The organism is Microbacterium sp. NPDC055665 (assembly GCF_053618035.1).
Genome location: NZ_JBSHGY010000002.1, coordinates 1 through 223,476, shown reverse-complemented (window position 1 = coordinate 223,476; position 223,476 = coordinate 1). Strand labels below are relative to the sequence as shown.

Sequence of the window (223,476 nt, the reverse complement as noted above, 5' to 3'; positions counted from 1 at the left end):
GGGTGCGCTGCGCGCTGAGCCGGAAGGCGGCCTTCAGGATGCGCTCCTCGGTGAGCACCTGCGTCGACGGTCGGCCGACGCTGCGCGGAGATTTCGTCATCGTGCTCGATTCTGCTCAGGCGTCTGGTATTTTATTGAAACTCTTTCAATACCGAACGATTCACTACCGACGAAGGTACAGTCATGACCGGTTTCGACGCCGACGCCATTGTCACCGGCGCGCACGTGGTGACGATGGACCCGCGCCGCCCGCACGCCACGGCCTTCGCGGTGCGCGACGGGCGGTTCCTCGCGGTCGGCGATGACGCGCTGATCCGTGAGCTGCGCGGCCCGCGCACCGTCGTTCACGACCTCGGCGGTGCGGCCGTGACGCCGGGGCTCATCGACGCACACCTGCATCCGATCCAGGGGATCGAGCTGACCGCCGGCATCGACCTCGGGGGACTGACCACCGCTGTCGACCTCCTCGCGGCGCTGCGGACCGAAGCGGATCGAGCGCTCGCCGAAGACGCCGACCCGTGGGTGAGGGGGTGGAACGTCGACTACGACGTGTTCCACGACCTGCCGATGACGGCGGCGGCGATCGAGGACGCGGTGCGCGGGCTGCCTGCGCTGCTCATCCTGTTCGACGGACACACCGCGCTCGCGAGCCACGCGGGACTTTCCCGGGCGGGGATCACCGGCGCGCGAGAGTTCGAGGACTCGTCGTGCGTCGTCATCGACGTGAACGGGGTGCCGACCGGCGAGCTGCGCGAACTCGGTGCCTACGAGCCCGTGCGGCTGAGCGCGCCCGCGCTGACCCGCGACCAGACCCTGGCGGTCGGTCACGAGCTCCTGCGGGGACTGCGCGACTCCGGTCTCACCGGTGGCACGATCATGGACGGCGGCTTCGCCTCCCTCGAGCTGTTGGACGCTCTGGAGCAGGGGCCCGGGCTGCCGATCCGCATCGTCTCGGCCATCGACCATGAGCCCGGCTTCGACGAGGAGCGGACGGCGGCGAACCTGGCGATGCGCGACCGCCGCGGCGACCGCTGGCGCGGAGGCGTCGTGAAGCTGTATGCCGACGGCGTGGTCGAGACCGGCACGGCCTGGCTGTACGAGCCCGACACCGCCGGCACGGGGCTGGAGCCGTTCTGGAAGGATGCCGCCGCGTATGCGCGCACCGTGCGACGCTACGCCGAGGCCGGATTCCAGGTGGCGACGCACGCCATCGGCGACCGTGCCGTCGGGGAGGTCGTCGACGCGTACCTGGCTGCCGGCATCCGCAGTGCAGGGGGAGCCCCGCATCGCATCGAGCACCTCGAGACCACGACCGACCGCGACGTCGCCCGCATCGCCGCCGCGGGCATCACCGCCTCGATGCAGCCCCTCCACATGCAGTGGCGCAAGGCAGACGGCTCGGACGACTGGTCCCGCAAGCTGGGACCCGCCCGCGCCGCCCGCGCCTGGCGCGCCCGCGACTACTGGGACGCAGGGGCGCCGCTCGCGCTCGGCTCCGACTGGCCCATCGCGCAGAACGACGCGCGTATCGGCCTCGCCTGGGCGATGCTGCGCCGCCGCCCCGGAGACCGCGACGCCCCGGTCTTCGAGCCCGAGCAGGCGCTCACCCCCTACCAGGCGCTGCACGGCTACACCGTGGGCGCCGCCCTGGCCCAGGGAGACGCCGACCTCGGTCGCATCGCCCCCGGGTTCCGGGCCGACTACGCCGTGTGGGCGGAGAACCCGCTGCACGTCTCCCCGGACGACCTCCCCGACCTGCCCGTGCAGGGGACGGCCGTCGGCGGCACCGAGCCCTGACCCCCGGCTCGACCGCACCCGCCCTCACCCCTTCTCCTCCGCCCCCTTCGCACTCGCCCCCTTCACACTGAGGTGACCTCCATGCCCGAATTCGGCGCTCTCGCGCTCCTCCCCATCGTGGTGATCCTGATCGTCGCGGTCGCCACCAGACGCACCCTCTTCGCCCTGTTCTGCGGCACCATCGCCGGAGCGCTGATCCTCGGCGGCTGGGGCGGCTTCGACGTCTGGGTCGAGTACACCGGGAAGGCGCTGTCCAACGCCACGGCGCAGTGGCTGCTGCTGATCGTCGCGCTGTTCGGCATCCTCATGATGCTGTTCGAGAAGTCGGGCATCGTCACCGACTTCGCGCGGTGGGCCGAGCGGTTCGTGACCTCGCGCCGCAAGTCGACCGTGCTGACCTTCTTGCTGTCGGTCGTGCTGTTCGTCGACGACTACCTCAACGTGCTCACCACCGGCACCTCGATGAAGCAGGTCACCGACCGCTACCGGGTGCCGCGCACGCAGCTCGGCGCCATCATGAAGATGACGGCCGCGCCGATCGCCGTCCTCGTCCCCGTGTCGACGTGGGCGCTGTTCTTCTCCGGGCTCTTCGAGGCGCAGGGCGTCACGGTCGGCGGCACCGGATTCGGCGCCTACCTGCAGGCGATCCCCTTCATCTTCTTCGGGTGGGCGGCCCTCGCGGTCGCGTTGCTGATGAGCATCGGATGGCTGCCGAAGCTCGGCGTGATCAAGCGCGATGCGATCCGCGCGGAGCGCGACGGTGATGTCTTCCCGCTCGGTACCACCGATGACGAGCGGCGAGCCGAGGGCGTGGCGCTCCTGGCTGAGCTCGAGGCCGACGACCCCGACGGGTCGACCGCGCAGCGGGTCGCCACCGCGCTCGCGACGTCGGCCGAGGCGGATGCGGGGCCCAAGCCGCAGCCGTGGGGCTTCCTGATCGCGATGGCCGTGCTCGTCGGCGTCACGATCGCGACCAACGCCAACGTCGTCGCCGGCACCGCCGCGGCGCTCGCCGTGACCCTCGTGATCGTGCTCGTGCAGCACCGCCTCAGCATCCGCGGGGTGCTGGATGCCGCGCTGGAGGGCATCGAGAGCATGTTGTTCGTGATGATCCTCACCGTGCTGGCGTTCATGGTGCAGGAGATGAACATCGCCCTGCAGCTCGCCGAGTTCGTGATCCAGGTCACCGAGCCCGTGCTGACCCCGGCGCTGCTGCCCGCGATCGTCTTCGCGGTGTGCGGGATCTACGCGTACGCCACCGGATCGTTCTGGGATCTCGCTGCGGTGATCACCCCGGTCGTCCTCCCGCTGGCGCTGGCCCTCGGTGCCGACCCGATCCTCGCGGGCGCCGCCGTGTTCTCCGGCGCGGCGCTCGGCAGCACGACCTGCCTGTACGGCGACGGCATCATCCTCGCGTCGCGGTCGATCGGCATCAAGCCGATCAACCTCATGCTCGCGATCCTGCCCTACGCCGGGATCGCCGCCGGACTGTCGTTCGTGATGTACCTGGTGACGGGCTTCATCACGGCGTAGGGCGACCGACCGGTTCGGGCGGCGGGGGTCAGCTCGTCGCGGCGGCCAGGAGGCTGTACGCGGCCTGACCGGCGAAGAACAGGACCAGGAAGCCGAGCAGGGCGGCGGCCAGCGAGAGCCGGCCATCGAATCCCTCGATCTCGGCGATGCCGATCTTGCGCGCGCGGAACGCCAGGACGAGTGTGGCGACGCCGAGGGCGAGCTGCACCCACGGGCTGCCGAGGCCGATGACCTTCGGGAACGCGATCAGCAGGCCGCCGATCACGCCCGTCGCGAGTCCGATCCAGGTGAGGATGCGGACGTTGCGGCGGGCGTTCTCGGCAGACATGCTGTCGAGCCTATCCGGGGTCAGGCCCCCGTCAGCACGAGCCAGAGCAGGGCTCCGTTGAGGGCGATCAGCAGCACCGAGGCGAGGATGCCGGCGGCCGTGGTCCAGCGGCGGTTGACCCAGGCGCCGAGGGTTCGCCGCTGCGCGGTGAGCACGACCAGTGGGATCAGCGCGAACGGGATGCCGAACGAGAGCACCACCTGGCTGAGTACCAGGGCGAGTGTCGGATCGAATCCGATGCCGAGGATGACGAGCGCGGGGATCAGGGTGACCAGGCGGCGGGCGAGCAGCGGGATGCGCACATGCAGCAGGCCGTGCATGATCTCGGCACCCGCGTAGGCACCCACCGAGGTCGAGGCCAGACCGGAGGCGAGGAGCCCGACGGCGAAGAAGGTCGCCACGACCGGACCGAGTCCCGCGGCGAGAGCGGCGTGTGCGCCCTCGAGCGAGTCGGTGCCCTCGACGCCGGCGAGGTTCGCGGCCGCGAGCAGCAGGATGCAGAGGTTCACGGACCCGGCGATCACCATCGCGATCGAGACGTCCCAGCGGGTGGCGGTGAGCAGGCGGCGGATGCGCGAGGTCTCGGTGCGCACGGCCTCGTCGCCCGCGTGGGTGGTCGTGGCGCCGAAACGGTCGCGGGCCAGGGAGGAGTGCGCGTAGATCGCGTGCGGCATGATCGTCGCGCCGAGGATGGATGCGGCCAGCAGCACCGAGCCGGTGTCTTCGAAGCGCGGAACCATCCCGCCGAGCACCCCTGCCGGATCCGGCGGCGCGACGAACACGCCGGCCACGAAGCCGATCGTGATGATGGCCATGAGCCCGATGATCACGAACTCGAACGGGCGGGCGCCGCGCCGGCTCTGCACCGCGAGCAGGATCATCGAGACCGCGCCGGTGATGAGTCCGCCCAGAAGCAGCGGCACGTCGAACAGCAGGTTCAGTGCCACCGCGCCGCCGATGACCTCGGCGAGGTCGGTGGCCATCGCGACGAGCTCGGCCTGCAGCCAGTACGCGCGGCGGGCCCACGGCCGCTTCAGCCGCGCGCCCAGCACCTCGGGGAGGCTCTGTCCGGTGACGACGCCCAGCTTCGCGGAGAGGTACTGGATCAGCCAGGCCATGATGTTGCCCGCGAGCACGACCCACACCAGGAGGTAGCCGTACTGCGCCCCGGCGGTCATGTTGCTGGCGACGTTCCCGGGGTCCAGGTACGCGACACCGGCGACGAGGGCGGGTCCGAGGAGCCAGAGGCTGCGTGGTGCGCCCGCCCGAGGTGCGGCGGGGGCGGTCATCGCGGCAGAAGAACTTTTAGGCACACCGAAACCGTATCGCATTTTTCGGCGCACCTAAATATGTTTCGAATCGCGTGGCTGGTTGCATCCGCTGCCTGGATGGGACCGATTGCGCGATTCGAAGGTGCCTCCCGCGGCGATAGCCTGGCGGGATGGATGACGCCGCGCCGAACAGCACGAACCCCGACGTTCCGGCGGACGCGGTGAGCGCGGGGTCGATCGCTCAGCCCGGGTACGGTGTCGGCCCCTGGCCCGGCGGGGAGGCGGCGTGGCCCGAGGGTGAGCAGTACGACCCCGAGCTCCTCGCTGAAGGCGACACCCGCAACGTGATCGACCGCTACCGCTACTGGCGGATGGAGGCGATCGTCGCTGACCTCGACACGCAGCGGCATCCGTTCCACGTCGCCATCGAGAACTGGCAGCACGACATGAACATCGGGTCGATCGTGCGAAGTGCCAACGCGTTCCTCGCCGACACCGTGCACATCATCGGTCGCCGGCGATGGAACAAGCGCGGCGCCATGGTCACCGACCGCTATCAGCACGTCGTGCACCACGAAGACGTCGAGACCTTCGCAGCCTGGGCCGCGGCCGAGGGCATCCCGATCATCGCGGTCGACAACGTCGAGGGTGCCGTGCCCGTGGATCGCGCCGAACTCCCACAGCGCTGCGCGCTCCTGTTCGGCCAGGAAGGACCGGGGCTCTCCGCCGAGGCGCTCGCCGCCGCAACCGCCCACATCGAGATCACCCAGTACGGCTCGACGCGCTCGATCAACGCCAGCGCCGCAGCCGCCGTGATCATGTACGAGTGGTGCCGGAGATACGCCGGCTGATCACCGCCGGAACCCCTCGACAGGCCGTGGCTGCGGGCGTAGCGTGAGTGCCGATCAAGGAGGTCGACATGGCAGTCGTCACACCAATCCGCCCGTTCCTCTGGTTCGCCGACAGGGCGCAGGAGGCGATGGAGTACTACGTCTCGGTGTTCCCGAACTCATCGATCGACAGCGTGACCTTCTATCCGGACGAGAACCTCAGCGAGCACTTCGAGGGCATGACGGGGAAGGTCATCAACGGGGAGTTCACTCTGAACGGCACGCGATTCGGCTGCCTCGACGGGGGTCCGGAGTTCACCTTCAACGAGGCCGTCTCCTTTGTGATCGAGTGCGCCGACCAGGGCGAGATCGACCGCTACTGGCAGGCGCTCTCCGCGGTGCCGGAGGCGGAGGCGTGCGGCTGGTGCAAGGACCGGTTCGGCGTCAGCTGGCAGGTGGTTCCCGCCGGGCTCGACCTGCTGCAGCAGCGGCCGGAGCAGATCCAGGCGCTCATGCACATGAAGAAGATCGTGATCGCGGAGCTCGAGATCGCCTGAGCCCGCGCTGGGCGGCGGGGCTGAACAGCGCGGTCAGCCCCGGTCGATGCCGAAGAGGTGGCGGTAGATCGCGTTGACGTCGCGATCGAGGTGATCGATGCGCCCGTGCAGGGCGTGGATCTCCGTCCGCACGCTGGCGAATTCGCTTCCGATCTCTTTCCGCACGCCTTCGAACTCTTTCCGCACGCCATCGAACCCGTTCTGCATCATGCGCAGGAACATCGTCGAGATCAGCGTGATGGTTCCGAACATCCCCGCGGCGAAGACGCCGATCAGAGTCCATACCTGTGGTTCCGTCATCCCCAGCATCCCTTCAGTGTCCCCCGATCATCGTCGAGGGCGCCAGGGTTTCGGGGCGTAGTATTCCGCCGATCCCCGCGGGTGTGGGGAAGTCGCGATGGAGCGGATCGGTGCAGTTCCAGACGCCCCGGCGTCACGCGGTGGCGGAGAGCCAGCGCCCCGAGCGCACGCGCCACCCCAGGGTCCCGAGCCGCGCGAGCAGATAGACGCCGAAGAACGCGACCGCGAGCCAGACGAGCCCGGCGGTGCCGTCGACTCCGGTCGCGGCGATGATCCACAGCGCCGGCAGGAACGGCACCAGGTTCAGGCCACCGGCGATCGCCAGATAGCGAGCGTCGTTCGCGCCCATGAGCACCCCGTCGAGCACGAAGACCACCCCGGCGATCGGCTGGGCGACGGCGAGCACGAGCAGAGCCGGCTGCACGAGTGCGGCGATCTCCGCCGAGCCCGTGAACACGATGCCGAGCACTCCGGAGAGGGCGGCGATCAGGCCCCCCACGACCACGCCGAACCAGGCGCCCCAGGCCACGGTGCGGGCCAGCACGCGGTGCACCTGCTTCTCGTCACCCGCGCCGAGTTCCTTGCCGATCAGCGCCTGCGCGGCGATCGCGAGGGCATCGAGCGCGAACGCCGCGGCCGAGAAGATCGTGAACACGATCTGCCACCCGGCCAGCTCGTCGGTGCCGATGCCGGTCGCGATGCCCACGGTCGCGAGCAGGGCGACGCGCAGGCTCACGGTGCGCAGGAACAGCCACCCGCCCGACGTCGCCGTGCTGCGCATGCCGGCGCGCTGCGCACGGAGCGAGGCGCTGTGGCGGGTGGCCAGGCGGCGGACGACGAGAGCGTACGCGGCGACCATGCCCCACTGCGCCGTCACGGTGCCGGCGGCGGAGCCCGCGATACCCCACCCGAGTCCGTAGATGAAGAGCCAGTTGAGGAGCGCATTCGCGCCGAAACCGAGCCCGGCGATCCACAGCGGCGTCATGGTGTCCTGCATGCCGCGCAGCAGCCCGGTCGCGGCGAAGACGATGAGCATGGCCGGCAGGCCCCACATCGAGATCACGAGGTACTCGTTGGCCTGGGCGGCGACGGCATCGCTCGCGCCGAACAGGGAGACCAGCCACGGCGAGGAGACCGCGCCGACGACGGCGAGCACCGCGCCGAGTCCGAGCGCGAGCCACATCCCGTTGATGCCGACGGAGACGGCCTCGCCCGGTTGCCCCGCCCCGAAACGACGCGCGACCGCAGGGGTGGTCGAGTAGGCGAGGAACACCATGAGCCCGACGATCGTCTGCAGCACGGCTCCCGCGATGCCGAGGCCGGCGAGCGGCGTCGTGCCGAGGTGGCCGACGAGCGCGGCATCCACGATCAGGAACGCGGGCTCCGCGATCAGCGCGCCGAGCGCCGGGACCGCCAGGCGCAGGATCTCTCGGTTGAGGGAGGCGCGCGCGGTCATCCTCCGAGCCTATGACCTGGGGCCGACCTCGGCCGTCCGCGCCCCCGAGGGCCGTCGTAGGGTGGAACGGAATCGGATGCCACGGAGGTGCATCATGACGGATCCCAGGGAAGCTGCCGCGCGCTACCGCGCGAAGCAGCAGCACGCCGAGGATGCGGACGAGGATTCGGGCGTCCCGCCGGGGGCCGGCGCCGCCGTCGACAGGGCCGCCTTCATCGAGACGGCGATCCAGGTGGCGATCCGTCGTGGCGAGTTCGACGACCTCCCCGGCGCGGGCAAGCCGCTGGAGGGGCTCGGCACGCACCACGATCCCGATTGGTGGATCCGCCGCAAGATCGAGACCGAGAACCTCACCGGGCTCGGCCCGCCCGCCATCCTGCTGCGCACCGAGGACCGGGAGCTGAACGACCAGGTCGACCTGCTCGGCCGCAGTCGGATGTGCGCGATGTGCTCGACGACTTCAACAAGCGCGTGCGCGAAGCGCGCCGTCAGCTCCAGGGCGGGCCACCTGTCGTGACCGAACCGCGGGACGTCGATGCCGAGGTGGTGGCCTGGCGCGAACGTCGGGCTGCGCGACCGGCGGCTGCCCCCGTGCCGGAGCAGCGGCGCCGACGCTTCGGCTGGCGACGCCGCTGACGTCGGCTGCGCTTCCCGCGGTGAAAAGCACTTCGGTCGGCCGGATGCCGCGAATCCGGCCGAACGAAGTGTGATCGGCCGAGGGAAGCGCAGGGAATCGGGCCGAAGTCCGAGGGGCGTCCTAGGCTGGTGCGCATGACTGACGTTCTTCCCGTGGGCCTCGCCCTTGATGAGTTCAGCTCCGACATCCGCCCGCAGGACGACCTCTATCGCCACGTGAACGGCGCCTGGCTCTCGCGCACCGAGATCCCGGGCGACAAGGCGCGCTGGGGTTCGTTCCACCTTCTCGCGGAGCAGGCCGAGAAAGACGTCAGGGCGATCATCGAGGAGTCGCAGGATGCCGAAGAGGGCACACTCGCCCGCAAGATCGGCGACCTGTTCGCGAGCTTCATGGACACCGAGCGCATCGATGCCGCCGGTCTCGCGCCACTGGCCGACACCCTCGCCGAGGTCGACGCGATCGACGGCATCCCCGCGTTCCTGCGCACGGTCGGCGCCTACGACCGCGACGGCCGCGCGGCCGTGATCGGCATGTACGTCGACGGCGACCCGGGCAACCCGGAGCGCTACGTGCCCGTGCTCATGCAGGCGGGTCTTTCCTTGCCGGACGAGAGCTACTTCCGCCTCGACACGTTCGCCGACACCAGGGCCGCCTACCGAGCGCACCTCGAGCGGCTGCTCGACCTCGCCGCGGTTCCGGATGCCGCAGCGAACGCCGACCGTGCCATCGCGCTCGAGACCGAGCTCGCGGGGCACCACTGGGACAACGTGCGCAGCCGCGACGCCGTGGCGACCTACAACCTCAAGACCTGGGACGAGCTGCAGGAGCTCGCCGGTGTCGACCTGACCCCGTGGCGCGAGGCGGTCTCGCCGTCGAACCCCGCGGCCTTCGACGAGGTCGTGGTGTCGCAGCCCAGCTTCTTCGAGGGGCTCGGATCGCTGCTCACGCCCGAGCGTCTCGACGACTGGAAGGCGTGGCTGCGGGCCAAGGTCGTGCACGCCGCCGCTCCCTACCTCACCGACGATCTGGTGCAGGAGAACTTCTCGTTCTACGGCACCGAGCTCACCGGAGTCCCGACGATCCGCGAGCGCTGGAAGCGCGGTGTCTCGCTCACCGAGGGCGCGCTCGGCGAGGCGATCGGCAAGGTCTACGTCGAGCGGCACTACCCGCCGACGGCGAAGGCCGCGATGGACGAGCTGGTCGCGAACCTGATCGAGGCCTACCGGCAGAGCATCACCGAGCTCGAGTGGATGACGGCCGAGACCCGCGAGCGCGCGCTGGCCAAGCTCGACTCCTTCACCCCCAAGATCGGCCACCCCGAGGTGTGGCGCGACTACTCGAGTCTCGAGATCGACCGCACCGACCTGTTCGGCAATGTGCGCCGGGCGTCGACCTTCGAGCACGACCGGCACGTCGACAAGGTCGGCAAGCCCATCGACCGCCTCGAGTGGCACATGCCGCCGCAGATGGTCAACGCGTACTACAACCCCTCGATGAACGAGATCGTGTTCCCGGCGGCCATCCTGCAGTATCCGTTCTTCGACGCGAGCCGTGATGCCGCCGCGAACTACGGAGGAATCGGAGCGGTCATCGGGCACGAGATCGGTCACGGCTTCGACGACCAGGGCAGCCGCTACGACGGCGACGGCCGACTGCAGGACTGGTGGACCGACGCCGACCGCTCGGCGTTCGAGGAGCGCACCAAGGCCCTCATCGCGCAGTACGACGCGCTGGTGCCCGAGGGGCTGGATGCCGAGCACCACGTCAACGGCGCGCTCACGATCGGCGAGAACATCGGTGACCTCGGGGGTCTCGGCATCGCGCTCAAGGCCTATGAGCTGTCGCTGCGCTCCGACCCCTCGGTCGCTGAGCCTGTCGAAGGGCCGGTCATCGACGGGTACACGGGTGTGCAGCGGCTGCTGCTCTCGTGGGCGCAGGTGTGGCAGCAGAAGAGCCGCGACGCCGAGACGCTGCGGCTGCTGACCATCGACCCGCACTCGCCGAACGAGTTCCGCTGCAACCAGATCGTGCGCAACATCGACGCGTTCTACGATGCATTCGGCGTGAGCGAGAACGATGCCCTGTGGCTTCCCGAGGCATCGCGTGTGACCATCTGGTGACCAATCGTCGCACTCGGTGAGGCATCCCCCGGCGGTGGGGTTACGATATCCCTGCCGCTGGGGAGCGCCTCCCCTCGGTATCCTGCAAATCCCCCCTCCTAAGGATCACGCGTGGGCGCTCTCGAGCCTGGTGAAGGGTTCCGCAACTCCTCGGCCCCGGAGTCTCTCGGCGGTGCGCCGGAGTCCGCCACGGCGGGCCGCCGCTCGCAGCGGACCAGTCGTCGCCTCCCGCGTCGAGCCGCCCTCGGCCGCCGCTCCTTCACCGCCACCCTGCGTGCGCTGGAGGGGCTGGTCGATTCCGGCGCCCAGGTCTCGGTGCACGTCGTCGACCTCGACAATCATGTGCACGTGCTGGCCGGCGACGATCACGTGACCATGCCCGTCGCGGGGCTCGGCGTGGTGCCACTGCTGATCGAGGTGGCCGCCGGTTTCCAGAGCGGTGCGCTCGATCCGTTCGAGATCGTCGAGCGCGAGAGCGTCGACGCCGTCGAGAGCTCCGGTCTGTGGCGGCATCTGCACGCCCCGGCTCTGCCGCTCGAGGATCTCGCCGTGCTGGCCGCGACCGCCGGCGATCCGATCGCCGTGAACGCCCTGCTGCAGAAGGTCGGCCACGACCGGGTGCGCGAGCGCATCGAGTCGCTGGGCCTGCGCCGCACGGCCCTGCTCGACCGCTTCCGCGACCGCCGCGGGCCCGACGACGCCCCTCAGGTCGCCGTAGGCTCCGCCCGTGAACTCGCCGGTCTCTTCTCGGCCCTCGTGAACTCGCAGGTGGTCGATGCCGCGGTCAGCGCCCAGGTGTCGGAGTGGCTGAGCCTGAACCAGGACCTGAGCCTGGTCGCGGCATCCACGGGCCTCGACCCGTTCGCGCACGACCACGACGCACACGGGCTGCTGTTCGTGAACAAGACCGGCCGCGACCGCGGGGTGCGTGCCGAGGCGGGTGTGCTGGCGGGGCCGCGCGCCGGCGTCGCCTACTCGCTCATCGTCTGCTTCGACGACCTCTCGATCACGCACCGACTGCGCGCGCACGACGCCTTCCGGGTGCTCGGTGTCGAGCTCATGGAGTACACGCACTGAGATCGTGCGCACGCCGCAACAGGCGATCACGCCAGAACAGGCGATCACGCCAGAACAGGCGAGAACCTGAAGAATCGGCCTGATCCCGCCGGGTTGCCTGTGCTCGCTAGCATCGAGGGATGCCGAAACCCGACTGGACCCCGCACCGCCGCGACGACGGAGAGCTGCTCGGCTGGATCCATCCGGCGGGCGATGACTGGGTCGCCGTCGATGTGCTCGGTCGACCGGCATCCGACCCGACCGAATGGCTCGACGCCGAGGTGGCACTCGAGGAGCACGGCATCGCCTGGCTCGCCGACCCGTGGATGCTGGAGGGCGAGGGGGACCGCCCGCTGCGGGTGCGCATCCTCGAGGTCACGCCCGACGAGGAGGGTGCGCCGGGTCGCATCGTGGTGAAGGTCGACGACTTCGGAGACATGACCCGTCCGGCGACCGCGCAGTTCGTCCTCGCGTGGCCGATCCCGGACCGGCTGCGTCCGCCGCGGCACGATGACCCGGACCCGCGCGCGATCACCCGCTGACTCGGGGGAGAGGCCGCGCTCAGCCGGGGAGGGACGGATGCTGCTCGGAGCTGCGCTGCTTCGGGATGAAGAGCGACAGCACGACCGCGATGATTCCGGCGGCGATCGCGAGCCAGAAACACACCTCGAACGCGGCGCGGGTCGGAACCGCGACCCCGTCGACGTCGATGCTCATCGCGGCGAGCACGCCGCCCATCACGGCCGAGGCGCTCGAGGTGCCGACCGAGCGGAACAGGGCGTTCAGGCCGTTCGAGGCGCCGGTCTCGTTCGCGGGCACCGACCGCATGATGATCATCGGCATGGCGGCGAACGTGAAGCCGATGCCGACGCCGATGAAGATGTTGGCGACGAAGATGTGCCACACCTCGGAAGACCACAGCAGCACGAACACGTAGGCGAGAACGATCGCACCGGCGCCGACCGTGAACAGCGGCCGCGGTCCGACCGTGCGCTCCAACCAGCCGGACAGCGGTGAGATCACCATCATCACGAGGCCGGCGGGCATGATCACGAGAGACGCCGCGAGCATGTCGAGCCCGAATCCGGCGCCGCCGACCGCGGGCATCTCGAGCAGCTGCGGGAACGTCACGTTCGAGGCGAAGAGCGCGAACCCCATGCCGATCGCGGCGATGTTCGTGAACAGCACGGCGGGGCGCGCCGCCACCCGCAGATCGAGCAGCGGGTCCTTGGTGCGCAGCTGATACCAGCCCCACACCAGCAGCACCGCGAGTCCGCCGAGGATGCAGGTGAGCGTCAGCGGCGAGGTCCAGCCCCACTGCGCGCCGCGGGAGACGAAGAGCAGGATGCCGGTGAGGCCGATCGCCAGACCGACGGCACCGATCACGTCGAGGCGGCCGGGGGAGCGGAGCACATCTTCGGGGATCACGGCCAGCACGAGCACGAGGCCGACCACGCCGAGGGCTGCGGCGAGCCAGAACAGCATGTGCCAGTCGGCGTTCTGGGCGAGGAGCGCGGCGACGGGCATGCCGATCGCACCGCCGACGCCCATGGTGGCGCTCATGAGGGCCACCGCGGTGCCGAGCCGCTCGGGCGGCAGCACGTCGCGCATGATCGCGATGCCGAGGGGGACGACGCCCGTCACGGCGCCCTGGAGAGCGCGTCCGATGATGACGCCGATGATCGAGCCGGAGACCGCGGCGATGACCGAGCCGAGGATCAGGATCGCGAGCAGCGCGATCACCACCCGGCGCTTGCCGTACATGTCACCGAGACGGCCCGAGATCGGGGTGGCGACGGCGGCGACGAGCAGCGTGATCGTGACGACCCAGGTCGTGTCCTCGCGGGAGGCGTTCAGCAGCTGCGGCAGCTCGGCCTGCAGCGGAACGACGAGCGTGAACATGAACGAGGAGCAGAGCCCCGCGAAGGCGAGCACCGCGACGATCGCCCACTTCGGCGGGGTGCGGGAGAGGCGCTTCCTGGCTCTGTCGTCGTTCGCACCCACCGGCCCAGGCTATCGGCGATCGACTGCTGCGGGGCCGTCGGGCCCTGGCTAGCATGTGGTCATGGTCACGAGCAGCGTCGCTCCGGACGATCCCGCCGCCCACCGCGGCATCTCCCGGCTTACCCAGTCCGACATCTACCGCGCCGGCATCAGCGGCACGAGACCCGCGGTGCCGATCGACGCCGTTGCTCTGAAGGCGGCCGCCCGCAAGGCGCTGAGCGCCGAGGCTTTCGCGTACATCGCCGGTGGTGCGGGCGCCGAGCGCACCATGACCGCCAACCGCCGGGCGTTCGACCGTTGGCAGGTGTGGCCGCGCCCGCTGCGCGACGTCTCGACGCGCGACCTCGGCGTGGAGTTTCTCGGGAGGAGGCGGCCGACGCCGCTGCTTCTCGCACCGCTCGGGGTGCTGGAGATGGCGCACGCCGATGCGGACCTCGCGGTCGCCCGTGCCGCGGCATCCCTCGGCGTCCCGTACACGCTGTCGAACCAGGCGTCGTTCCCGATGGAGCAGGTGGCGGATGCCGCGCCCGACGGCTCCCGCCTGTTCCAGCTCTACTGGTCGGCGTCGGACGACCTCAACCGCTCGCTGCTCGCCCGCGCCGAGGCCGCCGGATGCGAGGCGATCGTCGTCACGCTCGACACGCATCTGCTCGGGTGGCGCACCCGCGATCTCGATCTCGCGTACCTGCCGTTCACGCGCGGGATGGGGATCGCGCAGTACACGACGGATCCGGTGTTCCAGCAGCTGGTGCGCGAGCGCGCTGCCGCTTTGAAGGGCGATGCGCCGGGCGTCAAGGTCACCGCCCAGGCGGTGGCCGCCGCCCTCACCATCGCCCGCAAAGGCGCACCGCTCACGGGCGGCGGCTCCCTGCGCGACAACCTGCGATCACCGCTGCCGCGTGCGGCCGTCGAGACGTTCCTCGACGTGTTCTCCACCCCGGCGCTCACCTGGGGCGACCTGGCGAAGGCGCGGGAGTGGACGAGTCTGCCGATCATCCTGAAGGGCATCGTGCATCCCGACGATGCCCAGGCCGCGCTGGACGCCGGCGTCGACGGCATCTGGATCTCGAACCATGGCGGCCGTCAGATCGATCAGTCGGTGCCGACGCTCGACGTGCTGCCCGAGATCGCGGAACGGGTCGCAGGGCGGGTGCCGATCGTCTTCGATTCCGGCGTGCGCGGTGGGGCGGATGCCGTGATCGCCCTCGCACTGGGCGCGACCGTCGTGGCTCTCGGCAGGCCCTACGCCTACGGGCTCGGCATCGCCGGAGAGACGGGCGTGCGCGAGGTCGTGCGCAACGTGCTCGCCGAGCTCGACATCACGCTCGGCCTCGCCGGGCTGACGTCCGCGACGCAGCTCGATCGCGACGCGCTGCGGATGGTCTGATCGCGGTCCCGTTTCCCCGAACCGGCCGAGGAGGGGCAGACTGGGTGCGTGCGAACCATCCGTGACCTCGACACCGTTGAACTCATCCTCGACGCCCAGGGCCTGCTCGACTCCATCCGGGGTCCGCAGCGCGTGGTGGATGCCGGCACCCTGCGCGCCCTGCAGCAATCGGGCAACTACGTCGTCGGCTTCTTCGACGGCGAGGGCGACGAGGAGCGCATGGTCGGCGCGTCCATCGCCTTCTTCGGCGAGCCCGCCCGGCGTGCGATGCACTCGCACATCACGGCGCTGCTGCCGGAGTACCGTGGCCGCGGCTGGGGTCGCGAGCTCAAGGAGCACCAGCGGCAGTGGGCGTTCTCGCGCGATGTCGGTCGCATCACCTGGGTGTTCGACCCGCTCGTGGCGCGCAACGCGCACTTCTTCTTCTCGGTGCTGGGCGCGCGTGCGACCGGCTACTCCGTCAACCGCTACGGCATCTTCGGCGGCGGTGACGCGGGCGACGAGAGCGATCGCCTCGACGTCGAGTGGGCGCTCGCCGACATCGCGAAGCCCCCGGCCGACGATGCGGTCGTCGAGACCCTCGAGATCCCGGCAGACATCGAGGCGCTGCGAGTCTCCGATCCGGAGGCCGCCCACGAGTGGCGCCTGCGTCTGCGCGCACAGATGGAAGGCCTGCTCGGCAGCGGGCTGAAGGTCGCCGGGTACGACAACGCGCGCGGCTACCTGTTCACCGCCTGAGCGTCATCGCACGATCAGAGCGGGAGGCGCTCAGCGCACCCCGCGCATGAGCTTCAGCACGGGCTTCACGCTCAGCAGCAGACCGATGCCGACGACGATGGCGATGCCGCCGAGGATCGAGAAGAACGGCACCTCGTCGTCGGGGTTGTAGAACTGCACGAGCCATCCCGAGATCGCCGTGCCGAGCGCGATCGACAGGAAGAACAGCGCGACCATCTGGGTGCGGAACACGGTCGGTGCGAGCTTGGTGGCGGCCGACAGCCCGACCGGCGAGATGAGCAGCTCCGCCACCGTGAACACGAACAGGATCCCGACGATCGCCAGCAGCGGCGTGGAGTTCGCCCCTCCGCCGGCGAACGGAAGGAACAGCAGGAACGCCGATCCCATGATGATCGCCGCGAGCGCGAACTTCACCGGGGTCGAGGGCTGACGTTTTCCGAGCTTGGTCCAGATCGCGGCGAAGACGCCGGACAGGATGATGATGAAGATCGGGTTGATCGACTGCACCCATGACACCGGCATCGTGAACCCGAACAGGTTCCGGTCCAGGCGCTGGTCGGAGTAGATCGTCAGCACCGTGAACTGCTGCTGGTACAGCGACCAGAATGCGACGCTGGTGATGAAGAGCGGCAGGAAGGCCCACACCCGGGAACGTTCGGTGGCGTCGATGCGGCGGCTGCCGAGGATCACCGAGAAGTATGCGACCGCCGCCACGACCGTGACTCCGATCACCAGGGTGGCCAGGTTGTCGGGCCGGATCACACCGGTGAGCACCAGGACGGTGATGAGCACGATCGCGGCACCGGCGATGAGTCCGACCAGGAGATAGCGGGACTTCGGAAGCGGGTTCGGCACCTCCCGCGCCGAGGCGGGCAGCGCCTTGCGGCCGAACGAGTACTGGATGAGTCCCAGCGTCATCCCGATGGCCGCGAGCCCGAATCCGTAGTGGAAGCCGAGCGAGGACTGCAGGATGCCGGTGAGGATCGGCCCCAGGAACGCACCGAGGTTGATGCCGAGGTAGAAGAGTGAGAAGCCGGCATCCCGACGCGGGTCTTCGGCGCTGTAGAGGCTGCCGACGACCGAGGTCGCATTCGCCTTGAGCCCTCCCGATCCGAGTGCCACGAGCACCAGACCGACCCCGACGCCGACTGCGCCGGGGAGCAGGGCGAGGGCGAGGTGGCCCGCCACGATCACCATCGCGCTGACGAACAGCACGCGCTCCGCGCCGAACAGGCGGTCGGCGAGCCAGGCGCCGAGGATCGTCGAGAGGTAGACCGAGCCTCCGTACGCGCCCACGATGCCGCCCGCGATCGCCTCGGGGATGCCGAGCCCGCCCTGGGAGACCGAGAAGTAGAGGTAGATGAGCAGGATCCCCTGCATGCCGTAGAAGCTGAAGCGCTCCCACATCTCCACGCCGAAGATGTGCACCAGGGCCCACGGTTGCCCGAAGAAACGGGTGTCGTCGTTGCGGGTATGCGGGGTCGGTGCTGCAGTGCTCATGCCCAGGACGCTACTCCGGCGCAGCCGCCGAGGCCAGCCGAGGCCAGGGAGCGCGCGGCAACCACGGATAGAATGAGGTGCCCGTGTTCACGGGTTTCCTCCCGCATCCGACCATTGGAGCCACCATGGCCGAACAGTCCCGCCTCGACAAGGTCATCGCCCTCGCCCGCCACCGCGGGTTCGTGTTCCAAGCGGGTGAGATCTACGGCGGTTCTCGATCGGCCTGGGATTACGGGCCCCTCGGGACGGAGCTCAAGGAGAACATCCGCCGACAGTGGTGGCAGACGTTCGTGCGCGGCCGCGGCGACATGGTCGGCCTGGACTCCAGCATCATCCTGCCCAAGCGCGTGTGGGAGGCGTCGGGTCACGTCGCCACCTTCACCGACCCGCTGGTGGAGTGCCTGCAGTGCCACAAGCGCTTCCGTGCCGACAACCTCATCGAGGACTTCGAGGCGCGCAAGGGTCGCAAGGCCGAGAACGGCCTGGCCGACATCCCCTGCCCGAACTGCGGCACCAAGGGGCAGTACACCGAGCCCAAGGCGTTCTCCGGTCTGGTGAAGACGTACCTCGGCGTCGTCGACGACGAGTCGGGCCTGTACTTCCTCCGCCCCGAGACCGCGCAGGGCATCTTCGTGAACTTCTCGAACGTGCTCACCGCGAGCCGCAAGAAGCCGCCGTTCGGCATCGGCCAGGTCGGCAAGGCGTTCCGCAACGAGATCACCCCCGGCAACTTCATCTTCCGCACCCGCGAGTTCGAGCAGATGGAGATCGAGTTCTTCACGCCGCCGGCCGAGGCGCAGGAGTGGTTCGAGCACTGGGTCGAGGCCTGCTGGAACTGGTTCATCGATCTCGGCATCGACCCCGAGAACATGCGTCAGTTCGACGTGCCGGAAGACGACCGCGCGCACTACTCGGCCGGCACGATCGACGTCGAGTACAAGTTCGGGTTCGCGGGCAAGGAGTGGGGCGAGCTCATGGGTGTCGCCAACCGCACCGACTACGACCTCTCCAGCCACAGTGAGGCGTCCGGCCAGAGCCTGACGTACTTCGACCAGGCCACGGGCGAGCGCTACACCCCGTACGTGATCGAGCCGTCGTTCGGCCTCACCCGCGCGATGATGGCCTTCCTCGTCGACGCCTATGTCGAGGAGCAGGTGCCCAACGCCAAGGGCGGCACCGACGTGCGGACCGTGCTGCGGCTCGACCCGCGCCTCGCCCCGGTCAAGGCCGCAGTGCTGCCGCTGTCGCGCAACGAGAAGCTGTCGCCCCTTGCCCGTGAGGTCGCCGACACGCTCCGCGGCTCCTGGGCCGTCGACTTCGACGACGCGGGTGCGATCGGCCGCCGCTACCGTCGCCAGGACGAGATCGGCACCCCGTTCTGCGTCACGGTCGACTTCGACTCGCTCGACGACCGTGCCGTCACGGTGCGCGACCGCGACACCATGGCGCAGGAGCGCGTCTCGATCGACGGCTTGCACGCGTATCTCGCGGAGCGCCTGCGCGGCGCCTGAGCACGTAGCATCCGGACCCCGTCGGCCTCTTACTGGCCGGCGGGGTCTCTTGCATCCAGGAACGGGTGGCTGGTAATGTCTCCGCCCGTGGGTACTCTGATCCGATAGATCGGGACGCCGCGTCGAGTCCTCTCCGCGGTGGGTCCTGAGCGAGCGCGTCGTCTGCATGGCGTGCTCGAGGTCCGTGTTCAGACGCGCATCCGATTGATGTGCCGTCCCGCGATGCTCCTCGGCGTCGCGGAGAGGAGACCTCATGTTCCCTGTACTCCCCATAGCAACTGTCCGCCCCCTGCCTTCCCGCTCGTCCGCCCACAGGGTCTGCGAGCTCCGAAGCGCGACCGTGCGCTTCGCCGATCGGATCGTGCTCGATCGCGTCGATCTCGTCGTGGGTCCGCGCGACCGGCTCGCGATCGTCGGAGACAACGGTGCGGGCAAGTCGACCCTGCTCGAGCTGCTGGCGGGCGTGCGCACACCGACCGGCGGCGAAGCACAGCTCTCGATCCCCGGCGGTGTCGCGCATGCTGCGCAGGATCCGCGCGCTCCGGAAGGTGCGACCGTCACGGAGGCCCTCGACGCCTTCCTCGACGAGCTGAGAGCGATCGAGCGCGAGATTCAAACCGGGTACGAGCGGCTCGCCGACGCGGAGGATGCCGAACGCGCGTCCGTCCTCGTCCGCCTCGAACGGCTGCTCGAGCACTTCGAGGCTCGAGGCGGCTACGACGTCGATCGACGCGTGGATGCGGCTCTCGATCAACTCGGCCTCGCTGCGCTCCGACGTGACCGCCCGTTCGCCTCGCTGTCCGGCGGTGAACGGGCCCGCGTCGCGCTCGCCGCAGCGCTCTCGTCGGAGGCGGAACTGCTTCTTCTCGACGAGCCGACGAACGACCTCGACGAGGATGCCCTCGTCTGGCTGGAGGATCGTATCCGGACCCATCGCGGTGCTCTCGTCGTCGTCACGCACGATCGCGCCTTCCTCGACCGATTCGCGAGCGACATCGTGCTCGTGGAGGGCGGTGGGCTGCGGCGCTACGGCGACGGCTATCGCGGCTACCTCACGGCGAGAGCCGTGGAGCGGCAGCGGATGGCCGAGCGTCACGAGGCGTGGAAGGCGGAACTCGCACGCCAGGAGGCCCTCGTCGCGACCAACGCGTTCCGGCTGGACGCGATTCCGCGCAAGCTCGAACTCGACGGGTTCGGTCACGGTGCCTTCCGCGCCCGCAGCCGCGACCACGGGGCGATGGGACGCATCCGGATGGCGAAGGAACGGATCGCACGGCTCCGCGCCGACCCTTGTCCGCCGGCACCCGAACCGCTGCGTCTGGCCGTGGACCTCCATGCGGAAACGGTGGAGGCCACCGGGTCCACGCAGCCGTTGATCGCCGTGGATGGCGTCGAGGTGCTCCAGCCGGCGTTGCGCATCGAGCGGCTGAGTCTGTCGGCGGGCGCGCGCTGGCTCGTGACGGGGCCCAACGGCGCGGGCAAGACGACCCTGCTGCGGCTTCTCGCGGGGGAGCGGATGGCGGATCGCGGATCGGTCGCGCTGCGCGACGGCATTCGCGTCTCGTGGCTGCGTCAGGAGGTCTCCCCGCCTCGGCCCGGCACTCTCTCGGAGGTCTTCGCCCGGTTGTCGGGAGTGCATCCGCACGACGCCGCGGAGGCGCTGCTGCGCTTCGGGCTCTTCGTGGAGGACGACCTCGACCGCGAGATGCGGGCGCTCTCGGTCGGGCAGCGCCGCCGTCTCGATCTCGCCGCGGTGCTCGCCGACCCGGGAGACGTGCTGATGCTCGACGAGCCGTCGAACCACCTGTCGCCCGAGCTCGTCGAGCAGCTCGAGGCGGCGGTCGACGAGCACCCCGGCGCGGTCGTGACGGTCACCCACGACCGGCGGTGGATCAGCGGCGCCCGGAGTCGCGGTGCGAAGGAGATCCGTGTCGACGGCGGTCGCGTCGATGGAGAAGCGTGAGGCTACGCGTGCGCCGTCGACCCGGCGACCGCCCGCGCATACCGCTCGGAGAGCAGCTGCAGGCGCGGGAGCAGCTCGGGTGGGCTCTCGACGGTGAAGTCCATCATCAGCATCCCGATGTAGGCGGCCACGGTGTCGAGACTGTCGGCGCCCGTGACGAGGATGCAGTGGTCGTCGTCGACCGGTTCGACGACGCCGACCGCGGCGTGGATCCGGTCGAGAACGGCCGAGGCCGGCGCCTCGATCCGGAGTCGGGCATGCACCTTCCAGCCGCTCACCGCGATGGTCCGCATCGCGAAAGCCGTGTAGTCGCCACCGGGAAGGGGCTGCGGATCGAAGCGCCGATGCGTCGGCATCCGCAGCTCCATCCAGTCGACGCGGTACGTGCCCCACTCGCCGGTCTGCGGGTCGCGGGCCACGAGGTACCAGCGGCGCACCCAGGTGAGCAGCCGGTAGGGCTCGACCAGCACGGGGGCGCCGTCGTAATCGAAGCGCAGCCACTCCGCGTTGCGGATCGCGCTCGCGATGGCCTGAAGCGCCGCGGCGTCGACCTCGGGATCGGGGGCGTCGGTGTCGTTGTTCTCCGGGGCTCGGTCGACGCTCGAGCGGAGGGCGTCGACGGTGGGGCGCAGGTGCGAAGGCAGCACCTGCTCGAGCTTGGCGAGGGCCCTGGCCCCTGACTCGGCGATGCCGGATATGCCGGCCGCTGCGCGCAGGCCGACGGTCACGGCCACCGCTTCTTCATCGTCGAGGAGCAGCGGGGGCAGCTTGCCTCCCGCACCGAGCCGGTAGCCGCCGATGGATCCTCGGGTGGCGTCGACCGGGTAGCCGAGGTCGCGGAGCCGCTCGATGTCGTGCCGCACGGTCCGCGAGGAGACGCCGAGGCGGGCGGCGAGGTCGCTTCCGGAGCGCTCGGGACCGGTCTGCAGCAGGGCCAGCAATGCGAGCAGGCGAGCGGTCGGATCGGCCATCGAAACTCCTCGAAAGTCATCCATCCATTAGGAACATATCCAACCTAATGGCCGCATACCTTCGAGATATGGAAAACACGACGCTCGCCTTCCGCCCCTTCACCGTCTCGGTCTCCGCCGCCGAGGTCGCCGATCTCCAGGATCGCTTCGCCCGTACCCGCCTTCCGCAGCCGTCGCCGACGGATGACTGGGATGCCGGCACCCCCAACTCCTACCTCCGCGAAGCTGTCGCCGCCTGGCGGGACTTCGACTGGACCGCCGCTGAGGAGCGCATCAACGCGGTCCCGCACTTCGCCACCGAGTTCGACGGCCAGACGATCCACTTCATCCACGTGCGCTCGACCCACGAGGGCGCGACGCCGCTGCTGCTCGCGCACACCTATCCCGGCTCCTCGGTCGACTACCTCGACCTGATCGACCGGCTCGTCGACCCGGTGGCGCACGGCGGTCGTGCCGAAGACGCCTTCGACGTCGTGATCCCGGATGCTCCGGGCTACGGCTTCTCGCAGCCCCTGGCCTCGGCGGGCTGGACGGTCGCTCGGGTCGCCGCCGCCTATGACCGCCTCATGCGCGGTCTCGGCTACGACAGCTACGGCATCCACGGCTCCGACAACGGCGCGATGGTGGCCCGCGAGCTGGGACTGCTCGAGCCTGCGGGCTTCCGCGGACTCCACGTGCTGCAGCTGTTCTCCTTCCCCTCGGGGGACCCGGCGGAGTTCGAGAAGCTCGAGCCCGCCGACTACGCCGGCCTCGAGCACATGCAGTGGTTCCAGTCGGTCGGCGGCTACAACACGATGAACGCCTCGCGCCCGCAGACGGTGTCGGTGGGGCTCAGCGACTCCCCGGTCGGGCTGCTGGCGTACAGCGAGCTGTTCAACTCGTTCGGCAACGGCACCTCGCTCGTACCGCTCGAGTCGATCCTGCTCGAGGTCAGCGTGAACTGGTTCGCGAACGCGGCCTCCGGAATGAGCCGCAGCTACCTGGAGAACGCCAGGGCGGATGCCGCGGCAGAAGGTGCCGAGCCGCGGATCAACGCCGCACGGACGGGGGTTGCCGTGTTCGCCGACGACTTCCAGACGATCCGGGTCTTCGCCGAGCGCGACAACTCGAACATCGTGCACTGGAGCCGCTTCGACGAGGGTGGGCATTTCGCCGCCCTGGAGCGTCCGGATGTGCTGGCCGCCGACATCCGCGCGTTCTTCTCGCGGGGCTGATCTCCGGCCACGAGCCGACCCGCCTCTTGCGGCCGACCCGCCCCCATACGTGCGCACGTATGGGGGCGGCTCGATGCGAAGGGGGTGGCTCGGCAGTCTGCTGGGTGTCAGCCCGTGACGGTGAGCTGCACCTCGGGGGTGCCGCCCGCTTCGACCCAGGCCAGCGAGCGTTCGAGGATGCCGCGCAGCACGTCGAGGTCGATCTGCTCCAGGTCCTTGATGTACAGGCATCCGACGCCCGTGGTGTGCGGGCCGAGTTCCGCCAGAGCCTCGCTGTGGGCATCGACGCCGTCGAACAGGTAGATCGTGGTCGCGGCCTTGCGGGGTGCGAAGCCGAGCAGCCCGCTGTCGCCCTCGGTGCCGGTCGGGTAGCGGTAGTGGCACGAGCCGAAGCCGATGATCGTGCCCCAGGTCTGCGGCTCGCGACCGGTGATCTCCTGCATGAGCGCGGTCAGCGTCTCGGCATCCCGGCGGCGGACGGCAGGGGAGGAGCGGGCGATGAGGCCCGCGACGTCATCTCCGGTCGGCTTCATTTCGGAGCCTTCGCCGCGGCCTTCATGGCCTTCTTGTGCTCGCGCACCTTCGTGAGCGAATCGGGCGAGACGATGTCGGCGACGCTGCGGTACGAGCCGTCCTCGCCGTATGCACCTGCGGCCTCACGCCAGCCTTCGCCCGTGAAGCCGTACTGCTTGCCGAGGAGGGCGAGGAAGATCTTCGCCTTCTGCTCGCCGAATCCGGGGAGGGCCTTCAGCCGCTTCAGCACCTCGGGGCCGTCCGGGTCTCCTTCGGTCCAGAGGGCGGCGGCGTCACCGCCCCAGTCGTCGACCAGGGTCTGGCACAGCGTCTGCACGCGCGTCGCCATCGACCCGGGGAAGCGATGCACGGCGGGGGTCTGCTTGAACGCCTCGAGGAACTCGTCGGGGGCCATGCCGGCGATCGCCGCCGCATCCGCCGCTCCGGTGCGCTGTTCGATCTTGAGCGGACCGGCGAACGCGGTCTCCATCGGAACCTGCTGGTCGAGCAGCATCCCCACTAGCAACGCGAGCGGGTTGTCGGTCAGCAGCTCGTCGGCGGCGGTGTCTCCGGTGATGTGAAGGGCCATGCCTCCAGTTTCGCACCCCGTGGTCGAGGGCCGCACGTGGCACGGGGCCGGCGGCCATTCGCGCGGTCATTCGCGCGGCCATTCGCACCTGCTTCGGCCGTATGGGCGTGAAACGGCCGAGGGAAGTGCGGAAGGCCGCGGCGAGCGCTTCGTGCCAGGGGCCACGCTTCGCACGGCCATTCGCACGTGCTTCGGCCGTATGGGCGCGAAAAGGCCGAGGGAAGTGCGGAAGGCCGAAGGAAGTGCGAGAGGGTCAGGCGGTGGCGGCGTCGTCCGCGGCGGCCTCGGGAGCGATGCCGTACAGGGCGGCCAGAGCGGCGGTGAACTCGTCGGCGCGGCCGGCGGCGGCCAGCTCGTGAGCGCGCACGGTCGGGGTGTGCAGGAGCACGCCCGAGAGGTGACGCAGAGCCTGCTCCACCTTGCCGTCCTCGTCGCCACGCGCACGCGCACGATCGATCTCGCGCTCGAGCAGCTCGAAGATGTGGGAGCGCAGGGCCACGACCGACGGGGTCACGCTCTGACGCGAACCCACCACGTGGAAGGTCTCCGCGGCCTCGCGCACGACGCTGCGCGCTGCATCCGTCGCCTGCAGTTCCTCCAGCGGTGCGTGCAGGCGGATGGTCTCGAGGTCGAGCAGGGCGACGCCCTCGAGGGAGGCGACGGCGGGGTCGACGTTGCGGGGCATGCCGAGGTCGACCACGAGCCGATTCGAGTGGGTCGCTGAGCCTGTCGAAGCGCCGACCGGGCAGCCGGCTGCGGCGATGCCGACCGGAAGCTGCAGGTGCTCCGGGCCGAGCACGGGCTCGGTCGCGGTGGTGCAGGTGATCAGCAGGCTCGAGTGCGCGGCGGTCCGTGCGTACTCGTCGGCGGCGACCGGACGGATGCCGTGCTTCGCAGCGAACACGGCCGCGCGGCCGGAGGGCGAGTACACGGAGATGTCGACGGCACCGCGCTCACGCAGCGTGGCGAGGGTGACAGCGGCGTAGGCGCCGGTGCCGACCAGCAGCACGCGCTCGGCGGACCAGTCGGCGATGCGGCTGTCGGCGAGTTCCAGCGCGAGGCGCACGAGGGAGCGCCCGGCGCGCCCGAGGGCGGTGACGTTCTTGACCTTGCGCTGCGCCTGGCTGGCGCGCTGGAAGAGGCGCTCGAGCTCGGGCGAAGTGGTGCCGTCCTTGCGGGCGGACTTGAGAGCGCGGCGCACCTGGCCGGCGATCTCGCCCTCGCCGGAGACGACGGATTCGAGGCCGGAGGCGACCGAGAAGAGGTGCTCGGCGACGCGGCGCCCCGAGTGCACCGTGTAGGCGCCGTCGAGTTCGGTGGCGGGGATGCCGGTGGCGGATTCAACCGCCTCGATGACCGCTTCGACGCCGATGGCGCCGGCCGCGGTGAGCGGTTCTTCCATTTCCACGTACGCCTCGAACCGGTTGCACGTCGCGAGGACCACGGCACCCTGCACGCACGGCGTCATGCCCACGATGGTGGGAGCGACGTCGTCGGGGGTGCGGCTCAGGCGTTCGAGCAGTTCGAAGGAGGCGGTCTTGTGACTCGCCGTGACACACAGCAGCACAGATCGATTGTACCGGAGTGCGTGGCGCCCGGATTCGACCGGGCGAACTCGGCGGCCCCACAAGGGCGGAATGGGAGGATGGAGGCATGGCCCTCTCCGACGCTCCGCTCCTGCGCGCCCTCGCAGGCTCCCGCCCCGCCCACGCTCCGGTGTGGTTCATGCGGCAGGCCGGAAGGTCGCTCCCCGAGTACCGCGACCTGCGAGTCGGCACGCGGATGCTCGACGCCTGCCTCACTCCCGACCTCGCCGCCGAGATCACGCTGCAGCCCGTCCGCCGCCACGGTGTCGACGCGGCCGTGTTCTTCAGCGACATCGTCATCCCGTTGCGCCTGGCCGGCGTCGACGTCGAGATCGAGCCGGGACGCGGACCGGTGTTCGCGAACCCGGTGCGCACCGCATCCGACGTCGACCGCATCACGGCCATCGATCCCGACGGCCTCGACGGCACGGCGATCGCCGAGGCTGTGCGCCTCGTCACGGCGGAGCTCGGCGACACCCCGCTGATCGGCTTCGCGGGCGCTCCCTTCACTCTCGCTGCGTACCTCGTCGAGGGCGGCCCTTCCAAGGAGCACCTGCGTGCACGGGCGATGATGCACTCCGACCCCGACTCGTGGAACCGTCTCGCCGGATGGCTCGCGCAGGTCTCGCGCCGCTTCCTCGAGACGCAGCGCGATGCCGGAGCATCCGTCGTGCAGCTCTTCGACAGCTGGGCCGGCTCGCTGAGCACCGCCGACTACCGCGCCTTCGTCGCCCCACACTCCCGCGCGGCGCTCGAGGGCATCGGGCTGCCGAGCATCCACTTCGGCGTCGGCACGGGGCCGTTCCTCGCCGACATGCGCCTCGACGGCATCGCCGACGGCGTCGGGGTCGACTGGCGTCTGCCGCTCGACGAGGCCGCCGCGATCCTCGGACCGGACGTCACGGTGCAGGGCAACATCGACCCCGCGCTGCTCTCCGCTCCGTGGCCCGTGCTGGAGGCGCACGTGCGCGACGTGATCGAGCGTGGACGCGCGGCCCGTGCGCACATCCTCAACCTCGGGCACGGCGTCCCTCCCGAGACCGACCCCGATCAGCTCACCCGCATCGTCGAGCTGGCGCACACCGTCTGACCGGAGAATTGACCGCATGACCTCTGAGCCGTCTTCTTCTGAGCCGTCTTCCGCCGAGCCGTCCGACCTCGCTGCACGCGCGGCCGAGAAGCACGTCGTCGTCATCGGCGGCGGCATCGGCGGGCTCGTCGCCGCACGGGAGTGCGCCAAGGTCGGCATGCAGGTGACGCTGCTCGAGGTCGCAGACGAACTGGGCGGTGCGATCCGCCGGATCGAGCTCGACGGAGTCGTCGTGGATGCCGGTGCCGAGAGCTACGCGACCAGGGGCGGCCTGGTGCGCGCACTGGTCGAAGAACTGGGACTCGCCGACCGTATCGTCGCGCCTCGGCCGGGCGGCGCATGGCTGGCCGGCATCCCGGGCGTGGGCGCGGCTCCCCTCCCCGTCGGAGGCATCCTCGGCATCCCCGCCAACCCGTTCCAGGACGACGTCCGCCGCATCCTCGGCTGGTCCGGCGTCTGGCGCGCCTACCTCGACCGGGTGCGTCCGCCGCTCACGATCGGCCATCAGCTGAGCCTGGGGAAGCTGGTCTCCTCGCGGATGGGATCGAAGGTGCGGGACCGCCTCGTCGCTCCCGTGACCACCGGCGTCTACTCCGCATCTCCCGACGACGTCGACATCGACATCGCGGCGCCCGGTCTCAATGCCGCGCTCACCCGCGTCGGATCGCTGTCGGGTGCCGTGCAATCTCTCCGGGATGATGCAGCGGCGAAGGCCGCAGACACGCAGGCCGCCGCGAAGACTCCCGGCGCTGCGGTCGAGGGGCTGACCGGCGGCATGAGCGGGCTCGTCGATGCGCTGGCCGACGACCTGACCCGCCTGGGCGCCGAGGTGCGCACCGGTGTGCGGGTACGGAGCATCCGGAAGACGGCGAAGGGCTGGGGCATCGAGACCGAGGTCGCGCCCGCGATCGCCCCGGACCCGGTGGGCGAGACGGATGAGGTGGTCGCCGAGCTGCACGCGGCCGAGGCGGTCGAGCCCGTGATCGAGGAGATCGCCGCCGACGCCGTCATCGTCGCCACTCCCGAGGCCGCCGCTCGCTCGCTCCTCACCGCCGCTGTCCCGGCGCTGAAGAACGCGGAGGCCGCATCCTCTCCCGAGATCGAGATCGTCACCCTCCTGCTCGACGCTCCTGGACTGGATGCCGCACCGCGCGGCACCGGTGTGCTCACGGTTCCGGGCAGCCACACGGCCAAGGCGCTCACGCACTCGACCGCGAAGTGGGCCTGGGTGCGGGAAGCGGCAGGTCGGCGACACCTCGTCCGGGTGTCGTTCGGGGCGCAGGGGGAGCCCGCTGCGACGGCAGCGCTGAGCGACGAGGCGGCGGCCGATCTGGCCCGGACCGAAGCCGCCACGATGCTCGGGGTCGCACTCGCCCCCGACAGCGTGATCGCCTCGCACCGCGGTCGTTTCGTGCAGTCGCAGCCGGCATCGATCATCGGTTCCGGTGAGCGCCGCACGGCCGCGCGCGCGGCGGTGCGGGCTGTTCCGGGCATCGCGGCGGTCGGCGCCTGGCTCGCCGGCACGGGCCTGGCGCAGGTCATCCCGGATGCGCGCGACGAAGCCGACCGTCTGCGACGCGCCCTGTTATGGGAGTGAGTCCGCGCTCCGTGTCAACCCTCTGACCCATAGATGCCGAAATCGGCATACGGGGCTACGCTGGGAGCCTGGTCGCGGGGAGCGGAAGCCTGCGGGCCATCCAAGCCGGGCGAAGCAGGCCGGACAACCGGAACTAGGTGAGGAGACCCCATGAAGGGGAAGATCGGACTCGTCGTCGGACTCGGCGTGGGCTACGTCCTCGGCACCCGTGCCGGACGTGAGCGCTATGAGCAGATCAAGACGCAGTGGCTGAAGGTGTGGGAACTCGATCCCGTGCAGGAGCAGGTGTCCAAGGTCAAGGGCTTCGTCGGCGATAAGGCCGCGGCCGTGCCGGGCGCCCTATGGACCGGCGTCGTGAAGGTGGCCAAGTCGGTCTCCGGCAACGGCACCCCTGGGCAGCGTCTCGACTCCGCCATCGCCACCGGCCGCGAGGCTGCGGAAGACCTGGCCGAGGCTACCGAGGAGGCTGTCGAGGCCGCGAAGGAGTCCGCCAAGACGAGCAAGCCCGCCTCCAAGTCGGGCACCTCCACGTCCGCTGCCTCGAAGTCCACACCCAAGAAGACCGGCTCCTGACATGCCCCGCGGATACCGAGATCGTGCCGACGACAGCCTGCTGACCCTCCTCGGGGATCTGCCGGAACTCGTCACGAATCTGGTCAAGGCCGAGATCGACGCCGCCAAGGCGTGGGTCTCCCGCACCTCGAAGGATGCCGGCATCGGATCCGTGTGGTTCGTCGTCGCGCTGTTCTTCCTGTTCTGGGCTGTGCCGGTGATCCTGGTCTTCGCGATCGCGGGGTTGTCGTCCTGGTGGCCGGTATGGCTGTCGGCGATCGTCGTGTTCGGCATCCTGATCCTCGCAGTGGCGCTGTTCGCGCTGCTCGGCATCCTGAAGTTCCGCAAGGTCCTCCGCCGTCAGAATCCGGCGCAGGCCGTGGCCGAAGACATCCGACTCGTGAAGGAGGCCGGCGATGACGAATTCTGACTCCCTGCCGCGCACCGTCGTCCCCGCAGGCATCGTCGACCCGGTGACCTCCGCTCGAGCCGAGCTGAAGGCCGCACTCGCCGCCATCGAGGTCAAGGGCAACATCCCGCGCCGAGTCGAGAAGGCGTCGACGCGCGCTGCGGCGAAGGCCCGGGTCTTCGCCGACCGCAATCCGCTCGGCGCGATCGCCGCGACCGTGGGCATCGCGGCCGTCGTGGGGGGCGCGGTCTGGGCGATCGCGCGCGCCATCGCGCGCTGACGACGGCATTCCAGGATGCCGCTGATTCCCCGGTCGGGGTGATTAGCGGCTCCTGCGCAAACGAGGCAGACTGGGGAGCATGATGTCCGAAGAGCGCGATGAGAACCCGTCCGGCTTCACCCTCTGGGCCGTCTGGCGACGAAACCCCGACGTTCCCGTGACGGAGACCGAGTCGACCGAGCTCGAGACGATCGTCGCGTACATCGAGGACTCCGGCGTGATCGTCCGCGGCTTCTACGACGTCTCGGGCCTCAAGGCCGATGCCGACCTCATGGTGTGGCTGCACGGCGAGACCGCCGAGGAGCTGCAGAAGGCGCTGCGTCGTCTGCGCCGCACCGAGCTGCTCCGCCCGCTCCTCCCGGTGTGGAACGTCATGGGTGTGCACCGCGACGCCGAGTTCAACCGCGCGCACGTGCCCGGCTTCCTCCGCGGGGTCGAGCCCAAGGACTGGCTGTGCCTGTACCCGTTCGTGCGCACGCCCGAGTGGTACCTCGCCCCCGAGGAGGAGCGTCGCAAGATGCTCGCCGACCACGGTCGCAAGGGTGCCGCGTTCACGGGCGTGCTCGCCAACACTGTCGCCTCGTTCGCGCTCGGCGACTACGAGTGGCTGCTGCCGCTCGAAGCCGATGAGCTCACCGACCTCGTCGACCTGATGCGCGACCTCCGGTACACCGACGCGCGCCTGTACGTGAAGGAGGAGGTGCCCTTCTACACGGGGCGCAGACTCCGGTTCGACGAGATCGCGGACGTGCTGCAGTAAACGACATGACTACCCCCATCCGTCTGGGCACCCGCCGCAGCGCGCTCGCGCAGGCGCAGTCCGGTCACGTCGCCACGGCCCTCGAGCAGCTCTCGGGCCGCCGGGTCGAGCTCGTCCCGATCACCAGTGAGGGCGACACCAACCGCGCCTCCCTCTCCGAGATCGGCGGCCAGGGCATCTTCGCCACGCGCCTTCGCGAGGCGCTCCTCGCTGGGGAGTGCGACTTCCTCGTGCACTCCCTGAAGGATCTGCCGACGGCGATCCCCGACGGGCTCGTGATCGCCGCGACCCCGAAGCGGGAGGATCCACGTGATGTCGTGCTCACTCGCGACGGCATCCCGCTGCATGAGCTGCGCTCCGGCAGCACGGTCGGCACGGGCTCGCCGCGCCGCATCGCCCAGGTTCATCGCCGGGCGCCGGGTGCCGAAGTCGTCGACATCCGTGGGAACGTCGACTCCCGGCTGGCGCGGGTCGCATCCGGGGAACTGGATGCCGTGATCCTCGCTGCTGCAGGGCTCTCGAGGCTCGGGGCGGAGTCCCCGCTGCGTCGCGAGGAGCTCGGTCTCGCCGAGTGGCCGACTGCGCCGGGGCAGGGCTCCCTCGCGGTCGAGACGCGGGAGGATGCGCCGGAAGAACTCCTCACGGCACTCGCCGGTCTCGACGATCAGGACACCCGACTGGCCATCACGGTGGAGCGCGCGATCCTCGAAGGACTCGACGCGGGATGCCAGGCGCCGATGGCCGCGCACGCCGTGGTCGACGGCTCTTCGATCCGCGTCAGGACCGTCGTCTACGCCGCCGATGGTGGGCGTCGGATCGGCCTCGACGTCACCGAAGACCTGAACGGGGAGTATATTCGTCGGAACGGCAGTGGCAATGGAGCGGATGCTGCCGATGGTGCAGACCCGATGCACGCAGCGCGCGAGTTCGGGTTCACTGTTGCCCGTCGGCTGCTCGATCAAGGGGCGGCCGGCCTCGTACCCCGAGAGCAATAAACCCTCATGACCACTTCCGAAATCAAGCAGGACCGACCGCTGGACGGCTGGCGCATTCTCGTGCCGCGTGGCGGGCCGTGGGGCGACGGCGTCGCCGCGAGCCTGCGTGCACAGGGAGCCGTGCCCGTCGTCGCGCCGCTCATCAACTTCGCCCCGACGACCGACCAGGCGGCGCTCGATGCCGCTCTGGCCGAGCTGGCGGCCGGTTCCTTCGACTGGCTCACGATCACCAGCGCCACGACGGTCGACGTGCTCTTCGCGCACCGCGCTGTCGTCCCCCGCACGACGAAGATCGCCGCCGTCGGAGAGACGACCGCCGCCGCGCTGCAGGCCGTCGGCTACGAGGTCGCACTGGTGCCGGAGCAGGACAACTCGGCCGAGGGCATGGCGCAGCAGTTGATCGCGCTCGAGACCGAACCGCGTCGCATCCTGGCTCTGCGCAGCGAGATCGCGAAGCCGGTGCTGAGCAAGCAGCTCGCGAAGGCCGGGCACGAGGTCGCGAGCGTCGTCGCCTATCGCACGGTCGGCGTCCCGGTCACCGAGCGCATCCGCCGAGACGTCGAGAACGGCCGGATCAACGCGATCCTCATCACGAGTGGGTCCGTCGCCGAACAGGTGCGCGAGCAGTTCCCGGAGATCCCCGATGAGACGCTGCTCGCCGCGATCGGACCGCGGACCGCGAAGGATGCGCAGCGCGCGGGTCTTCCGGTGTCGGTGGTCGCCGACCGGCAGACCGTCGATGCGCTGATCGACGCGGTCTCGCACTTCACGCTTCCGCACGCGGCCGACGAGTTCGCGCCGTGAGCTACCCCGACGTCCGACTGAGGCGACTGCGTCAGTCGAGGGCCGTGCGCGATCTCGTGCGCGAGACCTCGCTGCAGCCACGGCAGCTCGTCCTGCCCATGTTCGTCCGCGAGGGCATCGAGGAGCCGGTGCAGATCGGCTCGATGCCCGGGATCGCCCAGCACTCCATCGACTCCCTCCGCTCGGCTGCGGTCGAGGCGGCCGAGGCGGGCGTCGGCGGCGTGATGCTGTTCGGCGTCCCCGCGGTGCGCGACGCGCGCGGGTCCGGGGCCGACGATCCGCGCGGCATCCTCAACCTCGCGACCGAGGCGCTGGCCGCCGAGGTCGGAGATGCGCTCGTCGTGCAGACCGACCTGTGCCTCGACGAATTCACCGACCACGGCCACTGCGGCGTGCTCGCGGCCGACGGCTCGGTCGACAACGACGCGACGCTCGAGCGCTATGCCTCGATGGCTCTGGCCCAGGCGCGCGCCGGATCGCAGCTGCTCGGGCTGTCGGGGATGATGGACGGGCAGGTCGCGGTGATCCGCGCTGCTCTCGATGCCGAGGGCTTCACCGACACGCTCCTCCTCGCCTACGCCGCCAAATACGCGAGCGCGTTCTACGGCCCCTTCCGCGAGGCCGTGGATTCTCAGCTGCAGGGCGACCGTCGCACGTATCAACTCGATCCGGGCAACCGGCGCGAGGGCGTCCGCGAGGCCGTCGTCGACGAGGCCGAGGGCGCCGACATCGTCATGGTGAAGCCGGCGATGGCCTTCCTCGACGTGCTGCGCGAGGTGCGCGACACCGTGAGCATCCCGGTGTGGGCGTACCAGGTGTCCGGCGAGTACGCCATGATCGAGGCCGCCGGCGCGAACGGCTGGATCGACCGCCGCGCGGCCGTGCTCGAGTCCCTGCTCTCCATCCGCCGTGCGGGTGCCGATGCCGTGCTGACGTACTGGGCGACCGAGGCCGCCGGCTGGCTGCGCGACTGATATCTCCGAGGAGTTCTCATGACCGACCGCAATGACGACCTGTTCTCCGCTGCCCGCGCGGTGATCCCCGGCGGGGTCAACTCGCCGGTGCGCGCCTACGGCTCGGTGGGTGGGACGCCGCGGTTCCTGGCTTCGGCGAAGGGCGCCACCGTCACGGATGCCGCGGGGCGCGAGTACGTCGACCTCGTGGCCTCCTGGGGGCCCGCTCTCCTCGGGCACGCGCACCCGGAGATCGTCGCGGCGGTGCAGGAGGCCGCGGCCCGAGGGCTGTCCTTCGGCGCCCCGACCGAGGGCGAGGTCGAGCTCGCGGCGCTCATCGCCGACCGGGTCCGCTTCGGTGAGATCCGTCCCATCGAACGCGTGCGCCTGGTGTCCACCGGCACCGAGGCGACCATGACGGCGATCCGTCTCGCACGCGGCGCGACCGGTCGCGACCTGCTCGTGAAGTTCGCCGGGCACTACCACGGTCACTCCGACGGGCTTCTCGCGGAGGCCGGTTCCGGTGTCGCGACGTTGGCGCTTCCCGGCTCGGCCGGCGTCCCGGCGCCCATCGCGGCGCAGACCCTGGTGATCGGCTACAACGACCCCGAGGCGCTGGCCGCGGTGTTCGCCGAGCACGGCCCGCGCATCGCCGCTGTGATCGTCGAGGCGTCGGCGGCGAACATGGGAGTCGTCCCCCCGCTGCCGGGCTTCAACCGCCTGATCGCCGACACCGCTCACGCGCACGGCGCCCTGATGATCCTCGACGAGGTGCTCACCGGCTTCCGGGTGCACCCGGCGGGCTTCTGGGGTCTGCAGGCCGCAGCGGGCGAGGACTACCTGCCCGACATCTTCACGTTCGGCAAGGTCGTCGGCGGAGGCATGCCGCTGGCCGCGCTCGGCGGCCGCGCCGAGGTCATGGACCTGCTCGCACCTCTCGGCCCGGTCTACCAGGCGGGAACCCTCTCCGGGAACCCGCTGTCCGTCGCGGCGGGCCTCGCGACGCTGCGACTCGCGACCCCCGAGGTGTACGCCACGGTGGATGCCGCATCCGTCCGGGTGTCGACGGCCCTCGATGCCGCGCTGACGTCGGCCGGAGTCACGCACGCCGTGGCCCGCGCCGGGAACCTGTTCAGTGCGTCGTTCCGGGCGTCCGAGCCGAGGAACTATGCCGAGGCTCAGGCGCAGGAGTCGTTCCGCTACGCTCCCTTCTTCCACTCCCTGCGGGAGCAGGGCGTCGCTCTCCCGCCGAGTGTCTTCGAGGCCTGGTTCCTCACGGCCGCCCACGGCGAACAGGAGCTCCAGCTCATCGAGGCGGCACTCCCGGCCGCGGCCGCCGCCGCGGCAGCTGCGCGCCCCTGACCCGATCGCGGCGATCGGGCGGGCGAACCCCGACGAGTGGTGGCAATCGACAAGGGATCGTTGCGTTCCTGTGAGCAACTTCCAGACAACTGGCAGGGCCGCGCTGGCAGACTGAGTGCATGGTGACGTTGCTGCTGGACCAGACGCAACTCGAAGTCGTGCTCTCTCCGCTCGAACGTGCCGCCACCTTCCACCGCGACAACGTCCGGATCGCGCGCGAGACCATCACCAAGGTCCAGCTCACGGACGATGCATGGACCTGGCTGCGGGGCGTCCCGAACCCCGGCACGCACATCCCCGGCATCCTCGCCGCGGGCAGCTGGAAGGCGGCGGGCAGCCTGGACTTCGTGCTGATCCGCAAACGTCGTCCGAGCGTCGTGATCGACCTGGAGGGTGACGAGCAGTACGGTCGCCTGATTCTGACCACGCGCCACGGACTCGCTCTGACTCAGGCGCTTCGCCTCGACGTGTCGACGGAGCCGGCTGACGTCGAAGAGATCGTGGCGACCTCGCCCACCGCCGTCCCCAAGGGCAGCCGTCGGCCGGTCATCCGCCCCCGACCCGCCTGACGCCGGCGACGCCGGCCGCGGCCGCGGCCACCGCCGATCGGACAGAGGAACGCCCTCCGCGACCATGGGTCGGGAGGGCGTTCTCGGTTCTCATCGGAGCCGAGGCTCAACCGTGATGGTTCTCGCCATCGTGGTGGTGCTCGTGGTTTTCGTGATTCTCGCCATCGTGGTGGTGCTCGTGGTTCTCGTCACCGTCGTGGTGGTGCTCGTCACCCTCGTGGTGTTCGCCGTTCGTGTCGTCGCTGCCCGACTGGTCGTCGGAGTCGGACGCCTCGGCACCGTCGGATGCCGCTTCCTCAGCGGGAGGCTCCTCCGCGCCGGACTCGTCGGCGTTCGCCTCATCCGACGCGCGCAGCGGCACGGTCTCGATGACGCCGGTGGAGGCGATGCTCCAGTGGGCGCTCTCGGACGAGGCGTCGTCTGACGACTCGCCGGATTCCGGGCTGAGGGGGTAATCCTTCGGTTCGTCCTCGTAGTACGCGCGAGCGGCCGCGGCCAGCATCGAGCTGACGGCAGCGGATCGCGGGTCCTCGTCGGCAGCCTCCGGCCGGTCCGACGAGTCGAGGTCGGCGGCGTCGATGTCCGACCCGTCGTCATCCGCATCGGACGCGGACGTGTCCTCGAGGTCGGCGAAGATCTCGACTCCCGCGTGCTCGGCCTCGGTGTGCTCGTCGTCCGACGCATCCCCGTCGCGCGGCGACGCGTCTTCGTCTTCGGACGGGCTGTCGACGGCGCTCACGTCGTCGGAGCCTTCGGGCGCGCCCGACGCAGGCTCGGCGGCGTCATCGACGTCGGCCGGCTGGTCCGCGGACGCGTCGTCCGTGGCCGTGTCGTTCGTAGCGTGCTCGTCGTCCGTGGCGTGCTCGTCGTCCGATGTCTCGAAGATCTCGGCGACGCTGTGGCGCGGCTCCTCGGCGGCCGTCGGTGCGTCGGCCGCCACCGGCGCCGCCGACCCGAACAGGATCTCGTCGAAGGACCGTGCCGGGGGCTCTTCGCCCGGAACGACGGCATCCTGCGCATCGTCGTGCGTCTCCGAGGATTCGGTCTCCTCGGCGGGAGCTTCTTCGACGGGAGTTTCCTCGGCGGGGGCTTCCTCGGTCGGGGCTTCCTCGGCGGCAACTTCCTCGGTCGGTGCGGTCTCGTCGGCGACGAGACCATCGCCGGCCTCGTCCTCAGAGCCGCTGTCGGCGCGGGCGGTGCCCACGGCGGCGAGATCGTCTGCCACCGCCTCATCGGCAGGAGCGGAGGCGGCCTCGGCCGCCCAGGCAGCCGCTGCGGCGACGGGGATCGCGACCACGGATTCGTTCGGCGCGATGGTGGCGTCTGCGGCCAGGGCCTCGGCGGCCACGGGCGGAGCGATCGGCGCCTGTGACTGTGCCGGGGCCGGATAGGCGGGCGGCGCGTGCCTGCCGCCGCGCATCAGGTCGATGAAGACGTCTTCCAGCGTCGGTCCGCGCTGCACGAGCGTGCTCAGAGCGATGCCCGCGTCGGCGGCCACTGCGCCCACGGTGCCGGCGTCGCCTCCGCGGACGGTCAGGCCGGAGCGCAGCACCTCGATGTCGAATCCGGCTGCGGCGAGCGCGGCGCTGAGCGCATCGCGATCCGCGGCGTCGACGATGACCGAGCCGCCCTTCGGATCGGCCAGGGTCTCGATGCCGCTGGCCAGCACGAGCTGACCCTTCGACAGCACGAGCACGTTGTCGGCGACCTGCTCCACCTCGCTGAGGACGTGCGACGACACGAGCACCGTGCGCCCTTCGTCCGCAAGGCGGCGCATCAGCAGCCGCATCCAGCGGATCCCCTCCGGATCCAGCCCGTTGGCCGGCTCGTCGAAGACCAGTGCGCCCGGATCGCCGAGAAGCGCGTGCGCGACGCTGAGCCGCTGGCGCATGCCGAGCGAGAATCCGCCGATCCGCGAGTCGCCCTCGCCGTCGAGACCGACCAGGGAGAGGACCTCGCCCACGCGCGCCAGCGGGACGCCGTTGGCCTTGGCGGCGATCGTCAGCTGTCGTTCGGCGGTGCGCCGCGGGCGGTAGACCGTCTCTTCGAGGACGGCGCCGATCGTGCGCAGCGGCTGACGGAGCTCGCTGTATGCCGTGCCGCCGATCGTCGCGGTTCCGGACGTGGCGCGCACCTGGCCCAGCAGGATGCGCAGCGTGGTGGTCTTGCCGGCACCGTTGGGGCCGAGGAAGGCGGTGACAGCACCGGGCTCGACGCGCGCGGAGAAGTCCGAGACGGCGGTCACCTCATTGAAGCGCTTCGTCACGTGCGTGAACTCCAGCACCTGTCCTTCAGGCATCGTGACCTCTCGTCGCGTTGAACAGTTCCTCCCTATCCTGCCGGAAAAGCCTGTCGGATCCCGCATTTCGCGCGGAATACCGCCCTTCGGGAAGACGGTAGCCTGGCACGCGTGACCGATTCTCAGGCTGCCTCCCGTGTCCTCGTCCGCACCGAAGGGGCGCTCGGGCGGCTCACGCTCAACCGTCCGGAGGCGATCAACGCTCTCGACGCGGAGATGATCGGCATCCTCACCGAGACCCTGAACGCCTGGCGCGACGACACCGATGTGCAGATCGTGCTGATCGACGGCGCGGGGGAGCGCGGCATGTGCGCCGGTGGCGACGTGCGCGCGCTGCACGCGCAGATCGTGGCGGGTCAGGCCGAGCGGACCGCCGAGTTCTTCCGCGCCGAGTACGCCCTGAACGCGATGATCGCCGAGTACCCGAAGCCCGTCGTCGCCTTCGCGGACGGCATCACCATGGGCGGCGGCATCGGGCTCGCCGGTCACGCCGCCATCCGCATCGTCACCGAGCGATCGAAGCTGGCGATGCCCGAGACCCGCATCGGCTTCACGCCCGATGTGGGTGGCACCTGGCTCCTCGGACGGGCGCCCGGACGTTTCGGCGAGTACTTCGGACTCACCGGATCGACGATGAACGGCGCGGATGCCGTGTACCTCGGATTCGCCGACCACTTCGTGCCGTCGGACAGGCTGGAGGCGCTGAGCGAGGCGCTCGCCTTCCGCGCCGACCCCACCGGACCCAGCGAGATCGTGCTGCTCTTCGACGAGACGCCCGAGCCCACCGAGCTCCCGGCATCGCGGGAGTGGATCGACGAGGCGTTCTCCGCGCCGACCGTGACCGAGATCGTCGAGCGCCTGCGAGCCCAGGAGACCACGGATGCCGGCGCCACCGCCGATCTCCTGGAGGGGCTCGCGCCGACCGGGCTCACCGTGACCCTCGACGCCGTGCGCGAGGCGAGGGACGTGCCGGGCCTGCGCGCGGCACTCGAGGGCGAGTACCGACGGGTGCTGTGGTTCGTGAACGAGCATCCCGACCTCGTCGAGGGCATCAGGGCGCAGCTGGTGGACAAGGACCGCAACCCGAAATGGGACCCGCCGACCCTGGCGGAGCTCGCCCCGGATGCCGGTGCCCCCGCGCGGGACTACGTGCCGCAGTCGCCCCTGTTCTGAGTCGCCTGCGGTTCGCCCGCACACCTGTCGGGAGAATGCACGCCTATCGGGCGGATCGGCCCGTCTCCGGGGGGTCTCGGCCGAAACTCCCGACAGGTGGACCGTGGAGCGCGCCGGATCCGGCCGCAGGGTCTACGTTCCGCCGTCCGCGGCGGGCTCGGGGTGCGAACGTGTCTGCCAGATCGTCCGGAGCACGTCGATCACGTCATCCGGATCAGCCTCGACGGAAGCGGCCTCCTCGATCAGTTCGCGGAGGAGCCGGATGACGGATGCCGGAAGGACGCCCGCCGTCTCGGCGACCCGCGTGCCCGCCGCGGTGCGCGAGACCACGAGTCCCTCGGCCTCGAGCATCTTGTAGGCGCGTGCGGCCGTGCCGGGAGCCACGCCCAGGTCGCTCGCGGTCTGGCGCACGGTCGGCAGCCGTTCGCCGGCGCCGAGCTGTCCCGAGACGATCAGGCCGCGCAGCTGTCGGTAGATGTCGAGAGCGGGATTCGCCTCATCGGCCGGTGACAGCTTCGGACTGAGGCTCACCGTGCGGCCTTCGCTTCGGTGGTGCCCAGGGCAGGAGCGGCGGACTCGGCGCCGTGCGCGAGGTGCGCGGTCACGAGGAACAGGAGCACGAACGCGGTGATCTCGAGCGCCGGTGCCGCCCATCCGCCGATGGCGGCGAGCTCTCCGTATCGCCAGAAGGCGTCATAGGTGTCGCTGCGTCCGTCGCCATCGACCGTGAGCCCGGCGATCGATCCCGCTTCGGCGATGAACCGCAGCGCTCCGGCCAGGGCGAGCAGGGCTGCGGAGGCCGCGAGCCGGGTGATCCCGCGCGCGATGTCGCGACGCTCGCGCTGCTCGGCGACGACCGTCTCCGGGCGGAGGAACGAGCGGGCAGCGTTCGCGTGCAGTGCCGCCGCGACGACGGCGATGAGGGCGGCGGTGCAGATCAGGACGGGGATGCCGTACGCCCATCCGTAGAACCAGGGACGGATCGGGTCGATGGTCTCGTTGGGGACGTCGATCTCGAGGTAGACGTACGGACCGCCGTTGAGGTTCGACGATGCGAGTCCGGCGAGCAACGTGGTCGTCGTGAGCGTGAGAAGGGCGAGGGTGGTGCCCACCCATGCCACACGGGAGCTGAAGGTCAGCCAGGTCCGGCGCGCGGCGACGACCGGTCGCTCGGGAGGGGTGCTGCCTCGTGTCGCGATCATCGCCAGCAGCACGGCGACCCCGACGGATGCGGTGAACACCGGTGTCGCGTACCGCCACCAGGAGACGACGCCGTTGAGGCTCACGCCGAACATGCCCAGGACGTATCCGCTGATCAGGTTCTCGGCGACGAAGATCACGATCACGGCGATCGCCGCGATGCCGAGGGCGACGTGCTCGGGCACGTAGCGGACGGACACGGCAGTGGCCGCCGAGGGGGTGAGCCGGACGCGGCTCCGCCTCCGCGCCGCCCAGCGGGGCGAGACGGCGATCCCGACCGCGATGATCGCCGCGACGACCAGCGAGACGAAGGGCAGCGACAGCAGGGCGCCCGCCCACTGGGCCGGGTCGAGCAGAGATGCGATGTGAGCAGGCATGCGGGATCCGTTCTTGATTGTGTCATATGTCTATCACAAGTTGTATCAACACGAGAGCACAAAAGAACGGCTGACCAGGTTGCCCACTTGTTCGCCCGTGTGCAGAAACCACTGATCCCCGCGCGAAGTGGTTCGCTGTCAGCGAAGGTCAGCCTCGAGGGGGATACGAATGTCCGCGGTTCGTGGCACTCTGTCTTGTGGCCGGTTGTCGGTCGGCATCCGTCTGCCGAGAAACCCGCCGTTTCGTCCTTCCTAGAAAGTCCGCCTGTGCTGGGAAAAATTCTCTTCCGCTATCTCTCCCGATATCGGTGGCTGCTGCTCGGCGTGCTGGTGTTCCAGCTCGCCAGTGCTGCGGCGACCCTCTACCTCCCGCGCCTGAACGCCGACATCATCGACAAGGGCGTCGCCCAGGGTGACACCGGCTACATCTGGGGCACGGGACTGTTCATGCTCGCGGTGTCGCTCGGGCAGATCATCGCCTCGATCACGGCGACCTACTTCGCCGCACGAGCCGCGATGGGCGCCGGGCGCGACATCCGCGCCGACGTCTTCGGCAAGGTCAGCGGGTTCTCCGAGCGCGAGGTGTCGCAGTTCGGCGCCGGCTCGCTCATCACCCGCAACACCAACGACGTGCAGCAGGTGCAGATGCTCGCGATGATGGGCGCCACCATGCTCGTCACCGCCCCGCTTCTCGCGATCGGCGGCATCATCTTCGCCGTCCAGACCAACGTCGGCCTCAGCTGGCTGATCGCCGTCTCGGTGCCCGCGCTGCTCATCCTGGCCGCGCTCGTGATCGGCCGCATGGTCCCGCTGTTCCGCAGCTACCAGGGCAAGCTCGACAACGTCAACCGCATCATGCGCGAGCAGCTGACCGGCGTCCGCGTCGTGCGCGCTTTCGTGCGCGAGCGCATCGAAGAAGACCGCTTCCGCGGTGCCAACACCGACATCATGGTCGTCGGCCGCAAGGTCGGCTCGCTGTTCGTGCTGCTGTTCCCGCTGTTCATGCTCATCCTCAACGTGACCGTCGTCTCGGTCATCTGGTTCGGCGGCATCGAGGTCAACAACGGCACGGTGCAGGTCGGCACGCTGTTCGCCTTCATGCAGTACATCGGCCAGATCATGGGCGGCGTCATCATGGCGAGCTTCATGGCGATGATGATCCCGCGCGCCGCCGTCTCGGCCGAGCGCATCGGCGAGGTGCTCAACTCCGAGTCGACGCTCGTCCGTCCCGAGAACGGCGTCACCGAATTCCCGGTGCCCGGAGCAGTCGCGCTCGACGACGTCGAGTTCACCTACCCCGGCGCCGATTCCCCGGTGCTGCGCGGCATCAGCTTCGCCGCCGAGCCGGGTGAGACGGTCGCGATCGTCGGATCCACCGGTTCCGGCAAGACGACGCTCATCTCGCTCATCCCGCGGCTGTTCGACGTCTCGGGCGGTTCCGTGCACGTCGGCGGCACCGACGTGCGCGATGCCGACGTCGAGTCGCTGTGGGACAGCATCGGCCTCGTGCCGCAGCGCCCCTTCCTCTTCACCGGCACCGTCGCGTCGAACCTGCGATACGGACGCGAAGAGGCGACCGACGAGGAGCTCTGGCACGCGCTCGACATCGCGCAGGGTCGCGACTTCGTCGAGGAGATGCCCGACGGTCTCGAGTCGCGCATCGCTCAGGGCGGCACGAACGTCTCGGGCGGTCAGCGTCAGCGTCTCGCGATCGCGCGTGCGATCGTGCACCAGCCGAAGATCCTCGTCTTCGACGACTCGTTCTCGGCGCTCGACCTCACGACCGACGCCCGGCTGCGCCAAGCGCTGTGGCGGGAGCTCCCGCACGTGACGAAGATCGTGGTCGCGCAGCGCGTCTCCACGATCACGGACGCCGACCGCATCGTCGTCCTCGACGGCGGCACAATGGTCGGCGTCGGCACGCATGAGGAACTCCTCGAGACGAATGACACCTACCGAGAGATCGTCGAGTCGCAGCTGGGGGTGGACGCATGAGCGAGCAGAACGACCCTTCGACAAACTCAGGGACCCAACCCCGCCGAGGCCGCGGCCGCGGCAAGACGACGACGGCTGTGGCCGAGGTCGAGCTGTCGGCCGAGGAGCAGTACGAGGCCGAGCTCGCCGAGCAGGCTCGCCAGAACTCCGGTGACTGGGACAGCGTGGCACCGGGCAAGGCCGACAACTTCGGTCCGAGCTTCGCGCGCATGATCGGGCTGCTGAAGCCCTCCGCGATCTGGTTCGTCTTCGTGTCGATCCTCGGCGCCATCGGCGTCGTGCTCACGGTCGCGGCCCCCAAGGTGCTCGCCGAGGCGACCAACCTCGTCTACAAGGGCTTCATCTCGATCCAGCTCGGACAGCCGAACGGCGACTTCCCCGGGTTCCCGGCGGGTACACCGCAGGACGTCGTGATCGATGCGCTGCGCGGGGCGGGTCAGGACGACTTCGCCAACCAGGTCGGAGCGCTGGGCGACTTCACGGTCGGACAGGGCGTCGACTTCGAGGCGCTGCGTCTCGTGATCGCCGCGGTGCTCGCGATCTATGTGGCTGCGGCATTCCTCACCTGGATCCAGGGTTACGTCATCAACGTGATCATGGTGCGCACCATGTGGCGACTGAGGGAGTCGGTCGAGGCGAAGATCAACCGCCTGCCGCTGGCGTACTTCGACAAGGTGCAACGCGGTGAGCTGATCTCGCGCGTCACGAACGACATCGACAACATCACGCAGACGATGCAGCAGTCGCTGTCCGGTGCCCTCACCTCGGTGCTCACCGTGATCGGCGTGCTCGTCATGATGTTCTCGATCTCGTGGCAGCTGGCACTCGTCGCGCTCATCACGCTGCCGCTCATGGGCGTGATCTTCGGCATCATCGGACCGCGCTCGCAGAAGGCCTTCGGCACGCAGTGGCGCAAGGTCGGTCGACTGAACGCCCGCGTCGAGGAGGCGTTCTCCGGCCACGCGCTGGTGAAGGTCTTCGGACGCGAGAAGGATGCTCTGGACAAGTTCCAGGTCGAGAACGAAGAGCTGTTCCAGGCGAGCTTCAAGGCGCAGTTCCTCTCCGGCATCATCATGCCGGCGATGATGTTCGTCGGGAACCTCAGCTACGTGGGCATCGCGGTGCTCGGCGGCCTGATGGTCGCGAACGGCCAGCTGCGTCTCGGCGACGTGCAGGCGTTCATCCAGTACTCGCAGCAGTTCACGCAGCCGCTGTCCGAGCTGGGCGGCATGGCCGCGGTGGTCCAGTCGGGCACGGCATCCGCCGAGCGGGTGTTCGAGCTGCTCGACGCCGACGAGCAGGAGGCGGACGACGCCGATGCTCCCGAGCTCGTCGAGGGCAAGGGCGTCATCGAGTTCGAGAACGTCGCGTTTTCGTACACGCCCGAGCGTCCGCTCATCCGGGACCTGTCGTTCCGGGTGGAACCGGGCCAGACGGTCGCGATCGTCGGTCCGACGGGTGCGGGCAAGACGACGCTGGTCAACCTGATCATGCGCTTCTACGAGCTCAGCGGCGGACGCATCACCCTCGACGGCCAGGACATCGCCGAGGTGACCCGCGACGAGCTGCGCTCGCGCACCGGCATGGTGCTGCAGGACCCGTGGTTGTTCGCCGGCAGCATCCGCGAGAACATCCGATACGGTCGCTCCACGGCGACCGACGAAGAGGTTCTCGCCGCCGCCAAGGCGACGTACGTCGACCGCTTCGTGCACGCCCTCCCCGAGGGTTACGACACGGTGCTCGACGAGGATGCCGCGAACGTCTCGGCGGGTGAGCGTCAGCTCATCACGATCGCCCGGGCGTTCGTCGCGCAGCCGTCGATCCTCATCCTCGATGAGGCCACATCGGCCGTCGACACGCGCACCGAGCTGCTGCTGCAGCACGCGATGGCCGCGCTCCGGGAGGGGCGCACGTCGTTCGTGATCGCGCACCGTCTGTCGACGATCCGCGACGCCGACCTCATCCTCGTGATGGAGCACGGCGACATCGTGGAGAAGGGCACGCACGACGAGCTCATCGCCGCGCAGGGCGCCTACTGGCGCCTGTACCAGTCGCAGTTCGAGCAGGCGGCGACCGACATCGACGCCGAAGACGCGCTCACCGGATCGACGCCCGTCGTCGTCACCGGAGAGGCCGACGCCGACGAGAGTGCCAAGGAAGAGGCTGCCGCCGTCGCCGGAGCGTCGGTCGGCGCCCAGGTGCCGGCGGCCGAGACCGCTGCCGCGCAGGCTCTGCTCGAAGACGGGGCCGACGGCTCCGCTCCTCGCGGCTGATCCGCATCACGCAGCACAGCGCCCCATCCCGCACCCGCGGGGTGGGGCGCTGTTCTGTGCACGCCCTTTCCTCGCTTTCCTCGCATCCTGCCGTGCAGAGCGGATGCGCAGCAGGTGAGGAGTCAAACAACGCCGCCTCCCAAGGCCTGGAGGCGGCGTTGTTTGACTCTTCAGGGCGAGCGAGTCAGCGGGCGTCGGTGGTGATGCCGAGGAGCTCGAGCGGGTGGGTCAGGCGCCACCACGGGCTCGGACCCTCGACGTCTTCGGCCAGGACCAGGGGAACCGTCGCGCTGTCGAGCGGGCCGACCGTGGTCATCGTCCCCACCGTGCCGTCTTCGTCGCGCTCGTCCGCGAGATCGAAGGTCGGGGTGGCCGTCGCGAGGGCGCCGTTCCACAGCACCACATCGGCGTCGGACTCGGTGATGACCTCGACGTCCTCGCCCCACAGGGTCGTGACGCGTCCCACGACCGTGCCCGCGGCGACCGCCGGTCCCTGTGCCTGCAGCGCGGCCTCCGTCTCGGCGAACAGGGAGCGGGTCAGGGCGAGGCGCTCGTCGTCGCCCGCCTGGTTCAGCGCGGCCGCGTACAGCTGCACGGTCGTGTCGCCGACGGTCACATCCTTCGCCGTGAGCAGGTTCCAGCCGACCAGCGTGCCGGTCTTGATGCCGACGACACCCGGGTCGGCGAGCATCCCGTTCGTGTTGACGACCGTGCCCGCGCCGGGCAGATCCACCGATTTCGTGCCCACGATCTCCGCGAACACCGGGTTCTGCATCGCCAGCTCACCCAGCGCGATCAGCGAGTCGGGCGTCGAGACGTTGCGCTCATCGAAGCCGGACGGGGTGACGACCGTGATGCCGGTGAGGTTGCGCTCGCGCAGCCAGATCTCCGCGGCGGACGCGAACTCGCGATCGGAGCCCCAGATCTCGGACGCGAGCCGATCGATGTAGTTGTTCGCCGACCCGAGGAGGGTGCCCTGCAGCAGCTGGTACTCGGTCAGCACGCCGTCGACGGGCACATCCAGCGCCGACTGATCGCTGCGCCGGTAGTCCCAGTACTCCACGCTGTCGCCGTAGTCGAAGCGGAACTCGGGTCCCTGTTCGCCGAGGGCCAGCGGCATCCGGTCGAGCACCATCAGGCTGCTCACGACCTTGGTGATGCTCGCGATGCTCACCGCGGCGGGACTCGAGGCCGCCGTGCTCAGCCCGCCGATGCCGACCGCCGCACTGCCCTCGCCGGGCCAGGTGAGCGCAGCCGCGGCGGCGGGGACGGTGGCGAATTCGACGGACTGCACCGTGGGCGGCACTTCGTGCAGGGGCCACAGCATCGTCGTGCCGGCGTAGGCGGCGACGATCGCGACGAGGGTCGCCAACGGCACGAGGATCCCCGGGCGGGCGATCGCCGGGCGCAGGTGGGCACCGCGCATCAGGCCGCCCGTCTGCTCGGCCTCGGCCGGCTCGTCGAGAGTCGCGAGAGGCGGATGTGCGGCGACTGTCGCGGCATCCACCCAGGTCAGGGCCGTCGCTCCGGTCGTCTCGTCCGCCCACTGCGGTGCATTCGCATCGAGGAGCGCATTCGCGTCATCAGCGGGCTCCTCGGTGACCGTTCGCTCCGTGGGGACGAACGGCGGCTTGGTCAGCGGGGGCGTCGCCGGTGTTGAGGCCTCCGCAGGCGCTGCGGGCTCCACGGGCTCCAAGGGCGCAGCGGGCGCCGCGACGGGTCCGGAGGAGGACTCGGGTTCCGGCTCGACGTCGCCTCCCGTGGAACTCTGCGTCGTGAACAGCGCTCCGATCGCCGCGGAGTCGACGGGGATCGCCGGGGGCGCGGCGGCATCCGGGGGGCGCACGTCGCCCGCGAACAGGCGGTCGGCGGCGAAGGCGGAGGTGTCGCCGGAGTCCGCAGATGGAGCATCCCCGGCGACCGGCAGGTCGTCGACACGTCCGGAGGGGACGGCGTCCGGCGAGCTGTCGGCATCGACGACGCCCGTCGCCTCGTCGGCGGGATCTGAAGCGGTCACTCGTTTACGGTACCCAATCCCGGGCGCGTTGCGCGGCGCACGGCTCGTCTCCCGCGGGGTGTCGTGAGCCGGTAGGATCTTCAGCACAACCACGGGAGTCCGGCGAGCCGGGCTGAGAGGGAGCGAATCGCGCTTCGACCGTCGAACCTGATCTGGGTCATGCCAGCGCAGGGAGGAGTTCAGAATGAGCACGTCCACGTCCACATCGGCGTCCGCGAAGGCCCAGGCCGCGCCCCCGGCCCGGAGCTTCCTGCGCTGGCGCATCGTCGACATCGTCGTCGCCAGCGTCATCGGCGTCGCCGCCGGCCTGATCTTCCTCGCATGGAACGTCGGCTACCTCGGGCCGAAGGCGCTGCTCGAGCCGCTCCTCCCCGGAGTCCAAGGGCTCCTCGACGGCCCGTGGCTCTTCGCCGGTGTCCTCGGCGGGCTGATCATCCGCAAGGCGGGCGCGGCGATCTATGTCGAGTTGCTCGCGGCGGTCGTCTCGGCCCTCATCGGCAACCAGTGGGGCGGATTCCTCACGCTCGAGGCCGGTCTCGTGCAGGGCCTCGGCGCCGAGCTGGTCTTCCTGCTCTTCTTCTACCGTCGCTGGTCGCTGCCGGTCGCGATCCTCGCGGGCGCGGGTGCTGCCCTCGCCGGCGGGATCAACAACCTCGTGCTCTGGTACGCCGGATCCGGGCCGGCCTTCACGACGATCTACCTGATCAGCACGGTCATCTCCGGGGCCGTCATCGCGGGGGCGCTGTCGTGGGTCCTGGCGCGAGGCATCGCCGCGACCGGAGCGCTCGACCGATTCGGCTCCGGGCGCGAGGCGCGCGTCCGCGTCTGATGGCGGCGGATCACACCGTCCCCGCCGCCGTCGAGGCCCGCGGGTGGGGGTGGCGTCACGCGAGTCGCCTCGCCTGGGCGCTGAGCGACGTCTCGTTCCGCATCGACCCCGGTGAACGTGTGCTCGTGCTCGGAGCATCCGGCGCGGGCAAGTCCACCCTGCTGCACGGTCTCGCGGGCGTGCTCGGCGGCGAGGAGGAGGGCGAGAGCACGGGCGAACTCCTCGTCGACGGTGCTCCCGCCGTCGCCACCCGGGGGCGCGCCGGCCTCGTGTTGCAGGACCCGGACTCGCAGGTGATCCTGGCGCGAGCGGGCGACGACGTCGCCTTCGGCTGCGAGAACCTCGGTGTGCCGCGGGAGCAGATCTGGCCGCGGGTGCGGTCGGCGTTGGATGCCGTCGGCCTCGACGTGCCGCTCGACCATCCGACCAAAGCACTCTCGGGTGGGCAGAAGCAGCGGCTCGCGCTCGCCGGCATGCTCGCGATGCGTCCGGGGCTCGTGCTGCTCGACGAGCCGACCGCGAACCTCGACCCGGCCGGGGTCGTCGAGGTGCGCGAAGCGGTGGAGCGGATGCTGCAGGCGCAGCCGGCGACGCTCATCGTCGTCGAGCACCGTCTCGAGGTCTGGCTGCCGCTCATCACGCGCGTGATCGTGATCGGCGCCGGGGGAGTGGTGGCCGACGGAGTGCCCGGCGAGGTGCTCGGCGACCAGGGTGCGCGCCTCGCGGCCGATGGCGTGTGGGTGCCGGGGCATGCTCCCGCTGCACCTCCGCCCCCACGCGATGTGCCGGGGGAGACGCTGCTCTCCGCCCGCGGGTTGGCCGTCGCCCGTGTCAAGGGGCGCCCGGTCGCCACCGGCATCGACCTCGACGTGCGCGCCGGCCACGCGCTGGCGATCACCGGGCCGAACGGGGCGGGCAAGTCCACGCTCGGGCTGACCCTCGCGGGACTCCTTCCACCCGCGGCAGGCGAGCTGACGGCATCCGGCCCCCTCGCCGCCGGGGCTGACCCCTCGCCGATCCGCTGGGCCTCGCGGGATCTGCTGACGCGCATCGGCATGGTGTTCCAGGAGCCCGAGCACCAACTGCTGGCGAAGACCGTGCGCGACGAGCTGGCCGTCGGGCCCCGGGCGCTCGGCATGGACGAAGGCGAGATCGCCGTGCGCAGCGACGAACTGCTGGCGCGACTGCGCCTGACGCATCTCGCCGCCGCCAACCCCTACACGCTCTCGGGCGGCGAGAAGCGCCGCCTCACGGTCGCCGCGGCCATCGCGACCCGGCCGAGGGTGCTCGTGCTCGACGAACCCACCTTCGGGCAGGACGCTCGCACCTGGGCGGAACTCGTCGCCATGCTCGCAGCGCTCCGCGACGAGGGGTCGGCGATCGTCACGATCACCCACGACCTCGATGTCGCGCGGGCGCTGCACGCCGAGCGGTTCGAACTCGGGGGCACATCATGACGCTGCTCGACACGCAGGCCCGCACCGGAGCTCTCGCCGCCGTCAATCCGGTGGCCAAGCTCGGGGTCAGCGCGCTGATCGCCGTGCCCCTGATCCTGACGCTGGATCCGGTGTCGGCATCCGTCGCGCTCGTGCTGGAGTTCGTGCTGTTCCTGTTCGCCGGGATCGGCTGGCGCGAGTTCTGGGTGCGCACCTGGCCGGTCTGGCTCGCCGCGCCCCTGACGGGCCTGACCATCGCGCTCTACGGCGAGACGAGCGGCACCGTCTATGTCGACTGGTTCGTGCTGCGGATCAGCGAGGGATCCCTGGCGCTCGCGCTCGCCACGATGCTGCGGGTGCTCGCGATCGCGCTGCCCTCGGTCGTCCTCTTCATCACGGTCGACCCGACCGACCTCGCCGACGGTCTCGGCCAGATCCTGCGGCTTCCCGCCCGGTTCGTGCTCGGCGCGCTCGCGGGGCTCCGGATGGTGGGGCTCTTCCTCGACGACTGGCGAGCGCTCGAGCTCGCCCGCCGAGCGAGGGGCGTGGCCGATCGCGGCCGCATCCGCCGGTTCCTCGGCATGGCGTTCGCCCTGCTCGTGCTGTCGATCCGGCGCGGAGCGAAGCTCGCCACCGCCATGGAGGCGCGCGGCTTCGGAGCGCCGGGACGTCGCACCTGGGCGCGGGAGTCGCGGTTCGGCGCGGCCGAGTGGATGCTGCTCGCCGTGGGGGCGGCGATCTCGGGCATCGCGATCGCCGCCGCCGTGGCCACCGGGGCATGGAACTTCATCCTCGGGCCAGGGACCTGAGTCGGGGCCGGGCTGTCAGCTCCGGATCAGGCCGCCGGCGAAGACCCTCTCGATACGTCGATGCGAGGCCGCTACGGTGGGCGGCAGGCAGCCAGTCGTCCCGTCGAGAGGTCCGCGCATGAGTACTCCTTCTTCCGACTACGAGCCGATGTTCACCCGGCCCGGTGAGGCGACGGTGGCTCCCCGCCACACCATCCCGCCGCAGGGAACCCTCCCTGCGACGGCGAAGCAGATCGTCGAGGACGAGACGATCCTCGACGGCAACGCCCGGCTGAACCTCGCGACGTTCGTCAGCACCTGGATGGATGACGAGGCGAAGCAGGTGTATACCGCGTCGTTCGACAAGAACATGATCGACAAGGACGAGTACCCGCAGACCGCAGCGATCGAGGACAACTGCTGGCGCATGCTGGCGAACCTCTGGAATGCGCCGGATGCCGCGAACAGCATCGGCACCTCGACGATCGGCTCCTCGGAGGCCTGCATGCTGGGCGGCCTCGCGTTCAAGCGGCGGTGGCAGCAGGCGCGACGTGCGGCGGGGAAGGACGCCTCCAGGCCGAACCTCGTGATGTCCGCCGCCGTCCAGGTCTGCTGGGAGAAGTTCTGCAACTACTTCGATGTGGAGCCCCGCTTCGTCCCCATCAGCGCTGAGCACAAGACGCTCGACGGGCACGACCTGGCGAAGTACGTCGATGAGAACACGATCGGGGTGGTCGCGATCATGGGGGTGACGTACACGGGCATGTACGAGCCGGTCGAGGCGATCGCCGCCGCCCTCGACGAGATCCAGAAGACCACCGGTCTCGACATCCCGATCCATATCGACGGAGCGTCGGGCGCGATGATCGCACCGTTCCTGCAGCCCGATCTGGTCTGGGACTTCCGCCTCGAACGGGTGCACTCGATCAGCACCTCCGGGCACAAGTACGGGCTCGTGTACCCGGGCCTCGGATGGGTCGTCTGGCGGGACGCGCAATGGCTGCCGGAAGATCTGGTGTTCAAAGTCAGCTACCTCGGCGGCGAGATGCCCACGTTCGCGCTGAACTTCTCGCGTCCCGGAGCCCAGGTGCTGCTCCAGTACTACTTGTTCCTGCGGCTGGGATTCGAAGGGTATCGGGCGGTGCAGCAGGCCTCACAGGACGTGGCGAAGTTCCTCGCCGCCGGCATCGCGAAGCTCGACGCGTTCGAGCTCTGGAACGACGGCAGCGACATCCCCGTCTTCGCCTGGAGGCTCAAGGGTGGTCATACCGAGAACTGGACGCTCTACGACCTGCAGGATCGTCTGCGGATGCGCGGATGGCTTGTTCCGGCGTATCCGATGCCGGCCGACCTCGAGCAGATCACCGTGCAGCGGATCGTCGTGCGCAACGGACTGAGCATGGATCTGGCGTCGGACCTGCTGGACGCGATCACGGCCGAGGTCGCCCACCTCGATGCGCTCACCGCCCCGATGCCGGGAGACCGCCCCGACTCCGCGTTCCACCACTAGGGCGCAGGATCAGGCCGCGTTCCAGAGGTCGCGGTAGTAGGCGAGGCGTTCGCGGTCGGGCTCGACGCCGTAGGCCTCGATGAGCGCATCCTCCCAGCCGGGGCCGAAGTTCCACTCGGTGCTCATGGAGGCGACGGCGATGTCGGCCCAGCGGTCGGCCACGCCGAGCAGTGCCAGGTCGACGTGCGCGAGCCAGCGTCCGTCGTCGCCCAGCAGCGTGTTCGGGCAGCACGCGTCGCCGTGGCTGACGACGAGGAGGTCGATCTCGGGCGCGGTCCGCAGCGAGTCCGGCACGACGATGCCGCGGCTCTCGGCGTTCTCGATGCGCGACGACACGCTCCACTCCCAGGGGCAGTCCGCCACCGGAAGGGCGTCGTGCATGGCGCGGAGTGCCTCGCCGACGGCACGGACGGCGACCGCGGGTTCGGCGACCCACCGCGGGTCCACGGCGCTCAGCCCGTCGAGCGCGGCCGTGACCATCCACTCGTGCGTCTCGTCGCCGCCGCTGTCGAGCACGGTCGGAACGGTGATCCACTGCGACGCCCACTGCATCCGCTCGGCCTCATCGCTCAGCGTGAATTCGAGGTTCCGGGGACCCCATTTGATGAAGAACGGATCGCCCTGGCCGGTGGCGCGGAAGGTCAGCCCGCCGTAGTCGTTCCGCCACACGCATTCGAGCTCGGCGCCCCGGGCGAGGAGTCGGACCCGGTCGGGGACGGCGATGTCTTCGGTGGGGATGGTCATGTCTCCATCCTGCCGGAGGCTTCGGACGCGGCGACCGATATCTGCCGGAGGCTTCGGGCTACGGGACCGTTCTCCGTCGAGGCCGTGTCGTAGGCTCGCTCTGAACGCGGTTCCTGTGGGCGGACGTCACCCGTTTCGTGGTGGAACCAAGAACCACGTAGGCTGAAACCGCGTTCCAGCGAAGCATGTCGCAACGACGTTCGAAGGAGAACTTCAGATGCAGATCAGCGGTCAGGGTGCACTCATCACCGGAGGGGCCTCCGGTCTCGGACTCGCCACCGCGCGCCGGCTCGTCGCGGCCGGAGGACACGTCACGATCATCGATCTCCCCTCGTCGAAGGGGACGGAGATCGCCGACGAACTCGGCGGACTCTTCGTCGCGGCCGACGTCACGAGCGCCGACGACGTGCAGGCGGCCGTGGCGGCAGCGCAGTCCGCGGCGCCCCTGCGTGTCGTCGTGAACTGCGCCGGCATCGCGCCGCCCGCCAAGGTGCTCGACCGCGAGGGCAACCCCGCCGTGCTCGCCGACTTCGAGCGCGTGATCCGCATCAACCTCGTCGGCACGTTCAACGTCATCTCGCAGGCATCCGCCGTGATCGCGAAAAACGAACTCCACGACGAGGAGCGCGGCGTCATCGTGAACACCGCGAGCGTCGCCGCATTCGACGGCCAGATCGGTCAGCCCGCCTACTCCGCGTCCAAGGGCGGCGTGCACGCGATGACCCTTCCGGTGGCGCGGGAGCTCGCGCGCCACGGCATCCGGGTGTGCACGATCGCGCCCGGGATCATGGAGACCCCGATGCTGATGGGTCTCCCGCAGGAGGCGCAGGACTCCCTCGGGCAGCAGGTGCCCTTCCCCGCCCGCCTCGGCCGCCCCGACGAGTACGCCGCCCTCGTGCAGCAGATCGTCGAGAACGGCTACCTCAACGGCGAGACCATCCGTCTCGACGGCGCCATCCGCATGGCGCCGCGCTGACCCCCACCCCCACATCCCCCCACCCCCACATCCCCGCATCCCCGCACCCCCTCGCTCCGGTCGCAGTTTCTGCCGCTCTCGCAGCTCACAAGCGGCAGAAAGTGCGACCGGAACACGTCAGAACTCGCGACGAGAACCCAGGAGAAACCATGTCCCTTGCCGGAAAGACCATCCTGATATCGGGCGGCAGCCGCGGAATCGGACTCGCGATCGCGCTGAGGGCAGCCGCCGACGGTGCGAACATCGCGATGCTCGCGAAGACCGACACCCCGCATCCGAAGCTCGAGGGCACCATCCACACCGCCGCCGAGCAGATCCGGGCCGCGGGCGGTCAAGCGCTGCCGATCGTCGGCGACGTGCGCGACGACGACGACATCACCGAAGCGGTCATGAAGACGCAGGGTGAGTTCGGCGGCATCGACATCGTCATCAACAACGCCAGCGTCATCGACCTCTCGCGCTCGCTCGACCTGGGCGCCAAGAAGTACGACCTGATGCAGGACGTGAACGTGCGCGGCACCTTCATGCTCTCCCGTGCGGCCGTGCCGATCCTGAAGGATGCCGAGAACCCGCACATCCTCTCCCTCTCGCCGCCCCTGAACCCGACGCCGAAGTGGCTCGGCGCGCACACCGGGTACACGCTCGCGAAGTTCGGGATGACGCTGGCGACGCTCGGCCTCGCGGCGGAGTTCGCGCGCGACGGGATCGCCGCCAACACCCTGTGGCCCCGCACCACGATCGCGACGGCGGCGGTGCAGAACCTGCTCGGCGGCGACAAGGTCATGGCCGCGAGCCGCACACCCGAGATCTACGCTGATGCCGCGTATGCCGTGCTCCTCAAGCCCGCGGCGTCGTACACGGGGCAGTCGCTCATCGTGGAAGACGTGCTCGAGGCCGATGGAGTGACCGACTTCTCGGGCTACGCCGCGATCCCCGGCACACCCGACAGCGCGCTGTTCCCGGACATCTTCCTCGACTGAGCATCCGGGTGCGGCGCAGGCGCTCAGATCAGCAGATACACCGCGCCGAGGATCGTCAGCACGATCACGATGCGGTCGAACACGCGCTGGTTCATCCGCCGCGCGACCCGCAGGCCGAGCAGCGCGCCGATCACCACGAGCGGGGCGACCACGGCATCCATCAGCAGCACCGGTGCATGGAACAGCCCAAGGCCGGCGAGGAACGGCACCTTGATCACGTTGATGATGGCGAAGAACCATGCCGACGTGCCGAGGAACACCTGCACGGGCGTGCGGGTGGCCAAGAAGTACATCGACATGACCGGCCCGCCTGCGTTGGCGACCATGGTCGTGAAGCCGCCGAGCGTGCCGTAGGCGCCCGCGAGCACGATGCCTCCCGACGGCGGGGTCACTGTGTCGGCCTTGCTCTGCCGCCACCGGCGCCAAAGCGTCACGGCGATCATCAGCAGCAGGATCACGCCGATCGCGCGGCGGACCACCCCGTCGCCGGCGAGTGCGAGGAACGCGAATCCGACGAGGAGTCCCGCGATGACCGCGGGCGCCAGGCGCAGCAGCGTCGGCCAGTGGGCATGCCGGCGGTAGGCGAAGAGCGCGAACAGGTCGCCGACCATGAGCAGCAGCAGGGTCGCGGCCGTCGAGGTGCGGGCGGGCAGGACCGCGGCGAACAGGGCGATCGCCAGGATGCTGCCGCCGGGCAGGGCCGTCTTCGAGATGCCGATCGTCACCGCGGCCACCGCGAGCGCGGCCCATGCCCACGGGTCGAGGGCGATCACCGTTCGAGCTCGGCGACGATCGCGTCGTAGCCGCGGGCCTTCGCGAGGTCGACCGGCAGCACGCCGTCGCCGTCCGGGATGCCGATGTCCGCACCGCCGTCGAGGAGCGCGCGCACGACCTCGACGTAGCGGGAGGAGCCGTCACCGAGCACGATCGCTTCGTGCAGCGCGGTCCAGTTCAGGTTGTTCACGTGGTTCGGGTCGACGCCCGCCTCGAGCAGGATCTCGACCGTCGGCAAGAGTCCGCGTTCGGACGCCGGGATGAGCGCGGTGCCGCCGAAGCGGTTCGTGCTCGTCAGGTCTGCGCCGTTGTCGAGCGTCAGGCGCAGGATCTCGTCGTGCCCGCGAGCGCCGGCGTACAGGTAGGCGGAGTCCTGGATGTCGTCCTTGGCGTTCACGTCGGCACCTGCCTCGATGAGGGCCCGCGCGGCGTCGACGTGGTTCGCCTTGGTCGCGGCGACGAGGGCCGTCATTCCGCCGTCGCCCCGCGCCTCGAGGTCTGCGCCGTCACCGAGTGCCGCGCGCACGGCATCCGCGTCTCCGGTGGTGGCGGCGTCGAGCAGGTCGCGAGTGGCGTCGGTCATGGAGGCCTCCGGTGTCGGTGTCGGTGCGGACGCGTCGGGGTTCGCGGTGCACGCCGTCGTGGTCAGCAGGGCGGCCACGAGTGCGCTCACGAGAAGGTTCCGTCGCATGCGTCTGGTATACCAAACGATGCTGAACGCGATCGGGCGATCAGCCGCGTGCGGCGGTGAGCGCTGCCGCGAATCGTGCAGCGCGCTGTTCGATGTCCGCCCAGTCGGACGCCGCGATCGATGCGCCGTTGGCGAGGTCGCCACCGGCGCCGACCGCGACCGCACCCGCCGCGAACCACGCCGCCAGGTTGTCGGGGCTCACGCCGCCGGTCGGCATGAGCGGGGCGTCGGGGAACGGGCCGCGCAGCGCGCCGAGGTACGACGGGCCGCCGAGCGACGCCGGGAAGATCTTCACGACGTCGACGCCGAGCTCGAGCGCGCTCATGACCTCGGTGGGGGTCATGGCTCCGGTCATCACGACGCGTCCGGTGTCGAGCATCGTGCGGGTCAGGTAGGGGAGCGTGCCGGGGCTGACGAGGAACTCCGCTCCGGCATCCGCCGCCGCTGCGGCCTGCGCGGCGGTCGTCACGGTTCCGGCGCCGATGTACGCGGCGTCGCCGTGGCGGGCGATGAGCTCACGGATGACGGCGGGCGCGTCGGGCGTCGAGAAGGTCACCTCGATGCCGGTCACCCCGCCGCGGATGATCGCCTCCGAAGCCTCCAGAGCCAGCTCGGGGGATGAGGCGCGGAGCACGGCGAGGATGCCGGTGCTGCGGGCGCGGTCGAGACGGTCGGTCATGAGGCTCCTTGCGGTCGGGGACGCATCCATTCTCCCCCGCAGGGAAGACCGCATCCGCCGGATGTCCACGGCGGTCGCGCCCACCCCAGGCGCTTCCCACCCGGCACCGCGTACCCTGGAGGGTATGACTGAGACTCCCCGCACGCGCGAGACGCGCCCACAGGCAGCGCCCGCGTCGTCCCGTTCGGGGGCTGTCCGCGAGACCAAGAAGCCACAGGTGCGCCCGGCGACCGAGGGGTGGACCCAGCAGAAGGATGCCGAGGGGCGTCCGCTCCTGCAGTTCGCGAGCCCCAAGCGTGGCAAGCCGCCCGTGCACCTGGCCGACCTCACGCCCGCCGAGCGCATCGAGAAGGTCAAGGAGCTCGGGCTCCCCGGATTCCGCGCGAAGCAGCTGTCGACGCACTACTTCCGTCACTACACGTCCGACCCCGAGCAGATGACCGACCTCCCGGCCGACACCCGGGAGCAGCTCGTCGCCGGGATGCTGCCGCCGTTGCTCACCGAGGTCCGCCGCCTCGAGACCGACCGCGGCGACACGATCAAGTTCCTGTGGCGCCTGCACGACGGCGCCCTGGTCGAGTCGGTGCTCATGCGCTACCCCGGCCGCATCACGCTGTGCGTGTCGAGCCAGGCCGGCTGCGGCATGAACTGCCCGTTCTGCGCGACCGGACAGGCGGGGCTGACCCGAAACATGTCCACCGCCGAGATCATCGAGCAGATCGTGCGCGCCAACCGGCTCATCGCCGAGGGCGGCCTCGGTGGCAAGAAGTCCGACGACCACAGCATGGAGCGCGTCTCCAACATCGTCTTCATGGGGATGGGCGAGCCGCTCGCCAACTACAAGCGCGTGATGGATGCGGTGCGGTCGATGGTCGCCCCGCAGCCCGACGGCCTCGGCATGAGCGCCCGTGGCATCACGGTGTCGACCGTCGGCCTGGTGCCGGCGATCAAGAAGCTCGCCGACGAGGGCATCCCCGTCACCTTCGCGCTGTCGCTGCACGCGCCGGACGACCACCTGCGCGACGAGCTCATCCCGGTGAACTCCCGCTGGAAGGTCGATGAGGCACTGGATGCCGCCTACGACTACTACGCCAAGACCGGCCGTCGAGTCTCGATCGAGTACGCGCTCATCAAGGACATGAACGACCACGCCTGGCGCGCCGACCTGCTGGCCGAGAAGCTCAACCAGCGCGGACGCGGCTGGGTGCACGTGAACCCGATCCCGCTGAACCCGACGCCCGGCTCGATCTGGACGGCATCCGAGAAGGACGTCACGAACGAGTTCGTGCGTCGCCTGAACGATGCCGGCATCCCGACCACCCTCCGCGACACCCGCGGCAAGGAGATCGATGGCGCCTGCGGTCAGCTCGTCGCCACCACCGAAGACGAGGCAGCCTCCGCCGCGATGGCCTGAGGCGCACCGGCACGGCGCGCGTCGATGGTGCCGAGCTGCTCGGCGCGGTCGAGCCAGCGGGTGATGGTCGCCGCCGAGGCATCCCTCACCCCGAGCATGCGGTGCGTGCGCACCGAGCGGATGCCGCAGAAGCGCATCGTCCCTCGGGCGACGTGGGTCTGCGCGGGGAGTCCGGTGAACGGCGCGAAGTACCAGGGCGTGTCCGCGAGGAGGAGCAGTCGGCCGTTGCGCGCCGGCAGCAGCCCTTCGGGGAGACCGAGCTTCGTGTACCGGTACTCCTGCTGAGGCAGCAGCGCCCGGTCGAAGAAGCCCTTGAGCACAGCGGGCACCGACCCCCACCATAACGGCGTCGCGATGACGATCGTGTCGGCGCTCTGCAGCGCGCGCTTGGCCTCGACGAGGTCGGGCTCGAGGGTCATGCGCTCCCGGTAGCCGAAGCGCAGGTTCGGGTCGAAGTCGAGGTCGCGCAGGGCGAGCACGCGGGCATCGCCGTGACCTGCGGCGTACCGCTCGGCGAGTGAGGCGGTCAGGGAGCGGGCGTCGGGGTGGCCGTCGATCACGAGAGCGGACATGGCTTTGTTCCTATCTGGACAGTGTCAAGCTGGTGGACAGTGTCAAGATAGGAGACAATGTTGCTCATGTCAAGTTCGAAGGACGGCTACCACCACGGCGATCTCGCCCGGGCCCTGGAAGACGCCGCCATGCAACTGCTGGAGCGGATGCCGGCGGCGGAGATCAGCCTGCGCGAGGTCGCACGGGCGGCGAACGTGAGCCACAACGCGCCGTACCACCACTTCTCCGATCGGCTCGGACTGCTCAAGGCGATCGCCGAGCGCAGCATGGCCGACCTCCTCGACCAGGTCCGCGCGGCCGCCGACAAGGCCGCGACGCCGCGGGCAGCCCTCACCGACGGTGGCTCGGCGTACATCCGCTTCGCGGTCGAGCATCCGCACGCTTTCGACGCCGTCTACGACCCGACCGTCTGCATCCCCGGATCCCCGACCGCGACGATGGCGCCCCTGATCGACGGGCTCGAGGCCGTGCTCGCCGACGCTGCGGCTGCGGCGGGGCTCGACCGGCCGACCGATGTCGTCGTGCTGTGGGGCCTGATCCACGGGCTCGGCACCCTCGCCGCCGCCGGGCACTTCACCCTCGACGAGGGGCTCTCGGCCTACGCCGCCGCCCTCGACCGCCTGCTCCCGGCATCCTGAATCCACCGGGCGGCACGAAAGCTGTGAGGCGTTCCAAGGACTCTTCCACGCGATCCACAGGCGATGTTTCGTAGATTGTTCGGATGCCCTATTCCGCCCATCGACCGGGTCGTTACGACTCGCAGGGTCGGATCATCATCGACGGCGAATCCGACGCCGTCACCGATGACCTCGACTTCCTGCGCGAGTTCGAGCCGACCGGCGCCGACGACACCACCCGCGAGGTGCCCGTCGCAGAGCCTGCGGAGGCGACCCCGATCGCCGATGCGGTCGCCGCCGACGAGTCCTCCCCGGTGAAGCCCCCGCGCGAACCCCGCGTCCGCAAACCCCGCCGGAAGCGCGCGCCGCGCACACCCGGCTCCCGTGCCCGGACCCTCGCGATCCTCGGCGGAGCGGAAGGCGAGATCCTCGACCGCGTCCCCGGCGAGACGCCCCGCTTCGTGCAGATGTTCTTCGTGCTCGCCGGCACCGCCTTGGTCTCCGCCATCTCGATGCTCTTCGCCCTCACCACCGGCGTGCAGGCCGCGATCTGGCTGGCCGTGCCGTTGGCGCTCGTGTGGGCGCTCATCATCTTCAACCTCGATCGCTTCCTCACCTCGACCATGAGCTCGACGCGGAACGTCTGGCGCCTCATCGGCCTCGCGATCCCGCGCGTGATCATGGCGGCGATCATCGGCTTCGTCGTCGCCGAGCCGCTGGTGTTGCAGATCTTCCACAACGACATCGCGCGCGAGGTCGCATCGACCAACATCACTCAGTCGCAGTCCGACCAGGAGGCGCTGGAGTCCGGTCCGGAGAAGATCGCGCTGGATGCCGCCACCGCCAAGGTGGCCGAACTCGAGAACCAGGCCGCGACCGGTATCGTCGCGGGGACCGAATCCTCCTCGGCGACCGAGTCGGCCGCCCAGGCCACGGTCGACGACGTGACCGCGAAGATGACCGAGCAGCAGAAGGTCATCGATCAGGCGCGCGTGCTCTACCAGTGCGAGCTGACCGGTGAGGGCGCGGGCACGGTCCCTGGCTGCACCGGCGTCAACGGCGAGGGTGCGAGCTCGGATGCCGCGAAGGCGCAGCTCGCCGAGGCCCAGCAGACGTACGACGCGCTCGCCGCACAGCTGCGCACCGCGAATGAGGAGCTCGCCGCCGCCGGCACCGCCGCCAAGGAGAACACCTCGACCTCGGAGTCGACGAACCGTGAGCAGGCGAAGTCCCAGCTGCCGGCCGCCCGCGACACGTATGACCAGGCGCTCGCCGCATACAACGCGCGCGCGGATGCCGTGGCCCAGGGCAACGCCGGAGCGGTCGGGCTGCTCAGCCAGATCAGCGGGCTGAACCGCCTGAGCGAGAAGGAGCCCACGATCCTGTGGGCGCACATCCTCATCGCGGCGCTGTTCTTCATGATCGAGCTGCTGCCCGTGCTGGTGAAGGTGCTCACGAGCTATGGCGACCCGAGCCTCTACGAGAAGGCCGCGGCCATCCGCAAGCAGGTCGCCCTGGACCGGGTGACCGCCGAGGGCTTCCGCGACCGCGCCGACATCGTCACGACCCCCGCGCCCGCTCCTACCCCTGCCCCATCCCCTGCGTCAGCCTCCCAGGCTCAGGCGACCTGAGGCTGCGGCTTTCCTTCCGGTCGCAGTTTCTGCCGTCCGCCCACGCGATGAGCGGCAGGAACTGCGACCGGAAGCAGGACATCGGCGATCACGGACCCGGGGCGATGCGGGGCGGCCAGAGTCAGCGAGCGGATCAGGGCGACCGTCGACGGTGTTCGCGACCACTCGGATCCGGTGAGGGCCGCTTCGATCAGGGCCAGCGGCTGCTGCAGCGCCGGATCATGCTGACGCGCATCGTCACTGAGCCATTCGACGAGCTGAGCCATGGTCCAATTCGGATCGATTGGCTCAAGATCGTAGGCGAGAGTGGTCAATGGCGTGTTCATTGGTCCAGAATCAGGTCTCATGAGCACGGATGACAGGGCCAATCCCCGGCCGATGGACCACGGATCGGCCATCCCTGCACGATCCGCGGATGCGGCACCGGCTCTCGTACGCGCGGGCGAGGTCGCTTCGGAGGCACTCTCGGCGCGACTCGGTCGCTGGACGCATGGCGACGGCACGCTCGCCACTCGGCTCGCCCGCGGCATCGAGTCTCTGATCGCGGGGGGCGAACTCCGCCCCGGCGATCGGCTGCCGGCCGAGCGCGCTCTCGCCGCGGCGAGCTCCGTGTCGCGCGGCACCGTCGTCGCCGCATACGCCGACCTCGCCGAGCGTGGTCTGGTCGACCGGCGGCAGGGGAGTGGCACGCGCATCGCCGGTGCGGCGGCATCCGTGGCTCCCGTGCAACGGCAGGGGCGGGGAGAGGCGCTGTTCTCGGCGCTGCCCAATGCGATCGACCTGCTGCGCACCGTGCCGCAGATCTCCGAGCTGGGCGTGCAGCTCATCAGCGAGCACACGCCGCGGCTCGAGCTGGCGCTGCTGCCCGAGACCGACCCCGCAGGCCTCCCCGCGCTGCGCACCCTCATCGCCGACATGTACATCGCCGAGGGCACCCCGACGACGCCGGAGCAGATCCTCGTCACGCATGGCGCGCAGCAGGCCATCAGCCTCGTCGTCAACGCTCTCGTCAGCCCGGGCGACGTCGTCCTCGCCGAGGAGATCACCTGGCCGGGCGTCACCGACTCGGTCGGGTTGCGCGGTGGCACGGTGCACGGCGTCCCGATGGGACCGGACGGGCTCGACGTCGACGCGCTCGAACAGGCGCTCGCTCGCCTGCGACCCGTGCTCGTCGCCCTCAACCCCCACCACCAGAACCCCACGGGGTCGCGCCTTCCTGCTGCCGCGCGGCATCGCGTCGCCGAACTCGCCGCCCAGTACGGCGTGCCTGTGATCGAGGACCGCGTCGTGGCCGGCATCTCCTTCGACGGGGTGGTGCCGCCGACCCTCGCCGCCGAACGGGCGGACGCCCCGATCATCGTCGTGGAGTCGGTGTCGAAGTGGGTGTGGGCGGGGTTGCGCATCGGCTGGCTGCGCGCTGACCCCGTGCTCGTGCGCCGGCTGCGCGGGGCCCGCCAGCTCGCCGACCAGTCCACGAGCGTGCCGGGGCAGCTGCTCGCCCTCGACCTGATCGCCCGCGCCGACGACCTCCGCCGGGCGAACAGTCGCATCCACCAGGAGCGCCTCCGGCTGCTGCAGGAGTTGATGGCCGAGCATCTGCCCGACTGGAACGTCGAGCCGCCCCGCGGCGGGCTGTCGTTGTGGGTCCGGGTTCCGGTGGGTTCCGCCGCCGCGCTCGCGAGGGTCGCCGCGACGCACGGGGTCTCGATCGCCGGGAGCGCGGCGTTCGCGGTGTCGGCGTCTCCGGACGACCACATCCGCATCCCGTTCACGGCACCCGACGACGTGCTCGCCGAGGGCATCCGTCGGCTCGGAGCGGCCTGGCGCGAGTATCGGGAGACCCTCGGGATGCCTTCCTAGGATGACGCGCATGACGGCGGATGCCGGCATCCAGCCCGACCATCGCACGCAGCCAGTAGCGTTGTTCCATGGTCAACTATCGCTATCTCGGCAACAGCGGTCTCAAGGTCTCGGAGATCACCTACGGCAACTGGGTCACCCACGCCTCGCAGGTCGGTGACGACGCCGCGGTCAAGACCGTGCACGCCGCACTGGATGCCGGAATCACCACCTTCGACACCGCCGATACCTACGCCAACACGGCTGCGGAGGTCGTGCTCGGCAAGGCTCTGGAGGGGCAGCGCCGTGAGGGGCTGGAGATCTTCACGAAGGTCTACTTCCCGACCGGACCCAAGGGTCCGAACGACACCGGCCTGAGCCGCAAGCACATCTTCGAGTCGATCAACGGCTCGCTCACGCGTCTCGGCACCGACTACGTCGACCTGTACCAGGCGCACCGCTTCGACTACGAGACCCCGCTGGAAGAGACGTTCCAGGCATTCGCCGACGTCGTCCGTCAGGGCAAGGCGCTCTACATCGGCGTCTCGGAGTGGACGGCGGAGCAGCTGCGCGAGGGGCACGCCCTCGCCAAGCAGCTCGGCATCCAGCTCATCTCGAACCAGCCGCAGTACTCGATGCTGTGGCGCGTGATCGAGGGCAAGGTCGTTCCGGCGTCCGAAGAGCTGGGGATCTCGCAGATCGTCTGGTCGCCGATGGCGCAGGGCGTGCTCAGCGGCAAGTACCTGCCCGGTCAGCCGGTGCCCGAGGGCTCGCGCGCGACCGACCCGCACAGCGGCGCCGACTTCATCAAGAGCTTCCTGCAGGACGACATCCTCTCCGCCGTGCAGAAGCTGAAGCCGATCGCCGAGCAGGCGGGGCTGTCGATGCCGCAGCTCGCGATCGCATGGGTGCTCCAGAACCCGAACGTCGCGGCCGCGCTGGTCGGTGCCTCGCGTCCGGAGCAGCTCGCCGAGACGGTCAAGGCCTCGGGCGTGAAGCTCGACGCCGACACCCTGGCCGCGATCGACACGGCCCTGGGCGACACGGTCAACCGCGACGCCGAGCACACCTACTCGGTCTCGCCGAAGGCGCGCCTGACCTGATTCTCGGGCACTCTCACTGAAGCCCCGTCTTCGCGCCGAGACCCCCGCCTGCATACGTTCGCAGGCGGGGGTCTCGGCGATAACGGGGGGTCTCGGCGGAGATGCGGAGGCTACTCCTTCACGGCACCCGCGGTCAGGCCCTGCACGATCCAGCGGCTCGCGAGCGCGAACATCGCCATGGTCGGCAGGATCGTCAGCACGGCGGCGGCGCTCATCGAGCCCCAATCGATGTTGAACGTCGAGATGAAGCCGTTCAGCGCCGAGGGCACGGTGCGGTTCGCGTCGGTGTTCATCAGCACGACCGACAGGAACAGCTCGTTCCAGCAGTTCACGAAGTTGAAGATGAACGCCGCGATGATGCCGGGTGTCATCACCGGGACGAGCACCCGGAACAGGGCACCGAGGCGCGAGCATCCGTCGATCATCGCGGCCTCTTCGAGCGCATCCGGCACGTTCTCGAAGAAACCGCGCAGCATGACGGTCGAGAACGGGATGCAGATCGCGATGTACACGAGGATGAGGCCCTGCTTGGTGTCGACCAGCCCCAGGTCGGTCATCATCGAGTACAGCGGTCCCAGCGCGATGAACGCGGGGATCATCTGCGTCAACAGGAACGCGATCAGGATCGCGCCCTTGCTGCGGAACTCGAACCGGGCGAGCACGTAGGCGCTCAGCAGCGCGATGAGCGTCGCCACCGCACCGCCGACGACCGCGACCAGGGCCGAGTTGCCGAGGAAGACACCGAACGAGCTCTTCTCGAACAGGCTGACGTAGTTCTCGAGCGAGGGCTCGCTCGGCCAGTACTCGATCGGGAAGCGGTTGATCGTGCCCGGCGACTTGAACGATGTCAGCGCGATCCAGTACAGCGGGAACAGGGTGATCACAAGCCAGAGGCCGAGCCCGACCACACGGATGACGCCGCCGATCGTGACGCGGGGCCTCGGACGCGCTGCGGATGCCGGGTCCGGCACGGTGATTCGCCGTGTCTCGGTGATCGAGGTTCCCTTCCGGGAGGCGTCTGTCATGGTCATCGCTGCACTCTCCGCATCGCCATCAGGTAGAACGCGCAGAACACGAACAGCACGGCCATCACGATGAGGCCGATCGCGCTCGCGAAGCCGTAGTTGCCCTGCTGGGTGTAGTTGATCATCCAGGTCGTGATGATGTGCGTCTGGTTGGCGGGACCGCCGTTGGTCATCGCGTAGATGATGTCGGGGAAGTTGAAGATCCAGATCACGCGCAGCAGGATCGTCAGCAGCAGCGTCATCGAGATGTACGGGATGATGATCGAGAACAGCTGCCGGAACTTGCCCGCGCCGTCGAGGCTCGCCGCCTCCAGCATCTCGTCGGGCACCGACTGCAGGGCCGCGAGGATCATGATCGCGAAGAACGTGACCCCGTACCAGACGTTGGCGACGATCACGGCGAACATCGCGAGCTTCGGATCGGCCAGCCAGGGGAGCGGGGCGTCGATCAGCCCCGCCTTCATGAGCAGGTCGTTGACCACGCCGAACTCGGCGTTGAACATCCAGCGGAACAGCATGCCGATCAGGAAGCCCGACACCGCCCACGGGAAGAACACCAGCGCCTGGTAGAGCCCGCGGAAGCGGAACTTCTTGCGCAGGGCCAGCGCGATCAGGAACCCGATCACGAGCTGCGGTACGAGCGAGCCGACGACCCAGAGCACCGAGTTCCACGCCACCGTCGGGAAGGCCGGATCGCGGAACACCGCGAGGAAGTTGTCGAAGCCCACGAACGGCGTCGACGTGAGGTCCCACAGGTTCCAGTCGTGGAAGGCCATGCGTGCGCCCTGCAGCATCGGCCAGTAGGTGAACCAGCAGACGAAGACGATCGCCGGCGCGAGGAAGGCCAGCAGCGTCCACGCCTGGCGTCCGCGGAACGGGCGTCGGCGGGATGTCGGGGAGGCCCCGGCGGCGGTCTGCTGCGAAGCAGTGCCGACGGAGCCTCCCTTCTGAGCGGTGCGGGCCACAGGTCAGTCCTTTTCCGCGGCGTACTTCTCGGTCCAGAACGCATCCCACGATGCCAGCAGGTCGCTGGTCGACATGTTGCCCAGCAGCACGTTCTGCACGTCCTGGTCGGACTTCTGGATCCACTCGGTCCACCAGCTGACACCGCGCGGCTGGCGTACGTTGACGTAAATCTCCGGGTCTTCGGTCATGGTGACGTAGCTGGTCCACGGGCCCGACGAGTAGAACTCGTCATCGGCCGCGGCCGAGATGATCGGCACCAGGCTGTTGGCCTGTGCGAACTCGGTGGCGGGCTCGGCGGACGAGAGGAACTCGACCAGCTTGACGGATGCCTCCTTGTTCTCGCTGTTCTCGGCGACGCCCCAGCCCGCGACGGCGAGCGGCTGAGCAGCCTTGCCCGACGGGCCGACCAGCAGCGGCGCGGTGTCCCACTGGTCTTCGGTCAGCGAAGAGTCCTGCACGGTCGCGATGACCTCGGGGTCCTGCAGCAGGAACGCGGTCGTGCCGTTCGTGAAGCCGGCGACCATCTCGGGGTAGCCCCACGAGACGGCCGAGGGCGGGGAAGCCTCCTTGAACAGGTCGAAGTAGTCGTCGACGGCTTCCTGCGCCTCGGGGGCGGCGAAGATCGTCGAGCCGTCTTCCATCAGGAACGCGTCGTCGACGTCGAGTCCGTCGATCGTGTACGCCTCGATGGCCGCGACGACGTTGCTGTTGGCGTTCTGGCCGCCGCGGAAGGCGTAGCCGTAGATGTTGTTCGACGGGTCCTGGATAGCGGATGCCTGCTCCAGCAGGTCCTTCCAGCTGTGGGGAGGGCCGTCGAAGCCCGCTTCCTCCACGAGGTCGGTGCGGTAGAACAGCGACAGGCCGTAGAAGCCGTAGGGCACGAAGTAGCTCTTGCCGTCTTCGGCCACCGAGGCGGACTGGGCGTTGTCGGTCAGCGCATCCCATCCGTCCCACTTCTCGAGATCGGGGCCGAGGTCGTACAGCCAGCCGTTGTTCGCGAACGGCCCGACCGTGATGTCGCGTACCTCCAGCACGTCGACGCCCTTGCCGGACTGCAGCATCTGCTGGATCTTCGCGTCAGCCTGCTCGGTGGGGGGCGAGACGAGGTTGACCGTGATCTTCGGGTTCGCCTTCTCGAAGTCGTCGAGCAGTCCGCGCAGGAGCTCGGTGCGGGCGGGGTTGGTCAGGCTCTCGACCATCTGCAGGGTGACGCTGCCGTCGGCGGACGGGCCGGAGCTCGCGGAACAGCCGGTGAGAGCGAGGACGGCGACGGTGCCGAATCCCGCTGCGGTCGTCAAGATCTTGTTCTTCACGATGTGCCTCTCGGTGGGGGTTGGGGGTGGGTGTTGCGGGCGGGTGGGAAGGGTGCGGTCAGGGGAGGATGAGGGAGTCGGCGGGGCGGATGCCGGCACGGCTCAGGATCTGCGGGATGCAGCGCTCGACGAAGGCCTCGTAATCGGCGGCTTCGTTGTAGAGGTGTGCCGAGAGTCGGAAGTACCCGACGCCGCGGAAGCTCGTGAACGCCGTCTCGACCCCGACCGCGTCGAGCAGGTCCATGCGCAGGGCGTCGGCCTCCTCGCGGGTCGCGCCGAGTCCGAGCGGCAGACGCAAGAGCCGCATCGACGGCACGGGCGAGGGGAGCGGGGTGAGCGGGTCCTCATCGCCGTACGGGCGCAGGGCCTCGGCGATCAGCTCGGCGCCGGCATCCGCGATCTCCGCCATCGCGGCGCGTGCGGCCGCCCAGCCGAACTCGCTCTCGATGAAGTCGATCGCGGTGGGTGTGGCCAGGTAGGTCGTGGCGTCGATCGTGCCCTGGGTGTCGAAGCGCTCCGGGTACGGCTCGCGCGCGGCCCAGGAGTCGATGAGCGGCCAGAGTTCGTCGCGGTCGGCGGCGGACGTGACCAGCAGGGCGGAGCCGCGCGGTGCGCACGGCCACTTGTGCAGGTTGCCGAACCACCAGTCGCCGCCCGCCACGGCAGCGGCATCCGGAATCAGACCGGGAGCGTGGGCGCCGTCGACGAGCGTGCGCACGCCGCGCTCGGCCGCCGCGTCGGCGATGCGCCGAGTCGGCAGCACCCGGGCGGTCGGCGACGTGATCTGGTCGACCACGATGAGGCGGGTGCGGGGCGTGAGCTGGTCGACGAAGAGCTGCACGATCTCGTCGTCGGAGGACAGCAACGGGAGGGCGACGGTGCGGACGCCGGCGCCGAACCGGCGGGCGAGACGCTCGGCTCCCATCGTGATGGCGCCGTATCCCTGATCGGTCACGAGGATCTCGTCGCCGGCTTCGAGCTGCAGTGCGTTGTAGACCACGGTCGCCGCGGCCGAGGCGTTGGGCACGAAGACGCTGTCTTCCGCCCGGGCTCCCACGAACGGGGCGGTGCGCTCGCGGGCCTCCTGCACGCGCTCGGCGATGCGCGGGAACCACTCGACCGGGCTGAGGTCTGCGCGACGGCGCAAGGCATCCTGATGCGCGACGACGACCGACGGGACCGCGCCGAAGGATCCGTGGTTGAGGTGGGTCACTGCCGGGTCGAGGGGCCAGGCGTCGCGCGCTCGCAGGCCGGAGTTCAGCGTGAGCGGTGCGGGGAACAGCGGTGCGGGCATCAGTCCTCATCGATGAGTCGGGCGAGTTGTTGCACAACTTTGCCACAGACTGTCGATATACGCCACGAAAACCCAAAACGGAAACATACTTGTCATACGAGTTTGTCGGCCGTGACGGTTCCGACAGACTCGCAGAAGAGTCGGCGGTGTCAGATCGACGGCGTCGGGGAGGATGACGATGGGTGCGTTGGACACGGCGCTGCACGGGTTGCGGGCGTTGATCGCCGATGGCGCGCTACGGCCCGGGGATCGGCTGCCGAGCGAGGGCGAACTCTGTGAACGACTCGGCGTCTCCCGCGGATCCCTCCGTGAGGCGATCCGGATGCTCGCCGCCCTCGGCGTGCTCGAGACGCGGCACGGATCCGGCAGCTACGTGAGCGAACTGCGCGCGGCCGACCTGATCGGCAGCCTGTCGCTCACGGTCGGGCTGCTGCCGATGGCGGGCGTGCTCGAACTCACCGAGCTGCGCCGCGTGCTCGAACCCCATGCCGCCGCCCTCGCCGCAGCGCGCATCGATCAGGAGACCGTCGAGTCGCTGGACCGCGTGCTCGCCGAGATCGAGGCGACGACTGACTTCGAGGAGCAGTCGCGGCTGGACCACGAGTTCCACATGGCGATCTCCGGCGTCGCCGGCAACGAGGCGCTGACCAGTCTGATCGACGTGCTGCGGTCGCGCTCGCGGGCCTACCGGATCTCCGAACCCGGGGACGCCGCCGAGCTCAAGGTGCACTCGGATGCCGGGCACCGTGCGATCCTGCGGGGGCTCGCCGCGGCGGACCCCGTCGCCGCGAGCGCTGCGGCCTCGGCGCACGTGGCATACACGGAGTACTGGGTGCGGAAGTACTCCGGGGTAGAGGACTGAGGGCGGTCTTCCGTCCGGTCAGTCGAGGGTGATGTCGACCTGGATCTCGGCGGCGAGGCGCTCGAGGTCGTCGCGCAGGGCATCGAGGTCGACCGAGGCGGGGACCTTCGCCACCACGGACGCCTCGAACAGGCGGCCGCCGGCCATCGCGGCATCCCGGGTCTCGGTGGCGAGTTCCTCGATGCTCAGGGCATGGGCGCTCAGTACCCCGGAGACCTCGCGCACGATGCCGGGCCGGTCGTTGCCGAGCACCTGGATCTGGAGCAGTCGGTCGTCGGCGGCATCCGCAGCCGGTGTCCCGGTGAGCACGGCGAGAGTCAGCAGCCCCTGCCCCTGGAGTCCGCGCAGTGCGGAACTCAGCTCCGGCGCCCGGTCGTCCGCGACCGAGACCTCGATCACGCCCGCGAATGTTCCGGCGAGCTCCGCCAGCGAGCTGTTCTCCCAGTTGCCGCCGTGTGCATCCACGACATCGGCGACGGCGGCCACGAGTCCGGGACGGTCTGCACCCGCGACGGTGAGGATCAGAGTTGTCATGCGGCCAGCGTAGCCCGCAGCACTCACTCCACCCAGACGCCCGTCTCGAGGAACCGATCCAGCCGCGCGCGGTGCGGGGCGAGGTCCCAGCCCTGCGCCGCCACCCATTCGTCGGAGTAGTACGTGCCGGCGTAGCGGACCCCGCTGTCGCAGATCAGGGTCACGACGCTGCCGGTCTCGCCCGCGGCTCGCATCCGGGCGATGAGCTGGAACGCGCCGTACAGGTTCGTGCCGGTCGAGCCGCCGGCCCAGTGCAGGGTGCGCTCGCGCAGCATCCGGATCGCGGCGATCGAACCGGCATCGGGGACGCGGATCATCTCGTCGATCACGGTGGGTACGAACGAGGCCTCGACCCGCGGCCGGCCGATGCCCTCGATGCGGCTGGGGCGCCCGGCCGGCGGGTCGACAGTGCCTGCCCACCCGTCGTAGAACGCTGAGCCCTCGGGGTCGACCACGGCGATGCGGGTCTCGTGCCGGCGGTACTTCACGTACCGCCCGAAGGTCGCGCTCGTGCCACCCGTGCCGGCGCCGGTGACGATCCAGGCGGGGATCGGATGCCGCTCCTGCGCGAGCTGGCTGAACACGCTCTCGGCGATGTTGTTGTTGCCGCGCCAGTCGGTCGCGCGCTCGGCGAACGTGAACTGGTCGAGGTAGTGGCCCGTGCAATCGGAGGCGAGGCGCTGCGCCTCGGGCGACATGTCCTCGGCGCGGTCGACGAAGTGGCAGGTGCCACCGTAGAACTCGATGAGGTCGATCTTCTCCTGCACGGTCGAGCGCGGCACGACCGTGATGAAACGCAGACCCAGCATCCGGGCGAAGTACGCCTCCGAGACCGCGGTCGACCCGCTCGACGACTCCACGAGGGTGGTGTCCTCGCGGATACGGCCGTTGACCAGTCCGTAGAGGAGGAGCGAGCGTGCCAGGCGGTGCTTGAGCGACCCGGTCGGGTGCACGGACTCGTCCTTGAGGTACAGGTCGATGCCCCACTCGGGCGGCAGCGGGAACAGGTGCAGGTGCGTGTCGGCGCTGCGGTTGGCGTCGGCTTCCAGCAGGGCGATCGCGGTGCTGGTCCAGTCGCTCATGCCCTCGAGACTACCGGCCGGTCAGCCGACCGTCCCGGCGGGCGAGGCGCCGCCGTCACCGTCGACATGCAAGAGCGAGGCCTGTCCCTGCTCCTGCCGCAGCTGGAACTCGAAGCGCGAGCGGTCGCCGCGGTGGTACGCGATGAAGTACTCGATGGGCGTGCCGTCGGAGCTGCGGCTGATGCTGCGCAGTCGCAGCAGGGCCGACCCGGCGCTGACCCCCAGGTGCTGCGCCTGCTCATGTGTGGCCACGGTCGCCTCCGCCGAGCGCACGCCGTGCGTCGCGACGATGTCATTGTCGGCGAGCAGCCGGTAGAGCGATCCCTCGGTCAGATCGGCGCCGAGAGTCACGGAGCCCACGGCCTCCGGCATCCACGTCGTCGAGAGCGACCAGGGTTCGCCGTCGACGTGGCGCAGACGTTCCAGTACGACGACCGGGGAGCCGACCGGCACCTCCAGCGCGAGCGCGACCTCCTCGTCGGCCGTGGCCTGCTCGTGCCGCAGCACGTCGCTGTGCACATGTCCGCCGCGGCGCTCGACGTCGTCGTACAGCCCGACCAGCGTGTGCACGAGGCTCTCGCTCGTGCGGGGGCGCGAGACGAACGTGCCCTTGCCCTTCACCCGCTCGACCAGACCCTCGTGCTCCAGCTGGGCGAGCGCCTGGCGCACGACGGTGCGCGAGATGCCGTACCGCTCGCACAGCCGGTGCTCGCCGGGCAGCGGGTCGCCGGGCTGCAGGCCGTCGCGGGCGATGCCGTCGATGATCAGCTGGCGCAGCTGGTCGTACATGGGTGCGGCGGAATGCCGATCGATCGCGTCGTCGACGATGGCCATCAGTACGCCACCCCCGCGTGCAGGATCACGTTCGCGTAGGGGGTGAACTCGCCGGAGCGCACGAACGCGCGGGCGCCCTGGCTGAGTTTCTTGAACTCCACATGCGGAATGAGGTCGATCTCGAACCCCGAGCCGGCGAACCTCTCCCGCAGCGCCTCCAGCACTTCCGGGCTCTTCTCGGCGACCTCGGCCGAGACGGTCGCTCCTTCGACCACCAGCTCGGCGAGCACGGTGTCGAGCACGTCGAGGAATGCCGGAGCGCCGGGGCGATAGGCCAGGTCGATGCGCTCGGCGCCCGGGGGAATGGGCAGGCCCGCGTCGGTGACGACGATCAGGTCGGTGTGCCCGGTCTCGCTGATCACGCGGGAGAGCGCGGGATTGATCGTGGTGGCCGTCTTACGCATGTGTCTCCTCGGTTCTCCGGATGCTCGGGTCGTGAGCTCGTTCGCTGGTTCAGCTCGCGACGGGGGCGGGCGTGCGCGCCGTCAGGAACGCGTCGACGTCGGCGCGGTGCGGAAGGCTCGGCGAGGCCCCCTGCTTCGTGACGGTCAGCGCGCCGGCCGCGGTGGCCAGGCGCACGGCATCCGCCAGGGTGCTGCCGTTCGCGAGAGCGGCGCCGAGGTAGCCGGCGTAGGCGTCGCCCGCCGCTGTCGTGTCGACCGCCTCCACGGGGAAGGGCGGGATCACGGAAGCGCCCTCGGCCGTCACGACGCACGAGCCCTGGCCCGCGAGGGTGATCACGGCGGCGCCGACCCCCTGGGCGAGGAACCAGCGTCCGGCGCGCTCGGCCGACGCGGCATCCGTCACCTCGATGCCGCTGATCAGCGTCGCCTCGGTCTCGTTGGGCGTGACGATGTCGATGCTCCGCCAGATCTCGGCGTCGAGCTCGGCGGCCGGAGCCGGGTCGAGGATCACGGTCATGCCGTGCTCGCGCCCGCGCGCGGTGATGTGGGCGGTGAGCGCGGACGGCGTCTCGAGCTGGGTGAGCAGCACCGAGGTCGAGGGGGCGAGGGCCGCCAGCGCCTCGTCGATCTGCGCGGCGCTCAGCGCGGCGTTCGCGAGCGGCACCATCACGATGTCGTTCTGCGCCGACGAGTCGACGCGGATATGCGCGACGCCGGTGGGGCCCGGAACCGTGCGCAGGTGTGCGAGGTCGACTCCCGCCGCCGTCAGTCCGTCCACGACGAGGTCGTGGAACAGGTCGTCTCCCACGCAGCCGACGAAGCTCGTGCGCGCACCGGAGCGTCCGGCCGCGACGGCCTGGTTCGCGCCCTTGCCGCCGAGCATGAGGGTGAACTCGTCGCCCAGGATCGTCTCGCCCCTGGCGGGCAGGCGCCCGGAGAAGGTGGTCACATCGGCGGTGACGCTGCCGACGATGACGACGCCGGTGCGGTCCTCGGGGTGTGCGGGGGTCATCTCGCTCCTGATCTTCCTCGACGGCAGGCGTAGCCGACGCTTTGACAGACCGCGGTGGCTGTCATTACATTAGCCGAATCCGCGCCTGTAACGACAGGTTGCCCGCGAGGAGACCCCGATGAACCCGATCGCGCCACGCCTGTACGTCGACAGCGCCGATGTCGACCGCGTCTCCCCGCTGCTCGCTGCGGGTGTGGTGCACGGCGTCACCACGAACCCGACCATCCTCGAACGGGGAGGCCGCACCGCCGCCGAGATCCCCGAGCTCTACGCCCGGTGGGAGTCGGAGGGAGCGCGTGAGATCTTCTTCCAGACCTGGGGCGGCGACACCGCTTCGTTCCTCCGCAACGCCGAGGGCATCCGTGCGCTGGGCGACCGGGTGGCCGTGAAGGTTCCGGCCACGGCCGCGGGCTTCGCCGCGGCATCCGCTCTGGTGCGCGACGGCGCCACGGTGCTCGTCACGGCCGTGTACTCGGTCGCGCAGGCGCTGGCGTGCGCCTCGATCGGTGCGCAATACATCGCCCCGTATCTCGGACGGATGCGGGACGCAGGACTCGACGGCGACGCGACGATCGCCCGGATGCAGGCGGTGTGCGCGGGGAGCGACTCGAACGTGCTCGCGGCATCCCTGCGCTCGCCGGATGACATCACCGGCCTGCGACTGGCGGGAGTGCCCTACTTCACCGCCGCGCCCGACGTGCTCGACCGGGTGCTCTTCCACGAGGTGAGCGACAGTTCAGCGGCGGAGTTCGACGCCGCGATGGTGCGCCTGGGCGCGTGAACCCGGTCTGCTGAACCCGGTCTGCTGAACCCGGGTCTGCTGAACCGCGGTGGGCGGGATCAGCTCGCCGCCGCCTGGCGCAACCAGCGCTCCACGCCCGCGATGTGAGCGGTGGCGAGGGAGATCGCGAGGGCGGAGTCGTGCTGGGCGATCGCGTCGGCGATGGCCCGGTGCTCCGACAGGGTGCGCTCGACCGCGCCACCCTCGGTGAGGCCGCGCCACACGCGAGCGCGCACGGTCTGACTGCTGAGGTGCTCGATCAGGCTCGCGAGGTATGCATTGCCGGACATCGCGACGATCTCGCGGTGGAAGCGGATGTCGTGGTCGACCAGAGACTCGATCGTGACCGCCGCATCGACGGAATCGACCTCGTCCTGCAATTCGGCGATCTGTTCGTCGGTGCCGAGGGTGGCCGCGAGCCCTGTCGCCTGCGACTCCAGCATCCGACGCACCGCGAAGATCTCGAGCATGGAGTCGTCGTCGTGCATGTCGACGACGAACGAGATCGCCTCCAGCAGCAGATGCGGTTCGAGGCTCGTCACGTAGGTGCCGTCGCCGCGGCGCACGTCGAGGACCCGGATGACCTCCAGTGCCTTGACCGCCTCGCGCATCGAGCTGCGGGAGAGGCCGAGTCGCTCGGACAGCTCCTTCTCGGGGGGAAGTCGATCACCGGGGGCCAGCTCGCCCGCGACGATCATCGCCTTGATCTTCTCGATCGCCTCGTCGGTGACTGCCATGGCGTCATCCTAGCGATTGATCGGATGTCTCCGGCAGGATGGAGCCATGCGCGTTCTCGATTCACATCTGCACCTCTGGGATCCGGAGGCTCTGACCTACACCTGGCTCGAGGGGCCGATGGCGTACCGGTTCGCCGAACTCGAGCTCGAGCACGCCCGTCTACCCGGGGCGCAGTCGGAGAAGTCGGTGTTCGTGCAGGCCGAGACCGTGGCAGAGGACTTCCTCGACGAAGTGCAGTGGGTCGCCGGCCGGGCCGCCGCACTCGGCATCGTCGGCATCGTCGCCGGCATCCGTCTCGACCGCGGCACCGACACGGTCGCACACCTGGAGGGGCTCATGGCCGAGCCTCTCGTCGTGGGTGTCCGGCACAACCTGCAGGGAGAGCCGGACGGACTGGCGGTATCGGCGGCGTTCGTGACCGGTGCGCGCGAGGTCGCCGCGCGCGACCTGACCTTCGACGCGTGCGTGCGCGCCGACCAGCTCCCGGACATCACCCGCTTCGCCGGTGCGATCCCGGAGCTGCGGATCGTGCTCGACCATCTCGGCAAGCCCAGGGTGGGCACGGCTGCTGCCCCGCTCGCTCCGACCCCGGAATGGGTGCGCGACCTGACCGAGCTGTCGCGCCACCCGAACGCGTTCTGCAAGCTCTCGGGGCTGCCCGGTGAGGCCGGCGGCGACTGGAGCGCGGCGCAGCTCATCCCGTTCCTCGATGTGGCGGCCGATGCGTTCGGGATCGAGCGGCTGATGTGGGGGAGCGATTGGCCGGTCTCGGTCATCGGACCGGCCGAGGTCGGCGACCCGCACGCTCCGGCCGACGGCTCGCCGACCTATCAGCCGACGGCTCGCACGCGCTGGGCCGACACCGTGATCGCCTGGGCGGATGCGCGAGGGCATGACCTCGATGCGCTCCTGTGGGGGAATGCCGAGCAGTTCTATCGCACCGCTCAGCCGCGCCATATCCCGTCGGACGAGGCTCCGCGCTCCGGCATCCGGGGCTGGCTCCGCGGCCACCGCGGCTGAGGGTCGTCTGCTCGTCGTTCCGGTCGCAGTTGCTGCCGCGCGGAGTCGGCCTCGGCGTTCCGGGCGCTGTTGCTGCCGCGCTCGCGCGATCGAAGCGGCGTCAACTGCGACCGGAACTGGTGCCGGGGTGCCCGACGAGAGCACGTCGGATTCGCAGGATCAGCTCCTCAGGGCGCGCGAAGAGGGCGCTGGTGACCTCGATCACCGTCCAGCCCGCGGCCCGAAGGGCGGCTATCCGCTCGACATCTGCGGCGTAGCGCTGGGCGTGCCGGAGCCCCTGATACTCGATCGCGACCTTCCGGGTCGGATACGCGAGATCCACGCAGGCGAGGAACCGGCCGTGGTCGTCATAGACATCGACGTTGAGCTCCGGTTCGGGCAGGCCTGCCCAGACGATGTGACACCGCACCGCGGACTCGCGTGCAGACCAGGAGTCCTCGCGGATGAGTTCGATCGCCTGTCGAAGGCGGGTAGCGCCGACACGGCGTCCGAGTTCGACTGCGGTGCGCAGTCCATCGACGGTCGAGTAGGAGGCCTTGCCTGCATGCGGTCGGCCGTGTCCGACTCGCCAGACACGACAGAAGTAGTCACCGAGGGCGACGAGGTCGAGCAGACTCCACGTTCCGAGACCGGCGAACGTCAGCTCCGGGCTGGCGACCGTCAGTCCGGATGGGCGGAGGATGCGGGCGACAGGCGCGCGAAGTCGATGAGCTCGTACTCCTTCCGCGCGGACGAGAGGACCCGAACCGTGGGTGGTGACGTGTACAGGGAGTGTGCGCCCGTCGGCGGGCCGTCCGTCAGCGAGCACCAGAGGGAGGGGACCGCCCCAGATCGCGACGGCGCTCTCGTGACTGAGGAACTGACCCGAGCGCAGCCGAGGGCCATACTCGTGCGCGCGAATGCGTCTCTCGACCTGTTGTCGCTCGTACGGATCGAGATCGTCGCGATCGGCGGAGGTGCTCACCTGTCGCCGAACTCCACGGAACGGGATCTCGAGGTCGCGTCTGCGCAGGCGGCCCTTGTTGATCCCGGCATCCAGAGCCTGTTGCACGGAGAACGACGCGCCGAGATGCGCAGGAAGGGGGCGAGACGAAGTCATCGCGCCACGATCGCAGGGTTGCTCGGACGCTGCTGCGGCTTTCCACAGGTGGCGCGGCGCCGTGCTTCCGGTCGCAGTTGCTGCCGTCCGGCGTCGGTCTCTGCGCTTCCGGTCGCAGTTGCTGCCGTCCTCGCGCGATGGACGCGGCGTCAACTGCGACCGGAACGTGCGTGAGTCGGGCTGACCGGCGTCAACTGCGACCGGAACGTGCGCGGCGGATGGCGGAAGGCGGAAGGCGGATGGCGGAAGGCGGAAGGAGGAGCTACTCCGCGCGCAGGCGCAGCTGAGCCATGCCGCCGTCGACCTCGATGAAGGTGCCGGTGGTCGAGCCCGCAGCGGGGCTGACCAGATAGGCGACCGCGGCGGCGACCTCGTCGGGGCTGACCAGGCGACCGTGCGGCTGGCGGGCTTCGAGGGCCGCACGCTCGGCGGCGGGGTCGGCTGCCGAGTCGAGCAGGCGTCCCACCCACGGGGTGTCAGCCGTGCCGGGGTTGACCGCGTTCACGCGGATGCCCTCGCGGAGGTGGTCGGCGGCCATCGCACGGGTGAGGGCTGCGACGGCTCCCTTCGACGCGCTGTACAGCGCCCGCTGCGGTAGTCCGGTGGTCGAGGCGATGGATGCCGTGTTGCACACCGCCGCCGACGGAGAATTCCGCAGCCAGGGCAGCGCCGCAGCGGTCACGCGGGCGATGCCGGTGACGTTGACCGAGAGCACGCGGGCCCATTCGTCGTCGTCGTTCGCGGCGATGTCGCCCTGCGCGCCGATGCCGGCGTTGTTGACGACGATGTCGATGCGCCCGAACCTCTCGGCCACGGCGGTCACCGCCGCGTCGACGCTCGCGCGGTCGGAGACGTCGGCCGTGAAGGCGGCGAACGCGGGGTCGGCCGCGGCGATGTCACGGTCGAGGACCGCGACGGTGGCCCCGTCGGCGTGCAGACGCTGGGCGATGGCCGCGCCGATTCCGGATGCTCCGCCGGTGACGATCGCCACCAGCCCGTTCAGTCCATCCGCGCTCACTTCCGGGCCTCCCATGCCACGAACTCCTGTCGCTGACGGCCGAGGCCGTCGATCTCGATCTCGACCACGTCGCCGGGCGCGAGGTAGGGGTACTTGCCCGAGAGGGCGACGCCCTGCGGAGTGCCGGTCAGGATCAGGTCGCCCGGCTCGAGGGTCACGTACTGCGACAGGTGGTGCACGATGTGCTCGACCGTGAAGATCATGTCGCTCGTGTTCGAGTCCTGGCGCGGCTCGCCGTTCACGAAACTGCGAAGGCCGAGCGCGTGGTGGTCGACTTCGTCGGGGGTGACCAGCCAGGGGCCGGTCGGGTTGAACCCGGGCGCGATCTTGCCCTTGGACCACTGCCCGCCCGACACCTCGATCTGGAACGCCCGCTCGGAGATGTCGTTCGCGGCGACGAACCCCGCCACGTGGGCGAGCGACTCCTCGGGGGAGTCGAGGTAGGCGGCGCGGGCACCGATCACGATGCCGAGCTCGACCTCCCAGTCGGTCTTCTCGCTGCCGCGCGGGATGGTCACCGCGTCGTCCGGCCCCACGACCGTGTTGGGCGTCTTGAGGAACAGGATCGGGATGGTGGGCGGCTCCGAACCCGACTCGGCCGCGTGCGCCGCGTAATTCATGCCGATGCAGATCACCGCACTCGGGCGGGCGATCGGGGCGCCGATGCGCATCGACGCGGCATCAGCGAGTTCGGGCAGCTCGCCGGCATCCCGGGCGGCCGTCACGCGGGAGGCGAAGTCGCCCGCGAGGAAGTCGCCGTTCACATCGGATGTCACGGAGCGGAGGTCGAGGTATCGGTCGCCCTCCACGAGGACGGGGATCTCATTCCCGGGGGTGCCGAGCCGCGCGAACTTCATGTTTCTCCTGATCGATCGGGAGGCCGCGGTGAGGCGGCCGGTCTCGTTGACAGTATAGACATCCGATGTTTACACTCCAAGGGATCCGCGCGGAAGAAATCAGCCGTGCATGGAGAGGAATCCCGTGAGCCGTATCGTCGCCCTCGACACCACCGACATCCGCTTCCCCACGTCCCTGAGCCTGGACGGGTCGGATGCGATGAACCCCGACCCCGACTACTCGGCCGCGTACGTCATCGTGCGCACCGACGCCGACGACGACAACGAGGGGCACGCGTTCGTCTTCACGATCGGTCGCGGCAACGACGTGCAGGTCGCAGCCATCGATGCGCTCGCGGGGCACCTCGTGGGGCGGGAGATCGAGCCCCTGCTCGATGACATGGGCGGCACGTTCCGCGACATCATCGGCGACTCGCAGCTGCGCTGGCTGGGACCCGAGAAGGGAGTCATGCACATGGCCATCGGCGCGGTCATCAACGCGCTGTGGGACCTCAAGGCCAAGCGCGCCGGGCTCCCGCTCTGGCAGCTGCTCGCGCGCATGACGCCGGAGGAGCTCGTCGACCTCGTCGACTTCCGCTACCTGACGAATGCCCTCACACGGGAGGATGCCCTCGCGATCCTGCGTGCCGCCGAGCCCGGCCGCGCCGAGCGCGAGCGGCAGCTGCTCGACACCGGATACCCGGGCTACACGACCAGCCCGGGGTGGCTCGGATACTCCGACGAGAAGCTCGAGCGCCTCGCCCGTGAGGCCATGGCCGACGGCTTCACGCAGATCAAGCTCAAGGTCGGCGCCGACCTCGATGACGACATCCGACGCTTCCGCAAGGCGCGGGAGGTGTGCGGGCCGGACTTCCCGATCGCGATCGACGCCAACCAGCGGTGGGAGGTGTCGGAGGCGATCGAGTGGGTGAACGCGCTCGCCGAGTTCCACCCCGCCTGGATCGAGGAGCCCACCAGCCCCGACGACGTGCTCGGTCACGCCGAGATCGCCCGCGGTGTGGCGCCGATCCGCGTCGCCACCGGCGAGCACGCGCAGAACCGAGTGATCTTCAAGCAGCTGCTGCAGGCCGAGGCGATCTCCGTCATGCAGATCGACGCCGTGCGCGTGGCCGGCGTCAACGAGAACATCGCGAACCTGCTCCTCGCCGCGAAGTTCGGCGTGCCGGTCTGCCCGCACGCAGGTGGGGTGGGTCTGTGCGAGGCGGTGCAGCACCTGTCGATGTTCGACTTCGTCGCGGTGACCGGCACCCGCGAGGGCCGCATGATCGAGTTCGTCGACCACCTGCACGAGCACTTCGTCGTGCCCACCGACATCCGGGGAGGTTCCTACATGGCGCCGACCGCGCCGGGAAGCGGCATGGAGATGAAGGCGGACAGCATCGCGACCTATACCTGGAAGGGTGCCCATGTCGGCGCCTGATCTGAACGGGGTGCCCGAGCGTCTGTCGGTGCCCCCGCTGGGCTACGGCGCCGCGAACGTGGGCAACCTGTTCCGCCCGCTGACCGACGACGAGGCGTGGGCCGTGCTGGATGCAGCGTGGGAGAGCGGCATCCGCTTCTACGACACGGCGCCGCACTACGGACTCGGGCTCTCGGAGCGTCGGCTCGGGGCGTTCCTGCAGACCAAGCCGCGGGAGGACTACGTCCTCTCGACCAAGGCCGGGCGCCTGCTGCGGCCGAACCCCGACCGCACCGGCGGCCTCGACACCGCGAACGACTTCCATGTGCCGGACGACCTGCAGCGCGTGTGGGACTTCTCGGACGCGGGCATCCGCGCCAGCATCGAGGAGTCCCGCGAACGCCTGGGCATCGAGCGCATCGACCTGCTCTACCTGCACGACCCCGAGCGGCACGACCTCGACCTCGCGCTCGCCGAAGCACTTCCGGCGATGGAACGGCTGCGCGCCGACGGTGAGGTGAGCGCTATCGGCATCGGTTCGATGGTGTCGGGCGCGCTCTCGGCCGCCGTGCGTTCGGCGGACCTCGACCTGATCATGGTGGCCGGCCGCTACACGCTGCTCGAGCAGCCGGCCGCGGTCGACGTGCTGCCCGCCTGCCGGGCGACCGGGGCCGGGATCGTCGCGGCATCCGTCTTCAACTCCGGGCTGCTCGCATCGAGCGAGCCGCGTCGTGACGGGCGCTACGAGTACGGGCAGCTTCCCGACGAGCTCTGGGACCGGCTCGTGCGCATCGCCGCCGTGTGCGCCGACCACGACGTGCCGCTGCCCGCGGCGGCGATCCAGTTCCCGCTGCAGTCCGACGTCGTGCGCTCGGTCGTGGTGGGTGGCAGTCGCCCCGCGCAGCTGCGGCAGAATGCGGAGTACGCCGCGCTCGAGATCCCGCCGGCGCTGTGGGAGAACCTGGCAGCGGAGGGGCTCATCCCCGCTGACCCGCCCGCCGCCTGAATCGCCCGCGGCTCGACGAAAAGGAGCACTCATGCTCGAAGGAATCCATCCCCTGCTGACCGGGGAGCTGCTGCTGCACCTCGACCGCATGGGGCACTCCGACGCCGTGGTCGTCGCCGATGCGCACTTCCCCGCATGGGGCCTGGGCGCACGGGTGATCGACCTCCCCGGCACGACGACGCCCGAGGTCGTCGCGGCCATCCGCACCGTGCTGCCCCTCGACGACGCGCCGGGCATCGATCTCATGACCTCAGCGGACGGCGAGGTGCTCGATGTGCAGCACGAACTCATGGCGGCGGCGGGCACAGCCGTGGACACGACGGCCTTCGTCGATCGGTTCGCGTACTACGAGGTCGCGAAGGCCGCTTACCTGCTGGTGCGCACGGGCGAGACCCGCAAGTACGGCAACGCGCTGCTGCGCAAGGGGGTCGTCGGGCACACCTCCGCGTGAGGCGTGAGGGAGGACGGCCCGCCTCAGCGACCTACGGTCGACTCCCGCACGATGAGCTCGGCGGGGAACGGCGTCGTCGCAGGTGGGGGAGCCGAGGGATCGGCGAGCTGCTGCAGGAGGGCGGCCCCGGCGGCGCGGCCGATCTCGTAGCCGGGCTGCCGCACGCTCGTGAGAGGCACAACGCCCTGGTGCGCCTGGGCGACATCGTCGAACCCCACGAGTGCGATCTCTTCCGGCACCCGGATGCCGTGGCGCAGGAGCTGGGTCAGCACGCCGAGCGCGACCATGTCGTTCGCGGCGAACACGGCGTCGGGCCGCTCGGCGGCGGGCATCGCGATGATCTGCGCCCCGGCCTGCAGACCGTCCTCGGTCGCCAGGTGCGGCACGTCGAGGGTCGACACGTTCGCGTCGGTCCCCGCCACCGCCTCGCGAAGCCCGGCGAGGCGGTCGTTCGACTGGCTCACCGCCGGGCTGCCGAGGAACAGGATGCGCCTCCGGCCGAGCTCCACGAGATGCTCTCCTGCGAGTCGCCCGCCCGCGCGATCGTCGAACAGCACCGACGCGACCTTCGACGAATCGGGGATCGGGCCGACCACGACGGAGCGGATGCCGCGATCGGCGAGCGCTTCCAGACGCGGCACCACGTCGCCGAGCGGGTAGATGACGATGCCTTGCACCCGGTGCGCCTCGAACATGTCGAGGTTGCGCCGCTCCTGCGCGTCGTCGCGGTTGCTGTTGCTGAAGAACAGCGACCAGCCGCCCTCGCGCGCCACGTCTTCGACCCCGCGGGAGAGGTCGTGGAAATACGGCAGCCAGGCGTCGAGCAGGATGAGCGCGAGAGCCTTGCTCGCACCCGCACGCAGCTGCCGAGCGGACTCGTTCGGCACGAAGCCGAGCTGCTTGATCGCCGCCCGCACCCGCTCCCGGCTCGCCGCTCCGAGCACGTGCGGGTGGTTGAGGTAGTTCGAGACGGTGGAGGAGGAGACCCCGGCGAGGGCGGCGACGTCCTTGACGCTCGCGGGCATGGGTCTCCTTCGTCTGGCCGCGTCGGTCGGGCTTCCCGCCCGGCCGGCGGCCTCAGGATATCGGAGGAGTTGCAACGTGCCAAGAAAGTTCTTGACAGGGTTCTCCCGCCCGACGTAGCGTGACTCGCACACCGGAGTTGGCACGTGCCAACTCTGGACGGCGACGGTGCCGCACACCCGCTGGGAGAGGCCTCATGAACATCGGCTGCCACGGGCTCGTCTGGACAGGGAACTTCGATGCCGAGGGCATCCGGCTGGCGGTGCGGAAGACGAAGGAGGCGGGCTTCGATCTCATCGAGTTCCCGCTGATGGACCCGTTCTCGTTCGACGTCTCCGTCGCGAAGGATGCGCTGGAGGAGCATGACCTCGCCGTCAGCGCATCACTCGGGCTCTCCGAGGCGACCGATGTCACAAGCGTCGACCCCGCGATCATCGCGGCCGGCGAAGCACTGCTCATCAAGGCCGTCGACGTGCTCGCGGATCTCGGCGGTCAGCACTTCTGCGGCGTGATCTACAGCGCCATGAAGAAGTACATGGAGCCGGTGACTGCCGAGGGGCTCGCGAGCAGCCGGGCCGCGATCGCGCGGGTCGCCGACCACGCCGCCGGGCGCGGCGTCTCGGTCTCGCTCGAGGTCGTGAATCGCTATGAGACGAACGTGCTGAACACGGCGCGTCAGGCCCTGGCTTACGTCGCCGAGGTCGATCGCCCGAACCTCGGAATCCATCTCGACACGTACCACATGAACATCGAGGAGTCGGATATGTTCGCGCCGGTGCTCGACGCCGCCCCCGCCCTGCGCTACGTGCACATCGGCGAGAGCCACCGGGGCTATCTCGGTACCGGGACCGTCGACTTCGACACTTTCTTCAAGGCGCTCGGTCGTATCGGGTACGACGGTCCGATCGTCTTCGAATCGTTCTCGTCGGCGGTCGTCGCCCCCGACCTCAGCCGCATGCTCGGCATCTGGCGGAACCTCTGGACTGACAATGCCGAACTCGGCGCCCATGCCAACGCGTACATCCGCGACAAGCTCGTGGCCGTCGATTCGATCCGGCTCCACTGAGCGGGACTCCCGGGCCGGAACAGCGAAGCGACAGACGGAAGATCAAGATGTCATTACAGGTCTTCCGCATCCGGCCGTCTTTAGATACATTCAGATACAACTTGCGCTGCCCGTAGCGTAGGAAGCAGAATTGATCCGATGTTTGCGACGGAATGATCCGTCGACGTCGAAGCATGACCTTCAAGGAAGCAGGTGAGCGCATGAGTGGACCCATCCTCCGGGTCGAGGGGATCAGCAAAGGATTCCCCGGCGTGCAGGCGCTGAAGGACGTGCACCTCGAGGTGCACGCCGGCGAGGTGCTGGTGCTCGTGGGCGAGAACGGCGCGGGAAAGTCGACCCTGATGAAGATCCTCTCGGGGATCTACACCAAGGACGAGGGCACGATCACGTTCGAGGGCCGGGAAGTCGAGCTCACGAGCCCCCTCCAGGCGCAGGAGCTCGGCATCACGATCATCCATCAGGAGCTCAACCTGATGCCTGATCTGACCGTGGCGCAGAACATCTACGTGGGCCGAGAGCCCACCACGGGGCCGTTCCTGTCGGAGCGCAAGCTGAACGCGCAGACGGCCGAGCTGCTGCAGCGCCTCGACATCCACCTGAACCCCCGGCAGCTCGTCGGCGAGCTCACGGTGGCCGAGCAGCAGATGGTCGAGATCGCCAAGGCGCTGTCCTTCAACGCCAAGGTCCTGATCATGGACGAGCCCACCTCGGCCCTCACCGACACCGAGGTCGAGACGCTCTTCGTGCTGATCGAGCAGCTCAAGGCGCGGGGCACCGGGATCGTCTACATCTCGCATCGCATGGACGAGCTGCGCCGTCTGGCCGACCGCGTGACCGTCCTGCGCGACGGCACATACATCGGATCACTCGACAGGGCCGAGATCACCATCCCGACGATCATCGAGATGATGGTCGGACGGGTGATCGACGAGGGAACCCGCCCCCAGGCCCGCGAGCACGCGAACGATCCGGTGGTCCTCGAGGTGCAGGGGCTGTCGACCAAGACCCTCCTCAAGGACGTCTCGTTCCAGCTCCACAAAGGCGAGATCCTCGGCTTCGCCGGGCTGATGGGCGCGGGGCGCACGGAGACCGCCAGGGCCGTGATCGGGGCCGACCACCGCGACAGCGGCACGATCTCCATCGACGGTCGCATGGTGCGGATCGCCCAGCCGGCGGATGCGGTGCATCACGGCGTCGGCTACCTCTCGGAGGACCGCAAACTGCTCGGTCTCATGCTCGAGCAGGACGTGACGTTCAACACCGTGCTCGCCTCGCTCGGCTCCTATGCCAACGGCATCGGATGGATGGGCGACAGCAAGGCCAAGAACCGCACCAAGGACTACGTGCAGCAGCTGCGCATCAAGACGCCGTCGGTGAACCAGGTCGTCAAGCTCCTCTCCGGAGGCAACCAGCAGAAGGTCGTCATCGCCCGGTGGCTGATGCGCGACTGCGACATCCTCATCTTCGACGAGCCGACCCGAGGGATCGACGTCGGCGCGAAGGAGGAGATCTACCGCCTCATGCAGCAGCTCGCCGACGCGGGCAAGTCCATCATCGTCATCTCGTCCGAGCTCCCCGAGATCCTCCGGGTCGCGAACCGCATCGCCGTGTTCGCGAACGGTCGCATCACCGGGACGCTCCGCAACGAGGAAGCCAGCCAGGAGAAGATCATGCAACTCGCAGCCCATGGGGAGGAAGACTGATGAGCACCCCGCAGCAGCCCGGATCGTCGACGACGACGATCATCCAGACCGCCGTGAACGAGAACACGGACAAGAGGGATGTCGGCGCATTCCTGAAGCGGCAGTTCCAGCAGTCGCTCGCGTTCGGCACACTCATCGTGCTGGTCATCTTCTTCTCGATCGCCAGCCCGAACTTCTTCACCTTCAGCAACATCGCCACCGTGCTGCTGTCGACCGCCGTCATCGGCATCCTCGCCCTCGGCACCACGTTCGTCATCATCACCGGCGGGATCGACCTGTCGATCGGGACGGGCATGGCGCTGTGCGCCGTGATGACCGGCGTCATCGTCACCAACCTCGGCCTCCCGGTCTGGCTCGGGGTGATCGGCGGTATCGCGACCGGCGTGTTGATGGGGCTGATCAACGGCGTCAACATCACGTTCCTGCGGCTGCCTCCGTTCATCGCGACGCTGGCCATGATGATGATCGCCGGCGGCCTCGCCCTCGTGATCTCGAACGTCGCGCCGATCTACTTCTCAACTTCGGCTCCCGACTTCAAGAAGATCGCCCTCGGCGTGATCATCCCCGGCATCCCGAACGCCGTGCTCATCACCGCCGCCCTCGCGATCGTCGCCTGGCTCGTGCTGTCGAAGACCCTCCTCGGCCGCTACACCTTCGCGATCGGCTCGAACGAGGAGGCCACCCGCCTCTCCGGTGTGAACACCCGCCGCTGGACGATCCTCATCTACATGTTCGCCGGAGCCTTCACCGGCATCGCGGGCATCGTCATCGCGGCCCGCCTCGACTCCGCCCAGCCGCAGATCGGCACCGGGTACGAGCTGCAGGCCATCGCGGCCGTGATCATCGGCGGCACATCGCTGCTCGGTGGGCGCGGTTCGATCCTCGGCACCGTGATCGGCGCGCTGATCATGAGCGTCCTCGTCAACGGCCTGCGGATCATGTCGATCCAACCCGAGTGGCAGAACATCGTCGTCGGCGTCGTCGTCCTGCTCGCCGTCTTCCTCGATTCGCTGCGCAACCGGCAGCGCACCTGAGACCAGGGCGGCGGCGAAACCCGTGCCCGCTGCCGTCCCACCCGGACCCGTCCGGAACCGCGGAGCGATCCGCACAGGCACCAGGAATGTCCCATCACGTCGGCCTGGCCGGCACCACACAGAACCATCCGACTCGTATTCAAACAATGGAGTTCTCATGAAATTCGGGAAGAAGACCGCATTCGCGGCCCTCGTGGCCGCATCCGCGCTGGTGTTCGCCGGCTGTGCCGGCGGCGGTGACGTGATCGAGGAGGGCTCCGGCGGCGACACCGGCAGCGGCGACGGCGAGATGTACATCGCCCTCGTCTCGAAGGGCTTCCAGCACCAGTTCTGGCAGGCCGTCAAGAAGGGCGCCGAGCAGAAGGCCGAGGAGCTCGGGGTGACGATCACCTTCGACGGCCCCGCCGCCGAGACCGAGATCGCACAGCAGCTCGAGATGCTGACCGCCGCGATCGACAAGAACCCGGATGCCATCGCCTACGCCGCACTCGACCCCGAGGCGTGCGTCGCTCCGCTCGAGCAGGCGAAGTCGAAGGACATCCCCGTCGTGTACTTCGACGCACCCTGCAACGGCGACGTGGGCCTGAGCCTCGCAGCCACCGACAGCAAGGTCGCCGGTGCGCTGGCCGCCGAGCACATGGCCGACCTGATCGGCGGCGAGGGCGAGGTCGCCATCGTGGGCCACTCGCAGATCAACTCGACCGGAGTCGAGCGTCGTGACGGCTTCGTCGAGAAGATCGAGGCGGACTACCCCGACATCGAGATCGTCGACATCCAGTACGGCGACGGCGACCACCTGAAGTCGGCCGACATCGCCAAGACGATCATCGCCGCCCACCCCGACCTCAAGGGCATCTACGGCACCAACGAGGGCTCCGCGATCGGCGTCGTGAACGCCGTCAACGAGTTGGGCCTGGAGAAGGGCAAGATCACCATCGTCGGCTTCGACTCCGGTGCCGCGCAGATCAACGCCATCAAGGACGGCACCATGGCCGGCGCGATCACGCAGGACCCGATCGGCATCGGCGAGCAGGTCGTCCAGGCCGCGTACGACGCGGCCAACGGCGACGACGTCGAGGAGTTCTACGACACCGGTTCGTACTGGTACGACAAGAGCAACATCGAGGACGAGAAGATCGCCGCGGTGCTCTACGAGTGACACCCCGCTGAACGAAAAAGCCCCTCACCGTCGGGTGGGGGGCTTCTTCGCGTCCGGGAGCGCCGTGAGGGGAGGCGTTCGGGGACGGATGTCGGGAGGACTCCCGGATGCAGGAAGGAGCCCCGGCGATTCGCCCGACATGTGTGCTTTCTCCCGACGGGTGCACGGGCCGGTGGTCGGAGTTCGACGATCGAGTCCGGGAATCGAGGTCAGGATCTGTCCGGGGCGGCTGTCAGAGTGATCTCGACGAAAGGACACCCACCATGAGCAGCACACCCGCCCTCCCTGCCGGATCGAACACCGTCAACCCCTTCCTCATGACCGATGACGCCGCCCGCATCATCGACTTCGTGATCGAGGTCTTCGAGGCGACCGACGTCCCCGAGGCCCGCACCGTCGACACCGACGGCCTGATCCTGCACTCCGAGCTGCGCATCGGCGATTCCGTCATCACCGTCGCCGACCGAAAGCCCGACTGGCCCTTCACCCCGGGATTCATCCAGGTGTACGTCGACGACGTCGAGGGAACGCTCGCACGAGCCGTCGGACTCGGCGCCCGTATCGTGACGAGGCCGACGGACTTCTTCGGAGACACGTTCTCGCGCTTCGCCGATCCTTCGGGAAACCTCTGGTGGGTCTACGCCCATGTTCCGCAGGAGCAGGTGTGGGATGCCGACGGAGCGGACGCCGCCTCGTGGAGTGGCTCTGGGGACGGTGAAGAGGCGGACGATCACGGTGCCGCCGAAGAGGACTGGTCGAGCTTCACCTCGCCCGAGCTCGAGTACATCCACGAAAGCCTCGTCGAGGCGATGGCATCTTTGCGGGATCCCCGGCTCGATCGCTGAATGGCGTGGTCGTCGGAGGCGGCAGAGGAGGAAGGTGAGCTGCGACGAACCTGATCAGGGCGCGAGGGCCAGCAGCTGGGCCGGTGTGGTCACGAGCATCCGGTGCACGGCCTCGTCGCCCACGGCCGCGCGGAGGCGGGGGAGGTAGCGGTCGCCGAGGTAGGCGAGTCCGGGCATGCCGCCGTAGGCGATGTACCGCGAGCGCCGGGCGACGTCGCCGCCGAGCACGACCCGATGACCGGCGCCGCGCTCGACCACCGCGACCGTCAGGGCGAGCAGCTCCGCATCGGAGCGGGTGCGCGGACGAGCGAAGCCGTCGTAGCCGAGGTGAGCCCCGCGTTCGGCCAGGGACGCGTGCAGGCCGGGGTCGGGGTCGCGATCGGCATGCGCGAGCACGACACGGTCGGCTGCCACGCCCTCGGACGCGAGCAGGTCGAGCACCTCGTGGGCCGCGGTGCCGAACTCCAGATGCACCATGACCGGAGCGCCCGTCACGCGGTGCGCCTCGGCGACGGCGAGCAGGGTGGTGCGCTCGAACGGGCTGATGCGCCAGTAGTCGGCGCCGCCCTTGAGTATCCCTGCGCGCACCGGGCCGCCATCGGGCGCTGCGGCCAGGGGCACCTCCGGTGCTTCGAAGATCTCCGCGTCGTCGGCGGGCATCCCGCGCGTGATGTCGGCGATGAACAGCGCGGCCAGCCGATCGGCGGTCCACGCCTGCATCGGATGGTCGGCGCCGTAATGGGCCTCACGGTGCCGTCCGGTCGTCGCGACGATGCGGAGCCCGGTCGAGGCGCTGATCCGGGCGAGCGCTCCCGGGGCGCGCGCGAGGCCGAACGGCGTGGCATCCACCATCGTCTCGAATCCGCTCGCCTGCAGCAGAGCCGCTTCCTCCCCTGAGGCCTTCTCGTCGTCGAGCTCATCGCCCGGCAGCAGCGGCGACACCTGGAACAGGTGCTCGTGGTAGTTCACCCGCCCGAGGAGCGCAGGGTCGATGTCGCCGAGCACGGTGCGGACGACGGCGGGCATCAGCGCACCGACTCCGCGGCCTCGGCGAGTCGCTCGACCACCTCGGGGGTCAGGTCGAGCTCGAACACGTCGGCCACCACCTGCGACCAGCCGTGGATGAAGTAGCGCCAGCCGTCGACAACGTGCAGCCCACGTGCGGATGCCTGCGCCTCGGCCTGGTGGAGGAACTCGAGCGAGCCGCGGTAGTTGAACTCCCACGCGTACCCGCCCTGTGGGAAGACCACCGCATCGCTCAGGGGTGAGCCGGGCCGGTCCTTGCCGAGCCCGGTCGCGTTGGCGATCACGGAACCGGCGGGGGCTGCGGACACCAGCGCATCGGCGTCTGCGGGAGATGCGGTCACGACGTACTCGATCAGCCCCTCGCGGGTGCCGTGCTGGCGGTGCACCTCGCGCAGGTGGTCGAGCTTGTCCTGCGTGCGGGCGGTGACCGTGATCTTCGCCGGGGCGTCGTCGCGTTCGGCCAGGGCCCAGCTCAGCGCGGTGCCCGAGCCGCCGGCCCCGAGGATCACGACCTCGGCTCCGGTACGGGTGAAGTGGTCGGCGGGAAGGAACTCGTTCAGCGCGAGGTCGACCGTGATCGGGTCTTTGGCACGGCCCGACAGGATCGGTCCGCGCTTCGAGATGCTGGAGATCTCGGAGCACGACACCGCGAACGGGTCGAGCTCGTCGAAGAGGTCGGCGGCCGCGGCGTACACGTTCATCTTGTGCGTGGTCACGAGGGCCCCGCGGTGATGCGGGTCGTCGCGGATCTGCTCCACCATGGCGCGGTACTGCGCGGAATCGGCATCCATCGGCAGGTCGTGGCCGACCAGGGTGCGGGTCGGCAGGTGCAGGATGTCGGCCCAGAGCGGGAAGACCTTCACGATCGACGACGACGCCGTGGTCACCCCGACGAAGCCCATGTAGTCGGCGGATGCCGTGGCGGGCGCGATGCTGACGGCGTCGGTGGTGGTCATCGGGTCTCCTCGGGGACGGGGACGGGGTGGGTGGGCTCGGCACCTGCGAGGATCGCGATGACATCGGCGAGCGAGAGGGAACCCATGTTGTCGACCGCCTGGGTGGTCTGGGCGCCGAGGTGCGGTGTCACGATCACGCGGTCGGCGAGTTCCGGGGCGAGCAACGGACTGTCGTGGGCAGCCGTATCGCCGTCGAGGGTGTCGGCGGCGTAACCGGCGAGAGTGCCGTCGTGCAGCGCCTGTGCCACGGCGGCCTCGTCGATCAGGTCGCCGCGGGCGGTGTTGACCAGTACGGTTCCCGGTCGCATGCCGGCGAGACGGTCGGCGTCGACGAGCCGTTGCCCACCCGGAGCGTGCAGCGTGATGACGTCGGCGGCGCGGAACAGGTCGTCGATCGAGACGGGTTCCGCACCTCGAGCCCGCACGACCTCGTCGGGAAGGAACGGATCGGCCGCCAGCACGCGCGACCCGAAGCCGCTCAACCGTGCAGCGACCCCCTGTCCGATCCGACCGAAGCCGACGATCCCGACGGTCGCGGCACCGAGCTCCCGCCCGCGACGCACGCTCCAATCGCCGAGGCGCACGCGGCGGTCTCCGTCCGGCACGAAGCGGAGCGCGGCGAGCATGAGGCCGACGGCGTGATCGGCGACCGCGTCGGCGTTGGCGCCGGGGGTGTTGGTCACCGGGATGCCGCGCTCTCTCGCAGCCGCGAGGTCGACCGACTCGGTGCCGACGCCGTAGCGGGCGAGCACCTTGAGCTTCGGAGCCGCGGCGAAGTGCGCATCCGTGACGGCTCCGGTGCCCGCGATCCAGGCATCGGCACCGTGCAGCAGCGACCGCAGCTCGTCGAGGTCGTGGTGCGCGGGTCCCCGGAGGATGCGGTGCCCGGCCTGAGCCGCGCGTTCGACGAGGTCGAGGTCGCCGTCCGAGAACGAGCGGCTGGTGACGAGGATGACGCTCATCAGCGCGGCCGTCCGGCGAACCACGGAGCGAGCGCCGTGTACGCGTCGACGAAGCGGGTGTGCCGGTCGGCATAGACGGCGTGACGGGCGGCATCCGGGGTGAACTCGGCCGTGACCTCGCTCAGAGCACGCGCGGCCGAGAAGTCGGTGAGACCGAGCCCGACCGCGGCGGTGACGGCGGCGCCGAGACTGTTCGCCTCTTCGACGATCGTCCGGCGGCGCACGGGCACGCCCCACACGTCCGCGAGCACCGAGAGGTACACATCGCTCTGCGCTCCGCCGCCGACCGCGTCGATGCGGTCGATCGTGGCACCGGCTTCGCGGAACGCCTGGATGCAGCTGAGCAGGTTGAACGCGGTGCCCTCGAGCACGGCCCGCACGAGGTGCGACCTGCCGTGGTGGCGGGCGAGGCCGACGAACGCGCCCCGGGCATCCGGATCCCACATCGGAGAGCGCTCGCCGAGGAGGTAGGGGAGGAAGTAGAGGTCGTCGGTGTCGACGGCGGCGGAGGCCTCGGCCGTCAGACGTGGGGTCTCGGGGTGTGCGGGGTCGGGGGAGAGCGCCTCGGCGATCCACTGCACCGAGGCTCCGCCCGCCTGCATGGTGGCAGTGGGCACGAACGATCCGGGCACGACGTTGTCGAACGTGAAGGTGCGCATCGCGGAGTCGTGCAGCGGGGCGTCGGCGGCGAACGAGATCCACGACGATGTGCCCAGGCACACGTAGGCGCCATCCTCCGGTGCGACGATGCCGGAGCCGACGGCGGCCATCGGACCGTCGCCTCCTCCCATCACCACGCGGACGCGCGCCGGCAGGCCGAGTGCCTCGGCGGCGGCATCCGTCAGCGTGCCGGCGATCTGTGTGGATTCCAGGATCTCGGGGAACAGTGCGGGGTCGAGGCGCGCGGCCTGCAGGACCTCCGCCGACCACGTGCCGGTCGCCTGGTCATAGGCGTTCGTGCCGGATGCGTCGGAGCGATCGGTCGCGAGGCGCCCGGTGAGGCGCAGCACGATGAAGTCCTTCGCGACGCACACGCGTCGCACGCGCGCCCAGGTGTCCGGCTCGTTGTCGCGCACCCACATGATCTTCTCGACGGAGTACGTGGGGTTGAGCCGGTGCCCCAGGATGCCGTAGGCGCGCTCGGCGCCGATCGCGGTCTCGAGCTCGCGCTGCTGCGCACCGGACCGGGTGTCGGCCCAGATGATCGCGGGGCGTGCCGGTTCGCCGTCGCCATCGAGCAGGACGGCGCCCATCATCTGACCGCTCACCACGAGTCCGGCGACGTCGGTCGGAGCCGTGCCGGTGCGGGCGATCAGATCGCGTGTGGCCGCGACGACGGCGTCCCACCAGTCGACGGGATTCTGCTCGGCGACGCCACCCGCGGCGAAGTGCGCGGGGTAGGGGACCGTGACCGAGGCGATCAGACGGCCGTCGTCGTGGTGCAGCGACGCCTTGTTCCCGGTGGTGCCCAGGTCGTGCGCGATGATCATGGCCGGAGCCTATTCCGCGTAGGGACGCAGGTCGACGCCGGAGGTCGCGCGGTAGGCGCGCGAACCCATACCGTGCTCCAGTACCCATCCGTAGTCGTGCCCGGCCCCTCCCGGGTAGACCGCGAGGAAGGCGTAGGGCTCGTCGCCGACGTTGACCGAGCGGTGCGCCCAACCGGGCGGGATGTAGCCGATTGTGCCGGGCAGCATGTCGAGCCACTCGGTGCGTTCGCCGTCGAACATGAGCAGTCCGCCCCGGCCCTTGAGCGCCAGGTAGATCTCGCCCTGATGGTCCGGATGCTGGTGGCCCTTCGTCATCCAGAGCTCGCCGGCGGTGTCGCCGGGCATGATCGTGGTGATCGACTGCGGCAGTTCGCGGTCGGCCTCGGGCACGGGGGAGCTGACGACCGTGTAGACCACCGGGTTCTCGCCGACGGATGCTGCGGCCCAGGCATCCGCGTCGAGGAAAAGTCCTTCGAGGTCGGACATCCGCCGGGTGAGGGTCGGTCCTTCGGGCGAGAGCGTCAGCTTCTCGGCGTCGAACGCGATCGCCATCGGAGAGATCGGCGGGGTGTGGAACTCGGGCATCGGTGCTCCTCGTAACGGATGCTGCGGCGCTGCGCAACCTGTAATGACAGGTTCACTGTACCTGTTATGACAGGTTGCGTCCAGAGGGGCTTGCGCTCGCGCGCGATCTACTGCGCGCATCTGCGCGCGGCGCGCCGCGGTGTCGGAGTTGGCCCTCCGGTCGCAGTTGGTGCCGCCTGCTGCTGCTCCGGTCGCAGTTGGTGCCGCCTGACCGGGAAGAATCCGGCACGAACTGCGACCGGAGCGCGGAGGAGGGTGGGAGGGGAGCGTGGGGGGCGACCGGAGCGCGGAGGAGCGTGGGCGGCCGGAGGGTGGGGGCGACCGGAGCGCCGGAGCGGCCGGAGCGTGGGAGCGGCCGTGGAGGTCGGCTGGAGCCGCGCCGGCTCAGGCTCCGGCGCGGCGCGCGCGATACGCGGCGACGGCGTTGCGGTTCGCGCAGGTGGTGGAGCAGTACCGTTTCGAGCGGTTGCGGGAGAGGTCGAGCGCGACCGCTTGACACGTGTCGTCGTCGCACACGGTGAGGCGCGATCCTTCGTCGGAGCGGATGACGTCGATCAGGGCCATCGCGGTCTCGATCAGCACGCGCTCGGCCAGCGGATGGTCATCGGCCACGGCGTGCAGATGCCAGTCGGCACCGTCGTGACGCAGCAGTCGAGGGGTGAGCCGGGACTCGGCGAGGGCGTCGTTGACGAGTGCGGCCATTTCGTCGCGCGGTGCGAGCAGCATGGCGCGCAGCCGCGGGCGAAGGCGGCGGAGGGAGGCGAGTTCTTCTGCGTCGTGGTCGAGCCGACCGGTGTACGGGAACTCGCGGAGGAACGCGATCTCGTCCTCGATGTCGACCAGTGTGTCCGGGTCTTCGGCCGAGTTGACGAGCCAGACGGCCGCGCGGAGGCCCTCCTCCGTGTCATCGGTGAAGATCATGTTGACATCTTACAGTCCCCGCGCGTAGCGTCATCGATCATGAGCAAGGTGAGCAATGACACTCCCGGAATGCCGCATGGCGCGCGCTGGGGGCTGCCGCTCGCCATCGCAGCGGCGCTGTCCTTCGGGATGTCGGGTGGGTGGGCACGCGGGCTCATCGACGCGGGGTGGACGCCCGGGGCCGCGGTCCTCGCGCGCATCGGGGTCGCCGCCCTCGTGCTGCTCGTTCCGACGCTCGTGTCTCTCCGAGGAAGATGGGGGCTGCTGCGTCGCAACGCCGGCATGGTCCTGGCGTACGGGCTGCTCGCGGTCGCCGCCACCCAGCTCTTCTACTTCCAGGCCGTGGCCGTGATGGATGTGGGGCTGGCGCTGCTCATCGAGTACACGGCGCCGGTCGCGGTGCTGCTGTGGCTGTGGATCCGGCGGGGCGAGCGCCCGAGCCGCAAGAGCGTCATCGGCGCGGCCATCGCCTTCGTCGGGCTGGTGCTCATGCTCGACATCCTCACCGGAGCCGACGTGAACGTGGCCGGGATCCTGTGGGCTCTGGGCGCGATGGTCGGGGCCGCCGCCTACTTCGTGCTGTCGGCCAAGGCTGATACGGGGCTGCCTCCGATCGCCCTCGCGGGAAGCGGGTTGCTGCTCGGGGCGCTCGGGCTCGCCGCCGCCGGGGCGATCGGCGTCCTGCCGATCACGTGGACGACCGATGACATCGCCTACCGGTTCGGCAGCGTGCCCTGGTTCGTGCCCGTGCTGGCGATGGGCGTCGTCGCGACAGCGCTCGCGTATCTGCTCGGCATCGCCTCGACGCGGATGCTGGGTTCGCGGCTCGCATCCTTCGTCGCGCTCGCCGAGGTCGTGGCCGCGCTCCTGTTCGGGTGGTTGCTGCTCGGACAGCTTCCCGACCTGCTGCAGGCGCTCGGCGGAGTGCTCGTGCTCGTGGGGGTCGTGGTGGTCAAGCTCGGTGAACCCGTCGCTCCGGAGTTGGTGGAGCCCGTGCCTTCCTCGCGCAATGTATACCGGGCGTCCGCTCCCAAAGACTGAAGCGCCAGACGGAGCCCCTTTATGTATACACTGAGGGCATGACTCTTGCCGTCGAGCGCCTCTCCGCGAGTGATCGCGCCTACACGGCCCTGCTCGACGACATCCAGTCCGGCGCTCTTCCGGCCGGGTTCGTGCTCGGCGAGGTCGAGCAGGCGGAGCGCCTCGGCGTCAGCCGCACCCCGATGCGCGAGGCCCTCCGCAGGCTCGCCGCCGACGGGCTCGTCGTGCAGCAGTCGCCTCGGGTCACCGTCGTCGCCGACCTGGATGCCGACGACATCCGCTCCCTCTTCGAGATCCGCCGCGCGCTCGAGGAGAGCTCGGCCCGTATCGCGGCCGCCCGCGGGGATGACCGCTTGTTCGCCGCGCTGGCCGAGGAGTTCGCGCACGTGGACCTCGCGGCAGCCGAGGGCCGCGATGCCTACTACGCCCTGATCGCCCGGTTCGACGCCGCCCTCGACGCGGCGGTCGCGAACGACTACATCGCCTCGGCCCTGCGCACCGTGCGCACGCACCTCGTGCGTGTGCGCCGGATGGCCCGCGACAAGCCCGCTCGGCTCGCAGCCTCCGCCGCCGAGCACCGCACGATCGCCGAGGCGCTCGCTGCCCGCGACGGCGACCTCGCCGCCCATGCCACCCACGTGCACCTGCACAACGCCCTCGCCGGCATCCTCGACTCCCTCGACTCCAGCAACCGTGAAGGATAAGAAATGACCGTCTCCCACCACGTCCGTGTATACGCGAGCTCCGAGAACCTCGCACGCGAAGACCAGCTCGCCTGGAAGATCGCCGAGGTCGCCGCCGACCAGGTCGAGGTCGAGCAGGACGTCGTCGACATGATCATCAACCGCATCATCGACAACGCCTCGGTGGCCGCGGCATCCCTGACCCGCGCGCCGATCAACGCCGCGCGCGCGCAGGCTTTCAGCCACCCCGTCTCGACCGGCGGCGTCGGCGCGAACCTGTTCGGCGCCGCTCTCGACCACCGCACCAGCCCCGAGTGGGCGGCCTGGGCGAACGGCGTGGCCGTGCGCGAACTCGACTATCACGACACGTTCCTGGCCGCCGAGTACTCGCACCCGGGCGACAACATCCCGCCGATCCTCGCGGTCGCCCAGCACACCGGCAAGGACGGGCGGGCGCTCGTGCGCGGCATCGCCACGGGCTACGAGATCCAGATGGACCTGGTGCGGGCGATCTGCCTGCACAAGCACAAGATCGACCACGTCGCCCACCTCGGTCCGTCGGCCGCGGCCGGGATCGGCACCCTGCTCGGCCTCGACGTCGAGACGATCTACCAGGCCGTCGGCCAGGGCCTGCACACCACCACCGCCACGCGCCAGAGCCGCAAGGGCGAGATCTCGACCTGGAAGGCGCACGCCCCGGCCTTCGCCGGAAAGATGGCCGTCGAAGCGGTCGACCGGGCCATGCGCGGACAGACCAGCCCCGCCCCGATCTACGAAGGCGAAGACGGCGTCATCGCCTGGATGCTCGACGGCAAGGACGCGTCCTACGACGTGCCGCTGCCCGCTGCGGGCGAGCCCAAGCGCGCGATCCTCGACTCGTACACGAAGGAGCACTCGGCCGAGTACCAGGCCCAGGCGCTCATCGACCTCGCTCGTAAGCTGGGGACCTCGAACCCGGCGCTGCGCGACCCCGCGAACATCGACTCGATCGTCATCCACACCAGCCACCACACGCACAACGTGATCGGCTCGGGGGCGAATGACCCGCAGAAGTACGACCCGACCGCCTCGCGCGAGACGCTCGACCACTCGGTGCCGTACATCTTCGCGGTGGCGCTGCAGGACGGCGGCTGGCACCACGTCGACTCCTACACGCCGGAGCGTGCGGGCCGCGCCGACACCGTCGCGCTGTGGCACAAGATCACCACGGCGGAGGATGCCGAGTGGACGCGCCGCTACCACTCCGAAGACCCCGACGAGAAGGCATTCGGCGGTCGCGTCGAGATCCGGCTCACCGACGGTTCGACCGTGGTCGACGAGATCGCCGTGGCCGACGCGCATCCGCTCGGAGCACGTCCCTTCGCGCGCGAGAACTACATCGCGAAGTTCCGTCTGCTCGCCGAGCCCGTGCTCGAGCCCGCCGAGATCGAGCGCTTCCTCGAGCTCGTGCAGCGCCTGCCCGAGCTGACGGCCGCCGAGGTCGGCGAGCTGTCGATCGTCGCGAAGCCCGGCCTGCTCGAGGCCGCCCCTGCCCCTGCGGGACTGTTCTGATGCCCTTCGACAAGCTCAGGGACCCAGGCCCCTGGGTTGCTGAGCCTGTCGAAGCACGATGACGAAGGAGATCTGATGCTGTACTCCACGATCACGCCCGCCGAGAAGCGGCGGCTGTTCCGGGAGCGGCTCGCGAGCGGCGAACTGCTGCGCTTTCCCGGAGCCTTCAACCCGCTGAGCGCCCGCTTGATCGAGCAGAAGGGCTTCGACGGCGTCTACATCTCCGGCGCCGTGCTCTCCGCCGACCTGGGCCTGCCCGACATCGGCCTCACGACGCTGACCGAGGTCGCCGGCCGCGCGAAGCAGATCGCCCGCATGACCGACCTCCCCGCGATCGTCGACGCCGACACCGGCTTCGGCGAGCCGATGAACGTCGCCCGCACGATCCAGGAGCTCGAAGATGCGGGCCTCGCCGGCACGCACATCGAGGACCAGATCAACCCGAAGCGCTGCGGCCACCTCGACGGCAAGGCCGTGGTCGACGAGAACACCGCGATCAAGCGGATCCGGGCCGCCGCCGACTCCCGCCGTGACGAGAACTTCCTCATCATGGCGCGCACCGACATCCGCGCGATCGAGGGTCTGGACGCGGCGATCGACCGTGCCAAGGCGCTGGTGGATGCCGGTGCCGACGCGATCTTCCCCGAGGCGATGCGCACGCTCGCCGAGTTCGAGGCGATGGCCGAGGCGCTGGACGTGCCGATCCTGGCGAACATGACCGAGTTCGGCAAGAGCGAGCTGTTCTCCACGGACCAGCTGCGTGACGCCGGCGTGAACCTGGTCATCTGGCCCGTGTCGCTGCTGCGCATCTCGATGGGGGCCGCGGGCCGTGCTCTCGATACGCTGAACGACGAGGGGCACCTGACCTCGAAGCTCGGCGAGATGCAGCACCGCGCCGATCTCTATGACCTGATCGACTACGAGTCGTACAACCACTTCGACTCCGGCGTCTTCAACTTCACAGTCGACAACACCGGTCGCTGAGCGCAGCGAAGCGGACATCCGACCCGGTCGCTGAGCGAGGAGCGAAGCGACGAGTCGAAGTACACGAAGGAGTGACCATGACCGAGCCGGACATCAAGAAGGGCCTCGCGGGGGTCGTCGTCGACACGACCGCGATCTCGAAGGTCAACCCCGAGACGAACAGCCTGCTGTACCGCGGCTACCCCGTGCAGGAGCTGGCGGACACGCAGCCGTTCGAGGCGGTCGCCTACCTCCTCTGGAACGGCGAGCTGCCGACGCCGGAAGAGCTCGCGGCGTTCCGTCTCGATGAGCGCACGCACCGCGCGCTCTCCGACAACGTCAAGGCCGCGATCGACCTGGTGCCGCTCGACGCCCACCCGATGGACGAGGTGCGCACCGCGGTCAGCCTGATCGGCGCCTCCGACCCCGGTGCGGGCGGATCGGTGCTCGACGCCGGTGGCAGCCCGGAGCAGAACCTCGAGCGCAGCATCCGCCTGTTCGCCGCTCTGCCGGCGATCGTCGCCTACGGTCAGCGTCGCCGCCGCGGGCAGGAGATCATCGCCCCGCGCGACGATCTCGACTACTCGGCGAACTTCCTCTGGATGACGTTCGGCGAAGAGGCGGACGACGTCGTGGTCGACGCATTCAACCGCTCGATGATCCTCTACGCCGAGCACTCCTTCAACGCCTCGACGTTCACGGCGCGCGTGATCACCTCGACCCTGAGCGACATCTACTCGGCAGTGGTCGGTGCGATCGGCGCCCTCAAGGGTCCGCTGCACGGTGGCGCCAACGAGGCTGTGCTGCACATCTTCGACGACATCGGCACGGCCGACAACGTCGTGCCCTGGCTCGATGCGGCTCTCGCCGAGAAGCGCAAGATCATGGGCTTCGGGCACCGCGTCTACAAGAAGGGCGACTCCCGGGTGCCGACCATGAAGGCGGCGCTCGACACCCTCGTGGAGCACTACGACCGGCCCGAGGTCGCCGCCCTCTACGACGCCCTCGAGTCCGAGTTCGTCGCGCGCAAGGGCATCTACCCGAACCTCGACTACCCGTCGGGTCCGGCGTACAACCTGATCGGATTCGACACACTGACCTTCACGCCGCTCTTCGTGGCCGCGCGGGTCACCGGGTGGACCGCGCATGTGATCGAGCAGGCCGGGTCGAACGCGCTGATCCGTCCGCTGTCGCACTACGACGGCCCGGACGAGCGGCACGTCGAGAGCTGAGCTGCAGTGACCGAAGGCCCCGATGTGTCGAGCACATCGGGGCCTTCTGCCGTGCTTAGCGCGGTGCGATCCCCGCGGTCAAGGCGGTGCGACGAATTCTCCCGCGGAGTAAGACAGATGCCGGGGCGATTTCGCCCGCGTACGAAGGAGGGCTCATGTCCGCATCCGACGCCACCGTCAAGGAGGTCAGGTCGCTTGTCCCGGCACGCATGGACCGGCTGCCGTGGTCGCGATTCCACTGGATGATCGTCGTCGGACTCGGGTTCTCCTGGATCCTCGACGGGCTCGAGGTGCAGATCGTCGCCGCGAACGGTTATGCCGCGACCCTGGGCATGGGCCCGGCCGAGGTCGGCCTCGCCGGCACGTGCTACCTGCTGGGTCAGGTGTTCGGTGCGCTCGTGTTCGGACGCCTCGCCGATCGCCTCGGCCGCAAGAACCTCTTCCTCGTCTCGCTCGCGGTGTATCTGGTCGGATCCGCGATCGCCGGTCTCTCCTTCGCTCCCTGGTTCTTCTACATCTGGCGGTTCGTGGCGGGCGCGGGCATCGGCGGTGAGTATGCGGCCATCAACTCGGCCATCGACGAGATCATCCCGGCGAAGTACCGCGGTCGCGTCGACATCGCGATCAACGGCACCTACTGGGGTGGAGCGGCCCTCGGCGCCGTGGCGAACATGTTCTTCCTCAACACCGACATCCTCCCCGCCGACCTCGGCTGGCGGCTCAGCTTCTTCGTCGGACCAGTGCTCGGCATCCTCATCATCTGGCTGCGCCGTCACATCCCGGAGAGCCCGCGCTGGCAGATGACGCACGGGCGCGAGGACGAGGCCGAGCGCAACGTCGACCAGATCGAGGAGCGCATCCGCAAGGAGGGCAAGACGATCGACCCGGTCGACGAGAGCAAGGCGATCACCGTCAAGGAGTACGGCAGCGTCCCGTTCCTCGTCATCGCGAAGGTGCTGTTCAAGAAGTACCCTCGGCGCACGCTGGTCGGCATCACGATGATGGTCACCCAGTCGTTCCTCTACAACGCGATCTTCTTCACCTACGCCCTCGTGCTGGAGAACTTCTACGACACTCCGCCGGCCTCGGCGTCGCAGTACTTCATCGTGTTCGCGGTCGGGAACCTCGCCGGCGCGCTCATCCTCGGGCACTTCTTCGACACCTGGGGCCGGCGGCGGATGCTGTTCTCGACCTATGTGCTCGCGGGCCTGATCCTCCTCGTCAGCGCGTTCCTGTTCAACGCCGGCGTGCTGAATGCGGCCACCCACACGGCGTTCTGGTGCGCGTCGTTCTTCTTCGCCTCGGCCGGTGCGTCGGCGGCGTACCTGACGGTGAGCGAGATCTTCCCGCTGGAGCTGCGCAGCCAGGTGATCTCGTACGTCTTCTCGATCGGGCAGCTCGTCGGCGCCATCGCTCCGGTGCTCTACGGGTCGCTGATCGGCGCGAGTGCCGAGTCGGGCGACCGCGGTCCGCTGTTCTGGGGGTACGTGCTCGGCGCGGCGATCATGATGTTCGGTGGCGTCGTCTGCGGCATCTTCGGGGTGAGCGCGGCGGGCAAGTCGCTCGAGGACATCGCGGATCCGCTGTCGCTCGTGGACTCGCCGGATGAGGGGGTCTCGCCGGGGAAGGGGACCTGAGTCAGCGGGCGAGCCAGCTCCGCAGCGAACGGGTGACGAACGGCAGCACCCAGTACGCCATGATCGGCGTGAGCACGAGGGTCGTGACGAGCACGCGGAGCCAGATCGGCAGCTCGTTCCATCCGGGCACCGGGCTCATCGCGTAGGTGAACGCGAGGTTGACCGGGAAGAACCCCAGCCAGATCGAGGTCGCCTGCTTCCAACGCGGGGGAGCGGGGGCGACGGTGACCGTCTCGGTCGTGCCGTCGGCTGCCGGGAGTGTGATCGTGCCGGTGGTCGGCTCATCGAACCAGCCCTCGATCCCGGTGCGCCGCTTGGAGCGCTCGCTGCGCACGAAGCCCTCGCCCATCGAGAGCCACCAGGCCCGCTCGGCCGACTGCTCCCACGCGGTGAGCGAGTCCTCGCTCGCGAACCGGTACAGCATGTGCCAGACCTGCGAGTCCTCGCCGGCGCGCACCCAGCCCGAGCCGAGGAAGCCCGGATACTTCGTCGCGAGGTTCACCCCGGTCTGCACCCAGGCTGTCGCCTCGACGATGCGCTCGGGGTCGACTTCGCGGCGGATGGACACGGTGAGGGGTTCGGACATGGTGCGGTCCTCGGGGGAACGGGCGGCCGGGGTCGGGACGCCGAAGCGGATGCGCCAGGGGTGGCGGCGCATCGTCGATTCTAATTCGGATGCGGGGCTTCGCAGGCCGCTTCCGGCCCGGACGGAGAGGACCCCCGCCGACCCGATTCGGCGGGGGTCTCGCGGCGTGGGCGCCGCGACGGGAGCGAGAGCGCTCACCGTGCGCGCGGTAGACGTGACACCCGATCCGGTCTGAGTCTCTGTCCGCGCACTTGCAGTTGTACCCGGGCGAGATGACGCGGTGGTGAACGGGGCGCGAACAACCGCGATTCATGGCACTCGGGTCGCGAAGCCCAAATACAAGGATGTCCTAGTAAATATCCGGTACTCCGAGTAAACTCCTCATTGTGCCAACGACGGCACGGAGGGATGTCACACAATGACTCGTACTATCCCGCACTTCGTGGGCGGATCGCTTCTCACCCCCGACGCCGGTCGCTTCGCCGACGTGTTCGATCCGAGCACCGGCGCCGTGCAGGCGCGTGTGCCGCTCGCCTCGACCGACGAGGTGCGCCGCGTGATCGCGAACGCCGAAGAGGCCCAGGTCGCGTGGGCCGCGACCAACCCCCAGAAGCGCGCTCGTGTGCTGCTGCGGTTCCTCGACCTGGTGCAGCGCGAGATGACGTCACTCGCCGAGCTCCTCGCGAGCGAGCACGGCAAGACGGTCGACGATGCGAAGGGCGACATCCAGCGCGGACTCGAGGTCATCGAGTTCTCGGCCGGAGCGCCCCACCTGCTGAAGGGCGAGTACTCGACGGGTGCGGGAACCGGCATCGACGTGTACTCGATGCGGCAGCCGCTCGGGGTCGTCGCCGCGATCACGCCGTTCAACTTCCCCGCGATGATCCCGCTCTGGAAGGCCGGCCCTGCGCTCGCCGCCGGAAACGCCGTCGTCCTCAAGCCCAGCGAGCGCGACCCCTCGGTGCCGGTCCGGCTGGCGGAACTGTTCCTCGAAGCGGGCCTCCCCGCCGGGGTCCTCAACGTCGTGCACGGCGACAAGGAGGCCGTCGACGCGCTGCTCACCGACGACCGCATCCGTGCCGTCGGATTCGTCGGCTCCACGCCCATCGCCGAGTACATCTACGCGACCGCGACGGCCCACGGCAAGCGCGCCCAGTGCTTCGGCGGCGCCAAGAACCACATGATCGTGATGCCGGATGCCGACCTCGACCAGGCCGTCGACGCGCTGATCGGCTCGGGCTACGGCTCGGCAGGCGAGCGCTGCATGGCCATCTCGGTCGCGGTCCCGGTGGGGCAGGAGACGGCGGATGCTCTCGCCGCCAAGCTCGCCGAACGCGTCGCGCAGTTGCGGGTCGGCCCCTCGCTCTCGGCCGACGTCGACTACGGACCCCTGGTCACGAGCGCGGCCGTCGAACGGGTCGAGGGCTACATCCAGCAGGGCATCGACGAGGGGGCGACGCTCCTCGCCGATGGCCGGGGCTTCACCGTGGAAGGTCACGAAGAGGGCTTCTACCTCGGACCGACCCTGTTCGACCACGTCACCACCGACATGGCGATCTACCGCGAGGAGATCTTCGGTCCGGTGCTGGTGATCGCCCGCGCCGCCGACTATGAGGAGGCGCTGCGGATGGCGTCCGAGCACGAGTACGGCAACGGTGTCGCGATCTTCACCCGCGACGGCGATGCCGCCCGCGACTTCGCCGCACGCGTCGAGGTGGGGATGGTCGGCGTGAACGTCCCGATCCCGGTGCCGATCGCGTATTACACGTTCGGCGGTTGGAAGCGCAGCGGCTTCGGCGACCTCAACCAGCACGGCACCGACGCGTTCCGCTTCTACACGAAGACCAAGACGGTGACGAGCCGTTGGCCCGCGGCGGGCATCCGCGACGGAGCCAGCTTCGTCATCCCCACCATGCACTGATCCCACGTCCGTCACGAGATCCCACAAGGACACATGATGACCATGACCACCGTCACCACCACCGCCGAGGAGCGCGAGGCCATCCTCGCCGCCGTCCGCGAGTTCGCCGAAGCCGAGCTCGCCCCCTTCGCCGCCGAGCGCGACGAGAAGCACCTCTTCCCGCGTGAATCGCTGAACCGCGGCGGTGAGCTCGGACTCGGCGGCATCTACGTGCGCGAGGACTTCGGCGGAACCGGCCTGAGCCGCACCGACACCGTGGCGATCTTCGAGGAGCTCGCCAAGGGCGACCCGGCGGTCGCCGCGTACATCTCGATCCACAACATGGTCGTGTGGATGATCGACACCTACGGCGACGAGACCCAGCGTGCGGCGTGGCTGCCGAAGCTCACCGCGATGGCGGAGTTCGGCGGCTACTGCCTCACCGAGCCGGGAGTCGGGTCGGATGCCGCGAACGTCGCGACCAGTGCCGTCCGCGAGGGTGACGACTACGTGCTCACCGGGATGAAGCAGTTCATCTCCGGTGCCGGCGAAGCCGCCGTGTACGTCGTCATGGCGCGCACGGGGGAGCCCGGCGCCCGCGGCATCAGCGCGTTCCTGGTTCCCGGCGACGCCGAGGGGCTGAGCTTCGGCCCGCTCGAGAAGAAGATGGGATGGCACGCGCAGCCGACCCGTCAGGTGATCTTCGACGGCCTCCGCGTTCCGGCATCCGCCATGCTCGGCGACGAGGGGCGCGGCTTCGCGATCGCGATGTCGGCGCTCAACGGCGGTCGCCTCAACATCGCCGCCTGCTCGCTCGGAGGAGCGGAGTGGGCGCTCGACAGGGCGGTGCGGTACGTGCATGAGCGGGTCGCGTTCGGGGAGCCGCTCGCCGAGAAGCAGTCGATCCTGTTCGCGATCGCCGACATGCGCACCGAACTGCACGCGGCCCGGCTCATGGTGCGCGACGGAGCGCAGGCGGTCGACGAGCACGCACCCGACGCGACCATGCGCTGCGCGATGGCCAAGCGGTTCGCCACCGATGCCGGCTTCGAGGTCGCCAACCGGGCGCTGCAGCTGCACGGCGGCTACGGGTACCTGCAGGACTACGGGATCGAGCGGGTGGTCCGCGACCTTCGGGTGCACCAGATCCTGGAAGGGACGAACGAGATCATGCGACTGATCGTCGGACGCGAGATGCTGCGACCCGCGGGCTCGACGTCGATGCGGAGTGCGTCATGACGCGTGTGGCGTTCCTCGGCCTCGGGCACATGGGGCTGCCGATGGCGAAGAACCTCGTCGCCGCCGGCCACGAGGTGCACGGCTTCGACCTCGTCCCCGCGGCCATCGAGGCGGCCCAGGCAGCCGGCATCCCGGTGGCGGCGAGTGGGGCGGATGCCGTGGCCCATGTGGATGTCGTCATCACGATGTTCCCCGCGGGGAAGCACGTGATCGAGGCGTATCGCACGGAGCTGCTCGCGGCGGCCCGGCCGAACACCCTCTTCATCGAGTCGTCGACCATCGCCGTCGACGAGGCTCGTGCCGCCCACGCGCTCGCGATCGCCGCGGGGCACCGCAACGTCGACGCCCCTGTCTCGGGCGGCGTCGTCGGCGCCGAGAACGGAACGCTCGCGTTCATGGTCGGCGGCTCGGATGACGACTTTGCGGCAGCGCTCCCGTTGCTCGAGGTCATGGGGAAGCGCATCGTGCACTGCGGTGGACCCGGACTCGGCCAGGCGGCGAAGGTCTGCAACAACATGGTGCTCGCTGTCTCGCAGATCGCCGTCGCCGAGGCTTTCGTGCTGGGGGAGCGGCTCGGCCTCGAGCACCAGGCGCTGTTCGACGTCGTCTCGCAGGCATCCGGTCAGTGCTGGTCGATCACGACCAACTGCCCTGTTCCGGGTCCCGTGCCCACGAGCCCGGCCAACCGCGACTACCAGCCCGGTTTCGCGGGGGCGCTGATGGCGAAGGACCTCGGCCTCGCGCTGCAGGCGATCGAGCAGACCTCGACGGATGCGCGTATGGGCCGACTCGCCCAGGAGCTGTATGCCGCTTTCGCCGCGGGCGACGGTGCGACGCGGGACTTCTCCGGCATCATCACCGACATCCGCGACGGCGTCGTCTGACGCGGCCGTGAGGGGTCACAACACGCCGCGCCCCCCGCGCGGAATGCGGCGTGTTGTGACCCCTCACGCGACGGGTGCGGGTGCGGGTGCGGGTGCGGGGCGGGGGTGCTCGAGAGGCGAAGGACGATACTGGACACGACAGCGACACGACACGGCACGGCACGACACGACACGACAGCGACACGAAGGCAGGCGAGATGACCGAGTACGAGACGATCCTGGTCGAGCAGCGCGGACGGGTCGGGTGGATCACCCTGAACCGTCCCGAGGCGCTGAACGCGTTGAACAGTCGGCTTGCGGAAGAGGTCACCGCCGCGGCGGTCGCGTTCGATGCGGACGAGGGCATCGGCGCGATCGTCGTCACCGGATCCGAGAAGGCGTTCGCCGCGGGTGCCGACATCAAGGAGATGGAGGGCATGTCCGCTGCGGAGATGCTCGAGACGGACCACTTCGGTGTCTGGCACGAGTTTGCCGCGGTGCGCACTCCGGTCATCGCGGCCGTCTCCGGGTTCGCGCTCGGTGGTGGGTGCGAGCTCGCGATGATGTGCGACATCATCCTGGCCGCCGACAACGCCAAGTTCGGCCAGCCGGAGATCAACCTCGGCGTCATCCCCGGCATGGGCGGCACGCAGCGCCTGATCCGCGCGGTCGGCTACTACAAGGCGGCCGAGCTGGTGCTCTCGGGGCGGTTCATGGGTGCGGAGGAGGCGGAGCGCGCAGGGCTCGTCTCCCGGGTCGTGCCGGCATCCGATCTTCCGGCCGAAGCCGAGAAACTCGCCGAGACCATCGCCTCGAAGTCCCTGCCGTCGGTGTACGCCGCGAAGGCCGCACTCGACGCCGCGATGGAGACGACTCTGGCCGACGGGCTCGCGCACGAGAAGCAGGCGTTCGCCGCGCTGTTCGACACCGCAGATCAAAAGGAGGGCATGTCGGCCTTCCGGGAGAAGCGGTCGCCCGACTTCCAGAACTGCTGACCGCCCGTGCACAACTCCTCAGAAAAGTCGTCGGGCCGGCCTCCGCGCTGCCTCGGCGCTCACGTCGGGAGGGTTTCTGCGGAGTCGTGCACGGCCTCAGTCGCGGAGGGCGTCGACGATCTTCGCGATGCGTCGCTCACGGGTCGCATCCTGCTTCGCCTCGGCGACGGAGCGGGCGTGCTCCTTGCGGACAGAGTAGGACAGGGCGTCGAAGGCGGCGCGCACAGCGGGGTCAGCATCCAACGCGGCGGCGAGCTCGGCCGGAACGTCGACCGTGCGCTCGGCGGAATCCACGCGGATCACGGCATCGATCTCCTGGCCGATCTCGAGCCCGAGGTCCGTGCGCGCGGCCTTGCTGAAGCCGATCATGTTCTCGCTGCCCATGCGGGCCACACGCAGTCGGGCCGTGCGGCCGCCGATCGTCACGGCGACGGGGAACGCCTTTCCCGCCCCGAAGGACGCGACCTCCTCATCGCTGAGCAGGATCGCCGCGGCGGGGCCACGGCCGGTGAGGACGGTGTGCAGGCGCAGTTCGCTCATGCCGAAAGAGTACGCCCGGCGCTCCCGAATTCCGCGAGCACGAACCGCGCCATGTCAGAGGGCGTCGGGCTGCGGGCGCGGATCCGCGAAGTCGCCGGCGTCCTTGCGGAGGCGGGCGACGATCGCGACGAGCTCGGCGGCATCGTCGTGGCTCATGCCGGGGTCGGCGAAGACCTCGGAATTCAGCGCCTGGGTGGCGCGCTCGACCAGCTCTCGACCGGCATCCGTGAGTGCGAGGAGCGCCGCGCGTCCGTCGTGCGGGTGCGGCTCCCGCGCGATGAGCCCATCGCGGACCAGGCGTTCCGCCGTGCTGGTCACCGTGGTCGGATGCACCTGGAGGCGGGCGACGACGCTCGACAGGGGGAGTCGCCCCGAGCGGCTGAAAGCCAGCAGGCGCAGCACCTCGAACCGGGCGAAGCTGAGGGCGAACGGCTTGAGAGCGGCATCGACCCGGGCGAGCAGCAGCTGCTGGGCCCGCATGACCGAGGTGACCAGGGCCATGCCGTCGGCGGCATCCGTCCATCCGTGCGCGAGCCACTGCCGCTTGGCTTCGGCAAGCGGATCGATGGGGAGCGGACGAGGTCGAGCCATTTCTCTACGGTACTGGCGCGAGGGCGAGGCGCGGCGACGGCGCGCGACGCACCCGTCGCGGGCTTCGTTGAGTCTCGGTCGCAGGTGAGCTGGAACTCAGTATCGCCGTCTAGAATTGCAGCAGTCGTGAGGAGCATTCGATGAAGATCTTCGTCCTGGTCAAAGAGGTGCCGGACACCTATGGCGATCGCAAGCTGAATCTCGAGACAGGGCTCGCCGATCGTGCGGCGGGTGATGTCGTCCTCGATGAGATCACGGAGCGGGCACTCGAAGTCGCGCTCAGCTACGCCGACAAGAACGACGGGACCGAGGTGGTGGCCATCTCTATGGCGCCGGAGGGCTCGACCGCCTCGGTGCGCCGGGCGCTCGCGATCGGTGCCGCATCGGCCGTGCACATCGCCGACGAGCAGCTGGCCGGCGCCGACCTCGGTCTCACCGCCGAAGTGCTCGCCGCTGCAATCCGCCGCGGCGCGCCCGACCTCGTGATCACCGGCAACCTCTCGACCGACGGCTCCGGTGGTGTCATCCCGGCGATGCTCGCGGAGCACCTCGGGTTCGCCCAGGCCACCGCGCTCAGCTCCGTCGAGATCACGGCCTCCGAGGTCTCCGGTACCCGCGCCGCCGACGCCGGTGGACAGCCGGTCTCGGCCCCGCTGCCCGCGGTGATCTCGATCACGGAGGCGCTCCCCGATGCGCGCTTCCCCAACTTCAAGGGCATCATGGCGGCGAAGAAGAAGCCTCTCGAGGTGCTCTCGCTCGCCGACCTCGACGTCTCGGCCGATCCGTCGGCGGCACCTCGGACGATCATGACCGCCGTGTCCGAGAAGCCCCCGCGGGCCGCCGGCGTGAGGATCACCGATGAAGGCGACGCAGCCGACAAGCTCGTCGAGTACCTCGTGCAGAACAGGCTGGTGTGAGATGACGTACCCCGAGAACCCGATCCTCGTCCTCGTCGACGTCGACCCGTCCGGCAACGCCGCGAGCAGCACGGCCGGACTCCTCGGCGCGGCCTCGCAGGTCGGCGCACCGATCGCGCTGATCGTCGGCGGAAGCCAGGCTGCGGTCGACCAGGCCGCAGCGGCCGGCGCGAGCGTCGTGCTGACCGCCGACGGCGACCCGTCGTCGCTCACGGTTCCGATCGTCGACGCCCTCGAGGCCGCAGCCGCACAGGTGCGCCCCGACGCCGTGCTCATCTCGAACTCGATCACCGGGCGCGACGTAGCCGGTCGCTTCGCCGTGCGCACGAAGAGCGCCCTGTCGGTGGATGCCGTCGGCCTCTCCCGTGACGATGAAGGCATCGTCGCCCATCACTCGGTCTACGGCGGGGCCTACCTCGTCGACTCCGCGCCCACGTTCGGCACGCCCGTGATCACGGTGCGACAGGGGGCCGTGGATGCCCGTGCCGAGGCGGTGGCCTCGCCCCAGGTCGAAGCGCTCGCCGTCACGGCATCGGGTGCGGTCGCGGCGACCGCCGGTCCGGTGGAGGCGGTCGAGGTCGCCTCTTCCCGCCCCGAGCTCCGCGGGGCCACGCGAGTCGTCTCCGGTGGACGCGGTCTCGCGTCGAAGGAGAAGTTCGTGCTCGTCGAAGAGCTCGCCGATGCGCTCGGTGCCGCCGTCGGAGCGTCACGGGCCGCCGTTGATGCCGGATACATCCCGCAGTCGCATCAGGTCGGTCAGACCGGCGTCTCGGTGTCGCCGCAGCTGTATGTCGCCCTCGGCATATCGGGAGCGATCCAGCACCGCGCGGGCATGCAGACCTCCAAGAACATCGTCGCGATCAACAAGGACCCGGAAGCACCGATCTTCGACGTCGCCGATTTCGGCATCGTCGGCGACGTGTTCGCGGTGGTCCCGAAGGTGATCGCCGCGCTCGAGGCGCGGAAGAAGTAGCCATGGCGACGCGGATGCTGCGACGCGGTCTGCCGCGTGTGCCGGGCGGGGAGCCGTGGCCGCCGGCCGATGCTGTGGTGTCGGAAGACACGGTGTCGGATGCGGTGGTGTCGGAAGACACGTTGTCGGATGCGGTGGTGTCGGATGCTGCGAAAGCGTCTGTGGCTCCGGTCGCGCCCGCCGTCACCGATCCGGTCGCCGCGACGGTGACCGCGGATGCTGTCGCCGAGGCGAAGGGAGTCGCGGCGCCTGTCGCCTTGGCTCCTGCGGCCGCGGTCGGCGCGGTGGCGAGCGGTGAGTCGCACATCCGTCGTGGGTTGCCGCGTGTGCCCGGTGGAGAGCCGTGGCCCCCGGCTGCTGGTGCTCCCGTGCCGGCGACGGCCACTGCGGCCCCGCAGGTGACGCCTGTCGTCCCCGCGTCGGCCGCGGCGACGACCCCAGCGGCGACGATCGCCGAGGGTGCTGCTGCCGCGACTGCTGCCGCCGGCGCCGACCCCGCTGCCGGTGCGGCCGGCCCGCACGGGGCTCCTGCCGCGGAAGCGCAAGCCGCGTCTGCCGGCGGTGTCCGTCGCGGCCTGCCGCGCGTCGTCGGCGGCGATCCGTGGCCGCCCGCAGACACCGTGCCGACCGCGGCAGCGACGAGTCCTGCCGCCTCCGTCGCGGTCGAGAGCGCGGCCGCAGCCACGCCCGTCCAGCCCGCTGTCGCCCAGTCCGCTGTCGGCGAGTCGCCCACAGCTTCGGCCGCCCCGGAGCCCGCCGCCGCGCCTGGCGCCGGCTCCGCCCCGGCCGCCGGCTCCGCCGTGGTCGTCCCGGTGCTCGCCGACCTCGACACCCCGCTGCCCTGGACGCGCACCGTCTGGAACGGTCGCGCCCCGCGACGCGTCACCGAGGCTCCGGCATCCGTCCCGGCACCCGGTCGCCCGCGTCCGACCTGGCCGCAGGCCATCGCCGTGCTGTTCGGCGCCGCGGCGCTCGGGGTGCTGGCGGGCGCCGCCATCGCCTTCGTGCGAGCGCTACTCAGCTTCCCGTTCATGCAGGACTTCCTCGCGGCGTTCCCCGGTGAGTACGAACCGGCCATCGCGGTGGAGCCAGGCTTCGCGCCGTGGGCCAACTGGGCGCACTTCTTCAACATGTTCCTGATCGTGCTGATCATCCGCTCGGGCCTGCAGGTGCGCACCGAGAAGCGGCCGACCGTGTTCTGGACGCCTCGGGGGAACGCGAAGGGCAAGATCAGCCTGAACCTCTGGTTCCACCAGGCGCTCGACATCCTGTGGCTGGTGAACGGCGTGGCCTTCGTCGTGCTGCTGTTCGTCACGGGGCACTGGGTGCGCATCGTGCCGACGAGCTGGGAGGTGTTCCCGAACGCGCTGTCGGCGGCGCTGCAGTACGTCTCGTTCGACTGGCCGCACGAGAACGGCTGGAACAACTACAACAGCCTGCAGCAGCTCGCCTACTTCGCGACGGTGTTCCTCGCCGCGCCGCTCGCCGCGGTGACCGGGTTCCGCATGTCGGGCCTGTGGCCGAAGAAGGCCGAGAAGCTCTCGAAGGCGTACCCGGTGGAGTGGGCGCGTGCGCTGCACTTCCCGGTCATGCTCTACTTCGTGGCGTTCATTATCGCCCATGTCGCGCTCGTGATGCTGACCGGGTTCCTGCGCAACCTGAACCACATGTTCGCGTCGCAGGACGCGGTCACCTGGACCGGGTTCTGGGTGTTCATCCTCTCGCTCGTGGTGATCGCCCTCGCCTGGGTGGCCGCCCGACCGCTCGTGCTGGCGCCGATCGCGAAGGTGTTCGGCAAGGTCTCGGGGCGCTGACATGGTGGATGAGACCGCACGGATCCAGGACTACTGGCGCGACGCGAGGATCGCGATGCCGGAGCTGCCGGAGAGGCTGCCCGAGGCCTGGGCGTTCGGTGCCACGCCGGAGCACGCCGACGAGCTTCTGGAGGTGGTGCTCGCCGGGACCAAGGTGGGCACTGCCTCGTCGCTGTGGGACTACGAGCAGAGCGGAGACCCGCTGCCGGTCGTCGGAGAGCTGAGCATCATCCTCGACGGAGCCGGCGCGCCGCGGGCGGTGATCGAGACCACCGCCATCGACATCGTGCCCTTCGACGAGGTCGACGAGGCGCACGCATTCGCCGAGGGCGAGGGTGATCGCACCCTCGCGCAGTGGCGTGAGGTGCACGAGCGGTACTGGCGTCGGCACTCCGAGAACCCGCGCGGTTACGCTCCGGACATGCCGGTGATCTGCGAGCGCTTCCGGCTGCTGCTCCCGGCCGCCCCCGCTACTGCTCCTCGGCCTGGAAGTTGATCTTGTCAGTCTGCGAGCCGCCGTCATGGATCAGTGTCAGGAGCAGCTGCGTCTCCCACGCGGCCGCCACGTAGTAGCCGCTCACGCCGGCCGCCACGGTTGCGGAGCTCTGGGGCGGGATGGTGATGGCGCCGGTGAGCGGACCGCTGAGCGAATCGAGCGTCGGTGTCACCTCGATCGACCAGGTCAGCGTCAGCGGCGTCGTCCCGGTGTTCTCGATCACCGCCCCCGGCCAGGTGAACGTCGCGCCGACGACGCTCGCCGGTGCCATGTCCACGGTGAACTCCGCCCGGCGCGATGCGGCGGCGAGCGGTGTGGCGACCGCCGCTGCGATCACCGGCACGGACCATGCCGCGGCGCGCACCAGCGTGCGTCGCGTGACTTCGGTCGATGTCCCCTGCTGTTCCAAGCGATTCCCCCAACGTCTATGACCTTTGGCCATAGTTCCCATGACTTAAGGCTAGTCGAAGACTTGTGCGTGCGATGATCGGCGCACGCATCGAGATGGCGGCGGCGCACCCCACGAAAGGAAGAACATGGCAGAGGCATACATCGTCGACGCGGTCCGCTCGCCCGTCGGCAGGCGCGGCGGCGCCCTCTCGGGTATCCATCCGGCCGACCTCGGCGCGCACAGTCTGACCGCACTCGTCGCGCGCACGGGCATCGATCCCGGCGCCGTCGACGACGTGATCCTCGGGGCGATCGACGCGATCGGGGGACAGGCGGGGAACGTGGCCCGCACCGCTCTGCTCGTGGCCGGATTCGCCGAGCACGTGCCAGGGGTGACGATCGATCGACAGTGCGGGTCGAGTCAGCAGGCTGTGCACTTCGCGGCGCAGGCGGTGATGAGCGGCACGAGCGACCTGGTCGTCGCCGGCGGGCTGCAGAACATGTCGCAGGTGCCGCTCACCGCGGCGGCGACCGTGGGGGAGGCGTACGGCTTCACGACTCCGTACGCGGAATCACCCGGCTGGCGCGCGCGCTACGGAGACCAGGAGATCTCGCAGTTCCGCGGCGCCGAGCTGATCGCCGAGAGGTGGGACATCACCCGCGAGGAGATGGAGCAGTTCGCGCTGGAGAGCCATCGCCGCGCGGCACGCGCGCAGGACGAGGGCCGCTTCACGAACGAGATCGCACCGCTGAACGGCCTCGACCACGACGAGGGCGTGCGCCGTGACACATCGCTCGAACGGATGGCGGGCCTTGCGGCCCTCGCCCCGAACGGTCGGATCACCGCGGCGGTCGCTTCGCAGATCAGCGACGCGTCCAGTGCCGTGCTCATCGCGAGCGAGCGCGCGGTGAAGGAACACGGACTCACTCCGCGCGCCCGCATCCATCACCTGTCCGTGCGCGGCGACGACCCGGTGCTCATGCTCACCGCGCCGATCCCCGCGACGCGGCATGCGCTGGAGCGCACGGGCCTGCGCCCGGAGGACATCGACCTCTTCGAGGTGAACGAGGCCTTCGCCTCGGTGGTGCTGGCCTGGATGCAGGAGACCGGGGTGCCGCACGAGAAGGTCAACGTCAACGGCGGCGGCATCGCTCTGGGGCATCCGATCGGCGCGACCGGCACGCGCATCCTGTCGACCCTGCTCAACGAGCTGGAACGCACGGGCGGGCGCTACGGCCTGCAGACCATGTGCGAGGGCGGCGGCGTCGCGAACGTCACCATCATCGAGCGTCTCTGACCGTTCCCCGAAACGAGAGCGGGCCGCCTCCCCGAAGGGAAGCGGCCCGACTCAGTCGAAGAGTGGATCAGGGGCGGACGAAGCGGACCTCGGTCAGCGTCTCGCCGAGGAACGGCTCGGTGTGCGTCGCGCCGTCGAGCCGGAAACCGTTGCGCGTGTAGAAGCGGTGCGCGCGGGGGTTGTCCTCGGCGACCCACAGGTACAGCGGCTCGTCGGTCTCGACGGCGGCATCGAACAGCTTCTGGCCGATGCCGGTGGAGTGGTACGCGTCGAGCAGGTAGATGAAGTACAGCTCGCGGAACGCCGGAGCATCCTTGTCGCGGGCGGGACCGGAGCCGACGAATCCGACGATCTCGCCGTCGACGAGCGCGGCGTTCATCTTGAACTCGGGGCCCTGCGAGGCCCAGTGCGTCCACAGCTCGGCCATGCGGCGGGGCGAGACCTTCTCGAGCGCAGCCTTGCTGATCAGGTGGTCGTAGGTCTCGTGCCAGCACTGCGCGTGCACGCGACCGAGGGCTTCCGCATCCACATCACGGACCGGACGGACGATGACTTCAGGCTGGGCTTCGGCGCTCATGATCGTGACTCTACGCGCGGCATCCGCGAAGCGGAAATCGGGTGGATGTTCGATGACACTCGACGGGCCGGCCTGGAGGGTTCGTACAACGATGTTCGCGGATCGTGCACGCCTGGCTACGATCGTTCCTCGTGAACGTGATCTGGCGGACCCTCCTGGTGATCCTCGGCGCCCGGCGCCGCGTGCGGCGGGGGAAGACCCTCGACCCGACGGCGGTGGGCAGCATCACCATCACCACTCTGCCGACCGACCTCGACATCCTGCGCCACATGAACAACGGCCGCTACCTGTCGCTGTTCGACCTCGGACGCTGGGACCAGCTCATCCGCACCGGGCTGTTCGACGCCATGAAGGATCGCGGCTGGTACGCGGTCGTCTCCAGCGAGACGATCACGTTCCGCAAGTCGCTGCAGCTGTGGCAGCGGTTCGAGGTGCAGTCGCGGTTCATCGGCCACGACGAGAAGGCGCTGTTCCTCGAGCACCGCGCCGTCGTCGACGGCGAGGTCTACGCGCGGGCGATCGTGCGGGCGCGGATGCTGCGCCGCACCGGCGGCACGGTCAGCAACGAAGAGCTGTTCGCCGCGGTGGGCAAGCCCGAGGGTGTGCCGGAGATCGATGCGTGGGTGCACGACTGGGCCGCGGCATCCGCGCTCCCGCCCGTGCGGGTGAAGGCGCCGAGCGTCTGGGGCTGACCTCGTCCTCAGCGCCGCGCACGAGCAGCGATATATTGACCGTGTGCTGGCGATCCTGAAGACCACCGGGCGCGTGCTGTGGAGACACTGGCCCGCGCTCATGGCGTGGTATCTCGCCGGCGTGCTGGTGCACTACGTGATCACCGAGATCGCCGGGTTCATCGGCGCCTACTCCGCCACCCTCGGGTTCCTCGTCCTGCCGATCGGGATCCTCGCGCGGTTGATCAGCCTGGTCGCGATGTTCCTGGTCCTGCGCGACGGGTTGCGCAACCTGCAGGACGTCGCGCCGCTGCCCGAGGCGGCCGCGGACCGCCGCGGCACCTTCCTCTCGGCGCTGCTCGCCGGCATCCTCCCCTTCTTCGCGGTCTACTGGGCGCAGGGGCTGCTCGGCGAAGACGTGCGGGCGTACTCGATGCGCGCTCTCGAGGTGCGGCAGGGCATCATCGCGTGGGCGGCCGTCAACGGCGACGATCCGGTGAGCTCGGTCGACACCGTGCTCAACCTGCCGATCAACGTGTGGACCATCTCGATCATCGTGCTCGCGTTCGCCGGCCGCTGGGCGTGGTCGAAGTGGTCGGCGACGCTCGCGAAGTGGCTGTCGCCGGTCGCGGTCTACTTCGAGGTCGTCTGGGTCTTCTTCTCGGTGATGGTGCTCGGCGACATCTTCGACACGATCAAGGCGTGGGTCGACAGCCGTGCGGCCATGGCCTTCCTCGAGACGGTCAGAGAGCAGATCCTGGATGCCGTCGCCCCGCTGCGCTGGCTCTGGGAAGGGATCGGCTGGCTGCTCTCCGAGGCGGGGCCGGTGCTCCTCGCTCCGCTGGCGTGGCTCACCATCGCGGGTGTGGTGTTCGGCCAGGCGATCGTGGCCGAGAAGCTGCGGGTGGAGAGCGAGCTGATCGCCCGGGTGCGTGCCCATGCGGCCGTCATCCCCAACCCGCTCGTGCGCCGGCTCAAGGACCTCGGCGAAGAGCTCGGTGCCCGCTTCCGCCCGATCGGACGCACGCTGCTGCTCATGTGGCGCGCGGGACCCCTGCTCGTCGGCTCCTACGCGCTGCTTTACGTGATCGTGAAAGCGCTCGAGTCCTATCTCGGCTTCGGCATCACTCGCCTGGTCGGCCCGCAGGACTACGTGTTCTGGTTGATCGCCGCGCCGCTCGTCTCGCTCGTGCCGCTGCTGCTCATGGAGCCGGTGCGCATCGCGGTGATCAGCGGTGCGTACGACGCCACCCTCGCGCGGCTGCGCAAGCGCCAGCAGGACCGCACGGACACGGCGGGCGTCTCGGCGGAGGAGGGCGAGATGCGCGCCGTCGCCGATGCCGCGGGCCTCCTGCCCTCGTCGGTGGATGCCGTCGCCGCCGCGATGGTCACCGCCCCCGCCAGGGACAGCGTCGAGGGTCAGGGCTCGAACTCGAACCTCACGAAGGAGCCGCCGGCGTCGTAGGGGTGCACGTCGACCCAGAACGGGCCCTCGACATCCTCGGGCACCACGAACGGCACGATCAGCTCGTACGCTCCGGCCTGATCGCTGACGCAGGTCTCCGGTTCATCCGCGCTCCATTCCAGCCCGATCTCCGCGCGGACGGGACTCCACTCGCGTCCCGTCGACTGCTCCACGAGGGTCGGCGTCTCGCACGCGACCCCTTCGGCACCCGCGTTCACGGGCACTCCGACCGCGATCAGGCGCGTGCCGTCGGGGACGTCGAGACCCGAGAGATCCTCGATCTCGCCGCCGCGCACCGGACCCCAGTCTGCTCCGGCGAGATCCGTCGTCTCGTCTTCGGCGACCACCACGGGCGTGACCGCGCGGGAGCCGAATCCGAAGTACTGGTACCACTCCTGCCACCCGACCGCGATGGCGGTCGCCGGCAGGAGGAGGACGAGCGCGACCAGCGCCAGCGCGTTGCGACGCCACCAGGACGGCGGCTTCGCCGGAGCATCCGTCGTCGCCGGGTCTTCGCGAGGCGCGGGCGGGACGGGTGGGAGCGGGATCGTCATCGGGCCCATCCGTTCTCATCGAGGAGCACCTCGGCTTCGACGGGCAGCGCGGCGAGGTCGATCGGCAGGTCGATCACGGCATCGCGCACCACCTCGCCGATCCCGGCCCCCGGCATGCCCAGACGGAGCGTCGCCCGATCGCCGGTCACGTCGTCGGGCAGCTCGAACGCGAGGCTCCCGGAGCGGGGGACGCCGGTGACCAGCCGCTCGGCGGCGAACGTCGTGCCGCGATCGGTCGCGCTGAACGTGCGGTCGCCGATCGTGAGCTCCGCGAGTCTGGACGAGCTCAGATCCTGAGTGACGCCGGTGGCGGCCTCGAGGTCGACGACGAGCCAGGTGCCGTCGGCCGACCAGCCTTTCGCATCCGTGACCCGGTCGGCGAGGCGCACGTCGGTCACGGTCGCGACGAGGTTGCGCGTGGAGGCCTCCTCGCCGATCTTCGCGACCGTGGGGAACGGGGCGTTCGGGGCGTCGTCCGGAAGCGTCGCCTTCGAGACGCCCCACGAGCAGACGAGCAGCGCGACGGTGGCGAGCCAGATGAGGACGTGCTTCTTCACGGGAGCGTCACCTCGTCGATGGTCGCCGGCAGGGTCGCTCCGACGCGGACGTCCTGCCAGTAGTCGCCGCGCATCACGCTCTGCCCGACGTAGTGGTCGGAGTCGGGGAGGGTGAGGGTGATCTCGTCGCCGTCGTGGAAGTCGTCGGGCCCGACGATCCAGGTGAGCAGCATGCGGGCGGGGACGTCGGGCTGCAACCGGGGTGCGCGCTTGCCGTCGTCGGCACGGAGGACGTCGCCCTTTGCGTCGAGCCCCTCGATGCGGATGCCGTCGAGGACCGGGGATTGCGGGCCGTTCGCCGTCGACGGTCGCGGCTTGTCGAACGTGTTGACAACGTCGACCGTGACGACCAGGATCCGCTCGCCTTTCTCCTCGTCCGGGAAGACCAGGGTTTGGCCGCTCTCAGCGCTCAGCTCGTCGCGCAGCTCCACACCGACGACGGTCATCTCCAGTTCCGAGCCCGTGAAGGTCTCGCCGACCTCGACGACCGGGGTGGGATCGACGGCCGCGGCCTCCAGCCCGCCGAACACCGCGGTGGTCGCCAGCAGCACGGCTCCGGCGCCGGTGATGAGCCACGAGGTCGGGATGAGGTCGATGCTGCGTCGAGCCCAACCGAGGATCTTCGCCCGCGCGCTCGCGTTCGCCGCGGTGACGGCCGGATCCTGCCCCTGGGCGGGGCTCTCCGGCGGCGTCGTGGTCACGGCAACAGCTTAGGACCGTGCGCGCGCCGGATCGCTCCTCCGCTTTCCACAAGAACGACACATCTTTCTGCGTCATGCAGGCGCAGGAGAGAGGTTTCCGGCGCGCGCCTCAGTACTCTGAGCGGGAAGTCAGGGGCAGAGACGCCCCGGTGATCCCGTCGACGCAGACGGGCGGAGGAGGATGCAGTGGCAGTCATCGGCATCGTGCGGGAGCCTGCGGGCGAAGCACGGGTTTCGGCCACCCCGGCGACGATCGCGTCGCTCGGGAAGCTGGGTCACACGGTCAGGGTCGAGCGGGGAGCGGGCGCGGCCGCCTCTTACCCCGACACGGAGTACGCCGCGGCGGGGGCGACACTCGTCGACCGTGCGGGGGCCTGGGGGAGCGAAGTCGTCCTCGCCATCACGGCACCCGGCCCCGACGAGATCGCGCTCCTGTCCGACGGCGCGACCCTCATTGCGCTGCTCTCGCCCGCGCTCCGCCCCGACCTGGTGGAGTCGCTCGCCCAGCGCGGCATCACGGCGCTCGCGCTCGACGCCGTGCCCCGCATCTCGCGCGCGCAGTCGATGGACGTGCTCAGCTCGATGGCGAACATCGCCGGGTACCGCGCCGTCGTCGAGGCCGCGCACGAGTTCGGTCGCTTCTTCACGGGGCAGGTGACCGCCGCGGGCAAGGTGCCGCCGGCGAAGGTGCTGGTCGCGGGTGCCGGCGTCGCCGGGCTCGCAGCCATCGGCGCCGCCTCGAGTCTGGGCGCGATCGTCCGGGCCACCGATCCGCGCCCCGAGGTCGCCGACCAGGTCACCTCGATCGGCGGCACGTATCTTCCCGTCGACGTCGAGGTCGCCGCCTCCACCGACGGCTACGCCAAGGCGACCAGCGCGGACTACGACCGCCGGGCCGCCGAGATCTACACCGAGCAGGCCGCCGACGTCGACATCATCATCACGACCGCGCTCATCCCCGGGCGCGCGGCGCCTCGACTGATCACGGCATCCGATGTCGCGCAGATGAAGCCGGGCAGCGTGATCGTCGACATGGCTGCGGGTCAGGGCGGCAACGTCGAGGGCTCGGTCGCGGGCGAGCGGATCGTCACCGACAACGGCGTGATCATCCTCGGCTACACCGACCTCGCGTCGCGTCTGGCGGCCCAGGCCTCGCAGCTCTACGGCACGAACCTCGCCAACCTCATCGCCCTGCTGACCCCCGCGAAGGATGGACAGCTGGTGATCGACTTCGACGACGTCGTGCAGCGCTCGGTCACCGTCGTGCGCGACGGGGAGGTCACCTGGCCCCCGCCCGCCGTGCAGGTCGCGGCCGCCCCCGCGGCGAAGGCGGCGGAGGCACCGGTCGAGGTCGCGCCGCCGAAGAAGATGTCCACCGCGCGCCGCGTCGCCCTCATCGTGGTCGGCATCGCCGCACTGTTCGCCGTGAACGCGTTCGCGCCGGCTCCACTGCCGCAGCACTTCACGGTGCTCGTGCTCTCGGTCGTGATCGGCTTCTACGTGATCGGCAAGGTGCACCACGCGCTGCACACCCCGCTCATGTCGGTGACGAATGCGATCTCGGGGGTGATCGTCGTCGGGGCGATGCTGCAGATCACCTCGCCGCTGCCGGTCGTGCAGGTGCTCGCCGCGATCGCGGTGCTGCTGGCCTCCATCAACATCTTCGGAGGGTTCGCGGTCACCCGCCGGATGCTCGCGATGTTCACACTCGGGACATCAGCGAAGGGCGGCCGGAAGTGACCGTCGACGCGCTCGCCGGGGCGGCCTACATCGTCGCCGCCTTGTTGTTCATCCTCAGCCTCGCCGGCCTCAGCCGCCACGAGTCCGCCCGTGCCGGCGTGGTCTACGGCATCGCCGGCATGACCATCGCGCTGGTCGCGACGGTCGCCCTCACCGTGGCGGATGCGTGGAGCACCGGCGCGTTCCTCGGACTCGGGCTGCTCGTCGCCGCGGTGCTCATCGGCGCGGCCGTCGGCCTGTGGCGGGCGCGGCGGGTGGAGATGACGGGGATGCCGGAGCTCATCGCGCTCCTGCACAGCTTCGTCGGACTCGCGGCCGTGCTCGTGGGCTGGAACGGCTACCTCGCGCATCCGGAGATCGCCCCTCAGCTCGTCGGCATCCACGACGCCGAGGTCTTCATCGGCGTCTTCATCGGCGGGGTCACGTTCACCGGCTCGATCGTCGCCTACCTCAAGCTCTCGGCGAAGATGTCGTCGAAGCCGCTCATGCTCCCGGGCAAGAACGGGCTCAACATCGGGGCGCTCGTCGCCTTCGTGGCGTTGACCGTCTGGTTCGTGAACGACCAGCAGCTGTGGCTCCTGATCGCGGTCACCGTGCTCGCGTTCGCCCTGGGCTGGCACCTGGTCGCGTCGATCGGCGGCGGTGACATGCCGGTCGTCGTCTCGATGCTCAACAGCTATTCGGGGTGGGCGGCGGCTGCGGCCGGATTCCTCCTGAACAACGACCTGCTCATCGTCACGGGCGCGCTGGTCGGATCCTCGGGTGCGTACCTCTCCTACGTCATGTGCAAGGCCATGAACCGCTCGTTCCTCTCGGTGATCGCCGGCGGCTTCGGGATCGCGGCACCGACTGCCGACGACGCCGAGTACGGCGAGCACCGCGAGATCACCGCCGAGGGCGCGGCCGAGATGCTCGCCGCGGCGAGCAGCGTCGTGATCACCCCCGGCTACGGCATGGCGGTCGCTCAGGCCCAGTACCCCGTCGCCGACCTGGTCCACCGGCTGCGCGAGCGCGGCGTCGACGTGCGGTTCGGCATCCATCCGGTGGCGGGCCGTCTCCCCGGGCATATGAACGTGCTGTTGGCCGAGGCCAAAGTGCCGTATGACATCGTCCTGAGCATGGACGAGATCAACGACGACCTCGCGTCGACCTCGGTCGTGCTCGTGATCGGCGCGAACGACACCGTGAACCCGGCCGCCGCGGAAGACCCGGGCAGCCCGATCGCGGGGATGCCGGTGCTCAAGGTGTGGGAGGCCGAGAACGTCATCGTGTTCAAGCGCTCCATGGCCGCTGGGTACGCGGGCGTGCAGAATCCGCTGTTCTTCCGCGACAACGCGCAGATGCTGTTCGGCGACGCGAAGCAGCGGGTGGAGGACATCATCGCCGCGCTGTAGTTGTCCCCCCGTGCTCACCCTGTTCCGGTCGCAGTTGCTGTCGCTCCGCACGCCAGAAAGCGACAGGAAATGCGACCGGAACGGAACGAGCACGGGCGGCGCGGCGCGGAATCCGGCGCATCCAGACCTAGGGTGAAAGTCATGGCTGACATCCCGGCGGATGCCGTGGCATCCGCACCCCTCGCAGACCGTGCTGTCGAGCTTGCTCGGCGGTGGGCGATCGAGGCCGCCGCGATCGAACCCGACCCCGCTGCCGCCCGTCTCGCCGGAGTGCTGCAGGATGCGAACGGGCTGCCGTTCACGCTCGGCTTCGTCGACGGCGTCATGCGCCCGGAGAGCCTGGCGGCCGCCGCCTCGCAGCTGCATCGGATCGCGCCGATCGTGCCGGAGTTCCTGCCCTGGTACCTGCGCTCGGTGGTGCGTCTCGGGGGAGGGGTCGCCCCGATACTGCCGTCGCCGGTCGTGCCGATCGCGCGGAAGATGCTCCGCGACATGGTCGGGCACCTCGTGGTCGACGCACGCCCCGCCAAACTCGAAGCCGCCATCGCACGCATCAAGGCCACGGGCTCGCGCCTGAACCTCAACCTGCTGGGTGAGGCCGTGCTGGGGGAGGCCGAGGCGAAGCGCCGCCTCGACGGCATCCACGACCTGATCCGACGACCGGATGTCGACTACGTCTCGGTCGAGGTGTCGGCCATCGTCAGCCACCTGTCGATGTGGGCGTTCGACGAGATCGTCGACGAGGTGGTGGAGCGGCTGCTCCCGCTGTATCTGACGGCCGCGGCGGACGGCACCTTCATCAACCTCGACATGGAGGAGTATCGCGACCTCGACCTGACGATCGCGGTGTTCACGCGCATCCTCGAAGACCCTCGGCTCGCCGGGCTCGAGGCCGGGATCGTGCTGCAGGCGTACCTGCCCGACGCCCTGCCCGCCCTGCAGGAGCTGACCGCCTGGTCGCAGGACCGGGTCGCGCACGGCGGCGCCCGCATCAAGGTGCGCCTTGTCAAGGGCGCCAACCTCGCGATGGAGCAGGTCGAGGCGCGGATGCACGGCTGGACGCCCGCGACCTATGACACCAAGCTCGACACCGACGCGAACTATCTGCGCTGCCTGGACTGGGCTCTGCGCCCCGAGCATGCCGCCGCCGTGAAGCTCGGCGTCGCCGGACACAACCTGTTCGGCATCGCCTACGCCTGGCTGCTCGCCGGGGAGCGCGGCGTGCGCGAGGCCGTCGAGTTCGAGATGCTCCTGGGCATGGCGCAGGGGCAGGTGCAGGCCGTCTCGCGCGAGGTCGGCCCCGTGCTGCTCTACGTGCCCGTGGTGGCGCCAGCCGAGTTCGACGTCGCGATCAGCTATCTGGTGCGGCGGCTCGAGGAGAACGCCTCTCCGGACAACTTCCTCTCCGCCGCGTTCCGGCTCGGCGATGACGAGGCCCTGTTCGTGCGGGAACAGGATCGGTTCCTCGACGCACTCGACCGCTCGGACGATCCCACGCTGCGGACCGGACCGCGCCGCACGCAGGATCGGAGCGCGCCGGTGCACGAAGCGCTGCGTCCTTCGCCCGTGGCCCCGCTGCCGGAGACCGACCTCACCCAGGCCGTGCTCGGCATCTCGCGCGGCTCCGACGACGGCGGCGGTCGCGAGGCCTTCCTCGAGACGGCGGTGTACTCCGCCCGCGAGCTGGAGCAGGATGCCGGTGGTGCTCCGGGCTTTTCGAACACGGTCGACAGCGACCCGGCGCTGCCGGTGAACCGCGACTGGGCGCGCGGGGTGCGGGAGCGCATCGCCTCGTCCGACCTCGGTGCCGTCACGGTCGCGGCCGCGCGCGTCGAGGATGCGGAATCCCTCGAGCGGATCGTGCAGGGGGTCCGCGGTGCGGCTCCGGCCTGGGGCGCCCGCCCCGCCGCCGAACGGGCCGAGGTGCTGTTGCGCGCGGCGGCCGCGCTGGAGGCCCGACGGGGCGACCTGATCGAGGTCGCCGCCTCCGAGACCGGCAAGATCTTCGCCGAGGCCGACATCGAGGTGAGCGAGGCCGTCGACTTCGCCCGGTACTACGCGGCCACCGCGCGCGAGCTCGACGCGATCGCGGGTGCGGTGTTCGTGCCGGCATCCGTCACGGTCGTCGCGCCGCCGTGGAACTTCCCGCTCGCGATCCCGGCCGGCGGAGTGCTCGCCGCGCTCGCCGCAGGTTCGGGCGTCGTCTTCAAGCCCGCCCCGCAGGCGCGCCGCTGCGCCGCGGTGATCGCGGAGACGTTGTGGGAGGCGGGCATCCCCCGCGATCTGCTCGCGCTGGTCGACATCGAAGAGGGCGAGCTCGGCCGCGAGCTCATCACCCACGACGCGGTCGACCGCGTGATCCTCACCGGCGCATGGGACACCGCCGCGCTGTTCCGCTCCTGGCGACCCGACCTGCCGCTGCTCGCCGAGACCAGCGGCAAGAACGCGATGATCATCACCCCGTCGGCCGACCTCGACCTGGCCGTCGCCGACCTGGTGAAGAGCGCCTTCGGGCACGCCGGTCAGAAGTGCTCGGCCGCGTCTCTCGCGATCCTCGTCGGTCCGGTCGGTCGGTCGCCACGGTTCAAGCGTCAGCTCGCGGATGCCGTGCGCTCGCTGCACATCGGCCCGCCCACGGATCCGCTCGCCGAGGTCGGCCCGGTGATCGAGCCGCCGCAGGGCAAGCTCGCCTGGGCGCTGAGTGAGCTCGAGGGCGAGGAGCAGTGGCTGATCGAGCCCGCCCTCGACGCCGGAGACGACGGCAGCGGGCGGCTGTGGCGGCCCGGCATCCGTGTCGGCGTGCAGCCGGGGTCGCGCTTCCACACCGAGGAGTTCTTCGGGCCGGTGCTCGGGGTGATGCACGCGCCGACCCTCGAGAAGGCCGTCGAGTTGCAGAACGCCGTCGCCTACGGGCTCACCGCCGGGCTGCACACGCAGGATCCGGACGACCTCGCCTTCTGGCTCGACCGCGTGCAGGCGGGCAACCTCTACGTGAACCGCGGCATCACCGGGGCGATCGTGCAGCGGCAGCCGTTCGGCGGCTGGAAGCGCTCGGCCGTCGGTCCCGGCGCCAAAGCGGGTGGCCCGAACTACCTGATCGGGCTCGGTTCCTGGCGCTCGCAGCCGGGCGGACCGGCATCCAGCACGCTGCATCTGCGCGGGCTCGACTCCCGCATCACCGCGCTCATCGAGTCGGCGCAGTCGTCGCTGGAGTACGAGGCGTTCGAATGGCTGCGGCGCTCGGCGCTCTCGGATGCCCTGGCCTGGGACCGCGAGTTCGGGCAGGTGCGCGACGTCTCGCACCTCGGAGTGGAGCGGAACCTCTTCCGGTACCGCCCGGTGCCGGTCGAGATCCGGGCCACGGAAGATGCGGCGCTGCAGGATCTGCTGCGCGTGGTGATCGCGGGCGTGCGCTCGGGAGCGGACTTCGTGCTCTCGACGCCGGTCGGCCTGCCCGGCGACGTGCGCCGCGCGCTCGGCGACCTCGACGCCGCGGTCTTCCTCGAGACCGACGAGGAGTGGATGCAGCGGATGCTCCGCGCGGAGGATGCCGTGGAGGGCGTCGTCGCGTTGCCCGTGAGCGACCGGGTGCGACTGGTCGGCGGTCGCGCCGCGGTCGCCGCGCTGCACACGGCCCTGGCGACGGCATCCGGGGGCGATCCCGACCTCGCGGTGTACGACGGCGAGGTCACGGCGGCCGCCCGAATCGAGCTGCTGCCGTTCGTGCACGAGCAGTCGATCTCGATCACCGCGCACCGCTACGGCAACCTCGACCCCTGGAGCAGCGACGTGATCTGATGCCGGTCTGCCGCCCGCTGCCGCTTGCTGATGCTCCGGTCGCAGTTCCTGCCGCTTGCTGATGCTCCGGTCGCACTTCCTGCCGCCCGATTCACGTGGGTGCGGCAGGAACTGCGACCGGAGCGCGTCGGCGTGTAAAGAATTCTTGACACGGCCGCCACGCGGGCGTAGCGTGAGTGTCAAGAATCTTTTACATCGGAGGCATCATGGTCTACGAAGAACGCAACGCCTGGGCGGGACTCATCGTCAGCCCGATCGCGCTGATCGTCTACGTCGTGCTGGTGCTCCAGCAGGCCGGGGGAGCGCCGCTCACCACCGTCGACTGGTTCCCGCTCATGCTGTGGACCATCGTCGGAGGCATCGTCGCGACGATCGTCATCAGCATCGTCTGGGGCATCCTCGCCGGGATGAAGGACCCGGACGGCGCCGGCCGCTCCGACATCCGCGACCGTGACATCAGCCGCATGGGCGGGCGGGTCGAGCAGGCCTTCGTCGTGATCGCCGGGCTCGGGGTCATCGCGCTGTGCGCGGTCGGCGCCGACGTCTTCTGGATCGCGAACACCATGTACCTGGGCTTCGCGATCTCCGCGCTCGTCGGCGGCATCGCCCGCGTGATCGCCTACCGGCGGGGGCTCGTCTGATGGTGAAGCCGACCCTCGTCTCCAACAGCATCCGTGCACATCGCGAGCAGGCGGGCCTCACCCAGGCCGAGCTCGCCCGCACCGTCGGTGTGACCCGGCAGACGCTCATCGCCATCGAGCAGCAGAAGTACTCGCCCACGCTGGAGCTGGCGTTCCAGATCGCGCGGGCGTTCGGGGTCGGGCTCGACGACCTCTTCACCTACCCCGCCCCCGCATCCGGAGGAGCATCATGACAGAGACGATGAACGCCTGGCGACGCGAGACCTACGGCCCGTCGTCCGGGGTGAGTCTCGAGCAGGTCCCGGTGCCGGTGCCGCATCGCGGAGAAGTGCTCCTGAAGGTGCGGGCCACCTCCCTGAACGCGGGCGATGTGCGGCTGCTGCTCGGCGATCCGCTCCTCGTGCGCCCGGTCTTCGGTCTCACCCGACCGAAGCACCCGGTGCGCGGCATGGAGGTCGCCGGCACCGTCGTCGCGGTCGGGCCCGACGTCGTGAGCGCCGAGATCGGCGAAGACGTCGTGGGCGAGCTGGTCGGAGGCGGAGGACTCGCCGAGTACGTGCGGGTGCCCGCCTCCCGGCTCGTGCCGACCCCGCCCGACATCACGGCCGAGGCCGCGGCTTCCCTCCCGATCGCCGGCGGCACCGCGTGGCAGGCCCTCGACCTCGCCGGCGTCGGCCTGCGTGGAGGAGAGGCCCCGCGGGTGCTGATCATCGGCGCATCCGGCGGCGTCGGCACGTTCGCGGTGCAGCTCGCTGCGCTCCGTGGGGCCGAGGTGTGGGCCGCGTGCAGCGCCCGCAACGCGCCGCTGGTGGAGCGCCTGGGTGCCGTGCGCACGTTCGACCACCGCGAGTCGCCGCTGAGCGAGATCCCGGACGGCCGCTTCGACGCGATCGTGGACATCGCCGGGGGGATGCCGCTGCGCGAGCTGCAGCGCCTCGTCGGGCACGGCGGTCGGATCGTGCTGGTCACCGGCGACGGCGGGCACGTGCTGGGACCCGTCCCACGGATGCTGCGGGCTGCGGTGCTGTCGATCGGCTCGCGGCGCATCCGTCCCCTCGCCGCGACGCCGCGACCCGAGGTGCTGGCCAAGCTCCTCGAGCTCGTCGCCGACGGCCGCATCGTGCCCGTGATCGAGCGCGAGTACCCGTTCGCGGAAGCATCCGCCGCCCTCGCCCACCTCGAGGCCGGGCACACCGTCGGGAAGGTCGTCGTCCGCAGCTCGGGAGTGTGACGGCCTCGGATGGGGCGCGGCTCTGGCGGCGCACAGGGGGCGGGTGACACAATGGACTCCGGCGTGCCCGAGTCGCATCTTCCCCGTCGCCGGCTCTGAACGAGCAGCGGGTCGAAGGACCGCCGGGCCCCAGGACAGCGTCCGCCGCGCCCGTCCATTCGAGGAGCATCCATGTCGACGCCTGAAGCCGCCGTCTCCACCGCACCCGCCCGCACCGCGCACCGCCGTCACTACCTGATGTGCAAGCCGGAGCACTTCACCGTGAACTACTCCATCAACCCGTGGATGGAGCCGTCGCGGCCCACCGACACCGCCAACGCCGTGGCGCAGTGGCAGAAGCTGCACGACCTCTACCTCGAGCTCGGCCACTCGGTCGAACTCATCGAGCCGCTCGCCGGCTACCCCGACATGGTCTACACGGCCAACGGCGGATTCCTCATCGACGGCCGCGCATACGTGCCCGAGTTCCGCTTCGTCGAGCGGCAGGGTGAGGCCCCGGCGTTCGCCGACTGGTTCCGCGCGGCGGGCTACGACACCGTGATGCCGAAGGAGGTCAACGAGGGCGAGGGCGACTTCCTGCTCGTCGGCGACGTGATCCTGGCCGGCACCGGCTTCCGCTCCACCGGCGACAGCCACAGCGAGGTCGGCGAGGTGTTCGGCCGCGAGGTCGTCTCGCTCAACCTCGTCGACCCGCGCTTCTACCACCTCGACACCGCCATCGCCGTGCTCGACCCGGTGCAGGGCACGGAGAACGGCGGCCCCGAGCGCGCGAACATCGCCTACCTCCCGGGCGCCTTCGACGACGCCAGCCGCGCCGAACTCGAGAAGCGCTTCCCCGACGCGATCCTCGTGTCGGACGAAGACGGCGCGGTGTTCGGCCTCAACTCGTCGAGCGACGGCTACAACGTGATCATCTCGCCGCGCGCCAAGGGCTTCGAGAAGCAGCTGCGCGAGCGCGGATACAACCCCATCACCGTCGACCTCTCCGAGCTGCTGCTCGGCGGCGGCGGCATCAAGTGCTGCACGCTCGAGCTGCGGGGTGCCAAGTGACCGCGGTCGACGCTTCGACGGGCTCAGCGACCCAGCCGGGAGAGGCCAGCGCCGAGCCGCACGTCGCGCACAACTACCACCCGCTGCCGGTCAACATCGCCCGCGGTGAGGGCGCCTGGGTGACGGATGTCGAGGGCAAGCGCTACCTCGACCTGCTCGCCGCATACTCGGCCGTGAACTTCGGGCACCGGCATCCGGCGCTCGTGGCCGCGCTCACCGAGCAGCTCGGCCGGGTCACGCTCGTCAGCCGCGCGTTCCAGAGCGACCGGCTCGAGCCGTTCGCCGCGGCGCTCGCGGAGCTGTCGGGCAAGGACCTCGTGTTGCCGATGAACACCGGCGCCGAGGCCGTCGAGACCGGCATCAAAGTCGCTCGCGCCTGGGGCTACCGGGTCAAGGGCATCGCTGCAGGCAAGGCGCGCATCATCGTCGCCGCCGGCAACTTCCACGGCCGCACGACCACGATCGTGAGTTTCAGCGACGACGAGCAGGCACGCGACGACTTCGGTCCGTACACGCCGGGATTCGACGTCGTGCCCTACGGCGACGCGGATGCCATCGCCGCGGCGATCACCGACGACACGGCCGCCGTGCTCGTGGAGCCGATCCAGGGCGAGGCCGGCGTCGTGATCCCGCCGGAGGGCTACCTGCGCCGCATCCGCGAGATCTGCGACGAGAAGAACGTGCTGTTCATCGCCGACGAGATCCAGGCGGGACTCGGACGCGTGGGCGAGACGTTCGCCTGCGACCGCGAGGGCGTCGTGCCGGACCTGTATCTGCTCGGCAAAGCCCTCGGCGGCGGCATCCTCCCCGTCTCGGCCGTGGTCGGAAACAGCGACGTGCTCGGTGTGATCCGTCCGGGCGAGCACGGCTCGACCTTCGGTGGCAACCCGCTGGCTGCGGCCGTGGGTCTGCGCGTCGTCGAGATGCTGCAGACGGGCGAGTTCCAGGAGCGCGCCCGGGCACTCGGCGCGCATCTCGAGCAGGCGCTGCAGCCGCTGATCGGCCACGGTGTGACAGGCGTCCGCATCGCCGGTCTCTGGGCGGGCGTCGACATCGACCCCGCCAAGGGGACGGGCCGCGAGATCGCCGAGAAGCTGCTCGATCGGGGCGTGCTCGTGAAGGACACGCACGGTCAGACCATCCGCATCGCGCCGCCGCTCGTGATCCGCGCGACCGAACTGGACTGGGCGGTGGAGCAGCTCAAGCTCGTGCTCGGCTGATCGAGGTCCCGGCTCGGATGTCGGGAGAACGGACGGATGTCGGGGCGGAACACGGCGTGTCGCCCTGCATCCGTGCATCCGTCCGACATGTGGCACGGATGCCGGATGCCGGATGCCGGATGCCGGACGCGGACGCGCCCGGGAAGCGGACAGCGCCACCGCCGGGGGAGGGCCGACGCTGGGGACGACGGCTGACGGTGACGCTGCCCTTCCGGAGTGCTCAGGCCGGTGGGGAATCCGGATCGAGCGTCTTCAACGTGTCTTCCTCGGCCGCGTTGTCGGCCTGGAGCTGGTCCTCGGTCTCCTCATCGCCGCCGAGGGCTGAGCGGTGACCCTGTCCGGCGTCGCCCTGGATGGCACCGCCGGTCGATTCGCCGCGCGAGCTGTCGCCCTGGATCGCGCCGCCGCTGCCGTCGCCCTGACCGGCATCCTCATCCGGCACGCCGACATGGCGAGCGCCCTCGGCAGGATCCTGCGGGTGGGGTGTCCGTTCCGTGTTGTCGTCCATGCACCGACGGTACGTACGCCGGATGCACTCCGTAGAGGGCGTTGACAAACGGCGGAAAGTTGTTCAGCCCTCGACGTCGTCCCGCTTCGCACTCCGGATCGGAGTCGTGACGGCGGCCTCGTCGCTGAACTCGATCGGGTCGGGTCGCTCGATGACGCTCAGCGGCCGGGTCTCGTCGAGCGTGAGCAGGAAGCGGCGGTTCTCGGCGCGGCGCAGGCGTCCCGAGGTCGCCACCCAGATGACCCCGATCGCGCAGGCGACGAATCCGGCCGTGCCGCCGAGCATGATGGCGGCACGTGGCCCGAACGAGTCGGCGACCCACCCGGCGATGGGGGCACCCACGGGCGTCGAGCCCATAATCACGGCCATGTACAGGGCGAGCACGCGCCCGCGCAGCGCCGGCTCCGTCGTGATCTGCACGTACCCGTTGGCGGTGGTGAGCAGCGTCACGATCATGAAGCCGGTGAACGTCAGGGTGACGGCGTAGGAGGCGTAGGTCGGCATGGCGGACGACACGAACGCGGCGATGCCGAATCCGCCCGCGGCGAGGATCACGACACGGACGCGTGCGCGGTCGCGACGGGCCGCGAGCAGGGCGCCGATCAGCGAGCCGATCGCGAGCACCGAGCTGAGCACGCCGTAGCCGTCGGCGCCCGCGCCGAACTCCAGGGCCATGGTCGAGGCGAAGATCGGGAAGTTCATGCCGAACGCGCCGATCAGGAACACCGTGACGAACACGACCCGCAGATCGCTGCGCCCCCACACATAGCGGAACCCGGCGGCGAGGCCACCACGGCTGCGGCTCTTCAGCCGCGGCGCGAGCAGGCCGCGCCGCAGCATCGACAGCGCGAGGATCATCGCGAGGAAGGTGGCGGCGTTCACGATGAACACCCAGCCCGAACCGATCGCCACGATCAGCAGGCCACCGACCGCCGGGCCGATCATGCGGGCGAGGTTGAAGGATGCCGAGTTGAGTGCGACCGCGTTCGAGGTGTCGCCGGTCGACACCATGTCGGAGACGAACGCCTGCCGGGCCGGGGCGTCGAACGCGTTCACGACGCCGAAACCGAGTGCGAAGGCGAACATCATCGGCAGGGTCATCACGTCGTTCAGCAGCAGCACACCCACCGCGATCGCGAGGGCCAGCAGCGCCGACTGGGTGGCGAACAGGATATGGCGTCGGTCGAAGCGGTCGGCCACCCATCCGGTGAGGCTCACCAGCACGAGCGGCGGACCGAACTGCAGCGCCATGGTGACGCCCATCGCGGTGGCGTCGTTGTCGGTGAGCTCGGTGAGCACGACCCAGTCCTGGGCGGTGGCCTGCATCCAGCCGCCGACGTTCGAGACCAGGGCCCCCGCGAACCAGATGCGGTAGTTGATGTTCGCGAAGGAACGGAACATGGCGCTCATCGCTCCACCACCCGCCGCATCAGTGCGCTGGCTTCTCGGAGCGTGGTGAGCTCGGCCTCGGTGTACTCGACCTCGCGCAGCATGTCGGCCAGCAGCTCGTCGCGGCGGCGGATCGTCTCCACGACGATCTCGATGCCGGCATCGGTGATGTCGACCTGCACGCGGCGGCGGTCGTCTTCATCCGGGGTGCGCACGACGAAGCCCTGCTCCTCGAGGCCGTTGATGGTGCTGGTCATCGACGGAGCGGTCACGCGCTCGCGGACGGCGAGGGTCGAGATCGTGCGGCGACCGTTCATGCGCAGGTCGGCGAGCACCGCCAGCTGCGCATCGCTCATCGAGTCGGCCGCGCGGGCGCAGCGGAGGCGGCGGGCCAGCCGGAACGTGGCCATGCGCAGGTCTGTGGCGGTGAGGTGGAGGGATTCATCGGACGCAGACATTACTTAGATAGTCTATCTAATTCTTCGGACGCCGTCTCGGCACCGGGCACAATGGAGGGGTGACCCGAACGCTCGCCCTGGAAATCGCCGTGCAGGACCCCGCCGGAGTGCGCATCGCCGCCGAGATCGGCGCCGACCGCGTCGAGCTCGCCACGGCCCTCGCGCTCGGCGGACTGACCCCGTCTCCCGCGACGCTCGAGCTGGCGGTCGAGGCGGCCGGAGCGGACGGTCCCGAGGTGCACGTGCTCATCCGGCCGCGCGCGGGCGGCTTCCACTACGCCGACGACGAGCTGGCGATCAGCGAGCGCGACGTGCGACGCGCGATCGCTGCGGGTGCCACCGGCGTGGTCATCGGCGCCCTCGACGCGGAGGGACGCCTCGACCTCGACGCCATGGCGCGGCTGCGCGATGCCGCAGGCGGATCTCCCGTCACCCTGCATCGCGCGATCGACGTGACGGCCGACCCCGTCGCCACGCTGCGCAGCGCCCGCGAGCTGGGCCTTGCTCGCGTGCTGACCTCGGGTGGGGCATCCGCCGCGATCGACGGCATCGACACCCTGCGTGCGCTGGTCGCCGCAGCCGAGGGAGAGATCCAGGTCATGGCCGGCAGTGGAGTCGATGTCGCCAGCGCCCCGGTGCTCGCCGCGGCCGGCGTCGACGCGATCCATTTCTCCGCCAAGCGCGCCGTGATCGAAGACGGCGGCGTGCGGATGGGCTCGGCCTCCGACGGCGTCGGCGGCTACGAGGTCACCGACCGCGACATCGCCTTCGCGATCCGGGATGCCGTCGCGCGGTAGGCGGTCCCGGCGCCCGGTCGCTAGGCTCGCAGCGTGACGGATACGCGCGAGTTCACCGACGCCCATGGCGTGGCCATCGTCTACGACGTGCATCCGGCCGCGGGGACTCCTCGCGGAGTCGTGCAGCTCCTGCACGGCGTCGGCGAGCACGCCGGACGATACGGCGCCCTGATCGGCGCCCTCACGGGGGCCGGTTTCCACGTCTACGCCGACGATCACCGAGGCCATGGCCGCACCGGCATCCGTCAGCACGGCGGACCCGAGAAATTGGGGAGGCTCGGCGTCGGCGGCCTTCGCGCGGCCGAGGATGCCGTCTGGCAGCTGACCGGGATCATCCGAGACGAGAACCCCGATCTGCCGCTGGTGCTGCTCGGCCACTCGTGGGGGTCGTTCCTGGCGCAGATGCTCGTGAACCACCACCCGGAGGCGTGGGATGCCGTGATCCTCTCCGGCTCCGCACTGCGCACGCCCGGCTTCCTCAACGCCGCACCCCTGAACGCGCGGTGGGCGAAGGACGAAGGCGCCACCGGGCTCGAATGGCTCAGCCGCGATCCTGCCGTGTGGGCCGCATTCGCCGACGATCCGCTCACGACCGACGTCCCGCTGCTCAAGCTCTTCGGCCCGATCGAGGCCGCACGGCTGTACGGGCGTCCGGCCAAGGACCTGGGCCGCGACATCCCGATGCTGCTCCTCGTCGGTCGCGATGACCCGGTGGGCGGACCCCGCAGCGTGCACAAGCTCGCCGACGAGTACCGCAGCCGGTCCGGCCTCACCGATGTGACCACGCTGGTGTATCCGGATGCGCGGCACGAGATCTTCGCCGAACTGCAGCAGGACGAGGTGCGCGCCGACGTGCTCGCCTGGCTCGACAAGCAGATCCCCGCGCGCTGAGCGGCCGCTCGCACCTCGAGACCCCGGGTTCGCGTCCACACCCCGGGGTGGCTGCGCGCGCACGGCGGGGTCTCGGTGGGAAGGCGGGGTCTCGTCGGTGCGGGGCCGGATGTGACGCGGAATGACGCGGCGTGAAGTCGTGTGACGGAGCCGTTCCTCGGGCTCGGTCCCGACCGTAGATTCGGGTCAATATTCCGCGCAGGAGCGAGGAGCGCGCCCGTGTGCGCTGCTCGCACGGGAGGGACCGCACCGATGAGCTTCGTGAAGGACTGGCAGGACTGGCACGCGTCGCGCGAGCGGTACGCGGGGTCGGAGTACGGTCCGTCGGCGCTCGAGTCGACGAACTGGCTCATCACGGAGGCGGCGGCGGTCGACGGCATCCCCGGGCTCTGGGCCCTCACCGGCGACGGCGGCATCCGCGGCAGCGAGCTCGGCCAGACGGGGTCGACTGTGGTCCTGCGCGGCTCGGAGAGCATCCGCCTCGGCCGCCGTGAGCTGCGCGTGTTCGATCGCCACGGTGCGCTGGCGCTGCGGGTGCTCAACCCGGCACGACCGCAGCGTGAGTGGTTCACCGCGATCGACGCCTATGCGCCCGACGAGCGCTGGCGACTCCCCGCGGTGTTCGAGGAGACTCCGGACGAGCAGATCCTGATCACGTCGGTCGACGGCGGGGCCCGCGAGACTCCCGTCGCCGGGCGGCTGCGGTTCGAACTGGCCGGTGCGCCGCAGACGCTGACCGTCACCAGGAACGGACAGGGGGCGTTGAGCGCAGTCTTCGCCGACGGCACCAACGGCCTGGAGACGTATCGCTTCCGGTTCCTGCCGGTCGACGAACCCGCCGCCGACGGCGCGGCCGTGATCGACTTCAACCGCGCCTACCTGCCGCCGTGCGCGTTCTCGGACCAGTACGTCTGCCCGCTGCCGCCCGCGGAGAACCGATACTCGACGCCGATCCGCGCCGGCGAGCGCGTGGTGGTGCTCGGCGGCTGATCCGCGGCCGGCGGTCGATCCGGCTCGGCGGCTGATGCGCTCGGGTGATCCGGGTAGTCGAGCCCGCCGCATCCGAGGCCGCGCGCCTTAAGCTGGTTCCGTGCACGGTGAATACAAGGTCCCAGGTGGAAAGCTCGTCGTCGTCGACCTCGAGATCGAAGACGACCGGATCGCCCGCTTCCGCCTCGCCGGCGACTTCTTCCTCGAGCCGGACTCAGCCCTCGACGACATCAACGCCGCGGTGAACGGGCTGCCCGCCGAGTCGGACTCGACGGCGATCGCCACGGCCGTCCGCAGCGCGCTGCCCGACGGGGCTCAGCTGCTCGGCTTCTCGCCCGAAGCCGTCGGCACCGCGGTGCGCCGCGCGCTCGTGACGGCCCCGGGATGGCGTGACTTCGACTGGGAGATCGTGCACGACCAGGCGGTCTCGCCGCGCATGAACCTCGCCCTCGACGAGGTGCTCACCGCCCGTGTCGGCGAGGGGCGACGGCGTCCCACCCTGCGCATCTGGGAGTGGAACGAGTCGGCCGTCGTGATCGGGTCGTTCCAGTCGTACCGCAACGAGGTCGATCCCGAGGGCGCCGCACGGCACGGTTTCGACGTGGTCCGCCGCATCTCCGGCGGCGGGGCGATGCTCATGGCCGCGGGGCAGATCATCACGTATTCGCTGTATGTGCCGGCATCGCTCGTCGCGGGCATGACGTTCGCCGACTCCTACGCCTTCCTCGACGACTGGGTGCTGCAGGCGCTGCGGTCTCTCGGCATCGATGCGGTGTACCAGCCGCTCAACGACATCGCGAGCCCGACCGGCAAGATCGGCGGTGCCGCGCAGAAGCGCCTCGCCAACGGGGGAGTGCTGCACCACGCGACGCTGTCGTACGACATCGACGGTCAGGTGATGACCGAGGTGCTGCGCATCGGCCGCGAGAAGCTCAGCGACAAGGGCACCACGTCGGCCGCAAAGCGCGTCGACCCGCTGCGCAGCCAGACCGGACTCGAGCGCGCCGAGATCATCGAGCGGTTCAAAGACACGTTCCGCTCGCTGACCGACGCCGAGACCGGCACGATCACCGCGGACGAGTATGCCGACGCGGAGGCACTCGTCGCGTCGAAGTTCGCCACTGAGGCGTGGCTGCATCGGGTGCCGTGACCGCGCCGGACGACGGATCCGAAACCCGGACGAATGCGCTTCCCGCGGCCGTGGCCGCGCCGGACGACGGACCCGAAACTCGGACGAATGCGCTTCCCGCGGCCGAATCCACGGATTCCGGCCGAGGGAAGCGCGTTTCTCCGACGCAGGCGCGGGGCGCGGTCACCATCATCGAGGGTGACAACCTCGCCGTCGCGGCGACCCTGCCCACGGGTTCCTTCACGCTCGTGTACCTCGACCCGCCGTTCAACACCGGCCGGACGCAGGGCCGGCAGGTGGTCACCGCGCGCCGGACGTTCACAACTCAGGAAGAATCCGAGCCCGTCACCGAAGAACCCCCGGAACTCCGCGAGCCGGATGCAGCGACCGGCTCGAATCTGAGGAGTTCTGAACGGGCCGTCGCCGAGACCGAAGCCGCGCCGACGGCCGCGACCGTGCCCACCGCCGAGGTGCGGCACGGGTTCCACGGCCACGCGTACGAGCGGGTGCGCGGAATGCTGCGCGCCTACGACGACCGCTTCGACGACTACGGCTCCTTCCTGATGCCGCGGCTCGAGGAGGCATGGCGGCTGCTCGCCGACGACGGCACTCTGTACCTGCACCTCGACTACCGGGAGGCGCACTACGCGAAGGTGATGCTCGACGCCGTGTTCGGGCGGGACTGCTTCCTCAACGAGCTGATCTGGGCGTATGACTACGGCGCCAAGTCGCGAAGCCGCTGGCCCACCAAGCACGACACGATCCTGGTGTACGTGAAGAATCCGCGGACGTACGTCTTCAACTCCGATGAGGTCGACCGCGAGCCGTACATGGCGCCGGGACTGGTGACCGCCGAGAAGGCCGCGCGCGGCAAGCTGCCGACCGACGTCTGGTGGCACACGATCGTGCCGACGACGGGGCGCGAGAAGACCGGCTATCCCACGCAGAAACCCGAGGGGATCCTGCGCCGCATCGTGACCGCATCCAGCCGCCCCGGCGACCGTGTGCTCGACCTCTTCGCCGGCAGCGGCACGACCGGCGCCGTGGCGTCGGAGCTCGGCCGTGACGCCGTGCTGGTCGATGACAACCCCGAGGCGATCGGGGTCATGAAGACGCGGATGCCGCACGCCGAGGTGATCACACCCGGCTGAGGCCTCTTTCGATGTGGCCCGCTCACTGCCCGCGACCAGGAGAATGCTGTCATGACCGACATCGACTTCGAGACCACCGCCGACTTCGTCGAGGTGACGACCGCCGCAGGGCGGGTGCGCGGACGCTGGCGTCCGACCACCGGCGGACGCGGCAATCCGCGGTCGGCGGCGTTCCTCGGCATCCCGTTCGCGGAGGCGCCGATCGGGGAGCTGCGCTTCCGGGCGCCCGTGCCGAAGGCGCCGTGGGAGGGTGTGCGCGATGCGCTCGAGTTCGCCGCCACCGCGCAGCGTGGCGATCCCGGCGTCACGCTCATCCCCGAGCCGAGCATCGAGGGCGAGTCGACGCTCAACGTCAACGTGTTCACACCGAGTCCGGCCCGTGCCGAACCGGGGACCGGACTCCCGGTGCTCGTCTGGATCCACGGCGGCGGATACTTCGCCGGCTCACCCGCGAGCCCCTGGTACGACGGCCGCAACTTCAACCGCGACGGCGTCGTGACCGTGTCGATCTCGTATCGACTGGGCTTCGACGGCTTCGGGTGGATCGAGGATGCTCCCTCGAACCGTGGTGTCCGCGACTGGCTGCTCGCACTGGAGTGGGTGCAGGAGAACATCGCCGAGTTCGGCGGAGATCCGTCGCGCGTGACGATCGCCGGGCAGTCCGCGGGCGGCGGTGCCGTGCTGACCCTGCTCGGCATGGAGAAGGCGCAGCACCTGTTCCAGGGCGTCTATGCGATCTCCGGCGCGCTCGCCGATGTCGCCACCACCCGCGCCGAAGCGTTCGGCCGCGCGCTCGCCGCAGCAGGCGGGGTCGAGCCGACCGTGGCCGGGTTCTCGTCGCTGTCCGAGGAGCGCATCCTCGAGTTGCAGAAGAAGGCGACCGAGCTCGGGCCGTCGGCGGTCGGCACCATGATCGAGGAAGGGCTGCCGCTCGGGCCGAGCATCGACGGCGATCTGCTGCCGCGTTCGACGCGCGAGGCGCTCGCCGCGGGTGTCGGCGCCGACAAGCCGCTGGTGCTCGGGGCGACCGACGACGAGTTCACCATGGTGTTCTCGGATGCGGCGAAGAAGCTCCGCTGGGTGCCTCGGTCGCTGCTGCTGGGAAAGCTCGGGCTGCCGAAGGCCGCGCGCCGCGAGTACCTCGCGGCCAACGCCGACGTCACGCGACTCGGCAATGCCCGCGTCGCCGGGCGACTGCTGACCGACCGGATGTTCCGCTCGGCGCTGCTGAAGGTCGTCGCCGACCGCGGCGCGGCGCCGACCTGGGTGTATCGGTTCTCCTGGCCGTCGGGGCACTTCGGCTTCGCCGAGCACTGCCTCGACGTGCCGTTCTTCTTCGACTGCCTGGACGGCCCGGCGATGGAGCCGCTCGCCGGACCGAACCCGCCGCAGGCGCTGGCCGACGAGGTGCACGGTGCGGCGGTCGCGTTCGTCACCGGCGGTGACCCCGGGTGGCCGCGTCACGAGGGCACTGCGGGCATCGTCCGCGTCTATGACGTGCCGACGCGCGACGTGCGCGACGCCTATGCCTCCGTGCGCCCGCTGCTGGGGGCATCCTCCTGACGCTTTCGAATCGCGCCTGCCGTCAGGCCACGTAGACCTTGCGAAGCGTCTCGGTGACGGTCCAGGTGGTGCGCATGCCCTCGGTGAGGCGCACGACCGAGCCCGGGCCGATCGAGAGGTCGGGCAGCTCCGGCGAGGCGAAGGAGATCGTCGCGCGGCCGGACAGCACCGCGAACACCTCGTCGGCCTCGGTGTCGGTCGCGGTGCCCGGCGTCATCTCCCACACACCGATCTCGACCCCGCCGAGGGTCGCCAGCTCGTGCACGGCGGTCGTCGGGGCGCCGGCGAGCACCTCCTCCGCGGGGAGCGGCTCGTGCGTGAGGACCAGCGCGCCGGCATCCACCCCCGCCCCGGCGGCGAGGCCGCTCATGAGTCGAAGCCCATGCCGACGGCGTCGAGGGCCTTGAGGAACAGGTTGCACTTGCCCTCGTTGTGGTCGGCCCGGTTCATGGCCGCGCGTACGAGGTTCACGCCGATCGAGGCGGCGGGTTCGGGCGGGAACGGGATGGGCTTCTCGCGCACCATCCGCAGCTCGGTGCGCTCTGTCGAATCCCCCGACAGCTTGTCGAGCATGACGTCGGCGGCGAAGCGCGCGGCGCCGACGCCCAGTCCGGTGAAGCCGGTGGCATAGGTGACGCGGCCCTTGCGGGCGGTGCCGAAGAACGCGCAGAAGCGGCTCGACGAGTCGATCGCCCCGGCCCAGCGGTGGGTGAAGCGCAGGCCCTGCAGCTGCGGGAAGGTCGTGAAGAAGTGCGAAGCGAGCTTGCGGTGGCTCTCGATGCGGTCCTCGTACTCCGGGCGCACCTTGCCGCCGTAGTGGTAGACCGCGTCGTAGCCCCCGAACAGGATGCGGTCGTCGGCGGTGAGCCGGTAGTAGTGGAACTGGTTCGCGCTGTCGGCCAGGCCCTGACGGTTCGACCAGCCGATCGACGCGAGCTGTTCCGTCGAGAGCGGCTCGGTCATCAGCACGTAGTCGTACACCGGCACGGTCATCAGGCGGTTGCGCTTCAGCAGCGAGGGGAACGCGTTGGTGCCGAGCGCCACGGCATCCGCCACGACCCGACCGTTCGGGGTGACCAGGGTGATCGGACCAGACCCGTCGCCCTCGATGGCGCGCACGATGCTGTGCTCGTAGATCTCGACGCCGAGGTCTGCGGCCACGCGGGCCAGCTCGACGCCCAGCTTGGCGGGATGCACCATCGCGGAGCCCTCGCGGTCCCAGGCTCCGGCGAGGAACGTCTCGGAGTGCACCTCCGCCTGCACGGCGTCGCGATCGAGGAAGCCGGGTTCGTCGCGGAGCCACTCGACCTGGTGCGGTTCGACTGCGACGGCCAGCTGGCCGGTGCGCTCGAACTCCGCATCCATCCCGTAGCGGGCGACGGTCTGCTCGATGCCGTCGAGGTTCTCGTGGCCCAGCTCCTCGAGCCGGTCGATCTCCTCGGGCCACCGGTTCACCCCGTTCTCGTGGCCGTGCGTGAGACTCGACTCGCAGAAGCCGCCGTTGCGACCGGATGCCGCCCACGCGATCCGCGATGCTTCCAGCAGGACGACGCGGCGCTCGGGGTCGCGCTCCTTGGCGCGCACCGCGGTCCACAGCCCGGCATATCCACCGCCGACGATGGCGAGGTCGGCGCGGACCGTGCCGTTCAGACGCGGATGCGTCGGCCGATCGACATCGTCGAGCCAGAACACCCGGAGAGCGGTGTCGCGCAGGGAGTCGTCGATGACCCCCTGCGGCGGCTGCCGGCGTTCGAAGACGGTGGTTCCCATGATCACTCCGATGCGTTCGGGGCGCGCCTCAGCGCGTGCCCCAGTTGTAGAGGTCTTTGTAGAGGCCGGCGTAGAGCAGGCTCTCGGTGTGCGCGATGCCCGGAATCGTTCGGATGCGGGTCGCGATGAGGTCGATCAGGTGCTCGTCGTCCTCGCACACGGCCTCGACGAGGATGTCGAAGGTGCCGAGCACGACGACGACGTACGCCAGTTCCGGGATCAGGGTGAGCTCCTCGGCGATCGCGCGGGGGTCGCCGGAGACGCGGATGCCGATCATCGACATGCGGTGGAAACCGAGCTGCATGGGATCGGTGACCGCGACGATCTGGATGATGCCGGCCTCGGTCATCCGCTGCACGCGCTGCCGGGCGGCGGCTTCGCTGAGGCCGACCTCGCGGGCGATCTCCGCGTAGGGGCGGCGGCCGTCCTCCTGGAGGAGCTCGACGATGCGCTTCGAGATGTCGTCCAGTGCGGGCTGGGCAGGCTTGGGGCTCATCTGTCGATATTGACAGTCTAAGTCTGATTCTGCAACTGATTCAGTCGATACACCCGGGTGAAATCTTCCGATTCCGCAGGGTGCGCGCTACCATGACGGCATGTCCCGCACCCTTCTGAAGAACTCGGCGCCGTTGCAGAACTTCATCGGCGGCCGCTCCGTGCCCGCGACCGGGACGGAACGGATGCCGCTCCTCGATCCTGTCACCGAAGCCGTCTACGGTGAACTGCCGATCTCCGACGGCGCCGATGTCGACGCCGCTTACGCCGCGGCATCCGCCGCCTTCCCGCTCTGGCGCGACACGACGCCGGCCGATCGGCAGCTGGCGCTGTTCCGGATCGCCGATGAGATGGAGTCGCGGGCCGAGGAGTTCGCCGATCTGGAGTCGCAGGACACTGGCAAGCCGCGCGCGAGCCTCGTCGCCGATGAGATCATGCAGTCAGTGGATCAGTTGCGCTTCTTCGCCGGCGCCGCCCGCAGCCTGGAGGGCCGCGCGGCGGGGGAGTACCTCGCCGGGTACACCTCCTTCGTGCGCCGCGAGCCGGTCGGCGTGATCGGCCAGGTGACCCCGTGGAACTACCCGCTGAACATGGCCGTCTGGAAGATCGCGCCCGCGCTCGCCGCCGGGAACACGGTCGTGCTCAAGCCCGCGGAGTCGACACCGCTGACCACGCTCCTGCTCGCCGAGATCGTCGCGCAACACACCCCGGCCGGCACGCTCAACGTCGTGCTCGGCGATCGTGACACGGGCGTCGCGCTGGTGGAGCATCCGACTCCGCAGATGGTCGCGATCACGGGATCGGTGCGCGCAGGCATGGCGGTGGCGCGCTCGGCGGCGAACGACGTCAAGCGCGTGCACCTGGAGCTCGGCGGCAAGGCGCCGGCGATCGTGTTCGAGGATGCATCGCTGGAGAAGGCGGTCGACGGGATCATCACCGGGGCCTTCTTCAACGGCGGGCAGGACTGCACCGCCGCCACTCGGGTGTTGGTGCACGCCTCGCGGCACGATGAGCTCGTCGCCGCGCTGGTGGCCAGGGCGAAGACGCACGCGCGCACGGGCGGGCCGCACGAGGAGGGTGTGCTGTACGGCCCGCTGAGCAGCGCGGCCCAGCTCGATCAGGTGCAGGGCTTCATCGACCGGCTGCCCGCGCACGCGACCATCGAGACCGGCGGACGGCGTCAGGGGGATCAGGGCTACTTCTGGGAGGCCACGATCGTCTCGGGCGTGCGGCAGGACGACGAGGTCGTGCAGGGTGAGATCTTCGGCCCGGTGCTCACGGTGCAGCCGTTCGATGACGACGACGAGGCGCTCGAGCTGGCGAACGACGTGCCCTATGCGCTCGCCGCCTCAGTGTGGACGACCGATCACACGAGGGCGATGCGCTTCTCGCGAGACCTCGACTTCGGCTGCGTGTGGATCAACACGCACATCCCGTTCGTGTCGGACATGCCCCACGGCGGGTTCAAGCACTCCGGATACGGCAAGGACCTCTCGCAGTACGGCTTCGACGACTACACCCGCATCAAGCACGTGATGAGCGCGCTCGACTGAGCTGCGGTGCGCGTCTGGTGGGCGCCGAAGCCCCGGGCTTCCGCCGAAGCCCCGGGCTTCCGTCGACGGCACAACGGGGTCTCGGTGCCAAGTCGGGGTCTCGCCGGGATGCCCGGTGGTGCGGGTCAGGTCACGTGCGTCTGGAGCCAGGGCATGGGATCGACGGCGACCGTGTTGATGTGGACCTCGAAGTGCAAGCAGGAGCCGAACACGTATCCGGTCGATCCGACGTCGCCGATGTACTGGCCCTCGTCGACGCAGTCGCCGACCTCGACCGCACGGGTTCCGTAGTTCATGTGCGAGTAGACGGTGCTGACCGCCTGCCCGTCGACGATGCTCTCGATCTGGATCGTCACGCCGTAGCCCTGGTAGCTCTCGGTGGAGCGGGACACGCAGCCCTTCATCGCGGCGTTGATCGGCGTTCCCACACCCGCAGCGAAGTCCTGGCCCAGGTGAGACCGGCCCGGCCGTGAGGCGCCGAAGCCGTCGGTGAACGAGTACGTGCCGTCTGCCATCGGCATGACGATGCGGTCGGCGATGGGGATCTCGACCGCGCTCCCGAGCGGCATGCCCGCAGCGAGGGCGGCGGCGACGGCCCGTGAGCGCGTCTCCTCGATCTCCTCGGGCGTCGTCGCCGAGAAGGTTCCCCGCGGAGCGATCTCGGCACGGATCTCGTCCGTCGATGTGGACGCCGACGCGGACGTGTAGGACTGCGCGGCATCGGCTGCGGCCGCTGTGGTGAGGCTGGTGGTGGCGACGGCCCCATCGCTTCCCGTGGCGAGTGCGGGCAGTGCCGCACCGGTGACCATCACGCCGATCGCGAACGTGGCCCCGAGCGCCTTGGCCTTCGCCCACGGACGCTTGGCTCGGCCGGTCCGGACCGACGGCGCTGCCTTCTGCGGCTTCGTGCGCCCAGGGCGCGCGCGAACACCCCGGGTGCCGCGCCGGCCGGCGCCCCGCGCCTGCGGACGAGCGGTCGGTGCAGCGGGAGCTGTGGCGGCCGGTGTGGCGGGCGATGCGGCCGGTGTAGCGGGCGAGGCGGACGGTGTGGGGTCGATCGCGTCGGGTGCGTCGATCGCGACGATCGAGTCGAGTGCGTCGATTGCGTCGCGTGTGTCGAGGGCGTCGATCGCTTCGATCGCGTCGGGTGCGTCGGGTGCGTCGGGTGCGTCGGGTGCGTCGGGTGCGTCGGGTGCGTCGATCGCGTCGATCGCGTCGCGTGTGTCGAGGAGGTCGGTGGAAGTCGGTGCGCCGGCGGCATCGCCTGCGTGGGGTGCACCGGCCGGCTCTCGTGCGTCGACCGCGCCGAGTGCATCTGCTGTGCGGGCGCGCTGTCCGTTGCCCGCGCGGGTTGCATCCATCGCGGGGGGACTCTGCGGCTCCGTGGACGCGGAGCGTCGCAAGTCGCGCCGCAAGCGCGGTCGGGCCGAGTCGGGGGCTTCTGAGAAGGCTTCCGAGGCGTCGTGAGCGCGCTCGGGTGGCAGGGAATTCGTGACGGGATCCTTCCGGAGGGCAGATGTGCTCGGCGGTCGATCCCCCCGGATGCCACCGTTACCGATCTGTAATTTAGTTGGCGAACCTGTGAGCGTCAAATCGAGAACGGATGGTCGACTCCGTTTCGACGACGAATGCTCGGCCGTCATCGACTGGGGGGATGTCGTGTGTCTTGTCGACGCGGATGCTCACACTCTGCCCTGGTGTGGGACGTCCGCGTGCGTCGCGGTGCGCCGTGCCGCGGGGAGTGTGGAGAAGTGCTGTGGCGGTGTTTCTGTGGAGGGCGTGACGGTGGTTCGCGTGTTTCGGAATATTGCTCTGAACGGGGGTTATTCGGGTGTGAATGTCGGTGGCCCTCGGTTGACTGGGGGTATGAACAACCCCGTGGAGGTGCTGGACCGGGTCGTCGCCGACCTGGATGTGGTGCTGCGCGCGGACGTGATCGCGGCGCTGAGTGACGACGCGAAGATGGAGCTGTTGCGGGTCGCGGGGGAGGTGCAGCGGCGGGTGGATGCGGTGGTCGTGGAGACGGTCGCGTCGGTGGATGGGCGTCCGGCGGGGTCGGGGGAGCCGGCGTTCTGTGGGCGGTTCGGGTGTCGCACGGTGAACGAGCTGCTGCAGCGGGTGCTACGCACCGACGGCCCGGGTGCGGCCCGGGTGGTGAAGGCTGCGAAAGCAACACGGCGGGAGGTGGAGTTGTCGTCCGGGGCGTGGTTGCCGGCGCGGTGGCCGGCGTTGCGGGAGGCGTTGGTGGACGGGACGATCGGGGTGGCGGGGCTGTTGGCGGCGATCGGGCCGATCGAGCAGGCCGGGGCCCGGATCGGGACCGCGGACCGGTTGCGGGCGGACGCGGAGTTGGCCGCATACGCGCGAGGAGTCTCTGTTGCTGACCCGGACACGGATGCGGACACGGATGCGGACACGGATGCGGACACGGACGCGGGGGTCGGGGATGTTGCGCCGGCGGCGACGCCGGAGGATCTGCGGTTGTTGGCGCAGGTGATCGTGCAGTACCTCGACCCGGACGGTGCGGAACCCGCGGACGACATCGCGATGCGGGCACGAGGTCTGACCCTCGGACGCGCGAAAGACGGAGTGATCCCGATCCGGGGACGGTTGCTGCCGGAGGTCGCGGGACAGTTGCAGCGCCTGTTCGACGCGTATCTGAACCCGAAAGTCGACGGGCCACCCGTCCCCGGAGTCGTGTTCGAGCCCTCGGACCGGAGCGATGCGGGTGCCGAGACGCCGGAGGGCACCGACGGAGACGCCGGGTCCCGGGATGGTGTCGCCGACGATGGCCCCGAAACGGATGACGGTGTCCTCCCGTCCGGTGACCCGGGGCGGATGATCGACCCGCGTTCCCGGTCGCAGAAGCAGCACGACACCCTCGCCGCGATCCTCGGCATCGCCGCCCGCCACGACGACACCCCACGCCTGGGCGGTGGGGCCCCCACCCTGGTCGTGTCCGTCACCGCCGACGACTACACCACCGGGCACGGGTGGGCGCACATCGACGGCATCGACACCCCCGTCTCCCCCCGTGTCGCCGCACACACCGCATGCGCGGGCGGCGTGCAACGGGTGCTGTTCGACCCGAACGGGCGCATCATCGGCATCAGCACCACCGACCGGATCTTCACCACCCACCAACGCCGCGCGATCACCCTCCGCGACCGCGAATGCCTCATCCCCGGCTGCCACGTCCCCGCAACCTGGTGCGAGATCCACCACGTCCACGAACACGCCAGAGGTGGACCCACCCACACCGACAACGGCGTCGCCCTCTGCTGGCACCACCACCGCACCCTCACCACCTCCGGATGGGAAATCCGCATGATGGACGGCACACCACACGTCCGCGGACCCGCCTGGTGGGACCCCACCCGACAATGGCGCACACCACGACCAGCAGCGCGACGACCCACAAAACCACGACCCCCGACACCACGACCCACAAAACCACAACCCCCGACCCCACGACCCCCGGTCACATCGGCGAGACACCCCTCGACACCGCTCAGAGCATGAATGGCGTCGAGCCGACTCGGCGTGAAGTGTCGACCTGTGCGACTCGATGTGGCATGCTTGCGGGCACTGCGCCCGGCCCAGTGCCCGGCGCGGTACGTGAATCGAGAAGCAGACGCCGGAGCACATGTCCAGACCACTCGCGGGACCGCAGGGCCTGCTACGCACGCTCAACGGTCGCGCAATCCTGGAGGCGCTCGCGCGCAGCGGTCCCCAGACCCGCGCGGAGCTGATGTCGACGACCGGCCTGTCCCGCACGGCCGTCACCCAGGTGCTGCGGATGCTGGATGCGGCCGGAGCCGTCGCCGCCGCGGGCGTCGATCGCGAGACGCGAGGGCCCGCCGCGGGCCGCGTCGCCCTGCATCCGCGGCTCGGGTTCGCCGCCGCCGTGCACATCGACCACCATGCCGCGCACGTGGTGCTCGTCGACGCCCGCGGAGTCGTGCACGCCGAGGAACACGACGTGTTGCCGATTCAGGGGGATCGCGTCGAGCACATCGACGCTCTCGTGGACCGATGCCGCCTCTCGGTCAAGGCAGCGAAGGCGGCGATCCACCTCGCCGTGGTCGGCATCCCCGGGATCGTCACCGCCGACGGCGGCATCCGCGACGATCTGGGTCCGGACGGCGGCGCCTTCCGTGCCGCGCTGACAGCGGCCCTCGGCTGCCCCGTACGCATCGAGAACGACGTCAACCTCGCCGCCCTCGCCGAGCTCACGGCAGGCGTCGGCGGCGACCTCGCCAGCTTCGCTCTGTTGCTCCTCGACGACGGCCTGGGGGCCGGCATCGTGATCGACGGCGCACTGCACCGCGGATTCTCGGGTGTCGCGGGTGAGGTCATGTATCTGCCGCAGACCCCCCTTCCGATCGGAGCTCCCATCGTGAGCGACGCCGTCGTCGGAGATCTCGCGCTCGGGGTCGGGCGGGACGCAGACGCCTCATTGGAGGATCACCTCGAGGCGGCCGGCCGCGGCGACCAGGCCGCGACCCGGGTCGTCGCCGAGATCGGCAAGCGCATCGTGCTCGTCGCCGGCAGCATCGGCCTCGTGCTCGACCCGGAGGCGTTCATCCTCAGCGGCACAGCAGCCCACCCCGTGCTGGTCGAGGCCATCCAGCGCGTCGCCGACGAATATGCGGCCCAACTGCCGCTGCGGTTCCTCGTCTCCTCGTTCGGCCCGGAGGCCCCGCTGGTCGGCGCCGTCGACGAAGCGGCATCCGCTCTCCGGAGCATGCTGTTCACCCGCATCCTGACCCCGGCTGCGAAGACCGGTCGCTGAGCCACACCCCCCGATCGCCCCACCGTCCCCACCCGACAGGACACCTGATGACCGCCCCCTCCGACCTCGCCGACCGCCTCGGCCTCGCACCCGGTGCGCGGGCGATCATCCTCAACGCCGACGACTTCGGCATGTGCCACGCGGCGAACACCGCGATCGTCGACCTGCTCACGACCGGGCGCATCGACTCGACGACCGTGATGGTCCCGTGTTCGTGGTCGCCGGAGGCCCTGGCCTTCGCGGCATCCCGCACCGACCTCGACGTCGGAGTGCACCTGGTGCTCACGAGTGAATGGAGCCGCTACCGCTGGCGCCCCCTGACCGGCACCGGGACGAGCCTCGTCGATGCCGACGGGTTCTTCCCCGTCGATGTCGCGTCCGTCGAGCGGTCCGCGACCGACGACGACGTCGCCGCCGAGCTCGCCGCCCAGCTGCACGCCGCGCTCGACGCCGGTGTCGACGTGACGCACCTCGACAACCACATGGGGTCGGTCTACGGCCTCGTCACCGGCCACGACTTCCTGCGCCCGGTGTTCGAGCTGGCCGCCCGCAACGGCCTCCCGTTCCGACTGCCGCGCACCATGGACGGGGTGGGAGAGGACGCCGCGCTGCAGGCGAAGCTCGACGACGCGGCCTCCGCTGCCGACGCGATGGGTGTCGTGATCATCGACCGGCTGTGGTCGCATCCGTTCGAACTCCTCCGGGAGGGCGAGCCGGACGAGGAGACCTACGAGCAGGTGCGCGACGGCTTCATCACACTGCTGCGCGCCGTTCCCGCCGGTGTCACCGAGATCTACCTGCATCCGATGATCGACGACGACGAGCTGCGCGCCGCGGTCGACTTCAGCGCGGCGAAGCGCGGATACGAGCTGCGTCTGCTCACAGACCCGGCCGTGCTGCAGGCCATCGAAGACGAGGCTCTCGTGCGCATCGGCTGGCGCGACCTGCGCGACCTGCAGCGGGCGGGCGTTCGATGACCGTCCTGGGCGAACGCCTGCGCGATCGACGGCTGGATGCCGCGCCGACCAGGGCGCAGACGATCGCGTTCGGAGCATCCGGGTTCCCGACCCAGCTCATGGCGCAGACCTTCTCGGCCTTCGTCGTCTACTTCTACGTCTCGCACCTCGCGGTGCCGGCCGGATGGGTGGCCGTGGCGATGATCGCCCACGGCATCCTGAACGCGGTGCTGAATCCGCTCGTCGGCACGATCTCCGACCGGATGCGCACACCCTGGGGTCGACGCATCCCGTGGATCGGGCTGGGCATCGTGCCGCTCGTTGTCGCCTTCGCGCTGGTGTGGATGCCGCCCGAGCTCCCGGCCGCGGGTCTCATCCTGTGGTTCCTCGTGGTCGTCGCCGTGTACGACATCGCGTTCGTCGTCGTGGTGCTGAACATCTCCGCGCTGTTCCCCGAGATCTTCCGCACTACAGAGGAGCGCGCCCGAGGCAACGTCCCGCGGCAGATCTTCGCGATCCTCGGCATGGTTCTGGGAACGGCCGGTGCGCCCGCCCTGTACGGCGCGATCGGGTGGCCCGGCATGGCCCTGGTGCTCGGCACGGTGTGCCTGGTGCTGCTCGTGTGGTCGTTCTTCGGCGGGATGATCGAGCGCCGTGTCCCGGAAGCGGCGTCGGAGGCCATGCGGTGGGGCGACCAGCTGAAGTACACGTTCCGCAACCGTGCCTTCGTCCCGTACGTGCTCGGGTCGCTGTTCGTGCAGACCTCGATCGCCGTGATCCTCGCCGCGATCCCCTTCTACGTGCGGTACTCGTTGGGCGCGGCTGAGGGGGAGGGCAGCCTGCTCCTCGGAGCCATCTTCGTCACCGCGATCCCCTCGATCGTGCTGTGGAGCGCGGTCGTCCGCCGCACCTCACCGCGCACGGCTGTGCTGTGGAGCGTGGCGGTGTTCGGCGTCGCCGTGCTCGGCTACCTGGCACCGTCGAACGTGCTCGGTGCGGCGCTGGTCGGCGTCGCGGTCGGTGTGGGCGTCGGCGGCCTGCTGCAGCTGCTCGAGGTCATGCTCGCGCAGATCATCGACGAGGATGCCGTGCGCACCGGGCACCGCCGCGAAGGCGCCTACTTCGGAGTCAACGGCTTCGTGGTGCGCGGCTCGGTCGTGCTGCAGGCGATCGTCGCCGCGGTGGTGCTCACGGCCTCCGGGTTCGATGCCACGCTCGGCGACGCACAGCCCGAGACCGTCGACGGCGGCATCCGGCTGATGCTCGCTGTGATCCCGCTCGGGTTCACCGCCCTCGCGTGGCTCTGTTTCTGGTTGTACCCGATCCGCGCCCGCGACGTCTGAGTGCTTCTCCTCCTACCCAGCACGAGGAGGCGCGCCATCCACGTGCGCCGAGCCGCGCCGATGCGAGCATCGGGGAGGGGTCCCCGCTTGCGGGGAGGGGCGCCCCGCTCTGCGAGCAGCGGCGCGACCCGGAGCCCGCCCCCAAGAAATCCAGCTCAGGCCTGAGCAGCCTGCCGCGCCTCCCACCCCGTGCGCACCATCTCATCGACCGTGTACCGCATGGTCCAGTCGAGGTCGCGCGCCGCGAGCTCGCCGGTCGCCACGATGCGGTCGGGGTCTCCGGGGCGGCGGGGGCCGATCTCGGGGGTGAAGTCGATGCCGGTCACGCGGGCGACGGCATCCATGATCTGCTTCACGCTGAGTCCGTCGCCGGAGCCGAGGTTGTAGGCGGCCTCGATGGGGCGGCCGTCGGCGAGGCGCTGTGCAGCGGCGACATGGGCGGCGGCGATGTCGCCGACGTGCACGTAGTCGCGCACGTTGGTGCCGTCGGTCGTGTCGTAGTCATCGCCGAAGATCTTCGGGGTCTTGTCCGCGAGCAGCGCCTCGAACACGATCGGGAAGAGGTTGTGCGGGCTGACGTCATAGACCGTCGGGTCGGCGGACCCCACCACGTTGAAGTACCGCAGCGAGGTGTGCCGCAGCGGACGCTCGGAGTCGGCTGTCGCGATCGCCTGGTCGCGCAGCAGCCACTCGCCGATGAGCTTCGACTCCCCGTACGGGCTCGCCGGCTTCTTGGCGGTGTCTTCGACGACGAGTGCGACGTCGGGGGTGCCGAACACGGCGGCCGACGACGAGAACACGATGTTCGAGACGCCGGCGGCCTCCATCGCCTCGAGGATGACCCGGGTGCCCTCGACGTTCTGCGCGTAGGTGTGCAGAGGGCGCTGCACCGAGACGCCGGCGTACTTGTACCCGGCGACGTGGATGACGCCCTGGGCGTCGTGGTCGCGCAGCGTCTTCTCGACGAGCGCGCGATCGAGGATGCTGCCCTGCACGAACGGCACGCCCTCGGGCACGAACGACGCGACGCCGCTGGAGAGGTCGTCGAGCACGACCGGCGTGAGCCCGGCTTCCGCGAGGGCCCGGACGACGTGGGCTCCGATGTAGCCGGCGCCGCCGGTGACGATCCAGGACATTGCGTTCCTCTCCTGCCGCGGCGTGGTCGCGGCTCGATCGATCATTCTCTCAGGCGTCGCGGAGCGGACCTGCGGACGGGGTGACCGTGAACAGGTGCGGGGCGTCGAATCCCGAGGCGGCGAACGCGGCGGTCACCGCATCCGACACGGCCTCGACGGCATCCTGCTCGATCAGCGCGATCGCGGCGCCGCCGAAACCACCGCCCGTCATGCGGGCGCCGAGAGCGCCGGCGGCCAGCGCGGTGTCGACGGCGGTGTCGAGCTCGAAGGTCGAGATCTCGAAGTCGTCGCGCATCGACACGTGCGACGCCACCAGGAGGTCGCCGATGGCCCTCGCGCCCTGCTCCCGCAGCACCTGGACGGTGTCGAGCACGCGCTGGTTCTCCGTGACGATGTGACGCACGCGGCGGAAGGTCACGTCGTCCATCAGCTCTTCGGCACGCGGCAGGTCGGCGATAGACACGTCGCGCAGGGCCGGGACGCCCATGAGCGAGGCACCGAGTTCGCACGACGCCCGACGTTCGCGGTAGCCGCCCGTGGAGTGGGCGTGCTTCACGCGGGTGTCGATCACGAGGATCGCGAGTCCGGCCTCGGCGACACCGAGCGGCACCGGCTGGGCCTCGAGCGAGCGGCAGTCGAGGAAGATCGCGGTGTCGGGCTGACCGAGCATCGACGCCATCTGGTCCATGATCCCGGTGGGAGCCCCGACGGCCTCGTTCTCGGCACGCCGTCCGACGCGGGCCAGAGCCGTGGCGTCGAGACCCGTTCCCCAGAGGTCGTTCAGTGCGGATGCCGTCGCTCCCTCGATCGCGGCGGAGGAGGAGAGCCCCGCGCCCACTGGGACGTCGGAGGCGATCGCGATGTCGAGGCCGCGGAAGTTCCCCGAGTCCTCTGCCGCTTGGCGCAGCGCCCAGGCGACCCCGAGCGGGTAGGCGGCCCACTCCGGAACGGCAGGGTGCGTGCCCGGCGCGGTGGGGAACAGCTCGTCGAGCTCGTCGAGCTCAACCTCCACCGGCTCCTGCGCGAAGGTCGACCCGACCAGGACGCGGCCGCGGTCGTCGTCGCGCAGTCCGACCGCGGCGACCGTGCGCTGCGGGATGGCGAACGGCAGCACGAAGCCGTCGTTGTAGTCGGTGTGCTCGCCGATGAGGTTGACGCGTCCCGGTGCCGACCAGAGGCCGTCGGGCTCACGTCCGGTGAGGTCGGCGAAGAGCGCGCGGGCGTCGTCGTGGGCGGCGGTCATGCGGATGCTCCTTCGGAGGTCTCGTCCTCGGAGACGCGCTCGATCGCCTCGCGCAGGCGTGCGGCGCCGACCTCGGGCGGGACCTCCGCGGCCCACGCCCCCATCGCAGCCTCGGAGCCGGCGAGGAACTTGAGCTTGTCGGCGGCCCGGCGCGGACTCGTCAGCTGCAGGTGCAGGCGCACGGTGTCGCGGCCGACGTGCACGGGGGCCTGGTGCCAGGCGGCGATGTACGGGGTCGGGGTCTCGTACAGGGCATCGACGCCGCGGAGCAGCCGCAGGTAGAGCGGCGCGAGCTCGTCGCGTTCGGCCTCGGTCGTCTCGGCGAAGTCGGGCACGTGGCGGTGCGGCATCAGGTGCACCTCGAGGGGCCAGCGGGCGGCGAACGGGACGAAGGCCGTCCAGTGCTCGCCGCGGAACACCACGCGCTCAGAGGCCTGCTCCGACTCGAGGATGTGCTGGAACAGGTCGGGCGCGGTGCGGTCGATCGATTCGAGCAACCGCGTGGTGCGCGGCGTCACGTAGGGGTAGGCGTAGATCTGGCCGTGCGGATGCGGCAGGGTCACGCCGATCGCCTCCCCGCGGTTCTCGAACGGGAAGATCTGCTGGATGCCGGGCAGCTTCGAGATCGCGGCCGTGCGGTCGGCCCAGGCCTCGATGACCGTGCGGGCACGCGTGACGGACTGCGTACCGAACGAGCCTTCGTGGTCGGGGCTGAAGCAGACCACCTCGCAGCGGCCGACCGAGGTGCGGGTGCGACCGAGGCCGAGGGCGGCGAGATCATCGAGGCCGCGCGGTGCGTTCGATGCCTGCGGCGCGGTGCCGACGGCCTCGGCGAGGGCGGGCCCGAACGCGGGGGAGCGGTTCTCGAACACCGCGACGTCGTAGCGCGAGGGCACCTCCGACGGGTTGCCGGGGGTCTGCGGTGCGAGCGGATCGGCGTCGGCGCTGGGCATCATGACGCGGTTCTGCCGGTTCGCGGCGACTGTGATCCAGTCGCCGGTGAGCACGTCGAGGCGCATGGTCGCGGTCTCGGGGCGCGGTTCGAGGGCGCGGGCATCGACCGCGCGCTCGGCTCCGAGCGAAGTGCCCGGATCGTCGTAGTAGATGAGATCGCGGCCGTCGGCGAGGGTGGTGGCGCGTTTGATGACACCGGCGCCGAGGGTCTCGGTGCGCAACTCAGGAAGATCGTGCGTGTTCACGTAAACATGGTAGCCATAGAGCCGTGGTAACGTCAACACTGCGGAGTTGTGCACGGGTGGCGAACGGAGAATGTGCGTGGGAGACGAACACGACCTGGCCGGTGAACCGCGCTCCGGGCGGCCTCGATCGTCCTCGGGTCGCGTGTCGATGGCCATGGTCGCCGCTCGAGCCGGAGTCTCTGGTCAGACCGTGTCCCGGGTCGTCAACGGCAGCCCCCGCGTCGACCCCGCCACCCGCTCCCGTGTCGAGAGCGCGATGGCCGAACTCGGGTATCGCCCGCACCGTGCGGCTCGCGCCCTGCGCACCGGTCGCTCGCAGACCATCGGCCTCGTGGTCACCACCCTCGCCACGGTCGGCAACTCGCGGATGCTGCAGGCCACGGCCGAAGCGGCGGCGGAACGCGGATACGCGCTGACGCTCGTGACCGCGACCGACGGCGTCGCTGAGGCGTTCGAGCGGCTCGCCGAGCAGGAGGTCGACGGCGCGATCGTCCTCAACGAGGCGTCGGCGCTCGTCCCCGCGGCGCAGCCCCCCGCCGGTCTGCGGTTGGTGGTCGTCGACGCCCCGACCGATGCGGGCTTCACCTCCGTGCACAGCGATCACGAAGGCGGCGCGGCCGTCGCCACGGCTCGGCTGCTCGGCCTCGGGCACGACACCGTGCACCACCTCGCCGGTCCCGCGGACTCCTTCGCAGCTGCCGAGCGCGAGCGGGGGTGGCGGGAGACGCTCGTCGCCGCCGTCATCCGTCCGCCCGCCGTGGTCCGCGGCGACTGGAGCGCCGACTCGGGATACTCGGCCGGGCACGCGCTCGCCAAGGCCACCGCGATCTTCTGCGCCAACGACCAGATGGCGCTCGGCGTGCTGCGCGCCCTCTCCGAATCCGGCCGGCGTGTGCCCGAAGATGTCGCGGTCATCGGCTTCGACGATGTGCCCGATGCGGCGAACTACCGCCCGCCGCTGACCACGATCCGGCAGGATTTCACCGCTCTCGCCCACCGCGCCGTGTCGGCGCTGGTGGAAGCGATCGAGGGCACCTCGCAGGACGAAGCATCTGCGGTCATCCCGACCGAGCTCGTCGAGCGCGACAGCACCGCCTGACCTCCGGCCGAAAGCGCTTCGGTTGCGCTCTCCTCTCATCTCATGGCATGATCTCGGAAAGCGCTTTCCAGTCAGAGTCGAAGGAAGCGCGGACAGCTTCCCGCGAGAGAAACGGAACAACATGACCCAGGCGAACACCCGTGAGATCGGCATCATCATGAACGGCGTCTCCGGACGCATGGGATACCGACAGCACCTGGTGCGCTCGATCCTCGCGATCCGGGAGGAGGGCGGCATCGAGCTGCCCGACGGCTCCCGCATCACGGTGAAGCCGATCCTCGTCGGTCGCAGCGAGACCAAGCTCGCCGAGCTCGCCGCGAAGCACGGCATCGAGGACTGGACGACCGACCTCGACGCCGCCCTCGCCGACCCGCAGTGGGAGATCTACGCCGACTTCCTGGTGACCAAGGCCCGCGCCACCGCGATCCGCAAGGCCATCGCCGCGGGCAAGGCGATCTACACCGAGAAGCCCACCGCCGAATCGCTCGAGGAGGCGATCGAACTCGCGCGCCTCGCGAAGGAGGCCGGCATCAAGACCGGCGTCGTGCACGACAAGCTCTACCTGCCCGGCCTGCAGAAGCTCAAGCGCCTGATCGACTCCGGGTTCTTCGGCCGCATCCTCTCGGTGCGCGGCGAGTTCGGCTACTGGGTGTTCGAGGGCGACTGGCAGCCCGCGCAGCGCCCGAGCTGGAACTACCGCACCGAAGACGGCGGCGGCATCATCACCGACATGTTCCCGCACTGGAACTACGTGCTCGAGAACCTGTTCGGCGAGGTCAAGAGCGTCTACGCGCAGGCGGCCGTGCACATCGCCGACCGCTGGGACGAGAAGGGCGAGCACTACACGGCCACGGCCGAAGACGCGGCCTACGGCATCTTCGAGATCTCCGGCGGCGTGATCGCCGAGATCAACTCCTCCTGGACCGTGCGCGTGAACCGCGACGAGCTCGTCGAGTTCCAGGTCGACGGCACGCACGGCTCCGCCGTCGTCGGGCTGTTCGGCGCGAAGATCCAGCCCCGCAACGCCACCCCGAAGCCGGTGTGGAACCCCGACCTGGAAGACACCCGCGACTACGACGCCGACTGGCAGAAGGTCCCAACCAACGACGTGTTCCTCAACGGCTTCCGTCAGCAGTGGGAGGAGTACCTGGTCTCGTACGTCGAGGGCACCGACTACCCGTTCGACCTGCTCGCCGGCGCCCGCGGAGTGCAGTTCGCCGAGGCCGGTCTGACCTCGAGCGCCGAGGGTCGCAAGATCGCCCTCGAGCCGCTGACGCTGGGCTGAGACGCGCATGAGCACCCTCCGACTCCTGCGGGCGACCGGTGAGACCGCCGACGTCGCCCTCAACGACTCCGGCGCGTACAGCCGTCCGACCACTCCGCTGCAGAGCCGCGTCGCCTATGCCGCCGCCCACGTGGTGCCGAAGGTGCACGCCGACAACACCCCGGGGCAGCCGGCCGACATCGACTGGGACGCCACGCTCGCGTTCCGCCGCAACGTCTATTCCTGGGGACTCGGCGTCGCCGACGCCATGGACACCGCGCAGCGGAACATGGGACTGGATGCCGCGGCCACCCGCGAGCTGATCGCCCGCAGCGCCGAGGTCGCCCGCGAGGAGGGCGGCTCGGTCGTGGTCGGCGTCAACACCGATCACATCGCCGAGTCGCACATCTCGCTCGAGCAGGTGATCGCGGCCTACCTCGAGCAGCTGCACTTCACCGAGGAGCAGGGCGCCGGTCCCGTGCTCATGGCCTCCCGCCACCTGGCCCGCGTCGCCACGGATGCCGACGACTACCGCCGCGTCTACCGCGAGGTGCTGTCGCGCGCGACCGTGCCCGTGGTGCTGCACTGGCTCGGCACCGCTTTCGACCCCGAGTTGGCCGGATACTTCGGGGCCGATGACTGGCAGACGGCATCCGCGGTGCTGCTCGATGTGATCGAGGAGAACCCGGGCAAGGTCGCCGGCGTCAAGATGAGCCTCCTCAACGCGGAGTCCGAGATCTCGGTGCGCGAGCGGCTCCCCGAGGGTGTGCGCATGTTCACCGGCGACGACTTCAACTACGTGAGCCTGATCGGCGGCGATACCGTCGGCGACGGCGCGGGGCACTCCGACGCTCTGCTCGGTGCGTTCGCCGCGATCACCCCGGTCGCCTCGGCCGCGATCCAGGCGTTGGATGCCGGTGACCCGGAGGCGTACCTGCGCATCCTCGGTCCCACCGAGGAACTCAGCCGACAGGTCTTCGCCGCGCCGACCTTCTATTACAAGACCGGCGTCGCCTTCCTCGCCTGGCTCAACGGGCATCAGCCCGCGTTCCAGATGGTGGGAGGCCTGCACTCCGCGCGCAGCCTCCCGCACCTGAGCCGGATCGTCGAGCTGGCCAACGCCTCACTCGCGCTGGAGCAACCCGACCTCGCCCGCGAACGGTGGCACGGGATGCTGCGCCTGACCGGGGTCGACGCATGAGCGCGGTGCCGGGTTCGACGCCCGCGGCCGCACACCTGCAGGGAGAAAGCACGCCTGTCGGTGGAATCGCCGGGGAATCCCCCGACATCCGTGCATCCGTCCGACAGGTGGACACTGCCGGGCCGGACCCGCGCCTGTCGATCAACCAGGCCACCATCAAGTACGCCGACCTCGCCACGGCCCTGCGGGTCACCGCCGACGCTGGCATCCAGGCCATCGGACTGTGGCGAGAACCGGTCAACGAGGTCGGCCTCGACGTCGCCGCTCGGATGCTCACCGACTCCGGGCTGCGCTTCACGACGCACTGCCGCGGCGGCTTCTTCACGCTGCCCGCCGGGGCGGAGCGGGATGCCGCGCTCGCCGACAACCGTCGGGCGATCGAGGAGACCGCGACCCTGGCCGCCGCCGGTGCCGAGGGTTCGACCGCGGTGCTCGTGCTCGTCGCGGGCGGCCTGCCGGAGGGCTCCCGCGACCTGATCGGGGCGCGCGAGCGCGTCCGAGATGCGATCGGTGTGCTCGCCCCCGAGGCCGCGGCCGCGGGGGTCACTCTCGCGATCGAGCCGCTGCATCCGATGTACGCCTCCGATCGTGCCGTCGTCTCGACGCTCGGTCAGGCGCTCGACATCGCCGCCGACTTCGAGCCCGCGGTGGTGGGCGCCGCGGTCGACACCTTCCACATCTGGTGGGACCCCCAGGTGCTCGAGCAGGTCGCGCGCGCGGGACGCGAAGGCCGCATCGCCACGTACCAGGTGTGCGACTGGAAGACGCCCCTCCCGGCCGACGTGCTGCTCTCCCGGCACTACACCGGTGACGGAGTGATCGACTTCGGCTCGCTCACCCGTGCCGTGATGGCGACCGGGTATGACCGCGACATCGAGGTCGAGATCTTCAACGCCGACATCTGGGCGGATTCCCCCGAGAACGTCGTGCGCCGCACGGCCGAGACCTTCGGCGCGGCGGTCTCCCCGCACCTCGGATGACGCGCGCCGGTCGCCGGTCGTGCCCCACATGTCGGACGGATGCACGGATGCAGGACGAAAACGGGGTTTTCGGCCCGACAACCGTGCATCGGTCCTGCATCCGTACCGGCGGGTGGGCCGCGAACAGCGACCACCTGGAGAGGCCCGTGTGACGAAGACCCGGGAAGTAGGCTCGGAGACATGACCAACCCCGCATCGCCCGCGGAGCGGCCGTCATCGGAGCGCGCGTCGCGCCATCCGCGCGGCCCGGCACCCACGCTGCACGATGTGGCGCGTGAGGCCGGTGTCTCCTTGGCCACGGCCTCGCGTGCGCTCAACGGCTCGGAGCGCAAGGTCGCCGAGTCGTTCCGCGAGCGCGTCGAAGCGGCCGCAGCGAAGCTCGGCTACACGGCCAACGTCTCCGCTCAGGCCACCGCCCGGGGAACGTCTCCTGTCATCGCTCTGCTCGTCGCGGATATCGCCGACCCCTACTTCGGTCTGATCGCATCGGGCGTCGCGCGCGGTGCCGACGAGCATGGGCTGGTCGTGACGATCGCGATCACCGAACGCGATCAGGCGCGGGAAGCGCGGATCGTGCATGCCCTGCGCGGCCAGCGTCCGCGCGGGCTGATCCTCGCGGCCTCCCGCACGCAGGAGCCGATGGAGGTCGACACCGCGCGCGAGCTCGCCGAGTTCGCCCGCCTCGGCGGAAGAGTGGTCGCCTTCGGGCCGGACGGCGACGCCGACCGACGCATCGAGATCGACAACCGCTCCGGTGCCGAGACACTCGCCCGGCGGATGGCGGAGTTGGGCTACCGCTCCGCGATCGTCCTCGGTGCCGCCGATGGCGTGCGCACCTCCGACGACCGTCTGGCGGGGTTCCGCGCGGGGTTCGAGGCATCCGGCGGTGTGGTGGAGAGCGTGCGGCGGGGGGACTTCCGGCGCGAATCGGGAACGGAGGGCATGGCGTCCGCCCTGGCCGACGGGGTGCCCACGGGGACTCTCGTCTTCGCGATCAGCGATGTCGTGGCGATCGGCGCGATGTCCGCCATCCGCGAGGCGGGTCGTGAAATCGGCGTCGACATTGCGGTCTGCGGCTTCGACGACGTGCCGGCCAGCAGCGATGTGTCCCCGGCGTTGACGACGGTCCGCGTGCCGCTGACCGAAATGGGTTATCAGGCCTTCCGGGCGACGGTCGATGCCGACTGGGAGCAGGCCCCTCTCCCCGTCGAGGTCGTGGTGCGGGCGAGCACCCCGGGCATCCCGCGATGACCAGGGTCGTGCTGGCGCCGGACAGTTTCAAAGGCACGATCACGGCAGCAGACGCGGCGACGGCGCTCGCCGAGGGCTGGGCTGCGGTCGACCCGGCCGCCGAGTTCGTGCATCGGCCGATGGCGGACGGCGGCGAGGGCACGGTCGCCGCATTCGAGGCCGCGGTCGACGGCGCGGCGCGGATGCCGGTGGTGGTGGACGGGCCCGCGGGAACGCGCGTGAATACCTCCTGGCTGCTGCTCCCGCCGACACCGGCAGCCCCCGCGGGTACAGCAGTGGTCGATCTCGGCTCGACGTCCGGAATCGAGCTCCTCGACGAGCTGCAGCCCTGGGATGCCGACACGACGGGTCTGGGGCAGGCCATGGCCGACGCCCTCGATCACGGGGTCTCGTGTCTCGTCGTCGGCATCGGATCGAGCGCGTCGACCGACGGCGGCACCGGGATGCTGACCGCGCTGGGCGCGCGGTTCCTCGACGCGTCCGGCGCACCCGTCGCCCGCGGTGCACGGGGACTCGCCGACATCGTCTCGGCCGACCTGACCGGGTTGCGCGCGGTGCCGGAGGTGCGGGTGCTGACCGACGTCACCAACCCGCTCACCGGCCCTCGGGGCGCCGCCGCGGTGTTCGGCCCGCAGAAGGGGCTGCGCGCAACAGAGGACATCGCGCGCGCCGACGACGGTCTGCGCCGCCTGGCCGACCTGCTGGGCATCGATCCGGCGGGGCAGGGATACGGCGCAGCCGGAGGCACCGGTGCCGCGCTCGTCGTCTGGGGCGGGGTGCTCGCCCCCGGTGCCGCCGAGGTGGCCGAGCTCATCGGCCTCGCCGCTGCGATCGCGAAGGCCGACGTCGTCATCACCGGCGAGGGCTCCTTCGACGGACAATCCGGCGACGGCAAGGTGCCCTCGTTCCTGGCCGGCCTCGCCGCCGCCGCGGGCACCCGCGCGCTACTCGCCGCCGGGCGCATCACCGCGGATGCGGACACCACGCCGTTCGCGGCATCCGTCTCTCTCATAGACCTCTCGGGCTCATCCGACGCGGCGATCGCGGATCCCGCGCGCTGGCTGCGAGAAGCCGGCGCCGTGCTCGCTCGCGCGGCGGCCTCCTGACCGCCCGGCTCGCGAATACTCCGGCGCCGCGTCGGCTGCCTCAGTCGCCCAGCGCGGCCGACACCACAGCGCGCGCCTCGGCCTGCACCTCGGCGAGGTGCTCCGGGCCGCGCAGGCTCTCGGCGTACAGCTTGTAGACGTCTTCCGTGCCCGACGGCCGGGCGGCGAACCAGGCGTGCTCGGTCTGCACCTTGAGGCCGCCGATCGCCGCACCGTTGCCGGGGGCGTGCGAGAGCTTGGCGGAGATCTCCTCACCGGCGAGGGTCGTCGCCGTCACGGCTTCCGGAGCGAGCTTCGCGAGCGTCGCCTTCTGCTCGGGGGTCGCCGGTGCGTCGACGCGCTGGTAGGCCGAGGCTCCGAAGGCGGCCTCCAGCTCGCGGTACCGCTCCGAGGGGGTCTTGCCGGTGACGGCGATGATCTCGGCGGCCAGCAGGCACAGCAGGATGCCGTCCTTGTCGGTCGACCAGACCGAGCCGTCGCGGCGGAGGAAGGACGCGCCGGCCGACTCCTCGCCGCCGAACGCGACCGAGCCGTCGAGCAGACCGGGCACGAACCACTTGAACCCGACGGGCACCTCCAACAGGCGCCGGCCGAGCGACTCGGCGACCCGGTCGATGATCATCGACGACACGAGGGTCTTGCCGATCGCGGCATCCCGCGGCCAGTCCTGCCGGTGCGAGAAGAGATAGTCGATCGCGACGGCGAGGTAGTGGTTCGGGTTCATCAGCCCGGCATCCGGAGTGACGATGCCGTGCCGGTCGGCATCCGCGTCGTTGCCGGTGAGGACGTCGTATGAGCCCTTCTTCGCGACCAGCGAGGCCATCGCCGACGGCGACGACGGATCCATCCGGATCTTCTCGTCCCAGTCCAGGGTCATGAAGCGCCAGGTCGGGTCGACCTCGGGGTTCACGACGGTGAGGTCGAGATCGTGCATCTCGGCGATCAGCGACCAGTACTCGACGGATGCGCCGCCGAGGGGGTCGGCGCCGATGCTGACCCCGGCGTTGCGGATCGCATCGATGTCGATGATGGAGGGCAGGTCGCGCACGTAGGCGTCGCGGAAGTCGTAGCCGTTGAGTCCATCCCAGTCGACGTCGGCGAAGCGCACGAGCTTGACGCCGTCGAGACCCGCGGCGATCAGTGCATTCGCCCGGTCGGCGATCCAGCCGGTGGCATCCGTGTCGGCGGGTCCGCCGTGCGGCGGGTTGTACTTGAAGCCGCCGTCACGCGGAGGGTTGTGCGACGGCGTCACGACGATGCCGTCGGCGCGACCCGGGTCATCCGCCGCACGTCCGCGGTTGTAGGTGAGGATCGCGTGGCTGAGCGCCGGCGTCGGAACCCACGAGTCGCGGGAGTCGACGCGCACGTCCACGCCGTTGGCGAGGAGCACCTCGATCGCGCTGCGCTCAGCGGGCAGCGAGAGCGCATGCGTGTCGCGACCGAGGAACAGCGGGCCGGTGATGCCCTGAGCTGCGCGGTAGTCCACGATCGCCTGCGTCGTGGCGAGGATGTGGTTCTCGTTGAAGCTGTTCGACAGCGACGACCCTCGGTGGCCGCTGGTGCCGAACACGACCCGCTCGGCGGCGACATCGGGATTCGGCGCGCGGTCGTAGTATGCGGCGATCAGCTCGTCGACATCGATCAGGTCACTTTCCTCCGCGGGGAGGCCGGCACGGCTGGTCATCTCTTCAGTCTGCCCCCTGTTCGGCAGGTTCGCATCCGCGACGTCATCCGCATATCGGACTGTCGGCTGAGGGATAAGGTGAAACCCGTGACTGAACGCCGTACGTACAGCTATCTGGGCCCTGCCGGAACCTTCACGGAGGCGGCGCTGGAACAGGTGGCCGAGGCTCGCGGTCAGCAGTGGCGCTCCGTGCACAACGTGGGCGAGGCCCTGGCCGATGTGCTCGAGGGCCGCAGCGACGCCGCCATGATCGCGATCGAGAACTCGATCGAAGGTGGTGTCTCCACCACGCAGGACGCCCTCGCGACGCTTCCCGGGCTCCGCATCATCGGCGAATACCTGGTGCGGGTGAATTTCGTGCTCGTCGCGCCGCGGGGAACCACGCTCGACCAGGTCGAGGTGATCGCGGCGCATCCGGTCGCCTACGCCCAGTGCCACGGCTGGCTCGGCGCGCACCTGCCCTCGCACTCGCACGTGCCCGCTTCGAGCAACGTCGCCTCCGCGATCGGCGTGCTCGAGGGCACGCTGCCCGCTCAGGCCGCCATCGCGGCGCCCGGCATCGTGAACCACTACGACGTCGACGTGCTCGCGGATGGCATCGGCGACAACGCCCAGGCAGTGACCCGCTTCGTGCTGGTCACCCGCACGACCCGTTCGCCCGAGCCGACCGGAGCGGACAAGACCTCGCTCATCGTCGAACTCCCGCACGACCACCCCGGCTCGCTCCTCGAGATGCTCGAGCAGTTCTCGACCCGCGGCGTCAACCTGTCGCTCATCGAGTCCCGGCCGATCGGCGACGAGCTCGGCCGCTACCGGTTCGTGATCGACGCCGACGGCCACATCGAGCACGAGCGCATGGCCGATGCGCTGCTCGGCATCCGTCGGTTCAGCCCTCGGGTGGTGTTCCTCGGTTCGTATCCGCGCGCCGACCGGCAGATCGTGCACTATCCCGAGCGCTACTCCGACGACGTCTTCATCGAGGCGCGCGACTGGCTGCGCGGCATCCTCTCCGGCGAACCCGACGTCTGACGTCACCCGCCCGACCGCCCAGCGCGGTCAGGCGGATGGCGCGGCTCAATGCTCCTGGAAGCGCGGCCAATCGCTGCCCGGAGCCATGTGGGAGTGCAGGGCGCCCTTGGCCGAAGCGAGGTTCGGGTAGGTCCCGGTCACCTCGTCGGAGCCGACCATCGTCACCGTGTAACCGGTGTCATCGTGGCGGATGCTGCCGACGACGCCGTTGCGGCCGTAGGCGACCCAGAGGGCGAGAGTCTTGGTGGTGCTCATCATCGAACTCCTTCTGCTGCTGCCGACAGTGCGATCGCCGAAGGGGCTGCGCCCCTGTCGACGGCACTGCTGGTGACGCTACGCCTGTGCCGGCGGGAAAGCCAGGGCTTGACAGGCGTGCGAGGTCAGCGGAGGAGTGCGGCGGCGATGAGCTCCAGCGTCTGCGCGCGGCCGGTCGGTGCGTCGTTCGGCTCGGCGTCGTAGGCGCCGGCGACCGGAGACAGCATGACCTCGTCGACGTCGTACCGTTCGGCGAAGGCGTTGATCTCCGCCGACACACTCTCACCCGTTCCGACGATCCACCGCGAGCGCGCCGCCTGCACGACCTCGTCGGTCGCGGCGTTCGTCTCGGCGGCGGCCGCCTGCTCGACGGTCTCGAGAGCGGCGAGCGGCTGGTTCAGGCGCAGTCGCGCCATCATGCGCAGCTGAGGCAGGGCGCGGGCCTCCGCCTCCTCCTGCGTGGGCGCGGCGACGGCGTTGACCGTGAGGAAGGTGCGCGGCTCCGGGTGCTCCTCGCTCGGCCGGTAGCCGGTTCGGTACAGGTCGAGCGCGCGCTCGAGGCCCTGCCCCGAGAAGTGGTTCGCGAAGACGTAGGGCAGACCGTGCGACGCAGCCAGCTGTGCGGAGTAGTCGCTCGAACCGAGCAGCCACACCTCGGGGGTGCCGGTCGCGGCCGGCGTCGCGCGCACGGTGTACTCGCCGCCCGAGGTGAACCGCAGCGCGGCGCCCTCGGCCGAGAGCAGCGCCGCGATGTCCTGCACGTGGCGGGGGAACTGCTCGACGTCGCTCGTGGTGCCCGAGCCGCGCAGCAGCTGGGTGATGACGGGATCGCTGCCGGGGGCGCGGCCGAGGCCCAGGTCGATGCGTCCGGGTGCGATGGCCTCGAGCGCGGCGAACTGCTCGGCGACGATGAGCGGCGCGTGGTTCGGCAGCATCACGCCGCCGGAGCCGAGGCGCATGCGGGAGGTCCGGGTGGCTGCGGCGGCGATCAGCACCGGGGGAGTGGTGGATGCCACCGACGGCATGTTGTGATGCTCGGCGAACCAGTAGCGGCGGTAGCCGAGCCGGTCGGCGGTCTCGGCGAGGGACAGGGAGGCGGCGATGGCCTCGGCACTGGTCTGGCCGGTGCGAACCGGGACGAGGTCGAGGACGGAGAGGGCTGTATCGGACATCCTCCCCTGCAACGCGCGGCGTGCCGCCTCCATTCCCCCTTGTCCCACCTGCCGAGACCCCGCTTTCGCGCCGAGACCCCGGGGTGTGGCTGCACGCGGCCCGGGGTTTCGGCGGCAGCCCGGGGTCTGGGCCGGCAAGTCGGCGGCGATACGCTTCCCTCATGGAAGCGGGTATCTTCTACGTCCTCGTCGGCTCGGTCGCGGTGGCGGCGTTCGCGCGCTCACGAGGGTGGCCGGCACCGCTGCTCGTGACGGTCGTCGCGCTCGCCGTATCGTTCCTCCCGTTCGTGCCCGACATCGACATCGACGGGCACCTGCTCCTCAGCCTGGTGCTGCCGCCGCTGCTGTACTCGGCCGCACTGGACGTGTCCTTCGTCGGATTCAAGCGCAGCCTGCCGCAGATCCGCCGGCTCGGGATCTGGCTCGTGCTCATCACCGCCCTCGCCGTCGGCTTCGTGGCCTGGTGGATCTTCCCCGCGCTCACGCTTCCCGGCGCGCTGCTGCTCGGCGCGATCGTCGCCCCGCCCGACGCGGTGTCCGCCGCGGCGATCGGCCGCCGCCTCGGTCTGCCGCGCCGCATCATGACGGTCCTCTCGGGCGAGAGCCTCATCAACGACGCCACCTCGCTCACGCTGTACCGGGTGTTCGCGGCGATCCTGGCCGGGGCGACCGTCTCGGTCTGGGAGGGCATCGGGCAGTTCCTGCTCGCGGTCGCGATCGGCGTCGGTATCGGCCTCGTGTTCGGGATCGTCCTGCATCAACTGCGGATGCGCATCAGCGATGCGGTCGTAATCGGCACGTTCGGGCTCCTCGCTCCCTTCGGCGCCTACGCGATCGCCGAGCATCTGCTGGGCTCCGGGGTCCTCGCCGTCGTCGCGATGGGTCTCTACGTCGGCTACAACTCCCCGCGCACCGACTACACGACGCGCCAGCAGGAGAAGCCGCTCTGGCTCTCGGCCGACCTGCTGCTGGAGAGCTTCGTGTTCGCCTACATCGGACTGCAGTTCCCGCGGGTGCTGCGCGATCTCGGCAGCGAGTCGGTCGGGCACATCCTGCTGCTCTCGGGTGCCGTCCTGCTCGTGGTCCTGATCGTGCGACCTCTCTACATCTATCCGACGAGTGCCTGGGCGAACTTCCAGGACCGCCGAAGGCTCGCCCGCGTCGACCGCGGCATCCAGTCGGGAGAGTTCGACGAGCGCCGCAAGCAGTCGAGGCGCTGGCGGCAGTACAGCACGGACGAGCTGCGCAGTCAGATCGTGCGCGAACGGATGGCCGGGCTGCAGCTCACCTGGAAAGACAGTGCCGTCATCTCCTGGGCAGGGATGCGCGGGGTCGTCACCCTCGCGATCGCGGTGGCCGCTGCCGACCTCGCGACGCTCGACACGGAGGCCTCGCATGCCATCGTGGTGGTCGCCTTCATCGTCACCGTCGGCACTCTCCTTCTGCAGGGGCTCACGCTGCCGCTGCTCATCCGCGGTCTCGGCATCGCCAGCGACGCCGATGAGAAGGAGGACGAAGAGGCGCTCGCCGAGGTCAGGGCGAAGAGCCGCGAGGCCGGCAAGGAGTTCCTCGCCGAGAAGCGCCGCGAGTGGGAGGCGAAGTACGGCGAGGTCGACCTGAGCGTCTTCGATGCGTTCACCAAGCGCATGACCCGCGTCGAGAAGGACACCGACGAGGCCCAGAAGGTGGAGGATGCCGCGAGCCGGCCGTCCTACGACGACCTCGTGGCCCTGACGAAGGGATGGCTGCAGGTGCGCCGCGAGATCCTCCTCGCTGAGCGAGACGCGGGCAATCTCGACGAAGAGGTGATGCGCGAACTCATCGCGGCGATGGATGCCGAGGAGCTCGCACTCGACACCCGCGGTGTCACGCGCCAGCCCGGCCGGGCCTGACCCCGAGACGCGAGAGCGCCTCACCCCGCGAAGGGGTGAGGCGCTCTGTGCGAGTGGAGAAGTCAGCGCGCGCCGACCGGCTCCTTGTCGGGGATGGCATCCGCCTCGGGAGCATCGTCGTCGTCGCCGGAGTCGTCGGCGAACGGCAGGCCCTCGCGGGGAGCGTTGTAGAGCTCCTCGTTCAGGATGCCCTCGCGCTTGGCGACGATGGTCGGGATCAGCGCCTGACCTGCGACATTGACCGCGGTGCGGCCCATGTCGAGGATCGGGTCGATCGCGAGCAGCAGTCCGACGCCCTCGAGCGGCAGGCCCAGGGTCGACAGCGTCAGCGTCAGCATGACGACCGCGCCGGTCGTGCCGGCGGTGGCTGCGGAGCCCACGACCGAGACGATCACGATCAGCAGGTACTGCACGAAGTTCAGCTCGATGCCGAAGAACTGGGCGACGAAGATCGCGGCGATGGCCGGGTAGATCGCGGCGCAGCCGTCCATCTTGGTGGTCGCGCCGAGCGGCACGGCGAACGAGGCGTAGGAGCGGGGCACGCCGAGGTTGCGCTCGGTGACGCGCTCCGTGAGGGGCAGCGTGCCGATCGAGGAGCGGCTGACGAAGGCCAGCTGCACGGCGGGCCAGACGCCCGAGAAGTACTGCTTGATCGACAGGCCGTTGGTGCGCACCAGGATCGGGTACACGACGAACAGCACGAGCGCGAGGCCGATGTAGACCGCGGCGGCGAACCAGCCGAGGGAGGCGAGCTTCTCCCAGCCGTACTTGATCACGGCCGAGCCGATGAGGCCGAAGGTGCCGAGCGGGGCGATGCGGATGATCCACCACAGCACGCGCTGGATGACCTTCAGCAGCGACTCGGTGAACACCAGGAAGGGCTCGGCCTTCTTGCCGGCCTTGAGCGCCGCGATGCCGATGACGGCAGCGACCACGATGACCTGCAGGATGTTGAAGCCGACGCTCGACGAGAACGTGCCGTCGGCTTCGCCGGGCGACGTGCTGACCGTGAGGCCGAGGAAGTTCTGCGGGATCAGGCCCAGCAGGAAGTTCCACCAGGTGCCGACGGTGTATGGCTCGCCGGTCTCGAGGCCCTCGCCGGCGCGGCTGCCGGGCTGGATCACGAGGCCGAGGACGATGCCGATGATCACGGCGATGAAGGCGGTGAACGCGAACCAGAGGATGGTCTGCCCGGCCAGGCGCGCGGCGTTCTGCACCCGGCGCAGGTTCGAGATGCTCGCGACGATCGCGGTGAAGATCAACGGGACGACGGCGGCGCGCAGCAGCGTCACGTACGAGCTGCCGATCGTGTCGAGGGTGGCCGACAGGCCGTTCGGGTTCTCTGCCGTGGCCCCGAGCTGGCGGCCGATCAGACCGGCGGCGATGCCGAGGACGAGGGCAGCGAGGATCTGGAAGCCGAACGAGGTCAGCAGCTTCCGGACCGGCCCGCGGGTGTCAGGCGCCTTCTGGGCGCGTGCGGTGGTGCTCATGGGTGGGGACTCCAGAATCACGGCGCGCCGAGTGCGCGCCCTGAGGCTCAACGCTATGTCTGCCTGGGAATTCCCTGGGCGGATGTGACGCCGGATGACGCTCGAGCCTGAATCCGCTCGGTGTAGCCGGCAGGCCTGCTTCCGGTCGCACTTCCTGCCGCCTGAACGCGCCACGAGCGGCAGGAACTGCGACCGGAACCGGGGTTCCCCGTCAGCGCGGCGCGAGCACCAGCAGGTCGCCGGGGGAGCAGTCGAGCGCCTCGCAGATCGCACGCAGCGTCGAGTAGCGGATGGCGCGGGCGCGGTCGTTCTTCAGCACCGACAGGTTCACGATGCTCACGCCCACCGTGGCGCTCAGCTCGGTCAGCGTCATCCCGCGGTCGGCGAGCAGCTCGTCGAGCCGGCAGTGGATGCCGGTGAGCTCGTCGTCGCTCTCGGCCGGCGTCACACCAGGCCCTCCGTATCCTTCTGCAGGCGCTCGGTCTCCTGCTGCAGGCGAGCCCGGTCCTGTTCGAGGCGCATGCCCTGGCGGAAGACGGCGGCGAGCGCGACGAGCGCGAGCGCGGCTCCGAAGGGGAAAGGGGTGACGGTCAGCTGATAGGCAGAGGGGTACCACTCGCTGTCGGGCGGGAACACCTCGCGCAGCCCGGCGGTCGCGGCGATCCCGCCCAGCAGGTCGGCCGCGATGCCGAACACGAGCACCGCGATGGCACCGCCCACGAGAGCCCGCGTGACGGTGCGCGAGAACACGCGCCCGCGCAGCGTGTGGAAGCAGATGACCGCGAGGATCACGGCGGGCATGGTCGTCAGAGCCACCGTGCTCAGCTGGGCCGCCGCGGCGAGCAGCCGGAGCCCGAGGGACGCGTTGCCGACGGTGAACTCCGAGAGCGGTTCGCTGCCACACATGAGCATCGTCGTCGCGCTGTCGCCGAATTCGGAGCAGGGCAGGTTCGCAGGCCAATCCAGGTAGACGTACGTCTGCCCGTCGAGTTCGGCCCAGTCGACCGTGAACGCCTTGATGATGTAGGTCACCGCGCTCAAGATCCCGAGCAGGATCCACCATCCGGAGAGGGTGAGGGCGGCATCGAGCGCGACCGTCCGGCTCCCGCGGCGGCGGCTGTTCCACACGACGACCGCGACGATCAGGGCGATCACGCCGAGACCGATGCCGATGTAGAGCAGGGACTGCCCGAGCTCATCCGATCCGAAGGTGAGCATCAGACGAGTCCTTCCGTTTCGCGCTGCAGTCTGCGCCCGATCTCGAACAGGCCGGCGACGAGGGCGAGGGCGAACGCCCAGCCCACCGGCGCCAGGTCGAACTCCAGGAGGAGCGTCCACAGCACATCCTCGACTTGCGGGTCGGTGTTCGCGAGGTCCTGCACGATCATGGCCCGGCCGATGCCTCCCGCTAACTGTCCGAACAGCGAGCCGGCGATCATCAGAGATGCAGCGACGCCGAACATCCAGCCCAGCGATGCACGGAAGGGGCGCGAGCGGATGAACGAGACTCCGAGCCACCAGACGCCGGCGCACAACGCCACCGTCGCGAGGGCCGGGAGTGCCACCTCGAGGAGCAGCATCCAGCGGGCGCCGGTGGGCATGGCCGGCACGGTGACGAGTGCGGTGTCGACCGTCGCCGCGCTCACACCGGCGACATCATCCAGCGCGGTCAGGTCGACGTCGTGCACGGGCATCGACACCGTCGGCGTCGCGCCGAAGATCTCGGAGGCGGCGGAGGTGACGGCGACGATCGCGCCGATCCCGACGCTGACCGCGCCGGTGGCGATGAGTCCGAGGGCGATCCCGTCGGCGAGTGAGGGGCGTCCTTCTCTGGTGAGCATCGCTGCCTCCTGGGGTTCGGTTGTTATCGACTGTCGTTAACATAACGACTGTCGATAACTCGGTCAACCCCCGGTATGCCCACGGCGAACACGGGCATACCGGCCCTGCGTGGTGGTTACTCTCGATGTACAAGCGCTTCACGCGTCTTCGCCCCGTGCGAATAAGGAGTCACAGCATGTTCGAGAGATTCACGGACCGAGCCCGTCGAGTGGTCGTCCTCGCCCAAGAAGAGGCGAAGATGCTCAACCACAACTACATCGGGACCGAGCACATCCTGCTCGGCCTCATCCACGAGGGTGAAGGCGTCGCCGCCAAGGCCCTCGAGAGCCTCGGCATCTCCCTCGACGCCGTGCGCGAGCAGGTGCAGGACATCATCGGCCAGGGCCAGCAGCAGCCGACCGGGCACATCCCGTTCACGCCGCGCGCCAAGAAGGTGCTCGAGCTCAGCCTCCGCGAGGCTCTGCAGCTCGGTCACAACTACATCGGCACCGAGCACATCCTGCTCGGCCTCATCCGTGAGGGCGAGGGCGTCGCCGCTCAGGTGCTCGTCAAGCTCGGCGCCGACCTCAACAAGGTCCGTCAGCAGGTCATCCAGCTGCTCTCCGGAGCCCCTGGCCGCGAGCCGGCATCCGTCGGCGCGCAGACCAACGACTCGCCGGCCGGAGCCCAGGGTGGTTCCGCGGTGCTCGACCAGTTCGGTCGCAACCTCACCCAGGCCGCGCGCGACAACAAGCTCGACCCGGTGATCGGGCGCGAGAAGGAGGCGGAGCGGGTCATGCAGATCCTCTCCCGCCGTTCCAAGAACAACCCCGTCCTGATCGGCGAGCCCGGCGTCGGCAAGACCGCCGTCGTCGAGGGCCTGGCCCAGGCGATCGTCAAGGGCGATGTGCCCGAGACGCTGAAGGACAAGCAGCTCTACTCGCTCGACCTCGGATCGCTCATCGCCGGTTCCCGCTACCGCGGTGACTTCGAGGAGCGCCTGAAGAAGGTCACCAAGGAGATCCGCACGCGCGGCGACATCATCGTCTTCATCGACGAGATCCACACCCTCGTGGGTGCGGGTGCCGCCGAGGGCGCGATCGACGCGGCGAGCATCCTGAAGCCGCTGCTCGCCCGTGGTGAGCTGCAGACGATCGGTGCGACCACGCTCGACGAGTACCGCAAGCACTTCGAGAAGGATGCCGCGCTCGAGCGCCGCTTCCAGCCGGTGCAGGTCAACGAGCCGACGCTGCCGCACGCGATCAACATCCTCAAGGGACTGCGCGACCGCTACGAGGCGCACCACAAGGTGCAGATCACCGACGGCGCCATCGTGGCCGCGGCGAACCTCGCCGACCGCTACGTCTCCGACCGGTTCCTCCCGGACAAGGCCATCGACCTGATCGACGAGGCCGGCGCACGCCTGCGTCTGTCGATCCTGTCCAGCCCGCCCGAGCTGCGCGAGTTCGACGAGAAGATCGCCGCCGTGCGCGAGCAGAAGGAGATCGCCTCCGAGGAGCAGGACTTCGAGAAGGCCGCCTCCCTCCGCGACGAGGAGAAGAGCCTTCTCGCCGAGCGTCTGCGTCTCGAGAAGCAGTGGCGTGCGGGCGATGTCGCGACCTCTGCGGTCGTCGATGAGGGCCTGATCGCCGAGGTGCTCGCGCAGGCCACCGGCATTCCCGTCTTCAAGCTCACGGAAGAGGAGTCCAGCCGACTCGTCTTCATGGAGAAGGCTCTGCACCAGCGCGTCATCGGTCAGGAAGAGGCGATCGCCGCCCTCTCCAAGACGATCCGTCGCCAGCGTGCCGGTCTCAAGGACCCGAAGCGCCCCTCGGGCTCGTTCATCTTCGCCGGACCCACGGGTGTCGGAAAGACCGAGCTCGCCAAGGCCCTCGCCGAGTTCCTGTTCGACGACGAGGCAGCCCTCATCTCCCTCGACATGAGCGAGTTCGGTGAGAAGCACACCGTCTCGCGTCTGTTCGGTGCCCCTCCCGGATTCGTCGGATTCGAAGAGGGCGGCCAGCTCACCGAGAAGGTGCGCCGCAAGCCGTTCAGCGTGGTGCTGTTCGACGAGATCGAGAAGGCCCACCCCGACATCTTCAACTCGCTGCTGCAGATCCTCGAAGAGGGTCGGCTCACCGACGGCCAGGGTCGGATCGTGGACTTCAAGAACACGGTCATCATCATGACCACCAACCTCGGTGCACGCGACATCGCGGGTGGTCCCGTCGGCTTCCAGATCGAGGGCAACGACTCGACCAGCTACGACCGGATGAAGGGCAAGGTGAACGAAGAGCTCAAGCGGCACTTCAAGCCCGAGTTCCTCAACCGCGTCGACGACATCATCGTGTTCCCGCAGCTGTCGAAGAGCGAGCTGGTGCAGATCGTCGATCTGTTCACCAAGCGCCTCGGCGAGCGTCTGCTGGACCGCGACATGACGATCGAGCTGTCCCAGGCCGCCAAGGAGCGTCTCATCGAGATCGGCTTCGACCCGGCGCTCGGCGCCCGACCGCTGCGTCGCGCGATGCAGCATGAGGTCGAGGACCGTCTGTCGGAGAAGATCCTGCACGGCGAGCTCAACTCCGGTGACCACGTGAAGGTCGATGCGAAGGACGGGGAGTTCCTGTTCGAGCACGGCCCTCGCGACGGCGGCCCCGTCGCGGTCGGCGTCAACACCGGCGGCGGCGCGATCGCCGGCACCCCCGACCTGGCGGTCGCCAGCGGGGAGTGACCTCCGGCTGAATCACGAAAGGGGCGGATGCTGCGGCATCCGCCCCTTTCCTGTGTCCGGCGCAGGACGGCACAACTTCGGAGATCGCGCACGCCGCGCCGTCCTCCGGCGCGGGGTCCCGGCGTGTCGTCGCGGATCTCCGAAGTTGTGTCGCGCGGGGAGGATCTCCGAAACTGGGCGCATCTGGGAACGGCTCGGAGTCGCGGGTTCTAGGGTGGATGCGTGAGCGAGTACATCGTCCGGCCGGCGCGCAGCGCCGACATCGTCGGCATCCGCAACCTGCTGCAGCCTCTCGTCGAGCAGCGCATCCTGCTCGGCAAAGATCTGGCGGTGCTCTACGGCGCCGTGCAGGAGTTCGTCGTCGCCGAGGCCGATGGCGTGCTGATCGGATGCGGCGCGCTGCATGTGTTCTGGGAGGACCTCGGCGAGGTGCGCACCCTGCTCGTGCAGGACGACTGGCTCCACCACGGTGTCGGGCGGGCCATCGTCGACCGGCTCGAGGAGAACGCACGCACGCTCGGGCTGTCGCGCCTGTTCTGCCTCACGTTCGAGGTCGAGTTCTTCAGCCGCCGCGGCTTCACACCGATCGGCGAACAGGTCGTCGACCCCGACGTGTACTCCCAGCTGCTGCGCAGCGGCGACGCGGGTGTCGAGGAGTTCCTCGATCTCGCTCACGTCAAGCCGAACACGCTCGGCAACACGCGCATGCTCAAGGTGCTCTGAGGGCACCGGCCAGACCCCCGCCCGGCCTCCCAGGCTGCACGGGCAGGATCGCTTAACCTGGAACCATGCCCCGTCGTTCCGCTGCCGTCTATCGTCGTCGGCGACTGGTCGTGGTGATCGGGCTCATCCTGTTCGTCGCTGCCATCGGCGTCGGGATCTGGCTCCTGATCGCGAAGCCCTGGGCCGCCGCGGATGCCTCTCCGAAGCCGACCTCCTCGTCGTCGGAGACGCCCACGACGACTCCGACCGATTCCGAGTCGCCGTCGCCGAGTCCTTCCGCGGAGCAGACGCCGGCGATCGTGGCGTGCGAGGCGAAAGACGTCGAGGTCACAGCCGTCACCGACGCGGAGACCTACCCGGCGGGTGTTCTGCCGAAGCTCTCCATCTCGCTCACCAACAAGGGCACGAAGGACTGCACGCTCGACGTCGGCTCGACGACGCAGGTCTTCACGATCTCCAGCGGCGCCGACGTCTGGTGGCGGTCCACGGACTGCCAGGAGAACCCGAGCAGCATGATCGCCACGCTCACCGCCGGCACGACGGTCACCAGCAAGGACCCGGTGACCTGGGATCGCACACGTTCGAGCGTCGAGACCTGTGACCAGGAGAACCGTCAGCGTGCTCCCGGTGGAGGAGCCTCGTACCACGTCGAGGTGTCGATCGGCGGGTTCACGAGCCTCACGACCACCCAGATCCTGCTCTACTGACCCGCGGAATCCGTCGTTCGCAGTTCGAAGCGATCGGCCCGCAACGCCTTCGAAATGCGTCGCACCGAGCGGTTTCCCGTGCGGAAAGACACGACCTGGTGAACGTTGGCCGTCTGAGGCAGACAGGTGCGGATCTTTGGGATACCATTGAGGTGACTCTCCGCATCATGCGGCACCATGCCATCCCCAGTGGCGTCGAACTACAGCGTCCCCAGCGCTTCGACACCGCCGCTCCGAGAGTCCGAGGGCCCTCTCGAGTACCCCAGTCCCCAATGGAGGACTCGAGAGGGCCCCTTACGTCTCCGCTGTCGTTTCCGCGCGCTGCACTCCGCCGTCTGCCTAAGCTGGATGCATGGCAGCGAAGAAGGCGAAACCCGGGAAGAAGAAGCCCGCCCCCGAAGACTTCCGGTCGGAGGCTTTGGCGCTGGCCCTCGAGAAGCAGGACGTCGCCGCGGTCGCTCTCGCCCTCCGCAACGGCACCACGGTCGTGCCGCTGATCAAGCCGGGAGCCCGCGACAATCCGCTCGACAGCGGCGAGGTGTGGACCTACCGCGACGCGGACACCGGCGACCTCGCGCTGCTGCTGTTCAGCGACGCGAAGAACAAGCCGGCCAACCTCCCGCCCGGCGTGGGCATCTACTCGGCCGACTGGCTGCGACGATTCCTGGCGGCGCACCCGATCACGACCGTGTTCCTCGACATCGCGGGCCCGCACCCGATGCAGGCGGACCCGGCCGAGCTGCTCAAGGCGCTCGACGCCTGAGAGCGAGCCCTTCGAGAGGCACAGCGGCGATCAGAACGGCGGGATGTCGCGATCGGCACGGCGTGAGGTGTTGCGTGCCCGCACATCGCCGAGTGCGGCGCGGAGGGTCTTCGACCGGTCGTCGACGACCTGCTCGTAGCCGAGCCGGGCGGCTTCGGATCGACGCTGCGCCGCCTGGGTGACCGGACGGATCTCGCCCGCGAGGCTGAGCTCGCCCACGGCGGCGACGGTCCGCGGCACCGAGAACTGCTGGATGGATCCGGCCACGGCGATGGCGATCGCGAGATCGGCGGCCGGTTCGGTGAAGCGCACGCCGCCCACCGTCGACACGTAGACGTCGAGGGTACTCGTCTTGATGTTCGCGCGCCGCTCGAGAATGGCCAGCACCATGGCCACCCGCGAGGAGTCGACCCCGTGCACGATGCGGCGGGGGTTGGGGGCGTTGCTCGGAACGGTGAGTGCCTGCACCTCGACCGGCAGCGTGCGACGCCCGTCGAGCGAGATCGCCACGCAGGTCCCCGGCTCGGTGGCCCCCTGCGAGAGGAAGAGGCCCGAGGGGTCGGGCACCTCGGCGATCCCGTCGCCCGTCATCTCGAAGCAGCCGACCTCGTCGGTCGGGCCGAAGCGGTTCTTGAGCGCGCGGATGAAGCGCAGCGACGTCTGCCGGTCGCCCTCGAAGTGGCACACCACGTCGACCAGGTGCTCGAGCACACGGGGGCCGGCGACCTGGCCGTCTTTGGTCACGTGGCCCACGATGATGATCGGCAGATCGCGGTCCTTCGCGATGCGGATCAGGGTCGCCGCGACTTCGCGTACCTGACTCGGCTGCCCGGCGGCGCCGTCGATCAGCGACGACGAGACCGTCTGCACCGAGTCGACGATGACGAGCTGTGGCTTCACCTCGTCGATGTGGCCGAGGATCGTCGCCAGGTCGGTCTCGCTCGCCAGGTACAGCTCGTCGTGCAGGGCGCCGGTGCGTTCGGCGCGCAGCCGCACCTGACCCGGAGACTCCTCGGCGCTCGCGTAGAGGACGCGGCGCCCGCCGCGAGCCGCCTGCGCTGCGACCTCGAGCAGCAGGGTCGATTTGCCGACGCCCGGCTCACCGCTGAGCAGGATCGCGGCTCCGGGCACGATGCCGCCGCCGAGCACGCGGTCGAACTCCCCGACCCCGCTCGAGCGCCGCGGAGCATCCTGCGTCGTGATCTGCGTGATGGGTCGGGCCGCACGATCCGCCGTCGGCGCGATGGGCCCCACGCGTCGGAGGATGCCGGTCTGTGCGGCCTGCTCCTGCACGGTGCCCCACTGCTGGCATTCGCCGCAGCGGCCCACCCACTTCGCGGTGGTCCACCCGCATTCCGTGCACACATAGGCGGGGGGAGCGGGTTTACGGGTGGCCATGCCCCCAGGCTATCGCCGGGATCGGACATCCCTATCGACCAGGTGTTTATTCACGGCCGGGTAGAGGTGAAACCAGCCGGTATCACGGGATACTGGGATCATGGCCAACGGCGGGTCCGTTTGCGGGCCGATATCGAGCTACTCCCGGGTGCAGATCCTGCATCTGCTCTTCGAAGCGGGAAGCACGACGGGGCGCGCGGAACTCACGATCGCGGAACTGTGCGCAGCCACGGATCTGCATCCCAACACCGTCCGTGAGCACCTGCAGCGCCTGATCGAAGGCGGCCACGTGATCCCGACGGTCGAGCACCGCACGACGCGAGGGCGGCCGCGCACCCTCTACCGGGCAGCCACAGGCGCGCCGGGGGCGTCGAGCCCGGTGGCGCGCGACAAGGCCAAGGCGGCCGCACGCCGCGGAGACCTGATGCGCAGCATGATCCCCGACGCGGGGTCCGACCTCGGCCGCGAGGCCACCTATCAGCTCGACGCGTTGGTCGAGCACCTGGAGGAGAGCGGCGTCGAACCCGTGGTCGACGACGGCAGCCTCACCGTCGACCTCAGCCCGTGCCCGCACGCGGCCAGTCGTTCCGAGGACCGCCCGATGCTGTGCCGCGTGCACCTCGAACTCATGCAGAGCGTGCTGAACGAGGCCGGCGGACCACTCGAAGCCGAGTGCGTCCACGACGCCGTCCTCGCTTCGGACTGCACCGTCCAGCTGCGCGACGCCACGGCGCGGCCGGCCGAGGGAACGACGCTGCGGCGTCACGGCGCGGGGCAACGGCCTCACAGAACAGGAGTAGCGCATGGAATGGCTTGATCCGCTCGCTCTCGCCCGATGGCAATTCGGGCTGACGACCGTCTATCACTACCTGTTCGTGCCGCTGACGATCGGCATGGCCCTGGTGGCCGCGATCTTCCAGACCGCCTGGGTGCGCACCGGCAAGGTGCAGTACCTGCACCTGACCCGCTTCTTCGGCAAGATCTTCCTGATCAACTTCGCCATGGGTGTCGTTACGGGCATCGTGCAGGAGTTCCAGTTCGGGATGAACTGGTCGGACTACTCCCGCTTCGTCGGCGACGTGTTCGGCGCCCCGCTCGCGTTCGAGGGTCTGCTGGCCTTCTTCTTCGAGGCGACCTTCATCGGACTGTGGATCTTCGGTTGGGACAAGCTCCCGCAGAAGCTGCACCTCGCCACGATCTGGTGCGTCTCGATCGGCAGCATCCTCTCGGCGTACTTCATCATCGCGGCCAACGCGTTCATGCAGAACCCGGTCGGCTACACGTTCAACGAGGCGACCAACCGCGCAGAGCTGACCGACTTCTGGGCACTGCTGACCAACCCCGTCGCGCTCGCCGCGTTCCCGCACACGATCTTCGGCGCGTTCATGTTCGCCGCCGGCGTCGTGATCTCGGTCTCGGCCTGGCACCTCTCTCGCGGCCAGCACTTCGACACCATGCGCATCTCCCTCAAGTTCGGCCTGTGGGCGATGATCGTCTCCACCGCCGGGGTCGTGCTCACGGGTGACCAGCTGGGACTCGCGATGTATGCCGCGCAGCCGATGAAGATGGCGGCAGCGGAGGCGACCTTCAACACGGTCTGCGGGCCGGACGCTTCGTTCAGCCTCTTCACCCTGGGCACACCCGACGGCACCTCCGAACTGTTCTCCATCCGCGTCCCGTACCTGCTGTCGCTGCTGTCGACGCACACCCTCGACGCGTGTGTGCACGGCATCAACGACCTGAACGCCGAGTACGCCCAGACATACGCCGCCACGGGGCTGACGGAATTCGCCCCGGTCCTGTGGATCACGTACTGGGCGTTCCGCTGGATGATCGGCCTGGGCATCGCCGCCGCGCTCGTCGCCGTCGCCGGTCTGTGGCTCACCCGCAAGGGCGCCAAGAAGCACCCGGCGCCGTGGATGTGGAAGCTCGCGATCTGGTCGTTCCCGCTCGCGCTGGCCGCCAACATCATGGGCTGGGTCTTCACCGAGATGGGCAGACAGCCCTGGATCGTGTTCGGGTTGATGACCACCCAGGACGGTGTCTCGCCCGGCGTCAGCGGCCTCGAGGTGCTGATCTCGCTGATCTCGTTCACGGCGATCTACGCGGCGCTCGCCGTCGTCGAGATCCGCCTCATCATCCGGGCCGCGCAGAAGGGACCGGACACCGACGAGCAACCGCACGAGGAGACGGCCCAGCTGCCGTCGGTCGTCTACTGAGAGGGAGGAGCATCATGGATCTCGCAACACTCTGGTTCTTCATCGTCGCCTTCTTCTTCGTGGGCTACTTCGTGCTCGACGGGTTCGACTTCGGCGTCGGCATGTCGCTGCCGTTCCTCGGCAAGGACGACGTCTCGCGCCGACAGGTCATCAACACGATCGGTCCGGTCTGGGATCTCAACGAGACCTGGGTCATCGTCGCCGGCGCCGTGCTGTTCGCGTCGTTCCCCGAGTGGTACGCCACGCTGTTCAGCGGCTTCTACCTGCCGCTGCTGCTGATCCTGCTCGCGCTGATCCTGCGCGGCGTCTCGTTCGAGTATCGGCATCAGCGTGAGAGCAAGAAGTGGAAGGCCGGCTTCGACCGGATGATCGTGATCGGCTCGGTCGTCCCGGCGCTGCTGTGGGGTGTCGCCTTCGGCAACATCGTGCAGGGTGTGGCGATCGACGAGAACCACATCTACGTCGGCGGCTTCTTCGCGCTGCTCAACCCGTATGCGCTGCTGGTCGGCGTCACCACGCTGCTGCTGTTCTTCCTGCACGGCGTGCTGTTCGTCGCACTCAAGACCGACGGGCAGGTGCACGAGGATGCGCGGCGCCTCGCGAAGAGGGCTGCCATCCCGACGATCCTCGTCGCGGCGGCCACCGTGATCTGGACCGTCGCGATCGCGATGGGGCGCGAGGCTCCGCTGCTCTGGCTCGTCATCGGTGCGGGCGCGCTCGCCGCGGTCAGCCTCATCGCGGCCGTCGGGTTCTCGCTGGTCCGGCGTGACGGCTGGGCGTTCTTCTCCGGGATGCTCACGGTGCTGTTCGCCGTGGTCATGCTGTTCTGCGCGCTCTTCCCGTTCGTGATGCCGTCGACGATCGACCCGGCCTACAGCCTCACGATCGCCAACGCCTCCAGCACTCCGTATACGCTGCAGATCATGAGCTGGACCGCCCTGATCGCGATGCCGCTCGTGCTCGCCTACCAGGCGTGGACCTATTGGGTGTTCCGCAAGCGTGTCACCCGGAAATCCATCGAGGGGGCTCCGGCGCACGCGTGAAACCCGTCGACCCGAGACTGCTGCGATACGCGGGTGCCGCGAGGGGGTTCCTCGCGGCATCCGCGTTGATCGGCGTCGTCCAGACCGCGGTCGTGATCGTCTTCGCCTGGCTGCTGACGGATGCCGTCACCGGGGCGATCGCGGGGCGCGACGTCACGGCATCGCTGCTGTGGCTGCTGGCCACGGCGCTGCTGCGCGGACTGCTGATCGCCGCATCGGATGCCGCGGGCACGCGCGCGGCCGCGAAGACCGGGATGCAGCTGCGCTCGGCCCTGATCTCCGCGGTCGGCCGGTTGGGACCAGGCTGGCTCGCGCAGCGGAACCAGACCGCGCTCGCGGTGACCGCCGGGCACGGACTGGAAGCCCTCGACGCCTACTTCGCGCGCTACATCCCGCAACTCGTGCTGACCGTGATCGCGACGCCGGTGCTCGTCGCGGTGATGTGGTGGCAGGACTGGCCGAGCGGGCTCACCGCGATCATCACCCTGCCGCTCATCCCGCTGTTCCTCATCCTGATCGGGATGGCGACCCGGACCGTGCAGACGCGGCAGTGGCAGACGCTGCAGCGTCTCGCCGCGCGCTTCGCCGACACGGTGCAGGGGCTGTCGACGCTGCGGCTGTTCGGGCGTGACCGCCGTGCGGCCGACCGCATCGAGGTCACGGCCGACGAATACCGCCGCGAGACCATGAAGGTGCTGCGGTTCTCCTTCCTGTCCGGCTTCGCGATGGAGCTGCTGGCCTCGCTCGCGGTCGCGCTGATCGCGGTGTCGGTCGGGTTCCGGCTGCTGTCGGGCGACCTGACGCTCGAAGTCGGGCTGTTCGTGCTGCTGCTCGCGCCCGAGGCGTTCCTGCCGATCCGACAGGTGGGTGTGCAGTTCCACGCGGCCGCCGAGGGGGTTGCGGCGACGGAGGACGTGTTCGAGGTGCTCGACGCGGCGCGGGCTCGGGTACAGATGCAGGACGTTTCCACGGATGCAGGAGGAATCGCCGGCAATGCGCCCGGCATCCGTGAATCGATCCTGCAGGTGGGACCGGCGGATGCGGCGGGTGCGGCGGATGCAGGCGCCCTCGTGGTCGACGGGCTGCGCGTGCGGGAGCTGCCGCCCGTGTCGTTCGCGGCCGAGCCGGGAACGATCACCCTGATCGAGGGACCGAGCGGGGCGGGGAAGTCGTCGCTGGTCGCGGCGCTTCGTGGCGCGGCCGACTTCGACGGCGCGGCCGCTTTCGACGGGCACGACATCCGCGGGCTCTCCCCGGCGGCGTGGCTCGCCTGGGCCGGACAGACTCCGGGGCTGATGCGGGGGACCGTGGCGGAGAACATTGCCCTCGGCGATCCGGCCCCGGATGCCGACCGCATCCGCGAGACCCTCGACGCCGCGTGCGCCGAGGGCATCGACCCCGCCCTCGAGCTCGGCGTACAGGGCAGCGGCCTGTCGGGAGGTCAGGCGCAGCGGGTCGCGGTCGCCCGGGCTCTGTATCGCCAGGCCTCCGACCCGCGCCGGGTGCTCGCGCTCGATGAGCCCTCGAGTGCTCTCGACCCCGACACCGAGGCCCGGCTCTGGCGGTCGCTGCGCGCGCGAGCGGATGCCGGCGCGATGATCCTCCTGGTCTCGCACCGTCGCACGGCGCGGGACATCGCCGACCACGTGGTGACGCTGGGGGTGAACGCATGACCGCGCGCCGCCCTGAACCAGACACCCTGCACTCGCGCAGCGACCGCATCCGCGACGTCCTGAAGCTCGCGCAGCCGCCGATCGGACGCTTCCTCCCCGGTCTGCTCTGGGGTGTGCTGTCGGCCGCCGCCGCGGTGAGCCTGCTGGCGGTGAGTGGTTGGCTGATCGTGAGCGCCTCCATCGTGGACTCGCTCGTGCCGCTGTCGATCGCGGTCGTCGGCGTGCGGTTCTTCGCGGTGTCCCGTGCGGTCACCCGGTACCTCGAGCGCCTCAGCGGACATGATGCGGCGCTGCGACAGCTCGCCTCGACACGTGCCGACATGGTGCGGCGACTGACCCCGCTCTCGCCGGCCGGTCTCGGCACGACGGATCGCGGACAGATGCTCACCGCGCTCGTGGACGACGTCGAGAACCTGCAGAACCTGCCGTTGCGCGTGGTGCAGCCGCTCGGGGTCGCCGCGCTCGTGGCGGTCGGGGCCGTCGGTTTCATCGCGTTCGTCTCTCCACCGGCGGCCCTCACGCTGGCGGTCTGCCTGTTGATCGCGGCGGCCGCGGCGATCGGACTCGGCTGGGTGTTCGGCTCGCGTGCCGAAGCCCTCGTGTCCGTGCGACGGGCCGAGCTCTCGGCCGCGCTCGTCGACTACTTCGGCAGCCTCGACGTGCTCCTGGCCTACGGTGCGGAGGAGCAGGCACGCGAGCGGATCGCGGCGGCCGACGCGGGCCTGCGACGCGTCGTCGACCGTGCTTCGCTCGCTCAGGCCATCGCGGCGGGCGTCGTGTCCGCGGTCGCCGGGGCAGCATCCGTCTGGGCTCTCGCCGCCGCTGCACCCGGGCTCGCCGACGGCTCGATCGACGGACCGTGGCTGGCCGTGGCGGTTCTCGTGCCGATGGTGGTGTTCGAGATCTTCGGCGCGGTTCCGGTGGCTGCGGCATCCTGGCGGAGCGTCCGTTCGAGCGCGGAACGCATCGTCGACGCGCTGCCGGAGCGGATGCCGGACGAGCTCCGGCCCGACGGGGGCGACGACATCGAGCTCGACGGCACGCCGACGATCCGGATGCGCGGGGTCCGTGCGAACTGGCCCGGTGGTGCTCCCGCGCTGACGGGTGTCGACCTCGATCTGGAGCCGGGGGAGAGGGTGCTGGTCGCGGGGCCGAGCGGGGCGGGCAAGAGCTCGCTCGCGGCTGCCCTCGTCGGCTTCCTCCGCGTGGAGGGCGACTACCTGGTCGACGGGCGGGATGCGGCGGGGCTGTCGGGGCCGGCGCTGCGACGCGTGATCGGCCTGTGCGAGCAGAGCCCCCAACTGTTCGACGAGGACATCCGCCAGAACCTGCTCTTCGCCCGCGATACGGCGACCGACGACGAACTGTACGCCGTGCTCGACCGTGTCGGCCTCGGGGAGTGGGCCCGGGAGCGCGGTGGCCTCGATGCGAGGGTCGGTGACCGTGGCGCGCTCGTGTCGGGTGGTCAGGCGCAGCGCATCGCCCTCGCCCGCGCGCTGCTGCGCGGCTTCCCCGTGCTGGTCCTCGACGAGCCGACGGCGGGCGTGGATCCCGACGCATCGGACGCCCTGCTGCGCGACCTGCTCGAGGCGGCGGGGGAGCAGTCGGTGCTGCTCATCTCGCACGTGGCGCCGCCGGCAGGAACGGTCGACCGCGTGGTGCGGCTCGACGGCGGTCGCACGCGCTGAGGCGCGTTCGCGCAGGCGCTCGGCGCCGGACTCAGCCGCCGATGGCGTTCATGCCGCGCGCCGGCTGGAGGAAGGCCGGGTCGTTGATCGCGTGACCGGGGAGCTTGGCCCAGACGCAGCGCCGCAGCACGTCGTCGACCGCCGCGTCGGAGCCCGCGCCGCCCGTGGCTCGAAGCACAGGAAGGAGGTCGAACTCATCGGTGGAGAACAGGCAGTTCCGCAGCTGCCCGTCGGCCGTGAGTCGCAGACGATCGCATGCGCCGCAGAAGGGAGCCGTGACAGAGGCGATCACGCCGACCGTCGCCACCCCGCCATCGAGACGCCAACGCTCGGCAGGTGCCCCGCCGCGGCCGGGGCTCTCGGTCAGCGTCCAGCGCTCGGCGAGCGTGTCGAGGATCTCCTCACGGGTGACCATCCGATCCCGATCCCAGGTGTGACCGGCGTCCAGCGGCATCTGCTCGATGAAGCGCAGTTCGGCTCCGTGCGCGATCGCGAAATCGACGAGGTCGCACAGCTCGTCTTCGTTGACCCCGCGCATCGCGACCGTGTTCAGCTTGAGCGGGCGCAATCCGGATGACGAGGCCGCCGCGATCCCACGCAGCACGTCGTCGAGGCGGTCACGTCGCGTCAAGGCGGCGAACCTGTCGGGGCGCAGTGTGTCGATCGAGATGTTCAGGCGGCTCAGGCCCGCGGAGATCAGGTCGTCGATCACCTCGTCGAGGCGGATTCCGTTCGTCGTCATCGCGACCTGCACGGGGCCGTCGTCGGTGTCGATCTCCCGCAGTCGGCGCACGACGTCGACGATGTCGCGACGCAGCAACGGTTCGCCGCCCGTGAGGCGGAAGGTGGTGATGCCTGCCGCCGCGGCGATGCGGGCGATCCGGACGATCTCGTCGACCGACAGGATCGACTCGCGAGCGAGCCACTCGTTGCCCTGCTCCGGCATGCAATAGGTGCAGCGCAACGAGCAGCGGTCGGTGAGCGAGATGCGGAGATCCCGGTGGCTGCGGCCATGCGTGTCCAGGAGTGCACGGGTGGAGGCCGTGGAGGTCTCGGCCGGCGCCAGTGGCATCCGGCGTCCGATCTGCACGGGAACGGTGGTCACGATCGTCCCAGATTACGCTTTCCGCCCACGTCTCGGAGCATTCCCGCCACCACCAGGGCGAAGGCGCCGACGAACACGAGAAGCCAGAGGCCCAGTGAGTAGGAGTTGGTGTCGGCGTTGTACGTGGCTCCCATGACCAGGGGCGGGAAGTATCCGCCGAGGCCTCCCGCTGCCGCGACGATGCCGCTGACGGATCCGACCTTCTCCGGTGGCGTCGATGGACCGATCCAGGCGAAGACCGCACCCATGCCGAGCCCCATCGCAGCGGCCATCAGGATGAAGGTGACCCCGGTGACGATACCTTCGGGCGGCTGCTGGCCCACGATGTACGCGAGGGACACGATCCCTCCGAGCGAGATCAGTGCGATCACCTTGGGGCCGAAGCGATCGGCCAGCACGCCGCCGATGGGACGCGCGATGACCGCCGCCGCGGCGAAGAGAGCGGTTCGCGTCCCCGCTCCGACGACATCGACGTCGTCGGGATAGATCGTGGTGAGGTACTTGGGCAGGAAGGTCGAGAACGCGACGAATCCACCGAACACGATGCCGTAGAGGAACGCCATCTCCCACGTCACCGCGAGCTTCAGCGCGCCGACGACCTTGGGCACGAACCGCTCGGTGTTGGGACGCCAGACGGGCGAGTCGCGGAGGAAGAACCACGACAGCACGGCCAGTACGGCCAGTGCCCCCGCGATCACCAGGTGCGTCGGGAGGTACCCGATCGACTCCACCAGGCGGGGTGTGAAGAACGCCGAGACGGCCGTTCCGATCATCCCCATACCGAACACGCCGTTCGCGAACCCGCGTCGAGCCGGCGGGAACCACGCGCTCGAGAAGGGGATGCCGACCGCGAAGATCGTTCCGGCGACACCGAGATAGAACCCGGCGATCAGAAGCAGAGGGAAGCTGCGGATCTCTCCTGCCACCGCGACGAGGAGCACGGCCGGAACCGAGATCAGTAGCACGGCGGTGAACATCTTCCGTCCGCCGAAGCGGTCGGTCATCGCGCCGACGACGATGCGTCCGAGCGCGCCCACCAGCACGGGCGTGGCGAGCATCAGGGAGATCTGCCCCTCATCGAGGCCCATCTCGGTGGCGTACGCCTTCTGCAGCGGTGCGATCGCCATCCAGGCCCAGAAGCCGACCGTGGAGGCGAGGGTCGCGAGGATCACCTGCGCGAAGCCGCCTTTGAGCTCGGACCGGGCGGGGGAAGCTGCGGCAGAACTCATGGGTGGTTCCTCCTCTGAGCGACGAGAGTAGCCCCGCGAGCACCCCGCCCACCACCCTGTTCTCCCGTGCTAATTGCTTCGCGGATTAACACGGCGCACCCTTGTGCGGGTGCATGTCCGGGTGTTGGATGCTGAGTCAAAGGCCGCCTGAAGGAGACACGATGACCCCTGGCATCCGAACCGAGAGTCCGCACTCCACCGACGGTGCTCTCGCCGACGGGCTGGTGAGCCTCGGCAGGTTCATGCGGCCGGGCGAGGTCTCCTCCGATCTCCGCTCGCTGTTTCTGGAGGGCGGCCGCTCGGGCGACGCGTTCTACCGCGATCGCTGGTCGCACGACAAGGTGGTGCGGTCCACGCACGGCGTGAACTGCACGGGCTCCTGCTCCTGGAAGGTGTACGTCAAGGACGGCATCATCACGTGGGAGGCGCAGCAGACCGACTACCCCTCCATCGGCCCCGACTCTCCGGAGTACGAACCGCGCGGATGCCCCCGCGGCGCTGCCTTCAGCTGGTACACGTACTCGCCGACCCGGGTGCGCTATCCCTACATCCGAGAAACCCTCGCCCAGCTCTACCGTGAAGCGCGAGCCGTGCACGCCGACCCCGTCGACGCCTGGGCCTCGATCGTCGAGGATCCGGAGAAGTCCACCGCCTACAAACGTGTCCGCGGCAAGGGCGGTCTGATCCGTGCGACCTGGGACGAGGTGCTCGAGATCGCGGCCGCGGCCCACGTGCACACGGTGAAGGAGTACGGCCCTGACCGGGTGGCGGGCTTCTCGCCGATCCCGGCCATGTCGATGGTCTCCCATGGCGCGGGCTCCCGCTTCCTCAACCTGCTCGGCGGAACGATGCTGTCGTTCTACGACTGGTACGCCGACCTGCCCGTCGCGAGCCCCCAGATGTTCGGTGATCAGACCGACGTGCCCGAGTCCGCCGACTGGTGGAACGCGGGCTACCTCATCATGTGGGGGTCGAACGTCCCCGTCACGCGCACGCCGGACGCGCACTTCATGGCCGAGGCACGCTACCGCGGCCAGAAGGTCGTCACGGTCTCGCCGGACTACACCGACAACACCAAGTTCGCCGACGAATGGGTCGCGCCCCACCCGGGTACGGATGCCGCGCTCGCGCTCGCGATGGGCCATGTCATCCTCAGTGAGCATTTCGTCGAGAAGAGGACACCGCGGTTCGAGGACTACATGCGGCGCTACACCGATGCGCCCTTCCTCGTGGCTCTGGAAGAGAGGGACGGCGGGCTGGTGCCGGGCAAGTTCGTCACCGCCTCGGATCTCGACGGGGATGCGGCAGCGCAGGCGCGCGCGGACTTCAAACCCGTGCTGCTCGACGCCGTCGGGAACCCCGTGGTTCCGAACGGCTCCCTCGGCCACCGGTTCACGGCAGAGGACGAGGGGCGTTGGAATCTCGACCTCGGCGACGTCGTCCCGCCGCTCTCGATCAGCGACCTGCCGGGTGATCATGGCGCCGTCGAGGTGCGGCTGCCGCGCTTCGACCTCGATCCGGAGCCGGGTCAGGAGCATGCCGGGGGGTCGGGCGTCGTCGTGCGCGGCGTTCCGGTGCGCACGGTCGCCGGGCGGAAGGTCACGACCGTTTTCGACCTCATGCTCGCGCAGTACGGCGTCGGTCGCGAAGGGCTGCCGGGTGCGTGGCCGACGGGCTACGACGACGCGAGCAGTCCGGGGACGCCCGCGTGGCAGGAGGAGCACACGGCGGTGCCGGCCCCGCAGGCGCTTCGCATCGCACGCGAGTTCGCCGACAACGCCGAGCGGTCGGGCGGTCGGTCGATGATCCTCATGGGCGCCGGCACGAATCACTGGTTCCACTCCGACACGATCTACCGCACCTTCTTGGCGCTGACGACCATGACCGGATGCCAGGGGGTGAACGGCGGCGGCTGGGCGCACTACGTCGGGCAGGAGAAGGTGCGTCCGATCACGGGATACCAGCAGTACGCGGCCGCCGCAGACTGGGGCCGCCCTCCGCGTCACACCATCGGCACCGCATTCTGGTTCCTGGCGACCGATCAGTGGCGTTACGACGGACTCCCGGCCGACCAGCTCTCGTCTCCGTTGGGTCTCGGCCGCTTCGCCGACCGCACCACGGCCGACTGTCTCGTCGAGTCCGTGCAGCGCGGATGGATGCCCAGCTACCCGACGTTCGACCGCAACCCGCTGGATCTGTGCGACGAGGCCGATGCTCTCGGAAAGGAGCCGGCGCAGCACGTCGTCGACAGCCTCGACGACGGTTCCCTGAAGTTCGCCGTGGAGGATCCGGACGCGCCGGAGAACTTCCCTCGCGTCGTCCTGGTGTGGCGCGCGAACATCCTCGGCTCCTCGGGCAAGGGCAACGAGTACTTCCTCAAGCATCTGCTCGGCACCGACGCGGCGATCCGCGCCGACGAAACCGCGCCCGGCTCTCGTCCGACGACCATGACCTGGCGGGACGAGGCTCCGGAGGGCAAGCTCGATCTCCTGATGACGGCAGATTTCCGCATGACGAGCACCACGCTCTTCAGCGACATCGTGCTGCCGGCGGCGACCTGGTACGAGAAGCACGACCTCTCGTCGACCGACATGCACCCGTTCATCCATGCGTTCAACCCGGCGATCGCGCCGCCTTGGCAGACCAAGACCGACTTCGACACGTTCGGGATGCTGGCGGAGAAGTTCAGCGAGATGGCCCGCACCCACCTGGGTGTGCGGCGGGACCTCGTGGCGGCGCCTCTGCAGCACGACACCCCCGACGCGATGGCGACACCTCACGGCAAGGTGGAAGACCTGCCACGCGTGCCGGGCGTGACGATGCCGAAGCTCGTCGTCGTCGAGCGCGACTACCCGAATCTGTTCGCTCGGTGGAAGGCGCTCGGACCGCTCACGCAGAAGCTGGGTATGACCACCAAGGGCATCACGTATCGGGCCGAGCCCGAGATCGAGAAGCTCAAGAGGAGCAACGGCGTCGTCGAGGCTGGTCCCTATGCCGGATCGGTGCGCCTGGACAGCGACCGTCGTGCGTGCGAGATGATCCTCGCGTTCTCGGGCACGAGCAACGGCCGCCTCGCGGTGCAGGGCTTCCAGGCGCTCGGAAAGCACACCGGCCAGGAGATGGCGTTCCTCGCCGAGGAGCACGAAGGGACGCACCTGACCTTCTCCGACGTCTCGGTGCAGCCCCGCAGCGTGATCACGTCTCCGGAATGGTCCGGATCGGAGCACGGAGGGCGCCGCTACACGGCTTTCGCGATAAACGTCGAGCACCTCAAGCCCTGGCACACCCTGACTGGTCGCCAGCACTTCTACCTCGACCACGACTGGATGGACGAGCTCGGCGAGACGCTGCCCATCTATCGCCCGCCGCTCGACATGCACCGGCTGTTCGGCGACGTCGTCCCCGGAACCAACGGCGCCGCAGAGGTGCATGTGCGCTATCTGACGCCGCACTCCAAGTGGTCGATCCACTCGGAGTATCAGGACAACCTCTTCATGCTGTCGCTGTCGCGTGGCGGCCCCACCATCTGGATGAGTCCGCAGGATGCCGACAAGATCGGCGTCCGCGACAACGACTGGATCGAGTCCTACAACCGCAACGGCGTGGTGGTCGCGCGGGCGAACGTGTCGCACCGCATGCCCGAGGGCACCGTGTACATGTACCACGCGAAGGATCGAACGGTGGATGTGCCCATCTCGGAGATCAGCGGCCAGCGCGGTGGCATCCACAACTCCCTCACCCGCATCCTGCTCAAGCCCAGCCATCTGATCGGCGGCTACGCGCAGCTGTCGTGGGCGTTCAACTATCTCGGCCCGACCGGGAACCAGCGCGACGAGGTCACCACGATCCGCCGCCGCGACCAGGAGGTGCGGTACCGATGAAGGTCATGGCGCAGATGTCGATGGTGATGAACCTCGACAAGTGCATCGGGTGTCACACCTGCTCGGTCACGTGCAAGCAGGCATGGACGAACCGCACCGGCATGGAGTACGTCTGGTTCAACAACGTCGAGACACGACCGGGCGTCGGGTACCCGCGCGGCTATCAGGATCAGGAGAAGTGGGGCGGTGGCTGGGTGCGCGACAAGCGCGGTCGGCTGCGCCTGCGCAGCGGTGGACGGTTGGCGAAGCTCATGCGTATCTTCTCCAACCCGAAGCTGCCGGGCATCGACGACTACTACGAGCCCTGGACGTACGACTACGACATGCTCGTCAACGCTCCGAGCGGTGAGCACACTCCGGTGGCCCGACCGAAGAGTCTGATCACCGGCAAGGACATGAAGATCTCGTGGTCGGCCAACTGGGACGACGATCTGGGCGGTTCCATCGAGACGATGCAGGAGGACCCGATCCTGCAGAAGATGAGCGAGCAGGTCGAGGCGGAATTCCAGAAGGCCTTCATGTTCTACCTGCCCCGCATCTGCGAGCACTGCCTCAATCCCTCGTGCGTGGCCTCGTGTCCGTCGGGTGCGATGTACAAGCGGGAAGAGGACGGCATCGTCCTCGTGGATCAGGATGCATGTCGCGGGTGGCGCATGTGCGTGTCGGGCTGCCCGTACAAGAAGGTCTACTTCAATCACAAGACCGGCAAGGCTGAGAAGTGCACGATGTGCTACCCGCGGATCGAGGTCGGGCTGCCCACCGTGTGCTCGGAGACCTGCGTCGGCCGACTGCGGTACCTCGGGCTGGTGCTCTACGACGTCGATCGGGTCGCCGAAGCTGCGGCGGTGGAGGACGAGCACGAGCTCCTCGAGGCGCAGCGTTCGGTGATCCTCGACCCGAACGACCCGGCAGTGATCGAGGCCGCACGTCGTGACGGGATCCCCGAGGACTGGATCGAGGCCGCCCAGCGAAGCCCGATCCATCGGTTGATCCAGAAGTACAAGGTCGCGCTTCCCCTGCACCCCGAGTATCGGACGATGCCGATGGTCTGGTACATCCCGCCGCTGTCGCCGGTCGTCGACGTGATCACCGGGTCGGGCAACGACGGCGAAGATGCGCGCACGCTGTTCGCCGCGATCGACAAGCTCCGGATCCCGATCGGATACCTCGCCGAGATGTTCACCGCGGGCGATCCGAAACCCGTGGACGCATCGCTGCGCAAGCTCGCGGCGATGCGGTCCTACATGCGCGGGGTCAGCATCGATGACGAGCGCGACGAGCGCATCGCGGCGGCCGTCGGCATGACCGGTACCGAGATCGAGGAGATGTACCGGCTGCTCGCGATCGCGAAGTACGAGGAGCGATACGTGATCCCGGCAGCGCACGCGGAGAGAGCGCACGAGCTGGAGGAGATGGCCTGTTCGCTCGATTATGAAGACGGGCCGGGCATGGGCGGTGCCGGCCCCTTCGGAGCGAACAGCGGCTATCCGACGCCGGTCGCCGTGGAGAACTTCCACGTGTTGGCCGACCGGCAGACCGCCGACAGGCCGTCGACCCCGAATCGCCTGAACCTGCTGAACTGGGACGGCAACGGCCGACCGGGCGGCATGTTCCCACCGGAGGCGAAGTCGTGAGCAGCGTGCTCCCCATCCGGGACCGGACGGAACGGGTCACGCCGTTGCGCCCGCTTCCCGACACGCTGGCTCCTGCGGCGCTCACCGCGGGGCAGCGTCGGACGGTGCACATGCTCGCGTCGCTGCTGCTGGAGTATCCGGACGCCGCGTGGTTCGATCGGATCCCGGTCCTGCGCGCGCACATCGCAGCGCTGCCCCGCGCCGTGGCCGACCCGATGACGCGGTTCCTCGACGGGGCGGAGCGTGATGGTGCATCGGGGCTGCAGCGCGAATACGTGACGACGTTCGACCTGAAGCGGAAGTGCTCGTTGTACCTGAGCTACTACGCGACCGGTGACACTCGGCGTCGCGGCACCGCACTCGTCACGTTCCTCGAGGCGTACCGTGCCGCGGGCTGGGAATTCGACGCGGCCGACCTGCCCGACTTCCTGCCGGCGGTGCTGGAGTTCTCGGCGCTGTCGGGGTCTCCCATCGCCGACGCTCTCCTGGCCGCGCACCGAGAAGGCGTCGAAGTGCTGCGGGCGGCGCTGGAGAGCATGGGCAGTCGCTGGGCCGATCCCGTGCGCGCCGTGACGCTGTCGTTGCCGAAGGTCGACCAGGCGACGAGAGAGCGAGTGCTCGCACTGGTGAATGAAGGGCCGCCCGCGGAGACGGTCGGGCTGAGCCTCCCGATGCCCGCATTCCGAGCGAGGGAATCGATATGAGTCTGCAGATCATCCTGTGGGTCGCGCTGCCGTACGTGTGCGCGGCGATCTTCGTCGTCGGTCACATCTGGCGGTATCGCTACGACAAGTTCGGCTGGACGACCCGCTCCTCGCAGACGTACGAGAACAGGCTGCTGCGCTGGGGATCGCCGATGTTCCACCTCGGCATCCTCATGGTGATCGCCGGGCATGTGGTCGGGCTCCTCATCCCGCGGGAGTGGCTGTACGCGATCGGCATCAACGAGGAGATGTATCACATCGGGGCGACCGTGCTCGGGACGGCGGCGGCGCTACTGACCTTGGCGGGGCTCGCCATCCTCATCTACCGACGCCGCACGGTCGCGGCCGTGTTCCTGGCGACCACCGTCATGGACAAGGTGATGTACGTGTTCCTGGGGGCGACGCTCCTGTTCGGCACCGCGGCCACCGTGGTGCACCAGGTGTTCGGCGGTGGTTTCCATTACCGCGAGACGGTCTCCCCGTGGTTGCGCCAGCTGATCATCCTCCAGCCGCGACCCGACCTGATGCTCGATGTGCCGCTGCTGTTCCAGCTGCATGTGCTCACGGCCACACTTCTGTTCGCGCTGTGGCCGTTCACCCGCCTCGTGCACGTGTTCTCGGCGCCGGTCGGGTACCTGTTCCGCCCGTACATCGTCTACCGCTCCCGCGACGACCAGAACGGATCCAGGGCGCCGAAGCGAGGGTGGGATCCCATCTCCACTCCGGACCCGGAGCGTCTGCGGCGTCCCTGATACGCCGCCTCCGCGCGCAGGCATCCGTGGGGGATGTCCTCGTCAGCGCGCCGAGTCGGCGAAGCGTTCAGCGCGCCGAGTCGGCGACGGCAGCGGCGAAGGGGGTCGCCGGGGAGGCCAGGACCTCGGCGACGGCGGCATCCTGCACGATGCGTCCGGCCTGCACGATCACCAGCCGCTCCGCGAGAGCCTGAGCATCGAGGATGCCGTGCGAGACGAGGATCGTCGTGGTGGTTCCGCGCTGTTCGCGCACGACCTCGCGCAGCTGGGCCGCGGCCTCGACATCGAGCGAGGTGAACGGCTCGTCGAGCAGCAGCAGCCGAGGGGATGCGGCGAGGGCCCGCGCGAGGGCGATGCGCTGGCGTTGTCCGCCGGAGAGCTCGTCGGGCCGCCGCGGACCGTATCCCGCGAGACCGATGCGGTCCAGCCACTCGGTCGCCCGTCGGGTGGACTCTTCGCGGGTGCCGCCGCCGGCCCGGGCAGCGAAGGCGATGTTCTCGGCCGCAGTCATGTGCGGGAACAGCAGGGCGTCCTGCCCGAGCAGACCGATCGAACGGCGCGACGGCGGCGTGTGCTGCCGCTCTCCGGACAGGCGGTCCCCGTCGAGGTCGACGTGTCCGGCATCGAGCCGCACGAGCCCGGCGATCGCTTCCAGCAGAGAGGTCTTGCCGGCACCGCTCGGGCCCATGATCGCGACGAGCTCGCCTGCGGCGACGCGGAGCTCGGCGTCGAGCCCGGCGTGCTGCACGACGACGTGAGCGTCGAGAACACCCGCATCGCGGGCATCGCCGACCGAGCCGCCGACGCGGGCGCCCGTCATCGGAGGGCCCCCGGACGCCACGCCCGCACGAGCAGCAGCACGACGACGGCGGTCCCCAGCAGCAGGATCGACAGGGCCACAGCCGTCTCGCGGCCGGCGCCCGCTCCGTTGAAAGCGGTGTAGATCGCGAGCGGCATGGTCTGCGTCACCCCGGGAGCATTGCCGGCGAACAGGGCCGTGGCCCCGAACTCGCCGATGGCGCGGGCGAAGCACAGGATCACCCCGACCACGATGCCGGGAGCGGCGAGCGGCAGCGTCACCCGCCACAGCACCGTGCTCGGCGATGCTCCCAGCGTGGCGGCCGTGCGCTCGTACCGGCTTCCCGTGCTGCGGATGGTCCCCTCGACCGCGAGCACGAGGAACGGCAGAGCCACGAACGCCTGCGCCAGCACCACGGCCACGGGGGTGAACGGGATGCCCGTGCCGAACCACGCGGCGATCAGACCCCCGAGCGGACTGGAGCGGCCGAGGAGGAACAGCAGCGCGACGCCGCCGACCATCGGCGGCAGCACCAGCGGCACCGCGACGAGTGCCCGCAACAGGGCCGAGGTCCGCGGCCCCGCGCGGGCGATGAGGAGCGCGAGCGGAAGGCCGAGCACGATGCACAGCGCGGTCGCTGCGAGCCCGGTGGTGAGCGAGAGGCGGAGGGCGTCCAGCGCCACCGTCGAGGTGATGTCGGCCCAGAACGTCGACCACGACGCACGCGTGAGCAGGGAGATCAGCGGCAGCGCGAGCAGAAGGATGCCGAGCACGGCAGGCGCGACGAGGAGGAAGGGAGGTGCCGCTCCCGTGTCGACCTGCCGCATCCTCGTCATGCTCGTTCTCGTCATGCTCCGCCTCGCCACGCGATCGTGGTCATGGCGCACCGAACCCGTGGTCGGCGAGGATCTGCCGGCCGATCGGACCCCGCACGAACTCGACGAAGGCCCGGCCGGCGTCCGTCGCTCCGTCGAGAGCAACGATCGGGTAGCGGTTCACGACCTGGTCGCTGCCGTCCGGGGCGAAGCTCTCGACGTCTTCTCCCACCACGTCGGTCGCATAGACCAGACCCGCATCCGCCTCACCGGCGACGATCTTCTGCAGCACGGCGGAGACGTTCTGCTCGAGACTGGCCGCCGTGACCGAGACGCCGGCGCCGTCGAGCAGCAGCTGCGACGCCGCCCCGCAAGGCACTTCGGGCGCGCACAGCACGGTGGTCGCCTCCGCGAAGTCGGCCAGCGAGGTGATCCCGGCGGGGTTTCCGGCGGGCGTCGCGACCACGAGGGTGTTCGTCGCGAACGGCGCCGGGTCTTCGGCGATGCCGGTGTCGACGAGCGTCTGCATCGTGCGCTCGTCGGCGGTGGCGAGCACGTCGGCGTGCGCACCCTCGGTGAGCTGCGTGACGAGCACGCTCGACCCGTCGTACACGATCGGCGCGACATCGACCGCCGGGTGCTCCTCGCCGAATGCCGCCGCGATCTCGTCGAAGACCGGGCTGAGCGAGGCTGCGGCGAAGACGGTGACCTCGCCGGTGAGCTCTCCATCGGCGGCAGAAGGCGAGGGATCCGCGGAGGAGGCGGCAGAGCATCCGCCCAGCAGCAGGGCGACGACCAACGCGGCCGACCCGGCGAGGAGCCTGCCGGTCACCGCGGTGTCTCCACGATCACGGTGGTCGCCTTGATCACCGCGACGGCCAGCGAGCCCGGCTGCAGATCGAGCTCGCGCACGGCCTCGGCGGAGAGCAGCGACACGAATCGATGAGGACCCGCCTGGATGTCGACCTGCGCCATGACGCCGTCGATCTGCACGCGGGTGACGAGTCCCGTGAAGCGGTTGCGGGCGCTGGAGAGCACGTCGCCGGGAGTGGGCGGAGCCACGGCGAGGGCGACCGCGTGCTGCGCGAGGGCCTCGCCGGGGATGCGGGCGGGGCTGTCGGCGGTGACCGGCAAGGCGTCCTGGTCGATCCAGCGACGCACCGTGTCGTCGCTCACGCCGAGCAGGCGAGCGGCTTCGGCGATGCGGTAGCTGGTCACAGCCCGAGCCTAGAGGGGAGGGTTCCGCAGATCCACGGTGTTCGTCGTGAATATTCCGCATCCGCGGATTTCTGTGCGGGGTCGTGCTCAGCGAAGGGATATTTCTCCGGTGCTCGAACGGCCCCACGACATGCCGCCCGGGGTAGCCTGAGCGCATGCCGCTGCCTCCGCTCGTCGAGCCCGTCGCAGCCCTCAGTGCGGCCGAGTCGGAGCGGACCGCACGGCACCTCGTGCTCGCCGACCTCGGGGCACTAGGCCAGCGACGTCTGCGCGCGGCCCATGTGGCGGTCGTCGGCGCAGGCGGACTCGGATCTCCTGTCGTGCTCGCGCTCGCCGCAGCGGGTGTCGGCACCCTCACGGTCATCGACGACGACGTGGTCGAGCTCTCGAACCTGCAGCGGCAGGTGCTGCACCGCCTGGCCGACGTCGACGCGCCCAAGGTCGACAGCGCGGTGCGCGTCGCGGCCGATCTCTCGCCCGAGACGACCGTGCGTCCCGTGCGCGAACGCCTGACCGCGGCCAACGCCGAGGCGCTGCTCGCCGACGCCGACCTCGTCATCGACGGCTCCGACACATTCGAGACACGCACGCTGGTGGCTGCGGCGTGCGAGCGTGTCGGGGTGCCGTTGGTGTGGGGTGTCGTGCAGGAGTTCGCCGCGCAGGTCACGGTGTTCTGGTCGGCTCCGCCCGCGGGGGTGGCACCGGTGGTGCTCAGTGACCTCTATCCGCCCGAGGGCATCGGCGAGCTGCCGAACTGCGCCACGGTGGGAGTGCTCGGGGCGCTCTGCCTCCAGGTGGGGTCGGTGCTCGCGATGGAGGCCATCAAGCTCATCGCCGGCATCGGTGAACCGCTGTTCGGCCGTGTGCTGCTGATCGACGCGCTGCGGGGACGCATGAGCGAGGTCCCGCTGCGGGGACGGGGGGAGGCGAGCGGAGTGGCGACCACGACTCCCGTCCGCGCCGAGGTGTCCTTCGTCGCCGCGGATGCACTCGACGACGAGATCGCCGCCGGCGCGCTCGTGCTCGACGTGCGAGAGGCGGACGAGATCGCCGCCGGGGCGATCCCCGGCTCCCGGCACGCACCTCTCGCAGTCGTCCTCGGTCACCCCGAGGAATTCGCCGCCGAGGGTCGGGTCGTGGTCGTCTGCCAACGCGGACTGCGCGCGGTGCGTGCCGCGACGGCGCTGCGGAGCGCCGGGGCGGATGCCGTCGTGCTGACCGGCGGCATGGATGCCTGGAGCGCACGATGAGCGGCATGCGCACGGTCGAGGAGCAGCTCGCCGTCGTGCTCGGCGCGGTGCGGTCCCGCCCGGCGGTCACTCGACCTCTGGACGAGGCGATCGGCTTCACGCTGTCGGAGCCGGCCCGCGCGCAGAACCCCGTCCCCGTGTTCGAGAACTCCGCGATGGACGGCTTCGCAGTGCGCTTCGCCGACGTCGCCACCGCGTCCGATGGGGATCCTGCCGTGTTGCGCGTCGTGGCGGACGTGCCGGCGGGCAGCGGGGAGGATCCGCCGCTCGCCCCCGGAACCGCTGCCCGCATCATGACCGGTGCTCCGGTGCCGTCCGCTGCCGACACGGTCGTGCCTTTCGAAGACACCGCCGGCGGCCTCGCCGATTCCCTGGGCGAGATCCGAGTCGTTCGCGCACCGCGGGCGGAGGGTGCGCACGTGCGTCGGGCGGGGGAGGATGCCGCGGTCGGCGCTGTCGTCCTCGAGACGGGAACCCTGCTCGGCGCGCGACAGCGGGCCGCGCTGGCATCCGTCGGCATCGCTCGGGTCGCCGTCGCGCCGCGCCCGCGGGTGGCCATCGTCTCGACCGGCGCCGAGCTCGTGTCTCCGGGGGAGCCGTTGCTCCGAGGGCAGATTCCGGAGTCGAACAGCCTGCTGCTCGCCGGGCTCGTGGCAGAGGCCGGGGCCGAGGTCGTGTTCCGCGAGGTCGTCGGCGACGATGGTGCAGGTCCCGCCGAGGCTGTGGCCCGTGCGACCGCACTCGGGCTCGATGCCGTGATCTTCTCCGGGGGCGTGAGCGCCGGCGCGTACGAGCCGGTGCGGCAGGCGTTGAGCGAGGCGATGGAGTTCGTGCAGGTCGCCATGCAGCCGGGCAAGCCTCAGGGGTTCGGAGTGACCGACGCCGGGATGCTGCTGTTCGGACTGCCCGGCAATCCGGTGAGCGTGGCGGTCTCGTTCGAGGTGCTGGTGCGCCCTGCGCTGCTGGGCATGCAGGGTCGTCGTGAGATCCATCGTCCCCGGCGACCCCTCGCCGCCGGCACCGGGTGGCGCACCCCTCCCGGTCGTCGCCAGTATCTGCCGGCGGTGATCGACGCCGACGGCCGGGTGCATCCCGCGACCCGCGGCGGATCCGGCTCTCACCTCGCGGTCGGCCTCGGGGCCGCCACCGCCTACGCCATCGTCCCCGCCGAGATCGAACAGGTCTCGGTCGGCGACCTCATCGACGTGATGGAGCTGTCATGACCTTCACCCACCTGGATCCGGCCGGCCACGCGCGCATGGTCGACGTGACCGAGAAGCAGCCGACCGTGCGCGCCGCAACCGCCGCGGGCTTCGTGCGCTGCACGCCGGAGACGGTGGCCCTGCTCCGAGACGGCGCCGTGCCCAAGGGTGACGTGCTCGCCGTGGCCCGCATCGCCGGCATCCAGGCGGCCAAGCGCACACCGGAGCTGCTGCCGCTCGCACACGTCATCGGCGTGCACGGCGCGGTCGTCGACCTCGACATCGAAGACGAGGGGATCCGGATCAGCGCGACCGTGCGCACGGCCGACCGCACCGGGGTCGAGATGGAGGCGCTCACGGCCGTCTCGGTCGCCGCGCTCGCGGTCGTCGACATGATCAAGGGTGTGGACCGCGCGGTGACGATCGAGAACGTCCGCATCGTCGCCAAGGAGGGCGGGCGCAGCGGTTCGTGGCGGAGGCCGGGGGAGTGACCACCTCGTCGCACGCCGGGGTCGGCGCCGTGCTGCTCGTCGGTGGCGAGGGGCGTCGGATGGGCGGCATCGTGAAACCGCTTCTCACGCTGGAGGGGCGATCGCTGTTGGGGCGCACAGTGGATGTGCTCGGCGATGCGGGGGTGACGCCGATCGTGGCGGTCGGACCGCTGCTCGACGACGCGGTCGACGTGGTGTGGACGAGGGAGGAGCCGCCGCTCGGTGGTCCGGTGGCGGGGATCGCCGCAGGAATCGCGCAGATGTCGGCCGAGTGGGTGCTGATCCTCGCCGGCGATCTCGCGCGTCCGGATGCGGTCGTGCACGGATTGCTCTCCCACCGCGTCGATGACGCCGCAGCCCCGGCATCCGTCGACGGAGTCGTGTTCTCCGCGGACGGGCATCCGCAGTGGCTGGCCGGTCTGTATCGCACGGCATCCGTCCGTCACGCGCTCGACCGCATCGAGACCGACCGGGATTCCTCCGTCCGCGCACTCCTCGGCGGCCTCGCCATCGAGTGGGTCGCCGACCAGGAGGGGATCACCGCCGACATCGACTCGCCCGCCGACCTGGCTCGTGCACGACAGGAACTCGAGGAGACACCATGACCGAGAACAGCCGCACCCTTCCCCCGGAGGCGCTCGATGCGTGGGCCGGCGAGCTGCGCGAACGCTTCGACCTGAGCGCGGAGGATGTGCCCATCGCGTTGATCCTCGACCTCGCCCGAGACGTCGCGAACGGGGTCGCGCGCCCCGCCGCGCCGTTCAGTGCCTTCGTCGCCGGCCTCGTCGCCGGTCGTGCGGGCGGCTCACCCGAAGACGTGCGTGCGACGGTTGCCGTGATCGTCGAGCTCGCGAACGGTCATGCCGCCGAGGGACAGAGCTGATGGCGACGGTGCGGTACTTCGCGGCTGCCGAGGATGCGGCCGGCCGTGCGACGGAGCTCTCGGATGCCGCGACCCTCGGTGCGCTCCGGGTCGAACTCGTAGACGCGCATCCGGCACTGGGGGCGATCCTCGACCGCTGCGCCCTGCTCGTCGACGGTGCCAGGGTGGACGATGACTTCGCGCTGGCGGGGGCCGGGACCGTCGACGTGCTGCCTCCGTTCGCCGGCGGCTGAGGCTCAGCCGCCGATGCCCTTCCAGGCCGTGGTGCCGTCGGCCTCGACCTGACGCTTCCAGACCGGGAGCTCGCGCTTGATGGACTCGATCATCTCGCGGCACACCACGAAGGCTTCGTCGCGATGCGCGGCGGCGACCGCGACGATCACGGCGGCCGAGCCCACGGGAAGGCGGCCGATGCGGTGGCTCACAGCGATGATCGCCTCACCGCTCACGCCCGTGGCGACGGCACGTTCGGCGAGGTCGCGGAGGATCCGCTCGGCGTCCGGGTGCGACGAGTACTCGAGGGCGACGACCTCGCCGGCGGCATCCGGGTCGTGGTCGCGCACGCGTCCGAGGAAGGTCGTGACGGCGCCCGCACGGTCGTCGTCCACGGCGGCGAGGTGCGCATCGAGAGACAGCGCGATGTCGCTGATGGCGGCCAGAGCGACGGTCATCGGTGGTCCTCTCCGTCGAGCTGAGCGATCACGTGCGCCGCGACCGACAGGATGACCGGCATGCCGTCGGCGACGCCGCCGGGAGAGCCGGGGAGGTTCACGATCAGCGCGCCCTGCGCGGTGCCGGCGAGGCCCCGGCTGAGCAGCGCGGCGGGGAACTTCGCCGCCCCCTGCCGACGCAGCTCTTCGGGGATTCCGGGAAGCTGTCGCTCGAGCACGCGCGCGGTGCCCTCTGGGGTCTCGTCGCGTGCCGCGATGCCGGTGCCGCCGGTGGTGACGATGAGCCGCAGGCCACGAGTGAGGAGATCGCGCAGCGCCCGCTCGACGGCATCCGCTCCGTCGGGGATGATGACGGGATCGGCGCAGTCGAATCCGGCGGCGCGGAGGGCGGTGACGGCGAGCGGCCCGGCCGTGTCGGCGCGGGTGCCGGCTGCGCCGCGGTCGGACACCGTGAGCACGGCGGCGGAGGTCATAAGCCGAGGGTAGCGCCGGGCGTTGCGGGCATGATCGTTCAGACGCTCATGTCGACGGGCGGTTCCATCACGATGCCCTGTGCTTCGAAGGCGCGGCGGCGCTCCTCGATGCGGCGGTGCAGCTCGACCTGTGCGTCGTCGACGAACTGCGGGTCGAGGTCGATCGTCGACGGGTGCGGGTCGCCGTGGTTCGCGGCGATGTACGCGTCGAGTTCGGGGCCGCTCGTCCACGAGGTGATCAGGGCGTAGCGGGGGGCGGTGCCGCGGTGCCAGACCGCGTGCCAGAAGCGCTGGGTGTCGACGATGATGCGGGAGCCCGCACGCAGCGGCAGGCGGATCTCGGTGGCCGGGTCGAAGCGGTCGGATCGCAGGATCAGCATCGACTCGGTGTCGTCGGAGAGGTTGAAGAATCCGCGGACCACCCAGCCGGTGCCCTCTTGGTTGAGGCGGTTGTTGTCGTCCTGGTGCAGGTTGTAGATCGCGTCGGCGTACTCGTTGGGCTGCAGCTCGATCACGCGGCAGCGGCCGATGCCGGCGCCCGGCTCCTGTGCGCGGCGCTGCAGGGTGGGGGCGATCGCGACCTGCGACTCGACCCAGACGCCGTCTTTGTCGGTGCGCGGCGGGGTGTGGTTCCAGAAGCCGTTGCAGTCGACGTCGCCCGCGTAGCTGGTGAGCGGGGCGAAGCGCGTGATGCCCGAGGAGCGCCAGCCGACGTACTGGAGGCCGAGCCACTCGGCCGGATCGGCGGGCGAGGTGTGGTCGTCGAGGACGACATAGCCCGTCTCGGCCAGCGCATCGGACGTGATGAAGCCCATGATGAGTACCCTTCCCGTCATCGCTGCCCCCACAGGCGGCGGGTTCTTAGGCAATCCTAACCCGGTTCAGGTGCTGTCGCAGGGCCTCGCGCCGTGCAAATGCGGCTGGGGGCGCCGATATTCTGAGGACATGACTCAGCCGCAGGGAGCCCTCCTCGTGGGCAGCGTGAACTATAACGACGCCGAGACCACGATGCGCACGGCGGCGGGCCTGCTCGGCGACCGGCTCCGCCGCATCCCGGACGGCGAGGTCGGCAAGCGGTTCCACTGGATCATGTTCCAGCCCGACGTGATCGGTCGGGCCGACGGCATCGAGCGGATCGGCGACGAGCCCATCCCGTTCCCTGCCGGCATCGACGCGCGTGGCCTGCGCATCGCCGCGGGAGTGGATGCCGCGAGCATCGAGCTGCCGCCGCTCGGCTACGCCGCCGCCGCGGTCGAGTCGTACGCGGTGTTCACGCGCCTCCGCGCCGAAGGGGCTGTGCCCGCCGGCATCCGATTCCAGGTGTCGCTGCCGACGCCGCTCGCCGTGATCTCCTCGTTCTCCCACGGCGACGACCGGGCCGCGATAGAGCCCGTGTACACCGCCGCGATCCTCCGCGAGCTCGACGAGATCCTCGCCGCGATCCCGCGCGACGACCTCGCCGTGCAGTGGGACGTCGCCAGCGAGATGGGCATCATCGAGCGCGCGGCTGGCTACGGCGCAGTCATGGAGGCGTGGTGGCCGGGCGACCCGTTCGACGGGCTCGTCTCGCGGCTGTCGGCCCTGGTCGATGCCGTGCCCGCAGACGTCGAGGTGGGCGTGCACCTCTGCTACGGCGACGCGGGGGAGAAGCACTTCTTCGAGCCGACGGATGCCGCGAACCTCGTCCGCTACGCGAACGCCGTCGCGGCGGCATCCGCTCGCCCGCTCACCTGGCTGCACCTGCCGGTGCCGATCGCTCACGACGACGCGGCCTACTTTGCCCCGCTCGCCGACCTCGCCCCCGTGAACGAGCTGTACCTGGGGCTCGTGCACCGAGAGGACAGTGCCGAGGGGGCCGAGCGCCGCATCGTCGCAGCCATCCCATACGCCGCCGCGTTCGGCGTCGCGACCGAGTGCGGCATCGGCCGGGCACCCGCCGGCTCGACCGAGGGCATCCTGCGCACTCATGCCGAAGTCGCCGCCGCCTGGTGAGCCGCTTCCGTCGATTCGCGTGCGGGCCCCGCGTCGCGTAAGCTATTCCGCGGTGACGTGTCCGAGCGGCCGAAGGTGCAACTCTCGAAAAGTTGTGTAGGGTAACCCCCTACCGTGGGTTCAAATCCCACCGTCACCGCCACCACGAAGGCCCTGCCTCCCTTGGAAACACTGGGATGCGGGGCCTTCGTCATGTTCTGGATCGAGCGAGCGGTAACGCAGCAGTAACCATGGGGCCCAGCGGAAAAGCAGCAAGGAGTTCGCGGAAGGCACGCGCGTTCTTGCGCGGTTGGATACCGATAGCCAACGAAGGGCCTCGAAGCGCGCGAACCTCAGAACAGCCCTGGCCTGAGCCGTGATTGAGCCCGGGCCTTAGCCCAAGCAAGGAGTGGAACGGCGACGCCCATCGATGGCAGCGGCCGGAGAGAAAGACGTGCCACGTTCGTTATGACTCGTCATGATCGTGGTCCCAATGAGGGAAGCGAGTTCCAGATCGCCTCCCCTGAGGGGTCAGGAGCGCGGGTTCTTCCGACTCCTCGGGCCCCGGGAGTGTTGTCCCCCCGTCGCTCTCGGGGTTCAGGGCCTGTAGCGTAGTTGGTAGCGCGCCTCGTTCGCATCGAGGAGGTCAGGGGTTCGATTCCCCTCAGGTCCACAGTTGACGCAGTCGCAGTCCGAGCCGCCGGATCCGCCCGTCGTCCATCTGGCCGATTGTGGGCTTCTCCGAGGCGTGGGGCCGCGAGAGCTCTGCTGCAGTGGTTAGGGGTGAGTAGCTGTGCGAAGAAATGTGGGGGGACTGGTGCTCAGCTTCTGGACGGTGGTGTAGGTGAGGGTGGGGACGTAGCACAGGACTCGTGCGAGTTCGGTGGTGCTGGCTCCTCCGGCGACCAGTTGTTGCAAGTGGACTCCGATAAACCTGTGGAGGCGTCGTTGCAGCTCGTGCGTGAACAGGGCTGGCTCAAGGCGGAGAAGCGTCACCTGGTCGCGTGTGGCGTTGAACACGGCGCCGAAGGATACCAGGATCGTCGCGGCTCCGGATATGGCGAGCGCGGCACTGGTTACGGGTTCCGGGAGTGCCATCCAGCTTCCGAGTAGGAGGACGGCGCCGACGGCGAGGGCGACGAGGCCGCAACCCCGCGGCCGCGCGTAGGTTCTTTGCGATCGCTGTTCGCGCGTGACGTTCGAGAATGTGGAGGTCTTCTCGGCGTGGTTCGTGGGTGGGGTGTGTAGGCGGCGCGAACCATTGAGGCGAGGCTGCGGAATGTGCAAGGACTTCGATGGCGTGGCGGGGAAAGTCCTGGTGGGTGGACAGCGCGTCATGCGGCAGCGCATAGGCGTTCTCGAGGATGCGGAGGATTCTCTTGTCGACGACACGTGCTTCGGGGCCGCCCTTGTTCTCGATCGTCCACCGCGCTCCAACTCTCGTCTACTGTGATGCGGGGTGCGGCATAACGAGCGCTCCACCGTGGCCACCAGCCCGTCGTGCTCCTGTAAATCCTGTCTGCGTGATCATGAACCATCCGGCTCCGGCGGAATGACTTCGCCAGCTACGCAGACACCAATTGCTCCGCATTCTTACGTGCGGGATCGCACCGCTGAGTTCATGTTCATGTGCATGAGACGCGCCTTCCACGGGCGACGGGCGACGGGCGACGGGCGACGCAGGGGCGCGTGCTGGGGAGTCTCCCTTGCGGGGACCTGGCATCGTGGCTGTTATATGCGCCATCTCCTGGCGCCGGTGGGTCAGCCACGCGCGGGGCCACCCTGTGGTGCTGTCCCCGCGAGAAGGCAATCACGCTGACGTTGCGACAGTGCGCGAACCCCTCCGCGTTTAGCCGACCCGCCACCCCAACCTGCAGTCCGCGGAGTCAGTCACCAACCACGGTACGTCCGGTGTCGACCGTCAGGGCGGCACATGAGGGGAGTTCATCGAGGCTGGCTGCGCATGTGCGCTGAACGCCATTCAGATTCGTACTCAATGGCTCTGAGTGAGCACCAGCGCGAGATCGGAAGAAGTGCAGCACCGCATAGGATCGCCACCCATGTGATCGGATGAGCCCATACGCCAAGTGCGATTCCCCACGGTCCGGCGATCCAGGCGAGGATCGTCCACCAGAGCAAAGGTGTCAGCACGAGGAGCAGTCCGAGAAGCAGTGTTAGTCTAGCCGCGCGACGGTACGACGCTGAGGACCGAGCTCGTCGGGCTGGTGACGAATGTTCGGCGGGGTGTCGGACCGAGAAACCCCCGTCACCACAAGAAGCTGGCGATTCCGTGGGCGCCTGACTTTGCATGAATCTCCTATTGCATTAGAACCCATTTGCAACAACGACCCCACATGACCGTGGGCTGACCGCTACTAACTGAGACGCTCAACGGTGCGCTTGCTCACGCGGTTGGCCTCGATATCGAACTGCCTGCTGAGGTCAGTAGCGGTCGTTCACCGGCCGGCAATGGAATCTGCCGTCGAGCACCGTCCCGCACTTTTGAACGTGAGTTGCGCATTCCTACGAGTGGACTCCACAGCGGTTCCTCACAGCCGCTCGCACCTAGGCGGCCCAGCGGTCTTGGCTCCGCTGGCCCGCCGCGTCAACGTGGACCTGAGGGGAATCGAACCCCTGACCTCCTCGATGCGAACGAGGCGCGCTACCAACTGCGCTACAGGCCCCGAACCCCGAAACGGACGCTGACTGAGACCGATCCAGGGAGGCCCCCGGGAAGCGGGGTGGGGGACCACGCTTCCCGGGGTCATACGGCCGGGAGAACTCGGGGCTCCCGGCGCCCTTGGGTGAAGCGCTGGAGTTCGCTTCGCTATTCGAGACCTTGGCCGAGCCGAGTCATAACGAAGATGGTCGCGCTTCCTCCTCAGCTGGCCTCGGTCAATCGTTCGGTGACGGCGGGGGCTTTCGCCTCAAACCGCAAGCATCCGCTTGGAGTCGCGGCTCCCGCCGGGTCGCGAGGCGTAGCGTTACATGATTCCGACGAGCAATCTCTCGTCGGGCAAGAACTCACCCCCAAGGAAACCGCCGAGTGGCTCGTCCTATCCGGCCTTCATACCCGCGGCAGAGAATTCCCGGCGGGTCGTCGAGCAACAACTCTATGGAGGCCGCTGCTGCGATGGAGCAGTCATCCCGTCTGGCGGATCGGGGGAAGGGCTGTCCGACCTCGCAGTATTTGTCGCCCCGGGGCGCTTCCCAGATGACATTCTCGTCACGCACGGTTGCAACACGCAGGTCTGTGACACCGCCTCGCTTCGTGCACCGGGCAGCGGAGTGTTGACTCTCCCGGCTGTTTGGCCCCCAAGACGGATATCGCCGCCGTTGGGGCTACCGTAAAGGCCAGCACTCAGCCGATAGTGGATGTGCGATCGGGCCTTGCAGCGCAGTTGGTAGCGTGCGCCGTTCGCATCGAGGTGCACGAGTTGGGCGTGCATCCCCCGACCTGCATTGCCACTACTTGATCCTGGGACGCCCCTAAGCTGAAACGCTGCGCGTAGCGCGTCAGGCGGTGGCGAGGACGGAGCCTGCTCGAGGAGCGTGATGGTCGGGTCGCCGCAGAGGGACGTTCGAAGAGCCATCTCGCCGCCCAGGCCCGCGAGGTCTTCGGCCGCGTTGTGGAACTTCGGGAGGTGCCGCAACTCGGGGACCTCGTCGACGGTGTCCCCGATCTGAGACCCGAGAGTGTCTCGGGGATATCGCCCGTCGGAGGCTATGGGCTGACGCGAGGACCGAGCGGACCGACCTCCTCCGTGCAGATCAGTAGCGAGTGGACTGCGGTTGAATGCTTGGCGCGATCGGAGCCCTTCGCGTCATGAGATCGAATGCGTCTCGCACAGCTCCGGGCGTCGTCACGACGTCCTCGTAGTAGTGCGTGAAACCGCGGTCGTCTCTCACGACGATCGATACGCGCACCGTTTCGTCGAGGTTGCGCGGCGGAAGCGAGATCTGCTGACTCACCGAATAGTCCTTCCTGGGGCATCCCTCGTCGTCACGGAAGCCCAGGGAAGAGACCGGGAATCCCGCGATTCATTACGCGGATCCCCGGTCGGGATGCTTCGGCGCTTCCTGACCGAGTCGGCATCATCTGCGGGATATCTCGCTGGCCCCATGGGCCGGGCTCCGAGCCCGCAGGCGGCCGGGGCATGGGCCCTCAACCGGCGAGCGCAGAGATCACTTCTGCTGCGACATCGGCGACGAGAGCGTTCTCGTAGGGGGTGTTGGCGGCGGGCTTCGTCGTGAAGATCACGATGATGAGAGAGCTTCCGGACGGTGGGTACGCGATTGCGACGTCGTTTCGCACCCCGCCGGCACCACCGGATTTTTCTGCGATATCCCAGCCAGCGGGTGCTCCTGCTCGGATGAGCTCATCACCAGTGCCGTTGTCCGACATCCATGCGATGAATATGGCGAGGTCATCGCCTCTCAGGCAGTCGCCGCCGACGATTGCTCCCATAGTGCTGGCGAAAGCAGCGGATGTCGTAGTGTTAGCAGTGTTGCCGGGCGTGATGAAGTTCAATCCGGGCTCTTCGTCGCGGAGGTCTGTGACGTCGTCAACTATCGACGCAAGTTCCGTCATGATGGCCTCGGGGCCGCCGAGATGGCGCATGACCAGGTTGGTGGCAACGTTGTCGCTGGTGCGGACCGACGCCTCGGCAAGTTCGCCGATCGTCAGCCCCGTCGCCAGGTGTTCGGTGGTGACCGGCGCGTATCCCGCTTTGTCGAGGTCGTCCTGCGTCCAGAACACGAGTTCCTCCCGTTCCTGAGGGGTGGTCGACCTGAGGAACGCGGCTGCGACGAATGCCTTGATAGTGGTCAATTCTCGCGACGAAGCATCGGCTGGCCCTTTGCCGCGATCCGGCTACGGGCGGAACTCTGGGTCCAACGGGTGCGTATGATCGCAGCGGGAGTCGACCGGTAGACGCTGATCTCTACTCGGACCTGCGCGATAGGGGCGACCAGATGCTGGGCATACAGGTTACGCGCCGCGTTCTCGACTTCGGCGAGGGTACTCACACGCGTCTGCTGGCCGATGTCAACGGCATGAACCAGCCACCAGCCCTTCTCGACGTATGCAGTCGCCTCGAATTGATGTGTCACCGGCGCTCCGTCCGCTCAGCCCGGCGAAGTTGCCGCTTGAAGGCAAGACACGCGAGCGTCGATTTCGTCACGGCCGGCGCGGAAAAGGCACCCAACCTCGAGCCGACTCCAGACTTGGACCCGCCACGGTCACGGGGCGAAGATGAAGCCCACTTCGCAGAATTCTTCGCCATTGGACAACACCCACACAGGGCGTCTGCTGCGTACTTCGGGATGGAGAGGGCCGAACAGGGGGATCGTGGGCCAGTGCGTCCTGGAGTTCACGGCGACGGCCTGGAGCAACCGGACGATCTCGACGACGAGATCAGCGTGGTCTTCTTCGCGGAGGAGATGCTCGCGGGAGTCCACCTCGACCTTGATGACGCGGTTCCCGGCGTACCGTCCGGCGTCCGTCACATCGACGGGAACCGTGAGGATCCCGACGGCGTCGAAGTCTCGGCGTGCAGCGGTGACGGCCGCGCGGGCCTTCGCGAGCTTCTCGGCCGAGCCTCGACGCCTGATGGCTAGACCCGCGGCGCGCGTCTTTCGGACTTCTCGCACGTTGCCCTTTCTGCAGTCGAAACCGTCGACGTGGCGACCACGATCATGGGGATCGGGAAACTCCCTAGGCACAGACCGCGCCACACCGTTTTCGTCACGTCAACCGACCAAAGCCATCCGCAGCAGCGACTGCGCGTAGCGACATCGGGACATCGCTGTCACCGGGTTCGTCGCCGGTTGCGGCGGACCCTCTTCACCGGTGTGTCGACGGTGGCCGGAGGTCGCAGTTGCGCGGGCACGAGGGGCTGGTTTTTGTCGAGCGCACTCTGCCCCCTCGACACGATCTCCTCGAACTGTTCATCAAGCGTCATGAACGTCTCCAAAATTCTTCACCTCCCGCGAAGGAGGACGTCTTCGTTCACGATCGCGAACGAAGACGTCCGATACTCCAGGAAGCCACGAGGTATCCGCCCCACGAGATCAGCCCGACGCCGATGATGGGGATAACCGCGCCGATGATTCCCTCCCGGGCGTTGGAGAGGATGCCGAGGTACGGGATCGCGTACCAGACCTCGCCGCGAACCTGTTCGCTGCTGATGGGAGTCGGGTCCGGCACTGCATTGTTGTCGCCCATCGTGACGAAAGAGCGGCTCCCACTCGAGCTCTGTACGACGCCCGTCACCCGATGCGTGATCACTGCCGCCTTTCCAGATTCGATCTGGTACGTGATGACGCTGCCCACTTGGAGATCGGTCGGGTCCACTGAGCGGACCACGATGAGAGTCCCCGGCGGGTAGGTCGGTTGCATCGATTCCGTCAAAATCGAGTAGCTCTGTGCTCCGGTGATCGCAGGAAGCGCAGTAGCGAGGAAGGCAATCATCAGGGTAAGCAACAACAGAGCCCAAGAGACCCCGATCCCGACGAGTGTGGTGATCGATACGGGTGCGGGGGGCTGTTCGCTGTCTTGCACGGGGAATGTCACTTCAGTCATCGTCGCCTCCGGGGTTGTGCCGTCGGCGTGCCCACAGCGTTGCGCCGATACCGACGCCGACGAGGGCCGCAGCCGCAGAGATCCATGCGAGCGGAACAGTTCCGCCCGTTCCGGGCAGAGGTGGCGCTGGGGGAGGAGCCGTTGCTGCCGTTGCGCAGGTGTACCGGCCGGGGAACTCCGGTTCGTTCGTCGCGACGATGTGGAGGCTGAACGCGGTCGATTCGGACTGGCCCTCCACTCCTGGCAGGTCGCCCAACGCCAGTGCCGCATCAAACGTCGTCGACTCTCCGATCTCCAGTGGATACCCGGCGACGACCTCGACGCACTCACGCGTGCTGAATGGCACGGTGGTGCTTTGGCCGCCGGGCGAGGACAGATCCAAGCTGAGCGCATCGCGGAGAACGGAGTCCGTCGTCACGACGTCCGTGAGGACGATGCGCAGATAGACGGGCTTCGTGGCACGGTTACGCACTGAGAAGTGATCTACCGCCTGCGACAGTGGCACGAGTGTGGTGCCGGCGAAGAGGCCGTCGATCGAGACGGTGTACACCGTTCCGTCGTCGGAGACCTCGATGGCGTCGCTGTCGTCGGCGACCGCGACGGCGGGTACTCCGGAACCGAGGACGACGAGCAGCGCGGCGAGGGCGGCGTGGAGGCGGCGTGTCATAGCCCGGCCGTGTTCCACGTGCTCGACTCGCCGACCAGGTTGTTGCAGGGCTGCGTCGTGAAGGCGGAACCGCTGCCGCCGGTACCGAACAGGCAATACCCGGTGGCAGCGTTGATGAGCTGGCGGGTGCCGTTGGACAGTACCTGCGGTATCCACCGTTGACGCAGATTGCTTGCGTCTCCGACTTGCGACTGGACGAGCGTTCCGGCCGTATTGGCTTCGAGAAAACCGTACGTGCTGTCAGTGGAGTCCGCTCTGATTTGAACAGAATCGGTACCAGGCACCGGTAGCTGCGCGAATCGCTCGTTGCGTGGCGTGACCGATGCGCTGGAGCAAGAGAATGCGATAAGGCTTGCGCCGGGTGCCGACAGATTCCCTCCGCCGCTGATGTTGTAGCACAGCCCGGCCGTGGCGAGGTGCACCGTCGGGGCATAGAGAGTCCCCGGCGTCAGGGGGCTGTACGGGAAGATGCGGAACGTCGACACGGTGGAGGTCGGCGTCGTCGCCGAAGCTGCAATGAAGTTGCCACGTTGCACCCGCCCCACATAGGTGGGGATGAATGACTGAGTCGAGGCGGAACCGAGCCGCGCGGCGACGACAGATCGGTTCTGTTCCGCGGCGGTCGAAGGGCTGGCAGGCAATGGTGTCGAGTTGGTGGGGTACCCGCGGACGCAGAAGTAGGCGCTCGCGTTCGGGAGTACGGCCGCGGAAGCGGAAGTGAGCCCCGTGGTCCACGTCGCGCTCACGGCGTTAGCTCCTGGTACGGATGATGTCGTGCAAGCGGCCGCGTTCAGTACCGGCCACACCGAGACCGACATGACGGATGCGAGCGGATGTGCGGCGGCAGCGTTGACGACGAGCGTCGCATCCGAGGTTCCCGTGTATGTTGACCCAGCCGACGGGGCGTTTCGAACCTCCACAAGATGGGTTGTCTGGTAATCGTCGTTGGAGACCCTCGAATCGATCGTGCTGAGTGTGGAGGTCGTAGTGATCGTTCCCGCCGTGGCCGTACCCGCCCCAGCGAGCGCCGCGGTCCAGGCGGCGTGCGCTGCGGGCGCGGAGGTGCCAGCGGCGATCAAGAGGAGGGCGCAGATCGCGGCCAGGGTCGCGCGTCGGCGCGTCGGGAGCTCGAAACGGTGGGTACTCACAGAGTCCTCGCGGTCAAGTCGATGGAGTAGGAGCCGATCAGTGTCCCCTGCATCGCCGCGGGGGTGCTTTCACTGAGCGTGATGCCCAAGCAGAACGTCACGTTCGTGCTGGGAAGGAATGGCAGCGGGCCGATCTCGACAGGCGTCGAAGACAACGAGGTGCCGACGGGGGGAGTCGAAGCGCACGCACCTTCGGTGATGCTCAGCCCCAGATACGGGCTGGTCGTCGCGTTGACGTGAGCGAGTAGTTGGAAATCGACGTTCCCGGTGTTTCGCACGGTGAACGTCGCCCCGCGGGTTTCGCCGGGGATCATCCCGTTGAGATCCCCCAGCGACACGGAGGTGGCGCTCGTGGGGACGGTGGTCCCGGCAGCGATCGCGGCGTTGATCGAGCCGGTGGTGATCGTGCCGGCGTCCACCGAATCCACGTCGTTCCACAGCGCGAGGCTCCCGGGTACTGCCGCCACTGCCGCCACGACGAGCGTGGCGACAGCGAGCGACCATGTCCCTGCCACGCTTGCGGACGCCGATCGCGTACGCAAGCGTGGTTGAAGGCTGGACCCTTCCATCAGTCTCACCGTGGGCCTGGTTACGGAGCCACCTGCTGCAGCACGAACGCAATGCTGCCGAGATCGACCGCCTGGTTCTGGGCGACGGTGTCGGTGACGGAGTCGGCCGGGAAGTCGACCTCAACGGTCACTGGAATCGTCAACGTGACCTCGGTGTCGGGTGTGTCCGAAACCACCGAGTACGTGTTCGGCGCGATCAACGTTGCCGTGCCACCCCCTGTGACGGCTCCCGTTGCCAGGGCGATGTCCAAGGCTGCGAGCAGCTCCGGATCCCCGGTGATCGAGTCCGGATCCAACGTCAACTCGGTATCTAGGTCATCACCCGCAAGAGTGACCGTCAGCTCCGCGGTGTAAGTGGCGGTGTTCCCGGGTACCCACAATGTGATATCGGTATCCCAAGATCCGCCGACGGCCGCGATCGTCATGGCACCGGAGTCGACCGGACCAGCGGCGACAGTTGCGGAGTCGTTCCACAGCGCCAGGGAACCTGCGCCCCCGGCCACAAGAACGAGCCCCACGCCTGCGACGACGAGACCCTTGCCCAACTTGTTCATCTTTACTTCCTCTCGAATTCTGCGTTGAATCGAACATCAAGCAGACATGCATCGCTACTCCTGCAACCTCTGCAGCGGAGCGACTCAGTCGTGCCGGGAGCCAAGCCAGGACTCTTGTGAGGTAAGACACCAGGGGGCCGGATTCCTAACGCTGAGCGTCGGATCTGACCGCGCAGACCGTGTCCAACGACATGACGGCTGCAATTGCCCCTGCCGCGGCTCGATCATCAGCCGCCCTCGCGTTATGAGAGGGGCGGGGTGTGGTCTATGAGAGTGGCGTGGTGGCCCACGGCGTTCTCCCCGGTACGCCTTCCCCTCCACTGCGTCGCTGCGGTTAGGCAGCGCGTCGACCCCCACTGACGCCCTGGCCTCCCGCAGGTGTGGGTGTACCGACCTCGAGTCGGTACACCCACACCAATTCCCGGCCGCAAGTTTCTGGTCTCACGGACCAGCTTCAGCCGTGAAAGGCGTGGGAGAAACACGCGGCCCCGAGCGTGCCCACGGATGGGGCCTACTCGGGGCCGGCAACCAGCTATTGGGTCCGGTCAACGGGGGACGAAGATGTAAGTGATCTCGCCTGCCCTGAGCGATGCCGACACGAAATAGTCCTCGCTCGTCGCTCCGAGCGAGTCCTCACTCGTCTGCCGAACATCGAAGCCGGCCGCCTTGAGTTCGTCGGCCGCTGCTGCGAGAAGATCGCTTGCGCTGGACCTCACGACAACTCGCACGCCGTTCGAGTCTGCTGTTTCCCCTTCGCTGGCGATCTCGCCATCGATGACGGGAAACTCTGATGACGTCGAGGAGTCGGGCTTATCGCCTTCTGAAGACGGTGCGGGTGTGCAGCCCGCGAGAAGCAGGAGCGCGAACCCGCCGACCGCGGCGTTCAGGGCGACTCGTCGCAGCTTCGAGAGCCGGGCAGGGTGGGTGTGAGCAGTGACGGGTGAGCTATGGAAGTCCATATAGATGGAGACTCCGCAATGAGAGGTTGATCACGCGCAACTCGGGGAGCGGGGGCCGTGGAGCCCCGCGCGCATGTCCTCAAGACAGTGATACCCGCCACCCCGTCGGAGGACCGACGGGGTGGCGGGTATCATTGGGGACGAATTAGTCCTGGGTGACGCGTCGCTTTCGCATCGCGGGCAGGAGCATCCCGGCTCCGAGGAGCAGGCCTCCGACAGCCCAGCCGATTCCTGCCTCGCCGCCGGTGTTCGCGAGGCCGTCTGGAGTCTCCGGAGCGGGGGTCGCGGTGGGGACGGCGATGAGGTCGACGGTTTCGGTGTTGGTGGCGTTGACGCCGTTCACGGTGAACGTGATCGTCGCCGTCCCCGCGTCCGTGCCCGTGAGCACGGCGCTGTAGGTGCCGTCGCCGTTGTCGGTGACTGCACCCACGGCACCGAGGTCGGTGCCGATGGTGACGGTGTCGCCGCCGACGGTGATCGGGTCGCCGTTGTAGTCACGCACGGTGACCGTCACCGTTGAACCGGTCGTGCCATCAGCCGGAATCGAACCCTCGGACACGGCGATCGTCGACGTTGTCGCGGTGGGCACCGCGATGAGGTTCACGGTTGCGGTGTTCGTGGCGTTCGCGCCGTTGACGGTGAAGGTGATCGTCGCCGTCCCCGCGTTCATGCCCGTGAGTGCGGCGCTGTAGGTGCCGTCGCCGTTGTCGGTGACCGAGCTGAGGTCACCGAGGTCGGTGTTCATGGTGATGGTGTCGCCGCCGACGGTGATGGGGGCGCCGTTGAGGTCACGGACGGTGACGGTCACCGTCGAACCCGTCGTGCCGTCAGCCGGGATGGACGACGGCGAGACCTCGATCGTCGACGTTGCTGCGGTGGGGACCGCAATGAGGTTCACGGTTGCGGTGTTGGTCGCGTTCGCGCCGTTGACTGTGAAGGTGATCGTCGCCGTCCCCGCGTTCATGCCTGTGAGTGCGGCGCTGTAGGTGCCGTCGCCGTTGTCGGTGACCGAGGTGAGGTCACCGAGGTCGGTGCCGATGGTGACGGTGTCGCCGCCAACACCGATCGGGTCGCCGTTGAAGTCGCGGACGGTGACGGTCACCGTCGAACCCGTCGTGCCACCTGCCGGGATGGACGACGGCGAGACCTCGATCGTCGACGTTGCTGCGGTGGAGGCCGCGACGAGGTCGACGGTTGCGGTGTTGATCGCGTTCGCGCCGTTGACGGTGAACGTGATCGTCGCGGTTCCTGCAGCGGTGCCCGTGAGTGCTGCACTATACGTGCCGTCACCATTGTCGGTGACCGCACCGAGCTCACCGAGGTCAGTGCTCATCGTGACGGTGTCGCCACCCACGGTGATCGGGTCGCCGTCAACGTCACGCGCCGTGACGGTCACCATCGAACTCGTCGTGCCGTCAGCCGGGATGGACGACGGTGAGACCTCGATCGTCGACGTTGCTGCCGTGGGGACCGCGATGACGTTCACCGGAACGGCGGGGCCACAGTTGGCGGACGAACCGGTCACGCACGGTGAGGCGTCGATGTTGATCGATGTTGCCGATGTCACCTGAGTGGTCGTGGGACCGACCTGTGTGGCGCGGGCGTTAATGTATAGGGTCTTCGAGCCCCCGGTAGGCAGATCGCCAACGGCCCAGTTTCCCGTTGAAGCGTCGTATCCGGCCTGGTCAGCGTCCAGGAAACTCATTCCGGTCGGCAGCGCGAACGACACCGCGACGTTCGTCGCGTCTGCGGGACCACCGTTGGTGACCGTGACGAAATATTGCGCGTCTTCGCGAAGCGGAGTTTCCGGGTCGGCCGCACCGGCGTCGACAACGAGGTCTGAGAACGGAGGATTCGTTGCATCCGTGTACGCGACGAGGTAGGAGGCGGAGTAACTCTCACCCGGCGCGAGATCCTTCTTCCACGCCAAGACTGCGCCGTTGTCCGTTCGCGTCGACATGCACGCGTTTGGGTAGCAGGTGTCCGCCATGGATGAGCCCGTGATGAACGGCAGCTGTCGCGCAGCCCAGTAGAGCGCGATGGTGTGGCCGCCGACAGCAGTCGCGCCGGGGGTCGCGGCGATGAGCGAGATCACTTCACCGTCTACCTGATCTGTGTGACACTCGGCTGTGCCAGGGGCAACGTTGCTGTACCCGAGATCGTCGCCGGCGAGGTAGCAGTCCCCGTACCCGGTGAGCTCCACCGGACGCGTGGTGCTCGCGTTGTTCGTCGTCGACATCTCAGTCCGAACGTAGTTGGCACCGATCACGTAGCTCAGCCGAGTGGAGAGCGTGAGGGAGTCAGACTCGTTGACGGTCTGAAGCCAGAACGGATCCGCGGGCGTGCCGGAACCTCCGTACGTCTGGGCCCCACCCACTACGCCGGAGAGAGCCTCTTCAGGATTCGTGGCCTTCACCGTGGAGGCGGCCCCGAATGCGTCTTCCGTTCCCCAGAAGGTTTGTCCGAACTCGGCCGAGTAGACCTGGAAGGTGCCCCGATCTGTGAGGGTGACTCGTTCGATCGGGCTTCCGGGCGTCACGATGACGCCGGGGCTGATCGCCTCGCCTGCGGCCTGTGCAGGTGAGGTGCCCAGCACACCTGCACAGATGGCGCCCACGGTGACAATTCCGGCGGAGTAGCTGCGGAACGCTTTGCGACCTCGCCGCGTGCGTTCAGGATGTTGATTCTGCATTCTTTCGGTTTCCTTACTGTGTGGTCGATAGCGAGCTTCTACTTCGCTCGCTGCTCTCGTAACGGGGGCACGGGCGAGGAGCGACCTGTCCTGGCTACGCGCCATCGGGCGGGCGCCGTAAACCCGCCGTGAACAAGCGGCGCCCGGAGTCTGGGGACTGCGCTCCTAGAACGGTGTTGTTTCGCCGACCTCCCCGAAGGAGTAATGAACGAGAGATCCATCCACGGAGACGAAAACGTAGAGTTCGTCATCGAACGCGGAAACGGATGCTGAACTAGTCCCGTATACAGTGAACTCCGCGTCCTCCATCTCAGCCGCCACATCGTCGAGCGGGGCTGGTGACGTCGTTCTGACCGTGAGGGAAAACTCTGGCTCGCTGAGATCGGTGTGGTCGAGGACTTCGCCCGCGACGATCGGCAGTTCCGCCAGTCGCGGATCCGTTGCTTTCTGGCCATCAACCGGAGGCCCAGCGCAGCTGGTCAGAGCGATCGTGATCGCCGCTACCATCGATAATGCGAACGGCTTGCGATGGTGAACTGGCTCGAAGGCTCGCCTGGCCAGTGTTCCGGTTCGAACGCGCGAGTGCGAATTGACAGAATCCATGTCAGACCAGACCCGGATATCGAGAATCCGTCACGGAGTGACGCCCGGTCCTTGATGACCCTGGGTATACGGCTCTGGGTGCTGGGCGCGTGCCGCAGATCTGCTCTGCCATGAGCAAGCTCGCCGGGTCTCCGTACGCCGGCATCCGCTGGGAGCTGCAACGTTATCGCGGGCGCTGTTCTGCATCTGTATCTCGGAAGGCTCATCCATCGAGCCGGCAGACGTAGCTGGATCCAGCGCAGCGACCGAAAGAAGTTCAGCTTGGCGACCCAAACTACCCCCGAGGCGAGCAGCACCTCTGCGCGCCCTCCCGTGCTCGACTCCGAGCACCGTCCGACGCGACCTCGGCGGACGATTCTGAGCCGCGTCGTGATGATTCTGGTGGGCTTGTTCACCGCATGGCACATCGCCGCCAGTTTCCTGTGGATCGGACCGGTCACCCCGCTTCGCGACCTCGTACCCGGCAATGTGCTGTCGCAGTACATGCTGCCGATGTTCGGTCAGAGCTGGAGCGTCTTCGCGCCGGCTCCGATCAACGGCAATTATGAGTTCCAGGTTCGTGCGGTTCTCGCCGATGAGTCGGGCACGGAGATCACCACGGAGTGGGTGTCCGCGAGTGATGCCGAACTCACGATGCAGCGCCACAATCTCTTCCCTCCGCGCGCCTCGAACCTCGCGCTGCAGCAGGCTTCGAAGCTGAAGCGGGCGTGGGATGCGCTGACACCCGAGCAGCAGGAGGTGACAGAGCTCAACTACTTCAAGAACGACGACTGGCTCGGTCGCATGCAGATCGCACTCAATGAAGTGAACGAAAACAAGAACACGGCGGCTGTGGTCGCCTACATCGTTCAAGAGCGCTACTCCGACGCGTACGCCGTGCAAGTGGCGCGTGCCGTCTGGGGCGACTCCGTCGTTCGCGTTCAGTTCCAGGCGAGTAGGCAGAACATCATTCCGTTCGAGCAGCGTCATGACCCCGATGCCGAGCTCCCTGCTCTGCAGTTCGCTCCGACCGGCTGGCGCGGGATCATCGTGATGCCAGGTCAGTCCGAATCGCAGTTCGCGGAAGTGTTCCGTCCCGCATACGAGAAGGTGAGCGGCAAGTGACGACGACGACCGAAACAGAGACGATCCTCCCCGAGCAGGACGCTCCCGACGAGGTACAGGCTCCAGGCGTCGAACCGAACCGATCGGTGACGCGCGCGCCTGCTCGGCGGGTCCTCCGGACCGCTTTTGACTTGTTCAGGGCGGTCTTGAGCAGCGCGCGGGAGGGGGTGGGGAACCTCTGGCAGGCCGGCGAATCATGGATTCTCGACGGCAAGCGAGCCAGTTACGGAATCGCGGTCACTCGGATGCTCCTCGGCGGAGCGGTCCTCGGCGTCCTGCTGACGAACTTCTCCACCCGCTTCTACACCTTCGGGGCGGGGATGGCCTGGACGGGGCAGCTCGAGTACCCGGGCAGCGAGTTCATGAACATCTGGCCGTTCGGCCTCTTTCTCCAGGCGGCTTCGACGCCGGTCATTTCGACATTGCTCTACCTGGCGGCGATCGCATTCGCGGTTCTGTTCATCATCGGCTATCGCACACGGCTCGCATCGATCGGTCTGTTCGTCATGTGGATCGCCATCATCGAGTCCAACACGTACGTCAACGATCAGAGCGACAACCTGATCCGGATCGCGCTGATCGTCATGTTCTTCGCCGCGCCGTCGACGCGCTGGTCGTTGGACGCACTCAGACGGCGACGGCGCGCAGGACGGGTTCCTGGTGGCTGGGGCCGGACCTGGCTCGTGCGCTGGTGGCGTTTCGAGCCGGTTCTGCCAGAGTGGTTCACCAACAGCCTCCACAACTTCGCGATCATCGCCCTGGCGTGCCAGGTGTCGTTCATCTACGTGTCCGGTGGGCTGTACAAGGCCGGCGGCGGACCATGGTCAGGTGGCACGGCGATCTACGATCCGCTCCACGTGGCCCAGTTCGCGCCCTGGCCGGAGCTGAGTGAGCTCGTCACGGCATGGGGCCCGGGGGTCGCTTTCGCCACGGTGCTCACACTCCTGGTACAGACCACGTTCCCGCTACTTCTCCTGCGCCGCGGAACACGTATCTTCGCGCTCGTCGTGATGCTGTGCTTCCACCTCGGTATCGCACTCCTCATGGGGCTGCCCTGGTTCTCCCTGGCGATGATCGCGATCGACGCCATCTTCATCCGTGACGTCACATGGCGGCACCTCAGCCAGACCCTCGGTACGGCGTGGCGCAGGCAGGGCGACGCTTCGGCGAGGGTCGCGGAGACGGCGTGAGCGAAACGCCCGACGTCGTCGTGGTCGGGAGCGGGCCGAATGGTCTCGCGGCGGCAGTGACGATGGCCCGCGCCGGGCTCCGTGTTCAGGTCTTCGAGCAATCTTCGGCCGTGGGCGGGGGTGCACGGACAGCGGAGCTCACGTTGCCGGGGTTCCTGCACGACGTGTGTTCAGCGGTGCATCCGATGGCACTCGCTTCGCCCTTCTTCGAGGCATTCGAGCTCGCCCAACGGGTGGAGTTCGTCACCCCGTCGTTGTCGTACGCCCACCTGGCCCCCTCGTTCACAGGTGTCGCGTATCGAGAGCTTGAGCGGACGGCGGACGCACTGGGAAGAGATGGGCGGGCCTGGACATCTTTGATGGAGCCTCTGGTGCGGCGGTTCCGCGACCTTGCTGATCTGTCATCCGCGCAGCTCCTCCGTGTTCCGCCGTCGCTTTCGGCGGCAGCCCTGCTGGGTCGTTCCGTCGCCGAGCAGGGATCGTCTCTTGGTCGGTTCCGATTTCGGGATGAGGTCGCACCGGCGCTTCTCGCAGGCGTTGGTGCGCACGCCATCCAGCCCTTTCCTTCTCTCGGAGCAGCAGCAGTCGGACTCGTCCTGGGCGCTCACGCACATGCGGGCGGGTGGCCCATAGCGATCGGTGGAAGCCGGGCGATCGTCGACTCGCTCGAGCAGGACCTGGTGCGCCACGGAGGAGAGCTGGTGTTCAACCACCGCGTCGGGTCGCTTCGGGAATTGCCCCCCGCTCGCTGCACCTTGCTCGATGTCAGTGCGCGGTCGTTCGTCTCGCTGGCGGATGGGACCTTGCCGGCCGGCTATTCGCGTCGCCTGGAGCGCTTCCGCTACGGTCCGGGGGTGGCGAAGGTCGACTTCGCGCTTTCCGCTCCAGTGCCGTGGTCGGATGTTCAGCTCGCCGATGCGGGGACGATCCATATCGGGGGTTCGGCCGCTCACGTCAGGTTCGCGGAGCGAGAGATCGCACGAGGACGACACGTCGAGGAGCCCTTTGTCCTCGTATCCCAGCCGACACGCTTCGATGCCACCCGCGCACCGGAGGGGAAGCACGTTCTCTGGGCCTACGCGCATGTCCCGGCGGGCTCCACGGTCGATCAGCTGGAAACGATCGTCCGGTTGGTCGAGCGCCATGCCCCGGGCTTCCGCGATGTGATTCTCGCTACGCACAGCTCATCCGCCGCTGACCTCGGTGAATACAATCCCAACTACGTCGGTGGCGACATCGCGGCAGGAGCATCCGATCTTCGGCAGCTTGTAGCCCGCCCGACGCTGTCGACCTCTCCCTGGTCTACGCCCGTTGACGGGGTCTACTTGTGTTCCTCGTCCACGGCGCCAGGCCCTGGGGTTCACGGGCTCTGTGGATGGAACGCAGCAAAAGCTGCCTTGCGCACGACTTTCGGCCTGCCTGAGCCGAGTCTGGGCATCGTGTAGTTACGCGTTGCCTTCTTCACGATGCCAGGCCGCACGGAGTCCTTGGCGAGCACGATAGGTGAGCATTGCCGCGGCGCTCGGTGAGATGCCCATGATCTCGCCGATCTCGGTGGGCCTCAGTCCCTCGATCTCGCTGTGCCACAGCGCAAGCTGCCATCGACGAGGCAGGGAACGAAATGCGCTGACCACGGCGGTCCGATCACCGAAATCCAAGTAGATCGTCAGGTCGGGCAGGTCTTCAACCAGTTCGAGGCTGACGGACGTGCTGCGAGACTCTCGTCGGGCCCAGTTGGCGATGACGTTCTTCACCGTCACGATCAGGTACGCGCGGAACGCGATCGCCGGCCCACCACCGCGTCGTATAGCGGTGAGGACGCGCACGAATGCCTCCGCGGCGACGTCTTCCGGATCGAAAGTGCGGGTACTTTGAAACGCCACAGCGACGGCTACCGAACGGTAGCGACGCCAAAGAGCGGCAAACGCCTCGTCGTCACCAGCCCGAACTCTCGCCAACAGGTTCGCGTCGGTGCTGCTGTGCTCCTTCTGCGCTGTCGGCTGGTCGCGGTCGTCCGTCTCGGGCGGGGAGGGCGACCCGTTTCTTGGCGTACTGCAGCTGGGCTTGTCTGAGGGTTTGGAATGCATACATCGAGCGTCGAAAATCGCCGTTCGATGCGGATGCGCACAATTACCCTATTGAGTGCCTGTCTTGGCTCGATCGCGTTGTCGAGTACCACGCGGCGACTTGAGTGCGGGATGTCATATTCAGTTTGGTAAGCACGCGCTGGACGTGGCCGTGAACTGTTCGGACGGAGAGCACCAATCGCTGAGCGATCGATTGGTTCGAGAGACCCTCCGCAATGAGTGATGCCACCTCCCACTCCCGAGCCGTCAGCTGCGGCGCATCGAGGGACGTGCTCCGTCCCTCGGGACGGCGCTTCTCGCCTAGCGCTACGCGGATCCCATCATCGATGGAGAATGAGCTACCTCGATCGAACGCAGCTCTGTACTGGCTGGCGCCGAGTCGAGCCCTTGCGCGCCCCTCGAAATCACGCGCATCTTGATGGAACAGGGGGACGGCAGATGGCAGCGTTCCTGAACGCCGCCAGAGTGGTTGCGCCGCACCGAGGAGGAGTGCGCACCCCTGTGCATCGCCTTCATGCAGCGCGACACCTGCAAGCGTCTGGATCGCCTGCGCCATTCCCATTGCGTTCCCGAGCTCCCGCTGCAGCACGAGAGCGTGTCGGGTGAGGGCGCGTGCGGCCGAGCTGTCGCTTCTGCGCATGGCTATCGCTCCTGCGTTGAGCAGGAGCGAGGAGCATTCGTACCGCTCTCCGGTCATCTCCGCTTGCCTAAGGATCTCCGTACGAAGTTTGAGCGATTCGTCGCTTCTGCCGAGGCGATCGAGTGCGAGGGCGAGACGCACGGTGAAACCGGAATCCACGGCGGCCGAAGGGTCGTCGCGCTGCAGGGCGATGGCGCGGCGGTACAACGCAATCGATTCCTCCGAATCAGGCATCAAGGTCGCGATCGCGCCGTCGATATAGGAGCGGAGCACGTCATCCTGCAGCTGATCAGCGATCAGCCTGCTCCGGATGAAGTCCTCGTGAGCCGTCGCGTGCTCCCCATAGAGCCCGGCGAGAACACCATGAAGGGTCAGCGCGAATGAGCGGGAGGTCGTTGGCTGCGACGTGCGGACCAGCGCGCGATTCAACCAGGCGCGGAGTTCGTCGAGGCGTCCGTGCGCTTGCCACACGATTCGCCATCCGAGCGTGAGGAGAGGGAGCGCAGACTCTTCCTCTCCCGGTGTGCTGAGCGCAAATTCGAGTGCTGCACGGATGTTGGGAAGTTCGTGAAGGAAATAGCTCAGCCACGAAGCCTGATCTGGCCCGATCCACGCGGCTGACGCGTCGCGAAGGCGTTGCACGTACCAGTCGCGGTGCGCACGGCGGGCCTCGAGCAATTGGCGGGGCGGGAGTCGCTCAAGCCCGAAGTGTCGAAGCGTCTCGAACATTCGATACCAAACTCGTCGACCGAACTCGACGCGCGAGACGATTGACTTCTCCGCAAGCGACTCCAGCAACCGAAGCGTTTCTGCCTCGTCAAGACCGAGCGGAGTCATCGTGTGGGTGGTGGCCTCGAGGTCGATGAGACCGCCGAATACAGCCATGCGGGACCATGCCTGCTGTTCTCGTGGCGTGCAGAGGTCAAAGCTCCATTCGATTGCTGATCGGAGGGTCCGGGTCCGTCGTGAGCTCCCTCTCGGGCCGGTGGAAACGGCGTCGAGAGGCTCTCTGATCCGCTCCGCGAGCTGGCTCACTGAGAGCACGCGCGTGCGTGAAGCCGCCAGTTCGACGGCGAGTGGGATGCCATCGACTCCACGGCAGATCGCTTCTACATGCGCGAGATCGGTAGCATCGACGGAATCGCGAGGGACCCAGTCTGCGATTCGATCGAGGAAGAGTTCGGCCGCCGGGGACAGCTCTGTCGATGCTCGTTCAGGCTCAGCTATCGGAAGGGGGGCCAGCAAACAAACACGCTCTCCGGCGATTCGCAGCGTCTCCCTGCTCGTGCAGAGAATCTTCACGGTGGGGGAGCGTGCGATGAGAAACGTCACGAGCGACGCAACCCCGTCCGCAACGTGCTCGCAGTTGTCCAGCACGATCAAGACGGTTCGGGCGGCGAGGTACTTCATGAGCGCGATCTCTGCTCCGACCTGCCATACGCGAACACCCATCGCGCCCGTAACTGCATCGGCGACCTGGTTGCTCTCGGAGGTGGTGGTGAGATCGATGAAGTAGATGCCGTCCTTGAAGCTGCGACGTAGTCCTGCTGCTGCGCGTATCGCCAACCGACTCTTGCCGACGCCGCCCGCGCCGACGATGGTCACGAGTGAACTCTCCTCGAGCAGGCGTCGAGCGCGTGCCAGTTCACTCCGTCGCCCGACGAAGCTCGTGTGTTCCGGGGGAATCTCGCTCATCAGCGGAGCGAGGCTACTGTGTGACGTCGCTTCCTCCCGACCGTGTGGATGCGTGCTGCCCCGACCAAGGCGCCGCCGGCGTCAAGTTACGTACCGGCGGCGACGTAGTCGAGAATACTCTCCTGGCGGAAGGACACGGAGTCTTCCCAAAGGGCACCGGGACGGGCCTATGGTCGCGGCTCGGCCCGAGAGCACAGGCGGACGAAGCCCGCTGGCCGCCGCCGGGGAGGCCTGGTGCTGCCAGACGGACGGCGACCTACCATGCCCAGCCCTCGATGCTTTCAAGGAGTTGTGTACGTTCTGAGGTCAGGGTTATGTGCCCGATACCAGCGTGCGCGTTCCGTTGGGTGAGAATCCAGCTGCTGAGCTTCTGCTCATCCGGGGTCGGGAAGGTCGAATTCGGGAATCGAGCGTGCTCGTCGACGAACCGCGCGAGCTCGGCATACCTCCGCTCCCAACGCGCATCTCCGTTACCTGTCCTCCGCGTCGGGTCTGCCTGGGGCCGCGTCATCTGTATCTCTCGCTCCTTCGATTCTGGAACCGCCGCGCAGTCGAGAAACTGGGAGGCGTAACTGCACTGAGGCGGTGGGCCAGCGGGTCAAGGCTGCTGGCCCACCGTGGTGCGAGTGGCGGCGGGAGCCCGAAGGGGGGACCCGCACGTGAAGGCTACTCACACATAGCGGATGCAGTTCGTCGCGGGCGATAACGCCACCTATGTGCGTCCGCGAAGACCGACCTCGGTCGGCCGATCCCAGTCGCAGACTCGGGCACGTCCCGGGGTGATGTCCGTGCGCGTGGGCTCCGGCTGACACTTCCGAGCTCGAATCGTCGGATGTGCTCGAGAGCGTTCAGCGATGTCTCGCACCTAGCGTGCCGGATATCGGGCTGGCCTCAGCGGCAAGAGGAGAGGCGGTCAATGCTCTGAATCAGCGTTATGGCGGGACCGCTCCGGGCTCGAAACACCCGAAGGGCGTATCGCGTCTTCATTCGACTCTTACAGGAGCATCCACTATGAATCGAGATCCAGGTCCGGCAATCAACACAGCGGCCCCACCAGGAGGCAGGCGGCGCCTGCTCCGTATCGCTGGCGGATCCGCGGCGCTGGTCGTCGCGATTGGCGTTGTCGTCACGGCACCGGCTGCACACGCCGCAGAGACCCCCGACGGATACCAGCAGCTCAGCGGGTGGGTGCCGAATGCCGCCACCTCGTCCGTCGTTCTTGACATGCCTGGAACCTTCGCGGACCTCGGCGCGCAGGCGGTGTTTATGTCGACGGACGGTTTGTCGACACCGGGTGGGGATGCGGTAACTGCCAGGCTCGCTCCCACAGCGGCGGCTTACCCCGCCGGTTGCTTCACCGATGCAGTAACCGGCGACGTGATGCCCTGCGGCTCTACGACGGCGCGCCTCGTCTTCTCCCAGCCACTCATCAACCCGGTGATCGCGACCAACGGTGGCAGCGGAGGCTTGACCGGGGTAGCGGGCAATCCAATCTGTTTCGTGACGCTGCAGGGGGTCACCTTCACCCAGGTGAATGGGCAGACTCCGCAGACGGGCCAGATCGAGCCGACTGCTCTTCACGCAAACGCACTTTGGGATCCATCGACGCTGTCCCTCACTGGCTCCGCCCCAAGCATCATTGACCCAGACGGCGAGTGCCTCGCCGAAAACGTCGACTATTCAGCGCTTTCAGGCACGTCGTACTTCCAGATCAACGGCGTGGTCTCAAGCATCGACATCGCGACTCCGCTGGTTAACACCATGCTTCGGAACACTGGCGAACCCCATACCGGCAACGTGGCGCCGAGCATCAGCGGTGTTCCGATCTCCGTCCGCTCAGCATTCGCGGATCTCTCGATTGAGAAGTCGGGTCCGGCAGTCGTCGAGCCCGGCGGGACACTGGACTGGACACTCACGCTCACGGTCCCTGACACCGGGGCGAACTCGAACGGCCTCATCATTCGCGATGCGGTGCCCGCCGAGGTCATCAACCCTCAGCTTGTCTCCCCGTTCCCGTTCTGTGAACTGGTTGGGCATGACCTTGAGTGTGTGCTCTCGCCAGCGGTTGGGGGCACACCGACCGAGTGGTTGACTGTCCCTACAGCTTCCCCACTGGTTTCGCAGCTCACAGGCGGCGACGTGAATACCCCGGTCCCGCCGGCGGCGGGGAATTACATCGTCCTGCCGATTGAGCTGACGGGAACCGCGCCGTCTGCTCCCGGCACCACGATTCAGAACGTCGCCACGGTGGCTGGCGTCGATATTGACCCGGACCCGACGAACAACGTCAGCGAGTGGGACACCGCCGTTGAAAACACTGAGTCGAACGCGGCGGCGTCGGCGGCGGCGGATGCGAACGGGAACCCGGCAGCGGTTGCTGCGGGGAACGCGGACGCGTCCACCCAGGCCAGCGCGGCAGCGGATGTGAC

General features: G+C 69.3%; 207 protein-coding genes, 3 tRNA genes, 1 pseudogene and 1 riboswitch (1 of these 212 only partly in view). Of the genes and pseudogenes, 119 read left to right on the top strand and 92 right to left on the bottom strand.

What is annotated here, in order from left to right:
• On the bottom strand, positions 1-100 hold the beginning of the coding sequence (locus tag ACWGO6_RS06725; protein WP_452326249.1) for a TetR/AcrR family transcriptional regulator. Its footprint begins 557 nt before the window's first position; the window shows 100 of its 657 coding nt (coding positions 1-100); it begins with the start codon at positions 98-100; its stop codon lies beyond the left edge, outside the window.
• An 83-nt stretch (positions 101-183) separates the two neighbouring features.
• On the opposite strand from ACWGO6_RS06725, the gene ACWGO6_RS06720 reads away from it, so the two are divergent.
• Positions 184-1,797 (top strand): amidohydrolase, encoded by a 1,614-nt coding sequence (locus ACWGO6_RS06720; RefSeq protein WP_452326248.1) that lies wholly within the window; start codon positions 184-186, stop codon positions 1,795-1,797.
• Between the two features lie 81 nt (positions 1,798-1,878).
• Positions 1,879-3,330 carry a Na+/H+ antiporter NhaC family protein gene (locus ACWGO6_RS06715; RefSeq protein WP_452326247.1) on the top strand — a complete coding sequence of 484 codons (1,452 nt, stop codon included), beginning with the start codon at positions 1,879-1,881 and terminating at the stop codon, positions 3,328-3,330.
• Between the two features lie 28 nt (positions 3,331-3,358).
• Here ACWGO6_RS06715 and ACWGO6_RS06710 read toward each other — a convergent pair whose 3' ends face one another.
• Positions 3,359-3,658, bottom strand: coding sequence for a hypothetical protein (locus ACWGO6_RS06710; RefSeq protein ID WP_136041231.1), 300 nt, complete (start codon positions 3,656-3,658; stop codon positions 3,359-3,361).
• 20 nt (positions 3,659-3,678) lie between these two features.
• The gene (locus ACWGO6_RS06705; protein WP_452326246.1) at positions 3,679-4,947 is read right to left on the bottom strand and encodes an Nramp family divalent metal transporter; all 1,269 of its coding nucleotides are present in this window, start codon (positions 4,945-4,947) and stop codon (positions 3,679-3,681) included.
• Positions 4,948-5,099: 152 nt separating this feature from the next.
• Here ACWGO6_RS06705 and ACWGO6_RS06700 point away from each other — a divergent pair, with 152 nt between their 5' ends.
• Together ACWGO6_RS06700 and ACWGO6_RS06695 are read left to right on the top strand one after the other, a co-directional pair.
• Positions 5,100-5,780: a TrmH family RNA methyltransferase gene (locus ACWGO6_RS06700; RefSeq protein WP_240745012.1), complete on the top strand. Its 681-nt coding sequence runs from the start codon at positions 5,100-5,102 to the stop codon at positions 5,778-5,780.
• A 68-nt stretch (positions 5,781-5,848) separates the two neighbouring features.
• Complete coding sequence (locus ACWGO6_RS06695; RefSeq protein ID WP_136041233.1) at positions 5,849-6,316, top strand: VOC family protein; 468 nt, start codon at positions 5,849-5,851, stop codon at positions 6,314-6,316.
• A 33-nt stretch (positions 6,317-6,349) separates the two neighbouring features.
• Here the strand turns inward: ACWGO6_RS06695 and ACWGO6_RS06690 are convergent, their stop codons facing one another.
• Positions 6,350-6,616, bottom strand: a complete 267-nt coding sequence (locus ACWGO6_RS06690; protein ID WP_136041234.1) for a hypothetical protein — start codon at positions 6,614-6,616, stop codon at positions 6,350-6,352.
• A gap of 133 nt (positions 6,617-6,749) precedes the next feature.
• Positions 6,750-8,072, bottom strand: coding sequence for an MATE family efflux transporter (locus ACWGO6_RS06685; RefSeq protein ID WP_136041235.1), 1,323 nt, complete (start codon positions 8,070-8,072; stop codon positions 6,750-6,752).
• Positions 8,073-8,148: 76 nt separating this feature from the next.
• On the opposite strand from ACWGO6_RS06685, the pseudogene ACWGO6_RS06680 reads away from it, so the two are divergent.
• The 4 genes and pseudogenes from ACWGO6_RS06680 to ACWGO6_RS06665 all read left to right on the top strand — a co-directional run bounded on the left by ACWGO6_RS06680 (position 8,149) and on the right by ACWGO6_RS06665 (position 12,427).
• A pseudogene (locus tag ACWGO6_RS06680) lies at positions 8,149-8,708 on the top strand (DnaJ family domain-containing protein).
• A gap of 135 nt (positions 8,709-8,843) precedes the next feature.
• Positions 8,844-10,829 (top strand): M13 family metallopeptidase, encoded by a 1,986-nt coding sequence (locus ACWGO6_RS06675; protein WP_452326245.1) that lies wholly within the window; start codon positions 8,844-8,846, stop codon positions 10,827-10,829.
• 111 nt (positions 10,830-10,940) lie between these two features.
• On the top strand, positions 10,941-11,906 hold the full coding sequence (locus ACWGO6_RS06670; RefSeq protein ID WP_136041238.1) for a serine hydrolase: 966 nt from the start codon (positions 10,941-10,943) through the stop codon (positions 11,904-11,906).
• A 119-nt stretch (positions 11,907-12,025) separates the two neighbouring features.
• Positions 12,026-12,427, top strand: coding sequence for a hypothetical protein (locus ACWGO6_RS06665; protein ID WP_452326244.1), 402 nt, complete (start codon positions 12,026-12,028; stop codon positions 12,425-12,427).
• Between the two features lie 19 nt (positions 12,428-12,446).
• On the opposite strand, the gene ACWGO6_RS06660 is transcribed toward ACWGO6_RS06665, so the two are convergent.
• Positions 12,447-13,889 carry an MFS transporter gene (locus ACWGO6_RS06660; RefSeq protein ID WP_136041240.1) on the bottom strand — a complete coding sequence of 481 codons (1,443 nt, stop codon included), beginning with the start codon at positions 13,887-13,889 and terminating at the stop codon, positions 12,447-12,449.
• A gap of 61 nt (positions 13,890-13,950) precedes the next feature.
• Here ACWGO6_RS06660 and ACWGO6_RS06655 point away from each other — a divergent pair, with 61 nt between their 5' ends.
• Both ACWGO6_RS06655 and ACWGO6_RS06650 read left to right on the top strand, forming a co-directional pair.
• Positions 13,951-15,276, top strand: coding sequence for an alpha-hydroxy-acid oxidizing protein (locus ACWGO6_RS06655; protein WP_452326243.1), 1,326 nt, complete (start codon positions 13,951-13,953; stop codon positions 15,274-15,276).
• A gap of 48 nt (positions 15,277-15,324) precedes the next feature.
• Positions 15,325-16,014: a GNAT family N-acetyltransferase gene (locus ACWGO6_RS06650; RefSeq protein WP_136041242.1), complete on the top strand. Its 690-nt coding sequence runs from the start codon at positions 15,325-15,327 to the stop codon at positions 16,012-16,014.
• A gap of 30 nt (positions 16,015-16,044) precedes the next feature.
• Here the strand turns inward: ACWGO6_RS06650 and ACWGO6_RS06645 are convergent, their stop codons facing one another.
• Positions 16,045-17,514: a peptide MFS transporter gene (locus ACWGO6_RS06645; protein WP_452326242.1), complete on the bottom strand. Its 1,470-nt coding sequence runs from the start codon at positions 17,512-17,514 to the stop codon at positions 16,045-16,047.
• 125 nt (positions 17,515-17,639) lie between these two features.
• Between ACWGO6_RS06645 and ACWGO6_RS06640 the strand changes: the two genes are divergently transcribed.
• Positions 17,640-19,025 (top strand): glycine--tRNA ligase, encoded by a 1,386-nt coding sequence (locus ACWGO6_RS06640; RefSeq protein WP_136041244.1) that lies wholly within the window; start codon positions 17,640-17,642, stop codon positions 19,023-19,025.
• A gap of 340 nt (positions 19,026-19,365) precedes the next feature.
• Positions 19,366-20,988, top strand: a complete 1,623-nt coding sequence (locus ACWGO6_RS06635; protein ID WP_452326241.1) for an ABC-F family ATP-binding cassette domain-containing protein — start codon at positions 19,366-19,368, stop codon at positions 20,986-20,988.
• 2 nt (positions 20,989-20,990) lie between these two features.
• Here the strand turns inward: ACWGO6_RS06635 and ACWGO6_RS06630 are convergent, their stop codons facing one another.
• Positions 20,991-21,959, bottom strand: coding sequence for a helix-turn-helix transcriptional regulator (locus ACWGO6_RS06630; protein WP_452326240.1), 969 nt, complete (start codon positions 21,957-21,959; stop codon positions 20,991-20,993).
• A gap of 68 nt (positions 21,960-22,027) precedes the next feature.
• On the opposite strand from ACWGO6_RS06630, the gene ACWGO6_RS06625 reads away from it, so the two are divergent.
• Positions 22,028-23,173: an epoxide hydrolase family protein gene (locus ACWGO6_RS06625; protein WP_452326239.1), complete on the top strand. Its 1,146-nt coding sequence runs from the start codon at positions 22,028-22,030 to the stop codon at positions 23,171-23,173.
• Between the two features lie 107 nt (positions 23,174-23,280).
• On the opposite strand, the gene ACWGO6_RS06620 is transcribed toward ACWGO6_RS06625, so the two are convergent.
• From ACWGO6_RS06620 to ACWGO6_RS06610, 3 genes are all read right to left on the bottom strand, one after another.
• Positions 23,281-23,706, bottom strand: coding sequence for a DUF1801 domain-containing protein (locus ACWGO6_RS06620; RefSeq protein WP_452326238.1), 426 nt, complete (start codon positions 23,704-23,706; stop codon positions 23,281-23,283).
• A complete protein-coding gene (locus tag ACWGO6_RS06615; RefSeq protein WP_452326237.1) occupies positions 23,703-24,275 on the bottom strand; it encodes an HhH-GPD-type base excision DNA repair protein in 573 nt (190 codons plus the stop codon). The genes ACWGO6_RS06620 and ACWGO6_RS06615 overlap by 4 nt, the downstream gene beginning before the upstream one ends.
• A gap of 253 nt (positions 24,276-24,528) precedes the next feature.
• Positions 24,529-25,842, bottom strand: a complete 1,314-nt coding sequence (locus tag ACWGO6_RS06610; protein WP_136041250.1) for a glutamyl-tRNA reductase — start codon at positions 25,840-25,842, stop codon at positions 24,529-24,531.
• Positions 25,843-25,928: 86 nt separating this feature from the next.
• Here ACWGO6_RS06610 and hemE point away from each other — a divergent pair, with 86 nt between their 5' ends.
• The 11 genes from hemE to ACWGO6_RS06555 all read left to right on the top strand — a co-directional run bounded on the left by hemE (position 25,929) and on the right by ACWGO6_RS06555 (position 35,232).
• A complete protein-coding gene (gene hemE, locus ACWGO6_RS06605) occupies positions 25,929-26,951 on the top strand; it encodes a uroporphyrinogen decarboxylase (protein WP_452326236.1) in 1,023 nt (340 codons plus the stop codon).
• Positions 26,952-26,967: 16 nt separating this feature from the next.
• The gene (locus ACWGO6_RS06600; RefSeq protein WP_452326235.1) at positions 26,968-28,548 is read left to right on the top strand and encodes a protoporphyrinogen/coproporphyrinogen oxidase; all 1,581 of its coding nucleotides are present in this window, start codon (positions 26,968-26,970) and stop codon (positions 28,546-28,548) included.
• A 150-nt stretch (positions 28,549-28,698) separates the two neighbouring features.
• Positions 28,699-29,121 (top strand): hypothetical protein, encoded by a 423-nt coding sequence (locus tag ACWGO6_RS06595; RefSeq protein WP_452326234.1) that lies wholly within the window; start codon positions 28,699-28,701, stop codon positions 29,119-29,121.
• Position 29,122: 1 nt separating this feature from the next.
• Positions 29,123-29,530, top strand: coding sequence for a phage holin family protein (locus ACWGO6_RS06590; protein WP_136041254.1), 408 nt, complete (start codon positions 29,123-29,125; stop codon positions 29,528-29,530).
• A complete protein-coding gene (locus ACWGO6_RS06585; protein WP_136041255.1) occupies positions 29,517-29,789 on the top strand; it encodes a hypothetical protein in 273 nt (90 codons plus the stop codon). The genes ACWGO6_RS06590 and ACWGO6_RS06585 overlap by 14 nt, the downstream gene beginning before the upstream one ends.
• Positions 29,790-29,868: 79 nt before the next feature.
• Positions 29,869-30,549 (top strand): hydrogen peroxide-dependent heme synthase, encoded by a 681-nt coding sequence (gene hemQ / locus ACWGO6_RS06580; protein ID WP_136041256.1) that lies wholly within the window; start codon positions 29,869-29,871, stop codon positions 30,547-30,549.
• A 5-nt stretch (positions 30,550-30,554) separates the two neighbouring features.
• Positions 30,555-31,544 (top strand): hydroxymethylbilane synthase, encoded by a 990-nt coding sequence (hemC, locus tag ACWGO6_RS06575; protein ID WP_452326233.1) that lies wholly within the window; start codon positions 30,555-30,557, stop codon positions 31,542-31,544.
• Between the two features lie 6 nt (positions 31,545-31,550).
• Complete coding sequence (locus ACWGO6_RS06570; protein ID WP_136041258.1) at positions 31,551-32,348, top strand: uroporphyrinogen-III synthase; 798 nt, start codon at positions 31,551-31,553, stop codon at positions 32,346-32,348.
• Complete coding sequence (gene hemB / locus ACWGO6_RS06565; protein ID WP_136041259.1) at positions 32,345-33,322, top strand: porphobilinogen synthase; 978 nt, start codon at positions 32,345-32,347, stop codon at positions 33,320-33,322. The genes ACWGO6_RS06570 and hemB overlap by 4 nt, the downstream gene beginning before the upstream one ends.
• A gap of 18 nt (positions 33,323-33,340) precedes the next feature.
• Entirely contained in the window at positions 33,341-34,663 is a 1,323-nt protein-coding gene (hemL, locus tag ACWGO6_RS06560) for a glutamate-1-semialdehyde 2,1-aminomutase (protein WP_136041260.1), read from the top strand.
• A gap of 119 nt (positions 34,664-34,782) precedes the next feature.
• Positions 34,783-35,232, top strand: a complete 450-nt coding sequence (locus ACWGO6_RS06555) for a hypothetical protein (RefSeq protein ID WP_136041261.1) — start codon at positions 34,783-34,785, stop codon at positions 35,230-35,232.
• Positions 35,233-35,338: 106 nt separating this feature from the next.
• Here ACWGO6_RS06555 and ACWGO6_RS06550 read toward each other — a convergent pair whose 3' ends face one another.
• Positions 35,339-37,531: an ATP-binding cassette domain-containing protein gene (locus ACWGO6_RS06550; protein ID WP_452326232.1), complete on the bottom strand. Its 2,193-nt coding sequence runs from the start codon at positions 37,529-37,531 to the stop codon at positions 35,339-35,341.
• A gap of 111 nt (positions 37,532-37,642) precedes the next feature.
• Between ACWGO6_RS06550 and ACWGO6_RS06545 the strand changes: the two genes are divergently transcribed.
• Positions 37,643-38,704, top strand: a complete 1,062-nt coding sequence (locus ACWGO6_RS06545; protein ID WP_452326231.1) for an enoyl-CoA hydratase/isomerase family protein — start codon at positions 37,643-37,645, stop codon at positions 38,702-38,704.
• A 132-nt stretch (positions 38,705-38,836) separates the two neighbouring features.
• Here the strand turns inward: ACWGO6_RS06545 and ACWGO6_RS06540 are convergent, their stop codons facing one another.
• Complete coding sequence (locus ACWGO6_RS06540) at positions 38,837-39,235, bottom strand: GntR family transcriptional regulator (RefSeq protein WP_452326230.1); 399 nt, start codon at positions 39,233-39,235, stop codon at positions 38,837-38,839.
• Positions 39,232-40,281, bottom strand: coding sequence for a hypothetical protein (locus ACWGO6_RS06535; protein WP_452326229.1), 1,050 nt, complete (start codon positions 40,279-40,281; stop codon positions 39,232-39,234). Before ACWGO6_RS06535 ends, ACWGO6_RS06540 begins: the two co-directional genes overlap by 4 nt.
• A gap of 267 nt (positions 40,282-40,548) precedes the next feature.
• On the opposite strand from ACWGO6_RS06535, the gene ACWGO6_RS06530 reads away from it, so the two are divergent.
• A complete protein-coding gene (locus ACWGO6_RS06530) occupies positions 40,549-42,276 on the top strand; it encodes an ABC transporter ATP-binding protein (protein WP_136041266.1) in 1,728 nt (575 codons plus the stop codon).
• Entirely contained in the window at positions 42,273-44,549 is a 2,277-nt protein-coding gene (locus ACWGO6_RS06525) for an ABC transporter ATP-binding protein (RefSeq protein WP_136041267.1), read from the top strand. The genes ACWGO6_RS06530 and ACWGO6_RS06525 overlap by 4 nt, the downstream gene beginning before the upstream one ends.
• Positions 44,550-44,733: 184 nt before the next feature.
• Here the strand turns inward: ACWGO6_RS06525 and ACWGO6_RS06520 are convergent, their stop codons facing one another.
• Positions 44,734-46,566 (bottom strand): D-alanyl-D-alanine carboxypeptidase, encoded by a 1,833-nt coding sequence (locus ACWGO6_RS06520; RefSeq protein WP_136041268.1) that lies wholly within the window; start codon positions 46,564-46,566, stop codon positions 44,734-44,736.
• A gap of 81 nt (positions 46,567-46,647) precedes the next feature.
• A riboswitch (TPP riboswitch) is annotated at positions 46,648-46,757 on the top strand.
• Here ACWGO6_RS06520 and ACWGO6_RS06515 point away from each other — a divergent pair.
• From ACWGO6_RS06515 to ACWGO6_RS06500, 4 genes are all read left to right on the top strand, one after another.
• A complete protein-coding gene (locus tag ACWGO6_RS06515) occupies positions 46,751-47,395 on the top strand; it encodes an ECF transporter S component (protein WP_136041269.1) in 645 nt (214 codons plus the stop codon). Its footprint overlaps the riboswitch before it by 7 nt.
• A complete protein-coding gene (locus tag ACWGO6_RS06510) occupies positions 47,395-48,852 on the top strand; it encodes an ABC transporter ATP-binding protein (RefSeq protein ID WP_452326228.1) in 1,458 nt (485 codons plus the stop codon). Before ACWGO6_RS06515 ends, ACWGO6_RS06510 begins: the two co-directional genes overlap by 1 nt.
• The gene (locus ACWGO6_RS06505) at positions 48,849-49,640 is read left to right on the top strand and encodes an energy-coupling factor transporter transmembrane component T family protein (RefSeq protein WP_136041270.1); all 792 of its coding nucleotides are present in this window, start codon (positions 48,849-48,851) and stop codon (positions 49,638-49,640) included. Before ACWGO6_RS06510 ends, ACWGO6_RS06505 begins: the two co-directional genes overlap by 4 nt.
• Positions 49,641-49,758: 118 nt before the next feature.
• Positions 49,759-51,129, top strand: a complete 1,371-nt coding sequence (locus tag ACWGO6_RS06500; RefSeq protein WP_136041271.1) for a glutamate decarboxylase — start codon at positions 49,759-49,761, stop codon at positions 51,127-51,129.
• A gap of 9 nt (positions 51,130-51,138) precedes the next feature.
• Here the strand turns inward: ACWGO6_RS06500 and ACWGO6_RS06495 are convergent, their stop codons facing one another.
• On the bottom strand, positions 51,139-51,873 hold the full coding sequence (locus tag ACWGO6_RS06495) for a phosphotransferase (RefSeq protein WP_452326227.1): 735 nt from the start codon (positions 51,871-51,873) through the stop codon (positions 51,139-51,141).
• Positions 51,874-52,090: 217 nt separating this feature from the next.
• Here ACWGO6_RS06495 and ACWGO6_RS06490 point away from each other — a divergent pair, with 217 nt between their 5' ends.
• Positions 52,091-52,849, top strand: coding sequence for an SDR family NAD(P)-dependent oxidoreductase (locus ACWGO6_RS06490; protein ID WP_136041273.1), 759 nt, complete (start codon positions 52,091-52,093; stop codon positions 52,847-52,849).
• A 149-nt stretch (positions 52,850-52,998) separates the two neighbouring features.
• Positions 52,999-53,829: an SDR family oxidoreductase gene (locus tag ACWGO6_RS06485; RefSeq protein ID WP_136043292.1), complete on the top strand. Its 831-nt coding sequence runs from the start codon at positions 52,999-53,001 to the stop codon at positions 53,827-53,829.
• A 23-nt stretch (positions 53,830-53,852) separates the two neighbouring features.
• Here ACWGO6_RS06485 and ACWGO6_RS06480 read toward each other — a convergent pair whose 3' ends face one another.
• The 3 genes from ACWGO6_RS06480 to ACWGO6_RS06470 are packed head-to-tail and all read right to left on the bottom strand — an operon-like array spanning position 53,853 to position 55,973.
• Positions 53,853-54,602: a sulfite exporter TauE/SafE family protein gene (locus ACWGO6_RS06480; RefSeq protein WP_452326226.1), complete on the bottom strand. Its 750-nt coding sequence runs from the start codon at positions 54,600-54,602 to the stop codon at positions 53,853-53,855.
• Positions 54,599-55,294, bottom strand: coding sequence for an ankyrin repeat domain-containing protein (locus tag ACWGO6_RS06475; protein WP_452326225.1), 696 nt, complete (start codon positions 55,292-55,294; stop codon positions 54,599-54,601). The genes ACWGO6_RS06480 and ACWGO6_RS06475 overlap by 4 nt, the downstream gene beginning before the upstream one ends.
• Positions 55,295-55,334: 40 nt before the next feature.
• A complete protein-coding gene (locus tag ACWGO6_RS06470) occupies positions 55,335-55,973 on the bottom strand; it encodes a bifunctional 4-hydroxy-2-oxoglutarate aldolase/2-dehydro-3-deoxy-phosphogluconate aldolase (protein WP_452326224.1) in 639 nt (212 codons plus the stop codon).
• 124 nt (positions 55,974-56,097) lie between these two features.
• On the opposite strand from ACWGO6_RS06470, the gene rlmN reads away from it, so the two are divergent.
• The gene (rlmN, locus tag ACWGO6_RS06465) at positions 56,098-57,387 is read left to right on the top strand and encodes a 23S rRNA (adenine(2503)-C(2))-methyltransferase RlmN (protein WP_376101247.1); all 1,290 of its coding nucleotides are present in this window, start codon (positions 56,098-56,100) and stop codon (positions 57,385-57,387) included.
• On the opposite strand, the gene ACWGO6_RS06460 is transcribed toward rlmN, so the two are convergent.
• Positions 57,336-57,959, bottom strand: a complete 624-nt coding sequence (locus ACWGO6_RS06460) for an NAD(P)H-dependent oxidoreductase (RefSeq protein ID WP_136043288.1) — start codon at positions 57,957-57,959, stop codon at positions 57,336-57,338. The two genes, rlmN and ACWGO6_RS06460, sit on opposite strands and share 52 nt — an antisense overlap.
• Before the next feature lie 66 nt (positions 57,960-58,025).
• On the opposite strand from ACWGO6_RS06460, the gene ACWGO6_RS06455 reads away from it, so the two are divergent.
• Positions 58,026-58,598 (top strand): TetR/AcrR family transcriptional regulator, encoded by a 573-nt coding sequence (locus ACWGO6_RS06455; protein WP_136043287.1) that lies wholly within the window; start codon positions 58,026-58,028, stop codon positions 58,596-58,598.
• A gap of 83 nt (positions 58,599-58,681) precedes the next feature.
• On the top strand, positions 58,682-60,208 hold the full coding sequence (locus ACWGO6_RS06450) for a DUF4407 domain-containing protein (protein WP_136043286.1): 1,527 nt from the start codon (positions 58,682-58,684) through the stop codon (positions 60,206-60,208).
• Here ACWGO6_RS06450 and ACWGO6_RS06445 read toward each other — a convergent pair.
• Positions 60,196-60,474, bottom strand: a complete 279-nt coding sequence (locus tag ACWGO6_RS06445; RefSeq protein ID WP_136043285.1) for a hypothetical protein — start codon at positions 60,472-60,474, stop codon at positions 60,196-60,198. The genes ACWGO6_RS06450 and ACWGO6_RS06445 overlap by 13 nt on opposite strands.
• A gap of 79 nt (positions 60,475-60,553) precedes the next feature.
• On the opposite strand from ACWGO6_RS06445, the gene ACWGO6_RS06440 reads away from it, so the two are divergent.
• Both ACWGO6_RS06440 and ACWGO6_RS06435 read left to right on the top strand, forming a co-directional pair.
• A complete protein-coding gene (locus ACWGO6_RS06440; protein WP_452326223.1) occupies positions 60,554-62,068 on the top strand; it encodes an aminotransferase-like domain-containing protein in 1,515 nt (504 codons plus the stop codon).
• Between the two features lie 68 nt (positions 62,069-62,136).
• Entirely contained in the window at positions 62,137-63,150 is a 1,014-nt protein-coding gene (locus ACWGO6_RS06435; RefSeq protein WP_136043283.1) for an aldo/keto reductase family protein, read from the top strand.
• A 110-nt stretch (positions 63,151-63,260) separates the two neighbouring features.
• Here ACWGO6_RS06435 and ACWGO6_RS06430 read toward each other — a convergent pair whose 3' ends face one another.
• The 4 genes from ACWGO6_RS06430 to ACWGO6_RS06415 are packed head-to-tail and all read right to left on the bottom strand — an operon-like array spanning position 63,261 to position 67,748.
• Positions 63,261-64,181, bottom strand: a complete 921-nt coding sequence (locus ACWGO6_RS06430; RefSeq protein WP_452326222.1) for a carbohydrate ABC transporter permease — start codon at positions 64,179-64,181, stop codon at positions 63,261-63,263.
• Positions 64,178-65,140 carry a carbohydrate ABC transporter permease gene (locus ACWGO6_RS06425; protein ID WP_376101238.1) on the bottom strand — a complete coding sequence of 321 codons (963 nt, stop codon included), beginning with the start codon at positions 65,138-65,140 and terminating at the stop codon, positions 64,178-64,180. The genes ACWGO6_RS06430 and ACWGO6_RS06425 overlap by 4 nt, the downstream gene beginning before the upstream one ends.
• Positions 65,141-65,143: 3 nt before the next feature.
• Entirely contained in the window at positions 65,144-66,454 is a 1,311-nt protein-coding gene (locus ACWGO6_RS06420; protein ID WP_452326221.1) for an ABC transporter substrate-binding protein, read from the bottom strand.
• 58 nt (positions 66,455-66,512) lie between these two features.
• Positions 66,513-67,748: an aminotransferase class V-fold PLP-dependent enzyme gene (locus ACWGO6_RS06415; RefSeq protein WP_452326220.1), complete on the bottom strand. Its 1,236-nt coding sequence runs from the start codon at positions 67,746-67,748 to the stop codon at positions 66,513-66,515.
• Positions 67,749-67,926: 178 nt separating this feature from the next.
• Here ACWGO6_RS06415 and ACWGO6_RS06410 point away from each other — a divergent pair, with 178 nt between their 5' ends.
• Positions 67,927-68,610, top strand: a complete 684-nt coding sequence (locus tag ACWGO6_RS06410) for a FadR/GntR family transcriptional regulator (RefSeq protein ID WP_452326219.1) — start codon at positions 67,927-67,929, stop codon at positions 68,608-68,610.
• Between the two features lie 18 nt (positions 68,611-68,628).
• On the opposite strand, the gene ACWGO6_RS06405 is transcribed toward ACWGO6_RS06410, so the two are convergent.
• Genes ACWGO6_RS06405 through ACWGO6_RS06385 form a run of 5 tightly spaced genes read right to left on the bottom strand, consistent with a single transcriptional unit; the run spans position 68,629 to position 72,476 of the window.
• Positions 68,629-69,144, bottom strand: coding sequence for a glycine cleavage system protein R (locus ACWGO6_RS06405; protein WP_452326218.1), 516 nt, complete (start codon positions 69,142-69,144; stop codon positions 68,629-68,631).
• Positions 69,145-69,167: 23 nt separating this feature from the next.
• Entirely contained in the window at positions 69,168-70,226 is a 1,059-nt protein-coding gene (locus ACWGO6_RS06400; protein ID WP_136043277.1) for a PLP-dependent cysteine synthase family protein, read from the bottom strand.
• 21 nt (positions 70,227-70,247) lie between these two features.
• The gene (locus tag ACWGO6_RS06395; RefSeq protein WP_136043276.1) at positions 70,248-71,060 is read right to left on the bottom strand and encodes a GntR family transcriptional regulator; all 813 of its coding nucleotides are present in this window, start codon (positions 71,058-71,060) and stop codon (positions 70,248-70,250) included.
• Positions 71,060-71,464 carry a D-ribose pyranase gene (gene rbsD / locus ACWGO6_RS06390; protein WP_452326217.1) on the bottom strand — a complete coding sequence of 135 codons (405 nt, stop codon included), beginning with the start codon at positions 71,462-71,464 and terminating at the stop codon, positions 71,060-71,062. Before rbsD ends, ACWGO6_RS06395 begins: the two co-directional genes overlap by 1 nt.
• A 49-nt stretch (positions 71,465-71,513) precedes the next feature.
• On the bottom strand, positions 71,514-72,476 hold the full coding sequence (locus ACWGO6_RS06385) for a ribokinase (protein ID WP_136043274.1): 963 nt from the start codon (positions 72,474-72,476) through the stop codon (positions 71,514-71,516).
• Positions 72,477-72,594: 118 nt separating this feature from the next.
• Here ACWGO6_RS06385 and ACWGO6_RS06380 point away from each other — a divergent pair, with 118 nt between their 5' ends.
• Complete coding sequence (locus ACWGO6_RS06380) at positions 72,595-73,257, top strand: transaldolase family protein (RefSeq protein WP_376101229.1); 663 nt, start codon at positions 72,595-72,597, stop codon at positions 73,255-73,257.
• 59 nt (positions 73,258-73,316) lie between these two features.
• On the opposite strand, the gene ACWGO6_RS06375 is transcribed toward ACWGO6_RS06380, so the two are convergent.
• Positions 73,317-73,994, bottom strand: coding sequence for a FadR/GntR family transcriptional regulator (locus ACWGO6_RS06375; protein ID WP_136043272.1), 678 nt, complete (start codon positions 73,992-73,994; stop codon positions 73,317-73,319).
• Positions 73,995-74,040: 46 nt separating this feature from the next.
• On the opposite strand from ACWGO6_RS06375, the gene ACWGO6_RS06370 reads away from it, so the two are divergent.
• Positions 74,041-75,015, top strand: coding sequence for an amidohydrolase family protein (locus ACWGO6_RS06370; protein ID WP_452326216.1), 975 nt, complete (start codon positions 74,041-74,043; stop codon positions 75,013-75,015).
• A gap of 100 nt (positions 75,016-75,115) precedes the next feature.
• On the opposite strand, the gene ACWGO6_RS06365 is transcribed toward ACWGO6_RS06370, so the two are convergent.
• The 3 genes from ACWGO6_RS06365 to ACWGO6_RS06355 form a co-directional block, all read right to left on the bottom strand.
• On the bottom strand, positions 75,116-76,114 hold the full coding sequence (locus ACWGO6_RS06365) for a DUF559 domain-containing protein (RefSeq protein ID WP_452326215.1): 999 nt from the start codon (positions 76,112-76,114) through the stop codon (positions 75,116-75,118).
• A 262-nt stretch (positions 76,115-76,376) separates the two neighbouring features.
• Positions 76,377-77,147: an SDR family NAD(P)-dependent oxidoreductase gene (locus tag ACWGO6_RS06360; protein WP_452326214.1), complete on the bottom strand. Its 771-nt coding sequence runs from the start codon at positions 77,145-77,147 to the stop codon at positions 76,377-76,379.
• Positions 77,129-77,989: a fumarylacetoacetate hydrolase family protein gene (locus tag ACWGO6_RS06355; protein ID WP_452326213.1), complete on the bottom strand. Its 861-nt coding sequence runs from the start codon at positions 77,987-77,989 to the stop codon at positions 77,129-77,131. The genes ACWGO6_RS06360 and ACWGO6_RS06355 overlap by 19 nt, the downstream gene beginning before the upstream one ends.
• 124 nt (positions 77,990-78,113) lie before the next feature.
• Between ACWGO6_RS06355 and ACWGO6_RS06350 the strand changes: the two genes are divergently transcribed.
• Genes ACWGO6_RS06350 through ACWGO6_RS06340 form a run of 3 tightly spaced genes read left to right on the top strand, consistent with a single transcriptional unit; the run spans position 78,114 to position 80,845 of the window.
• A complete protein-coding gene (locus tag ACWGO6_RS06350; RefSeq protein WP_452326212.1) occupies positions 78,114-79,409 on the top strand; it encodes an L-fuconate dehydratase in 1,296 nt (431 codons plus the stop codon).
• Positions 79,396-80,394, top strand: a complete 999-nt coding sequence (locus ACWGO6_RS06345) for an aldo/keto reductase (protein WP_452326211.1) — start codon at positions 79,396-79,398, stop codon at positions 80,392-80,394. Before ACWGO6_RS06350 ends, ACWGO6_RS06345 begins: the two co-directional genes overlap by 14 nt.
• A gap of 31 nt (positions 80,395-80,425) precedes the next feature.
• Positions 80,426-80,845, top strand: coding sequence for an RbsD/FucU family protein (locus ACWGO6_RS06340; protein ID WP_452326210.1), 420 nt, complete (start codon positions 80,426-80,428; stop codon positions 80,843-80,845).
• Between the two features lie 23 nt (positions 80,846-80,868).
• Here ACWGO6_RS06340 and ACWGO6_RS06335 read toward each other — a convergent pair whose 3' ends face one another.
• Positions 80,869-81,870 carry a LacI family DNA-binding transcriptional regulator gene (locus ACWGO6_RS06335; RefSeq protein WP_452326209.1) on the bottom strand — a complete coding sequence of 334 codons (1,002 nt, stop codon included), beginning with the start codon at positions 81,868-81,870 and terminating at the stop codon, positions 80,869-80,871.
• Positions 81,871-82,064: 194 nt separating this feature from the next.
• On the opposite strand from ACWGO6_RS06335, the gene ACWGO6_RS06330 reads away from it, so the two are divergent.
• The 5 genes from ACWGO6_RS06330 (at position 82,065) to ACWGO6_RS06310 (ending at position 87,675) form a co-directional block, all read left to right on the top strand.
• Positions 82,065-82,934, top strand: coding sequence for a sugar phosphate isomerase/epimerase family protein (locus ACWGO6_RS06330; RefSeq protein WP_452326208.1), 870 nt, complete (start codon positions 82,065-82,067; stop codon positions 82,932-82,934).
• A 200-nt stretch (positions 82,935-83,134) separates the two neighbouring features.
• The gene (locus ACWGO6_RS06325; RefSeq protein WP_452326207.1) at positions 83,135-84,637 is read left to right on the top strand and encodes a sugar ABC transporter ATP-binding protein; all 1,503 of its coding nucleotides are present in this window, start codon (positions 83,135-83,137) and stop codon (positions 84,635-84,637) included.
• Positions 84,637-85,671 carry an ABC transporter permease gene (locus ACWGO6_RS06320; RefSeq protein WP_205820392.1) on the top strand — a complete coding sequence of 345 codons (1,035 nt, stop codon included), beginning with the start codon at positions 84,637-84,639 and terminating at the stop codon, positions 85,669-85,671. Before ACWGO6_RS06325 ends, ACWGO6_RS06320 begins: the two co-directional genes overlap by 1 nt.
• Before the next feature lie 157 nt (positions 85,672-85,828).
• Positions 85,829-86,830 (top strand): ABC transporter substrate-binding protein, encoded by a 1,002-nt coding sequence (locus tag ACWGO6_RS06315; protein ID WP_136043261.1) that lies wholly within the window; start codon positions 85,829-85,831, stop codon positions 86,828-86,830.
• A gap of 263 nt (positions 86,831-87,093) precedes the next feature.
• Positions 87,094-87,675 carry a VOC family protein gene (locus ACWGO6_RS06310; protein WP_136043260.1) on the top strand — a complete coding sequence of 194 codons (582 nt, stop codon included), beginning with the start codon at positions 87,094-87,096 and terminating at the stop codon, positions 87,673-87,675.
• Positions 87,676-87,729: 54 nt separating this feature from the next.
• Here the strand turns inward: ACWGO6_RS06310 and ACWGO6_RS06305 are convergent, their stop codons facing one another.
• The 6 genes from ACWGO6_RS06305 to ACWGO6_RS06280 all read right to left on the bottom strand — a co-directional run bounded on the left by ACWGO6_RS06305 (position 87,730) and on the right by ACWGO6_RS06280 (position 93,615).
• Complete coding sequence (locus ACWGO6_RS06305; protein WP_452326206.1) at positions 87,730-88,701, bottom strand: phosphotriesterase family protein; 972 nt, start codon at positions 88,699-88,701, stop codon at positions 87,730-87,732.
• Positions 88,701-89,657: a shikimate dehydrogenase family protein gene (locus ACWGO6_RS06300; protein ID WP_452326205.1), complete on the bottom strand. Its 957-nt coding sequence runs from the start codon at positions 89,655-89,657 to the stop codon at positions 88,701-88,703. The genes ACWGO6_RS06305 and ACWGO6_RS06300 overlap by 1 nt, the downstream gene beginning before the upstream one ends.
• On the bottom strand, positions 89,654-90,619 hold the full coding sequence (locus ACWGO6_RS06295; protein ID WP_452326204.1) for a phosphoglycerate dehydrogenase: 966 nt from the start codon (positions 90,617-90,619) through the stop codon (positions 89,654-89,656). The genes ACWGO6_RS06300 and ACWGO6_RS06295 overlap by 4 nt, the downstream gene beginning before the upstream one ends.
• A complete protein-coding gene (gene xylB, locus ACWGO6_RS06290) occupies positions 90,619-92,109 on the bottom strand; it encodes a xylulokinase (RefSeq protein WP_136043256.1) in 1,491 nt (496 codons plus the stop codon). Before xylB ends, ACWGO6_RS06295 begins: the two co-directional genes overlap by 1 nt.
• A 9-nt stretch (positions 92,110-92,118) precedes the next feature.
• Positions 92,119-92,694, bottom strand: coding sequence for a glucose-6-phosphate isomerase family protein (locus ACWGO6_RS06285; RefSeq protein ID WP_452326203.1), 576 nt, complete (start codon positions 92,692-92,694; stop codon positions 92,119-92,121).
• 384 nt (positions 92,695-93,078) lie between these two features.
• The gene (locus ACWGO6_RS06280) at positions 93,079-93,615 is read right to left on the bottom strand and encodes a CGNR zinc finger domain-containing protein (protein ID WP_136040622.1); all 537 of its coding nucleotides are present in this window, start codon (positions 93,613-93,615) and stop codon (positions 93,079-93,081) included.
• A 39-nt stretch (positions 93,616-93,654) separates the two neighbouring features.
• Here ACWGO6_RS06280 and ACWGO6_RS06275 point away from each other — a divergent pair, with 39 nt between their 5' ends.
• From ACWGO6_RS06275 to ACWGO6_RS06250, 6 genes are all read left to right on the top strand, one after another.
• Positions 93,655-94,656: an EamA family transporter gene (locus tag ACWGO6_RS06275; RefSeq protein ID WP_452326202.1), complete on the top strand. Its 1,002-nt coding sequence runs from the start codon at positions 93,655-93,657 to the stop codon at positions 94,654-94,656.
• Between the two features lie 38 nt (positions 94,657-94,694).
• A complete protein-coding gene (locus ACWGO6_RS06270) occupies positions 94,695-95,360 on the top strand; it encodes a GntR family transcriptional regulator (RefSeq protein WP_376101210.1) in 666 nt (221 codons plus the stop codon).
• 3 nt (positions 95,361-95,363) lie between these two features.
• A complete protein-coding gene (locus ACWGO6_RS06265) occupies positions 95,364-96,890 on the top strand; it encodes an MmgE/PrpD family protein (protein ID WP_376101209.1) in 1,527 nt (508 codons plus the stop codon).
• Between the two features lie 75 nt (positions 96,891-96,965).
• The gene (prpB, locus tag ACWGO6_RS06260; RefSeq protein WP_452326201.1) at positions 96,966-97,874 is read left to right on the top strand and encodes a methylisocitrate lyase; all 909 of its coding nucleotides are present in this window, start codon (positions 96,966-96,968) and stop codon (positions 97,872-97,874) included.
• 77 nt (positions 97,875-97,951) lie between these two features.
• Positions 97,952-99,085, top strand: a complete 1,134-nt coding sequence (locus ACWGO6_RS06255; RefSeq protein WP_452326200.1) for a bifunctional 2-methylcitrate synthase/citrate synthase — start codon at positions 97,952-97,954, stop codon at positions 99,083-99,085.
• A 155-nt stretch (positions 99,086-99,240) separates the two neighbouring features.
• Entirely contained in the window at positions 99,241-100,722 is a 1,482-nt protein-coding gene (locus ACWGO6_RS06250; RefSeq protein ID WP_452326199.1) for an MFS transporter, read from the top strand.
• Between the two features lies 1 nt (position 100,723).
• On the opposite strand, the gene ACWGO6_RS06245 is transcribed toward ACWGO6_RS06250, so the two are convergent.
• Positions 100,724-101,308, bottom strand: coding sequence for an antibiotic biosynthesis monooxygenase (locus ACWGO6_RS06245; RefSeq protein WP_136040623.1), 585 nt, complete (start codon positions 101,306-101,308; stop codon positions 100,724-100,726).
• 418 nt (positions 101,309-101,726) lie between these two features.
• Between ACWGO6_RS06245 and ACWGO6_RS06240 the strand changes: the two genes are divergently transcribed.
• The 4 genes from ACWGO6_RS06240 to ACWGO6_RS06225 all read left to right on the top strand — a co-directional run bounded on the left by ACWGO6_RS06240 (position 101,727) and on the right by ACWGO6_RS06225 (position 106,305).
• Positions 101,727-103,229 carry a CoA-acylating methylmalonate-semialdehyde dehydrogenase gene (locus tag ACWGO6_RS06240; RefSeq protein ID WP_452326198.1) on the top strand — a complete coding sequence of 501 codons (1,503 nt, stop codon included), beginning with the start codon at positions 101,727-101,729 and terminating at the stop codon, positions 103,227-103,229.
• Between the two features lie 36 nt (positions 103,230-103,265).
• Complete coding sequence (locus tag ACWGO6_RS06235) at positions 103,266-104,447, top strand: acyl-CoA dehydrogenase family protein (RefSeq protein WP_452326197.1); 1,182 nt, start codon at positions 103,266-103,268, stop codon at positions 104,445-104,447.
• Positions 104,444-105,331, top strand: a complete 888-nt coding sequence (gene mmsB, locus ACWGO6_RS06230; RefSeq protein WP_452326196.1) for a 3-hydroxyisobutyrate dehydrogenase — start codon at positions 104,444-104,446, stop codon at positions 105,329-105,331. The genes ACWGO6_RS06235 and mmsB overlap by 4 nt, the downstream gene beginning before the upstream one ends.
• A gap of 197 nt (positions 105,332-105,528) precedes the next feature.
• On the top strand, positions 105,529-106,305 hold the full coding sequence (locus ACWGO6_RS06225; RefSeq protein WP_452326195.1) for an enoyl-CoA hydratase-related protein: 777 nt from the start codon (positions 105,529-105,531) through the stop codon (positions 106,303-106,305).
• A gap of 96 nt (positions 106,306-106,401) precedes the next feature.
• Here the strand turns inward: ACWGO6_RS06225 and ACWGO6_RS06220 are convergent, their stop codons facing one another.
• Together ACWGO6_RS06220 and ACWGO6_RS06215 are read right to left on the bottom strand one after the other, a co-directional pair.
• Entirely contained in the window at positions 106,402-106,845 is a 444-nt protein-coding gene (locus tag ACWGO6_RS06220) for a YdeI/OmpD-associated family protein (protein ID WP_452326194.1), read from the bottom strand.
• Positions 106,846-106,899: 54 nt separating this feature from the next.
• On the bottom strand, positions 106,900-107,436 hold the full coding sequence (locus tag ACWGO6_RS06215) for a MarR family winged helix-turn-helix transcriptional regulator (RefSeq protein ID WP_136040610.1): 537 nt from the start codon (positions 107,434-107,436) through the stop codon (positions 106,900-106,902).
• Positions 107,437-107,576: 140 nt separating this feature from the next.
• Between ACWGO6_RS06215 and ACWGO6_RS06210 the strand changes: the two genes are divergently transcribed.
• The 4 genes from ACWGO6_RS06210 to ACWGO6_RS06195 are packed head-to-tail and all read left to right on the top strand — an operon-like array spanning position 107,577 to position 111,636.
• Positions 107,577-108,353, top strand: a complete 777-nt coding sequence (locus ACWGO6_RS06210; RefSeq protein WP_452326193.1) for an electron transfer flavoprotein subunit beta/FixA family protein — start codon at positions 107,577-107,579, stop codon at positions 108,351-108,353.
• A gap of 1 nt (position 108,354) precedes the next feature.
• Positions 108,355-109,326, top strand: a complete 972-nt coding sequence (locus tag ACWGO6_RS06205) for an electron transfer flavoprotein subunit alpha/FixB family protein (protein ID WP_452326192.1) — start codon at positions 108,355-108,357, stop codon at positions 109,324-109,326.
• A gap of 2 nt (positions 109,327-109,328) precedes the next feature.
• Positions 109,329-111,140: a cytochrome b/b6 domain-containing protein gene (locus tag ACWGO6_RS06200; protein ID WP_452326191.1), complete on the top strand. Its 1,812-nt coding sequence runs from the start codon at positions 109,329-109,331 to the stop codon at positions 111,138-111,140.
• Position 111,141: 1 nt separating this feature from the next.
• A complete protein-coding gene (locus tag ACWGO6_RS06195) occupies positions 111,142-111,636 on the top strand; it encodes an ASCH domain-containing protein (RefSeq protein ID WP_452326190.1) in 495 nt (164 codons plus the stop codon).
• Here ACWGO6_RS06195 and ACWGO6_RS06190 read toward each other — a convergent pair.
• Positions 111,611-112,045 (bottom strand): hypothetical protein, encoded by a 435-nt coding sequence (locus ACWGO6_RS06190; RefSeq protein ID WP_136040605.1) that lies wholly within the window; start codon positions 112,043-112,045, stop codon positions 111,611-111,613. The two genes, ACWGO6_RS06195 and ACWGO6_RS06190, sit on opposite strands and share 26 nt — an antisense overlap.
• Before the next feature lie 127 nt (positions 112,046-112,172).
• Here ACWGO6_RS06190 and ACWGO6_RS06185 point away from each other — a divergent pair, with 127 nt between their 5' ends.
• Positions 112,173-113,324, top strand: a complete 1,152-nt coding sequence (locus ACWGO6_RS06185) for an acetyl-CoA C-acetyltransferase (protein ID WP_452326189.1) — start codon at positions 112,173-112,175, stop codon at positions 113,322-113,324.
• Between the two features lie 67 nt (positions 113,325-113,391).
• Here ACWGO6_RS06185 and ACWGO6_RS06180 read toward each other — a convergent pair whose 3' ends face one another.
• Positions 113,392-113,901 carry a GNAT family N-acetyltransferase gene (locus ACWGO6_RS06180; RefSeq protein WP_168429446.1) on the bottom strand — a complete coding sequence of 170 codons (510 nt, stop codon included), beginning with the start codon at positions 113,899-113,901 and terminating at the stop codon, positions 113,392-113,394.
• Between the two features lie 131 nt (positions 113,902-114,032).
• Here ACWGO6_RS06180 and ACWGO6_RS06175 point away from each other — a divergent pair, with 131 nt between their 5' ends.
• Together ACWGO6_RS06175 and ACWGO6_RS06170 are read left to right on the top strand one after the other, a co-directional pair.
• Complete coding sequence (locus ACWGO6_RS06175; protein WP_105723880.1) at positions 114,033-114,593, top strand: acyl-CoA thioesterase; 561 nt, start codon at positions 114,033-114,035, stop codon at positions 114,591-114,593.
• Positions 114,594-114,636: 43 nt separating this feature from the next.
• Positions 114,637-116,037, top strand: a complete 1,401-nt coding sequence (locus ACWGO6_RS06170) for a hypothetical protein (RefSeq protein WP_452326188.1) — start codon at positions 114,637-114,639, stop codon at positions 116,035-116,037.
• Here the strand turns inward: ACWGO6_RS06170 and ACWGO6_RS06165 are convergent.
• From ACWGO6_RS06165 to ACWGO6_RS06155, 3 genes are read right to left on the bottom strand one after another with little or no spacing between them, the layout of a single operon-like run.
• A complete protein-coding gene (locus tag ACWGO6_RS06165) occupies positions 115,992-116,591 on the bottom strand; it encodes a hypothetical protein (RefSeq protein ID WP_136040600.1) in 600 nt (199 codons plus the stop codon). The two genes, ACWGO6_RS06170 and ACWGO6_RS06165, sit on opposite strands and share 46 nt — an antisense overlap.
• Positions 116,588-117,148 (bottom strand): DUF4352 domain-containing protein, encoded by a 561-nt coding sequence (locus ACWGO6_RS06160; protein WP_136040599.1) that lies wholly within the window; start codon positions 117,146-117,148, stop codon positions 116,588-116,590. Before ACWGO6_RS06160 ends, ACWGO6_RS06165 begins: the two co-directional genes overlap by 4 nt.
• Positions 117,145-117,849 carry a hypothetical protein gene (locus ACWGO6_RS06155; protein ID WP_136040598.1) on the bottom strand — a complete coding sequence of 235 codons (705 nt, stop codon included), beginning with the start codon at positions 117,847-117,849 and terminating at the stop codon, positions 117,145-117,147. The genes ACWGO6_RS06160 and ACWGO6_RS06155 overlap by 4 nt, the downstream gene beginning before the upstream one ends.
• A 186-nt stretch (positions 117,850-118,035) precedes the next feature.
• Here ACWGO6_RS06155 and ACWGO6_RS06150 point away from each other — a divergent pair, with 186 nt between their 5' ends.
• The 8 genes from ACWGO6_RS06150 (at position 118,036) to rocD (ending at position 128,923) form a co-directional block, all read left to right on the top strand.
• Positions 118,036-119,589 (top strand): Re/Si-specific NAD(P)(+) transhydrogenase subunit alpha, encoded by a 1,554-nt coding sequence (locus ACWGO6_RS06150; RefSeq protein ID WP_136040597.1) that lies wholly within the window; start codon positions 118,036-118,038, stop codon positions 119,587-119,589.
• Entirely contained in the window at positions 119,586-120,983 is a 1,398-nt protein-coding gene (pntB, locus tag ACWGO6_RS06145) for a Re/Si-specific NAD(P)(+) transhydrogenase subunit beta (RefSeq protein ID WP_136040596.1), read from the top strand. The genes ACWGO6_RS06150 and pntB overlap by 4 nt, the downstream gene beginning before the upstream one ends.
• A 141-nt stretch (positions 120,984-121,124) precedes the next feature.
• On the top strand, positions 121,125-124,781 hold the full coding sequence (locus tag ACWGO6_RS06140; RefSeq protein WP_452326187.1) for a proline dehydrogenase family protein: 3,657 nt from the start codon (positions 121,125-121,127) through the stop codon (positions 124,779-124,781).
• A 206-nt stretch (positions 124,782-124,987) separates the two neighbouring features.
• Positions 124,988-125,422 carry a hypothetical protein gene (locus tag ACWGO6_RS06135; protein WP_376101186.1) on the top strand — a complete coding sequence of 145 codons (435 nt, stop codon included), beginning with the start codon at positions 124,988-124,990 and terminating at the stop codon, positions 125,420-125,422.
• Positions 125,422-125,655 (top strand): helix-turn-helix transcriptional regulator, encoded by a 234-nt coding sequence (locus ACWGO6_RS06130; RefSeq protein WP_136041309.1) that lies wholly within the window; start codon positions 125,422-125,424, stop codon positions 125,653-125,655. Before ACWGO6_RS06135 ends, ACWGO6_RS06130 begins: the two co-directional genes overlap by 1 nt.
• Positions 125,652-126,653 carry an NAD(P)-dependent alcohol dehydrogenase gene (locus tag ACWGO6_RS06125; RefSeq protein ID WP_452326186.1) on the top strand — a complete coding sequence of 334 codons (1,002 nt, stop codon included), beginning with the start codon at positions 125,652-125,654 and terminating at the stop codon, positions 126,651-126,653. The genes ACWGO6_RS06130 and ACWGO6_RS06125 overlap by 4 nt, the downstream gene beginning before the upstream one ends.
• Positions 126,654-126,824: 171 nt before the next feature.
• The gene (gene ddaH, locus ACWGO6_RS06120; RefSeq protein ID WP_452326185.1) at positions 126,825-127,703 is read left to right on the top strand and encodes a dimethylargininase; all 879 of its coding nucleotides are present in this window, start codon (positions 126,825-126,827) and stop codon (positions 127,701-127,703) included.
• A complete protein-coding gene (rocD, locus tag ACWGO6_RS06115; RefSeq protein WP_452326184.1) occupies positions 127,700-128,923 on the top strand; it encodes an ornithine--oxo-acid transaminase in 1,224 nt (407 codons plus the stop codon). The genes ddaH and rocD overlap by 4 nt, the downstream gene beginning before the upstream one ends.
• Positions 128,924-129,143: 220 nt before the next feature.
• On the opposite strand, the gene ACWGO6_RS06110 is transcribed toward rocD, so the two are convergent.
• The 3 genes from ACWGO6_RS06110 to ACWGO6_RS06100 all read right to left on the bottom strand — a co-directional run bounded on the left by ACWGO6_RS06110 (position 129,144) and on the right by ACWGO6_RS06100 (position 131,278).
• Positions 129,144-129,431, bottom strand: coding sequence for a hypothetical protein (locus ACWGO6_RS06110; RefSeq protein ID WP_136041305.1), 288 nt, complete (start codon positions 129,429-129,431; stop codon positions 129,144-129,146).
• 63 nt (positions 129,432-129,494) lie between these two features.
• Complete coding sequence (locus ACWGO6_RS06105; RefSeq protein ID WP_452326183.1) at positions 129,495-130,832, bottom strand: MFS transporter; 1,338 nt, start codon at positions 130,830-130,832, stop codon at positions 129,495-129,497.
• 5 nt (positions 130,833-130,837) lie between these two features.
• On the bottom strand, positions 130,838-131,278 hold the full coding sequence (locus ACWGO6_RS06100; protein ID WP_452326182.1) for a MarR family winged helix-turn-helix transcriptional regulator: 441 nt from the start codon (positions 131,276-131,278) through the stop codon (positions 130,838-130,840).
• A 59-nt stretch (positions 131,279-131,337) separates the two neighbouring features.
• Between ACWGO6_RS06100 and ACWGO6_RS06095 the strand changes: the two genes are divergently transcribed.
• From ACWGO6_RS06095 to ACWGO6_RS06070, 6 genes are all read left to right on the top strand, one after another.
• On the top strand, positions 131,338-132,075 hold the full coding sequence (locus ACWGO6_RS06095; RefSeq protein ID WP_452326181.1) for a copper homeostasis protein CutC: 738 nt from the start codon (positions 131,338-131,340) through the stop codon (positions 132,073-132,075).
• Positions 132,076-132,108: 33 nt separating this feature from the next.
• Positions 132,109-132,966 (top strand): alpha/beta fold hydrolase, encoded by an 858-nt coding sequence (locus tag ACWGO6_RS06090; RefSeq protein WP_452326180.1) that lies wholly within the window; start codon positions 132,109-132,111, stop codon positions 132,964-132,966.
• Positions 132,967-133,218: 252 nt separating this feature from the next.
• Entirely contained in the window at positions 133,219-133,956 is a 738-nt protein-coding gene (locus ACWGO6_RS06085) for a DUF1684 domain-containing protein (RefSeq protein WP_452326179.1), read from the top strand.
• 100 nt (positions 133,957-134,056) lie between these two features.
• Positions 134,057-135,106: a lipoate--protein ligase family protein gene (locus tag ACWGO6_RS06080; protein WP_452326178.1), complete on the top strand. Its 1,050-nt coding sequence runs from the start codon at positions 134,057-134,059 to the stop codon at positions 135,104-135,106.
• Positions 135,107-135,273: 167 nt separating this feature from the next.
• Positions 135,274-136,236 (top strand): DNA-methyltransferase, encoded by a 963-nt coding sequence (locus ACWGO6_RS06075; protein ID WP_452326524.1) that lies wholly within the window; start codon positions 135,274-135,276, stop codon positions 136,234-136,236.
• 51 nt (positions 136,237-136,287) lie between these two features.
• Positions 136,288-137,799 carry a carboxylesterase/lipase family protein gene (locus tag ACWGO6_RS06070; protein WP_452326177.1) on the top strand — a complete coding sequence of 504 codons (1,512 nt, stop codon included), beginning with the start codon at positions 136,288-136,290 and terminating at the stop codon, positions 137,797-137,799.
• Between the two features lie 22 nt (positions 137,800-137,821).
• Here the strand turns inward: ACWGO6_RS06070 and ACWGO6_RS06065 are convergent, their stop codons facing one another.
• The 3 genes from ACWGO6_RS06065 to ACWGO6_RS06055 are packed head-to-tail and all read right to left on the bottom strand — an operon-like array spanning position 137,822 to position 140,065.
• Entirely contained in the window at positions 137,822-138,169 is a 348-nt protein-coding gene (locus tag ACWGO6_RS06065; RefSeq protein WP_452326176.1) for a cupin domain-containing protein, read from the bottom strand.
• A complete protein-coding gene (locus ACWGO6_RS06060; protein WP_452326175.1) occupies positions 138,166-139,569 on the bottom strand; it encodes an NAD(P)/FAD-dependent oxidoreductase in 1,404 nt (467 codons plus the stop codon). The genes ACWGO6_RS06065 and ACWGO6_RS06060 overlap by 4 nt, the downstream gene beginning before the upstream one ends.
• 28 nt (positions 139,570-139,597) lie before the next feature.
• Positions 139,598-140,065 (bottom strand): Lrp/AsnC family transcriptional regulator, encoded by a 468-nt coding sequence (locus tag ACWGO6_RS06055; protein WP_136041296.1) that lies wholly within the window; start codon positions 140,063-140,065, stop codon positions 139,598-139,600.
• 100 nt (positions 140,066-140,165) lie between these two features.
• Between ACWGO6_RS06055 and ACWGO6_RS06050 the strand changes: the two genes are divergently transcribed.
• Positions 140,166-141,617 (top strand): gamma-aminobutyraldehyde dehydrogenase, encoded by a 1,452-nt coding sequence (locus tag ACWGO6_RS06050; protein ID WP_452326174.1) that lies wholly within the window; start codon positions 140,166-140,168, stop codon positions 141,615-141,617.
• A 125-nt stretch (positions 141,618-141,742) separates the two neighbouring features.
• Here the strand turns inward: ACWGO6_RS06050 and ACWGO6_RS06045 are convergent, their stop codons facing one another.
• Positions 141,743-142,978, bottom strand: coding sequence for a M23 family metallopeptidase (locus tag ACWGO6_RS06045; protein WP_452326173.1), 1,236 nt, complete (start codon positions 142,976-142,978; stop codon positions 141,743-141,745).
• A 505-nt stretch (positions 142,979-143,483) separates the two neighbouring features.
• On the opposite strand from ACWGO6_RS06045, the gene ACWGO6_RS06040 reads away from it, so the two are divergent.
• The 4 genes from ACWGO6_RS06040 (at position 143,484) to ACWGO6_RS06025 (ending at position 148,711) form a co-directional block, all read left to right on the top strand.
• Positions 143,484-145,139, top strand: coding sequence for a DUF222 domain-containing protein (locus ACWGO6_RS06040; RefSeq protein WP_452326172.1), 1,656 nt, complete (start codon positions 143,484-143,486; stop codon positions 145,137-145,139).
• A 124-nt stretch (positions 145,140-145,263) separates the two neighbouring features.
• Positions 145,264-146,412, top strand: a complete 1,149-nt coding sequence (locus ACWGO6_RS06035; protein WP_452326171.1) for an ROK family protein — start codon at positions 145,264-145,266, stop codon at positions 146,410-146,412.
• Between the two features lie 47 nt (positions 146,413-146,459).
• Positions 146,460-147,389, top strand: a complete 930-nt coding sequence (locus tag ACWGO6_RS06030) for a polysaccharide deacetylase family protein (RefSeq protein WP_452326170.1) — start codon at positions 146,460-146,462, stop codon at positions 147,387-147,389.
• Positions 147,386-148,711, top strand: a complete 1,326-nt coding sequence (locus tag ACWGO6_RS06025) for an MFS transporter (RefSeq protein ID WP_452326169.1) — start codon at positions 147,386-147,388, stop codon at positions 148,709-148,711. Before ACWGO6_RS06030 ends, ACWGO6_RS06025 begins: the two co-directional genes overlap by 4 nt.
• A 155-nt stretch (positions 148,712-148,866) precedes the next feature.
• On the opposite strand, the gene galE is transcribed toward ACWGO6_RS06025, so the two are convergent.
• The 3 genes from galE to galT are packed head-to-tail and all read right to left on the bottom strand — an operon-like array spanning position 148,867 to position 152,289.
• Positions 148,867-149,847, bottom strand: coding sequence for a UDP-glucose 4-epimerase GalE (galE, locus tag ACWGO6_RS06020; RefSeq protein ID WP_452326168.1), 981 nt, complete (start codon positions 149,845-149,847; stop codon positions 148,867-148,869).
• A gap of 49 nt (positions 149,848-149,896) precedes the next feature.
• Complete coding sequence (gene galK / locus ACWGO6_RS06015) at positions 149,897-151,090, bottom strand: galactokinase (protein WP_452326167.1); 1,194 nt, start codon at positions 151,088-151,090, stop codon at positions 149,897-149,899.
• On the bottom strand, positions 151,087-152,289 hold the full coding sequence (gene galT, locus ACWGO6_RS06010) for a galactose-1-phosphate uridylyltransferase (protein WP_452326166.1): 1,203 nt from the start codon (positions 152,287-152,289) through the stop codon (positions 151,087-151,089). The genes galK and galT overlap by 4 nt, the downstream gene beginning before the upstream one ends.
• A 148-nt stretch (positions 152,290-152,437) precedes the next feature.
• Here galT and ACWGO6_RS06005 point away from each other — a divergent pair, with 148 nt between their 5' ends.
• The 6 genes from ACWGO6_RS06005 (at position 152,438) to ACWGO6_RS05980 (ending at position 159,190) form a co-directional block, all read left to right on the top strand.
• Positions 152,438-153,388 (top strand): LacI family DNA-binding transcriptional regulator, encoded by a 951-nt coding sequence (locus tag ACWGO6_RS06005; protein WP_452326523.1) that lies wholly within the window; start codon positions 152,438-152,440, stop codon positions 153,386-153,388.
• A gap of 121 nt (positions 153,389-153,509) precedes the next feature.
• On the top strand, positions 153,510-154,673 hold the full coding sequence (locus tag ACWGO6_RS06000) for a Gfo/Idh/MocA family protein (RefSeq protein WP_452326165.1): 1,164 nt from the start codon (positions 153,510-153,512) through the stop codon (positions 154,671-154,673).
• 7 nt (positions 154,674-154,680) lie between these two features.
• Positions 154,681-155,853, top strand: a complete 1,173-nt coding sequence (locus ACWGO6_RS05995) for a dihydrodipicolinate synthase family protein (RefSeq protein ID WP_136041579.1) — start codon at positions 154,681-154,683, stop codon at positions 155,851-155,853.
• Positions 155,850-156,833 carry a sugar phosphate isomerase/epimerase family protein gene (locus ACWGO6_RS05990; protein ID WP_452326164.1) on the top strand — a complete coding sequence of 328 codons (984 nt, stop codon included), beginning with the start codon at positions 155,850-155,852 and terminating at the stop codon, positions 156,831-156,833. Before ACWGO6_RS05995 ends, ACWGO6_RS05990 begins: the two co-directional genes overlap by 4 nt.
• A 180-nt stretch (positions 156,834-157,013) precedes the next feature.
• Positions 157,014-158,084, top strand: coding sequence for a LacI family DNA-binding transcriptional regulator (locus tag ACWGO6_RS05985; RefSeq protein WP_452326163.1), 1,071 nt, complete (start codon positions 157,014-157,016; stop codon positions 158,082-158,084).
• On the top strand, positions 158,081-159,190 hold the full coding sequence (locus ACWGO6_RS05980; protein ID WP_452326162.1) for a glycerate kinase: 1,110 nt from the start codon (positions 158,081-158,083) through the stop codon (positions 159,188-159,190). The genes ACWGO6_RS05985 and ACWGO6_RS05980 overlap by 4 nt, the downstream gene beginning before the upstream one ends.
• A 40-nt stretch (positions 159,191-159,230) precedes the next feature.
• Here ACWGO6_RS05980 and pgm read toward each other — a convergent pair whose 3' ends face one another.
• The gene (pgm, locus tag ACWGO6_RS05975) at positions 159,231-160,874 is read right to left on the bottom strand and encodes a phosphoglucomutase (alpha-D-glucose-1,6-bisphosphate-dependent) (protein WP_452326161.1); all 1,644 of its coding nucleotides are present in this window, start codon (positions 160,872-160,874) and stop codon (positions 159,231-159,233) included.
• A gap of 78 nt (positions 160,875-160,952) precedes the next feature.
• Between pgm and pheA the strand changes: the two genes are divergently transcribed.
• Positions 160,953-161,903: a prephenate dehydratase gene (pheA, locus tag ACWGO6_RS05970; RefSeq protein WP_452326160.1), complete on the top strand. Its 951-nt coding sequence runs from the start codon at positions 160,953-160,955 to the stop codon at positions 161,901-161,903.
• A 45-nt stretch (positions 161,904-161,948) separates the two neighbouring features.
• Here pheA and ACWGO6_RS05965 read toward each other — a convergent pair whose 3' ends face one another.
• Complete coding sequence (locus ACWGO6_RS05965; protein ID WP_136041584.1) at positions 161,949-162,158, bottom strand: methyltransferase; 210 nt, start codon at positions 162,156-162,158, stop codon at positions 161,949-161,951.
• A gap of 125 nt (positions 162,159-162,283) precedes the next feature.
• Positions 162,284-163,330, bottom strand: a complete 1,047-nt coding sequence (locus ACWGO6_RS05960; RefSeq protein WP_452326159.1) for an LLM class flavin-dependent oxidoreductase — start codon at positions 163,328-163,330, stop codon at positions 162,284-162,286.
• Positions 163,331-163,491: 161 nt separating this feature from the next.
• Here ACWGO6_RS05960 and ACWGO6_RS05955 point away from each other — a divergent pair, with 161 nt between their 5' ends.
• Positions 163,492-165,222: a cation:proton antiporter gene (locus ACWGO6_RS05955; protein ID WP_136041586.1), complete on the top strand. Its 1,731-nt coding sequence runs from the start codon at positions 163,492-163,494 to the stop codon at positions 165,220-165,222.
• Between the two features lie 62 nt (positions 165,223-165,284).
• Here ACWGO6_RS05955 and ACWGO6_RS05950 read toward each other — a convergent pair whose 3' ends face one another.
• From ACWGO6_RS05950 to ACWGO6_RS05935, 4 genes are all read right to left on the bottom strand, one after another.
• Positions 165,285-166,712 carry a dicarboxylate/amino acid:cation symporter gene (locus ACWGO6_RS05950; protein WP_205820276.1) on the bottom strand — a complete coding sequence of 476 codons (1,428 nt, stop codon included), beginning with the start codon at positions 166,710-166,712 and terminating at the stop codon, positions 165,285-165,287.
• A gap of 211 nt (positions 166,713-166,923) precedes the next feature.
• Positions 166,924-167,160 (bottom strand): helix-turn-helix domain-containing protein, encoded by a 237-nt coding sequence (locus ACWGO6_RS05945; RefSeq protein ID WP_136041587.1) that lies wholly within the window; start codon positions 167,158-167,160, stop codon positions 166,924-166,926.
• On the bottom strand, positions 167,157-167,930 hold the full coding sequence (locus tag ACWGO6_RS05940; RefSeq protein WP_452326158.1) for a hypothetical protein: 774 nt from the start codon (positions 167,928-167,930) through the stop codon (positions 167,157-167,159). Before ACWGO6_RS05940 ends, ACWGO6_RS05945 begins: the two co-directional genes overlap by 4 nt.
• Entirely contained in the window at positions 167,930-168,553 is a 624-nt protein-coding gene (locus ACWGO6_RS05935) for a hypothetical protein (protein WP_452326157.1), read from the bottom strand. Before ACWGO6_RS05935 ends, ACWGO6_RS05940 begins: the two co-directional genes overlap by 1 nt.
• A gap of 176 nt (positions 168,554-168,729) precedes the next feature.
• On the opposite strand from ACWGO6_RS05935, the gene ACWGO6_RS05930 reads away from it, so the two are divergent.
• The 4 genes from ACWGO6_RS05930 (at position 168,730) to ACWGO6_RS05915 (ending at position 173,457) form a co-directional block, all read left to right on the top strand.
• Positions 168,730-171,264, top strand: coding sequence for an ATP-dependent Clp protease ATP-binding subunit (locus ACWGO6_RS05930; RefSeq protein WP_452326156.1), 2,535 nt, complete (start codon positions 168,730-168,732; stop codon positions 171,262-171,264).
• 222 nt (positions 171,265-171,486) lie between these two features.
• A complete protein-coding gene (locus ACWGO6_RS05925) occupies positions 171,487-171,987 on the top strand; it encodes an amino-acid N-acetyltransferase (protein WP_029262444.1) in 501 nt (166 codons plus the stop codon).
• 65 nt (positions 171,988-172,052) lie between these two features.
• Positions 172,053-172,694, top strand: a complete 642-nt coding sequence (locus tag ACWGO6_RS05920; protein WP_452326155.1) for a hypothetical protein — start codon at positions 172,053-172,055, stop codon at positions 172,692-172,694.
• Positions 172,695-173,046: 352 nt separating this feature from the next.
• A complete protein-coding gene (locus ACWGO6_RS05915) occupies positions 173,047-173,457 on the top strand; it encodes a dehydrogenase (protein ID WP_452326154.1) in 411 nt (136 codons plus the stop codon).
• Between the two features lie 30 nt (positions 173,458-173,487).
• On the opposite strand, the gene radA is transcribed toward ACWGO6_RS05915, so the two are convergent.
• Complete coding sequence (radA, locus tag ACWGO6_RS05910) at positions 173,488-174,855, bottom strand: DNA repair protein RadA (protein ID WP_452326153.1); 1,368 nt, start codon at positions 174,853-174,855, stop codon at positions 173,488-173,490.
• 100 nt (positions 174,856-174,955) lie between these two features.
• Between radA and ACWGO6_RS05905 the strand changes: the two genes are divergently transcribed.
• The 5 genes from ACWGO6_RS05905 to cydC are packed head-to-tail and all read left to right on the top strand — an operon-like array spanning position 174,956 to position 181,478.
• Positions 174,956-175,672, top strand: coding sequence for an ArsR family transcriptional regulator (locus tag ACWGO6_RS05905; protein ID WP_452326152.1), 717 nt, complete (start codon positions 174,956-174,958; stop codon positions 175,670-175,672).
• Positions 175,659-177,074, top strand: coding sequence for a cytochrome ubiquinol oxidase subunit I (locus ACWGO6_RS05900; protein ID WP_452326151.1), 1,416 nt, complete (start codon positions 175,659-175,661; stop codon positions 177,072-177,074). The genes ACWGO6_RS05905 and ACWGO6_RS05900 overlap by 14 nt, the downstream gene beginning before the upstream one ends.
• Positions 177,075-177,088: 14 nt before the next feature.
• Positions 177,089-178,117 carry a cytochrome d ubiquinol oxidase subunit II gene (cydB, locus tag ACWGO6_RS05895; RefSeq protein ID WP_136041596.1) on the top strand — a complete coding sequence of 343 codons (1,029 nt, stop codon included), beginning with the start codon at positions 177,089-177,091 and terminating at the stop codon, positions 178,115-178,117.
• Complete coding sequence (gene cydD / locus ACWGO6_RS05890; RefSeq protein ID WP_452326150.1) at positions 178,114-179,790, top strand: thiol reductant ABC exporter subunit CydD; 1,677 nt, start codon at positions 178,114-178,116, stop codon at positions 179,788-179,790. Before cydB ends, cydD begins: the two co-directional genes overlap by 4 nt.
• A complete protein-coding gene (gene cydC / locus ACWGO6_RS05885) occupies positions 179,787-181,478 on the top strand; it encodes a thiol reductant ABC exporter subunit CydC (RefSeq protein WP_452326149.1) in 1,692 nt (563 codons plus the stop codon). The genes cydD and cydC overlap by 4 nt, the downstream gene beginning before the upstream one ends.
• A 31-nt stretch (positions 181,479-181,509) precedes the next feature.
• Here the strand turns inward: cydC and moaA are convergent, their stop codons facing one another.
• Both moaA and ACWGO6_RS05875 read right to left on the bottom strand, forming a co-directional pair.
• A complete protein-coding gene (gene moaA, locus ACWGO6_RS05880; protein WP_452326522.1) occupies positions 181,510-182,550 on the bottom strand; it encodes a GTP 3',8-cyclase MoaA in 1,041 nt (346 codons plus the stop codon).
• A gap of 29 nt (positions 182,551-182,579) precedes the next feature.
• Positions 182,580-183,812, bottom strand: a complete 1,233-nt coding sequence (locus ACWGO6_RS05875; RefSeq protein WP_452326148.1) for an MFS transporter — start codon at positions 183,810-183,812, stop codon at positions 182,580-182,582.
• 161 nt (positions 183,813-183,973) lie between these two features.
• Between ACWGO6_RS05875 and ACWGO6_RS05870 the strand changes: the two genes are divergently transcribed.
• Genes ACWGO6_RS05870 through narI form a run of 4 tightly spaced genes read left to right on the top strand, consistent with a single transcriptional unit; the run spans position 183,974 to position 190,783 of the window.
• Positions 183,974-187,693 carry a nitrate reductase subunit alpha gene (locus tag ACWGO6_RS05870; RefSeq protein ID WP_452326147.1) on the top strand — a complete coding sequence of 1,240 codons (3,720 nt, stop codon included), beginning with the start codon at positions 183,974-183,976 and terminating at the stop codon, positions 187,691-187,693.
• Positions 187,690-189,327, top strand: coding sequence for a nitrate reductase subunit beta (gene narH / locus ACWGO6_RS05865; RefSeq protein ID WP_136041601.1), 1,638 nt, complete (start codon positions 187,690-187,692; stop codon positions 189,325-189,327). Before ACWGO6_RS05870 ends, narH begins: the two co-directional genes overlap by 4 nt.
• Positions 189,324-190,031, top strand: coding sequence for a nitrate reductase molybdenum cofactor assembly chaperone (narJ, locus tag ACWGO6_RS05860; protein WP_240745034.1), 708 nt, complete (start codon positions 189,324-189,326; stop codon positions 190,029-190,031). The genes narH and narJ overlap by 4 nt, the downstream gene beginning before the upstream one ends.
• Positions 190,028-190,783, top strand: coding sequence for a respiratory nitrate reductase subunit gamma (narI, locus tag ACWGO6_RS05855; protein ID WP_136041602.1), 756 nt, complete (start codon positions 190,028-190,030; stop codon positions 190,781-190,783). Before narJ ends, narI begins: the two co-directional genes overlap by 4 nt.
• A 67-nt stretch (positions 190,784-190,850) precedes the next feature.
• Here the strand turns inward: narI and ACWGO6_RS05850 are convergent, their stop codons facing one another.
• From ACWGO6_RS05850 to ACWGO6_RS05835, 4 genes are read right to left on the bottom strand one after another with little or no spacing between them, the layout of a single operon-like run.
• A complete protein-coding gene (locus tag ACWGO6_RS05850; protein ID WP_136041603.1) occupies positions 190,851-191,603 on the bottom strand; it encodes a sulfate/molybdate ABC transporter ATP-binding protein in 753 nt (250 codons plus the stop codon).
• Positions 191,600-192,433 carry an ABC transporter permease gene (locus ACWGO6_RS05845; protein WP_452326146.1) on the bottom strand — a complete coding sequence of 278 codons (834 nt, stop codon included), beginning with the start codon at positions 192,431-192,433 and terminating at the stop codon, positions 191,600-191,602. The genes ACWGO6_RS05850 and ACWGO6_RS05845 overlap by 4 nt, the downstream gene beginning before the upstream one ends.
• Positions 192,434-192,458: 25 nt before the next feature.
• A complete protein-coding gene (gene modA, locus ACWGO6_RS05840; RefSeq protein WP_452326145.1) occupies positions 192,459-193,229 on the bottom strand; it encodes a molybdate ABC transporter substrate-binding protein in 771 nt (256 codons plus the stop codon).
• Positions 193,226-193,615 (bottom strand): TOBE domain-containing protein, encoded by a 390-nt coding sequence (locus ACWGO6_RS05835; protein WP_452326144.1) that lies wholly within the window; start codon positions 193,613-193,615, stop codon positions 193,226-193,228. The genes modA and ACWGO6_RS05835 overlap by 4 nt, the downstream gene beginning before the upstream one ends.
• Before the next feature lie 155 nt (positions 193,616-193,770).
• On the opposite strand from ACWGO6_RS05835, the gene ACWGO6_RS05830 reads away from it, so the two are divergent.
• Genes ACWGO6_RS05830 through ACWGO6_RS05805 form a run of 6 tightly spaced genes read left to right on the top strand, consistent with a single transcriptional unit; the run spans position 193,771 to position 197,674 of the window.
• Positions 193,771-194,865 (top strand): ThiF family adenylyltransferase, encoded by a 1,095-nt coding sequence (locus ACWGO6_RS05830; protein ID WP_452326143.1) that lies wholly within the window; start codon positions 193,771-193,773, stop codon positions 194,863-194,865.
• The gene (locus ACWGO6_RS05825) at positions 194,862-196,088 is read left to right on the top strand and encodes a molybdopterin molybdotransferase MoeA (RefSeq protein WP_452326142.1); all 1,227 of its coding nucleotides are present in this window, start codon (positions 194,862-194,864) and stop codon (positions 196,086-196,088) included. Before ACWGO6_RS05830 ends, ACWGO6_RS05825 begins: the two co-directional genes overlap by 4 nt.
• Positions 196,085-196,558 (top strand): cyclic pyranopterin monophosphate synthase MoaC, encoded by a 474-nt coding sequence (moaC, locus tag ACWGO6_RS05820; RefSeq protein ID WP_452326141.1) that lies wholly within the window; start codon positions 196,085-196,087, stop codon positions 196,556-196,558. Before ACWGO6_RS05825 ends, moaC begins: the two co-directional genes overlap by 4 nt.
• On the top strand, positions 196,555-197,163 hold the full coding sequence (gene mobA / locus ACWGO6_RS05815; RefSeq protein ID WP_452326140.1) for a molybdenum cofactor guanylyltransferase: 609 nt from the start codon (positions 196,555-196,557) through the stop codon (positions 197,161-197,163). Before moaC ends, mobA begins: the two co-directional genes overlap by 4 nt.
• The gene (locus ACWGO6_RS05810) at positions 197,160-197,441 is read left to right on the top strand and encodes a DUF6457 domain-containing protein (protein WP_452326139.1); all 282 of its coding nucleotides are present in this window, start codon (positions 197,160-197,162) and stop codon (positions 197,439-197,441) included. The genes mobA and ACWGO6_RS05810 overlap by 4 nt, the downstream gene beginning before the upstream one ends.
• On the top strand, positions 197,441-197,674 hold the full coding sequence (locus tag ACWGO6_RS05805; RefSeq protein WP_452326138.1) for a MoaD/ThiS family protein: 234 nt from the start codon (positions 197,441-197,443) through the stop codon (positions 197,672-197,674). Before ACWGO6_RS05810 ends, ACWGO6_RS05805 begins: the two co-directional genes overlap by 1 nt.
• A gap of 3 nt (positions 197,675-197,677) precedes the next feature.
• On the opposite strand, the gene ACWGO6_RS05800 is transcribed toward ACWGO6_RS05805, so the two are convergent.
• Genes ACWGO6_RS05800 through ACWGO6_RS05790 form a run of 3 tightly spaced genes read right to left on the bottom strand, consistent with a single transcriptional unit; the run spans position 197,678 to position 199,400 of the window.
• Complete coding sequence (locus ACWGO6_RS05800; protein WP_452326137.1) at positions 197,678-198,112, bottom strand: molybdenum cofactor biosynthesis protein MoaE; 435 nt, start codon at positions 198,110-198,112, stop codon at positions 197,678-197,680.
• Positions 198,109-198,585 carry a MogA/MoaB family molybdenum cofactor biosynthesis protein gene (locus tag ACWGO6_RS05795; RefSeq protein ID WP_452326136.1) on the bottom strand — a complete coding sequence of 159 codons (477 nt, stop codon included), beginning with the start codon at positions 198,583-198,585 and terminating at the stop codon, positions 198,109-198,111. The genes ACWGO6_RS05800 and ACWGO6_RS05795 overlap by 4 nt, the downstream gene beginning before the upstream one ends.
• Before the next feature lie 38 nt (positions 198,586-198,623).
• Positions 198,624-199,400, bottom strand: coding sequence for a hypothetical protein (locus ACWGO6_RS05790; RefSeq protein WP_452326135.1), 777 nt, complete (start codon positions 199,398-199,400; stop codon positions 198,624-198,626).
• A gap of 130 nt (positions 199,401-199,530) precedes the next feature.
• Between ACWGO6_RS05790 and ACWGO6_RS05785 the strand changes: the two genes are divergently transcribed.
• The 3 genes from ACWGO6_RS05785 to ACWGO6_RS05775 all read left to right on the top strand — a co-directional run bounded on the left by ACWGO6_RS05785 (position 199,531) and on the right by ACWGO6_RS05775 (position 201,229).
• Positions 199,531-200,577: a hypothetical protein gene (locus tag ACWGO6_RS05785; RefSeq protein ID WP_452326134.1), complete on the top strand. Its 1,047-nt coding sequence runs from the start codon at positions 199,531-199,533 to the stop codon at positions 200,575-200,577.
• Positions 200,578-200,628: 51 nt separating this feature from the next.
• Positions 200,629-200,719 (top strand) — tRNA-Ser (locus ACWGO6_RS05780).
• A 437-nt stretch (positions 200,720-201,156) separates the two neighbouring features.
• Positions 201,157-201,229 (top strand) — tRNA-Ala (locus tag ACWGO6_RS05775).
• 1,938 nt (positions 201,230-203,167) lie between these two features.
• On the opposite strand, the gene ACWGO6_RS05770 is transcribed toward ACWGO6_RS05775, so the two are convergent.
• From ACWGO6_RS05770 to ACWGO6_RS05710, 13 genes are all read right to left on the bottom strand, one after another.
• Positions 203,168-203,240: transfer RNA gene (locus ACWGO6_RS05770), tRNA-Ala, on the bottom strand.
• A 1,087-nt stretch (positions 203,241-204,327) separates the two neighbouring features.
• Positions 204,328-204,528, bottom strand: coding sequence for a hypothetical protein (locus tag ACWGO6_RS05765; RefSeq protein WP_452326133.1), 201 nt, complete (start codon positions 204,526-204,528; stop codon positions 204,328-204,330).
• Positions 204,529-204,721: 193 nt separating this feature from the next.
• Positions 204,722-205,387 carry a serine hydrolase gene (locus tag ACWGO6_RS05760; RefSeq protein ID WP_452326132.1) on the bottom strand — a complete coding sequence of 222 codons (666 nt, stop codon included), beginning with the start codon at positions 205,385-205,387 and terminating at the stop codon, positions 204,722-204,724.
• Entirely contained in the window at positions 205,384-205,668 is a 285-nt protein-coding gene (locus ACWGO6_RS05755) for a hypothetical protein (RefSeq protein WP_452326131.1), read from the bottom strand. Before ACWGO6_RS05755 ends, ACWGO6_RS05760 begins: the two co-directional genes overlap by 4 nt.
• Positions 205,669-205,797: 129 nt before the next feature.
• Positions 205,798-206,292: a hypothetical protein gene (locus tag ACWGO6_RS05750; RefSeq protein WP_452326130.1), complete on the bottom strand. Its 495-nt coding sequence runs from the start codon at positions 206,290-206,292 to the stop codon at positions 205,798-205,800.
• 274 nt (positions 206,293-206,566) lie between these two features.
• On the bottom strand, positions 206,567-207,139 hold the full coding sequence (locus ACWGO6_RS05745; RefSeq protein ID WP_452326129.1) for a signal peptidase I: 573 nt from the start codon (positions 207,137-207,139) through the stop codon (positions 206,567-206,569).
• A complete protein-coding gene (locus tag ACWGO6_RS05740; protein ID WP_452326128.1) occupies positions 207,132-207,806 on the bottom strand; it encodes a hypothetical protein in 675 nt (224 codons plus the stop codon). The genes ACWGO6_RS05745 and ACWGO6_RS05740 overlap by 8 nt, the downstream gene beginning before the upstream one ends.
• Positions 207,803-208,552 (bottom strand): RICIN domain-containing protein, encoded by a 750-nt coding sequence (locus ACWGO6_RS05735; RefSeq protein WP_452326127.1) that lies wholly within the window; start codon positions 208,550-208,552, stop codon positions 207,803-207,805. The genes ACWGO6_RS05740 and ACWGO6_RS05735 overlap by 4 nt, the downstream gene beginning before the upstream one ends.
• A 398-nt stretch (positions 208,553-208,950) precedes the next feature.
• Positions 208,951-209,469, bottom strand: a complete 519-nt coding sequence (locus ACWGO6_RS05730; protein ID WP_452326126.1) for a SipW-dependent-type signal peptide-containing protein — start codon at positions 209,467-209,469, stop codon at positions 208,951-208,953.
• A 74-nt stretch (positions 209,470-209,543) separates the two neighbouring features.
• Entirely contained in the window at positions 209,544-210,068 is a 525-nt protein-coding gene (locus ACWGO6_RS05725) for an alternate-type signal peptide domain-containing protein (protein ID WP_452326125.1), read from the bottom strand.
• 554 nt (positions 210,069-210,622) lie between these two features.
• A complete protein-coding gene (locus tag ACWGO6_RS05720; RefSeq protein WP_452326124.1) occupies positions 210,623-211,036 on the bottom strand; it encodes a hypothetical protein in 414 nt (137 codons plus the stop codon).
• Positions 211,037-211,181: 145 nt separating this feature from the next.
• Positions 211,182-213,653, bottom strand: a complete 2,472-nt coding sequence (locus ACWGO6_RS05715) for an invasin domain 3-containing protein (RefSeq protein WP_452326123.1) — start codon at positions 213,651-213,653, stop codon at positions 211,182-211,184.
• Between the two features lie 240 nt (positions 213,654-213,893).
• Positions 213,894-214,235: a hypothetical protein gene (locus ACWGO6_RS05710; protein WP_452326122.1), complete on the bottom strand. Its 342-nt coding sequence runs from the start codon at positions 214,233-214,235 to the stop codon at positions 213,894-213,896.
• Between the two features lie 357 nt (positions 214,236-214,592).
• Between ACWGO6_RS05710 and ACWGO6_RS05705 the strand changes: the two genes are divergently transcribed.
• From ACWGO6_RS05705 to ACWGO6_RS05695, 3 genes are all read left to right on the top strand, one after another.
• Positions 214,593-215,435: a DUF5819 family protein gene (locus tag ACWGO6_RS05705; RefSeq protein ID WP_452326121.1), complete on the top strand. Its 843-nt coding sequence runs from the start codon at positions 214,593-214,595 to the stop codon at positions 215,433-215,435.
• 146 nt (positions 215,436-215,581) lie between these two features.
• Positions 215,582-216,625 (top strand): HTTM domain-containing protein, encoded by a 1,044-nt coding sequence (locus ACWGO6_RS05700; protein ID WP_452326120.1) that lies wholly within the window; start codon positions 215,582-215,584, stop codon positions 216,623-216,625.
• A complete protein-coding gene (locus ACWGO6_RS05695) occupies positions 216,622-218,070 on the top strand; it encodes a phytoene desaturase family protein (protein ID WP_452326119.1) in 1,449 nt (482 codons plus the stop codon). Before ACWGO6_RS05700 ends, ACWGO6_RS05695 begins: the two co-directional genes overlap by 4 nt.
• Here the strand turns inward: ACWGO6_RS05695 and ACWGO6_RS05690 are convergent, their stop codons facing one another.
• From ACWGO6_RS05690 to ACWGO6_RS05680, 3 genes are all read right to left on the bottom strand, one after another.
• A complete protein-coding gene (locus ACWGO6_RS05690) occupies positions 218,071-218,712 on the bottom strand; it encodes an RNA polymerase sigma factor (protein WP_452326118.1) in 642 nt (213 codons plus the stop codon).
• Positions 218,713-218,755: 43 nt separating this feature from the next.
• Positions 218,756-221,047, bottom strand: a complete 2,292-nt coding sequence (locus tag ACWGO6_RS05685; RefSeq protein WP_452326117.1) for an ATP-binding protein — start codon at positions 221,045-221,047, stop codon at positions 218,756-218,758.
• A 256-nt stretch (positions 221,048-221,303) separates the two neighbouring features.
• Positions 221,304-221,558 carry a helicase associated domain-containing protein gene (locus ACWGO6_RS05680; RefSeq protein WP_452326116.1) on the bottom strand — a complete coding sequence of 85 codons (255 nt, stop codon included), beginning with the start codon at positions 221,556-221,558 and terminating at the stop codon, positions 221,304-221,306.
• A 713-nt stretch (positions 221,559-222,271) separates the two neighbouring features.
• Between ACWGO6_RS05680 and ACWGO6_RS05675 the strand changes: the two genes are divergently transcribed.
• On the top strand, positions 222,272-223,476 hold a 1,205-nt coding region (locus ACWGO6_RS05675), incomplete at its 3' end, for a hypothetical protein (protein ID WP_452326115.1).

Excerpts from the sequence above, each read along its gene's own strand:
- ACWGO6_RS06335 (WP_452326209.1), bottom strand. The coding sequence starts at position 81,870 with ATGCCCGCGAGCGTCAAGGACGTCGCCGCCCTCGCCGGGGTCTCCTCC.
- ACWGO6_RS05690 (WP_452326118.1), bottom strand. The coding sequence starts at position 218,712 with ATGCATTCCAAACCCTCAGACAAGCCCAGCTGCAGTACGCCAAGAAAC.
- ACWGO6_RS06400 (WP_136043277.1), bottom strand. The coding sequence starts at position 70,226 with ATGAGCGACTGGACCAGCACCGCGATCGCCCTGCTGGAAGCCGACGCC.
- ACWGO6_RS06310 (WP_136043260.1), top strand. The coding sequence starts at position 87,094 with ATGAGCAGCACACCCGCCCTCCCTGCCGGATCGAACACCGTCAACCCC.
- ACWGO6_RS06460 (WP_136043288.1), bottom strand. The coding sequence starts at position 57,959 with ATGTCCGCTCTCGTGATCGACGGCCACCCCGACGCCCGCTCCCTGACC.
- ACWGO6_RS06275 (WP_452326202.1), top strand. The coding sequence starts at position 93,655 with ATGAGCAAGGTGAGCAATGACACTCCCGGAATGCCGCATGGCGCGCGC.
- moaA (WP_452326522.1), bottom strand. The coding sequence starts at position 182,550 with ATGCCACTGGCGCCGGCCGAGACCTCCACGGCCTCCACCCGTGCACTC.
- ACWGO6_RS05995 (WP_136041579.1), top strand. The coding sequence starts at position 154,681 with ATGAGCACCCTCCGACTCCTGCGGGCGACCGGTGAGACCGCCGACGTC.
- ACWGO6_RS06380 (WP_376101229.1), top strand. The coding sequence starts at position 72,595 with ATGAACCCGATCGCGCCACGCCTGTACGTCGACAGCGCCGATGTCGAC.
- ACWGO6_RS06700 (WP_240745012.1), top strand. The coding sequence starts at position 5,100 with ATGGATGACGCCGCGCCGAACAGCACGAACCCCGACGTTCCGGCGGAC.
- radA (WP_452326153.1), bottom strand. The coding sequence starts at position 174,855 with ATGGCCACCCGTAAACCCGCTCCCCCCGCCTATGTGTGCACGGAATGC.
- ACWGO6_RS06200 (WP_452326191.1), top strand. The coding sequence starts at position 109,329 with ATGGCGACGCGGATGCTGCGACGCGGTCTGCCGCGTGTGCCGGGCGGG.
- ACWGO6_RS05915 (WP_452326154.1), top strand. The coding sequence starts at position 173,047 with ATGGCAGCGAAGAAGGCGAAACCCGGGAAGAAGAAGCCCGCCCCCGAA.
- ACWGO6_RS05940 (WP_452326158.1), bottom strand. The coding sequence starts at position 167,930 with ATGCTCACCTTCGGATCGGATGAGCTCGGGCAGTCCCTGCTCTACATC.
- ACWGO6_RS05845 (WP_452326146.1), bottom strand. The coding sequence starts at position 192,433 with ATGACGAGAACGAGCATGACGAGGATGCGGCAGGTCGACACGGGAGCG.
- ACWGO6_RS06395 (WP_136043276.1), bottom strand. The coding sequence starts at position 71,060 with ATGGCCATCGTCGACGACGCGATCGATCGGCATTCCGCCGCACCCATG.
- mmsB (WP_452326196.1), top strand. The coding sequence starts at position 104,444 with ATGACGCGTGTGGCGTTCCTCGGCCTCGGGCACATGGGGCTGCCGATG.
- ACWGO6_RS06620 (WP_452326238.1), bottom strand. The coding sequence starts at position 23,706 with ATGAAGCCGACCGGAGATGACGTCGCGGGCCTCATCGCCCGCTCCTCC.
- ACWGO6_RS05935 (WP_452326157.1), bottom strand. The coding sequence starts at position 168,553 with ATGCTCACCAGAGAAGGACGCCCCTCACTCGCCGACGGGATCGCCCTC.
- ACWGO6_RS06410 (WP_452326219.1), top strand. The coding sequence starts at position 67,927 with ATGGGTGCGTTGGACACGGCGCTGCACGGGTTGCGGGCGTTGATCGCC.
- ACWGO6_RS05990 (WP_452326164.1), top strand. The coding sequence starts at position 155,850 with ATGAGCGCGGTGCCGGGTTCGACGCCCGCGGCCGCACACCTGCAGGGA.
- cydB (WP_136041596.1), top strand. The coding sequence starts at position 177,089 with ATGGATCTCGCAACACTCTGGTTCTTCATCGTCGCCTTCTTCTTCGTG.
- ACWGO6_RS06025 (WP_452326169.1), top strand. The coding sequence starts at position 147,386 with ATGACCGTCCTGGGCGAACGCCTGCGCGATCGACGGCTGGATGCCGCG.
- ACWGO6_RS06280 (WP_136040622.1), bottom strand. The coding sequence starts at position 93,615 with ATGATCTTCACCGATGACACGGAGGAGGGCCTCCGCGCGGCCGTCTGG.
- ACWGO6_RS06005 (WP_452326523.1), top strand. The coding sequence starts at position 152,438 with ATGGCCATGGTCGCCGCTCGAGCCGGAGTCTCTGGTCAGACCGTGTCC.
- ACWGO6_RS06345 (WP_452326211.1), top strand. The coding sequence starts at position 79,396 with ATGTCGGCGCCTGATCTGAACGGGGTGCCCGAGCGTCTGTCGGTGCCC.
- ACWGO6_RS06515 (WP_136041269.1), top strand. The coding sequence starts at position 46,751 with ATGAGCACGTCCACGTCCACATCGGCGTCCGCGAAGGCCCAGGCCGCG.
- ACWGO6_RS05810 (WP_452326139.1), top strand. The coding sequence starts at position 197,160 with ATGACCGAGAACAGCCGCACCCTTCCCCCGGAGGCGCTCGATGCGTGG.
- ACWGO6_RS06065 (WP_452326176.1), bottom strand. The coding sequence starts at position 138,169 with ATGAGCGGCCTCGCCGCCGGGGCGGGGGTGGATGCCGGCGCGCTGGTC.
- ACWGO6_RS06340 (WP_452326210.1), top strand. The coding sequence starts at position 80,426 with ATGCTCGAAGGAATCCATCCCCTGCTGACCGGGGAGCTGCTGCTGCAC.
- ACWGO6_RS06225 (WP_452326195.1), top strand. The coding sequence starts at position 105,529 with ATGACCGAGTACGAGACGATCCTGGTCGAGCAGCGCGGACGGGTCGGG.
- ACWGO6_RS05900 (WP_452326151.1), top strand. The coding sequence starts at position 175,659 with ATGGAATGGCTTGATCCGCTCGCTCTCGCCCGATGGCAATTCGGGCTG.
- ACWGO6_RS06070 (WP_452326177.1), top strand. The coding sequence starts at position 136,288 with ATGACCGACATCGACTTCGAGACCACCGCCGACTTCGTCGAGGTGACG.
- ACWGO6_RS06250 (WP_452326199.1), top strand. The coding sequence starts at position 99,241 with ATGTCCGCATCCGACGCCACCGTCAAGGAGGTCAGGTCGCTTGTCCCG.
- ACWGO6_RS05825 (WP_452326142.1), top strand. The coding sequence starts at position 194,862 with ATGAGCGGCATGCGCACGGTCGAGGAGCAGCTCGCCGTCGTGCTCGGC.
- ACWGO6_RS06720 (WP_452326248.1), top strand. The coding sequence starts at position 184 with ATGACCGGTTTCGACGCCGACGCCATTGTCACCGGCGCGCACGTGGTG.
- ACWGO6_RS06695 (WP_136041233.1), top strand. The coding sequence starts at position 5,849 with ATGGCAGTCGTCACACCAATCCGCCCGTTCCTCTGGTTCGCCGACAGG.
- ACWGO6_RS06645 (WP_452326242.1), bottom strand. The coding sequence starts at position 17,514 with ATGAGCACTGCAGCACCGACCCCGCATACCCGCAACGACGACACCCGT.
- ACWGO6_RS06705 (WP_452326246.1), bottom strand. The coding sequence starts at position 4,947 with ATGACCGCCCCCGCCGCACCTCGGGCGGGCGCACCACGCAGCCTCTGG.
- ACWGO6_RS06685 (WP_136041235.1), bottom strand. The coding sequence starts at position 8,072 with ATGACCGCGCGCGCCTCCCTCAACCGAGAGATCCTGCGCCTGGCGGTC.
- ACWGO6_RS05930 (WP_452326156.1), top strand. The coding sequence starts at position 168,730 with ATGTTCGAGAGATTCACGGACCGAGCCCGTCGAGTGGTCGTCCTCGCC.
- ACWGO6_RS06485 (WP_136043292.1), top strand. The coding sequence starts at position 52,999 with ATGTCCCTTGCCGGAAAGACCATCCTGATATCGGGCGGCAGCCGCGGA.
- ACWGO6_RS05785 (WP_452326134.1), top strand. The coding sequence starts at position 199,531 with ATGACTCAGCCGCAGGGAGCCCTCCTCGTGGGCAGCGTGAACTATAAC.
- ACWGO6_RS06285 (WP_452326203.1), bottom strand. The coding sequence starts at position 92,694 with ATGCCCGAGTTCCACACCCCGCCGATCTCTCCGATGGCGATCGCGTTC.
- moaC (WP_452326141.1), top strand. The coding sequence starts at position 196,085 with ATGACCTTCACCCACCTGGATCCGGCCGGCCACGCGCGCATGGTCGAC.
- ACWGO6_RS05685 (WP_452326117.1), bottom strand. The coding sequence starts at position 221,047 with ATGAGCGAGATTCCCCCGGAACACACGAGCTTCGTCGGGCGACGGAGT.
- ACWGO6_RS06180 (WP_168429446.1), bottom strand. The coding sequence starts at position 113,901 with ATGAGCGCCGAAGCCCAGCCTGAAGTCATCGTCCGTCCGGTCCGTGAT.
- ACWGO6_RS06500 (WP_136041271.1), top strand. The coding sequence starts at position 49,759 with ATGAGTACTCCTTCTTCCGACTACGAGCCGATGTTCACCCGGCCCGGT.
- ACWGO6_RS06655 (WP_452326243.1), top strand. The coding sequence starts at position 13,951 with ATGGTCACGAGCAGCGTCGCTCCGGACGATCCCGCCGCCCACCGCGGC.
- ACWGO6_RS05805 (WP_452326138.1), top strand. The coding sequence starts at position 197,441 with ATGGCGACGGTGCGGTACTTCGCGGCTGCCGAGGATGCGGCCGGCCGT.
- ACWGO6_RS06100 (WP_452326182.1), bottom strand. The coding sequence starts at position 131,278 with ATGTCTGCGTCCGATGAATCCCTCCACCTCACCGCCACAGACCTGCGC.
- ACWGO6_RS06665 (WP_452326244.1), top strand. The coding sequence starts at position 12,026 with ATGCCGAAACCCGACTGGACCCCGCACCGCCGCGACGACGGAGAGCTG.
- ACWGO6_RS06215 (WP_136040610.1), bottom strand. The coding sequence starts at position 107,436 with ATGGCTCGACCTCGTCCGCTCCCCATCGATCCGCTTGCCGAAGCCAAG.
- ACWGO6_RS05680 (WP_452326116.1), bottom strand. The coding sequence starts at position 221,558 with ATGACGCGGCCCCAGGCAGACCCGACGCGGAGGACAGGTAACGGAGAT.
- ACWGO6_RS05960 (WP_452326159.1), bottom strand. The coding sequence starts at position 163,330 with ATGTCCGATACAGCCCTCTCCGTCCTCGACCTCGTCCCGGTTCGCACC.
- ACWGO6_RS06615 (WP_452326237.1), bottom strand. The coding sequence starts at position 24,275 with ATGGCCCTTCACATCACCGGAGACACCGCCGCCGACGAGCTGCTGACC.
- ACWGO6_RS06495 (WP_452326227.1), bottom strand. The coding sequence starts at position 51,873 with ATGACCATCCCCACCGAAGACATCGCCGTCCCCGACCGGGTCCGACTC.
- ACWGO6_RS05920 (WP_452326155.1), top strand. The coding sequence starts at position 172,053 with ATGCCCCGTCGTTCCGCTGCCGTCTATCGTCGTCGGCGACTGGTCGTG.
- ACWGO6_RS06000 (WP_452326165.1), top strand. The coding sequence starts at position 153,510 with ATGACCCAGGCGAACACCCGTGAGATCGGCATCATCATGAACGGCGTC.
- ACWGO6_RS06430 (WP_452326222.1), bottom strand. The coding sequence starts at position 64,181 with ATGACCATGACAGACGCCTCCCGGAAGGGAACCTCGATCACCGAGACA.
- ACWGO6_RS05850 (WP_136041603.1), bottom strand. The coding sequence starts at position 191,603 with ATGACGGGCGCCCGCGTCGGCGGCTCGGTCGGCGATGCCCGCGATGCG.
- ACWGO6_RS05870 (WP_452326147.1), top strand. The coding sequence starts at position 183,974 with ATGACCCCTGGCATCCGAACCGAGAGTCCGCACTCCACCGACGGTGCT.
- pgm (WP_452326161.1), bottom strand. The coding sequence starts at position 160,874 with ATGACCAGCCGTGCCGGCCTCCCCGCGGAGGAAAGTGACCTGATCGAT.
- ACWGO6_RS06240 (WP_452326198.1), top strand. The coding sequence starts at position 101,727 with ATGACTCGTACTATCCCGCACTTCGTGGGCGGATCGCTTCTCACCCCC.
- ACWGO6_RS06475 (WP_452326225.1), bottom strand. The coding sequence starts at position 55,294 with ATGCGACGGAACCTTCTCGTGAGCGCACTCGTGGCCGCCCTGCTGACC.
- ACWGO6_RS05745 (WP_452326129.1), bottom strand. The coding sequence starts at position 207,139 with ATGACTGAAGTGACATTCCCCGTGCAAGACAGCGAACAGCCCCCCGCA.
- ACWGO6_RS06525 (WP_136041267.1), top strand. The coding sequence starts at position 42,273 with ATGAGCGAGCAGAACGACCCTTCGACAAACTCAGGGACCCAACCCCGC.
- ddaH (WP_452326185.1), top strand. The coding sequence starts at position 126,825 with ATGTCGACGCCTGAAGCCGCCGTCTCCACCGCACCCGCCCGCACCGCG.
- ACWGO6_RS06415 (WP_452326220.1), bottom strand. The coding sequence starts at position 67,748 with ATGCCCGCACCGCTGTTCCCCGCACCGCTCACGCTGAACTCCGGCCTG.
- ACWGO6_RS06030 (WP_452326170.1), top strand. The coding sequence starts at position 146,460 with ATGACCGCCCCCTCCGACCTCGCCGACCGCCTCGGCCTCGCACCCGGT.
- ACWGO6_RS06235 (WP_452326197.1), top strand. The coding sequence starts at position 103,266 with ATGACCATGACCACCGTCACCACCACCGCCGAGGAGCGCGAGGCCATC.
- ACWGO6_RS05875 (WP_452326148.1), bottom strand. The coding sequence starts at position 183,812 with ATGAGTTCTGCCGCAGCTTCCCCCGCCCGGTCCGAGCTCAAAGGCGGC.
- ACWGO6_RS06690 (WP_136041234.1), bottom strand. The coding sequence starts at position 6,616 with ATGACGGAACCACAGGTATGGACTCTGATCGGCGTCTTCGCCGCGGGG.
- galE (WP_452326168.1), bottom strand. The coding sequence starts at position 149,847 with ATGTCCTGGATCGTCACCGGCGGCGCCGGCTACATCGGAGCCCACGTC.
- ACWGO6_RS06130 (WP_136041309.1), top strand. The coding sequence starts at position 125,422 with ATGGTGAAGCCGACCCTCGTCTCCAACAGCATCCGTGCACATCGCGAG.
- ACWGO6_RS06600 (WP_452326235.1), top strand. The coding sequence starts at position 26,968 with ATGACCTCTGAGCCGTCTTCTTCTGAGCCGTCTTCCGCCGAGCCGTCC.
- ACWGO6_RS06040 (WP_452326172.1), top strand. The coding sequence starts at position 143,484 with ATGAACAACCCCGTGGAGGTGCTGGACCGGGTCGTCGCCGACCTGGAT.
- ACWGO6_RS06140 (WP_452326187.1), top strand. The coding sequence starts at position 121,125 with ATGGCTGACATCCCGGCGGATGCCGTGGCATCCGCACCCCTCGCAGAC.
- ACWGO6_RS06585 (WP_136041255.1), top strand. The coding sequence starts at position 29,517 with ATGACGAATTCTGACTCCCTGCCGCGCACCGTCGTCCCCGCAGGCATC.
- ACWGO6_RS06295 (WP_452326204.1), bottom strand. The coding sequence starts at position 90,619 with ATGAGCGTCATCCTCGTCACCAGCCGCTCGTTCTCGGACGGCGACCTC.
- ACWGO6_RS05710 (WP_452326122.1), bottom strand. The coding sequence starts at position 214,235 with ATGGTAGCGGCGATCACGATCGCTCTGACCAGCTGCGCTGGGCCTCCG.
- ACWGO6_RS06305 (WP_452326206.1), bottom strand. The coding sequence starts at position 88,701 with ATGCCCGCCGTCGTCCGCACCGTGCTCGGCGACATCGACCCTGCGCTC.
- ACWGO6_RS06710 (WP_136041231.1), bottom strand. The coding sequence starts at position 3,658 with ATGTCTGCCGAGAACGCCCGCCGCAACGTCCGCATCCTCACCTGGATC.
- ACWGO6_RS06300 (WP_452326205.1), bottom strand. The coding sequence starts at position 89,657 with ATGACCACCACCGACGCCGTCAGCATCGCGCCCGCCACGGCATCCGCC.
- ACWGO6_RS06455 (WP_136043287.1), top strand. The coding sequence starts at position 58,026 with ATGTCAAGTTCGAAGGACGGCTACCACCACGGCGATCTCGCCCGGGCC.
- ACWGO6_RS06405 (WP_452326218.1), bottom strand. The coding sequence starts at position 69,144 with ATGACAACTCTGATCCTCACCGTCGCGGGTGCAGACCGTCCCGGACTC.
- ACWGO6_RS05830 (WP_452326143.1), top strand. The coding sequence starts at position 193,771 with ATGCCGCTGCCTCCGCTCGTCGAGCCCGTCGCAGCCCTCAGTGCGGCC.
- ACWGO6_RS05950 (WP_205820276.1), bottom strand. The coding sequence starts at position 166,712 with ATGAGCACCACCGCACGCGCCCAGAAGGCGCCTGACACCCGCGGGCCG.
- ACWGO6_RS05980 (WP_452326162.1), top strand. The coding sequence starts at position 158,081 with ATGACCAGGGTCGTGCTGGCGCCGGACAGTTTCAAAGGCACGATCACG.
- rlmN (WP_376101247.1), top strand. The coding sequence starts at position 56,098 with ATGACTGAGACTCCCCGCACGCGCGAGACGCGCCCACAGGCAGCGCCC.
- ACWGO6_RS06490 (WP_136041273.1), top strand. The coding sequence starts at position 52,091 with ATGCAGATCAGCGGTCAGGGTGCACTCATCACCGGAGGGGCCTCCGGT.
- ACWGO6_RS06035 (WP_452326171.1), top strand. The coding sequence starts at position 145,264 with ATGTCCAGACCACTCGCGGGACCGCAGGGCCTGCTACGCACGCTCAAC.
- ACWGO6_RS06220 (WP_452326194.1), bottom strand. The coding sequence starts at position 106,845 with ATGAGCGAACTGCGCCTGCACACCGTCCTCACCGGCCGTGGCCCCGCC.
- ACWGO6_RS05905 (WP_452326152.1), top strand. The coding sequence starts at position 174,956 with ATGGCCAACGGCGGGTCCGTTTGCGGGCCGATATCGAGCTACTCCCGG.
- ACWGO6_RS06715 (WP_452326247.1), top strand. The coding sequence starts at position 1,879 with ATGCCCGAATTCGGCGCTCTCGCGCTCCTCCCCATCGTGGTGATCCTG.
- ACWGO6_RS06375 (WP_136043272.1), bottom strand. The coding sequence starts at position 73,994 with ATGGCAGTCACCGACGAGGCGATCGAGAAGATCAAGGCGATGATCGTC.
- ACWGO6_RS06470 (WP_452326224.1), bottom strand. The coding sequence starts at position 55,973 with ATGACCGACCGTCTCGACCGCGCCCGCAGCACCGGCATCCTCGCCGTG.
- ACWGO6_RS06675 (WP_452326245.1), top strand. The coding sequence starts at position 8,844 with ATGACTGACGTTCTTCCCGTGGGCCTCGCCCTTGATGAGTTCAGCTCC.
- ACWGO6_RS05740 (WP_452326128.1), bottom strand. The coding sequence starts at position 207,806 with ATGACACGCCGCCTCCACGCCGCCCTCGCCGCGCTGCTCGTCGTCCTC.
- ACWGO6_RS06595 (WP_452326234.1), top strand. The coding sequence starts at position 28,699 with ATGAAGGGGAAGATCGGACTCGTCGTCGGACTCGGCGTGGGCTACGTC.
- ACWGO6_RS06445 (WP_136043285.1), bottom strand. The coding sequence starts at position 60,474 with ATGGCTCAGCTCGTCGAATGGCTCAGTGACGATGCGCGTCAGCATGAT.
- ACWGO6_RS05800 (WP_452326137.1), bottom strand. The coding sequence starts at position 198,112 with ATGACCGTCGCTCTGGCCGCCATCAGCGACATCGCGCTGTCTCTCGAT.
- ACWGO6_RS06570 (WP_136041258.1), top strand. The coding sequence starts at position 31,551 with ATGACCACTTCCGAAATCAAGCAGGACCGACCGCTGGACGGCTGGCGC.
- narI (WP_136041602.1), top strand. The coding sequence starts at position 190,028 with ATGAGTCTGCAGATCATCCTGTGGGTCGCGCTGCCGTACGTGTGCGCG.
- ACWGO6_RS06360 (WP_452326214.1), bottom strand. The coding sequence starts at position 77,147 with ATGGGAGGCCCGGAAGTGAGCGCGGATGGACTGAACGGGCTGGTGGCG.
- ACWGO6_RS06185 (WP_452326189.1), top strand. The coding sequence starts at position 112,173 with ATGGCAGAGGCATACATCGTCGACGCGGTCCGCTCGCCCGTCGGCAGG.
- ACWGO6_RS06590 (WP_136041254.1), top strand. The coding sequence starts at position 29,123 with ATGCCCCGCGGATACCGAGATCGTGCCGACGACAGCCTGCTGACCCTC.
- ACWGO6_RS06110 (WP_136041305.1), bottom strand. The coding sequence starts at position 129,431 with ATGGACGACAACACGGAACGGACACCCCACCCGCAGGATCCTGCCGAG.
- ACWGO6_RS06210 (WP_452326193.1), top strand. The coding sequence starts at position 107,577 with ATGAAGATCTTCGTCCTGGTCAAAGAGGTGCCGGACACCTATGGCGAT.
- cydC (WP_452326149.1), top strand. The coding sequence starts at position 179,787 with ATGACCGCGCGCCGCCCTGAACCAGACACCCTGCACTCGCGCAGCGAC.
- galK (WP_452326167.1), bottom strand. The coding sequence starts at position 151,090 with ATGACCGCCGCCCACGACGACGCCCGCGCGCTCTTCGCCGACCTCACC.
- ACWGO6_RS05790 (WP_452326135.1), bottom strand. The coding sequence starts at position 199,400 with ATGGGCTTCATCACGTCCGATGCGCTGGCCGAGACGGGCTATGTCGTC.
- ACWGO6_RS06365 (WP_452326215.1), bottom strand. The coding sequence starts at position 76,114 with ATGACTTCGTCTCGCCCCCTTCCTGCGCATCTCGGCGCGTCGTTCTCC.
- ACWGO6_RS06245 (WP_136040623.1), bottom strand. The coding sequence starts at position 101,308 with ATGTCCGAACCCCTCACCGTGTCCATCCGCCGCGAAGTCGACCCCGAG.
- ACWGO6_RS06535 (WP_452326229.1), bottom strand. The coding sequence starts at position 40,281 with ATGCCTGCTCACATCGCATCTCTGCTCGACCCGGCCCAGTGGGCGGGC.
- ACWGO6_RS06355 (WP_452326213.1), bottom strand. The coding sequence starts at position 77,989 with ATGAAGTTCGCGCGGCTCGGCACCCCCGGGAATGAGATCCCCGTCCTC.
- ACWGO6_RS06105 (WP_452326183.1), bottom strand. The coding sequence starts at position 130,832 with ATGTTCCGTTCCTTCGCGAACATCAACTACCGCATCTGGTTCGCGGGG.
- ACWGO6_RS06060 (WP_452326175.1), bottom strand. The coding sequence starts at position 139,569 with ATGGGAACCACCGTCTTCGAACGCCGGCAGCCGCCGCAGGGGGTCATC.
- narH (WP_136041601.1), top strand. The coding sequence starts at position 187,690 with ATGAAGGTCATGGCGCAGATGTCGATGGTGATGAACCTCGACAAGTGC.
- ACWGO6_RS06385 (WP_136043274.1), bottom strand. The coding sequence starts at position 72,476 with ATGACCCCCGCACACCCCGAGGACCGCACCGGCGTCGTCATCGTCGGC.
- hemE (WP_452326236.1), top strand. The coding sequence starts at position 25,929 with ATGGCCCTCTCCGACGCTCCGCTCCTGCGCGCCCTCGCAGGCTCCCGC.
- ACWGO6_RS06270 (WP_376101210.1), top strand. The coding sequence starts at position 94,695 with ATGACTCTTGCCGTCGAGCGCCTCTCCGCGAGTGATCGCGCCTACACG.
- ACWGO6_RS06205 (WP_452326192.1), top strand. The coding sequence starts at position 108,355 with ATGACGTACCCCGAGAACCCGATCCTCGTCCTCGTCGACGTCGACCCG.
- ACWGO6_RS06165 (WP_136040600.1), bottom strand. The coding sequence starts at position 116,591 with ATGACGATCCCGCTCCCACCCGTCCCGCCCGCGCCTCGCGAAGACCCG.
- ACWGO6_RS06045 (WP_452326173.1), bottom strand. The coding sequence starts at position 142,978 with ATGGATGCAACCCGCGCGGGCAACGGACAGCGCGCCCGCACAGCAGAT.
- xylB (WP_136043256.1), bottom strand. The coding sequence starts at position 92,109 with ATGATCATCGCGCACGACCTGGGCACCACCGGGAACAAGGCGTCGCTG.
- ACWGO6_RS06265 (WP_376101209.1), top strand. The coding sequence starts at position 95,364 with ATGACCGTCTCCCACCACGTCCGTGTATACGCGAGCTCCGAGAACCTC.
- ACWGO6_RS06055 (WP_136041296.1), bottom strand. The coding sequence starts at position 140,065 with ATGAGCCCCAAGCCTGCCCAGCCCGCACTGGACGACATCTCGAAGCGC.
- ACWGO6_RS05965 (WP_136041584.1), bottom strand. The coding sequence starts at position 162,158 with ATGAGCACCACCAAGACTCTCGCCCTCTGGGTCGCCTACGGCCGCAAC.
- ACWGO6_RS06085 (WP_452326179.1), top strand. The coding sequence starts at position 133,219 with ATGAGCTTCGTGAAGGACTGGCAGGACTGGCACGCGTCGCGCGAGCGG.
- ACWGO6_RS06625 (WP_452326239.1), top strand. The coding sequence starts at position 22,028 with ATGGAAAACACGACGCTCGCCTTCCGCCCCTTCACCGTCTCGGTCTCC.
- ACWGO6_RS06320 (WP_205820392.1), top strand. The coding sequence starts at position 84,637 with ATGAGCACCCCGCAGCAGCCCGGATCGTCGACGACGACGATCATCCAG.
- ACWGO6_RS06135 (WP_376101186.1), top strand. The coding sequence starts at position 124,988 with ATGGTCTACGAAGAACGCAACGCCTGGGCGGGACTCATCGTCAGCCCG.
- ACWGO6_RS06510 (WP_452326228.1), top strand. The coding sequence starts at position 47,395 with ATGGCGGCGGATCACACCGTCCCCGCCGCCGTCGAGGCCCGCGGGTGG.
- ACWGO6_RS06555 (WP_136041261.1), top strand. The coding sequence starts at position 34,783 with ATGGTGACGTTGCTGCTGGACCAGACGCAACTCGAAGTCGTGCTCTCT.
- ACWGO6_RS06195 (WP_452326190.1), top strand. The coding sequence starts at position 111,142 with ATGGTGGATGAGACCGCACGGATCCAGGACTACTGGCGCGACGCGAGG.
- ACWGO6_RS05795 (WP_452326136.1), bottom strand. The coding sequence starts at position 198,585 with ATGACCTCCGCCGCCGTGCTCACGGTGTCCGACCGCGGCGCAGCCGGC.
- ACWGO6_RS06450 (WP_136043286.1), top strand. The coding sequence starts at position 58,682 with ATGCCCTATTCCGCCCATCGACCGGGTCGTTACGACTCGCAGGGTCGG.
- hemL (WP_136041260.1), top strand. The coding sequence starts at position 33,341 with ATGACCGACCGCAATGACGACCTGTTCTCCGCTGCCCGCGCGGTGATC.
- ACWGO6_RS06315 (WP_136043261.1), top strand. The coding sequence starts at position 85,829 with ATGAAATTCGGGAAGAAGACCGCATTCGCGGCCCTCGTGGCCGCATCC.
- ACWGO6_RS06550 (WP_452326232.1), bottom strand. The coding sequence starts at position 37,531 with ATGCCTGAAGGACAGGTGCTGGAGTTCACGCACGTGACGAAGCGCTTC.
- ACWGO6_RS06370 (WP_452326216.1), top strand. The coding sequence starts at position 74,041 with ATGCGCGTTCTCGATTCACATCTGCACCTCTGGGATCCGGAGGCTCTG.
- ACWGO6_RS06440 (WP_452326223.1), top strand. The coding sequence starts at position 60,554 with ATGAGCACGGATGACAGGGCCAATCCCCGGCCGATGGACCACGGATCG.
- hemQ (WP_136041256.1), top strand. The coding sequence starts at position 29,869 with ATGATGTCCGAAGAGCGCGATGAGAACCCGTCCGGCTTCACCCTCTGG.
- ACWGO6_RS06435 (WP_136043283.1), top strand. The coding sequence starts at position 62,137 with ATGGTCAACTATCGCTATCTCGGCAACAGCGGTCTCAAGGTCTCGGAG.
- hemC (WP_452326233.1), top strand. The coding sequence starts at position 30,555 with ATGACTACCCCCATCCGTCTGGGCACCCGCCGCAGCGCGCTCGCGCAG.
- ACWGO6_RS05955 (WP_136041586.1), top strand. The coding sequence starts at position 163,492 with ATGGAAGCGGGTATCTTCTACGTCCTCGTCGGCTCGGTCGCGGTGGCG.
- ACWGO6_RS06330 (WP_452326208.1), top strand. The coding sequence starts at position 82,065 with ATGAACATCGGCTGCCACGGGCTCGTCTGGACAGGGAACTTCGATGCC.
- ACWGO6_RS05720 (WP_452326124.1), bottom strand. The coding sequence starts at position 211,036 with ATGGACTTCCATAGCTCACCCGTCACTGCTCACACCCACCCTGCCCGG.
- ACWGO6_RS05985 (WP_452326163.1), top strand. The coding sequence starts at position 157,014 with ATGACCAACCCCGCATCGCCCGCGGAGCGGCCGTCATCGGAGCGCGCG.
- ACWGO6_RS06640 (WP_136041244.1), top strand. The coding sequence starts at position 17,640 with ATGGCCGAACAGTCCCGCCTCGACAAGGTCATCGCCCTCGCCCGCCAC.
- prpB (WP_452326201.1), top strand. The coding sequence starts at position 96,966 with ATGCTGTACTCCACGATCACGCCCGCCGAGAAGCGGCGGCTGTTCCGG.
- ACWGO6_RS06630 (WP_452326240.1), bottom strand. The coding sequence starts at position 21,959 with ATGGCCGATCCGACCGCTCGCCTGCTCGCATTGCTGGCCCTGCTGCAG.
- ACWGO6_RS06255 (WP_452326200.1), top strand. The coding sequence starts at position 97,952 with ATGACCGAGCCGGACATCAAGAAGGGCCTCGCGGGGGTCGTCGTCGAC.
- ACWGO6_RS06050 (WP_452326174.1), top strand. The coding sequence starts at position 140,166 with ATGTCCCGCACCCTTCTGAAGAACTCGGCGCCGTTGCAGAACTTCATC.
- ACWGO6_RS06325 (WP_452326207.1), top strand. The coding sequence starts at position 83,135 with ATGAGTGGACCCATCCTCCGGGTCGAGGGGATCAGCAAAGGATTCCCC.
- rbsD (WP_452326217.1), bottom strand. The coding sequence starts at position 71,464 with ATGCGTAAGACGGCCACCACGATCAATCCCGCGCTCTCCCGCGTGATC.
- ACWGO6_RS06125 (WP_452326186.1), top strand. The coding sequence starts at position 125,652 with ATGACAGAGACGATGAACGCCTGGCGACGCGAGACCTACGGCCCGTCG.
- ACWGO6_RS06505 (WP_136041270.1), top strand. The coding sequence starts at position 48,849 with ATGACGCTGCTCGACACGCAGGCCCGCACCGGAGCTCTCGCCGCCGTC.